This is a genomic window from Pseudomonas brassicacearum (assembly GCF_003732225.1).
GTDB classification, from domain to species: Bacteria; Pseudomonadota; Gammaproteobacteria; order Pseudomonadales; family Pseudomonadaceae; genus Aquipseudomonas; species Aquipseudomonas brassicacearum_E.
On sequence record NZ_MOBJ01000012.1, the window covers coordinates 1 to 198,441 of the forward strand.

General features: G+C 59.8%; 178 protein-coding genes, 1 tRNA gene, 2 pseudogenes and 1 riboswitch. Of the genes and pseudogenes, 81 read left to right on the plus strand and 100 right to left on the minus strand.

The annotated features are described in order from the left end of the window. Positions 1–91 precede the first annotated feature (91 nt). Complete coding sequence (gene ilvD, locus BK659_RS18350; RefSeq protein ID WP_123426405.1) at positions 92–1,933, minus strand: dihydroxy-acid dehydratase; 1,842 nt, start codon at positions 1,931–1,933, stop codon at positions 92–94. Between the two features lie 329 nt (positions 1,934–2,262). Continuing rightward, the gene (locus tag BK659_RS18355; protein ID WP_123426406.1) at positions 2,263–3,459 is read right to left on the minus strand and encodes a class I SAM-dependent rRNA methyltransferase; all 1,197 of its coding nucleotides are present in this window, start codon (positions 3,457–3,459) and stop codon (positions 2,263–2,265) included. A gap of 301 nt (positions 3,460–3,760) precedes the next feature. Between BK659_RS18355 and BK659_RS18360 the strand changes: the two genes are divergently transcribed. The 3 genes from BK659_RS18360 to BK659_RS18370 are packed head-to-tail and all read left to right on the plus strand — an operon-like array spanning position 3,761 to position 5,795. Continuing rightward, positions 3,761–4,576, plus strand: coding sequence for an HDOD domain-containing protein (locus BK659_RS18360; RefSeq protein ID WP_185015412.1), 816 nt, complete (start codon positions 3,761–3,763; stop codon positions 4,574–4,576). A gap of 31 nt (positions 4,577–4,607) precedes the next feature. Continuing rightward, entirely contained in the window at positions 4,608–5,420 is an 813-nt protein-coding gene (mutM, locus tag BK659_RS18365) for a bifunctional DNA-formamidopyrimidine glycosylase/DNA-(apurinic or apyrimidinic site) lyase (protein WP_123426408.1), read from the plus strand. A gap of 54 nt (positions 5,421–5,474) precedes the next feature. Continuing rightward, on the plus strand, positions 5,475–5,795 hold the full coding sequence (locus tag BK659_RS18370; RefSeq protein ID WP_123426409.1) for a multidrug transporter: 321 nt from the start codon (positions 5,475–5,477) through the stop codon (positions 5,793–5,795). Positions 5,796–5,944: 149 nt separating this feature from the next. Here the strand turns inward: BK659_RS18370 and BK659_RS18375 are convergent, their stop codons facing one another. From BK659_RS18375 to BK659_RS18395, 5 genes are all read right to left on the minus strand, one after another. Beyond that, complete coding sequence (locus tag BK659_RS18375) at positions 5,945–6,196, minus strand: YfhL family 4Fe-4S dicluster ferredoxin (RefSeq protein WP_008150569.1); 252 nt, start codon at positions 6,194–6,196, stop codon at positions 5,945–5,947. Positions 6,197–6,338: 142 nt separating this feature from the next. Continuing rightward, complete coding sequence (gene coaD / locus BK659_RS18380) at positions 6,339–6,818, minus strand: pantetheine-phosphate adenylyltransferase (RefSeq protein WP_123426410.1); 480 nt, start codon at positions 6,816–6,818, stop codon at positions 6,339–6,341. Positions 6,819–6,933: 115 nt separating this feature from the next. Beyond that, complete coding sequence (locus BK659_RS18385; RefSeq protein WP_123426411.1) at positions 6,934–8,529, minus strand: GMC family oxidoreductase; 1,596 nt, start codon at positions 8,527–8,529, stop codon at positions 6,934–6,936. Between the two features lie 146 nt (positions 8,530–8,675). Next, positions 8,676–9,221 carry a twin-arginine translocation pathway signal protein gene (locus BK659_RS18390; RefSeq protein WP_123426412.1) on the minus strand — a complete coding sequence of 182 codons (546 nt, stop codon included), beginning with the start codon at positions 9,219–9,221 and terminating at the stop codon, positions 8,676–8,678. 26 nt (positions 9,222–9,247) lie between these two features. Continuing rightward, positions 9,248–10,678 carry a coniferyl aldehyde dehydrogenase gene (locus tag BK659_RS18395; protein ID WP_123426413.1) on the minus strand — a complete coding sequence of 477 codons (1,431 nt, stop codon included), beginning with the start codon at positions 10,676–10,678 and terminating at the stop codon, positions 9,248–9,250. A gap of 147 nt (positions 10,679–10,825) precedes the next feature. On the opposite strand from BK659_RS18395, the gene BK659_RS18400 reads away from it, so the two are divergent. Together BK659_RS18400 and BK659_RS18405 are read left to right on the plus strand one after the other, a co-directional pair. Continuing rightward, positions 10,826–11,497 (plus strand): TetR/AcrR family transcriptional regulator, encoded by a 672-nt coding sequence (locus BK659_RS18400; protein ID WP_123426414.1) that lies wholly within the window; start codon positions 10,826–10,828, stop codon positions 11,495–11,497. 33 nt (positions 11,498–11,530) lie between these two features. Next, the gene (locus BK659_RS18405) at positions 11,531–12,385 is read left to right on the plus strand and encodes a sulfurtransferase (protein ID WP_123426415.1); all 855 of its coding nucleotides are present in this window, start codon (positions 11,531–11,533) and stop codon (positions 12,383–12,385) included. Positions 12,386–12,514: 129 nt separating this feature from the next. On the opposite strand, the gene BK659_RS18410 is transcribed toward BK659_RS18405, so the two are convergent. The 5 genes from BK659_RS18410 to BK659_RS18430 all read right to left on the minus strand — a co-directional run bounded on the left by BK659_RS18410 (position 12,515) and on the right by BK659_RS18430 (position 17,882). Continuing rightward, entirely contained in the window at positions 12,515–13,345 is an 831-nt protein-coding gene (locus tag BK659_RS18410; protein WP_123426416.1) for an AraC family transcriptional regulator, read from the minus strand. A gap of 4 nt (positions 13,346–13,349) precedes the next feature. Further along, complete coding sequence (locus BK659_RS18415) at positions 13,350–14,348, minus strand: hydrolase (RefSeq protein WP_123426417.1); 999 nt, start codon at positions 14,346–14,348, stop codon at positions 13,350–13,352. A 72-nt stretch (positions 14,349–14,420) separates the two neighbouring features. Further along, the gene (gene rsmD / locus BK659_RS18420) at positions 14,421–15,038 is read right to left on the minus strand and encodes a 16S rRNA (guanine(966)-N(2))-methyltransferase RsmD (RefSeq protein ID WP_123426418.1); all 618 of its coding nucleotides are present in this window, start codon (positions 15,036–15,038) and stop codon (positions 14,421–14,423) included. Next, positions 15,038–16,528: a M16 family metallopeptidase gene (locus BK659_RS18425; protein ID WP_123426419.1), complete on the minus strand. Its 1,491-nt coding sequence runs from the start codon at positions 16,526–16,528 to the stop codon at positions 15,038–15,040. The genes rsmD and BK659_RS18425 overlap by 1 nt, the downstream gene beginning before the upstream one ends. Beyond that, on the minus strand, positions 16,521–17,882 hold the full coding sequence (locus tag BK659_RS18430; RefSeq protein WP_123426420.1) for a M16 family metallopeptidase: 1,362 nt from the start codon (positions 17,880–17,882) through the stop codon (positions 16,521–16,523). The genes BK659_RS18425 and BK659_RS18430 overlap by 8 nt, the downstream gene beginning before the upstream one ends. Positions 17,883–18,225: 343 nt before the next feature. Between BK659_RS18430 and ftsY the strand changes: the two genes are divergently transcribed. The 4 genes from ftsY (at position 18,226) to rpoH (ending at position 22,436) form a co-directional block, all read left to right on the plus strand. Further along, a complete protein-coding gene (ftsY, locus tag BK659_RS18435) occupies positions 18,226–19,779 on the plus strand; it encodes a signal recognition particle-docking protein FtsY (protein WP_123426421.1) in 1,554 nt (517 codons plus the stop codon). Continuing rightward, on the plus strand, positions 19,779–20,450 hold the full coding sequence (gene ftsE / locus BK659_RS18440) for a cell division ATP-binding protein FtsE (RefSeq protein ID WP_019694097.1): 672 nt from the start codon (positions 19,779–19,781) through the stop codon (positions 20,448–20,450). Before ftsY ends, ftsE begins: the two co-directional genes overlap by 1 nt. Then, the gene (ftsX, locus tag BK659_RS18445) at positions 20,447–21,469 is read left to right on the plus strand and encodes a permease-like cell division protein FtsX (RefSeq protein ID WP_123426422.1); all 1,023 of its coding nucleotides are present in this window, start codon (positions 20,447–20,449) and stop codon (positions 21,467–21,469) included. Before ftsE ends, ftsX begins: the two co-directional genes overlap by 4 nt. Before the next feature lie 112 nt (positions 21,470–21,581). Further along, positions 21,582–22,436, plus strand: coding sequence for an RNA polymerase sigma factor RpoH (rpoH, locus tag BK659_RS18450; RefSeq protein ID WP_123426423.1), 855 nt, complete (start codon positions 21,582–21,584; stop codon positions 22,434–22,436). Positions 22,437–22,641: 205 nt separating this feature from the next. Here the strand turns inward: rpoH and mtgA are convergent, their stop codons facing one another. Then, on the minus strand, positions 22,642–23,364 hold the full coding sequence (mtgA, locus tag BK659_RS18455; RefSeq protein ID WP_123426424.1) for a monofunctional biosynthetic peptidoglycan transglycosylase: 723 nt from the start codon (positions 23,362–23,364) through the stop codon (positions 22,642–22,644). Between the two features lie 74 nt (positions 23,365–23,438). On the opposite strand from mtgA, the gene BK659_RS18460 reads away from it, so the two are divergent. The 5 genes from BK659_RS18460 to BK659_RS18485 all read left to right on the plus strand — a co-directional run bounded on the left by BK659_RS18460 (position 23,439) and on the right by BK659_RS18485 (position 26,678). Next, a complete protein-coding gene (locus BK659_RS18460; RefSeq protein ID WP_123426425.1) occupies positions 23,439–23,810 on the plus strand; it encodes a DUF423 domain-containing protein in 372 nt (123 codons plus the stop codon). Between the two features lie 92 nt (positions 23,811–23,902). Then, positions 23,903–24,103, plus strand: a complete 201-nt coding sequence (gene thiS / locus BK659_RS18465; protein ID WP_007897898.1) for a sulfur carrier protein ThiS — start codon at positions 23,903–23,905, stop codon at positions 24,101–24,103. Positions 24,104–24,171: 68 nt separating this feature from the next. Further along, positions 24,172–24,966, plus strand: a complete 795-nt coding sequence (locus BK659_RS18470; RefSeq protein WP_123426426.1) for a thiazole synthase — start codon at positions 24,172–24,174, stop codon at positions 24,964–24,966. Between the two features lie 9 nt (positions 24,967–24,975). Further along, a complete protein-coding gene (gene trmB / locus BK659_RS18475; RefSeq protein WP_054594470.1) occupies positions 24,976–25,701 on the plus strand; it encodes a tRNA (guanosine(46)-N7)-methyltransferase TrmB in 726 nt (241 codons plus the stop codon). Positions 25,702–25,886: 185 nt separating this feature from the next. Next, the gene (locus BK659_RS18485) at positions 25,887–26,678 is read left to right on the plus strand and encodes a hypothetical protein (protein ID WP_123426427.1); all 792 of its coding nucleotides are present in this window, start codon (positions 25,887–25,889) and stop codon (positions 26,676–26,678) included. 30 nt (positions 26,679–26,708) lie between these two features. Here BK659_RS18485 and BK659_RS18490 read toward each other — a convergent pair whose 3' ends face one another. The 11 genes from BK659_RS18490 to BK659_RS18540 all read right to left on the minus strand — a co-directional run bounded on the left by BK659_RS18490 (position 26,709) and on the right by BK659_RS18540 (position 34,409). Further along, complete coding sequence (locus BK659_RS18490) at positions 26,709–27,257, minus strand: RNA 2'-phosphotransferase (RefSeq protein WP_123426428.1); 549 nt, start codon at positions 27,255–27,257, stop codon at positions 26,709–26,711. Positions 27,258–27,415: 158 nt separating this feature from the next. After that, positions 27,416–27,739: a DUF3392 domain-containing protein gene (locus BK659_RS18495; protein WP_054594469.1), complete on the minus strand. Its 324-nt coding sequence runs from the start codon at positions 27,737–27,739 to the stop codon at positions 27,416–27,418. A gap of 9 nt (positions 27,740–27,748) precedes the next feature. Beyond that, positions 27,749–28,951, minus strand: coding sequence for a radical SAM family heme chaperone HemW (gene hemW / locus BK659_RS18500; RefSeq protein ID WP_123426429.1), 1,203 nt, complete (start codon positions 28,949–28,951; stop codon positions 27,749–27,751). After that, positions 28,948–29,544 (minus strand): RdgB/HAM1 family non-canonical purine NTP pyrophosphatase, encoded by a 597-nt coding sequence (gene rdgB / locus BK659_RS18505; RefSeq protein ID WP_123426430.1) that lies wholly within the window; start codon positions 29,542–29,544, stop codon positions 28,948–28,950. Before rdgB ends, hemW begins: the two co-directional genes overlap by 4 nt. Then, complete coding sequence (locus tag BK659_RS18510) at positions 29,541–29,975, minus strand: DUF4426 domain-containing protein (protein WP_123426431.1); 435 nt, start codon at positions 29,973–29,975, stop codon at positions 29,541–29,543. The genes rdgB and BK659_RS18510 overlap by 4 nt, the downstream gene beginning before the upstream one ends. A 24-nt stretch (positions 29,976–29,999) precedes the next feature. Continuing rightward, positions 30,000–30,620, minus strand: a complete 621-nt coding sequence (gene metW, locus BK659_RS18515; protein ID WP_071552963.1) for a methionine biosynthesis protein MetW — start codon at positions 30,618–30,620, stop codon at positions 30,000–30,002. Between the two features lie 7 nt (positions 30,621–30,627). After that, the gene (gene metX, locus BK659_RS18520) at positions 30,628–31,767 is read right to left on the minus strand and encodes a homoserine O-succinyltransferase MetX (RefSeq protein WP_123426432.1); all 1,140 of its coding nucleotides are present in this window, start codon (positions 31,765–31,767) and stop codon (positions 30,628–30,630) included. Between the two features lie 181 nt (positions 31,768–31,948). Beyond that, positions 31,949–32,245 (minus strand): DUF167 domain-containing protein, encoded by a 297-nt coding sequence (locus BK659_RS18525; RefSeq protein ID WP_123426433.1) that lies wholly within the window; start codon positions 32,243–32,245, stop codon positions 31,949–31,951. Continuing rightward, complete coding sequence (locus tag BK659_RS18530; RefSeq protein WP_123426434.1) at positions 32,245–32,832, minus strand: YggT family protein; 588 nt, start codon at positions 32,830–32,832, stop codon at positions 32,245–32,247. Before BK659_RS18530 ends, BK659_RS18525 begins: the two co-directional genes overlap by 1 nt. Before the next feature lie 24 nt (positions 32,833–32,856). Then, positions 32,857–33,675, minus strand: coding sequence for a pyrroline-5-carboxylate reductase (gene proC, locus BK659_RS18535; RefSeq protein WP_123426435.1), 819 nt, complete (start codon positions 33,673–33,675; stop codon positions 32,857–32,859). Positions 33,676–33,722: 47 nt separating this feature from the next. Continuing rightward, the gene (locus BK659_RS18540; RefSeq protein WP_123426436.1) at positions 33,723–34,409 is read right to left on the minus strand and encodes a YggS family pyridoxal phosphate-dependent enzyme; all 687 of its coding nucleotides are present in this window, start codon (positions 34,407–34,409) and stop codon (positions 33,723–33,725) included. A gap of 56 nt (positions 34,410–34,465) precedes the next feature. Between BK659_RS18540 and BK659_RS18545 the strand changes: the two genes are divergently transcribed. After that, positions 34,466–35,500, plus strand: coding sequence for a type IV pilus twitching motility protein PilT (locus tag BK659_RS18545; protein ID WP_123426437.1), 1,035 nt, complete (start codon positions 34,466–34,468; stop codon positions 35,498–35,500). A 106-nt stretch (positions 35,501–35,606) separates the two neighbouring features. On the opposite strand, the gene BK659_RS18550 is transcribed toward BK659_RS18545, so the two are convergent. Then, positions 35,607–36,230 (minus strand): C40 family peptidase, encoded by a 624-nt coding sequence (locus tag BK659_RS18550; RefSeq protein ID WP_123426438.1) that lies wholly within the window; start codon positions 36,228–36,230, stop codon positions 35,607–35,609. Positions 36,231–36,481: 251 nt separating this feature from the next. Here BK659_RS18550 and BK659_RS18555 point away from each other — a divergent pair, with 251 nt between their 5' ends. Further along, a complete protein-coding gene (locus BK659_RS18555; RefSeq protein WP_123426439.1) occupies positions 36,482–36,913 on the plus strand; it encodes an NINE protein in 432 nt (143 codons plus the stop codon). Positions 36,914–37,025: 112 nt separating this feature from the next. On the opposite strand, the gene BK659_RS18560 is transcribed toward BK659_RS18555, so the two are convergent. The 7 genes from BK659_RS18560 to gshB all read right to left on the minus strand — a co-directional run bounded on the left by BK659_RS18560 (position 37,026) and on the right by gshB (position 43,055). After that, entirely contained in the window at positions 37,026–38,297 is a 1,272-nt protein-coding gene (locus tag BK659_RS18560) for a dihydroorotase (RefSeq protein ID WP_123426440.1), read from the minus strand. After that, complete coding sequence (locus BK659_RS18565; protein WP_019694074.1) at positions 38,294–39,298, minus strand: aspartate carbamoyltransferase catalytic subunit; 1,005 nt, start codon at positions 39,296–39,298, stop codon at positions 38,294–38,296. The genes BK659_RS18560 and BK659_RS18565 overlap by 4 nt, the downstream gene beginning before the upstream one ends. Positions 39,299–39,324: 26 nt before the next feature. After that, the gene (gene pyrR, locus BK659_RS18570) at positions 39,325–39,831 is read right to left on the minus strand and encodes a bifunctional pyr operon transcriptional regulator/uracil phosphoribosyltransferase PyrR (protein ID WP_123426441.1); all 507 of its coding nucleotides are present in this window, start codon (positions 39,829–39,831) and stop codon (positions 39,325–39,327) included. Between the two features lie 80 nt (positions 39,832–39,911). Then, the gene (gene ruvX / locus BK659_RS18575; RefSeq protein WP_007897947.1) at positions 39,912–40,349 is read right to left on the minus strand and encodes a Holliday junction resolvase RuvX; all 438 of its coding nucleotides are present in this window, start codon (positions 40,347–40,349) and stop codon (positions 39,912–39,914) included. Next, a complete protein-coding gene (locus BK659_RS18580; RefSeq protein ID WP_123426442.1) occupies positions 40,349–40,918 on the minus strand; it encodes a YqgE/AlgH family protein in 570 nt (189 codons plus the stop codon). The genes ruvX and BK659_RS18580 overlap by 1 nt, the downstream gene beginning before the upstream one ends. Before the next feature lie 206 nt (positions 40,919–41,124). Next, positions 41,125–42,024 carry an energy transducer TonB gene (locus tag BK659_RS18585; protein WP_123426443.1) on the minus strand — a complete coding sequence of 300 codons (900 nt, stop codon included), beginning with the start codon at positions 42,022–42,024 and terminating at the stop codon, positions 41,125–41,127. Between the two features lie 77 nt (positions 42,025–42,101). Next, entirely contained in the window at positions 42,102–43,055 is a 954-nt protein-coding gene (gshB, locus tag BK659_RS18590; RefSeq protein ID WP_123426444.1) for a glutathione synthase, read from the minus strand. Between the two features lie 233 nt (positions 43,056–43,288). On the opposite strand from gshB, the gene pilG reads away from it, so the two are divergent. The 7 genes from pilG to trhA all read left to right on the plus strand — a co-directional run bounded on the left by pilG (position 43,289) and on the right by trhA (position 54,074). Next, positions 43,289–43,693, plus strand: a complete 405-nt coding sequence (gene pilG / locus BK659_RS18595; RefSeq protein WP_019694068.1) for a twitching motility response regulator PilG — start codon at positions 43,289–43,291, stop codon at positions 43,691–43,693. A gap of 57 nt (positions 43,694–43,750) precedes the next feature. Continuing rightward, positions 43,751–44,116, plus strand: coding sequence for a twitching motility response regulator PilH (pilH, locus tag BK659_RS18600; protein WP_007929961.1), 366 nt, complete (start codon positions 43,751–43,753; stop codon positions 44,114–44,116). A 10-nt stretch (positions 44,117–44,126) separates the two neighbouring features. Continuing rightward, positions 44,127–44,666, plus strand: a complete 540-nt coding sequence (locus BK659_RS18605) for a chemotaxis protein CheW (RefSeq protein ID WP_123426445.1) — start codon at positions 44,127–44,129, stop codon at positions 44,664–44,666. A gap of 169 nt (positions 44,667–44,835) precedes the next feature. After that, positions 44,836–46,896 carry a methyl-accepting chemotaxis protein gene (locus BK659_RS18610; RefSeq protein ID WP_123426446.1) on the plus strand — a complete coding sequence of 687 codons (2,061 nt, stop codon included), beginning with the start codon at positions 44,836–44,838 and terminating at the stop codon, positions 46,894–46,896. Between the two features lie 38 nt (positions 46,897–46,934). Then, positions 46,935–52,859: a hybrid sensor histidine kinase/response regulator gene (locus BK659_RS18615; protein ID WP_123426447.1), complete on the plus strand. Its 5,925-nt coding sequence runs from the start codon at positions 46,935–46,937 to the stop codon at positions 52,857–52,859. Beyond that, positions 52,852–53,313, plus strand: a complete 462-nt coding sequence (locus tag BK659_RS18620; RefSeq protein ID WP_123426448.1) for a chemotaxis protein CheW — start codon at positions 52,852–52,854, stop codon at positions 53,311–53,313. The genes BK659_RS18615 and BK659_RS18620 overlap by 8 nt, the downstream gene beginning before the upstream one ends. A 143-nt stretch (positions 53,314–53,456) precedes the next feature. Further along, the gene (trhA, locus tag BK659_RS18625; protein WP_123426449.1) at positions 53,457–54,074 is read left to right on the plus strand and encodes a PAQR family membrane homeostasis protein TrhA; all 618 of its coding nucleotides are present in this window, start codon (positions 53,457–53,459) and stop codon (positions 54,072–54,074) included. An 84-nt stretch (positions 54,075–54,158) separates the two neighbouring features. On the opposite strand, the gene BK659_RS18630 is transcribed toward trhA, so the two are convergent. Then, on the minus strand, positions 54,159–54,878 hold the full coding sequence (locus tag BK659_RS18630) for a 16S rRNA (uracil(1498)-N(3))-methyltransferase (protein WP_123426450.1): 720 nt from the start codon (positions 54,876–54,878) through the stop codon (positions 54,159–54,161). Between the two features lie 189 nt (positions 54,879–55,067). Next, a complete protein-coding gene (locus BK659_RS18635) occupies positions 55,068–56,474 on the minus strand; it encodes an adenosylmethionine--8-amino-7-oxononanoate transaminase (protein ID WP_123426451.1) in 1,407 nt (468 codons plus the stop codon). 322 nt (positions 56,475–56,796) lie between these two features. Between BK659_RS18635 and BK659_RS18640 the strand changes: the two genes are divergently transcribed. From BK659_RS18640 to BK659_RS18650, 3 genes are all read left to right on the plus strand, one after another. Continuing rightward, the gene (locus BK659_RS18640; RefSeq protein ID WP_123426452.1) at positions 56,797–57,348 is read left to right on the plus strand and encodes a cytochrome b; all 552 of its coding nucleotides are present in this window, start codon (positions 56,797–56,799) and stop codon (positions 57,346–57,348) included. Between the two features lie 31 nt (positions 57,349–57,379). Beyond that, a complete protein-coding gene (locus BK659_RS18645) occupies positions 57,380–57,958 on the plus strand; it encodes a YceI family protein (RefSeq protein WP_123426453.1) in 579 nt (192 codons plus the stop codon). Between the two features lie 348 nt (positions 57,959–58,306). Then, positions 58,307–58,900 carry a YceI family protein gene (locus tag BK659_RS18650; RefSeq protein WP_123426454.1) on the plus strand — a complete coding sequence of 198 codons (594 nt, stop codon included), beginning with the start codon at positions 58,307–58,309 and terminating at the stop codon, positions 58,898–58,900. Positions 58,901–58,966: 66 nt separating this feature from the next. Here BK659_RS18650 and BK659_RS18655 read toward each other — a convergent pair whose 3' ends face one another. The 4 genes from BK659_RS18655 to ahcY all read right to left on the minus strand — a co-directional run bounded on the left by BK659_RS18655 (position 58,967) and on the right by ahcY (position 64,440). Then, a complete protein-coding gene (locus tag BK659_RS18655) occupies positions 58,967–60,829 on the minus strand; it encodes an RNA helicase RhlE2 (RefSeq protein WP_123426455.1) in 1,863 nt (620 codons plus the stop codon). Positions 60,830–61,054: 225 nt separating this feature from the next. Beyond that, the gene (locus tag BK659_RS18660) at positions 61,055–61,870 is read right to left on the minus strand and encodes a substrate-binding periplasmic protein (protein WP_123426456.1); all 816 of its coding nucleotides are present in this window, start codon (positions 61,868–61,870) and stop codon (positions 61,055–61,057) included. Between the two features lie 183 nt (positions 61,871–62,053). Continuing rightward, positions 62,054–62,899, minus strand: a complete 846-nt coding sequence (gene metF / locus BK659_RS18665; RefSeq protein WP_123426457.1) for a methylenetetrahydrofolate reductase [NAD(P)H] — start codon at positions 62,897–62,899, stop codon at positions 62,054–62,056. Positions 62,900–63,030: 131 nt separating this feature from the next. Further along, positions 63,031–64,440 carry an adenosylhomocysteinase gene (gene ahcY / locus BK659_RS18670; protein ID WP_123426458.1) on the minus strand — a complete coding sequence of 470 codons (1,410 nt, stop codon included), beginning with the start codon at positions 64,438–64,440 and terminating at the stop codon, positions 63,031–63,033. Positions 64,441–64,462: 22 nt separating this feature from the next. Continuing rightward, positions 64,463–64,565, minus strand: a riboswitch (S-adenosyl-L-homocysteine riboswitch). Between the two features lie 198 nt (positions 64,566–64,763). Between ahcY and BK659_RS18675 the strand changes: the two genes are divergently transcribed. Next, positions 64,764–65,168 (plus strand): acyl-CoA thioesterase, encoded by a 405-nt coding sequence (locus BK659_RS18675; RefSeq protein WP_123426459.1) that lies wholly within the window; start codon positions 64,764–64,766, stop codon positions 65,166–65,168. A gap of 114 nt (positions 65,169–65,282) precedes the next feature. Here BK659_RS18675 and BK659_RS18680 read toward each other — a convergent pair whose 3' ends face one another. Continuing rightward, positions 65,283–66,452, minus strand: a complete 1,170-nt coding sequence (locus BK659_RS18680) for an MFS transporter (protein WP_123426460.1) — start codon at positions 66,450–66,452, stop codon at positions 65,283–65,285. Between the two features lie 229 nt (positions 66,453–66,681). On the opposite strand from BK659_RS18680, the gene BK659_RS18685 reads away from it, so the two are divergent. Both BK659_RS18685 and BK659_RS18690 read left to right on the plus strand, forming a co-directional pair. Further along, the gene (locus tag BK659_RS18685; RefSeq protein WP_123426461.1) at positions 66,682–67,515 is read left to right on the plus strand and encodes an EamA family transporter; all 834 of its coding nucleotides are present in this window, start codon (positions 66,682–66,684) and stop codon (positions 67,513–67,515) included. Positions 67,516–67,550: 35 nt separating this feature from the next. After that, positions 67,551–67,934, plus strand: a complete 384-nt coding sequence (locus tag BK659_RS18690; RefSeq protein ID WP_123426462.1) for an MAPEG family protein — start codon at positions 67,551–67,553, stop codon at positions 67,932–67,934. Positions 67,935–68,062: 128 nt separating this feature from the next. Here the strand turns inward: BK659_RS18690 and mltA are convergent, their stop codons facing one another. Further along, positions 68,063–69,241 carry a murein transglycosylase A gene (gene mltA, locus BK659_RS18695; protein WP_123426463.1) on the minus strand — a complete coding sequence of 393 codons (1,179 nt, stop codon included), beginning with the start codon at positions 69,239–69,241 and terminating at the stop codon, positions 68,063–68,065. A 128-nt stretch (positions 69,242–69,369) separates the two neighbouring features. Here mltA and BK659_RS18700 point away from each other — a divergent pair, with 128 nt between their 5' ends. Next, a complete protein-coding gene (locus tag BK659_RS18700) occupies positions 69,370–69,819 on the plus strand; it encodes a c-type cytochrome (RefSeq protein ID WP_123426464.1) in 450 nt (149 codons plus the stop codon). Between the two features lie 123 nt (positions 69,820–69,942). On the opposite strand, the gene BK659_RS18705 is transcribed toward BK659_RS18700, so the two are convergent. The 4 genes from BK659_RS18705 to BK659_RS18720 all read right to left on the minus strand — a co-directional run bounded on the left by BK659_RS18705 (position 69,943) and on the right by BK659_RS18720 (position 74,529). Beyond that, positions 69,943–70,338 (minus strand): DUF1090 domain-containing protein, encoded by a 396-nt coding sequence (locus BK659_RS18705; RefSeq protein WP_123426465.1) that lies wholly within the window; start codon positions 70,336–70,338, stop codon positions 69,943–69,945. Between the two features lie 97 nt (positions 70,339–70,435). Beyond that, on the minus strand, positions 70,436–72,118 hold the full coding sequence (gene ligB / locus BK659_RS18710; RefSeq protein WP_123426466.1) for an NAD-dependent DNA ligase LigB: 1,683 nt from the start codon (positions 72,116–72,118) through the stop codon (positions 70,436–70,438). Between the two features lie 206 nt (positions 72,119–72,324). After that, positions 72,325–73,515, minus strand: coding sequence for a methionine adenosyltransferase (gene metK / locus BK659_RS18715; RefSeq protein ID WP_054594424.1), 1,191 nt, complete (start codon positions 73,513–73,515; stop codon positions 72,325–72,327). Between the two features lie 18 nt (positions 73,516–73,533). Next, positions 73,534–74,529 (minus strand): ArsR/SmtB family transcription factor, encoded by a 996-nt coding sequence (locus BK659_RS18720; protein ID WP_123426467.1) that lies wholly within the window; start codon positions 74,527–74,529, stop codon positions 73,534–73,536. Between the two features lie 273 nt (positions 74,530–74,802). Between BK659_RS18720 and tkt the strand changes: the two genes are divergently transcribed. The 9 genes and pseudogenes from tkt to BK659_RS18765 all read left to right on the plus strand — a co-directional run. Then, entirely contained in the window at positions 74,803–76,800 is a 1,998-nt protein-coding gene (gene tkt, locus BK659_RS18725; RefSeq protein WP_123426468.1) for a transketolase, read from the plus strand. A gap of 152 nt (positions 76,801–76,952) precedes the next feature. Next, complete coding sequence (gene epd / locus BK659_RS18730) at positions 76,953–78,038, plus strand: erythrose-4-phosphate dehydrogenase (RefSeq protein ID WP_123426469.1); 1,086 nt, start codon at positions 76,953–76,955, stop codon at positions 78,036–78,038. Positions 78,039–78,063: 25 nt separating this feature from the next. Beyond that, positions 78,064–79,227, plus strand: coding sequence for a phosphoglycerate kinase (locus tag BK659_RS18735; RefSeq protein ID WP_123426470.1), 1,164 nt, complete (start codon positions 78,064–78,066; stop codon positions 79,225–79,227). A gap of 34 nt (positions 79,228–79,261) precedes the next feature. Next, a complete protein-coding gene (locus BK659_RS18740; RefSeq protein ID WP_123426471.1) occupies positions 79,262–79,483 on the plus strand; it encodes a hypothetical protein in 222 nt (73 codons plus the stop codon). A 59-nt stretch (positions 79,484–79,542) separates the two neighbouring features. After that, on the plus strand, positions 79,543–79,875 hold the full coding sequence (locus BK659_RS18745; RefSeq protein WP_123426472.1) for an MliC family protein: 333 nt from the start codon (positions 79,543–79,545) through the stop codon (positions 79,873–79,875). Positions 79,876–80,155: 280 nt separating this feature from the next. Then, the gene (gene fba / locus BK659_RS18750) at positions 80,156–81,220 is read left to right on the plus strand and encodes a class II fructose-bisphosphate aldolase (RefSeq protein WP_123426473.1); all 1,065 of its coding nucleotides are present in this window, start codon (positions 80,156–80,158) and stop codon (positions 81,218–81,220) included. A gap of 160 nt (positions 81,221–81,380) precedes the next feature. Then, entirely contained in the window at positions 81,381–81,632 is a 252-nt protein-coding gene (locus tag BK659_RS18755; RefSeq protein WP_123426474.1) for a helix-turn-helix transcriptional regulator, read from the plus strand. Continuing rightward, entirely contained in the window at positions 81,625–82,890 is a 1,266-nt protein-coding gene (locus tag BK659_RS18760; RefSeq protein ID WP_123426475.1) for a type II toxin-antitoxin system HipA family toxin, read from the plus strand. The genes BK659_RS18755 and BK659_RS18760 overlap by 8 nt, the downstream gene beginning before the upstream one ends. Next, positions 82,886–83,062: pseudogene (locus BK659_RS18765) on the plus strand (class II fructose-bisphosphate aldolase); the annotation flags it as partial. The gene BK659_RS18760 and the pseudogene BK659_RS18765, both read left to right, overlap by 5 nt. A 98-nt stretch (positions 83,063–83,160) precedes the next feature. On the opposite strand, the gene BK659_RS18770 reads toward BK659_RS18765, so the two are convergent. The 3 genes from BK659_RS18770 to BK659_RS18780 form a co-directional block, all read right to left on the minus strand. Continuing rightward, on the minus strand, positions 83,161–83,985 hold the full coding sequence (locus BK659_RS18770) for an aspartyl/asparaginyl beta-hydroxylase domain-containing protein (RefSeq protein ID WP_123426476.1): 825 nt from the start codon (positions 83,983–83,985) through the stop codon (positions 83,161–83,163). 179 nt (positions 83,986–84,164) lie between these two features. Further along, positions 84,165–84,458 (minus strand): fructose-bisphosphate aldolase, encoded by a 294-nt coding sequence (locus BK659_RS18775; RefSeq protein ID WP_123426477.1) that lies wholly within the window; start codon positions 84,456–84,458, stop codon positions 84,165–84,167. A 386-nt stretch (positions 84,459–84,844) separates the two neighbouring features. Beyond that, positions 84,845–85,516 (minus strand): polysaccharide lyase family 7 protein, encoded by a 672-nt coding sequence (locus BK659_RS18780; protein ID WP_123426478.1) that lies wholly within the window; start codon positions 85,514–85,516, stop codon positions 84,845–84,847. 322 nt (positions 85,517–85,838) lie between these two features. Between BK659_RS18780 and BK659_RS18785 the strand changes: the two genes are divergently transcribed. The 3 genes from BK659_RS18785 (at position 85,839) to BK659_RS18795 (ending at position 88,886) form a co-directional block, all read left to right on the plus strand. Next, positions 85,839–87,962 carry a putative bifunctional diguanylate cyclase/phosphodiesterase gene (locus tag BK659_RS18785; RefSeq protein ID WP_123426479.1) on the plus strand — a complete coding sequence of 708 codons (2,124 nt, stop codon included), beginning with the start codon at positions 85,839–85,841 and terminating at the stop codon, positions 87,960–87,962. A 42-nt stretch (positions 87,963–88,004) separates the two neighbouring features. Next, entirely contained in the window at positions 88,005–88,496 is a 492-nt protein-coding gene (locus BK659_RS18790) for a M48 metallopeptidase family protein (RefSeq protein ID WP_123426480.1), read from the plus strand. 93 nt (positions 88,497–88,589) lie between these two features. Continuing rightward, entirely contained in the window at positions 88,590–88,886 is a 297-nt protein-coding gene (locus tag BK659_RS18795) for a winged helix-turn-helix domain-containing protein (RefSeq protein ID WP_123426481.1), read from the plus strand. Positions 88,887–88,994: 108 nt separating this feature from the next. Here the strand turns inward: BK659_RS18795 and BK659_RS18800 are convergent, their stop codons facing one another. Continuing rightward, complete coding sequence (locus tag BK659_RS18800) at positions 88,995–89,447, minus strand: GNAT family N-acetyltransferase (RefSeq protein WP_123426482.1); 453 nt, start codon at positions 89,445–89,447, stop codon at positions 88,995–88,997. A 265-nt stretch (positions 89,448–89,712) separates the two neighbouring features. Here BK659_RS18800 and BK659_RS18805 point away from each other — a divergent pair, with 265 nt between their 5' ends. Next, positions 89,713–90,450, plus strand: a complete 738-nt coding sequence (locus BK659_RS18805) for a substrate-binding periplasmic protein (RefSeq protein WP_123426483.1) — start codon at positions 89,713–89,715, stop codon at positions 90,448–90,450. 151 nt (positions 90,451–90,601) lie between these two features. Here BK659_RS18805 and yccS read toward each other — a convergent pair whose 3' ends face one another. The 10 genes from yccS to betI form a co-directional block, all read right to left on the minus strand. Next, on the minus strand, positions 90,602–92,785 hold the full coding sequence (yccS, locus tag BK659_RS18810) for a YccS family putative transporter (protein WP_123426484.1): 2,184 nt from the start codon (positions 92,783–92,785) through the stop codon (positions 90,602–90,604). Between the two features lie 250 nt (positions 92,786–93,035). Then, entirely contained in the window at positions 93,036–94,214 is a 1,179-nt protein-coding gene (locus BK659_RS18815; protein ID WP_123426485.1) for a BaiN/RdsA family NAD(P)/FAD-dependent oxidoreductase, read from the minus strand. Positions 94,215–94,362: 148 nt separating this feature from the next. Further along, complete coding sequence (gene dbpA, locus BK659_RS18825; protein WP_259740280.1) at positions 94,363–95,700, minus strand: ATP-dependent RNA helicase DbpA; 1,338 nt, start codon at positions 95,698–95,700, stop codon at positions 94,363–94,365. A 148-nt stretch (positions 95,701–95,848) separates the two neighbouring features. After that, entirely contained in the window at positions 95,849–97,276 is a 1,428-nt protein-coding gene (gene mdtD, locus BK659_RS18830; protein WP_123426486.1) for a multidrug transporter subunit MdtD, read from the minus strand. A 112-nt stretch (positions 97,277–97,388) separates the two neighbouring features. Further along, on the minus strand, positions 97,389–98,726 hold the full coding sequence (locus BK659_RS18835; RefSeq protein WP_123426487.1) for a TldD/PmbA family protein: 1,338 nt from the start codon (positions 98,724–98,726) through the stop codon (positions 97,389–97,391). Then, positions 98,726–100,168: a TldD/PmbA family protein gene (locus BK659_RS18840; RefSeq protein ID WP_123426488.1), complete on the minus strand. Its 1,443-nt coding sequence runs from the start codon at positions 100,166–100,168 to the stop codon at positions 98,726–98,728. Before BK659_RS18840 ends, BK659_RS18835 begins: the two co-directional genes overlap by 1 nt. A 116-nt stretch (positions 100,169–100,284) precedes the next feature. Next, positions 100,285–100,980, minus strand: coding sequence for an RraA family protein (locus BK659_RS18845; protein ID WP_071552994.1), 696 nt, complete (start codon positions 100,978–100,980; stop codon positions 100,285–100,287). A 271-nt stretch (positions 100,981–101,251) separates the two neighbouring features. Beyond that, on the minus strand, positions 101,252–102,955 hold the full coding sequence (gene betA, locus BK659_RS18850; RefSeq protein ID WP_123426489.1) for a choline dehydrogenase: 1,704 nt from the start codon (positions 102,953–102,955) through the stop codon (positions 101,252–101,254). 146 nt (positions 102,956–103,101) lie between these two features. Beyond that, positions 103,102–104,574, minus strand: coding sequence for a betaine-aldehyde dehydrogenase (gene betB / locus BK659_RS18855; RefSeq protein WP_123426490.1), 1,473 nt, complete (start codon positions 104,572–104,574; stop codon positions 103,102–103,104). A 108-nt stretch (positions 104,575–104,682) separates the two neighbouring features. Then, positions 104,683–105,276: a transcriptional regulator BetI gene (gene betI, locus BK659_RS18860; protein WP_123426491.1), complete on the minus strand. Its 594-nt coding sequence runs from the start codon at positions 105,274–105,276 to the stop codon at positions 104,683–104,685. A gap of 482 nt (positions 105,277–105,758) precedes the next feature. Between betI and BK659_RS18865 the strand changes: the two genes are divergently transcribed. Then, positions 105,759–107,699, plus strand: a complete 1,941-nt coding sequence (locus BK659_RS18865; protein WP_259740050.1) for a BCCT family transporter — start codon at positions 105,759–105,761, stop codon at positions 107,697–107,699. 189 nt (positions 107,700–107,888) lie between these two features. On the opposite strand, the gene choV is transcribed toward BK659_RS18865, so the two are convergent. The 3 genes from choV to BK659_RS18880 form a co-directional block, all read right to left on the minus strand. Further along, a complete protein-coding gene (gene choV / locus BK659_RS18870; RefSeq protein WP_123426493.1) occupies positions 107,889–109,067 on the minus strand; it encodes a choline ABC transporter ATP-binding protein in 1,179 nt (392 codons plus the stop codon). Next, on the minus strand, positions 109,064–109,909 hold the full coding sequence (gene choW / locus BK659_RS18875; protein ID WP_123426562.1) for a choline ABC transporter permease subunit: 846 nt from the start codon (positions 109,907–109,909) through the stop codon (positions 109,064–109,066). The genes choV and choW overlap by 4 nt, the downstream gene beginning before the upstream one ends. Before the next feature lie 66 nt (positions 109,910–109,975). Beyond that, positions 109,976–110,926, minus strand: coding sequence for a choline ABC transporter substrate-binding protein (locus BK659_RS18880; protein ID WP_123426494.1), 951 nt, complete (start codon positions 110,924–110,926; stop codon positions 109,976–109,978). A gap of 430 nt (positions 110,927–111,356) precedes the next feature. Between BK659_RS18880 and BK659_RS18885 the strand changes: the two genes are divergently transcribed. Together BK659_RS18885 and gbdR are read left to right on the plus strand one after the other, a co-directional pair. Further along, positions 111,357–112,733 (plus strand): L-serine ammonia-lyase, encoded by a 1,377-nt coding sequence (locus BK659_RS18885; protein WP_123426495.1) that lies wholly within the window; start codon positions 111,357–111,359, stop codon positions 112,731–112,733. Positions 112,734–113,258: 525 nt separating this feature from the next. Further along, positions 113,259–114,362 carry a choline metabolism transcriptional regulator GbdR gene (gene gbdR / locus BK659_RS18890; protein ID WP_054594388.1) on the plus strand — a complete coding sequence of 368 codons (1,104 nt, stop codon included), beginning with the start codon at positions 113,259–113,261 and terminating at the stop codon, positions 114,360–114,362. A 111-nt stretch (positions 114,363–114,473) separates the two neighbouring features. On the opposite strand, the gene BK659_RS18895 is transcribed toward gbdR, so the two are convergent. The 6 genes from BK659_RS18895 to choX form a co-directional block, all read right to left on the minus strand. Next, entirely contained in the window at positions 114,474–114,737 is a 264-nt protein-coding gene (locus BK659_RS18895) for a hypothetical protein (RefSeq protein ID WP_123426496.1), read from the minus strand. A gap of 379 nt (positions 114,738–115,116) precedes the next feature. Then, positions 115,117–116,280, minus strand: a complete 1,164-nt coding sequence (locus tag BK659_RS18900; protein ID WP_123426497.1) for a gamma-butyrobetaine dioxygenase — start codon at positions 116,278–116,280, stop codon at positions 115,117–115,119. Between the two features lie 21 nt (positions 116,281–116,301). Further along, positions 116,302–116,778: a thioesterase family protein gene (locus BK659_RS18905; RefSeq protein WP_123426498.1), complete on the minus strand. Its 477-nt coding sequence runs from the start codon at positions 116,776–116,778 to the stop codon at positions 116,302–116,304. A 142-nt stretch (positions 116,779–116,920) separates the two neighbouring features. After that, entirely contained in the window at positions 116,921–117,886 is a 966-nt protein-coding gene (locus BK659_RS18910) for an L-carnitine dehydrogenase (protein ID WP_103320268.1), read from the minus strand. A 143-nt stretch (positions 117,887–118,029) separates the two neighbouring features. Next, the gene (gene cdhC, locus BK659_RS18915) at positions 118,030–118,917 is read right to left on the minus strand and encodes a 3-dehydrocarnitine:acetyl-CoA trimethylamine transferase CdhC (protein ID WP_123426499.1); all 888 of its coding nucleotides are present in this window, start codon (positions 118,915–118,917) and stop codon (positions 118,030–118,032) included. A gap of 86 nt (positions 118,918–119,003) precedes the next feature. Further along, positions 119,004–119,948, minus strand: coding sequence for a choline ABC transporter substrate-binding protein (gene choX, locus BK659_RS18920; protein ID WP_123426500.1), 945 nt, complete (start codon positions 119,946–119,948; stop codon positions 119,004–119,006). Between the two features lie 193 nt (positions 119,949–120,141). On the opposite strand from choX, the gene BK659_RS18925 reads away from it, so the two are divergent. Together BK659_RS18925 and BK659_RS18930 are read left to right on the plus strand one after the other, a co-directional pair. Further along, positions 120,142–121,101 (plus strand): GlxA family transcriptional regulator, encoded by a 960-nt coding sequence (locus tag BK659_RS18925; protein ID WP_123426501.1) that lies wholly within the window; start codon positions 120,142–120,144, stop codon positions 121,099–121,101. 68 nt (positions 121,102–121,169) lie between these two features. Beyond that, on the plus strand, positions 121,170–122,351 hold the full coding sequence (locus tag BK659_RS18930) for an ATP-binding protein (protein WP_123426502.1): 1,182 nt from the start codon (positions 121,170–121,172) through the stop codon (positions 122,349–122,351). A 9-nt stretch (positions 122,352–122,360) separates the two neighbouring features. On the opposite strand, the gene BK659_RS18935 is transcribed toward BK659_RS18930, so the two are convergent. Then, complete coding sequence (locus BK659_RS18935) at positions 122,361–122,777, minus strand: DUF3010 family protein (RefSeq protein WP_123426503.1); 417 nt, start codon at positions 122,775–122,777, stop codon at positions 122,361–122,363. A 287-nt stretch (positions 122,778–123,064) separates the two neighbouring features. Next, on the minus strand, positions 123,065–123,277 hold the full coding sequence (locus BK659_RS27785) for a hypothetical protein (RefSeq protein ID WP_185015409.1): 213 nt from the start codon (positions 123,275–123,277) through the stop codon (positions 123,065–123,067). Between the two features lie 60 nt (positions 123,278–123,337). Here BK659_RS27785 and BK659_RS18945 point away from each other — a divergent pair, with 60 nt between their 5' ends. Beyond that, positions 123,338–124,576, plus strand: coding sequence for a type II toxin-antitoxin system HipA family toxin (locus BK659_RS18945; protein ID WP_123426505.1), 1,239 nt, complete (start codon positions 123,338–123,340; stop codon positions 124,574–124,576). Between the two features lie 4 nt (positions 124,577–124,580). On the opposite strand, the gene BK659_RS18950 is transcribed toward BK659_RS18945, so the two are convergent. Further along, complete coding sequence (locus tag BK659_RS18950; RefSeq protein ID WP_123426506.1) at positions 124,581–124,982, minus strand: lysozyme inhibitor LprI family protein; 402 nt, start codon at positions 124,980–124,982, stop codon at positions 124,581–124,583. Between the two features lie 249 nt (positions 124,983–125,231). Between BK659_RS18950 and BK659_RS18960 the strand changes: the two genes are divergently transcribed. The 7 genes and pseudogenes from BK659_RS18960 (at position 125,232) to BK659_RS18990 (ending at position 133,695) form a co-directional block, all read left to right on the plus strand. After that, on the plus strand, positions 125,232–126,209 hold the full coding sequence (locus tag BK659_RS18960) for a dipeptidase (RefSeq protein WP_123426508.1): 978 nt from the start codon (positions 125,232–125,234) through the stop codon (positions 126,207–126,209). 161 nt (positions 126,210–126,370) lie between these two features. Then, positions 126,371–126,901 carry a DUF5943 domain-containing protein gene (locus BK659_RS18965; protein ID WP_007947752.1) on the plus strand — a complete coding sequence of 177 codons (531 nt, stop codon included), beginning with the start codon at positions 126,371–126,373 and terminating at the stop codon, positions 126,899–126,901. A gap of 15 nt (positions 126,902–126,916) precedes the next feature. Further along, positions 126,917–128,977 (plus strand): dimethylglycine demethylation protein DgcA, encoded by a 2,061-nt coding sequence (gene dgcA, locus BK659_RS18970; RefSeq protein ID WP_123426509.1) that lies wholly within the window; start codon positions 126,917–126,919, stop codon positions 128,975–128,977. Positions 128,978–129,145: 168 nt separating this feature from the next. After that, a complete protein-coding gene (gene dgcB, locus BK659_RS18975; protein ID WP_123426510.1) occupies positions 129,146–131,095 on the plus strand; it encodes a dimethylglycine demethylation protein DgcB in 1,950 nt (649 codons plus the stop codon). Continuing rightward, on the plus strand, positions 131,095–132,315 hold the full coding sequence (gene etfA, locus BK659_RS18980) for an electron transfer flavoprotein subunit alpha (protein ID WP_123426511.1): 1,221 nt from the start codon (positions 131,095–131,097) through the stop codon (positions 132,313–132,315). Before dgcB ends, etfA begins: the two co-directional genes overlap by 1 nt. Positions 132,316–132,331: 16 nt before the next feature. Then, a complete protein-coding gene (gene etfB, locus BK659_RS18985) occupies positions 132,332–133,102 on the plus strand; it encodes an electron transfer flavoprotein subunit beta (RefSeq protein WP_123426512.1) in 771 nt (256 codons plus the stop codon). A 21-nt stretch (positions 133,103–133,123) separates the two neighbouring features. Next, positions 133,124–133,695 (plus strand): annotated as a pseudogene (locus BK659_RS18990) (GNAT family N-acetyltransferase). Positions 133,696–134,608: 913 nt separating this feature from the next. Here BK659_RS18990 and gbcA read toward each other — a convergent pair. Beyond that, complete coding sequence (gbcA, locus tag BK659_RS19000; protein WP_123426514.1) at positions 134,609–135,904, minus strand: glycine-betaine demethylase subunit GbcA; 1,296 nt, start codon at positions 135,902–135,904, stop codon at positions 134,609–134,611. A gap of 438 nt (positions 135,905–136,342) precedes the next feature. On the opposite strand from gbcA, the gene gbcB reads away from it, so the two are divergent. Then, positions 136,343–137,443, plus strand: a complete 1,101-nt coding sequence (gene gbcB, locus BK659_RS19010; RefSeq protein ID WP_123426516.1) for a glycine-betaine demethylase subunit GbcB — start codon at positions 136,343–136,345, stop codon at positions 137,441–137,443. Between the two features lie 152 nt (positions 137,444–137,595). Here the strand turns inward: gbcB and BK659_RS19015 are convergent, their stop codons facing one another. Then, positions 137,596–138,636 carry a threonine aldolase family protein gene (locus BK659_RS19015; protein WP_123426517.1) on the minus strand — a complete coding sequence of 347 codons (1,041 nt, stop codon included), beginning with the start codon at positions 138,634–138,636 and terminating at the stop codon, positions 137,596–137,598. A 424-nt stretch (positions 138,637–139,060) separates the two neighbouring features. Here BK659_RS19015 and glyA point away from each other — a divergent pair, with 424 nt between their 5' ends. The 7 genes from glyA (at position 139,061) to fdhA (ending at position 148,344) form a co-directional block, all read left to right on the plus strand. Continuing rightward, the gene (gene glyA, locus BK659_RS19020; RefSeq protein ID WP_123426518.1) at positions 139,061–140,314 is read left to right on the plus strand and encodes a serine hydroxymethyltransferase; all 1,254 of its coding nucleotides are present in this window, start codon (positions 139,061–139,063) and stop codon (positions 140,312–140,314) included. Between the two features lie 23 nt (positions 140,315–140,337). Next, positions 140,338–141,588 carry a sarcosine oxidase subunit beta gene (locus BK659_RS19025; RefSeq protein WP_071553033.1) on the plus strand — a complete coding sequence of 417 codons (1,251 nt, stop codon included), beginning with the start codon at positions 140,338–140,340 and terminating at the stop codon, positions 141,586–141,588. Between the two features lie 156 nt (positions 141,589–141,744). Next, positions 141,745–142,074, plus strand: a complete 330-nt coding sequence (locus BK659_RS19030) for a sarcosine oxidase subunit delta (RefSeq protein ID WP_123426519.1) — start codon at positions 141,745–141,747, stop codon at positions 142,072–142,074. Continuing rightward, the gene (locus BK659_RS19035; protein ID WP_123426520.1) at positions 142,071–145,088 is read left to right on the plus strand and encodes a sarcosine oxidase subunit alpha; all 3,018 of its coding nucleotides are present in this window, start codon (positions 142,071–142,073) and stop codon (positions 145,086–145,088) included. The genes BK659_RS19030 and BK659_RS19035 overlap by 4 nt, the downstream gene beginning before the upstream one ends. Positions 145,089–145,254: 166 nt before the next feature. Then, complete coding sequence (locus BK659_RS19040) at positions 145,255–145,887, plus strand: sarcosine oxidase subunit gamma (RefSeq protein ID WP_019693990.1); 633 nt, start codon at positions 145,255–145,257, stop codon at positions 145,885–145,887. A 191-nt stretch (positions 145,888–146,078) separates the two neighbouring features. Next, positions 146,079–146,936 (plus strand): formyltetrahydrofolate deformylase, encoded by an 858-nt coding sequence (gene purU, locus BK659_RS19045; protein WP_123426521.1) that lies wholly within the window; start codon positions 146,079–146,081, stop codon positions 146,934–146,936. A 208-nt stretch (positions 146,937–147,144) separates the two neighbouring features. After that, positions 147,145–148,344 (plus strand): formaldehyde dehydrogenase, glutathione-independent, encoded by a 1,200-nt coding sequence (gene fdhA / locus BK659_RS19050; protein ID WP_123426522.1) that lies wholly within the window; start codon positions 147,145–147,147, stop codon positions 148,342–148,344. Positions 148,345–148,453: 109 nt separating this feature from the next. Here fdhA and BK659_RS19055 read toward each other — a convergent pair whose 3' ends face one another. From BK659_RS19055 to BK659_RS19075, 5 genes are all read right to left on the minus strand, one after another. After that, positions 148,454–148,678: a hypothetical protein gene (locus tag BK659_RS19055; RefSeq protein ID WP_123426523.1), complete on the minus strand. Its 225-nt coding sequence runs from the start codon at positions 148,676–148,678 to the stop codon at positions 148,454–148,456. An 85-nt stretch (positions 148,679–148,763) separates the two neighbouring features. Further along, positions 148,764–148,976 carry a cold-shock protein gene (locus BK659_RS19060; protein WP_123426563.1) on the minus strand — a complete coding sequence of 71 codons (213 nt, stop codon included), beginning with the start codon at positions 148,974–148,976 and terminating at the stop codon, positions 148,764–148,766. A gap of 336 nt (positions 148,977–149,312) precedes the next feature. Beyond that, positions 149,313–149,585: a hypothetical protein gene (locus tag BK659_RS19065; protein WP_123426524.1), complete on the minus strand. Its 273-nt coding sequence runs from the start codon at positions 149,583–149,585 to the stop codon at positions 149,313–149,315. A gap of 535 nt (positions 149,586–150,120) precedes the next feature. Beyond that, positions 150,121–150,795 carry an anti-sigma factor gene (locus BK659_RS19070; protein ID WP_123426525.1) on the minus strand — a complete coding sequence of 225 codons (675 nt, stop codon included), beginning with the start codon at positions 150,793–150,795 and terminating at the stop codon, positions 150,121–150,123. After that, entirely contained in the window at positions 150,792–151,424 is a 633-nt protein-coding gene (locus BK659_RS19075; RefSeq protein WP_123426526.1) for a sigma-70 family RNA polymerase sigma factor, read from the minus strand. Before BK659_RS19075 ends, BK659_RS19070 begins: the two co-directional genes overlap by 4 nt. Before the next feature lie 243 nt (positions 151,425–151,667). On the opposite strand from BK659_RS19075, the gene BK659_RS19080 reads away from it, so the two are divergent. Beyond that, positions 151,668–152,231: a DUF2780 domain-containing protein gene (locus BK659_RS19080; protein WP_123426527.1), complete on the plus strand. Its 564-nt coding sequence runs from the start codon at positions 151,668–151,670 to the stop codon at positions 152,229–152,231. On the opposite strand, the gene BK659_RS19085 is transcribed toward BK659_RS19080, so the two are convergent. Then, positions 152,190–153,119: an acyltransferase gene (locus BK659_RS19085; RefSeq protein ID WP_123426528.1), complete on the minus strand. Its 930-nt coding sequence runs from the start codon at positions 153,117–153,119 to the stop codon at positions 152,190–152,192. The two genes, BK659_RS19080 and BK659_RS19085, sit on opposite strands and share 42 nt — an antisense overlap. A gap of 252 nt (positions 153,120–153,371) precedes the next feature. Between BK659_RS19085 and rloA2 the strand changes: the two genes are divergently transcribed. Further along, complete coding sequence (gene rloA2 / locus BK659_RS19090; RefSeq protein WP_123426529.1) at positions 153,372–153,875, plus strand: retropepsin-like aspartic peptidase RloA2; 504 nt, start codon at positions 153,372–153,374, stop codon at positions 153,873–153,875. A 20-nt stretch (positions 153,876–153,895) separates the two neighbouring features. On the opposite strand, the gene BK659_RS19095 is transcribed toward rloA2, so the two are convergent. The 3 genes from BK659_RS19095 to BK659_RS19105 all read right to left on the minus strand — a co-directional run bounded on the left by BK659_RS19095 (position 153,896) and on the right by BK659_RS19105 (position 157,349). Next, positions 153,896–154,525: a glutathione S-transferase gene (locus tag BK659_RS19095; protein WP_123426530.1), complete on the minus strand. Its 630-nt coding sequence runs from the start codon at positions 154,523–154,525 to the stop codon at positions 153,896–153,898. Positions 154,526–154,704: 179 nt separating this feature from the next. Beyond that, positions 154,705–155,412: a 3'-5' exonuclease gene (locus BK659_RS19100; RefSeq protein ID WP_123426531.1), complete on the minus strand. Its 708-nt coding sequence runs from the start codon at positions 155,410–155,412 to the stop codon at positions 154,705–154,707. Next, complete coding sequence (locus tag BK659_RS19105; protein WP_123426564.1) at positions 155,409–157,349, minus strand: putative nucleotidyltransferase substrate binding domain-containing protein; 1,941 nt, start codon at positions 157,347–157,349, stop codon at positions 155,409–155,411. The genes BK659_RS19100 and BK659_RS19105 overlap by 4 nt, the downstream gene beginning before the upstream one ends. Positions 157,350–157,595: 246 nt before the next feature. Here BK659_RS19105 and BK659_RS19110 point away from each other — a divergent pair, with 246 nt between their 5' ends. Continuing rightward, on the plus strand, positions 157,596–158,042 hold the full coding sequence (locus BK659_RS19110) for a response regulator (RefSeq protein WP_123426532.1): 447 nt from the start codon (positions 157,596–157,598) through the stop codon (positions 158,040–158,042). Between the two features lie 137 nt (positions 158,043–158,179). Here BK659_RS19110 and BK659_RS19115 read toward each other — a convergent pair whose 3' ends face one another. Beyond that, the gene (locus BK659_RS19115; RefSeq protein ID WP_123426533.1) at positions 158,180–160,357 is read right to left on the minus strand and encodes a malate synthase G; all 2,178 of its coding nucleotides are present in this window, start codon (positions 160,355–160,357) and stop codon (positions 158,180–158,182) included. 485 nt (positions 160,358–160,842) lie between these two features. On the opposite strand from BK659_RS19115, the gene BK659_RS19120 reads away from it, so the two are divergent. Continuing rightward, positions 160,843–161,361 carry a glycine cleavage system transcriptional repressor gene (locus tag BK659_RS19120; RefSeq protein ID WP_123426534.1) on the plus strand — a complete coding sequence of 173 codons (519 nt, stop codon included), beginning with the start codon at positions 160,843–160,845 and terminating at the stop codon, positions 161,359–161,361. A gap of 224 nt (positions 161,362–161,585) precedes the next feature. Here the strand turns inward: BK659_RS19120 and rarD are convergent, their stop codons facing one another. From rarD to BK659_RS19150, 5 genes are all read right to left on the minus strand, one after another. Further along, positions 161,586–162,473, minus strand: coding sequence for an EamA family transporter RarD (rarD, locus tag BK659_RS19125; protein WP_123426535.1), 888 nt, complete (start codon positions 162,471–162,473; stop codon positions 161,586–161,588). A gap of 161 nt (positions 162,474–162,634) precedes the next feature. Continuing rightward, on the minus strand, positions 162,635–163,609 hold the full coding sequence (locus BK659_RS19130; protein ID WP_123426536.1) for a serine/threonine protein kinase: 975 nt from the start codon (positions 163,607–163,609) through the stop codon (positions 162,635–162,637). A gap of 186 nt (positions 163,610–163,795) precedes the next feature. After that, on the minus strand, positions 163,796–165,697 hold the full coding sequence (locus BK659_RS19140) for a PhoX family protein (RefSeq protein WP_123426538.1): 1,902 nt from the start codon (positions 165,695–165,697) through the stop codon (positions 163,796–163,798). 107 nt (positions 165,698–165,804) lie between these two features. Continuing rightward, the gene (locus BK659_RS19145) at positions 165,805–166,569 is read right to left on the minus strand and encodes a TOBE domain-containing protein (protein ID WP_123426539.1); all 765 of its coding nucleotides are present in this window, start codon (positions 166,567–166,569) and stop codon (positions 165,805–165,807) included. A 60-nt stretch (positions 166,570–166,629) separates the two neighbouring features. Next, positions 166,630–167,370, minus strand: a complete 741-nt coding sequence (locus BK659_RS19150) for a ComF family protein (protein WP_123426540.1) — start codon at positions 167,368–167,370, stop codon at positions 166,630–166,632. Between the two features lie 90 nt (positions 167,371–167,460). On the opposite strand from BK659_RS19150, the gene bioB reads away from it, so the two are divergent. From bioB to BK659_RS19205, 10 genes are all read left to right on the plus strand, one after another. Further along, positions 167,461–168,516: a biotin synthase BioB gene (gene bioB, locus BK659_RS19155; protein WP_123426541.1), complete on the plus strand. Its 1,056-nt coding sequence runs from the start codon at positions 167,461–167,463 to the stop codon at positions 168,514–168,516. A 172-nt stretch (positions 168,517–168,688) separates the two neighbouring features. Beyond that, positions 168,689–169,867 (plus strand): 8-amino-7-oxononanoate synthase, encoded by a 1,179-nt coding sequence (bioF, locus tag BK659_RS19165; protein WP_123426565.1) that lies wholly within the window; start codon positions 168,689–168,691, stop codon positions 169,865–169,867. Continuing rightward, a complete protein-coding gene (locus tag BK659_RS19170) occupies positions 169,860–170,591 on the plus strand; it encodes an alpha/beta fold hydrolase (RefSeq protein ID WP_123426542.1) in 732 nt (243 codons plus the stop codon). Before bioF ends, BK659_RS19170 begins: the two co-directional genes overlap by 8 nt. Further along, positions 170,584–171,396 carry a malonyl-ACP O-methyltransferase BioC gene (gene bioC, locus BK659_RS19175; RefSeq protein ID WP_123426543.1) on the plus strand — a complete coding sequence of 271 codons (813 nt, stop codon included), beginning with the start codon at positions 170,584–170,586 and terminating at the stop codon, positions 171,394–171,396. The genes BK659_RS19170 and bioC overlap by 8 nt, the downstream gene beginning before the upstream one ends. Beyond that, entirely contained in the window at positions 171,393–172,073 is a 681-nt protein-coding gene (bioD, locus tag BK659_RS19180) for a dethiobiotin synthase (RefSeq protein ID WP_123426544.1), read from the plus strand. Before bioC ends, bioD begins: the two co-directional genes overlap by 4 nt. A gap of 107 nt (positions 172,074–172,180) precedes the next feature. Beyond that, positions 172,181–172,477, plus strand: a complete 297-nt coding sequence (locus BK659_RS19185; RefSeq protein ID WP_123426545.1) for a pyrroloquinoline quinone biosynthesis protein PqqE — start codon at positions 172,181–172,183, stop codon at positions 172,475–172,477. Positions 172,478–172,753: 276 nt separating this feature from the next. Next, complete coding sequence (locus BK659_RS19190; RefSeq protein WP_123426546.1) at positions 172,754–174,559, plus strand: phenylacyl-CoA dehydrogenase; 1,806 nt, start codon at positions 172,754–172,756, stop codon at positions 174,557–174,559. 221 nt (positions 174,560–174,780) lie between these two features. Then, positions 174,781–176,070, plus strand: a complete 1,290-nt coding sequence (locus BK659_RS19195) for a GGDEF domain-containing protein (protein WP_123426547.1) — start codon at positions 174,781–174,783, stop codon at positions 176,068–176,070. A gap of 90 nt (positions 176,071–176,160) precedes the next feature. Beyond that, positions 176,161–177,957, plus strand: coding sequence for an acyl-CoA dehydrogenase C-terminal domain-containing protein (locus BK659_RS19200; protein WP_123426548.1), 1,797 nt, complete (start codon positions 176,161–176,163; stop codon positions 177,955–177,957). A gap of 217 nt (positions 177,958–178,174) precedes the next feature. Next, positions 178,175–179,953, plus strand: a complete 1,779-nt coding sequence (locus tag BK659_RS19205; protein WP_123426549.1) for an acyl-CoA dehydrogenase C-terminal domain-containing protein — start codon at positions 178,175–178,177, stop codon at positions 179,951–179,953. Positions 179,954–180,188: 235 nt separating this feature from the next. On the opposite strand, the gene BK659_RS19210 is transcribed toward BK659_RS19205, so the two are convergent. Then, on the minus strand, positions 180,189–181,118 hold the full coding sequence (locus tag BK659_RS19210; RefSeq protein ID WP_123426550.1) for a LysR family transcriptional regulator: 930 nt from the start codon (positions 181,116–181,118) through the stop codon (positions 180,189–180,191). Between the two features lie 101 nt (positions 181,119–181,219). On the opposite strand from BK659_RS19210, the gene BK659_RS28065 reads away from it, so the two are divergent. The 3 genes from BK659_RS28065 (at position 181,220) to BK659_RS19225 (ending at position 183,305) form a co-directional block, all read left to right on the plus strand. Beyond that, positions 181,220–181,411, plus strand: a complete 192-nt coding sequence (locus BK659_RS28065; protein WP_259740279.1) for a hypothetical protein — start codon at positions 181,220–181,222, stop codon at positions 181,409–181,411. Continuing rightward, entirely contained in the window at positions 181,408–182,685 is a 1,278-nt protein-coding gene (locus BK659_RS19220) for an aspartate aminotransferase family protein (RefSeq protein WP_123426551.1), read from the plus strand. Before BK659_RS28065 ends, BK659_RS19220 begins: the two co-directional genes overlap by 4 nt. Before the next feature lie 299 nt (positions 182,686–182,984). After that, positions 182,985–183,305, plus strand: coding sequence for a helix-turn-helix domain-containing protein (locus BK659_RS19225; RefSeq protein WP_019693952.1), 321 nt, complete (start codon positions 182,985–182,987; stop codon positions 183,303–183,305). Positions 183,306–183,386: 81 nt separating this feature from the next. On the opposite strand, the gene BK659_RS19230 is transcribed toward BK659_RS19225, so the two are convergent. From BK659_RS19230 to BK659_RS19285, 12 genes are all read right to left on the minus strand, one after another. Further along, positions 183,387–185,219, minus strand: coding sequence for a S9 family peptidase (locus BK659_RS19230; RefSeq protein WP_123426552.1), 1,833 nt, complete (start codon positions 185,217–185,219; stop codon positions 183,387–183,389). Then, positions 185,185–186,360, minus strand: a complete 1,176-nt coding sequence (gene pqqE / locus BK659_RS19235; RefSeq protein WP_123426553.1) for a pyrroloquinoline quinone biosynthesis protein PqqE — start codon at positions 186,358–186,360, stop codon at positions 185,185–185,187. The genes BK659_RS19230 and pqqE overlap by 35 nt, the downstream gene beginning before the upstream one ends. Beyond that, positions 186,332–186,607: a pyrroloquinoline quinone biosynthesis peptide chaperone PqqD gene (gene pqqD, locus BK659_RS19240; RefSeq protein ID WP_123426554.1), complete on the minus strand. Its 276-nt coding sequence runs from the start codon at positions 186,605–186,607 to the stop codon at positions 186,332–186,334. The genes pqqE and pqqD overlap by 29 nt, the downstream gene beginning before the upstream one ends. Next, positions 186,604–187,356 (minus strand): pyrroloquinoline-quinone synthase PqqC, encoded by a 753-nt coding sequence (gene pqqC, locus BK659_RS19245; RefSeq protein ID WP_123426555.1) that lies wholly within the window; start codon positions 187,354–187,356, stop codon positions 186,604–186,606. Before pqqC ends, pqqD begins: the two co-directional genes overlap by 4 nt. A gap of 166 nt (positions 187,357–187,522) precedes the next feature. Beyond that, positions 187,523–188,434 (minus strand): pyrroloquinoline quinone biosynthesis protein PqqB, encoded by a 912-nt coding sequence (gene pqqB / locus BK659_RS19250; protein WP_123426556.1) that lies wholly within the window; start codon positions 188,432–188,434, stop codon positions 187,523–187,525. 85 nt (positions 188,435–188,519) lie between these two features. Further along, positions 188,520–188,594, minus strand: coding sequence for a pyrroloquinoline quinone precursor peptide PqqA (gene pqqA, locus BK659_RS19255; RefSeq protein ID WP_003194766.1), 75 nt, complete (start codon positions 188,592–188,594; stop codon positions 188,520–188,522). Between the two features lie 156 nt (positions 188,595–188,750). Continuing rightward, positions 188,751–191,216 (minus strand): pyrroloquinoline quinone biosynthesis protein PqqF, encoded by a 2,466-nt coding sequence (pqqF, locus tag BK659_RS19260; RefSeq protein ID WP_123426557.1) that lies wholly within the window; start codon positions 191,214–191,216, stop codon positions 188,751–188,753. A gap of 42 nt (positions 191,217–191,258) precedes the next feature. Beyond that, positions 191,259–192,059 (minus strand): carbon-nitrogen hydrolase family protein, encoded by an 801-nt coding sequence (locus BK659_RS19265; protein ID WP_123426558.1) that lies wholly within the window; start codon positions 192,057–192,059, stop codon positions 191,259–191,261. A gap of 12 nt (positions 192,060–192,071) precedes the next feature. Further along, on the minus strand, positions 192,072–193,754 hold the full coding sequence (locus BK659_RS19270; protein ID WP_123426559.1) for a flavin monoamine oxidase family protein: 1,683 nt from the start codon (positions 193,752–193,754) through the stop codon (positions 192,072–192,074). Between the two features lie 140 nt (positions 193,755–193,894). Next, positions 193,895–194,356 (minus strand): Lrp/AsnC family transcriptional regulator, encoded by a 462-nt coding sequence (locus tag BK659_RS19275; protein ID WP_008067391.1) that lies wholly within the window; start codon positions 194,354–194,356, stop codon positions 193,895–193,897. Positions 194,357–194,443: 87 nt separating this feature from the next. Beyond that, positions 194,444–194,520 (minus strand) — tRNA-Ile (locus tag BK659_RS19280). Between the two features lie 15 nt (positions 194,521–194,535). Then, the gene (locus tag BK659_RS19285; protein ID WP_123426560.1) at positions 194,536–198,279 is read right to left on the minus strand and encodes a bifunctional diguanylate cyclase/phosphodiesterase; all 3,744 of its coding nucleotides are present in this window, start codon (positions 198,277–198,279) and stop codon (positions 194,536–194,538) included. Positions 198,280–198,441 lie beyond the last annotated feature (162 nt).

Consider the following 198,441-nt stretch of genomic DNA (forward strand, 5'->3'; position numbering starts at 1 on the left):
ATTTTCTAGGAAGCCCGGCGTGGACTCAAATGCTTAAGTGAACAGCATTACCCGCACATGGCGGGGTATTTTTGTGTTCAACGGTTAAGCCTTACAGCCCGTCGAGCATCGCTTTGTTACGCACAGCGCCCTTGTCGGCGCTGGTCGCCAGCAAGGCGTAGGCTTTCAATGCGGTGGTCACTTTACGTGGACGCACTTCAACCGGTTTCCAGCCTTTCTTGTCCTGTTCGACGCGGCGCGCAGCCAGTTCTTCGTCGCTGACCAACAGGTTGATCGAGCGATTTGGAATGTCGATCAACACCTTGTCGCCATCCCGTACCAGGCCGATTGCACCGCCGGCGGCGGCTTCTGGCGAAGCGTGGCCGATGGACAAACCCGAGGTGCCGCCGGAGAAGCGACCGTCGGTGAGCAAGGCGCAGGCTTTGCCCAGGCCTTTGGATTTCAGGTAGGACGTCGGGTAGAGCATTTCCTGCATGCCCGGGCCGCCTTTCGGACCTTCATAGCGAATGATGACGATATCGCCTTCTTTCACTTCATCGGCAAGGATGCCGCGCACGGCGCTGTCCTGGCTTTCGAAGATTTTTGCGTTGCCTTCGAAGACGTGGATCGACTCGTCGACGCCCGCGGTTTTCACCACACAGCCGTCCAGGGCGATGTTGCCGTACAGCACGGCCAGGCCGCCTTCTTGCGAGTAAGCGTGTTCGACACTGCGGATGCAGCCGTTTTCACGGTCGTCGTCGAGGGTTTCCCAACGGGTCGACTGACTGAACGCGGTCTGGGTCGGGATGCCTGCAGGACCGGCCTTGAAGAAGTGGTGAACCGCTTCGTCGTTGGTCTGGGTGATGTCCCACTTGGCAATACCTTCGGCCATGGTCTTGCTGTGCACGGTCGGCAGGTCGGTGTGCAGCAAACCGCCGCGGGCCAGCGAGCCGAGGATGCTGAAGATCCCGCCAGCGCGATGCACGTCTTCCATGTGGTACTTCTGGATGTTCGGCGCGACTTTGCACAGTTGCGGAACGTGACGCGAAAGACGGTCGATGTCCTTCAGGTCGAAATCGATCTCGGCTTCCTGAGCGGCGGCCAGCAAGTGCAGGATGGTGTTGGTCGAGCCGCCCATGGCGATGTCCAGCGTCATGGCGTTTTCGAACGCCTTGAAGTTGGCGATGTTGCGCGGCAACACCGATTCATCATTCTCGCCGTAGTAGCGTTTGCACAGCTCGACGATGGTGCGGCCGGCTTGCAGGAACAGCTGTTCACGGTCGCTGTGGGTGGCCAGTGTCGAACCGTTGCCTGGCAGTGCCAGACCGAGGGCTTCGACCAGGCAGTTCATCGAGTTGGCGGTGAACATGCCGGAGCACGAGCCGCAGGTCGGGCAGGCGCTACGCTCGTACTCGGCGACTTTCTCGTCAGATGCGCTGGAGTCGGCGGCGATTACCATGGCGTCGACCAGGTCGAGGCCGTGGCTGGCGAGTTTGGTCTTGCCGGCTTCCATCGGGCCACCGGAGACGAAGATCACCGGGATGTTCAGGCGCAGGGAGGCCATCAGCATGCCGGGGGTGATCTTGTCGCAGTTGGAGATGCACACGATGGCGTCGGCGCAGTGGGCGTTGACCATGTACTCGACGGAGTCGGCGATGATCTCGCGGCTCGGCAGCGAATAAAGCATGCCGTCGTGGCCCATGGCGATGCCGTCATCGACCGCGATGGTGTTGAATTCCTTGGCGACACCGCCAGCGCGTTCGATCTCGCGGGCGACCAGTTGGCCGAGGTCCTTGAGGTGGACATGGCCCGGTACGAATTGGGTGAACGAGTTGGCAATGGCGATGATCGGTTTCTTGAAGTCGTCATCTTTCATCCCCGTAGCGCGCCACAGTGCGCGGGCGCCGGCCATGTTGCGGCCGTGGGTGGATGTTTTCGAGCGGTAATCAGGCATGGAGCACTCCGGGCGGCAAATCAGGTATCAAAAGGGGAGTGAGCTTCTATTGACCTCGGGAACACTCAGAAATGGCCGTGTGTCCGAAAGTTGCCGATGACTTTGCGGGATCGCCGCGCGCCTCAGCCTGAGCTCATAAACCCGCCGGGGGATGACTGGCGATGAATCGTTCGATTCTACACCGCTGGCGTCAGGAAGGAATGCCGGGAAACGTTGAACCAGGGCTGGCGAGACGTGTGGGATGACAACTGGCAGCTTGCAGGCGGGCGCGGGGCCCTTTTGAGTCTGTTGTAGGAGCGAGCTGGTTCGCTCCTACAAGCAGGGAGCTATCAGCTGTTAGGCAACAACCGGCAAGTAATGCTCTTGATGTAGCGGGTTTCAGCGATAGCCGGGTGCACCGGGTGATCCGGACCCTGACCGCCACGTTCCAGCAGCTGGATGTTGCGGTCCAGATGGCGGGCGCTGGTCAGCAGGATGTTCTGCAGATCGTCTTCAGGCAGGTGCATCGAGCACGAAGCGCTGATCAGGATGCCATCCTTGCTGAGCAGGCGCATGGCTTGCTCGTTCAGACGACGGTAGGCGCCTTCGCCGTTCTTCAGGTCTTTCTTGCGCTTGATGAAGGCTGGCGGATCAGCAACGATCACGTCGAAACGCTCTTCGCTGGCTTTCAGCTCTTTCAGGGCTTCGAACACGTCGCCTTCGATGCAGGTCATTTTGTCGGCGAAACCGTTGAGTGCGGCGTTGCGCTCGACACCGTCGAGGGCGAAGGCCGAAGCGTCGACGCAGAACACTTCACTGGCACCGAAAGCGGCAGCTTGCACGCCCCAGCCGCCGATGTAGCTGTACAGGTCGAGTACGCGTTTGCCTTTGGCATAAGGTGCCAGGCGCGCGCGGTTCATGCGGTGGTCGTAGAACCAGCCGGTTTTCTGTCCCTGGATGACTGGCGCTTCGAACTTCACGCCGTTCTCTTCCAGGGCAACCCACTCCGGCACCAGGCCGAATACGGTTTCGACGTAGCGGTTGAGGCCTTCGGCGTCGCGTGCGGCGGAGTCATTCTTGAACAGAATGCCGCTTGGCTTGAGCACTTGGGTCAGCGCGGCGATCACGTCGTCTTTATGGGCTTCCATGGTCGCCGAAGCGATCTGCACCACCAGGATGTCGCCGAAACGGTCGACCACCAGGCCTGGCAGCAGGTCGGAGTCGCCGTAGACCAGGCGGTAGAACGGCTTGTCGAACAGGCGATCGCGCAGGGACAGCGCAACATTGATGCGGTGCACCAGCAGCGACTTGTCGAGCGGCAACTTGATGTCACGCGACAGCAGGCGAGCGCAGATCAGGTTGTTCGGGCTCATGGCGACGATGCCCAGCGGTTTGCCGCCGGCAGCTTCGAGAATCGCTTGATCGCCAGCCTTGAAGCCGTGCAGTGGGGTGGCGGCTACATCGATTTCGTTGCTGTAGACCCACAGGTGGCCGTTTCGCAGGCGACGGTCGGCGTTGGCTTTGAGGCGCAGGCTTGGCAGGGACATGACGTCGCTCCAGGTGAAAAAAAGAGCGGGAGTATAGCGCGTTGCGCCAGCAGAGAGCTTCGCGGCAGATGAAACACCTGATTCTGCTCAATGACTCGAAAATCACACTGTTTCCGTGGGAGCTGCCGAAGGCTGCGATCTTTTTATCAAGTTCAAAATCAGAAGATCGCAGCCTTCGGCAGCTCCTACGGTGTCAGGCGATGCTTTTTAAGGGTTAGAATCGCCCCTTGGCCCAGAGTGAGTACTTATGTCCCAAGAGCTATCTTCCGAACAGATTCAACAGGCCCTGCAAGGCATCAGCGTGCCGCCTCAGCCGCAAATCATGGTGGATTTGCAGATGGAGCAGTACATGCCGGACCCGGACCTGGAAGTGATCGCGAAGTTGATCTCCCAGGACCCGGGCCTCTCTGGCGCCTTGTTGAAGATCGTCAACTCGCCGTATTACGGGCTGAGCAACAAGATCGCCTCGATCCAGCGCGCGGTGAACCTGCTGGGCAGTCGCTCGGTCATCAACCTGATCAACGCGCAGTCGATCAAGGGCGAGATGAATGACGACACCATCGTTGTCCTGAACCGATTCTGGGACACCGCCCAGGATGTGGCGATGACCAGCCTGAGTCTGGCCAAACGCATTGGCTCGCAAGCGGTGGATGAGGCTTATGCATTGGGCCTGTTCCACGATTGCGGCGTGCCGTTGATGCTCAAGCGCTTCCCCAACTATATGTCGGTGCTGGAAGAGGCCTACGCCAGTGCAAGCGCCGAATGCCGGGTGGTTGATACCGAGAACCGCGTACTCAATACCAACCACGCGGTGGTCGGTTACTACACCGCGAAATCCTGGCGCCTGCCGGAGCATGTGACCGACGCGATCGCCAATCACCACAATGCGTTGGCGATTTTCAGCGACGAGTCGTCGCGCAACAGCCAGTTGAAAAACCTGCTGGCGATCCTGAAGATGGCCGAACACATCTGCGCCTCGTATCGTGTCCTGGGCAATCAGACCGAAGATCACGAGTGGAACAATGTCGGGCACCTGGTGCTCGATTATGTCGGCCTCTCGGACTACGACTTCGAGAACCTCAAACAGACGATTCGCGAGCTCGGCGCTCACCATTGAGTGTCGGACCCTTCCTTGATCCGAGTGCGCCATGCCTGAACTGCCAGAAGTCGAAACCACCCGTCGCGGTATTGCCCCGTTCCTTGAGGGCCAGCGCGTCAGTCGCGTGATCGTGCGGGACCGGCGTCTGCGCTGGCCGATCCCCGAGGACCTCGATGTGCGCCTGTCCGGGCAGCGCATTGTGCTGGTGGAGCGACGTGCCAAGTATTTGCTGATCAACGCCGAAGTCGGCACCTTGATCAGCCATTTGGGCATGTCGGGGAATTTGCGTCTGGTGGAAGTCGGCTTGCCGGCGCTCAAGCACGAGCATGTGGACATCGAGCTTGAGTCTGGCCTGGCGCTGCGATACACCGATCCGCGACGTTTTGGCGCGATGCTCTGGAGCCTTGATCCGCTGAATCACGAACTGCTGGTTCGCCTGGGGCCGGAGCCGCTGACTGATCTGTTCGATGGCGAGCGGCTTTTCCAGCTGTCACGCGGGCGTTCGATGGCGGTCAAACCGTTCATCATGGACAACGCGGTGGTGGTGGGGGTTGGCAACATTTATGCGACCGAAGCGCTGTTTGCTGCCGGGATCGACCCGCGCCGTGAAGCCAAGGGGATTTCCCGGGCGCGCTATCTGAAGCTGGCGATCGAGATCAAACGCATTCTGGCCGCCGCTATCGAGCGCGGCGGCACCACGCTGCGCGATTTTATTGGCGGTGACGGCCAGCCGGGCTACTTCCAGCAAGAGCTGTTCGTGTACGGCCGTGGCGGTGAGCAGTGCAAGGTCTGTGGCACTGAGTTGCGGGAAGTTCGCCTTGGGCAGCGCGCCAGCGTCTTTTGCCCACGTTGTCAGAGCTGAGAATTCCCACGGTCTATAGTTAGTGGTCTGACTGCCTAGCCGAAGGACCGTGCCATGACGTTGACCCAAACTCTTGCTGCCGCGCTGCTCTTGAGCATCGGCTTATCTGCCCAGGCGTCTGAAGGCGGCAGCGGCGACCCCAGTTACAGCATCCACAACCCACCGGCATACGCGATGATCGGCGATTTGTTGATCGCCCGTCCTTTGCTGGTGGTGGCGACGGTGATCGGTGCCGGGGTGTTTGTCGTGTCCTTGCCGTTTACCGCGCTGGGTGGCGGGGTAGGCGATGCGGGACAGGCGTTGGTGGTCGATCCGGCGAAAGCGGCGTTCGTCCGTTGCCTGGGGTGTGTCGGGGAGGGTTTCGAGCAGCAGTGAATTAGCTGGCTCAGCGGTGTGGCTGATGGCCCTATCGCGAGCAAGCTCGCTCCCACATTTGATCTTTGGTGTTCACAAATAGTGTGTTCACAGCAGATCTATGTGGGAGCGAGCTTGCTCGCGATGGCGTCCTTATGGACACCGAATAATCAGGCCTTGCCGGTAAGCTTGCGGTACTTCTCCATCAACTGCTCTTCAGTCTCTGGGTGCGCTTCGTCCAGCGGAATGCAATCCACCGGGCAAACCTGCTGGCACTGTGGTTCGTCGTAGTGACCGACGCACTGGGTGCAGAGGTTCGGGTCGATCACATAGATCTCTTCGCCCTGGGAGATGGCGGCGTTCGGACACTCGGGTTCGCAGACGTCGCAGTTGATGCAATCGTCGGTGATGATCAGGGACATTGGGACTGACTCCTGCCGGGGTAGTCTGCCCAGGCATCTGAAAACTAATGCGCACAATTGTGCCGCATTGGCGCCCGCAGTGCACGCGGGAGCGATGGGCTGCAAAAGATCGTCCGAACGCGGCCCGAACCTTCGGCAGCTCCTACTTTTTGAAGCGCTGGGTCAGCGCGTCGGCCACGACAGGGTGGACGAACTTGGTGATATCGCCGCCCAGGGCTGCAATTTCACGGACCAGCGTCGAAGAAATGAACGAATAGCGCTCGGACGGCGTAAGAAACAGGCTTTCCACGTCCGGGGCCAACTGGCGGTTCATGTTGGCTAGTTGGAATTCGTATTCGAAATCCGATACCGCACGCAGGCCACGCAGGAACACATTGGCATTCTGCTCTTTGGCGAAATGCGCCAGCAACGTCGAAAAGCCGACGACTTCGACGTTCGGCAAATGTTTAGTGACCTCGCGGGCCAGCTCCACACGCTGTTCCAGGGGGAATAGCGGGTTTTTCTTCGGGCTGGCGGCGACGGCGATGATCACGTGATCGAACAGGCGCGAGGCGCGTTCGACCAGATCGCCATGGCCCTTGGTAATAGGGTCGAAGGTACCTGGGTACAACACTCGGTTCATCGCGTCGTCCTGGCGGGAGTCCGTTGGGGAGTCGGATGGTATCGCAGCATTCCCGGTCGGCCAAGTCGCCTTTGGGGTAAGAAAGCACTATAGACGGTGCGTATTATGTGTTTTTTCATGGTTTTTTTAAACGCATCGCCAGCGCTGTCGCCAGTTGCGCGGTCAGTCCGTAGACCGACAATTGCGGGTTGGCGCCAATGCTGGTGGGGAACAGCGAACCATCATGGATCGACAGATTACTCAGCTGATGATGACGGCCGAGGCTGTCAGTGACGGCATGTTTTGGGTCTTCACCCATGGCACATCCGCCCATCACATGAGCGCTGCCCAGTCGTGTGCGGTACAGCTCAAGACTCAGTCCATCGATAAGCGTGCGGGCCTCGGCGAGGGTTTTCACGTAGCGCGCATCGGCGTGCATCGGCATCACGGCGTTGGCACCGCCGGCGAACTGAATCTCGGCCATGCTGTGAAACGCCCGGCGTAGCCCATCCCAGGCATAGGCTGAAACCTGATAGTCGAGCACCGGCGTGCCATCGCCGCGCAACTCGACGCTGCCGCCGGGGCTGTCCGGGTGAAAACCGTCGCGCAGCAGCGCCAGCATCGCGTGGGTGTGCGGTAGCTGCTGCATGTGCTGGGCGTTGTCTTTGCCAAAACCTCCGAGCAGGGTCGCGGCCAGCGCCGGGTGTAGTGGCGGCACTTCAAGCTTGTAGGACATTTTGCCGGTGGTGCCGTCCAGCCACTGAAAGTGGTCGGAGTAGATCGACTGCGGCGCACCGTAGAACGGGTTGATCACTTCGTCGAACAGCCCGGCAGAGATGTTCACCAGGTGCAGGAAGGTCCGCTTGCCAAGGCGTTCATGGGGATCGGGGGCTTTGGAACGCAGCAACAACGCCGGGCTGTTGATGCCACCGCCGGCCAGCACGTAATGCCGCGCCCTGACGGTAATGCGGCGCCCGGTCGGCGCCACGCAACGCTCGTCCATTGCCACACAATGCAGGCCGGTGATCTTGTCGTCCTTGATCAGCAGTTGTTCGGCGCGGGCGAGGTAGAGCAACTCGCCACCTTTTTCCAGGGTCGCGGGAATGGTCGTGACCATCATTGATTGTTTGGCGTTGGTCGGGCAGCCCATGCCGCAGTAGCCGAGATTCCAGCAGCCGCGCACGTTACGCGGGATCACGTGCCAGCTATAGCCGAGCTGTTCACAGCCTTTTTTGATCACGTCGTTGTTGGCGTTGGGCGGCACCCTCCACGGGGCGACACCGAGGCGCTGTTCCATTTTTTCGAACCAGGGCGCCATTTCCGCCGGGCTGTGGCCCTTGACCTCATGTTCCCTGGCCCAGTGTTCGAGGGTCGGTTCGGGGGTGCGAAAGCTTGAGGTCCAGTTGATCAACGTCGTGCCACCGACCGCGCGACCTTGCAGGATGGTGATCGCGCCGTCCTTGCTCATGCGACCGATGCCTTCCTGATAAAGGCTGGAATAGGCCTGGTCTTCGAGCATCTTGAAGTCGCTGCTGGTCTTGAGCGGGCCTTCTTCGATCAGTAGGACTTTGTAGCCGGCAGCGCTGAGAATTTCGGCGGTGGTGCCACCGCCAGCGCCGCTGCCGATGATCGCAATGTCGGCTTCCAGCGTCAGATCATTGGCCAGTTGCGAGCCGTTATAGGTTTTCCAGCCACGGGCCAGGCCTTCGCGGAACGGATCGGGTACGGGCATCTCGGGCTCTCTTTTTGTTATGGATAGTGTGGTCGCCGTCGTAGGAGCTGGCGAAGCCTGCGATCTTTTGATCTTGATTCTGTGGTGCCTGCAAAATCGCCAACAGATCGCAGCCTGCGGCAGCTACTACGGGTGGTTGCGACGGTCTAAACCGTCGGCGGCCCCGGATACCCGCAATGTGCCCATGATTCGGCGCGGCTGTACCAGGCCATCATCACCAGTTGCAGAATCGAGCTGTGACCCATGCGCAACAGGCTTAGCGAACTGTTTTGCCAGCGCTGGAGGAACTGGCGGATGTCATCGCCACTGGCGTTTTCCCAACTGCCCCAGATTCCGGTCAGTGGTCCGCGAGTGACGGTCATGCCGAGCACATCGAACAGTTGCTGGGTCAGCTTGAGCATTTCCGGCGACAGGTGGTTGAGGCCATTGTCCAGCGATTGCAGGGTGCCCTCGAGGGCGGCCGGGAGTTTCTCGACGGCCACGGCACCACTGAGCATCACCGGGATCAACGCCCGCAAAAATGGCAGGTCACTGCTGCGCAAAATCGCGAAACCACTGGCCGGGCTGCTGGCCGAGCACCCACTGAGGCTGGCGCCAAGGCCGGCGGTAGTCAGGAAGGCCGTGGCGCAGAGACTGAATTTGAGCAGGCCGCGCCGTGACAGCGCGGGGGATTCGGACAGGCTTGGGTTCATTATTGTTATTACCCGGTAATGAGCTGTCAGCGGATGAACAGCTTCTGGATCAGCTTCTGGATCGACTTGCCGTACGGCGGATAAATCAGCTTCGCCGCGTTGAAGCGCTGCTTGATCAGCACGCCTTTGGCTTTGCTGAACGTCAGGAAACCTTCATGACCGTGGTAATGGCCCATGCCCGAAGCACCGATGCCACCAAACGGCATGTCGTCCTGCGCGACGTGCAGCAAGGTGTCGTTCAGGCATACGCCGCCGGAATGGGTTTCGTTGAGGACGCGGTTTTGTTCAGCCTTGTTGTAGCCGAAGAAGTACAACGCCAGCGGACGTGGCCGCTGGTTGATGTAGGCAAACGCCTGGTCCAGATTTTTGTAAGGCACGATCGGCAGCACCGGGCCGAAGATTTCATCCTGCATCACGATCATCTCGTCACTGACATTCAGCAGCAGGCTGTGGCTCATGCGCCGGCCCTGATCCTGTTCGAACATCGGGATCAGCAGCGCGCCCTTGCTGGTGGCGTCGCTGAGGTAGCTGTGCAGCCGCGCCAATTGGCGTTCATTGATGATGGCGGTGTAGTCCGGGTTGTCCGCGAGTGTCGGGTAAAACCCGCGAACCGCCTGGCGATAGGCTTCGACGAAGGAGCCGACCCGCTCTTCCGGCACCAGCACGTAGTCCGGCGCGACACAGGTTTGTCCGGCGTTCAGGGTTTTACCGAAGGCAATGCGTTCGGCGGCGTCCTTGAGCGGTACATCGTGGGAAACGATGGCCGGAGATTTGCCGCCCAACTCCAATGTTACGGGCGTCAGGTTCTCGGCTGCCGCGCGCATCACATGTTTACCGATGCTGGTGGCGCCGGTGAACAGCAGGTGGTCGAACGGCAGTTTGGAGAAGGCCATGCCGACCTCGGCTTCACCCAGCACCACGCACACCAGATCTTCGGGAAAGACTTTGGCCAGCAGGTTCTTGAGCAGTTGCCCGGTGGCCGGCGTGGATTCGCTGAGCTTGAGCATCACCCGGTTGCCCGCCGACAACGCGCCGACCAATGGGCCGATGGCCAGGTACAGCGGGTAGTTCCAAGGCACGATGACCCCGACCACGCCCAATGGCTGATAAACCACCTTGGCCGCAGCCGGCTGAAAGGCGATTCCTACCTTGCGCGGTGACGCTTTCATCCAGCTTTTGAGGTGTTTGCTGGCGTAATGAATGCCGTGCAGGCTCGGCATCAGCTCGGCGAGCAGGGTTTCATCGGCGCTGCGGTTGCTGAAGTCCTGGCTGATCGCGTCGATCAGGGCCTGGCGCTCGTCGCTCAGCAGGTCGCGTAATGCCTTGAGCCATTGCTGACGTTGCGCAGCCGGCGGCATCGGATGGGCCGCGTAGGCCTGACGCTGGGCGGCAAACAGATCGTGAAGCTCACTCAATGGCTGTTGGGAGCTTTGCAGGTAGGCAATGTCGGCGGGCATGGTAGCTCCGGTTTTTTTTTGGATGAGGAAGTTTTTAGAGTCTATGCTCTAGAAAGTCAAATGACATCCTCGGGAAGCGATGATTTATCCGTCAGCGGATAGGTCGTAAGATGCCCGGCAACGCACTGAAGAATTAAAGCTCAAGCCATGGCCCCACGAATAAAAACCAGCGAGCGCATCGTGCAGAACAGCCTGGAGCTGTTCAATCAACAGGGCGAACGCAGCATCAGCACCAACCATATCGCCGCGCACATGGAGATTTCTCCAGGCAACCTGTACTACCACTTCCCCAACAAGCAGGCGATCATCGCCGTGTTGTTCAGTGAGTATGAAGCCCTGGTAGAGAGCTTCCTGCGCCCGCCCCAGGGCCGCGCCGCGACCGTTGAAGACAAGCGCTTCTACTTGCAGGAGCTGCTGGCCGCCATGTGGCGTTACCGGTTCTTGCACCGCGACCTCGAGCACTTGCTCGACAACGATGTGGAATTGGCCGCTCGATACCGGCGCTTTTCCCAACGCTGCCTGATCCAGGGCACGGCGATTTACGCAGGCTTCGTCGAGGCCGGCATTCTGTGCATGGACAAGGTCCAGATCGAATCCCTGACGCTCAACGCCTGGATCATCCTCACGTCCTGGGTGCGGTTTCTGTGCACCACGCGGGAAAATTCCAACCACCTCAGCGAGCAAGCCATTAAACGCGGCGTGTATCAGGTGCTGGTGCTGGAAGCAGGATTCGTCACGGAGCAAGCGCGTGAGGCGGTCAATGGCTTGTTCGAGGAGTTTTACGTGCCGTTGGCCCAGGCTCTGGAAGAAGTGCAGTAGGATCGACCAGAGACTTAATCACAGGAGCCCGCCATGCCCATTGCGCAACTGATCAGCCCGAACGCCCTGGACCAGAAAAAAGACCAGGCCGGGTTGGTGATTCTGGATTGTCGTTTTGCCCTGGAAGACCCGGATTACGGTCATCGCAGCTATGCCCAGGGGCATATCGAGGGTGCCTCGTTTGCGGATCTCGAACATGACCTCAGCGGGCCCGTGGTCAAGGGTGTCACCGGTCGTCATCCATTGCCGACGCCGCACCATTTGATTGAGCGCATGCAGGATTGGGGCATCAGCAACAACAGTGAAGTCGTTTTGTATGACGACGGCCCCGGCATGTATGCCGCGCGGGCCTGGTGGTTGCTGGCGTGGCTGGGCAAGCGCGACGGCGTGTTCATTCTCGATGGCGGCCTCAAGGCCTGGCACGCGGCTGGCCTGCCGCTGAGCCTTGATACCCCGGCAATCCCCCGTGGCTCCTTTAGCGGTGCGCCGGACCACACCTTGTTAGTGAGTGCCGAGAAACTGCAACAGCGCCTCGGTCAACCGACGCTGACCTTGCTCGATGCCCGAGGCCTGCCGCGTTTTCGTGGCGAGGTCGAGCCGATTGACCCAGTTGCCGGGCACATTCCCGGCGCGCAATGCGCGGCTTTCACGGACAACCTGGGTGCCGACGGGCGCTTTCTTCCCGCCGATCAGCTCAAGCAGCGTTTTGCGGCGAAACTGGGTGATCGCTCGCCGACTGAACTGGTGGCGTATTGCGGCTCGGGCGTGACCGCTTGCCACAACCTGTTTGCATTGTGCCTGGCCGGTTATCCGTTGGCCTCGCTGTATGCCGGATCGTGGAGCGAATGGATTACTGATCCTGCGCGGGGCGTCGCCACCGGCGAGTAGTCACCACAAGTTCCTGTGGGAGCGAGCTTGCTCGCGATGGCGGACGGTCAGTTAACATCATTGTTGAATCTGACGGCCTCATCGCGAGCAAGCTCGCTCCCACATGGGTATTAGGGTGCTTTTTAGGTTTCACCGCAGTCGGGCACTGCGATACGCCCCCGGCCCTACGCCATAAACCTTCTTGAACTGCCGACTCAGATGGCTCTGGTCGGCAAAACCCAATTGGCTGGCCACTTCCAGCGGCAGGCAACCTTCCTGCAATAACGCACGGGCCTGGGCGATGCGTTGCTGCATCAGCCAGGTGTGCGGCGGCATGCCGGTGGCGTGGCGAAATACGCGGGCGAAGTGAAAGGGCGAAAGGTTCACCGCAGTGGCCAGTTCTTCCAGCGAGGGTGGCGCGGCGAGTTGTGCCTGCATCAACTCCTTGGCCCGAGCGATGGCCCGGTGTTCCTGGCCGGGTTGACCGGGCGTTGCTACCGCGGCGTGGCGTTGCAGCAACGACAACATCATTTCCCGCCACACGGTCTGCTGTTGCAGCGCACTGGCCGGGCTTTCCAGCAAGCGGTGCAATTGGCAGAAGCCGCTCACCAGATCCGGGTCGCGATACAGTGTCGCACCAAAGGCTGGCAAGTGATGGGCAGGCAGCTCAAGTTCGTCCAGCAACGAAAGAATTTGCTGATTGTCGGGATAAAACGCCCGGTACAACCAACCATCTTCCGTGCCTTTGTGGCCGGTGTGCAGCTCGTCCGGATTGATCACCACCAGGGTTCCGCTGCCGGCCAGATGTTCGGCGCCGCGATAGCGGTAGCGTTGAGCGCCAGCCATGATCATGCCGATAACGTACCCGTCATGCACATGGGGTACGAAGCGTTGCTCGATGTAGCGCGCAGACAGCAGCTCGACGCCGGCCAGGGGGGCCGTTTGCCAGAAATGGATCGACTCGCCCGGGGTGGCTTCCATGGCCTTACTCGCGACCTGTGTTGGCCAGCCAGGCCGGGATGCGCCGTTCCAGGTAGTAGCCGGGGTTGCGGAACGTGCCGTCGACGAAGCCGACGTGCCCGCCCTTGGCCTGCAATTCGAACTGTGTGCTGCCCGACAACTCGCTGGCTTGCGGCAAGCTGTGGAGGAAGACGAAAGGATCGTCAGCCGCGTGAATGATCAGCGTCGGCGTACGGATTTCACCGAGAAAGTAGCGGCTGGAGGCGCGGCGATAGTAGTCCTGAGCGTCCATGAAACCGTTCAGTGGTGCGGTCACCCGGCCATCGAAGTCCCAGAACGTGCGCAGGTTTTCCAGTGAGCCGAGTTTGGCCAGGGTTTCCAGGCCCTCGTGGTGGCCGTCGCGCAGAAACTGTTGTTGCTTGTTCTTGATGTAGGCGAGCATTTCGCGCATGAAGTGCGCTTGATAGATCCTGGAAAAGCCTTGATCGATGCGGTCGGCGCACTGATCCAGCCGGAAGGGTACCGAAACCGCCACTGCGCCCTGCAGCTGACTGTCACTGCCGGTTTCTCCCAGGTGCTTGAGCAATACGTTGCCGCCCAGTGAATAGCCGACTGCGTACAGCGGTGCCAAGGGGCGTGTCGCTCGCAGGTGGTTGATCGCTGCGGCAAGGTCTTCGCTGGCGCCGGAGTGATAGCTGCGCGGCAACAGATTCGGTTCGCCTGAACAACCGCGCCAGTTCAGCGCCACGCTGGCCCAGCCGTGGGTGGAGAGGGCTTTTTGCAGGCCGGCGACATAGGGTGAGTTTGAAGAACCGGTCAAACCGTGCAGCACCAGCACCAAGGGCGCATTGGCGATATGCGGTCCATGCCAGTCGAGGTCGAGGAAGTCACCGTCGTCGAGCCACAGGCGTTCGCGTTGTCGATCCAGATGTGTGGTTTTGCGCCACAGCGGTCCCCACAAGGTTTGCAGGTGCGGGTTGCCGAGGCCGAAGGCAGGGGTGAAACGATCTGGCGGTGTAGACACGGTTGTTCTCGATGCAGCGGTGCGTCACCGGGGCTGTTGACCCCAGGCACGCACCTTGTTCAGGCCGGTGGATTAACCGGCGATCTCTGCCGTACGGTGCCACAACGCGTAGTAGACCCGCCCGGATTTTTGCTCCCGGTGCAGGCGCCAGCCCCCTGGCAGACCGAGGGTCGATGGCGCTGTTTCACTTTCAGTGTAGATCCATGCGTCGTCGGCCAGCCATTGGCGTTCTTCGAGCAGCGCGCAAACAGCAGGCAGCAAGTTCTGGTTGAACGGCGGATCGAGGAATACCAGGTCGTAGGCGATCGCTGGCTGGGTTTCCAGATAGCGCAAGGCGTCGGCAGTCTGCACCTGGCCGACGGTGCAGCGCAGCGTTCCCAAATGCTCTTTCAGGCTGGAAACTGCCAGGCTGCTGGCATCCAGCGCCTGGCCCATGGCGGCGCCACGCGACAGTGCTTCGAGAAACAACGCGCCGCTGCCGGCAAACGGGTCGAGCACCTTGGCTCCGGCAACGTACGGCGCGAGCCAGTTGAACAGGGTTTCACGCACGCGGTCGGGCGTCGGGCGCAAGCCTGGGGCGTCCGGGAAGCTCAGGCGACGGCTGCGCCATTCACCGCCGATGATGCGCAATTGGTTCACGCCGTTGTGGACGTTATGAACAGGTTTTTTAGGACGCGATGGACTGGCCATTAATGCTCCGGAACCCCGAGCGGCTGCTCGGAAGGTTTGTCAGTTGGGGCCGGTAACGGCTGTTGCGGCACGGTCGGGCCAGCAGAAACGATGACCATTTTGTCCGTGCTCAGGTGTTTGTTCATTGCTGCGGTGACCTGTTCGACGGTCAGGTTCTGGGACTGCTGCATGAAGTCTTCGAGGTAGCTCAGCGGCAAATTATAGAAACCCATGGCACCCAGTTGGCCGACGATATCGGCATTGCTGGCGGTGGACAGCGGGAAGCTGCCGGCCAGCTCACGCTTGGCGTCGTCGAGTTCTTTCTGGGTCGGGCCGGTTTTAAGGTAATCGGCGAGCACGTCCTGCACCAGTTTGAGTGTGCCTTCGCTCATTTCGGCGCGGGTTTGCAGGTTGATCATGAACGGCCCGCGGACCTGCATCGGCGTGAAGCCCGAGTAGACGCCATAGGTCAGGCCACGTTTCTCGCGCACTTCACTCATCAGTCGGGTGCCGAAGCCACCGCCGCCGAGGATCTGGTTGCCCAGGGAGACGGCCGCGTAGTCTGGATCGTCACGGTCGATGCCCAGTTGCGCGAGCATCAGGTTGGTCTGTTTGGACGGAAACTCGATGTGGCCGATGCTGGCTTTTGGCTCAGCCGGTTGTTCGATTTTCGCCAGCGCCGGACCTTTAGGCAGTGCGGCGGAAACCTGTGCGGCAATCGCTTCGGCTTCGCTGCGCGACAAGTCGCCCACCAGTGCAATCACTACGTTGCCCGCGGCGTAGGCTTTTTCGTGGAAGGCCCGCAGTTGCGCCACGCTAATCGGCGGGACACTTTGCGCGTTGCCGTCGCTCGAATGCGCATACGGATGATTACCGTACAGGCGCTTCATCAGCTCCAGGCTCGCCAGTTTGCCGGGGTTCTGCTTCTGGTATTCGAAACCTGCGAGCAACTGGTTCTTGATTCGCGCCAGCGAGTCGGTCGGGAACGTCGGTTTGCCAACCACTTCAGCGAACAGGTTCAGGGCAGGTGTGCGTTTATCCACAGCGCTCAGGCTGCGCAACGAGGCAACGGCCATGTCTTTGTAGGCACCGTTGTTGAAGTCTGCGCCCAGTCCTTCGAAACCTTCAGCGATCTTGCCGACATCTTTACCGGCGATGCCTTCGTTGAGCATCGCGTTGGTCAACACAGCCAGACCCGGTTTGTCACCGTCCTGGCTGCTGCCAGCGGCGAAGATCAGGCGCATGTCGAACATCGGTAGCTCAGGGGCTGCGACGAACAGCACCTTGGAGCCTTCAGCGGTTTTCCAGGTTTGCACGTCCAGCGTGCGGTGGCTCGGCGCTTTACCGTCGAGTTCGGTCAGTGATTGCAGCTTTTTGCTGGCCTTGGCCTGGTCGAGGGCTTCGCTGGCGTTGGTCTCGGTCGAACGGCTGAAGTAAAAGCCGAGCGAGGCGGCCAGTGCGACGAGTACCAGGCCGATCAGGACCAGGCGTGGTTTTTTACTCTCACTCATGAGCGGTTTCCTCGGGCAGTGGCAGTACATGCGCAACGCTGAGACGTTCGCGAGTGAAATAGGTGCGGGCGGCTTTCTGGATGTCTTCCGGGGTCACGCTTTGCAGCTCGGCGAGTTCGGTGTCCATCAGTTTCCACGACAAGCCAACGGTTTCCAACTGACCAATGGCAGTGGCCTGGCTGGTGATCGAGTCACGCTCGTAGACCAGGCCGGCGATCACTTGCGCGCGTACGCGTTCAACTTCATCAGCCGACGGCGCGGTGGTTTTCAGCTGTTCGAGCAGTTTCCACAGACCAGCTTCGGCCTGGGCCATGGTTTTGTGTTTCTGGGTGTTCGGCGATGCCGACAAGGTAAACAGGCTGTCACCGCGGGTGTAGGCGTCGTAGCTCGACGAGCCGCCGGAGACCAGCTCTTCGCCGCGCTCCAGTTGCGCCGGAATGCGCGCGCTGTAGCCGCCATCAAGCAACGCTGCAATCAACCGCAGGGCATTGACCGAGCGCTTGTCTTGCGCGGTGGCGATGCTCGGCACATTGAAGGCCAGCATCAGGCTCGGCAGTTGCGTCTGTACATGCAAGGTGATCTGGCGCTCGCCGGGTTCGGCCAGTTCCCGCGGAATCTTCGCCGGTGGTATGTCGCGTTTCGGGATCGCCCCGAAGTAACGTTGAGCCAGGGCTTTGACTTCGTCCGGGGTCACGTCACCGACCACCACCAGCGTGGCGTTATTCGGCACATACCAGGACTTGTACCAGTGGCGCAGTTCTTCGACCTTCATGCGGTCAAGGTCAGCCATCCAGCCGATGGTCGGCGTGTGATAGCCACTGGCCGGGTAGGCCATGGCCTTGAAGCGCTCGTAAGCCTTGGCCATCGGCTTGTCGTCGGTGCGCATGCGGCGCTCTTCCTTGATCACTTCAATCTCGCGGCTGAACTCGTCGGCCGGCAGGCGCAGGTTGGCCATGCGATCGGCTTCAAGTTCAAAAGCCACGCCCAGGCGATCGCGGGCCAGCACCTGGTAATACGCGGTGTAGTCGTCACTGGTGAAGGCGTTCTCTTCGGCGCCGAGGTCGCGCAGGATCAACGACGCTTCGCCAGGGCCAACTTTCTCGCTGCCCTTGAACATCATGTGTTCCAGGGCGTGGGACAAACCGGTTTGGCCCGGGGTTTCGTAGCTGGAGCCAACCTTGTACCAAACCTGGGAAACCACCACGGGCGCCCGATGATCCTCGCGCACGACGACCTTGAGGCCATTGTCGAGGGTGAATTCGTGGGTCGGTTGAGGGTCGGCAGCCAAAGCTGAGAGGGGCAGACAAACTGTGCTGAGCAGCAGGCCAGCAGCGCGGCGGGCTAGAGCATTCATTCGTTTTTAAACCTGTTGGGCTGCCCGCTAGGTCTTAGCGTCAGCGGGCTAGAGGGTGCTAGGATAACGGTCCGTTTTACTGGCGGCCACGCCTATCAGGCTTTTGTGCTTGATCGGGTTGTATGGGTTCACGGCGGAAAGCCACTGTTTATCAGCTAAACTCCGTTTTTTCGCCGATTTTGCCAGTTCAGTCCTTCGTAAAAATCGATCCTTGAGGTGCTGTTGAGCACTTCGACAAAATGTTGCGCGTGAACAAGCTGGGTGAAACGCAGTCTGTTCTGCATCGAATATTTATTTGCCGAGGCGCCATTGGCGCGTCGCTACCGTGAGATAGCCGTCCTCCATGTTTGGTTCCAACGACGACAAGAAGACCCCAGCTGCGGCTGGCGAGAAGAAAAGCCTGTTCGGATGGCTGCGCAAAAAGCCGCAGGAGCCCGTCGTCGAACAGCCACAGCCGCTTCCCGAGGTTGCGCCTGAGCCGGTAATAGATGGTGCGCAAGCGCCGGCCCCCGTCGTAGTGCCGCTAGCCGAGCCGGTATTGCAACCGGCTGTCGAGCCACAACCTGCGCCAGTGGCAGAGTTACCGAGTACGCTGGAAGTCACGCACACACCGTGGTTGACGCTGCCGGTGGCTGAAGAGCCGGTAGCTCTTGTCGAAGACGAACTGGCGCCGCATGTCACGCCACCGATTCCTGCGCCGACAGTGGTCCAGCAAGCTGTAGAGCTGCTGGTGGTCGAACCGGCGCCAGTCATCGAACCGGCGGCTGAACAGCTGATAGTTGATGAGCCTGATCTGCCTCAGCCGGTGATTGCGGCATTTGTCATGCCAGAACCTGCTCCAGAACCTGTGCCTGCCCCAGCGCCGACACCCGTCGTCGCGGCACCGGTAACGCCGCCAGCGCCGGTTGCACCGGTCGTTCCGGTTGCGGCTCCGGTTGCAGCCGAACCGGCTCGCACCGAAGAAACCAAAGCCGGCTTCTTTGCCCGCCTCAAGCAAGGCCTGTCGAAAACCAGCGCCAGCATTGGCGAGGGTATGGCCAGCCTGTTCCTCGGCAAGAAGATCATCGATGACGAACTGCTCGAAGACATCGAAACCCGTCTGTTGACCGCAGACGTCGGCGTCGAAGCGACGTCGGTGATCATCCAGAGCCTGACCCAGAAGGTCGCGCGCAAGCAGCTGGCCGACGCCGATGCACTGTACAAATCCTTGCAGGCCGAGCTGGCCAACATGCTCAAGCCTGTCGAGCAGCCGCTGAAAATCACCTCGCAGAACAAGCCGTTCGTGATTCTGGTGGTCGGCGTCAACGGTGCCGGCAAAACCACCACCATCGGTAAATTGGCGAAGAAGCTGCAACTCGAAGGCAAAAAAGTCATGCTCGCGGCCGGCGACACCTTCCGCGCCGCAGCGGTCGAGCAGTTGCAGGTCTGGGGCGAACGCAACAAGATCCCGGTGATTGCTCAGCACACCGGTGCCGACTCGGCTTCGGTTATTTTCGATGCCGTGCAGGCCGCCAAGGCCCGTGGCATTGACGTGTTGATCGCCGACACCGCCGGTCGCCTGCACACCAAAGACAACTTGATGGAGGAACTGAAAAAGGTTCGCCGGGTCATCAGCAAGCTCGACGCCGACGCACCGCATGAAGTGCTGCTGGTGCTCGATGCGGGTACTGGCCAGAACGCCATCAACCAGGCCAAGCAATTCAACCAGACGGTCGAACTGACCGGCCTGGCCCTGACCAAACTCGATGGCACGGCCAAAGGCGGGGTGATTTTCGCCCTGGCCAAGCAGTTTGGTCTGCCGATTCGCTACATCGGTGTCGGTGAAGGCATCGATGACTTGCGTACCTTTGAAGCAGAACCCTTTGTCCAGGCACTCTTTGCCGAGCGGGAGCGTTAATGATTCGTTTCGAACAGGTCGGTAAGCGCTATCCGAACGGTCACGTCGGCTTGCATGAGCTGAGCTTTCGAGTCCGTCGGGGCGAGTTCTTGTTTGTCACCGGCCACTCCGGCGCCGGTAAAAGTACCTTGCTGCGGCTATTGCTGGCCATGGAACGTCCAACCACCGGCAAACTGCTGTTGGCCGGGCAGGACCTGGCCACCATCAGCAACGCGCAGATCCCGTACTTGCGCCGGCAGATCGGTGTGGTCTTCCAGAACCACCAGTTGCTGTTCGACCGTACGGTGTTCAACAACGTCGCCTTGCCGTTGCAGATTCTTGGCCTGTCCAAGGCTGAAATCGCCAAGCGCGTGGATTCGGCCCTGGAGCGCGTGGCGCTCTCGGACAAGACCGATCTCTACCCGGGCGACCTGTCCACCGGTCAGCAACAGCGCGTCGGTATCGCCCGCGCCATCGTCCATCGCCCGGCCTTGCTGCTGGCGGACGAGCCGACCGGTAACCTCGACCCGCGTCTGGCGGCAGAAATCATGGGCGTCTTCGAAGACATCAACCGTCTGGGCACTAGCGTGCTGATAGCCAGTCACGACCTGGCGCTGATCGCCCGCATGCGTCATCGCATGCTGACCTTGCAACGTGGCCGATTGATTGGCGACGGGGAGGCCGGGGTATGAGTGCAACACGCAGTCCGAAGGTTTCCGAGCGCGTGGCCCCGAAGGCCGCCGATCCGCAACCACAGAAGAAAAAACGCGACGAAGACGACGGCCCGGACTTCAGCACCTTGCTGCGCGCCTGGATCGAAAGCCACCGCGCCAGCTTGCTGGACAGCCTGCGACGTCTGGGCAAGCAGCCGATCGGCAGCTTCTTCACCTGCCTGGTGATGGCCGTTGCCCTGAGCTTGCCGATGGGCCTGTCATTGCTGCTGAACAACGTCGAGCGTCTGGGCGGCTCCTGGCAGCGTGCGGCGCAGATCTCGCTGTACCTGCAACTCGACGCCAGCGCCAACGAAGGCGAACAGCTGCGCGAGCAGATCAAAGGCTTGCCGGGCGTGGCCGATGCCGAGTACATCAGCCGCGAACAGGCGCTGGAAGAGTTCCAGCAGCAGTCCGGTCTGGGCGAGGCGCTCAAGGAGTTGCCGCAGAATCCGTTGCCTGGCGTGGTGCTGGTCACCCCGAACGAAGTCGACAAAGCGACCCTTGAAGCATTAAGACAAAAACTTTCCGAACTGCCAAAGGTACAACAGGCGCAACTTGATCTAGTCTGGGTCGAGCGTTTGGCGGCCATCCTCAAGCTGGGCGAGCGGTTTGTCTTCGGTCTGACCGTGCTTCTGGTTTCTGCATTACTTTTGGTGATAGGCAATACCATTCGTCTTCATATTGAAAACCGCCGCACCGAGATAGAAGTGATTAAACTCGTCGGCGGCACTGACAGCTATGTGCGTAGGCCTTTTCTGTACATGGGCGCGCTTTATGGCTTCGGTGCGGGGATTCTTTCCTGGGGTGTTCTGGCGTTTGGCCTGAACTGGCTGAACGATGCAGTGGTTGGGCTGGCCGGCTTGTATGGCAGTAATTTCGCGTTGGCCGGGGTGCCGGTTGCCGATGGTCTGTCACTCTTGCTAGGCGCAGTGCTGTTGGGGTATATCGGTGCTTGGATTGCGGTAGCGCGCCATTTGAGAGAGCTCGCACCGAAGTAGTGTCTTTTTGCTTGTATGACCTTTCAGCGTGTAGGGGAACTTGTCCTTCGGTTCCCGGTCAATTTTCGCAGTGCTGAACTGCACGAGTTATGTAAGTCGGAGGTTTTTTCGTATGACCACTTCTTTGCAACCTGCTTATGCTCTAGTCCCAGGCGCGAACCTGGAGGCTTATGTGCACACGGTGAACAGCATTCCATTGCTGACACCGGAGCAGGAGCGTGAACTGGCCGAGAGTCTCTACTATGAGCAGGATTTGGGGGCGGCTCGGCAGATGGTGCTCGCCCACCTGCGTTTTGTTGTACATATTGCCCGTAGCTATTCCGGCTACGGCCTGGCCCAGGCTGACCTGATTCAGGAAGGCAACGTTGGCCTGATGAAAGCGGTCAAGCGCTTCAACCCGGAAATGGGCGTGCGTCTGGTGTCCTTTGCAGTGCACTGGATCAAGGCTGAAATCCACGAATTCATCCTGCGCAACTGGCGCATCGTCAAGGTCGCCACGACCAAGGCCCAGCGCAAACTGTTCTTTAACCTGCGCAGCCAGAAAAAACGTCTGGCGTGGTTGAACAACGAGGAAGTCCATCGCGTGGCTGAAAGCCTCGGCGTAGAGCCGCGGGAAGTGCGCGAGATGGAAAGTCGCCTGACCGGCCATGACATGGCCTTCGACCCGGCCGCGGAAGCGGACGACGACAGCGCTTTCCAGTCGCCGGCCAACTATCTGGAAGACCACCGGTACGACCCGGCCCGTCAACTGGAAGATGCCGACTGGACCGACAACTCAACCAGCAACCTGCACGAAGCGCTGGAAGTACTGGACGACCGCAGCCGTGACATCCTCTACCAGCGCTGGCTGGCAGAAGAAAAAGCCACGCTGCACGACCTGGCGCAGAAGTACAACGTGTCGGCCGAGCGTATCCGTCAGCTCGAAAAGAGCGCGATGAACAAGCTCAAGCTGTCGATTGCTGCTTAAGCTGCAACGCAATAAGAAACGCCCCGATCATTGATCGGGGCGTTTTTGTTTGTGCCCGATAATCCTGCCTCCCACCGGCCCCGGTGGGAGCGAGCTTGCTCGCGATGACGTCGGGTCAGTCGATATGAGTACTGAATGATCAACCGCTATCGCGAGCAAGCTCGCTCCCACAGTGGATCTTCAGTGCTGCTGGAATTGTGATCGACTATTGGGCCCAAGGCGCCCGGCGCGAAGCGTTGAGCCCTATCAGATAGCTGTCGCCACCCAACTGGCTCATCTGCTGCCGAATCCAGCTCGCGCGTCGCAATACATAAGGGCTCGGATGGCCGGCGCTCCAGACCCGTGGGTTTGGCAGCACAGCGGCCAGTAAACTGGCCTGCTGACGGCTCAGCGAGCGGGCGCTGACGCCAAAGTGATGCCGGGCAGCCGCTTCGGCGCCAAACACCCCGTCATCCCATTCCACGCTATTGAGGTACACCTCAAGTATTCGCTGCTTGGGCCAGAACACTTCGATCAGTCCGGTAAACCAGGCTTCCAGGCCCTTGCGCAGCCAGCTGCGACCGGACCACAGGAACAGGTTCTTCGAGACTTGCTGGCTCAGGGTGCTGGCGCCACGGATCGAACCGCCGAGTTCGTTGTGCGCCAGAGCAGCCTGAATCGCGCCGAAGTCAAAACCCCAGTGCTCGGGGAATTTCTGGTCCTCGCCAGCCATCACCGCGACTTTCAAGTCGTCGGAGATGTTTTCCCACGGCTGCCAATTGCGCTGCACGTCGATAGGCTCGCCATCGACCCAGGATTCGATCTTGCGCTCAACCATCAGTGCTGTCCCCGGAGGCGGAACGACACGAAACACCAGCACCAGCAACACGCTGCCAACCGCGAACCAGAGCAGGGCTTTTGTGAAGCGGCGGAACATTAAACGCAGCATAGAGATGGCTTGGCCGAACCTGTCGAGCGGGCCATTATACAGACCCTGCCCGATGATTCTGACTGGAGTTCCTCATGCTGCGTGGCTTTCTGATGCTGGCCGCTTTTTTCGGATTCACCGGCGTGGGACTGGGCGCGTTTGCCGCCCATGGCCTGAAAGACCGCCTGAGTGCCGAATACCTGGCGATTTTCCACACCGGCGTCACCTACCAACTGGTGCATACCCTGGCGCTGCTGGGCATAGCACTGCTGGCCACGCAAATTCCAGGACGTTTGATCACCTGGGCCGGCGTATCATTTGCTATCGGCATCCTGCTGTTTTCCGGCAGCCTTTACCTGCTGACCCTGACCGGTGTCAGCAAGCTTGGCATCGTTACGCCGTTCGGCGGATTGGCATTCCTCGTGGGCTGGCTGTGCCTGGGGATTGCCGCCTGGCGCTTGAGCTGACCCCTACGGGTCCATTTCAAGACGAATGGCTTGGGTCGACCTGACTGATCGGGCTAGAATGCTGGCCCCTAAAAACGATGGCGGCATTCGGCATGCGCATTCAGTTGAACGGCGAATCCCTTGAACTGCCCGACGGTGAAACCGTTGCGGCCCTGCTGACCCGTCTGGAACTGACCGGACGCCGGGTGGCGGTCGAACTCAATCTGGATATTGTCCCGCGCAGTCAGCACGCAGAAACTACTTTGAACGACGGTGACTCGGTCGAAGTCGTGCACGCCATCGGCGGCGGCTAGTAGCCAGCAGGCGACTCCCGCGCCCCACACGCATTCTGCAAGAGCCTCACCCCAACAGAGGATTTCCGATGAGCAACGTTCGCAGCGACAAGCCTTTCGTCCTGGCTGGTCGTACTTACCAGTCGCGTTTGCTGGTAGGTACCGGCAAGTACCGCGACATGGAAGAAACCCGCCTGGCCATCGAAGCCTCGGGTGCCGAGATCGTCACCTTCGCCGTGCGCCGGACCAACCTCGGCCAGAACCCGGGCGAACCGAACCTGCTCGAAGTCCTGTCGCCGGATCGCTACACCTTCCTGCCGAACACCGCCGGGTGCTTCGACGCTACCGAGGCTGTGCGCACCTGCCGCCTGGCCCGTGAGCTGCTCGGCGGCCACAACCTGGTGAAGCTGGAAGTGTTGGCGGACCAGAAAACCCTGTTCCCTAACGTGATCGAAACCCTCAAGGCCGCCGAAGTGCTGGTCAAGGAAGGTTTCGACGTGATGGTCTACACCAGCGATGACCCGATCATTGCCCGTCAACTGGCGGAAATCGGCTGCATCGCAGTCATGCCGCTGGCCGGTCTGATCGGCACGGGCCTGGGGATCTGCAACCCGTACAACCTGCAGATCATCCTCGAAGAAGCCAGGATTCCAGTGTTGGTGGATGCCGGTGTCGGCACCGCTTCCGACGCCACCATCGCCATGGAACTGGGTTGCGAAGCGGTGCTGATGAACTCGGCCATCGCCCACGCCCAGCAGCCGATCATGATGGCTGAAGCCATGAAACACGCCATTGTTGCAGGTCGTCTGGCGTACCTCGCCGGGCGCATGCCGAAAAAACTCTATGCCAGCGCTTCCTCGCCGCTGGATGGTCTGATCAAGTAAGAGCCATTGATGACTGAATCGAACGACACGCCTATCCAGACGGAAGCAGGCGAAGAGCGCCAACACCGCCGCATCAAGAGTTTCGTGATGCGCGCCGGGCGTATGACCGAAGGCCAACAGCGCGGTTTGGACCAGGGCACGCCGCTGTTCGTTTTGCCGCTGGCCGACGCGCCGGTGGATTTTGACCAGGTGTTTGGTCGCTCGGCACCACGCTCGCTGGAAATCGGCTTTGGCATGGGCCATTCGCTGCTGGAAATGGCCGCGGCTTCGCCGGATCAGGATTTCATTGGCGTTGAAGTGCACCGTCCAGGTGTCGGCGCGCTGCTCAATGGCGTGCTGACCCAGGGCCTGACTAACCTGCGGGTCTACGATTGCGATGCGATCGAAGTACTCAACCGTTGCGTGGCCGACAACAGCCTCGATCGCCTGATGCTGTTTTTCCCGGACCCGTGGCACAAGAGCCGTCACCACAAGCGTCGTATCGTTCAGGCGTCGTTCGCTGAGCTGGTGCGTAGCAAGTTGAAAGTTGGCGGTGTGCTGCACATGGCTACCGACTGGGAACCGTATGCGGAATACATGCTGGAAGTGATGAACGTCGCGCCGGGCTACCGCAACCTCGCCGAAGACGGCAAGTGCGTACCGCGCCCAGCCGAGCGCCCGATCACCAAGTTCGAACGCCGCGGCGAACGCCTTGGGCATGGCGTGTGGGATTTGAAGTTCGAAAAACAGTCGTAAGCCATAACTCAATACAAAATGTGGGAGCGAGCTTGCTCGCGATGAGGCCATAACATTCAGCATCGATGTTGAATGTTATATCGCCATCGCGAGCAAGCTCGCTCCCACAGTTGTTTTGTGTCGGGTTCAGATCAGCGTTTATCTGCCGAAAGCTCTAAGTCCCCACTTGTAAAGGAAGACAAGTTTTGAAAGTCATCTTCGCCTGCATGCTGTTTTTAAGTCTGCTGTGCTCTGTAGCATGCGAACCTGTTGTAACACCCGATCAATACTTTCAACGCGCTCAGAGAGTGGCCGATAAAATCAAGCGCGAGGCCGATGAAAGGGTCAGGCGGGAAGCCGCCGGGCAGCCTGATATCAAGTACAGTCCAGAGCAGCTGCGCAATGCAGAGGGTGACATTGAAGCGCTCGTAGACAGTCTGAAACGGGCGTCTGATGGCGGACACACAGTTGCAACGTACTTTCTGGCTAACCTGCAGGACAATCCGATGTTCTCCGAGCGGTCGCGCAAAGAGACTTGTAGCCTTTACCAAAAAGCTATGGACCAAGGCTTGTTGGCGGCTGCGGTTGGCTATTACCACTTGTGCGATAAGGCATACGAACGGTTTGATCTGCACAACGCGGATCACCTGAAGTACTTGCAGTCGCTGGAGCAGTTGCTGCAGAAGTCCGACGCCTATGGTGACGCCTACCCGTTACCGGCCAAGCATTCCCTATGTTTCCTGGACGAAGGGGCACCGTTGCCGCAGCAGGGTGTACTGGCGGCCATACGGGCCCGCGCCGTCGCGCTGGTCCTGACAGAAGACCAATATCGGGCCGAGGCCAACTACATTCTGGCGCTGACGCGTGTAAACGAGAATGACCGACCTGACAGTAAGAATATTGCCTATCTGGATGATGCTGAAGCGCTGGGCTGCAATGACCACAACGGGCTCAACGCGATGATTCGAAATGCAGGGAAGGCGTCCGACAATAAATAGATGGCAGATGAGTTGGCGGCGGTCGGTGACTTATAGGTGGGAGATAAATATCACAGGCACAAGCTCTGTCAGCCAGACTCCATTCTCGGCTTGGTAGAACTTGAAGCCTTGATCCTGCATCTGTTGGGCAGCGACTTCCAGAGTCACCACTGTCCCATAGCGCTGGCCCACAGCGCTGGCGGTTTCTACCTCTTGGGACAGGTGCACGTGACGCCGTGAGCCCGGGATCAGCCCCTGTTCGTTGATTGACGCCATGAACCGGGTCGCGGTGCCGTGGTACAGCGTTGCGGGAGGGCGCTTTGCTTCGAATTGCAGGTCGACGGTTTTTGTCGAATGCCCCTGCACGGCGCGGATGCGTTGGCCGTCTGCGGAGACCGAAAAGCGTTTCTTGTCGCTGCTGTCGACAACCTGCTGGATCAATTGCCGATCCAGGGTTCTACCGTCGCGTGCCGCGCCGCTTATCAGCGCGTCGATAGCCGCCCAACCGTCCGTATCCAGTACCAGGCCAATGGCCTGCGGCTCGTGACGCAACACGTAGCTGAGAAATTTGCTTGTATCGTCCAGCAGCTTCTTACTCATGATCTTCCCTGACTACCGGCAAAAAAAGCATCGATCGCAATCCAATGTGGGAGTGAGCTTGCTCGCGATAGCGGTGTAACAGTCAACGCAGATGTTGAATGTTATGGCCTCATCGCGAGCAGGCTCGCTCCCACATTTGTTTTGTGTCTAGCCGAAATTTAGCGGCGGTCTGCGACGACGCCGATCAACACCAGCACTACCAGCAACACCGGCGCCAGGCTGTAGTTGTTGAACTGGCTCAGGCCGCGAACAATCCACGGCGTGGCGTAGATCAGCGCCGCGCCGCTGCCAATCATGCACACCAGGGCCATCAACGGGACGCGCAAGGCGCCGGCGATGCTGCCCAGGCGTTGATCGATCCAGCCTTTGATATCTGCGCCAAACAGCACCAGCAGGCAGCCCACCAGTGCCAGGGCGATTTCCGACAGGTTGCTACGGCTCCAGCGGGACACGGTGGCAAGCAGATCGAGTACCAAATCCATTCGATTTCCTTAAGTCAGAAAATTCTGCAGCAAGTCATTGAGGAACAGCTGTCCGCGCATCGTCGCCGCCAGACGTGACGGTTCGACCTGCAACAAGCCACTTTGTTCGGCCTCACGACGGCCTTCGGCAAGACTTTCCAGCGTCAGGCCGGTGCGCTCCGGATACAGCCTCGCCTCGACACCCTCGGTCAGGCGCAAGGCATTCATCAGGAACTCGAAAGGCAGCTCTTCGTTGGTCAGGGCTTTCTCGCCCGCCTGAAAGCTCTTTGCCGGGTTGAGGTAGTCCTTCGGCAAACGGGTCTTCCAGGTGCGGACAATGCGCCCGTCCGGGTGACTGAGTTTGCCATGAGCCCCGGCACCGATGCCGATGAAGTCACCGAAACTCCAGTAATTGAGGTTGTGCCGCGCCGGGCGACCGGGTTGGGCATACGCCGACACTTCGTATTGGGCGTAACCGTGTTCGGCCAGCAGCGCCTGACCGGCCTCTTGAATGTCCCACAGGGTGTCGTCTTCTGGCAGGGTTGGCGGCTGATTCCAGAACACCGTATTCGGCTCCAGCGTCAGCTGATACCAGGACAGATGAGTCGGCTTCAGCGCGATGGCCTGGCGCAGGTCGTCCAAAGCGTCTTCCAGGGACTGATCGGGCAAGCCGTGCATCAGGTCCAGGTTGAAGTTGTCGAACCCGGCCTGTCGGGCCATGCCAGCGGCGCGAATCGCTTCATCGCCGTTGTGGATCCGGCCCAGTGCCTCAAGCTTCTCTTGCTGGAAGCTCTGGATGCCGATCGACAGGCGATTGATGCCCAAGGCGCGGTAAGCGACGAACTTTTCCTGCTCGAAAGTCCCGGGGTTAGCCTCCAGGGTGATTTCGATATCGCTGGCAAACGGGATCCGCTGTTCCACACCTTTGAGCAAGCGGCCCAACGCTTGCGCGCTGAACAGGCTCGGTGTGCCGCCGCCGAAGAAGATCGAACTGAGCTTGCGGTCGTAAACTGCGTGCAGATCCTGATCGAGGTCAGCCAGCAGGGCGTCCACATACTCTTCTTCCGGCAGCACGGGGCTTGCGGTGTGGGAGTTGAAGTCGCAATAAGGGCATTTGCGTACGCACCACGGAATATGGATGTACAGCGCCAGCGGCGGCAACTGAGGCAGGGCCGCGCGGGGCGATTGCGCGCCGCCGAAGATCAGCGGCGACGCGGACGAGTCGTGGGTCATTTCAGGCTCAGGCGTTGGCGCAGCAAATCCATTGCACGGGCGCGGTGGCTGAGCTGGTTTTTCTCGGCCGGGCTCAATTCTGCACTGGAGCAATTGCGCTCCGGCACCCAGAACAGCGGATCGTAACCAAAGCCGTGCTCACCGCTGGCCTGGGTCAGGATACGCCCGTGCCACAGACCTTCGCAGAGAATCGGCAGCGGATCGTCGGCGTGGCGTACCAGCGCCAGCACGCAGACAAACTGCGCACCGCGTTCGGCTTCAGGCACGTCTTTCAGCACGTCGAGCAGCTTGGCGTTGTTCGCCGCATCGCCCTGGCCATCGGCGTAACGCGCCGAGTAGATACCGGGCGCGCCGCCGAGGAAGTCCACCGCCAGCCCTGAATCATCGGCCAGCGCCGGCAAGCCGGAGATGCGCGCGGCGTTGCGGGCCTTGAGGATGGCGTTTTCGACGAACGACAGGCCGGTTTCTTCGGGCTCGACGCTGCTGAACTCGCCAATCGAGCGCAGGTGCACCGATTCGCCGAGCATGGCCTGGAGTTCTTTGAGTTTGCCGGCGTTATGGCTGGCCAATACGAGTTGCGTGAAGTCGATCATTCGCCGGGGAAGAGCTCTTGGTTGAAATTGATGGTGTTGATTTTGTCGCCGGTCTGCACCTTGATCTCGAACGTGCGGACTTCCTGCTGATCCACCGGGAACTGGGCGATATAGTAGACCGCACCGGTTTCGGTGATCTGTTTGAACTTCAGCGGGAGGCTTTGGCTGGTCAGGTCTTTCACCGTACCGGTAACGCTGGCGGTCAGTGGTTTGCCAGCCTTGATCACCGACACATTGATCACGCCCTGGTTCTTGCTGCGGATCAGTTCGGCGTTTTTGGCGATATCCGGCGTCAGGTAGGTGGAATTGAAGGTGTTGTAATGCACCGTCACGTCACCGAAGGTTTCCTGGCGTTCGCCTTTGATGGCTTCGGCGGCCATGGCGCTGACGCTCAGGCAGGCTGTTAATAGAAACAGGGCTAGACGACCCATGATCGCTCTCCTCGAAAAACCTCGTTAAACCGCTACCTGGTGATCCTGCAGGCCAGGACTGCTGACGCGGTAGATGCCAATCTCACCTAATAGATTAGGCCATAGCTTACTGGCCCACCCGTGTCGGTGTTGTTGATCGACGGCAAGCCGATCGATGACCTTGGCTTCACGTTCGCGGCAAAGCGCTTCAAAGTCTTCGAAAGTGCAGAAGTGGATGTTCGGCGTGTTGTACCAGGTGTACGGCAAAAACTCCGAAACCGGCATCCGGCCCTTGCTTGCCAGGTACCAGCGGCAACGCCAGTGACCGAAGTTGGGGAAGGTGATGATGCACTGACGACCGACCCGCAGCATTTCGTCGAGGATCTTGTCCGGGTAATGCACGGCTTGCAGGGCCTGGGTCATCACCACGATGTCGAAACTGTTGCTGGCAAAGTTGCCCAGGCCCTTGTCCAGGTCCTGCTCGATGACGTTGATGCCCTTGGCCACGCATTCGGCGATGTTGTCTGCATCGTTTTCCAGCCCGTAGCCGGTGACTTGCTTGTTGTCGCGCAGCCAGGTCAGCAGCTCGCCATCACCGCAACCGAGGTCGAGGACGCGGCTGCCGGCGGGGATCCATTCCTGGATGATTTCCAGATCGGCTCTCATGTCTTCCTCAAAGCGATATACGGTTCATGTAATTGCTGAACGCCTGCAAGTAACGCGGGATCGGAATCAGGAAGGCGTCGTGGCCTTGCGGAGCATCGATCTCCAGGTAGCAAACGTCTTTCCTGGCCGCCATCAGCGCATCCACCAGTTCCCGCGAGCGGGCAGGGGAGAAGCGCCAGTCGGTGGTGAAGGACATCACGCAGAACTTGGCTTTGGCGTCGGCGAAGGTTTTCGCCAGGTTATCGTCGAAGTTCGCCGCCGGATCGAAGTAGTCCAGCGCTTTGGTCATCAGCAGGTAGGTGTTGGCATCGAAGCGCCCGGAGAACTCTTCACCCTGATAACGCAGGTAGCTTTCGACCTGGAACTCGACACTGTGGAAGTCGTAGTTGAGCTTTTCGCTCTTCAGGCCACGGCCGAATTTCTCGCCCATGGAATCGTCCGACAGGTAGGTGATGTGCCCGACCATCCGCGCCAGCATCAGCCCGCGCTTGGGGATCACGCCCGCTTCCTGGAACGAACCGCCATGGAACTCCGGGTCGGTGAGAATTGCCTGACGTGCCACTTCGTTGAAGGCGATGTTCTGTGCCGACAGTTTCGGTGCCGAGGCAATGGCCAGGCAGTGACGGATGCGATCAGGGTAAGTGATGCTCCACTGCATTGCCTGCATGCCGCCCAGACTGCCGCCGATCACGGCGGCCCACTGGTCGATGCCGATCCGGTCCGCGAGGCGTGCCTGGCTATGGACCCAGTCTTCCACGGTCAGCACCGGAAAGTCGGCGCCGAACGGCTTGCCGGTGTCCGGGTTGATGCTGCTCGGGCCGGTGGAGCCGTTGCAGCCGCCGAGGTTGTTCAGGCTGACCACGAAGAATTTGTTGGTGTCGATCGGTTTGCCCGGGCCGATGCAGCTGTCCCACCAACCGGGTTTACGGTCTTCGGTACTGTGAAAACCGGCGGCGTGATGGTGACCGGACAAGGCATGGCAAATCAGCACGGCGTTGCTCGCCGTGGCGTTCAGCGTGCCGTAGGTTTCATAGATCAGGTCATAAGCTGGCAATGAGCGGCCGCAGGCAAGGGCCAGGGGCTCGCTGAAGTGCGCCACTTGCGGCGTCACCAGACCAACAGAATCGGCGGGAAAGGCAGTTGGCATCGACCCTGCTCTCGTTGAAATGAGGCGTAAGTCTAAAGACCGCTGTGGCTAGCGGCAAGCAAAGGCCGGGCCTGATTTCATTCCGTTCTACCGAGGTGCGCCAATCGCGAGCAAGCTCGCTCCCACAGGTTATGTGCAGACCCTGTGGGAGCGAGCTTGCTCGCGATGAACGATGACGCGGTCAGCCTGCTGGGCGCATCAACCCAGGCAACTCCGGCAACTTCTTCGGCGAGCTGATCCGAACCCGCTTCTGCCGGTTCAGCTCACCGCTGATCAGGCTCACCTGGCTCTTGGACACCCCGAACGCCTTGGCCAGAAACGCCATCAGATAGGCGTTGGCCTTGCCTTCGACCGGCGGGGCGGTCAGGCGGATCTTCAGCCGATCGCCATGCAGCCCGCAGAAGTCATCGCTGCGGGCCGCCGGTTGCAGGTGACACTCCAGAATCAGGTCGTCACCGTCCCAGCGAAAATAGCTCATCAGATCAGGCCGAGCAGCCCGTTTGGCATGAAGGCATAGTACGCAAGGCGTGGGATCAGCCAGCTTTGCAGCAACTGGATCACGATAAACGCGAAGATCGGTGAGATGTCGAGGCCGCCCAGGTTCGGAATCATGCGGCGGAACGGGGCGAGGACCGGTTCAGTAATCTGAGCGACCAGCTCTGCGCCCGGATTGTGGCTCCCCGGGGCGACCCAGGACAGAATCACGCTGATGATCATCGCGTAGAACAGGATATTCAAAAACAGCGCGAAGATCGCGATCAGTGCCCATGGCACCAAAAACAGCCAGTCAACCTGGAAGCCTTTGAGCAACAGGATGACCGCGATCAGTAGCATCTGCACGATCAGCGCCAGTACCAGCGACGACATGTCCAGCCCGAACATACTCGGGATTACCCGGCGCAGAGGCTTGAGCAGCGGTTGAGTGGCTTTCACGATGAACTGGCAGAGCGGGTTGTAAAAATTCGCCCGAACCAATTGCAGGATGAAGCGCAACAGCACGATCAGCAGGTACAGGCTGCCCAGGGTTTTAATTATGAAAATGGCAGCGTCATTGAATCCGAGCATCATTTATTCCTTTGTAAGAGCTGATTAGCGACCGAGTTGCTCGGCCATCTCGGCCGAGCGGTGCGCAGCGGCGCCGAGTGCTTTTTCGACCAGGGCTTCGAAGCCGCCGGCCTGGAAGGTCTTGATCGCGGCTTCGGTGGTGCCCGCTGGCGAAGTTACGCGACGGCGCAGCTCAGCGGCGTCGACATCACTGGCGACCGCCATGTGCGCAGCGCCCAACGCCGTTTGCAGGGTCAGTTGGGCCGCGATGTCCCGTGGCAGACCAAGTTTCTCGCCCGCAGCGGTCATGGCTTCGATCAGCAGGAAGAAGTACGCAGGGCCACTGCCTGAAACGGCGGTGACCGCATCCAGTTGCTGCTCTTCGTTCAGCCACAGGGCGATACCGACGGCCGACAGCAGCGCTTCGGCCTGCTGACGCTGTTCGGCAGTCACCTGGGCGGTGGCGAACAAACCGCTCACGCCCTGACGCAGCAGCGCCGGGGTGTTGGGCATGCAGCGCACGATCGGCTGGGCGCCGAGCCAGTTGTTCATGCTGGCGCAGGTGATCCCGGCGGCAATCGACACCACCAGTTGATTCGGTGCAAGGCTTGGACGCAGTGCTTCACACACAGCTTTCATCGCCTGAGGTTTTACCGCCAGTACGACCACGTCTGCGCCTTGAACCGCTTCTGCATTGTCGGCGAACGTTTCGATGCCGTGTTCGGCGGTTACCCGTGCGCGGGTTTCAGCACCCGGATCGCTGGCGCGGATCTGCGTGGCGTCCAGACCTTTGGCGCGCAGGCCGCCGATCAGGCTGGCGGCCATGTTTCCGGCACCGATAAAGGCAATACGTGTCTTGCTCATGTCAGGTCCTTATAGAGAGGTAAGTCAGCCACGTTACGGTTGGCCGGCTATTGATGACCAGGCGTGCGGGCGCCAAAGAGGGCCGTACCAATACGCACCCAGGTGGCGCCCATGGCGATGGCCGACTCCAGGTCGTGGCTCATGCCCATGGAAAGCGTGTCGAGTGGCAGATTCAGGCTGGCTTGTAGCTTTTGTACGGTCGCAAAGGCAGCGTCCTGAGCGGCACGATCTTCAGTCGGCTCCGGGATTGCCATCAAGCCGCGTAGTTTCAGCCGTGGTAACGCGCTGATGGCATTCGCCAGCGCCGGCAGATCGGCCGGGGTGCAACCGGATTTGCTGGCTTCACCGCTGACATTGACCTGAATGCAGATGTTCAGGGGCGGCAGTTCGGCCGGGCGTTGTTCGGACAGGCGTTGTGCGATTTTCAAGCGATCCACGGAATGCACCCAAGCGAAGTTCTCGGCGATAGCACGCGTCTTGTTCGATTGAATGGGGCCGATGAAGTGCCAGATCAAGGGCAGGTCGGCCAACTCGAGCTGTTTGCCCAAGGCTTCCTGCAGATAGTTCTCACCAAAGTCGCGCACACCGGCGGCGTAGGCTTCACGCACGGCGTCGCTGGGTTTGGTTTTGCTCACAGCCAGCAGCCGGACGCTGTGCTCGGCACGTTGCGCGGTTTGTTCCGCTGCGCGGATACGCGCAGCTACCTGCGCGATGTTGTCTGCTATCGTGGACATTCAAGGGACGCCGGCAGTCTGAGGTTCGCGGCATTCTACTGGAATTGGGGGGTGCTATGGATATCACTGAACTGCTGGCGTTCAGCGCCAAACAAGGGGCTTCCGACTTGCACCTGTCTGCGGGGCTGCCGCCGATGATCCGGGTGGATGGCGATGTGCGGCGGATCAACCTGCCGGCGCTGGATGACAAGCAGGTGCGCGAGCTGATCTACACGATCATGAACGACAAGCAGCGGGTGGAGTTCGAGCAGGCGCTGGAGACCGACTTTTCCTTCGAGGCGCCGGGTGTGGCGCGCTTTCGGGTCAATGCGTTCAATCAATATCGCGGCCCGGGCGCGGTATTTCGCACCATCCCGTCGAAAATCCAGAGCCTGGAAGATCTGGGCATGGGGGATGTGTTTCGCCGTATTACCGAGGTCTCTCGCGGGCTGGTGCTGGTCACCGGGCCTACCGGTTCCGGCAAGTCGACCACCCAGGCGGCGATGATCGACTACCTGAACAACCACCGGCATCACCATATCCTCACCATCGAAGACCCCATCGAATTCCTCCACGAATCACGTAAATGCCTGATCAATCAACGCGAAGTGCACCGTGACACGCGCAGTTTCGCCACCGCGCTGCGTTCGGCATTGCGCGAGGACCCGGACGTGATTCTGGTGGGGGAGATGCGTGATCTGGAGACCATCCGCCTGGCGCTGACGGCGGCCGAGACCGGGCATCTGGTCTTCGGTACCTTGCACACCAACTCAGCGGCGAAGACCATTGATCGGGTGGTGGACGTGTTTCCGGGCGAAGAGAAGTCGATGGTGCGTTCGATGCTCTCGGAGTCGTTGCAGGCGGTGATTTCCCAGACGCTGATCAAGAAAATCGGCGGTGGCCGGGTGGCGGCTCACGAAATCATGATCGGTACTTCGGCAATCCGTAACCTGATCCGCGAAGACAAGATTGCGCAGATGTACTCGTCGATTCAGACCGGGGCTTCGCAGGGGATGCAGACACTGGATATGTGCTTGAAGAACCTGGTGAACAAAGGCTTGATCAGCCGCGAGCATGCGCGGGAAAAGGCGCGGTCACCGGATAATTTCTGAAGGTTGGGACTCTAAACAAAAAGATCGCAGCCTGCGGCAGCTCCTACAGGGATTTCCTGTTCCGTAGGAGCTGCCGCAGGCTGCGATCCTTTGATCTTGCTTCGGATCAGCGCTGAGCGATGCGCATGGTTTTCGATTCTTTCGTTTCAACCCGCTTGGCAACCACGTAATGGCTTTCCCAGTACGGTTTCTTCAGGGTGTCGATGGTCACCGACTTGCCACGACGCGGTGCGTGGATGAAGCGGTCGTTGCCCAGGTAAATGGCAACGTGGTTGACCTTGCGGCTCTTGATATTGAAGAAAATCAGGTCGCCCGGCTTCAAGTCCTTACGCTCGACTTTCTGTCCGTGACCGGCGGCCATGGCGTTGGAAGTGCGTGGCAGATCAGCAGCACCAACGCCATTGAAGGCGTATTTCACCAGCCCGCTGCAATCGAACCCTTTACTTGGGCTGCTGCCGCCCCAACGATAAGGAGTGCCGAGCACGTTTACTGCACGGCTCAGTACATTGCTGCTTTGTTTGGCCCCCATCGGCGGGACCGGTTTGCTGTCGACCTTGCTCAGATGAGTCAGACCTTTTACAGCGTGTTTGTTTTTGCTGGTAACGGCAGAAACATGAGATTTTGGGGTGTAACCATTAACGTTCGGAAGACGTTGCTCACGATTGGTGGCGTGGGCGGCCAGTGGCATTAATAGGCAAATGGTTAGCCATGTCTTGAAAAATGGACGCATTAGGCAAGGCTCTATGTAGGTAAGCGCGCAACTTTATAACAGCTTTTTTGTCCTTTCCGAGGCCGTTGGTCGATTCAACCTGGGGGTCAACTGCACCAAAGAAGCTGCAAATTGACTCAATTGTCGGACAGAAGTCAGGTGTTACAAGGCTTTGACGGGAGACAAGGTAGCATTTGCCATACGTCGGTCGCCTGTAAAAAAGTCACAAAGAATTCAAGAATATTTATCTATCGAGGCAAATGAGGGAACCCATGAACTCCTATCGTCAGGATGTTTCACACCAGGACACCCACAGCAAGGTGATTGGTTACCTGCTGTGGATTTTCGGTTTTACCGGTGCTCATCGCTTCTATTACGGCAAGCCGGTGACCGGAACGATCTGGTTTTTCACCTTTGGATTGCTGGGGATCGGCTGGCTGATCGACTTGTTCCTGATTCCAGCCATGGACCGTGAAGCGGACCTGCGGTTTACCGCCGGGCCTATCGAGTACAGCGTCGCCTGGATCCTGCTGACATTCCTCGGCGTGTTCGGCATCCACCGCATGTACCAAGGCAAGTGGCTGACGGGCCTGCTGTACCTGGTGACCGGTGGGTTGTTCTTTCTGGGGGTGCTGTATGACTTCTGGACGCTGAATGACCAAGTGTCGGTTCGCAATGCGCAGAACAGAGGCACCTTCCAGTAAGCCATCGCGAGCAAGCTCGCTCCCACATTCGTTCGGCGTTTTGCCGAGGATTTGTGAAACACCACAAATCCAATGTGGGAGCGAGCTTGCTCGCGATTGGTGCGACGCGGTCTCAAGCCTGGTGGCTGATCCGTCCGTCCACCAGGGTGTAGCGCACCACGCCCGGCAGGCTGTGGCCGAGGAACGGGCAGTTTTCACCCTTCGACAGCCAGTTTTCGCCGGCCACGGTGGACGCGGCAGGATCGAACACCACCAGATCCGCCGGGGCGCCAACCGCCAGCTTGCCTGCCGGCAGGCGCAGGGCCTCGGCCGGGCCGGCACTCAAACGCGCCAACAGCGTCGGCAGATCGAGCAAGCCGTCTTCCACCAGCGTCAGGGCCAGTGGCAATAGCAGTTCAACGCTGCTGATGCCCGGCTCGGTCGCGCCGAACGGTGCCAGCTTGGCGTCGCGTTCGTGTGGCTGGTGATGGCTGGAGATCGCTTGAACCACGCCGGACTTCACGGCGGCACGCAAGCCATCGCGGTCAGCGCGGGTGCGCAGCGGCGGCTGGACGTGATACAGGCTGTTGAAGTCGATCAGCGCCTCGTCGGTGAGGATCAGCTGATACAGCGCCACATCGGCCGTCACCTTCATGCCACGGGCCTGGGCCTGAGCGATCAATGCCACGCCACGGGCGCTGGTGAGCTGGCTGAAGTGCGCGCGCACGCCGGTTTGTTCGACCAGCAGCAGATCACGGGCCAGGGCCACGGTTTCAGCTGTTTCGGGAATCCCCGGCAAGCCGAGGAAGCTTGCGGTCGGACCTTCGTGAGCCAGGCCACCTTCGGCCAGGTCATGATCCTGCGAATGGAAGATCACCGTCAGGTCGAATGTCGCCGCGTATTCCAGCGCCCGGCACAGGGTGCGGGTATTGCGGAAACTCTCCAGGCCGTTGCCGAATGCAATGCAACCGGCATCGCGCAGGGCAATCAGCTCAGCCAGCTGTTCGCCGTCCAGACCTTTGCTCAGGGCACCAATCGGGAACACCTTGGCATTACCGGCCTCGCGGGCGCGGTCGAGGATCAGCTCGGCCACGGCGGAGGTGTCCAGCACCGGCTTGGTCCGTGGCGGGCAGCACAGGCTGGTGACGCCACCCGCCGCAGCGGCGCGGGTTTCGCTGGCAATTGTGCCTTTGCGGCTGTAACCCGGTTCGCGCAGAGCGACGTTCAGGTCGACGAGGCCGGGAGCGACCACCAGGCCTTTGGCCTCAATGGTGTCGACGGCGACGAAACCGGCTGGAGCGGCGCCAATGGCGACGATCTTGCAGGCTTCGATGTGAATATCGGTGACTTGATCCAGGCCGCTGCTTGGATCGATGACGCGGGCGCCGAGAATGCTGAGCTTCACTGGGCCTTCTCCTGCTCGAATTGGCGCTGGGCAGTCTGCCCGCTCATGGCCATCGACAACACGGCCATACGAATGGCGATCCCGTAGGTCACCTGATTGAGAATCACCGAGTGCGGACCGTCGGCCACCGCCGATTCGATCTCCACGCCACGGTTGATCGGGCCGGGGTGCATGACGATGGCATCCGGCTTGGCGCCGGCCAGGCGTGCGGTGGTCAGGCCGAACAGGCGATAGAACTCGCCTTCGCTCGGCAGCAGGCCGCCGGTCATGCGCTCACGCTGCAAGCGCAGCATGATCACCACGTCGACGTCTTTCAGGCCTTCGGTCATGTCGGTGTAGACCTTCACGCCGTACTGCTCGATGCCGATCGGCAGCAGGGTTTTCGGCGCGATCACGCGGATGTCCGGGCAACCGAGGGTTTTCAGCGCGAGCATGTTCGAGCGTGCAACCCGCGAGTGCAGGATATCGCCGACGATGGCCACTGAAAGGTTTTCAAAGCTGCCTTTGTGCCGACGGATGGTGAGCATGTCGAGCATGCCTTGCGTCGGGTGGGCGTGACGGCCGTCACCGCCGTTGATGATCGCCACTTGCGGGCAAACATGTTCGGCGATGAAGTGCGCGGCGCCGGAGTCGCCGTGGCGCACGACGAACATGTCGGCGGCCATGGCTTCGAGGTTGCGCAGGGTGTCGAGCAGGGTTTCGCCCTTGCTCGCCGACGACGTCGACACGTTCAGGGTGATGACGTCCGCCGATAGCCGCTGGGCCGCGAGTTCGAAGGTGGTGCGAGTACGGGTGGAGTTTTCGAAGAACACGTTGCACACGGTCTTGCCGCGCAGCAGCGGGACTTTCTTTACCGCCCGGGCGCCGACTTCAAGGAACGAGTCGGCGGTGTCGAGAATTTCCGTCAACAGCTCGCGGCGCAAACCGTCGAGCGAGAGGAAGTGGCGCAGCTGGCCCTGATCATTGAGCTGCAGCGGGCGCTTGGTGTCTAAAGGCGTCATCGCAATGGACTCTTTAAAAGGGCGAATTAAAGGGCGAGGTCTTGAAGTTCGAGTTGCAGCGGGTCGGGGCCAGTCAGCTTCACCCGTTCGTGGGCCGCCAGCGACAGAGTGGCGCCGACCACGTTCGGGCGGATCGGCAGCTCGCCGGCATCCAGATCGAGCAGGCACACCAGGGTGACGCTGGCCGGGCGGCCGTAATCGAAAAGTTCGTTCATGGCGGCGCGGATGGTCCGACCGCTCATCAGTACGTCGTCGATCAGCACCAGGTGCTGACCTTCGATTTCGAACGGCAACGCTGAAGGGCGCACCTGCGGGTGCAGGCCGCTCTGGCTGAAGTCATCGCGGTAGAAGGAAACATCCAGCGTACCCAGTGGCGAGTCGCTGCCAAGCTCTTCGAGCAAGGCTTGAGCGACCCACACGCCACCGGTGCGAATGCCGATGTAGCGCGGTTCGCTGATGCCCCGTTTGGCCAGATAGGTGTCAAGACGGGTCGCCATCTGGCTGATCAGTTCGGCGGGATTGGGCAGGCTCATGGTTGCTCCTTCATGGGCCCGAGCACGATGTGTGCACAGTGCGGCTCGGGTTGTAGCTAAGAGAGACGCCGGGCGCCTCTTCAGGATTCGAACAATGCAGTGTTTTCATCAAGCCAGCCTTGCAGCAGCAGGGCGGCGGCGATGGCGTCGACCGGGTTGTCGCGGTAACTGCCTTTCTGCCCGCCACGGACCAGGCGCTCGCCTTTGGCTTCGAAGGTGGTCAGGCGTTCATCGTGGGTATAGAAGGGCAGGTTGTAGCGGCCATTCAGGCGGCGGGCGAACTTCTCGGCCCGCAAGCACATGTCACTGGGCGTGCCGTCCATGTTCAGCGGCAGGCCGACCACCACGGCGTCGGGTTTCCATTCCTTGATCAGGGCTTCGACCTGATTCCAGTCCGGAATGCCGTTTTGCGCCTTCAAGGTGCAGAGTTCGCGGGCCTGGCCGGTAATCACCTGGCCGACCGCAACGCCGATCTGTTTGGTGCCGTAGTCGAAACCCAAAATCAGACGCAAGGCCATCAGGCGTGTCCCGCCTGGCTGGTCAGCAGGCTGAGGTTGATGCCCAGGCGCTTGGCGGCCGCTTCCAGGCGCAGTTCGCTACTGGTGTTGAACAGGATGTCGGCATCGAACGGGCAGGTCAGCCAGGCATTGTCGGCCAGCTCGGCCTCCAGTTGCCCGGCTTCCCAGCCAGCGTAACCCAGGGCGATCAGGCTTTTGGCCGGGCCAACGCCATCGGCGATGGCAAACAGCACGTCCTGGGAAGTGGACAGCGCCAGGCCATCCAGTTCAACCGTTGCCTGATACGTCGATCCGGTGGGGTGCAGGACAAAACCGCGATCGGTCTGTACCGGGCCGCCAGTGAAGATCGGCACGTGCTGGCACAGTGGTGGCGGCTCTATATCGGGGCGTAGCTGTTCGAGGATATCCGCCAGGCTCAGGTCCTGTGGGCGGTTGATGATCAACCCCATGGCACCATTGGCCGTGTGCTCGACGATGTAGGTCAAGGTGTGCGCAAAGTTCGGGTCGGCCATGTGAGGCATGGCGATCAGGAAGTGATGCTTGAGGTAGCTGGGGCTGACGTTCTTCATAGGCGCTAGTGTGGCGTTGGAGGGGCAAACTGACAAGCTGGGGATGCACAGGAAATGCCCTTATTCCAGCTGGCAAGCCAGATCAAATGTGGGAGCGAGCTTGGTCCGGGCGGCGTTCCGACGATGACAATTTCACATTCAGCATTAATGTTGACTGCAATGCCGCCATCGCGAGCAAGCTCGCTCCCACAGGGGATTTGTGGCGGTCAGTTGCTTGAGAGCTTGTCTCCGCGTGCAAACTTCCACGTACGGATGATTTCCAGCCGGTCGATATCCGACAGGTCGCCGGTAAACGGTGCAAACGGTGCCGCCAGTCGGACGATGCGCTGCGCGGCCTGATCCAGCAGCGGCTGGCCGGAGGATTCCAGCACCAGCACTTCATACAGCGAACCGTCGCGGTTGATCGAGACCATCAGTCGCAAGTTGCCGTAGATCTGCTTGCGCCGGGCTTCTTCGGGGTAGTTCAAATTGCCGATACGCTCGACCTTTTTGCGCCATTCGTCCTTATACCAGGCGCCCTTGTCGCGCATGGTCGAGGCGGCGCTCAGGCGGTGGATACGCGGGCGCTTGGCGTACAGCTGTTGTTCATTGGCCAGTTCCGCTTCCAGGCTGGCGATATCGCTGGACAGCTGCGAGCTGTCGAACGTCGGTGTCGCGGCCTTGGGTGTCGGCTCGGCCTTGACCTCTTGTTTTTTGGTCGCGGCTTTTTTTGGCGCTGGCGCGATGGTGGTCACGGCGGCTTTCGGCGCTGCTTCCTCTACCTGAGGTTTGACCGAAGGAGGGGGCGAGACTTTTTGCACCTTGTTGTCCTGGAACGGCGCGATCTCGGTGGTCTTGGGGATCGCCTTTTTATCCAGGGTGCCGCTGCCTTGCTGGTTTTCCTGAGCGAGGAAATCGGCTTTTGCAGGCTTCTTTTCGCTTTTGAAGGTGGCGAGGGTGATTTCCAGGGTTCTGCTGATCTGCTTGGGTTCGACAAAGGCGAACCCTACGCCCAGCAGCAGGGCCAGGTGAATCAGCGCCGCGAGAAACAGGGTAAAACCGAGGCGATCGGCCGGGCGCACGCCACGGTGGGCGAGTTCGGGAGGCAGATCGGACGGAAGTGTCATAACAAGAAAACCAACATCGCGTTTTTCACAGGCCGCGCATGATAACGCAATGTTGGTCGCACCTTGGGTGTTCTATATCAACGAGCTTTAAGCTTCTGATCGATGGCAGCCATCAGCATTTCGCCGATGTTCGTGCCAAAAGCATTGTCGATCTCGCGGATGCAGGTCGGGCTGGTGACGTTGATTTCGGTCAGGTGCTCGCCGATCACGTCGAGGCCAACGAACAGCAAACCCTTTTCACGCAGGGTCGGGCCGACCTGTGCGGCGATCCAGCGATCCTTGTCGGTCAGCGGGCGTGCTTCGCCACGGCCACCGGCGGCCAGGTTGCCACGGGTTTCGCCAGCAGCCGGAATCCGCGCCAGGCAGTAATCCACAGGCTCGCCATCGATCATCAGGATGCGCTTGTCGCCGTCCTTGATCGCTGGCAGGTAACCCTGCGCCATGATCTGCTGCTTGCCGTGCTGGGTCAGGGTTTCGAGGATCACCGAAAGGTTCGGATGGCCTTTGGTGTGACGGAAGATCGAAGCGCCGCCCATGCCGTCCAGCGGCTTGAGAATGACATCGCCGTGATGATCGGCGAACTCGCGCAGCACATCGGGACGACGGCTGACCACGGTCGGCGGCGTGCACTGCGGGAACAGCGTGGCGAACAGTTTTTCATTGCAGTCGCGCAGGCTCTGCGGTTTGTTGACTACCAGTACGCCAGCGCGCTCGGCTTGCTCCAGCAGGTAGGTGGAGTAGACGAATTCCATGTCGAACGGCGGATCCTTGCGCATCAGGATCACGTCCAGATCGCTCAGCAGCGCGTCGGTTTCGGCTTCCAGTTCGAACCATTTTTCCGGGTTGGCGAAAACTTTCAAAGGACGCATGCGCGCCCGGGCTTCACCTTCGGCCTGGTACAGATCGCGCTGTTCCATATAGAACAACGTCCAGCCGCGAGCCTGGGCGGCCAGCAGCATGGCCAGCGAGCTATCCTTTTTATAGGAAATGCTGGCGATAGGGTCCATGACAATCCCGACGCGAACGCTCATGGGTTTTTCCTCGAAATTTGGGTGGTCAAAGCGACATGAAAAAGTGGCGTCAGAGTGGCGCCCAGTGTGTTCCCGGTCAAGGAAAAACCACCTCGCCGGTCGCCCGATAGATTGGATTTGGAGACTGTGCTAAAAAGACTGGCATGTCGTGCTGGCCCTTGAACATCAAGGGTTTCGAGCCCCGGTAACCCGCAAACGACAAATTAATTCGCAAAGGCGACGGTAGAGCAACTATGGAACAGCATTCCAGCGCCTTGAAGGTCATGGTGATCGATGATTCGAAGACAATTCGTCGTACCGCCGAAACGCTGTTGAAGAACGTGGGCTGTGAGGTGATCACCGCCATCGATGGTTTCGATGCCCTGGCCAAGATTGCCGACAATCACCCCGGCATCATCTTTGTCGACATCATGATGCCGCGTCTGGATGGCTATCAGACCTGCGCGCTGATCAAGAACAACAGTGCGTTCAAGTCCACGCCAGTGATTATGCTGTCGTCCAAGGACGGGCTGTTCGACAAGGCCAAGGGGCGCATCGTCGGCTCTGACCAGTTTTTGACCAAACCTTTCAGCAAGGAAGAACTGCTGAACGCGATCCAGGCCCATGTACCGGGCTTTGCCGTTGTTTCGCCGCAGTAGGACACGCACAGTGACGCTCGGCCAACGGGCCCGGCGTCTATAAAAATGGGGAAGACCATGGCACGTATTCTGATCGTCGATGATTCGCCGACTGAAATGTACAAACTGACCGGCATGCTGGAAAAGCACGGTCACGAAGTGTTGAAAGCCGAAAACGGCGCAGATGGTGTGGCGCTGGCCCGTCAGGAAAAACCCGATGCGGTGCTGATGGACATCGTCATGCCCGGCCTCAACGGTTTCCAGGCTACCCGCCAGCTGACCAAAGACGCTGAAACCAGCCACATTCCGGTGATCATCATCACCACCAAGGATCAGGAAACCGACAAGGTCTGGGGCACCCGCCAGGGCGCCAAGGATTACCTCACCAAGCCGGTGGACGAAGACACCCTGATCAAGACCCTGAACTCCGTTCTGGCTGGTTGACGGCCGACCCATGGCCGAGTCGCTGACTGCCTTCGAACTGCTGCTGCAGATCGATCAACGCTGCCGTTTGCTGGCGGCGGATCTGCCTTCGCAGCAAACCCGCAACCACGGCTGGAGCGGGATTGGCTTTCGCCTCGGCGAGCACTGGTACGTGGCGCCGATGGGCGAGGTCAGCGAAGTCCTGCACGAGCCGCGTTGTACTCAGCTGCCGGGGGTCAAGTCGTGGGTCAAGGGCGTGGCCAACCTGCGTGGGCGGTTGCTGCCGATCATGGACCTGTGCGGTTTCTTTGGCACCGAGCTGTCTGCGCTGCGCAAGCAGCGGCGCGTACTGGTGGTTGAGTATAAAGAGCTGTTTGTCGGGTTGATGGTCGATGAGGTGTTCGGCATGCAGCACTTTGACCAGGCCAGTTTCGAGCCAGCGTCACTGGGCGCGCAGGACGGCCCGGCGGGTGCTTTCATCAAGGGACAGTTCGAGCGCGAGCAGCGTTGGCAGGTCTTCAGCCCGTTTGCCTTGGCGCAGTCGGCACGGTTCATGGATGTGGCCCTTTGACGAAAGGCGACGCGGACCTTGTGGGAGCGAGCTTGCTCCGGGCGGCGCTCCGACGATGAACGATAACGCGGTAAGCCTGCAACACCGCAGCGCCTGAATCGCGAGCAAGCTCGCTCCCACAGGTTCTTCGGCCAGTCATGGCAGGGCGTTGGTTAACAGGCGAGGATCGATGATAAAAGCAAAAACAGGCAAGGCTACGGAAGGGTCGCGCAGTCGCTCGCAGATCATTGTGCTGTTCATGGCGCTGATCGTGTTCATTGTGTTGCTGTTTGCCAACTTCGCTTACCTCAACACCCAGGCCTCCTACGACAAGCAGTACATCGGCCACGCCGGCGAGCTGCGCGTGTTGTCCCAACGTATCGCCAAAAACGCCACTGAAGCGGCGGCTGGCAAAGCGGCGGCGTTCAAGCTGCTGAGTGACGCCCGTAACGACTTCGCCCAGCGCTGGGGCTACTTGAAAAAGGGTGATCCGACCACCGGCCTGCCGCCAGCACCGGCGGCGGTACGCCCGGAAATGCACGCGGTGCAACTGGACTGGGAGCGCTTGCTGAAGAACACCGATGCGATCCTGTCCAGCGAGCAGACCGTGCTGTCGCTGCATCAGGTCGCCGCGACCCTGGCCGAGACCGTGCCGCAGTTGCAGGTCGAGTACGAAAAAGTCGTCGAAATCCTGCTCCAGCGCGGCGCGCCGGCCGCTCAGGTGGCGATGGCCCAGCGCCAGTCGTTGCTGGCCGAGCGAATCCTTGGCGCGGTCAACACCGTGCTCGCCGGCGACGAAAACGCCCAGCAGGCTGCCGACGCCTTTGGCCGTGATGCAGCGCGTTTTGGCCAGGTGCTCAACGGCATGCTGCAGGGCAATCCGTTGATGAAAATCAGCGAGGTCGAAGACCACGACGCCCGCGCCCGCCTGACCGAGATTGCCGAGCTGTTCCAATTTGTTTCGGGTTCGGTCGACGAAATCCTCGAAACCTCACCTGAACTGTTCAAGGTCCGCGAGTCGGCGGGCAACATTTTCAACCTGTCGCAGACCTTGCTCGATGAGGCTTCTCATCTGGCCAATGGTTTTGAAAATATGGTGGGTGGGCGCTCTACCGATACCATCGGTGGCTATGTGCTGGGTTTGCTGGCGCTGACCTCGATCATCCTGATCGGCCTGGTGATGGTCCGCGAAACCAATCGCCAATTGCGCGAAACCGCCGAGAAGAACGAGCGTAACCAGAACGCGATCATGCGCTTGCTCGACGAGATCGAAGACCTCGCCGACGGTGACCTGACAGTAACGGCGTCAGTGACCGAAGACTTCACCGGGACCATCGCCGACTCGATCAATTACTCGGTCGATCAACTGCGCGATCTGGTCGCGACCATCAACCTGACGGCCGGTCAGGTGGCCGCTGCCGTACAGGAAACCCAGGCGACCGCGATGCACCTGGCCCAGGCCTCGGAGCATCAGGCACAGCAGATTTCCGAAGCCTCGACCGCGATCAACGAAATGGCTCAGTCCATCGATCAGGTGTCGGCGAATGCCGCCGAGTCCTCGGCGGTTGCCGAGCGCTCGGTGGAAATCGCCAACAAGGGCAACGAGGTGGTGCACAACACCATTCACGGCATGGACAATATCCGTGAACAGATTCAGGACACGGCCAAGCGGATCAAGCGGTTGGGCGAGTCTTCCCAGGAAATTGGCGACATCGTAAGCCTGATCGACGACATTGCCGACCAGACCAACATCCTCGCGTTGAACGCCGCCATCCAGGCCTCCATGGCCGGTGACGCCGGGCGCGGTTTTGCGGTGGTTGCCGATGAAGTCCAGCGGCTGGCGGAGCGCTCGTCGGCGGCCACCCGGCAGATTGAAACCCTGGTCCGGGCGATTCAGACCGACACCAATGAAGCCGTGATTTCCATGGAGCAAACCACCACGGAAGTGGTGCGCGGCGCGCGACTGGCGCAGGATGCCGGTGTGGCCCTGGAAGAAATCGAAGGCGTATCGAAAACCCTCGCGGCGTTGATCCAGAGTATCTCCAACGCGGCGCAGCAACAGACGTCTTCGGCGGGTCAGATTTCCTTGACGATGAACGTGATCCAGCAGATCACCACGCAGACCTCGTCGGGCTCTACGGCCACCGCCGAGAGCATCGGCAACCTGGCGAAGATGGCCAGTCAGCTGCGACGTTCGGTGTCTGGTTTCACCTTGCCGGCCGTCGCTGAGCGCAGCGTCGACAAGGCCTGAACGATGCCTGCCGGGAAAGCATTTTGATTGGAGTGGTTATGGGTGATCGGCACGACTATGTGGCCCTCGAATGGGTCAAGGGCGAAATTGCCGAAACGCTGAAGCAGGCGTTTATTGCCCTTGAAAGCATGGCCCTCGACAACCGGGTCGAAGAGCCGCAGACGGCGCACGCGATCGACGAGTGCCTGGCGGGGATTCATCAGGTCCACGGCAGTTTGCAGATGGTCGAATTCTACGGCGCGGCGTTGCTCGCCGAAGAGATGGAGCAGCTCGCGGCGGCGTTGCAGCAAAACCGCGTCAGCCATCGCGATGAAGCCATTCGCCTGTTGCAACAATCCCTCGGCCAGTTGCCGATTTACCTCGACCGCGTGCACAGCGCCCGCCGCGACTTGCCGCTGGTGGTGTTGCCGCTGATCAACGACCTGCGCAGTGCTCGCGGCGAAAGCCTGTTGTCGGAAACCAGTCTGTTCAGCCCGCAGTGGCTGGATCTGTCGCCGCTGGACGAAGACACCCTGGCAATGCTTGAACCGGCCGAACTGCCGAATGTACTGCGCAAATTGCGGCTAATGTTGCAGATGGGGCTGGTGGGTTTGCTTCGCGAACAGGATGACAACACCAATCTCGGCTATTTGGCCAAGGTCTTCGCACGCCTCGAAGCGCTGTGCGGTGACGCGCCATTGGGGGCGTTGTGGCAAGTCGCTTCGGCACTGGTCGAAGGCATGCTCAGTGCCAGCATCGCCAACAGCCCGGCGCTGCGCAGTCTGTTCAAGGACACCGACAAGGAACTCAAGCGTTTGCTGGAGCAAGGCATGACTGGAGTCAATCAGCCGGCACCGCCAGAGCTGCTCAAAAGCCTGTTGTTCTACATCGCCAAGGCACAACACCCCACTGCGCGGATGCAAATCATGAAAGATCGCTACGCGCTGGACGACGCATTGCCCGACAGCGCGATGGTCGATGAAGAACGCGCCCGTCTGGCCGGCCCGGACCGTGACGCCATGCGCTCGGTGCTGGCCGCGCTCTGCGAAGAACTGGTGCGGGTCAAGGAGCGCCTCGACCTGTTCGTGCGCAGCGACCGTCAACATGTCTCGGACCTCGACAGCCTGCTGGCACCACTGCGGCAAATCGCCGACACCCTGGCGGTGCTCGGTTTCGGTCAACCGCGCAAGGTGATCATCGATCAACTGGCGGTGGTCCTGAGCCTGGCCCAAGGTCAGCGAGAACCGAACGATGCAATCCTGATGGATGTCGCCGGTGCCTTGCTTTACGTCGAGGCGACACTGGCCGGAATGGTCGGCACCGTTGAGGAAAGCCGCGAAGAGAGCCGGTTGCCGACCACCGACCTGACCCAGATCCACCAGATCGTCATCAAGGAAGCACGAATCTGCCTGCAACAGGCCAAGGACATGATCGTCGACTACATCGACAGCGATTGGGATCGTCAGGCCTTGCAGCCGCTACCGGCCGTGTTGACCCAAGTGCGTGGCGCATTGGCGATGATCCCGTTGAGCCGTGCGGCGAGCCTGCTGGAAGCCTGCAACAACTTCATTCGCGAGCATCTGCTGGTGGATCAGACGCGGCCCGACTGGCAGCAACTCGACAACCTGGCCGACGCCATTACCAGCATCGAGTATTACCTGGAGCGCTTGAGCGAAGACCCTGAGGCGCTTGGTGAACAGCTTCTTGATGTCGCCGAGCAAAGCCTGGCGGCACTGGGTTATTTACCCAGTGAAGTGCATGTGCCGCTGCTCGAAGAAGTGCTGAGCGCCGGTGCAGCATTAGTGATGCAGGAATCGCAGGCGCGGGATAATTCGCAGATCGCCCAGTCGCTGGCAGAGGTATTGGCCAGCCCGACCTCCGCCGTTAACCCGCCCGCGCTAACCACCCCGGACAGTCTGCTGCCGCCGCCGGCCGATGAAGAACCGGTGGATGATGAGCTGCGCGAGGTCTTTATCGAGGAAACCGACGAGGTCCTTGAAATCCTCCGCGAATACTTGCCGCGCTGGTCGGCCAGCCCCGACAGCGCATCCGTTCTGAGTGAATTGCGCCGCGCTTTCCACACCTTGAAAGGCAGTGGGCGAATGGTTCGCGCACTGGTGCTGGGCGAGCTGGCCTGGGCGCTGGAAAACCTGCTCAACCGGGTGCTTGAGCGCAGCGTCGAGCCGGGGCCGCAGGTCTATCAACTGCTGGATGAAGTACTGCAACTGCTGCCTGAACTGATCGCCGAGTTCGCCGCCAACCGCCAGCGCCAGCGCGAAGATGTCGACCGCCTGGCCGCTCGCGCCCATGCGTTGGCCAAGGGCGCTGAAAGCCTGTCGGATGCGGCGCAGCAGGATGGTGCGGCGCTTGATCCGCAGTTGCTGGAGATTTTCCGCAACGAAGCCGAAACCCATCTCAACAGCCTCGACCGCTTCCTCGATCAGGCCGCTGAACACTTGCCGTTGCAGGCCAGTGATGAACTGCAGCGGGCGCTGCACACGCTCAAGGGCAGCGCCTCGATGGCGGGTGTGTTGCCGATTGCCGAGCTGGCGGCGCCGCTTGATCATCTGGCCCGCGAGTACAAGGCGCACCAGATTGCACTGGACCTCGATGAAGTTGAGCTGCTGCTCGAAGCCAGTGGTTTGTTGCGTCGCGGCTTGAAGCAATTGAACCGTGATCCGCTGACACCCATCAGCGGTGCGCAAAGCCTGATCGAACGCACTCAGGCGTTGCTCGCCGAACGTCTGGAGGCCATCCTCAACGCCCCGAACACCGGACTGCGGATCAAGCGTGATCCGCAATTGATCAACAACTTCCTCGCCCAGGGCATGGACATCCTGCTGGACGCCGAAAGCCTGTTGCAGCGCTGGCAGCAGCATCCCGGCGAGCGGCAGGAACTCAGCGCGCTGCTGGATGAATTGACCACCCTGGGCGAAAACGCGCACCTGGCCGATCTGCACCCGGTGGATGAGCTGTGTGAAGCGTTGCTCGACCTCTATGGCGCGGTGGAAGAAAGCAGCCTGGCGGTCAGCGAAAGGTTCTTCCACGAGGCAAAAAATGCTCACGAAGCGCTGATCAACATGCTCGATGAACTGGCCGCCGGTCAGGAGGTCGGTTCGCAGCCGGCGCGGGTGCGGGCCTTGCGTGATCTGCTCAATGAGGGCCTTGATCCGTCAGCCATGGGGCTGATCCGCAGCGATGGCAGCCGCACGCTGAGCATTACCGAATTGGGCAGCGCCACCAGCGAATTAGCGCAGACGCAGACGCTGGCGATTGACGATGAAATCGTCTCGATCTTTCTCGAGGAGGCGGTGGATATCCTTGAAAGCGCCGGGCAGGCCTTGCAGCGCTGGCTCAATGATCCGGAGAACGCAGCACCGCTGTCGTCGTTGCAACGCGATTTACACACCCTCAAGGGCGGAGCGCGGATGGCCGAGATCGGGCCGGTCGGTGATCTGGCCCATGAACTGGAAAGCCTTTATGAAGGTCTGGTCGACCGGCGTTTCAGTCACTCGCAAGCGTTGGGGACGCTACTGCAACAGAGCCACGACCGCCTTGCGGTGTTGCTCGAACAGCTGCAAAACCATCAGCCGCTGGGCGATCCGGGTGCGCTGATCGAGGCGATCCAGCAGTTCCGGCAAAGTACTGGCAGCACGGCCGATGTGGTCGAAGCGGCGGCCGCGAATGACTCGGCGAGCAACGATCCAGAACTGCTGGAGATCTTCCTTGAGGAAGGCTTCGACATCATCGACAGCTCTGGCGCGGCATTATTGCGCTGGCAGGCGGATCCGCAAAACCGTCAGGAAATGGAAACCCTGCTGCGCGACTTGCACACCCTCAAGGGTGGCGCACGGATGGTCGAAATCGCCCCGATTGGCGACCTGGCCCATGAGCTGGAATTTCTTTATGAAGGGCTGTCGACTGGCTTGCTGCATGCCACGCCGGTGCTGTTCGAATTGTTGCAACGCAGCCATGACCGGCTGGCGCAGATGCTCGATGCGACCCGCGCCGGCCAGCCCGTGCTGCCGGCCGACGGGCTGATCGAGGCGATCAAGGCCTTCACTCACCCCATCGCTGACAAGACTCCGGCTCCAGTGATCGAAGTCGCACCGGTGGGCAAGCCTGAGACACCAGCGCTGCAACCCGATATCGGCGCCGACATGGTCAAGGTGTCGGCCGAGTTGCTCGACGATCTGGTCAATTTGGCCGGGGAAACCTCGATCTTCCGTGGTCGCATCGAGCAGCAAGTCAACGATGCGCGGGTCGCCCTGAGCGAGATGGAAACCACCATCGAGCGCATACGCGATCAACTGCGCAGGCTCGACACCGAAACCCAGGGACGGATTCTCAGTCGTCAGCAGGTTGAGGCCGAACGTCTGGGCTATGAAGAGTTCGATCCGCTGGAGATGGACCGTCACTCGCAGTTGCAACAGTTGTCGCGGGCGTTGTTCGAGTCGGCTTCCGACTTGCTCGACCTCAAGGAAACCCTCGATCAACGCAACCACGACGCAGAGAACCTGCTGCAACAACAAGGCCGGATCAACACCGAGCTGCAAGAAGGCCTGATGCGCACACGCATGGTGCCATTCGAGCGGATGCTGCCGCGCTTGAAACGCATCGTCCGTCAGGTTTCCAGCGAGTTGGGCAAGGACGTCGAGTTCATTGTCGGGAACGCCGAAGGCGAGATGGACCGTAATGTCCTGGAGCGCATGGCGGCGCCGCTCGAACACATGCTGCGCAATGCCGTCGACCATGGTCTGGAGTCTGCCGAAGCACGCCGTGCGGCCGGTAAACCCGAGCAGGGCCGGATCACTCTGGACCTGTCCCGAGAGGGCGGCGACATCATTTTCGACATCCGCGACGACGGCGCCGGCGTGCCGCTGGACGCGGTGCGGCGCAAGGCGATCAAGCGCGGCTTGCTCGACCCCAACAGCGACATGAGCGACCGCGAGGTGTTGCAGTTCATTCTGCAGCCGGGGTTTTCCACTGCCGAGAAAATCACCCAGATTTCCGGTCGTGGCGTCGGCATGGACGTGGTCCACGAAGAAGTGCGGCAACTCGGTGGCTCGATGGTCATCGACTCTGTACCTGGGCAGGGCGTGCACTTCCGCATTCGGCTGCCGTTCACCGTGTCAGTCAACCGAGCGTTGATGGTGCAGTGTGCCGAGGATCAGTACGCGATTCCGCTGAACACCATCGAAGGCATCGTGCGCGTGCTGCCCTTTGAACTGGAGGGTTACTACCAGCTCGATCCGCCGTCGTACCAGTACGCCGGGCAACGCTACGAATTGTGCTACCTCGGTGAGCTGCTGAAGACCAGCGTGCGCCCGAAACTGTCGGGCGAGAGCCTGCCGTTGCCGGTGTTGCTGGTGCAGTGCCACGAAAGGCGCATCGCGGTGCAGGTCGACGCGATGGCCGGCACCCGGGAAATCGTGGTGAAAAGTCTCGGTCCGCAGTTCGCCGCGGTGCAGGGGTTGTCCGGCGCGACCATTCTTGGCGATGGCCGGGTGGTGCTGATCCTCGACCTGCTGGCGCATATCCGCGCGATGCAAATCCATTTGCCGCCGCAGCGGGTCATACAAGAGCCCGCCGCAGAGACCGAGCCGCAGCGTTCGATGCTGGTATTGGTGGTCGACGATTCGGTCACCGTGCGCAAGGTCACCAGTCGTCTGCTCGAGCGCCACGGCATGAACGTGCTGACTGCCAAGGACGGTGTCGACGCCATGCTGTTGCTCGAAGAGCACATGCCCGATCTGATGCTGCTGGACATCGAAATGCCGCGCATGGACGGTTTCGAAGTGGCCATGCAGGTGCGCAATGACCCACGTTTGCAGCACCTGCCGATCATCATGATCACCTCGCGCACCGGTCAGAAACACCGCGACCGGGCGATGGCCATCGGCGTCAACGACTATCTCGGCAAGCCGTACCAGGAGTCGGTATTGCTCGAAAGCATCGCGTTATGGAGCAAAACCCATGCTTGAGCACCGCACCAGTAACCTCACCGGGCTGCTGCTGCCCTTGGCCGATCGCAACCTGATTCTGCCCAACGTCGCCGTCGCCGAGCTGATCGACTACCAGCCCGGAGCCTTCGACCTCGATTCGCCGCCCTGGTACCTGGGCCTGGTGACCTGGCGTGACCGGCAAATCCCGCTGCTGAGCTTCGAATCGGCCTGCGGCAACAAAACCGTGATCGGCGACCGCGCGCGTATCGTCGTCCTAAACGCCCTCGGCGGGCGCCCGCACCTGAAATTCATCGCCTTGCTGGTGCAAGGGATTCCACGCTCCTACAAACTCGACAGCCAGTTGAGCTACGTCGACGTGCCGCTGTGCTCGCTGGAGCACGCGGCGGTACAGGTCGCCGAACAGGTGGCGAAAGTCCCGGATTTGCTGGCGCTGGAAGAGTTGTTGGTGGGGGCGGGGTTGGTTCAATCGTGAGTCGATCGATCCCATTCAGGGAGCGATCAGTCCCGCAGAGGGAACGATCTATAGCGATGACATTTGATTTGAAACATTGCGCTTTCAGGCTACAAGCCTGAGCCTTGCGCGATGTTGCAGTGATTTTTTGAGGTTGGAGAAACATGTATCACGGGGAAAGATTCAACGCCTGGAGCCATTTGTTCGGGGCGATTGCGGCGTGTGTCGGGGCGGTCTGGTTGCTGGTGATTGCCAGTCTTGACGGCAGCCCCTGGAAGATTGTCAGCGTAGCGATTTACGGGTTTACCTTGCTGGTGCTGTACAGCGTTTCGACGGTTTACCACAGCGTGCGCGGGCGGGCGAAGGTGATCATGCAGAAGGTCGATCACCTGTCGATCTACCTGTTGATCGCTGGCAGTTACACACCGTTTTGTCTGGTCACCCTGCGCGGACCATGGGGCTGGACGTTGTTCGGGATTGTCTGGGGACTGGCGGTGATCGGCATGCTGCAAGAGATCAAACCGCGCTCCGAGGCGCGGATCCTGTCGATCGTGATCTATGCGGTGATGGGCTGGATCGTGCTGGTGGCGGTCAAGCCGCTGTTGGCGGCATTGGGCACCGTTGGTTTTGCCTGGCTGGCGGCGGGTGGGGTGTTTTATACCGTCGGCATCATCTTCTTCGCCCTCGACAGTAGGCTGCGTCACGCCCACGGCATCTGGCACCTGTTCGTCATCGCCGGCAGTTTGCTGCACTTCGTGGCGATTCTGTTTTACGTCCTTTAGACCGAGGCGCGGCTATCGCGAGCAGGCTCGCTCCCACAGGTACAGCGGCGTTCTTGTGGGAGCGAGCTTGCTCGCGATGGGGTCCTAAAAGTCACCCCAAAGCTGCTGGGCCACAGCCAATGCCACTACTGGCGCGGTTTCGGTGCGCAGCACTCGCGGGCCGAGGCGGGCGGAATGGAAGCCGGCGCTTTGCGCCTGTTCGACTTCCACGTCCGACAACCCGCCTTCCGGGCCGATCAGGAACGCCAGTGTCGAAGGTTTGGCATGGCTGACCAGCGGCTCGGCCACCGGGTGCAGCACCAGCTTCAGTTCGGCCTCGGATTGTTTGAGCCAGTCGGCCAATAACAGGGGCGGGTGGATCACCGGCACTCGCGAACGACCGCATTGTTCGCACGCGCTGATAGCGACCTGACGCCAGTGTTGCAGACGTTTGTCGGCGCGTTCGTCCTTGAGCCGGACTTCGCAGCGGTCACTGAAAATCGGGGTGATTTCAGTCACGCCCAGTTCGGTGGCTTTCTGAATCGCCCAGTCCATCCGCTCGCCCCGGGACAAGCCCTGGCCCAGATGAATCTGCAACGGCGACTCGATTTGCCCGGCGAAGCTTTCGGTCAACGCCACGCGCACGCGTTTCTTGCCGACTTCCGCCAGGGTGCCGCGAAATTCCTGACCTGAACCGTCGAACACTTGCAGCGCATCACCCTCGGCCATGCGCAGTACGCGGCTGATGTAATGCGCCTGGGCCTCCGGTAATTCATGCTCGCCGAGGCTCAAGGGGGCGTCGATAAAGAAGCGGGACAGTCTCATTCGGGTTCTCTGAAAAGGGTGCTGGTTATCTGAGTCGGTGTCGACATCTTTGCGGGCGGCCTGCCTCTGTGGGAGCGAGCCTGCACGCGATAGCATCACCGAGGTCTAGCAGATCGACTTCGGTGTCCGCATCGCGAGCAGACGGAACGCCGCCCGGCTGCTCCCACATTGACCGTATAGTGCGATCCATCAACCCGGATCACGGAAGCCTGGGTGGAAGTCCTTCGGCACCGCCACACTGACCTTGTTGCTGGTGGCGATATCGATCCCTTCGCTGGCGACCTCGGCAAGGAAGTCGATCTGCTCGGGGGTGATCACGTACGGCGGCAGGAAATACACCACGCTGCCCAACGGCCGCAGCAGGGCGCCGCGTTCCAGTGCGTGCTGGAACACTTTCAACCCTCGGCGTTCCTGCCAGGGGTAGGCGGTTTTACTGGCCTTGTCCTGAACCATCTCGATGGCCAGCACCATGCCGGTCTGGCGGACTTCCGAAACATGCGGATGGTCAACCAGATGCGCAGTCGAACTGGCCATGCGCTGGGCAAGAGCCTTGTTCTTTTCGATGACGTTGTCTTCTTCGAAGATATCCAGCGTCGCCAACGCCGCCGCACAGGCCAGCGGGTTGCCGGTGTAGCTGTGGGAATGCAGGAAGGCGCGCAGGGTCGGATAGTCGTCGTAGAAAGCGCTGTAGACCTCGTCCGTGGTGATGCACGCGGCCAGCGGCAGGTAACCGCCGGTCAAGGCTTTGGACAGGCACAGGAAGTCCGGGCGGATGCCGGCCTGTTCGCAGGCGAACATCGTCCCGGTGCGGCCGAAGCCGACGGCGATTTCGTCGTGGATCAGGTGTACGCCATAACGGTCACAGGCTTCGCGCAGCAGTTTCAGGTACACCGGGTGATACATGCGCATCCCGCCAGCGCCCTGAATCAGCGGCTCGACGATGACCGCGGCAACGGTTTCGTGGTTTTCGGCGAGGGTCTGTTCCATCGCGGCGAACATATTGCGCGAGTGTTCTTCCCAGCTCATGCCTTCGGGACGCAGGTAGCAGTCCGGGCTTGGCACCTTGATGGTGTCCAGCAGCAGCGCTTTATAGGTTTCGGTGAACAGCGGCACGTCGCCGACCGACATCGCCGCCATGGTTTCGCCGTGGTAGCTGTTGGTCAGGGTGACGAAGCGCTTCTTGTTCGACTGACCGCGGTTGAGCCAGTAGTGAAAGCTCATTTTCAGCGCGACTTCGATGCAGGACGAGCCATTATCGGCGTAGAAGCACCGCGTCAGGCCTTCCGGCGTCATTTTCACCAGGCGTTCGGACAACTCGATAACCGGCTGATGACTGAAGCCGGCGAGGATCACGTGTTCCAGTTGATCGACCTGGTCCTTGATCCGCTGGTTGATCCGCGGATTGGCGTGGCCAAACACGTTGACCCACCAGGAACTGACCGCGTCGAGGTAGCGTTTGCCTTCGAAGTCTTCGAGCCATACGCCTTCGCCGCGCTTGATCGGGATCAGCGGCAGTTGTTCGTGGTCTTTCATCTGGGTGCAGGGATGCCACAAAACCGCGAGATCTCGCTGCATCCACTGATTATTCAAGCCCATTCTTACTCTCCTCGAGGCGGCTCGCGACACGCGCGGGCAAACAATCGCGCAAGCCTATGCAATGCCAGGCGAGCGGACAACCTATTGTGGCGATTGCACATGGAAATACAGGTGCGCTACGTGGTTGTATTGACGTGCGCATACTCTGACAGGGCACGGTAAAGCTACTTCCGATTGCGTCGTTCGCAGGGGGTTAATCTTTCCTTAACCCACCTATTTCAGACTCTTGATCGTATTTCTCGATATTTCAAAGCGAAATTTTCGGCTTTAAATCGATAGATAACTCGATAGTCTTGGTCACAGTTCTTACAGGATTTGGGCAATGCAGCTACGTAACTCTTCCTCCCGCTACGGCGGGGTCAGCATCTTTCTGCACTGGAGTGTGGCGCTGGCAGTCTTCGGTCTGTTTGCACTGGGCTTGTGGATGGTCGGTCTCGACTACTACAGCAGTTGGCGCAAAGAAGCGCCGGACTTGCACAAAAGCATCGGCCTGACACTGTTCGCGATCATGCTGCTGCGGGCGTTGTGGCGCTTTATCAGCCCACCGCCGCCGACGCTGCAAAGCTATAGCCGCATGACGCGCCTGGGCGCCAGGCTCGGTCATTCTTTCCTCTATCTCAGCCTGTTCGCTGTGATGATTGCCGGTTACCTGATTTCCACCGCAGACGGTGTCGGGATTCCGGTGTTTGGTCTGTTTGAAATCCCTGCGCTGATTTCCGGTCTACCGGACCAGGCAGACATAGCCGGTGCGATTCATCTGTATCTGGCCTGGGCACTGGTAATTTTTTCCGGTCTCCATGCGTTGGCAGCACTGAAGCACCACTTTATCGACCGTGATGCGACCCTGACGCGAATGCTGGGACGCAAAGCCTGATGTTCAACCTCGACTCCAAGGAATAGAAAGCATGTTGAAAAAGACTCTCGCCGCTCTGGCAATCGGTACTGCTCTGTTGTCGGCAGGGCAAGCGATGGCCGCAGAATACACAATCGACAAGGAAGGCAATCACGCCTTCGTCGACTTCAAGATCAGCCACCTGGGTTACAGCTTCATCCACGGTACTTTCAAGGATTGGAGCGGCACGTTCAACTTCGACGCCAAGGCTCCAGAAGCCAGCAAAATCGACGTTGTCCTGAAAACCGCCAGCGTTGATACCAGCCACGCTGAACGTGACAAGCACATCCGTACTCCGGACTTCCTGGACGCCGCGAAATTCCCTGAAGCCAAGTTCGTTTCCACCAGTGTTAAATCCACTGGTGAAAAAACCGCTGACGTGACCGGCGACCTGACTCTGCACGGCGTGACCAAGCCAGTCGTGATCAAGGCAACCTTCAACGGCGAAGGCAAGGATCCATGGGGCGGCTACCGTGCCGGCTTCAACGGTACGACTACTTTGCAGCTGAGCGAGTTCGGCATCAAAGGCCCAGGTCCTGCCTCCCAGACCCTGGACCTGGACATCTCGTTTGAAGGTGTTCAAGCGAAGTAATTTTCGCTGCTGACACAAAAACGCCCCTCGGATCTTACGATCTGCGGGGCGTTTTTTTACGCCTGGCGAAATGGGGTGGAATAACTTAATGATCGCAGTTGTATTAACGAATTCGCACATTACGCTGGCTGTTTTCCTACGCCCGGTCCTACAGACACCCTTAATCCGTGCATAACGAGTCTTGCGCAATATCTCTTTCGTATGTCGAATGTCTGTAGCTGACTTCTCGATTTTATACAGTGCTCGCTCCGATGAGGGCAGACCCATTTATGCGTGCTTTTCTCGCGACGTAACTAAGTTCCAAGATCGCGATACAGCCTGGATGATCGTTAATTCCTAAGGAAGATTATGCTGAAGAAATATTTCGTCTCACTGACTGCGGGTGCTGCCATGCTATTGGTGGGGCAGGCGATGGCTGCTGAATATGTAATCGATAAAGAAGGTCAGCATGCCTTTGTCAACTTCAAGGTCAGCCACTTGGGCTTCAGCTATATCACGGGTACTTTCAATGATCTGGACGGCAAGTTCAACTTTGACGCTACTAAACCTGAGGCCACGAAGATTGAAGTCAATGTAAAAACGGCCAGCCTATTCACCAACCATGCCGAGCGTGATAAGCACATACGTGACGCGGAATACTTAAGCGTGAGCAAGTTTCCGGCAGCAAAATTCGTGTCTACCAGTGTTACACCCACTGGTAAAAGTGCTGACGGCAAGTCGACTGCTGATGTAACAGGCGATTTGACCATACAGGGTATAACCAAGTCGGTGGTCGTTAAGTCCACCTTCCTGGGTGAAGGCAAGGATCCATGGGGTGGTTACCGTGCAGGTTTTGAGGGTACCACTACCATCAAGCGTCAGGATTTCGGTGTGTCGGGGCAGTTGAAACCTGAGTCGGATGCCATCGAGCTGTACATCACCTTCGAAGGCGTGAAAAAGTAACGCTTCTACCTTAAGCAAAAACGCCCCTGATCGCGAGATCAGGGGCGTTTTTGTTAGCGGGAGAAATCAGCGGTTGCGAGTCAGCAACGCTGGTTTCTCGCCGCGTGGGCGGCTTGGCAGTTGATCGAGCTGCTCAGGTGTCGGGAAGCGATCCGCCTTGGACTCCTTGTGCATGATCTTCGGTTGGGTGCCGCGCGGGTTTTGTACTGCGGGTTCCTGACGCGGCTGGTCGTCACGGGCCGGGCGACGGTTGCGCGACTCTTCGCGACGGGCCTGGCCGTCACGTGGAGCGCCGCTGCGTGGACCGCTACGTTTGGCGGGCGGGGTGCCGGTGGTGGCGCCGCTGCTGCTACGCGGACCGTTTTGACGACCCTGTGGCTGGCCGGTGCGTGGAGCGCCAGTACCAGCGCCAGCGCCCTGTGCCGGAGCACCTGGACGGCGGCCGCGACCCTGAGGGGCTTTTTGCTGCGGAACGTAGTCGACGCGGTTACCGAAGTTATCGACATCGTCGTCGAGGAACTCGTCCGGTGCGCGGTCAGCGGTGGCGCGGGGTGCCGGGCGCTGCTGTTCGCGGGCCGGAGTGCCTTCGCGCGGCTTTTGAGCCGGGCGTTCGCCACGGCTGGCAGCCGGCTTTTCCTTGCCGCCCTTGTCCTTGCCTTTGTCTTTACGACCGCCGCCACCGCCGCTGCCGTTTGGACCATCGCCGCGCGGGCCACGTGGGTTGCGCGGGTTACGCACATCCGGACGCTCTCGAACTTCTGGCTTCTCGGCTTCTACAGCGCTGGAATCAAAACCCATCAGGTCGCCATCGGCGATTTTCTGCTTGGTCATGCGTTCGATGCTTTTCAGCAGTTTTTCTTCGTCCGGGGCAACCAGCGAGATCGCCTCGCCCGAACGACCGGCACGGCCAGTACGGCCGATACGGTGCACGTAGTCTTCGTCGACGTTTGGCAGTTCGAAGTTGACCACGTGTGGCAATTGGTCGATATCCAGGCCGCGAGCGGCGATATCGGTGGCCACCAGGATACGCACTTCGCCGGCCTTGAAGTCGGCCAGGGCTTTGGTGCGGGCGTTCTGGCTCTTGTTGCCGTGGATCGCGACGGCGCTCAGGCCGTGTTTGTCCAGGTACTCGGCCAGGCGGTTGGCGCCGTGCTTGGTGCGGGTGAAGACCAGAACCTGTTCCCAGGCGCCGGCGGTAATCAGGTGCGCCAGCAGCGAGCGCTTGTGGCTGGCGGCCAGACGGAATACGCGTTGCTCGATGCGCTCGACCGTGGTGTTCGGCGGAGTGACTTCGATGCGTTCCGGGTTGTGCAGCAACTTGCCGGCAAGGTCAGTGATGTCCTTGGAGAAGGTTGCCGAGAACAGCAGGTTCTGACGTTTGGCCGGCAGGCGGGCGAGGACCTTTTTCACGTCATGGACGAAGCCCATGTCGAGCATCCGGTCAGCTTCATCGAGTACCAGGATTTCTACGTGGGACAGGTCGACGCTGCCTTGGCCGGCCAGGTCGAGCAGGCGACCCGGGCAGGCCACCAGCACGTCAACACCACGGGACATGGCCTGAACCTGTGGGTTCATGCCAACGCCGCCGAAGATGCAGGCACTGACGAACTTCAGGTCACGGGCGTAGACCTTGAAGCTCTCGTGCACCTGAGCTGCGAGTTCGCGAGTCGGGGTCAGGACCAGGACGCGCGGTTGGCGCGGGCCGTGACGTTGGGATTTGTCCGGGTGACCGTTGGGGAACAAACGCTCCAGAATCGGCAGGGCGAAGCCGCCGGTTTTGCCAGTACCTGTCTGCGCCGCAACCATCAAGTCGCGACCTTGCAACACGGCGGGAATGGCCCGCTGTTGCACCGGAGTAGGCTGGGTGTAGCCCGCTGCCTCGATGGCGCGGACTAAAGCCTCGGAGAGACCGAGGGAAGCAAAGGACATGAGTAATCCTGTTTTAGTTAGGGCTTGGCCCAATGGGATAGTCTTGCCTGGCGCGAATGGCATTTAAGAGAAGCGCAATCGCGTCCGGTCCTGCTGGGCTTGAAGGCTTATCTTCGAGTGCTCGCGCGGGCTGAAAAGCTGCGCTGTAACGGTGTCGAGATGCCTTAAACAAGACCGAGCGTCCGGGCGTAAGCCTGGCGGGAAGGCCGGAGTATAACAGAGCAATCACGGAGCGCTGCTTTCCTGCTGCTCAACGGTTTTCCCGTTGCTGGCTCGCGGGGTGATCTGTGGCGCATCAGGTACCGGGCCGGCGCCATAACGCGTACTCAATTGGGCGTAGGCCGGTTCGCGTTTGAAGCGCTTTAGCTCGGCGCCGAAACGCTGCACCAGCAGGTCCATGCCGGCATTGCGACGCACCGCCAGATACTGGCTCTGATGGCTGATGACCGTGGGGCTTTCGCTGATCTGATCGCGCAAATTCAAGGTGTCGAGCAGGGTTTGGCCCACCCGGCGGTCGGTAATCAGCAGGTCGATGCGCCCACGTGCAAGCTTGCCGAAGTTGGCTTCATGGGTCGGCGCAGGCTCACGGGTGAACAGGGTCGAGTCCCTGAAGTCCTGACTGTACAGGTAGCCGGGCGAGGTGCCGATGGTCAGGCCGCGCAGGTCTTCAAGGGTGCGGAAGGGATGAGGGCGCTCGTTGGCATAGAACATCACGAACTCGACTTCCGACAGCGGTTCGCCGGGATAGAGCAGGGTGGCGTCGCGTTCGTTGCTGTGGAAGATATCCAGCGCGCCGTCGGCCAACCCTTGATCAAGCATGGCCAGGCAGCGTTTCCAGGGCAGGAACTGCCACTGCACCTCAATCCCCAGACGCTGGAAGACGATTGCCGTGGTTTCGTAATCCAGCCCAAGGGCCTGGCCGTTTTCCTCGTACACGTAAGGCGCCCAGGGCTCGGTGACAATGCGCAGCTTCTCGCCCCGAGCGGCAAAGCTCAGGCAAGCAAAAAGCACGGCTGTCAGCAATTGGGCAATGACGGGCATCGCTGGAGATTACGACGAGATTTGGGCAATAGCCAGAAGCGGGTGTTGGAAGTGGGTGCTCTAGCACAAGGGATTTGGGAGTGTGACCCGAGAATGGAAAGATCGCAGCCTGCGGCAGCTCCTACGGATTATTCGCAAGGAGCTGCCGCAGGCTGCGATCTTTTGATCTTGCCCGTACGACTTTTAACGCGGCAGTTTCAGGTTGCTCCATACCGCCAGGCTAGGTTCAGCCTGGTTCAGGGTATAGAAATGCAGCCCTGGTGCACCGCCTTGCAACAAGCGTTCACACATTTGCGTGATCACTTGCTCGCCGAAACCCTGAATGCTCTGGGTGTCGTCGCCGTAGGCTTCCAGCTGCTTGCGAATCCAGCGCGGGATTTCCGCACCACAGGCGTCGGAAAAGCGTGCCAGCTTGCTGTAGTTGGTGATCGGCATGATGCCCGGAACAATCGGGATATCCACGCCCATCGCCCGTACACGCTCGACGAAGTAGAAGTAGCTGTCGGCGTTGAAGAAGTACTGGGTGATCGCACTGTTGGCACCGGCGTTGGCCTTGCGCACGAAGTTGGTGAGATCGTCTTCGAAGTTGCGCGCTTGCGGGTGCATTTCCGGGTAAGCGGCGACTTCGATATGGAAGTGGTCGCCGGTCTCTTCACGAATGAAGCTCACCAGGTCATTGGCGTGACGCATTTCGCCACTGGCCATGCCCATGCCCGAAGGCAGGTCACCGCGCAAGGCGACGATCCGCTTGATGCCGGCTGCCTTGTATTGAGTCAGCAGGCCGCGCAAGTCGTCCTTGCTGTCGCCAACGCACGACAGATGTGGTGCGGCAGGGACTTTGACTTCGCTTTCGAGCTGCAACACGGTGTTGAGGGTGCGATCACGGGTCGAACCACCAGCGCCATAGGTGCAGGAGAAGAAATCGGGGTTGTACGTGGCCAGCTGACGGGCAGTGGCGATGAGTTTTTCATGCCCAGCGTCGGTCTTGGTCGGGAAGAACTCGAAGCTGTAGCGGCGGTCTTGGGACATTGGAATACCCTTTGGAACTCGTAAGCCGGACGCTGGCCCCCCCGTAGGAGCTGCCACAGGCCGCGATCTTTCAAGGATCAAAAGATCGCAGCCTGCGGCAGCTCCTACGGGGAGCGGTCAGTCAGCGCTGATCAGTAGCGGTAAGCGTGCGGCTTGAACGGGCCTTCGACGGTCACGCCGATGTATTCAGCCTGTTGCTTGGTCAGTTGAGTGACCACGCCACCGAAACCGCGAACCATTTCCAGGGCCACTTCTTCGTCGAGTTTCTTCGGCAGTACTTCAACAGTCAAACGCTCGGCTTTCTGGGCTGGCGACAGGTCGGCGTACTTCTGGCCGAACAGGAAGATCTGCGCCAGAACCTGGTTGGCGAACGAACCGTCCATGATACGGCTTGGGTGGCCAGTGGCGTTGCCCAGGTTAACCAGACGGCCTTCGGCCAGCAGGATCAGGTAGTCGTCGTTCTGTGCGTCGAAATCGCCAGGGCCGGTACGGTGAACCTTGTGAACCTGTGGCTTCACTTCTTCCCATGCCCAGTTCTTGCGCATGAAAGCAGTGTCGATTTCGTTGTCGAAGTGACCGATGTTGCAGACAACTGCACGCTTCTTCAGGGCTTTAAGCATGTTTGCGTCGCAAACATTGACGTTGCCGGTAGTGGTCACGATCAGGTCGATCTTGCCCAGCAGGGCCTTGTCGATGCTTGCTTCAGTACCGTTGTTGATACCGTCGATGAACGGCGAAACCAGTTCAAAGCCGTCCATGCAGGCTTGCATGGCGCAGATCGGGTCAACTTCGGAGACTTTAACGATCATGCCTTCCTGACGCAGGGACTGGGCCGAACCCTTGCCCACGTCACCGTAACCGATGACCAGCGCTTGCTTGCCGGACAGCAGGTGGTCGGTACCGCGCTTGATCGCGTCGTTCAGGCTGTGACGGCAGCCGTACTTGTTGTCGTTCTTGCTCTTGGTTACCGAGTCGTTGACGTTGATGGCCGGGATTTTCAGTTCGCCCTTGGCCAGCATGTCCAGCAGGCGGTGTACGCCAGTGGTGGTTTCTTCGGTCACGCCGTGGACGCGGTCGAGGATCGCCGGGTATTTCTTGTGCAGCAGCTCGGTCAGGTCGCCGCCGTCGTCGAGGATCATGTTGGCATCCCAAGGCGCGCCATCCTTGAGGATGGTTTGCTCAAGGCACCACTCGTACTCTTCTTCGGTTTCGCCTTTCCAGGCGAAAACCGGGATACCGGCAGCGGCGATAGCGGCAGCGGCCTGGTCCTGAGTCGAGAAAATGTTGCAGGACGACCAGCGTACTTCGGCACCCAGGGCAACCAGGGTTTCGATCAGCACGGCAGTCTGAATGGTCATGTGGATGCAGCCGAGGATCTTCGCGCCCTTGAGCGGTTGCTCAGCGGAGTACTTGCGACGCAGACCCATCAGGGCCGGCATTTCCGATTCGGCGATGATGGTTTCGCGACGGCCCCAGGCAGCCAGGGACATGTCGGCAACTTTGTAGTCGTTAAAACCTGCAGGCGTGTTTACAGCGCTCATGAAGAGCCTCCATTCGTAAGTATGCGAATGGGCGCCGTTGTGCGTTTAGTGTCCGGCCGATCATGGCCAGGCAACGCCCCATCCGAGCCTGACAGGTCGAACCTGCTGCAGCGCCCCTCGGACAGGTGGCGGGAAAACGGTACCCATCGAAGATGACCGTTTTGAAACGGTGGCGATTATAGCCGTGTGCGCAATACTTCCAAAGGGTTTCTGTCGGCCAAATGAAGATCGCTAATGGCGACCATAGTCGAAGCCTCATGGAGCATGACTGCCCGGTCTGCCATGATGGCCGGCATCAATCGGCAAGACGGTCAGGAGCGAGCATGAATTTCCACACCCGCAAATGGGTAAAACCCGAAGACCTCAACCCCAACGGCACGCTGTTCGGTGGCAGCCTGCTGCGCTGGATCGACGAAGAAGCGGCGATCTATGCGATCGTCCAGCTGGGCAACCAGCGCGTGGTCACCAAGTACATTTCCGAAATCAACTTCGTCAGCGCCTCGCGCCAGGGCGACATCATCGAGCTGGGCATCACCGCTACCGAGTTCGGTCGCACCTCGATCACCCTGACTTGCGAGGTGCGCAACAAGATCACCCGCAAAAGCATCCTCACGGTCGAGAAGATGGTCTTCGTCAATCTGGGCGAAGACGGCTTGCCGGCGCCCCATGGCCGGACCGAGATCAAGTACGTCAAAGACCAGTTCCAGGACGATGCCACGGTCGAGTAATGCGAGCCCCGTAGGAGCTGCCGCAGGCTGCGATCTTTTGATCTTCAGGATCGATGCCGTTCCGAAAAGATCGCAGCCTTCGGCAGCTCCTACGGATACGGATGTGGGTGGTGTTCAGCCGGGGACGTTCGCCGCTGCCGCTGCGCGACGTTGCAGGTAGATAAAGAACAGCGCAGTCAGCACGGTCAAACCGCTGACCAGTGCACCGGTCCATGGCAGGTCCGCAAGGTTGGCGCCGCTGGCGACGACCAGTCCGCCGATCCACGCTCCGGCGGCATTGCCCAGGTTGAAGGCGCTCTGGTTCAGCGTCGAACCCAGGTTCGGCGCCTCATGAGCCTGATCGATAATCAACAGTTGCAGGATCGGGCACAGTGCAAAGGCGAACACCCCCCACAGCACAAGGGTGATGGCTGCCGGGATCACCGAGTGGCTGGTCTGGCTGAACGCGGCCAGTATCAGCATGACCGCGAGGGCCATGCCCACCAATGACGGCAGCAAGCGGCTGTCGGCCAGGCGCCCGCCGAGCATGCTGCCGGCGGTCAAACCCACGCCGAACAACAGCAGCATGATAGTCACGCCGTGCGGGCTGACGCCGGTGATGTCCTGCAGGATCGGTGCGATGTAGGTGAACACGCTGAACAGGCTGGTGGACGCCAGCACACTCATGCCCAGCGCCAGCAGCACATTGGGTTTGCCCAGGACCCTGAATTCGCTGGCCAGGTTGGCCTTGTCCATGGCGATCTCTTTCGGCAGCCAGACCCACTGGGCGATGGCCGCAATCACACCAATCACCGACACCGCCCAGAAGGTCGAACGCCAGCCGGCGTATTGCCCGAGCGCTGTGCCCAGCGGTACGCCGAGCACGTTGGCCAGGGTCAGGCCGGTGAACATCATTGCAATCGCCTGGGCACGTTTGTTCGGCGCCACCAGTCCTGCGGCGACCACCGAGCCGATGCCGAAAAACGCGCCATGGCACAACGCAGTAATCACCCGCGCGGCCATCAACGTGGCGTAGTTCGGGGCCAGCGCGCAGAGGATGTTGCCGAGGATGAACATCAGCGTCATGCCCAGCAGTGTGGCTTTGCGCGGCATGTTGGCGGTGCCGACCGCGAGGATCGGAGCGCCGAACACCACGCCCAGGGCATAGCCGGTAATCAGCAGGCCGGCCTCGGGAATGCTCACGGCGAGGTCGCGGGCGACATCGGGCAGCAAGCCCATGATGACGAATTCAGTGGTGCCGATGCCGAAGGCGGCAACAGCCAGTGCTAGCAAGGCGAGTGGCATGCGCAAGGTCTCTGTCGATAGTCTTGACGCTCTGATCAGGCATACGCATGCGAACTCCCGATTCCGTAAGGATCGGGTAGCAGCAGAAATTTATTGGAATAAGTATGTGCGCAACTGAGTGCGGCGTGGTCGGTTGCAGTATAAACAGCTGCTGACATATGGCGAATCAATTCTCTGCCCCGGTCACCCCGGTCGACGTAGGAGGCGGGGACAACATAAGGAGTGTGTCGTGCTTGCGACCGCGTTGGTGTTGGTGGCGGCGTTGTTGCACGCAGCCTGGAATACGCTGATCAAATTCAGTGCTGAACGGTTGTTGGTCGTGGCCTGCATGGACAGCGTGGCGATGCTGTTTGTCGTGTTGATGCTGGGTTTCGTGGTGCTGCCGCCGTTGGACATCTGGCCGTGGATTCTCGCTTCGGCGGCCTTCGAGTTGCTCTATCGCTATCTGCTGATCCAGGCCTATCGGGTCGGCGATCTCGGGTTGGTCTATCCACTGATGCGCGGTTTGTCGCCATTGGTGGTGTTGGCGCTGACGCTGATCTTTGCCGGCGAAGTGCTGACGACCCAGCAGATTCTTGGCATTTTGCTGATCCCGTTCGGCATGCTCTGCCTGCTCTGGCAGGGCGGTGGCGGGGAGCGTTTGCCGTGGTCGATGTTGCCGGTGGTGGTGCTGATCGGCTTGTGCATCGGCTGCTACACCTTCATCGATGGGCAGGCATTACGGCGCTGGTCGCACCCGCTCGATTATCTGGTTTGGGTCACGCTGTTCAGTGCCTGGCCGTTCCCGCTGTTGGCGCTGGTGCGCAAGCGTCCGGCCTTTATGCGGTTCTGGCGTGAACAGTGGCGACTGGGTTTGAGCGTCGGGTTCTGCGTGTTGTTCAGCTACGCTTTGGTGCTCTGGGCCATGCAGTTGGGGTCGATTGCCGAAGCGGCGGCGCTGCGCGAAATCAGCGTGATTCTGGTGGTGCTGTTCGGCATGCGTTACCTCAAAGAACCTTTCGGCAGGCCCAGGCTCTTAGCCTGTGGACTGGTACTGGCCGGCATGCTCGTGATGAAGTTCTGAGCGAATGTTCACAAAACTCTAAAGAGGAATCTGCAATGACTGTTGCTCTGTGGTGTGTATTGATCGCGATTTTCCTGCCGTACGTTTGCACCTCCATCGCCAAGATCGGGGGTAAGTTCGGGCTGCGGGATAATCATGATCCACGAGATTTTCTTGAGTCCCTCGACGGGTTTGCCAGGCGTGCCCACTGGGCCCAGCTGAACAGCTTTGAAGTGACCCCGGCATTTGCCGCTGCGGTCATCGTTGCGCATCTGGCCGGCAATGCCGAGCTGGTGACGATCAACGTGCTATCGGTGCTGTTCATCACCAGCCGTCTGCTTTACATCATCTGTTACCTGGCGGATTGGGCGATCCTGCGTTCGCTGGTGTGGTTTGTCGGCATGGGGCTGATTGCCAGTTTCTTTTTTGTGTCGATTTGAAGTTCAGTAGCCGGTATTTCCTGTGTTTGTGCGGGCCTCATCGCGAGCAAGCTCGCTCCCACATGGGCGACGCAATACCTGTGGGAGCGAGCTTGCTCGCGATAGCTATCCATCAACCGAAACAGGGCTCAAGGTTTAACCGCGTCGGTCACCTGCGGGAGTTGCGGCAGCGCCGCGCCTTTTGGCCAGAGCATCCAGATTTGCCCTTGCTGTTTCATGTCGCCGGCCAGTTGTCCGGCGGCATCGCCCGTGCCCCAGAACAGGTCGGCACGAACTTCGCCGGTGATCGCACCGCCGGTGTCCTGCGCTGCGACGGGGCGTACCAGTGCGCTGCCATCAGGGCGAGTGGTGGATAACCACAACAGGCTGCCCAGCGGAATAACCTTGCGATCCACCGCTACGCTGTAACCCGAGGTCAGCGGCACGTTCAGCGAGCCGCGCGGGCCTTCGTTGCTGTCAGGGTTGCGGTTGAAGAACACGTAGCTCGGGTTGCTGCCGAGCAGTTCAGGGATACGCGTCGGATGGGCCTTGGCCCAGGCGCTGATAGCGCTCATGGTCACTTCTTCTTTTTTCAGCTCGCCCTGATCCACCAGCCAGCGGCCGATAGGGCGGTACGGGTGACCGTTCTGGTCGGCATAACCAATGCGCAGTTGGCGGCCGTCTTCCAGTTGAATGCGGCCCGAGCCCTGGATCTGCAAAAACTGCAGGTCCATCGGGTCGGTCAGCCACGCCAGCACAGGCGCCTTGACCCCTTTGGTTTCAATGGCGGCGGCATCGTCATAAGGCTTGAGTACTCGACCTTCAAGGCGGCCGCGCAGGCGCTTGCCTTTGAGTTCCGGGTAAATGCTCTCCAGGGAGACAATGATCATGTCATCCGGCACGCCATACACCGGCACGTTGGCCACCGGGTTCTGTGTCAGGCTGCCCGGATAGACCGGCTCGTAATAACCGGTGATCAAGCCATTGGCGTTGCCGCCGGAAGACCGCAGGCCGTAGACCTCCAGGTGTTCCTTGAGAAAACCGCGGATGGCGTCGGCGGCTTGCGGTACGTTGGTGGCCGCCGCGCAAGTCGCGCCCCAGACCGGGTCGGACTTCAGGCGGGTACAGGCACTACGCCAGGAGCCGAAACCTGCCAGCAAGTCGTTATCGGACACCGTCGGCAAGGCTTCCCAGGTCGCGCTGGAATAGGTAGCGATGGCGTGGGTTTGTGGTTTTGCGGTGTCGCCACTGTTGCAACCGGCAAGCAGGGCGACCATCGGAAGGGTCCAGGCCAGACTGTTGCGCCAGACCTTGAAACGGCTGTTCATGCGGTACTTCCTTTACAGGTTGTCCGAGCGCTTCCAGCGTTCAAACAACCCTTATTGTTAATAGGGCTATTGGTCTTTGTCGGCGACGCGAGGATACTGGCCGCCGTTTCCCGTGACGTGAAGCCACCATGACTCTTAAAAGACTTTCTGTTGTATTGCTGGCCTGTCTGACGCTGTCCGCCTGTGGCGGTGTCGATCCGAACTCGCCGCTGGGTCAGCGCAAGGCAATCTTCAAGCAAATGCTCAAAACCGGCGAAGACCTGGGCGGCATGTTGCGTGGACGCATTCCGTTCGACGGCCCGCGTTTCACCGAAGGTGCGGTCAAACTCGACGCCTTGTCCCATGAACCGTGGAAGCATTTCCCGCAGGTTCGCGAGGACGGCAAAACCAGCGCCAAAGACGATGTATGGCAACAGCAGGCGCGTTTCCAGGATATGGCCCGCACACTTGAGGCCGCCACCGGTGAATTGGTGATTACCAGCAAGGTTCAGCCGTACAAGGTCAGCAACCTGGGGCCGGCCGTGCAGAAAGTCGAAGACGCCTGTAGTGCGTGTCATAAACAGTTTCGTGATCATTGATTAGCGCCTGCCATTCCTGTGTAGGAGCTGCCGAAGGCTGCGATCTTTTGATCTTTGTGGATGCCCCGAAAAAGATCGCAGGCTTCGCCAGCTCCTACGTGAGGGCGTGTGATTTTCTGGCCGTTACTTGTCCAGCTCATCCAGCGCTTGCTGCAATTGCTTACGGGATTCGGCGAGTTTGTCTTTGCGTTTGTTGATCTTCTCGGCGTCGCCCTTTTTCATGGCCTTGTCGAGGTCGGCCTGACGGAGGCTGACTTCGTGCTTGGCGTCGAGCACCTTGTTCTCGCGCTCTTTCTTCAAGGCGGCGTCGGTGCAGTGCTCGGTGACTTCGTTCAGGGCTTTTTCCAGGCCTGCCTGTTGATCGGCATTGCCATGGGCCTTGGCCTGTTCGATCTGGGCGCTGATGGACTGGCGTTTGGCGGCGCATCCCGTGAGTTCAGGGGTTTCTTCGGCAGCCATCAGCGGTGCTGCCATGACGCCGCAAAGGGTCAGAACGGCGAGCGGTGAAAGAAATTTCATAAAGGCTCCGTTTAAAAAATCATCAGATCGGCGAGCCGATGGGCTGTTGGAGCGCATCGATACCTATTGGGTTCAAAACTGCCGGATCTCTGAACATCTAGAAACCGTCTATTCCGGCAGCGTGTAATTGTTCGCTCAAGGCCACCACCTGCGGGTCGCGGAAAAAAGCGCTCAATTGCGCAGCGCGCCCCGGGCCGATTCCGGCTTCGGTCTGCCATTGCCCAGTGTCTCGTTGCGCTAGTTGCTGCCATGAGTCTGCAAGTCTGGCCTCACCCGTAGGCGGCAAGCCCAAGGCCTTCAGCCAGCGTGAAAAGGGTTGTTGCCGGGCGCTTTGCAGGCTGTTCAGCAAACGGACACTGCTGCGCTCGCCGAAGCCGTCAATGTTAGCAAGCTCTTGGGCATCGAGGGTCAACCAATCGAGCAGCCCCTTGATACGCCCGACACTGATGAGTTTTTCCCAGGTGCCGGGGCCTAGATGGTGCAGCGCCAGGCCTTGCTTGCCACTGAGCCAGGTCAGCCGTGCGAGAAACTGGCTTTCGCAGCCCGGTGTCGGTTGCCAACAGCTGAGGTGGTGGAAGTCTTCTGCACGGGGTGCGATCACCTCTGGCCGTTCAGTGCTGCGCAACACCACGCTGTCGAGCCGTGGGATGGTCAACCCGGCAAGGCTGATGGCGACCTGATCGCCGGGGCGGATATCCATATCCCGCCAACGCTGCAGCGAGCTGACGCTCACACGTTTGATCTGCCGGTCATCCAGCATGACTGGAGCAAGCTCCAGGACCGGAGTAATGCGCCCGGTACGACCGATCTTGAAATTGACCTTGCGCACTTCAGCCAGTGCCTGGGCGAAAGGGTACTTCCAGGCCACGCTCCAGAACGGCGCTTTCGCCTGCCAGCGCTCTGCCGCCGGGCGCTGGCTCTGACGCAAGACAATGCCGTCGCTGGCAAACGGCAGGGGCGTGCGATACCAGTGATCTCGCCAGCGCCCGGCGTCGGCAAACGTGCTGACGGATTGGCTATAGCGCTCACTGTCGGCGAAGCCCGACGCTTTCAGAAAGGCCAGACGCGCCGGCAAGCTGGTCGGACCTTGCGGCCAGTCCCAGACGAACAGCCCGATCCCGTTGGCGTCCTCCGTGCTCAGCTCTTTACGGCCCATCAATCCGGCCACGGCGCTACGGGCGTTCAGGCTGCCACTTTTGGCTTGTACATGATCTGTCAGACGCCAATAGAGCTCGCCTTGTAGCAGCAGGTCCAGCGGCTGTGGCAGTTGCTGGGGGATTGCGGCGATCTTGCGCGCCGAGGCTGTCCAGTCCTGGCCATTGATCCCGTCACCACGGCTTATCGCCTGTTGCAGTTGACCCTCACGGTAAATCAGCGTGACCGCCACACCATCGACTTTGGGCTGAACCCAGATATCGTCGCGTGACTTGAGCCAGGCTTCGACGGCCCGACCGTCGATGAGTTTTTCGAGGCCTGTGTGGGGGATTGGGTGGGCAACCGTGCCGCGGGCGGTACGTAGCGGATTTTCAGCTGTTGAGGTCGGCTCGAAGCACACCCGCCAAGCTTTGAGGCGTGCGCGGGATTGGTCGTAGAGTTCATCGGCGACCAGCGAGTGTCCCTGTCGGTGATAGCTGTCGTCCCAGCGTTCGATTTGCTGTTGCAGCGCGGTGATTTCAGCTTGGGCCCGGATGGGGAGCCAGTCGGGGCAGGTAGCAGCGTGAGCGTTCAGGCCAGCAACTATCAGCCAAAAACCGATCAACAGACGAAGCGTGGGCAGCATCATGAGCATCCTTGCTCGAGTTGGATGCCTGAAGGTTAGATCAGCTGTGAAGCCTGCGAGCGCAGGTGTTTTGCAGTGTGTTTCGAGAGAGGAAGGCGTACATCTGCAGGAGCTGCCGCAGGCTGCGATCTTTTGATCTTTCCAATACCCATGAAAAAGCCCCGCACGGCGAACCGTGCGGGGCTTTTTGTGCAGCCAGGAAAGTCTTACAGACCAGCAGCAGCGCGCAGGGCGTCGGCGCGGTCGGTTTTTTCCCAGGTGAACGTGGTGAACGTATCGTCGCCCACGGTTTTGATTTCCGGGGTGCGACCGAAGTGGCCGTACGCAGCGGTGTCCTGGTACATCGGGTGCAGCAGGTCGAGCATGGTGGTGATTGCGTATGGGCGCAGGTCGAACACTTCGCGGACCAGTTTGACGATCTTGTCGTCGCTGATCTTGCCGGTGCCGAAGGTGTTCAACGAAATCGAAGTCGGTTGAGCGACGCCGATGGCGTAGGAAACCTGAATCTCGCAACGTTCGGCCAGGCCGGCAGCCACGATGTTCTTGGCCACATAACGACCGGCGTAGGCAGCCGAACGGTCAACCTTCGATGGATCTTTACCGGAGAACGCGCCGCCGCCGTGACGGGCCATGCCGCCGTAGCTGTCAACGATGATCTTGCGACCGGTCAGGCCGCAGTCGCCCACCGGGCCACCGATGATGAACTGGCCAGTCGGGTTGATGTGGAACTGGGTGTCCTTGGACAGCAGCTCGGCAGGCAGCACGTGCTTGACGATCAGTTCCATCACGCCTTCGCGCAGGTCTTTGTAGGACACTTCCGGGTTGTGCTGGGTCGACAGTACAACGGCGTCGATACCGACAACCTTGCCGTTTTCGTAGCGGCAGGTTACTTGCGACTTGGCGTCTGGACGCAGCCAAGGCAGCAGGCCGGACTTGCGGGCTTCGGCCTGGCGCTGAACCAGTTGGTGCGAGAAGGTGATCGGTGCTGGCATCAGCACGTCGGTTTCGTTGCTGGCGTAGCCGAACATCAGGCCCTGATCGCCGGCGCCCTGGTCTTCAGGCTTGGCACGATCAACACCTTGGTTGATGTCGGGGGACTGCTTGCCGATGATGTTCATCACGCCACAGGTCGCGCCGTCGAAGCCGACATTCGAGCTGTTGTAGCCGATGTCGAGGATCACGTTACGAACGATGTCTTCCAGATCGACCCAGGCCGAGGTGGTGACTTCGCCGGCGATGATCGCCACGCCCGTTTTCACCAGAGTCTCGCACGCCACACGGGCGAACTTGTCTTCAGCAATGATGGCGTCCAGCACCGCATCAGAAATCTGGTCGGCGATTTTGTCCGGATGCCCTTCAGACACGGACTCGGAGGTGAAGAGGGAGTATTCGCTCATCTCGATGTTTTCCTGAATTTACCGATGGTGAGTGTCGCCAGCCGGTCGCTGAAAATGGCGGACCTGGATCTGGAAACCATTACGTAAGCCTACATAGAGGCTTTCCCCGGGAACGAGTCCCGCAGCGGTGGCCCAACGGGCCAAATCGTCCTGTTCAAACCCCAACCAAAGATCACCGCAGGCCTCCCTGGCCCAACTTTGGTTGTGGCTACATAACTCTGTCACTAACAGGCTACCGCCTGGTTGCAGCAAGCCGGCCATGTGCTTGAGCGCATCGGCTGGCGCGGCGAAATGGTGCAAGACCATGTTCAGTACAACGCAATCGGCTACCAGGCTTACGCCATTCAATGCATCGGCCAATTGCAGGCTGACGTTAGCCAGCTTTTCACGTTCGCAGACCTGACGCGCCAGTTCGAGCATCGCCGGGCTGTTGTCGAGCGCCGTAACCTGACTGAAGCGGCGCGCCAGTTCCGGCAGGAAGCTGCCATCGCCGGGGCCGACTTCAATCGCTGTGGCGCCTTCGCTGAAACTCAACTTGTCGAGCAGCGCCAGCACGCTTTCGCGGTACTGCGCCAAGCCGGCGATCAAGTCTTGCTGGGCGCGAAACTTTTCCGCAACCCGTGAGAAAAAATCCTGGCTGGCAGCGGCTCGTTGCCCGTGGACCTGGCTGATCCGCGCCTGCACATCGCTGGGCAGGGTCAGGTTGTCCACTTCTTCGAGCAGTGCCGCGTGCAGCTTGCCGCCCAACAGTTCGGTGTGGGGCAGGGCGCGACGATAAAAAATAGCGTTGCCTTCGCGGCGGGTCGCTACCAGATCGGCCTGGGCCAGCACCTTCAAGTGGTGGCTCATGCCCGATTGACCGGTGGCGAAGATTTGCGCCAGCTCCAGCACGCCGAACGAATCGTTGGCCAATGCGCGCAAAACGTTCAGCCGCAACGGATCGCCGCCGGCCTTGCACAGGGCCGCCAGCTCATCGCAATCGTCATGGCGAATGGAAGGCACGCGTAAGTTCATAAGGCCAGCAGTCTAGTGATGCGCCGAAATCCCCGCAAGGCCAATATCAAAAAGTTTTGATATTGCTCGATAGATGGCACTTCCTGGGCTGCGCTTCACTCTACAAACGAAGCGCGGAAAGGTTTCACCAGGCGAATCCGCATTTATCCACAGGAAAAACACCCCGGATCGACTATCTGTCATTGCCCCGAGGCGTCCGGGTGAGGGAAAATGCTCGCCTTTTTTCCGTTCCGTTTTATTCACTCTCGATTCAGAATCCGCAGGAGAACAGCGATGCCCAGCCGTCGTGAGCGTGCCAACGCCATTCGTGCCCTCAGCATGGATGCCGTGCAAAAAGCCAACAGCGGCCATCCCGGTGCCCCTATGGGCATGGCGGATATCGCCGAGGTGCTTTGGCGTGACTACCTCAAGCACAACCCGAGCAATCCATCCTTTGCCGACCGCGACCGGTTCATCCTGTCCAACGGTCACGGCTCGATGTTGATCTACTCGCTGCTGCACCTGACCGGCTACGACCTGTCGATCGATGACCTGAAAAGCTTCCGCCAATTGCACAGCCGCACCCCGGGTCACCCGGAACTCGGCTACACCCCGGGCGTTGAAACCACCACTGGCCCGTTGGGTCAGGGCCTGGCCAACGCCGTGGGTTTTGCCCTGGCAGAAAAAGTCCTGGCGGCGCAGTTCAACCGTCCTGGCCACAACGTTGTCGACCACCACACCTACGTGTTCCTGGGTGATGGCTGCATGATGGAAGGCATTTCCCACGAAGTCAGCTCCCTGGCCGGTACGCTGGGCCTGGGCAAGCTGATCGCCTTCTACGATGACAACGGCATCTCCATCGATGGCGAAGTCGAAGGCTGGTTCACCGATGACACCCCGAAGCGCTTCGAAGCCTACAACTGGCAAGTGATCCGCAACGTTGACGGTCACGACCCGGAAGAGATCAAGACCGCAATCGACACTGCACGCAAAAGCGCGCAACCGACGCTGATCTGCTGCAAGACCACTATCGGTTTCGGTTCGCCGAACAAGCAAGGCAAGGAAGACTGCCACGGCGCCCCATTGGGTGACGCGGAAATCGCCCTGACCCGTGCCGCGCTGAAGTGGAATCACGGCCCGTTCGAAATCCCGGCCGACATCTATGCCGAGTGGGACGCCAAGGAAGCCGGTCGCGCGGTCGAAGCCGAGTGGGATCAGCGTTTCGCTGCCTACTCCGCCGAATTCCCTGAGCTGGCCAATGAGCTGGTTCGTCGTCTGAGCGGTGATCTGCCGGCTGACTTCTCCGAGAAGGCTGCGGCTTACATCGCTGAAGTGGCGGCCAAAGGCGAAACCATCGCCAGCCGTAAAGCCAGCCAGAACGCCCTGAACGCGTTCGGCCCGCTGTTGCCGGAAATGCTCGGCGGCTCGGCTGACCTGGCCGGCTCCAACCTGACCCTGTGGAAAGGCTGCAAAGGCGTCAGCGCTGAAGACGCCAGCGGCAACTACATGTACTACGGCGTTCGCGAGTTCGGCATGACCGCCATCATGAACGGCGTTGCCCTGCATGGCGGCCTGGTGCCTTACGGCGCAACCTTCCTGATGTTCATGGAATACGCCCGCAACGCCGTGCGCATGTCCGCCCTGATGAAGCAGCGCGTGATCCACGTCTACACCCACGACTCCATCGGTCTGGGCGAAGACGGTCCGACTCACCAACCTATCGAGCAACTGGCCAGCCTGCGTTGCACGCCGAACCTCGACACCTGGCGTCCAGCCGATGCCGTTGAGTCGGCCGTGGCCTGGAAGTGCGCCCTGGAGCGTAAAGACGGTCCTAGCGCACTGATCTTCTCGCGTCAGAACCTGCAGCACCAAACCCGTGACGCGGTGCAGATCGAGCTGATCAACCGTGGTGGTTACGTGCTCAAGGATTGCGCGGGCGAGCCTGAGCTGATCCTGATCTCCACCGGTTCGGAAGTCGGTCTGGCCGTTCAGGCCTACGACAAACTGACTGAACAGGGCCGCAAGGTGCGCGTGGTTTCGATGCCGTGCACCAGCGTGTTCGATGCTCAGGATGCCGGCTACAAGCAAGCGGTTCTGCCGTTGCAGGTCAGCGCCCGTATCGCCATCGAGGCTGCTCACGCGGACTACTGGTACAAGTACGTGGGCCTGGAAGGTCGCGTCATCGGCATGACCACCTACGGCGAGTCGGCGCCTGCGCCTGCCTTGTTCGAAGAGTTCGGCTTCACCCTGGAAAACATCCTGGGTCAGGCTGAAGAGCTGCTGGAAGACTAAGTCCGACAGTTGCGTTGTCTGTTCTGACGCCATCGCGAGCAAGCTCGCTCCCACATGGACGGTGTGAATCCCTGTGGGAGCGAGCTTGCTCGCGATGACAATCGAACATTCAACACGGAACTGACGGATTCACCACGGTAATCGAGAACCCCATGCCTCAACCGCGTCCCTACAAAGTTGCACTCAACGGCTACGGCCGGATTGGTCGTTGCGTCTTGCGTGCTTTGTTCGAGCGAGGGGCGGCGGCCGGTTTTGAAATTGTTGCGATCAACGATCTGGCCGACATGGCCAGCATCGAATACCTGACACGCTTCGACTCCACCCACGGGCGTTTTCCCGGTGAGGTGAAGGTCGACGGCGATTGTCTGCATATTAAGGGCAACTGCGTGAAGGTCCTGCGCAGTGCCACCCCCGAAGGTATCGATTGGGCGTCGCTGGGCGTCGACCTGGTGCTGGAGTGCTCCGGCGCTTACCACACTCGCGCAGACGGCCAGCGTTTCCTCGACGCCGGCGCACCGCGCGTGCTGTTTTCCCAGCCGATGGCCAGCGAAGCGGATGTCGACGCCACCATCGTCTACGGCGTCAATCAGGATTGCCTGACCGGCGATGAACTGCTGGTGTCCAACGCGTCCTGTACCACCAACTGCGGCGTGCCGCTGTTGCGTCTGCTGGATCAGGCCTTTGGTCTGGACTACGTGTCGATCACCACGATTCACTCGGCGATGAACGATCAGCCGGTGATTGACGCCTACCACCACGAAGACCTGCGCCGCACCCGTTCGGCGTTCCAGTCGGTGATCCCGGTGTCCACCGGTCTGGCGCGCGGTATCGAACGCTTGCTGCCGGAACTTGCCGGGAGAATTCAGGCCAAAGCCGTACGCGTGCCGACGGTCAACGTGTCTTGCCTCGACATCACGATGCAAACCGTCACCGACACCGACGCCACCGAGGTCAACCGGATCCTGCGCGAGGCTGCCACCAGCGGCCCGCTCAAGGGGCTGTTGGCGTACACCGAATTGCCTCACGCCAGTTGTGATTTCAACCATGACCCGCATTCGGCGATCGTCGATGCCAGTCAGACCCGCGTTTCCGGCCCAAGGCTGGTGAACGTGCTGGCCTGGTTCGACAACGAATGGGGTTTTGCCAACCGAATGCTGGATGTTGCAGAACACTATCTGCAAGCAGCTATCAAGCTCTCTGTCCCTCAGCTTTCTACTTCTCAAAAACCTGCTCTCTAAAACAGCTACCCAGGAAATGCGACCCATGACCGTGTTGAAGATGACCGACCTCGATCTGCAAGGTAAGCGCGTATTGATCCGCGAAGACCTCAACGTCCCAGTCAAGGACGGTGTTGTCACCAGCGATGCGCGAATCCTGGCCTCGCTGCCGACCATCAAGCTGGCCCTGGAAAAAGGCGCAGCCGTGATGGTCTGCTCGCACTTGGGCCGTCCGACCGAAGGTGAATTCTCGGCCGAGAACAGCCTCAAGCCCGTGGCCGACTACCTGAGCAAGGCCCTGGGCCGTGAAGTGCCGCTGGTGTCCGACTACCTGGGCGGTGTTGACGTGAAAGCGGGCGACATCGTGCTGTTCGAGAACGTGCGCTTTAACAAAGGCGAGAAAAACAACGCTGACGAACTGGCCCGGCAATACGCGGCCCTGTGCGACGTGTTCGTGATGGACGCCTTCGGCACCGCTCACCGTGCCGAGGGTTCGACCCACGGCGTGGCCAAGTTCGCCAAAGTCGCCGCCGCTGGCCCGTTGCTGGCTGCCGAACTGGACGCACTGGGCAAAGCCCTTGGCGCCCCGGCCCAGCCAATGGCGGCCATCGTTGCCGGCTCCAAGGTCTCGACCAAACTCGACGTGCTGAACAGCCTGAGCCAGATTTGCGATCAACTGATCGTCGGTGGTGGCATCGCCAACACCTTCCTGGCCGCTGCCGGTCACCCGGTCGGCAAGTCGCTGTACGAGCCAGACCTGCTGGACACCGCCCGCGCCATCGCCGCCAAAGTCAGCGTGCCATTGCCGGTCGACGTGGTGGTTGCCAAGGAATTCGCTGAAAGCGCTACCGCGACCGTCAAGCTGATCGCCGACGTGGCTGCCGACGACATGATCCTCGACATCGGCCCACAGACTGCCGCGCACTTCGCTGAACTGCTGAAGTCGTCGAAAACCATTCTGTGGAACGGCCCGGTCGGCGTGTTCGAATTCGACCAGTTCGGTAACGGCACCAAAGTCCTGGCTCAGGCCATCGCAGACAGCTCGGCGTTCTCCATCGCGGGCGGCGGCGACACCCTGGCAGCTATCGATAAATATGGCGTTGCCGGGCAAATCTCCTACATTTCTACCGGCGGTGGCGCGTTCCTCGAGTTCGTCGAAGGCAAAGTGCTGCCAGCCGTTGAAGTCCTGGAAAGCCGGGCAAAGGCCTAAGGGTCATCCATTGGCCAGGCAAAGGAGTGTTTACATGGTCAAGACGTTAGCGACATTGATCGCGGCGAGTGTGCTGGCAGGCTGCGGGAGTACGCCGAAAGCCGCGCCGGAACACGAAACCGGCGCGCCAGACAAGGGCTGTTACCAGGCCGACTGGCAAGCGGAAACCAACCCGGTGCTCAACAAGCGTTCCGGGCCGGATGGCCTGGATAAATACGAGACGCGGACCCCGGCCAAGGAACATGGTTGCCCTTGACCGGTCTGACTCACTAACGCCCAGTGCTGGTGGCGTGTGCCGCCAGCCGAGGAACATTGATGAAAGGCTTGATAGCCGTGGCGTCGCTGGCAGTGCTTGCCGGTTGCGCCAATATGAACCCGTTTGCCTCGTCGCCCGCGCCTGACGCCTGGACGACCTGGGTTTGCGACAGCCAGGCGCAAGTGCTCTGGCGTTACACTGACATCAGCCGCAACGCGGTTGACGTGCGCCTGGCTGGTAACGATCAGGTGTACCGCTTGAAGCTGGAGCCCACAGGCAGTGGCTCGCTGTACAGCGATGACAAACTGGCGTTTCACGTAAAAGGTGAGGAAGGCCTGGTGTACTGGGTCGCCACCAACGATTTGATCGGCCGCGGCTGTAAAGTGCAGTAAGCACACGAAATTGATACACCACAGATCCATTGTGGAAGCAGAGCCAAATGTGGGAGCGAGCTTGCTCGCGATAGCGGTCTGACAGTCACTGCACTGTTGGCGGCCAGGCCCTCATCGCGAGCAAGCTCGCTCCCACAGTGGTTCTGTGTCAGTACACGAGATTTTGGCACCACCGAATTCGCAGACCGGCCTTACCCCCGATCTGCAATAACTTGAATAGCAGCCGCCGCTACGGCAGGCTTGCACGATTAACGACCCTCAACCGGGAGAGACACACACCATGGCACTTATCAGCATGCGCCAGATGCTGGACCACGCAGCCGAGTACGGCTACGGCGTTCCAGCCTTCAACGTCAACAACCTTGAGCAGATGCGCGCCATCATGGAAGCCGCTGACAAGACTGACTCCCCGGTGATCGTCCAGGCTTCGGCCGGCGCCCGTAAATACGCTGGCGCGCCATTCCTGCGTCACCTGATTTTGGCGGCGATCGAAGAATTCCCGCACATCCCGGTGTGCATGCACCAGGACCACGGCACCAGCCCTGACGTCTGCCAGCGCTCCATCCAACTGGGCTTCAGCTCGGTGATGATGGACGGTTCCCTGGGCGAAGACGGCAAGACCCCAACCGACTACGACTACAACGTCCGTGTTACCCAGCAAACCGTAGCCATGGCTCACGCCTGCGGCGTATCGGTAGAAGGCGAGCTGGGCTGCCTGGGTTCGCTGGAAACCGGCATGGCCGGTGAAGAAGACGGTATCGGCGCAGAAGGCGTGCTTGATCACAGCCAAATGCTCACTGACCCGGAAGAAGCCGCTGACTTCGTCAAACGCACTCAGGTCGACGCCCTGGCCATCGCCATCGGCACCAGCCACGGCGCCTACAAGTTCACCAAGCCACCGACTGGCGACGTGCTGGCCATCGACCGCATCAAAGAAATCCACAAACGCATCCCGAACACCCACCTGGTGATGCACGGTTCTTCTTCGGTTCCGCAAGAGTGGCTGGCGATCATCAACCAGTACGGCGGCGACATCAAAGAAACCTACGGCGTACCGGTTGAAGAAATCGTTGAAGGCATCAAGCACGGCGTGCGCAAGGTCAACATCGACACCGACCTGCGCCTGGCGTCCACCGGTGCGATGCGTCGCCTGATGGCCACCAACCCGAGTGAATTTGACCCACGTAAATTCTTCGGCGCCACCGTCACCGCCATGCGCGACGTGTGCATCGCACGTTATGAAGCGTTCGGTACTGCCGGTAATGCTTCGAAGATCAAACCTGTTTCGTTGGAAGCGATGTTCCAGCGTTATCTGAAGGGTGAGTTGAACGCCAAGGTTAACTAAACCTGAGCGTTAAACAGCACTAATAAAAAACCCGCCGAGAGGCGGGTTTTTTGTGACTGAGATTTGCCTTTATGAGGAGCAGACGTAAGGTGCTTGAAATGTCACCTATAGTGGACATAATTAAGTCGTAGATTAATAAAGTCCGTTATAGGTGACATTTATGCTGCTGCACAACCCATCAGTGTTCGGTGAGCGAATCCGCCAATTGCGGCGCGCCAAAGGCCAGAACCAGGTGCAATTGGCCCACAGAGCAAAATGCAGCCGCAAAACCATCATCGACCTTGAGGCCGGTGAAAATGTATCGCTCTACACCGTGTTCAGGGTTATCTCGGCGCTGGGCATGGCCCTTGAAATTGTCGACAACCGGATCGACCTCAGATCCCTCGCCGATTTGGTAGAGCACGATGAGTAGGGTCAAGCTGCTCAACGTCATGACCCCGCAAGGCTTCTCGGGCCAGTTGTCCAAAGGATCACAGTTTTCGTTTGCCTACGAATCCTCTGATGCGCCGAAGGAAGTCTCGCTGGTCATGCCCTATGACCCGACGCCTTCGATCAGCAATGTGTTGCATCCAATATTCGACATGAACGTGCCAGAGGGGTTTCTGGCTGATCAGATCAAACGTCGCATGGCCAAGCACATGCAAGTGGATGAAATGCGCCTGTTGTCGGTTATTGGCGGGAATCAGATCGGGCGCCTCACTTATCAAAACCCGATAGAGGCATCCGTATCCGTTCGTGCTCAGGTCGGGTTGCAGGAAATCCTCTCTGCCGACAGCTCGCAAGGTGTCTTCGACTTTCTCGTCGATACCTATTTTGAGTCGGGCATTTCAGGCGTGCAGCCCAAAGTGCTGGTGCCCGATCTGGACAAGCTGACGGGCAATCGAAAAACCATGCTCAGCTCTGATTTGATTGTTAAGTCAGGGGCTGACGAGTATGCGCACTTGGCTCAGAACGAGTTTCTGTGCCTGGAAGCGGCCCGTCTTGCCGGGTTGGAGACGCCGCGATTCTGGATTTCTGAAAGCGGCGATCTGTTTGTCATGGAACGTTTCGATTTGACGTCGTCCGGGCGGCTCGGGTTTGAAGACATGGCTGTCCTTCTGGGGCTCAACAAAGACCCTCATGACAACTATAAGTACTCTCAAAGCTACGAGACGTTGGCTGCGGTGATCGCAAAGGTGTGCCGACACGCTGACCCGGTACGCGAACTGGAACGGTTTTTTTCGTCAGTTTGTCTTTCGGTCATGGTTCGTAATGGTGATGCGCATTTGAAGAACTTCGGAGTGATTTATACCCACCCTGAAGCACTTGATACGGTGCAACTGGCGCCCGTCTTTGATGTGACAACGACGACCGTCTATGAGAACTACAATCCCAAATCCGGTCGCTCATTGGTTGACCGGACCTTGGCGATAAAGATGAACAAGGTAAAGACCTACCCTGATCGTCAGCACCTGGTTGAATTTGGTCGCAAGCACTGCGCGGTTGATAGACCCGCGTTGATCATTGAGCGAATTGCTGAGGCAATGACCGAAGCGCTGGCAGTCAATCGGCATCGCGTAGACAGTGAGCTGTTTGCGGGTATGCAGGCAGAATGGGATGCCGGACGGCTGATGGCACTCAATGACTCGGTTGCGCCGAGGCTAAGCCGTAAACCTGTAGTTAACGAGTGAATTTGACCCACGTAAATTCTTCGGCGCCACCGTCACCGCCATGCGCGACGTGTGCATCGCACGTTATGAAGCGTTCGGTACTGCCGGTAATGCTTCGAAGATCAAACCTGTTTCGTTGGAAGCGATGTTCCAGCGTTATCTGAAGGGTGAGTTGAACGCCAAGGTTAACTAAACCTGAGCGTTAAACAGCACTAATAAAAAACCCGCCGAGAGACGGGTTTTTTGTTGGGTGAGCGTGATGGGGTAATTAAGTATTCCCCGTTTTTACGCTTACTGAATAAGTTTCCAGTTTTTGTAAAAGAACCGACGCAAGGCGAAGGCTGCTCCCGCAAACGAAGCGACGATACCATTCAGGATAAAAGAGGCCCAGGACGGGCGCAGTATGTCGAGAAACAGGCAGTAGCGTTTGGCGTCGTTCTTGTTGAAGGAGGCGTGCAACAGGGTGTCGTCAAAGATGAACAGCGGATCGTCGTGCCAGTAGTGTTTTTGCTTCCTGACTTGAATGTAGACACCGTCATGATGGGCGGCCGGCATGATGTTGTAGAGCACGCGGTACATCATGCGCAACGGCCCGAAGTGAAAGGACGTTGACTGATTTTCATTGAAAACCGATACGCCGATGGTCTTTATATAAGGCAGTTTTTTCTGAAGTGCGGGGATGTTGAGTTCGGTATCGATCGTGCGGCCATACCATTGGAAGAACAACATGCCGCGCTTTTTCTGGGCCATGCGCGCGTCGAGGAATTCAATGATCTCTTCCTTGTGAGCCATGGCGGTTTCAATCACATAGTTGATATCGTGCTGATGGCCTTCGGGAAGGTCGCGCAACTTGTAAACATAACGGCTTGGCTTGCACAGCAGGTCGAAAAAAGTATTCAGCGGCGCGAGCAGCCATGTATTACGGCCGCCACCTATAAAATACTTTTTGACGATGTCGATATCGAATATGCCATTGCGCAGAAAGTCATATATGCCGCAAATACAAAGCACAACAAGAAACCAAAGGGTTGCCACCGGAAAACAATAAATAATGGCTGCAATACCGAGAATGGTGATCGCCGAGACTGCTTTCTTGCGGATGACTCGAGTGTTCATGGAACTCAGTTCCCCTGAGGTGGCGCGGGTATTCGGATTGGAAAAATGCCGATAGGCTCGGCATTATATTCGCCGTCACAAGGGCTCATTCTGTAATAAATGTTTCTTATTTGTAAAGAATTCTTAAAAATGAGGTGGGCAGATTTATTGGGTCTGCCCCCCGTTTTTTGGCCAGGCTTTCAGCCATTCGCGGGCTCGTCAAACCCTCGCTGCTCAATCACCCCAAACACATCGGTAATGTCCTGAACCATCAAGCGCGCCACATTGGTGACCGTGTTGATGTCGCGTTCGGCGTAGTCGGGCAGGCTGGTGCAGGCCATGAGGGTGAGGTAACTGAGGACGGCGTGCAAGCGTTCGCTGACGCAGGCGTGGAGTTCGCGCAGCGGGGCGTGGCTGTCGATGAGCAGGACGGGGTAGTCGGTGGCGATTTGGGTGAAGGGGGTGAAGCGGCGGGGCGGATTTTGAGTAGTCATGAGTAGGGCCTTGAGGATAATGAAAAATTGCTTTCCTCTTTTTGATTAGGGCTACGAAACCCTGCCGCTGACCGAAGCCAGTCGACGGGATTAACGGTACGCGGGGGCTTCTTGGGTGGCAACGGGAGGGGTGTAGGAAGAGTTGCTTTTGAAGTGAGGGATTTCGGCCTTTCTGACCAAGTGTTCAGAAGCGCCCGTAGCACCCGTAGCAGCTGTCGAGCCTGCGAGGCTGCGTTCGGCTGCGGAGCAGTCGTAAAACCTGACGCCGAGTTTCTTCAGGTAAACCGCATTTGCCGGATTACGACCGCTTTGCGGCCGAACGCAGCCTCGCAGGCTCGACAGCTGCTACGGGGACCGGGTTGTCCTCAAGAGTTGAGATCAAGTCGTCAGCTCTTGTTGTGATCAATATCCAGCTTGCTGAACGTCACTTTCCCACCTTCGCTGGTGTACCCGGTGTTGTCCTGCACATACACCCCGGCCTTGAAATACAACGGTTTGTCACGCCAGGTGGCGCTGATCTGAGTGTCCCATGAGTAGCCGGCGGCGCTGATGCCCAAGGCGCCGCCGGGGCTGAGGTGGATGAGGTAGGCGAATTCCTGATCCAGTTTCACCCCCGTGGCGATGGTGATCACTCGGCCAGCATCGTCGTCCGGGTGCATGCGCACCTTGGCGACGATGCTGCCGGTCGAGGTGCTGGTCTTGTACTGATACTCGACTTTCACCAACGGTTTTTGGCTGTTGTAGGCGTGGATCTGGCCGATGACGATTTTGCCCGAACTTGGCACCTGGTTCACCGCGAGGGTCGCGCGCAGCAAGTTATCGGCATCGGGGTAGAGCCAGTTGCGCAGGGTGCCGTTGCTGTAGGTTTCGCGCAGTTCGGTGCGAGGGTAAATCGCGTTTTCGGTGCGGGAGCCGGTCACCGGGGACCAGAAGAAAAGTGTCCCGGTGTCGGAGTGGAAGTATTGATCCTTGAAACCGTTCACCAGTTTGCCGGTGTCAACGGTGTACGGTGGGCTGCCGACAGGAACACTGAGGTTCCAGGTTGCGAGATCGATCATAATCAAAGCTTCCACGAATTCTAGCTGCACGCACGTGCCAGAAGCTCTAGCCCGCGCGTTAGAGGGCGGTCTTTATAAGCGTAGAAGAGAGGCATGTTAATGCCCGTCTGGCGGATAACTGGCGTCAACCCTCTGTCGAATTGCCACCTTTGCCGGTCTTCAGTGCCTTTGGAGCTGACCGTTAGTCGGGAGTCGAGGCTTTGGCTGAGTGATGGCGCGACGACACCTATTGCTTTTGCAGATCCGGGTCTAGAGTGAGATCGCAGTATTTGTCCGGTTTATTTCGACGGTACCGGCCTGACGTCACTACAAGAGAAGCAGCATGGAATGCGCGCAACCCAAGCCAGGTGAAGGCAGCTCAGTTCTTTTAATCGTGGATGATTACCCTGAAAATCTGATCAGTATGCGTGCGTTGTTACAGCGCCAGGACTGGCAAGTGATGACCGCGGCTTCCGGCTTTGAAGCCTTGAGCCTGTTACTCGAACATGAAATCGACCTGGTGTTGCTGGATGTGCAGATGCCAGGGATGGACGGTTTTGAAGTGGCGCGTTTGATGCGCGGTAGCCAGCGTACTCGTCTGACCCCGATCATTTTCCTTACCGCCAACGAACAGTCCCAGGATGCGGTGATCAAGGGCTATGCCAGTGGCGCGGTGGATTACCTGTTCAAACCGTTTGACCCGCAAATCCTCAAACCCAAAGTCCAGGCGCTGCTTGAACACCAGCGCAATCGCCGGGCCTTGCAGCGGCTAAGCCAGGATCTGGAAGCCGCGCGGGCCTTCAATGCCTCGGTGCTGGATAACGCCGCCGAAGGGATTCTGGTGGTGGGCGAGGACGGTCTGATCCGCTTCGCCAACCCGGCCATGTCGCGCCTGCTCAATGCGACGGTCACCGAATTGCAAGGCGCGGAGTTCGTCGACTTCCTGCAAAAACCACATGTGCCGGTGTGGGCAGATTCTGACATTTATGCCGGTTATCGCCGCGGTGAAACCTGGCGCGTGCACGATGCACTCCTGCGCACCGCGCCCGGCCAGCAAGTGCCGGTGGCGCTGTCCTGTGCGCCGCTTCCGTCTGAACAGAAGGCCATGGTGGTGACCGTTCTCGACATGTCGGTGGTACGCCATCTGCATCAGCAGTTGGAGTTCCAGGCTGTCACGGACCCGCTGACCGGGCTGCTCAACCGTCGTGGCTTCTACCAGACCGTGGAAAACCTGCTGTTGCGCGGTGAGCGTTCCGACAGCGCCTGGGTCTTGTTGTACCTGGACCTCGATGGCTTCAAGCGGGTCAACGATTCGTTGGGCCACGATGCGGGCGATCGAGTGCTGCGTTGGGTGTCCGAGCAGTTGAAGGCCTGTTTGCGGCCGTTCGACATTCTGGCGCGCATGGGCGGTGATGAGTTCACGGCGTTGCTCGACCTGGAGTTTCCCGAGCAGGCGGCGAAGATTGCCGAAAAGCTCATCGAGCGCATATCGATGTGTCAGGAAATTGAAGGGCTGGATGTGGCGCTGGGGGCGAGCATCGGTATCGCTACTTATCCCGATTGTGGCTCCAGCCTCGACGGTTTGTTACGCGCGTCCGATATCGCCATGTACGAAGCCAAGCGCGCCGGACGTCAGCAGTATCGCTTCTACGACCATGAAATGAATGGTCGCGCGCGTTCGCGGCTGATGCTCGAAGAAAGCGTGCGCACGGCCGTCGAAAACAAGGATTTCAACCTGGTGTATCAGCCCCAGGTGGCGATTGCCGACGGTCGCATACGCGGGTTTGAAGCCTTGCTGCGCTGGCAGCATCCGAGTGTCGGTGATGTCCCGCCGGGGTTGTTTTTACCGTTGCTGGAAGAAGCGCGGCTGATCAGTCGTCTCGGCAGCTGGATTTACCATCACAGTGCCAGGCAGCGAAAGGCCTGGGAAAACCTGTTTGCCGAGGATCTGGTGCTCGGTGTGAGCTTGAGCAGCACCCAGTTCGGTATGACAAACCTGGTCACCGAGTTGCGTCAGGTGCTGGAGCGCCACGACTTGCAGCCGTATCAGCTGGAAGTTGAAATCACCGAAGACGCCTTGATCCAAAATGTTGATGAGTCGCGCAAACAGCTGCGCCTGTTGCGTCACCTCGGCGTGCGGGTAGCACTTGATGACTTTGGCTCGGGGCCGTGCTCGCTGGCCCATTTACGCGATCTGGAACTGGACACGCTCAAGCTCGACCGCCACCTGATTGCCCGGATACTCGATTCCCCACGGGATGCGGCGCTGGCTCGCAGCGTCATCGAGCTGTGCAAGCAATTCGGGATGCTGGTGATCGCCGAGGGCGTGGAAACCGTTGCGCAGTATCAATGGCTTGAGGCCAACGGTTGCCAGTATGTGCAAGGTTTCCTGGTGGCCAGGCCGTTGATGGCCCAGGATGCCGATAGCTTTGCGCAGCCGTTTGACTGGAGCGCGCTGACTGCCTGAATTCGCTACACTGGCGGCCTTTCGTCACTCTGTTGTTGGCCCATGACCACGCTCAAGTACCTCCAGGCTTACCCCGCTGCCTTGCAAGAGCAAGTGCGCCAGTTGATCGATCAGGATCGGCTGGATGATTACCTGAGCCAACGTTACCCGGATAAACACGCGGTGCAGAGTGACAAGGCGCTGTATAGCTACGCGCTGGAGTTGAAACAGGAATACCTGCGCAATGCGCCGGCCATCGACAAAGTGCTGTTCGACAACCGCCTCGACCTGACCCACCGTGCCCTCGGCCTGCACACGGCGATCTCGCGCGTGCAGGGCGGCAAACTCAAGGCCAAGAAAGAAATTCGCATCGCCTCGTTATTCAAGGACGCCGCGCCGCAGTTTCTGAAAATGATCGTGGTGCATGAGCTGGCGCATTTCAAAGAGTCCGATCACAACAAGGCTTTCTACAAGCTGTGCGAGCATATGCTGCCGGGCTATCACCAGTTGGAATTCGACTTGCGGGTGTACCTCACCTGGCGGGATATGCAATAGCGGATCAAAAGATCGCAGCCTGCGGCAGCTCCTACATGGAAATGCGCGTAGGAGCTGCCGCAGGCTGCGATCTTTTAAATATGGAGCAGGTGAATGGACGTCAGCAAAACCAAGAGCAGCTTTTACCGCCGCCTGTACGTGGCGTACCTGATCGACAGCGGACTGGCCAGCAGTGTTCCGGCGCTGACCGAAGTGACCGGTATGCCGCGGCGTACCGCCCAGGACACGATTGCGGCGTTGGCGGATCTGGATATTGTGTGTGAATTCGAGCAGGAAGAGGGCGCGCGCAACCATGCGGGGCGCTATCGGATTCTGAGCTGGGGGGCGATTGATCGCGGGTGGATCGAGCAGCATTTGCAGCAGATCAAAGCGGTGCTGGATTACCCCTGAGACTTTGCGGTGTCGCGACTGGCGCCATCGCGAGCAAGCTCGCTCCCACAAGGGATCTTCGTCGTGCCGCAGATCAGTGTGGGAGCGAGCTTGCTCGCGATAGGGCCCTCAAGAACGACGCATCCCGATATGCGGAATGTCATCCTCCAGGTATTCCTCACCCACCACGACAAACCCGTACCGCCCGTAATACCCCTGCAAATGCGCCTGGGCCGACAGATAGATCGGCACTTCAGGCCAGTATTTCTCGGCCTGTATCAACGCCTGACTCAGCAACTCGTGGCCCAGCCCCTTGCCGCGGGCTTCTGGTGCGGTAATCACCCGCCCGATCACCACGTCACCGCCCTGTGAAATCGGGTCGAGCAATCTCAGGTAAGCCACCAACCGCTCCCCGTCCCAGGCCATCAAATGGCAAGTGTCGCCGTCCAGATCCTGACCATCGATATCCTGATAAACACATTTCTGCTCGACAACGAACACCTCTGCACGCAATTGCAAAATGGCGTACAGCTGTTCTTTACCCAGATCGCTGTGGTGTTTGCAGACCCACTCAATTGTCATCTTCACATTCCTTGAACAACCTCGCTCCGATACTAAGCGTCCTGCCGCTGGATGTCTTGCGGCAGAAAAATCTGTGATAAAGGCCAAAATGCCATCATTCATTTCTCGCGACTCTGTCTTCTTTGTGTAATCTGCGTTGTAGCGGTTTGTTGTGGCTTCAATGAGCTACTGTTAGGACCGGGGTTGTGGCCGTGATTCGGTACACCGGCCTTCGAGTTTTGGCTAAAAACACGCTGGGCTGCCCGCCCGCTAAGGATTTTTTAGCATGCCGCGATTGCATCTAGCCTTTGCCTTGATAGGGTTGCTGTTGCTGACCCAGAGCGCCACAGCGGAGAAACTGCGTCTGGTGGCCGATGCCTGGCCACCGTTTACCGATGCCACGCTGGTCAATGGCGGGGTGGCGACTGATATTGTCAGTACCGCGCTGGCGCGGGCGGGTTATGCCAGTGATTTCGAACAGGTGCCTTGGGCCAGAGCTTTGCTGGGTGTGGGCGAAGGGCGTTACGACGTGCTGGTCAATGCCTGGTTCAACGAAGAGCGAACCCACATCGGGCAGTTTTCCAGCGAATACCTGCTCAACCGGATACGTTTCATCAAGCGTAAAGACACGCCGATCGAATACAACAACTTGCAGCAATTGCACACCTATCCGATTGCCGTGGTGCGTGGCTACGCCTATTCGCCCGAGTTTGACGGCGACGTGGCCTTGCAGAAAGTCCAGGTGCACAACTTCCCCATGGCGGTACGCATGCTCGCCGCTGACCGGGTGAAGCTGACGCTGGAAGACGAATACGTCGCCCGCTATTACCTGGCGCGCGAATCATCCAAGGTGCGCAATTCCGTGGAGTTCCTGCCCAATCCTCTGAGCGAAAACAGCCTGCATATTCTGGTCAGCCTGAAGAACCCCGACCATGAAAAGATTGTCGCCGGCTTCGACCGCGAGATTGCAGCGATGAAGGAGGATGGCAGCTATGAGCGATTGCTCAGGCAGCATGGGATGTGAGAGTCGGGGTTGTGTGGTGTGGCGGATGACCTCATCGCGAGCAAGCTCGCTCCCACACTGGATCTGTGTCGGGCACAGAACCTCTGTACGCCGCCGAACCCCTGTGGGAGCGAGCTTGCTCGCGATGGGGCCTGCCCGGTCACCACAGGCCTCAATCCTCGCTCGTATCCTTGATCAAATGCGCCGCCAGCGTGCGCAGCGGTCCCAATTGCCGGCAGATCAACGCCAGTTGTGTCTGCACCAGACGCTGACCTTCGTCGATCTCGTCGGGCATTTGTTCCAGCGCGGCGGCCAGGGTTTCTTCTTCGTCACTTTGAATCGCAATCGACAGTTTGCTCGCCAACCCTTGGGCGATTTCGTCGATGCTGGTTGCCAGACTGACGCCGGCGCCGTCGATCAGTTGTTCACGAACGTCAGCGGGTAGCTGGATTTCGCGGTGTGCGCCGAGGCCCGAGAGGTAGCTGAGCAAGGTGTGGGACAGCACCAGGAAACGGAAACCGACGTCGGCTTCCTTACGGAAATGCCCCGGCTCCATGAGCATGTTGGCCAGCGTGGTCGACAGCGCCGCATCGGCGTTGTGCGCATTACGTCGGGCCAGCCGATAGGCCAGGTCATCACGTTTACCGGCAGCGTATTGCTGCATGATTTGCCGCAGGTAAATGCTGTTGCAGGTCAGGGTGTTGGCCAGCACTTTGTTCAGCCTGCGGCCCTGCCAGTCCGGCAGGAACAGGAGCACCGCCAGCCCCGCAATCAGGCCGCCGAGCAAGGTATCGAGCAGCCTTGGCAGGAACAGCCCGTAGCCGTCGCCGACCTGGTTGAAGCAGAACAGAATCATCAAGGTGATCGCCGCTGTCGCCAGGGTGTAGCGGGTGGTGCGGTTGATAAAGAACACGACCCCGGCGGCAATCGCGAAACACGATTGCACCAGCGGGTTGGGGAACAGATCGAACAACGCCCAGGCCAGGGTCAGACCAATCGCGGTGCCAAGAATCCGCTGGCCGAGTTTGCGCCGCGTGGCGCCGTAGTTCGGTTGGCAGACAAACAGCGTGGTGAGAATGATCCAGTAGCCTTGCGACGGGTGGATCAGGTGCACCATGCCGTAGCCGATGGTCAGGGCCAGGGGCAGACGAAGGGCGTGGCGAAACAGCAACGAGGTCGGCGTCAGCTGCGTACGCAGGCGCGTCCAGACGTCCTTGAGGTTGCGCGGTGAACGGTCGAGGAGGCTGCTGTCGGTGGCATCGGCCAGGCTGTCGGGGTTGCTCGCATCGCTGAGCAAGCGGTCAAGCGTGCCGAGGTTGGCCGCCAGCGCGCGCAACGAGCGCAGCAAGCCGCGCCAGGCCGGGTTGCTCTGGATGCGCAGGTGTTCGAGGGAGGCGTGCAGGTCGCTGAGGGCTTCGGCGAAGCTGTCGTCGTAGACGAACGGCTGACGCATCTGGATCGACTCGGCCAATGCTCGGCAGGCTTTGCCTTGCTGGCGCAACAGGCGTTGGCAGCGGAACAGCACGTCACTGTGGAAAAAGGCTTCGGCCAGGGCGTTGTACGGATAGTGCGAAGAACTGGCGCGTTCGTGGATGTCCTGGGCGAGGAAATACAGCTTCAGGTAGCGGCTGACTTTCGAGCCCGGCCGGCCATTGCCGACCCGGTGCAGAATGATTTCCTTGGCCGCGTTGAGCGCCGCGACCACCCGGCCATTTTGCTGTGCCAGTTCCAGCCGTCGGGCTTCGACGTCCATCTGGCGGATCGGCTCGAACAGCGATGATTTGAGCTTCAGGTAAAACCCCAGCTCGCGAAACAACCGCGCCAGGCTCTGCTGCACCGGTTGGTTGGAAAACAGCGCCTGCCACAGTACCGAGAGCAAGCCGTACCAGGCCGCGCCAGCCACCAGCAACACCGGTTCATGCCAGAAATCGGTGACCGCGCCGCCGCGTTGATCCACACCAATCATGGTGTACACCGACAGAATCAACGTCGCCGAGGCAATCGCGCCATAGCGTTCGCCTAAAGCACCGAGCATGGTCAGGCCGAAGCTGGCCAGTGCCAGGGCGAACACGAAGATGTACGGGTAGGGGAACAACAACTCGACCGAGAACGCGGCAACGCTGAAGCACACCAGCGTCACGGCCAATGCATTGAGCCGACCCTGCCAACTGTCGTCGGTTTCGGCCAGGGCGCTGGCGATAATCCCCAGGAACAGCGGGATCAGCAGGCCCATTTCATTCTGGTACCAACACAGCACCATGGTGCCGGTCAGGGCGATGAACACCCGTACGCTGTAGCTGAATTTATCCAGCGCCCAAAGGCGACGCAGAGACTGACGAAACGAGGTCGATGACATGAAGTGCGGAGGCCTTCCGGGGCAATGCAGCTAAATTGAGCCAGTAATGACGACGACGCAATGGCGCCGATCACATCTGACAGCAAAAACTGTTCCTTCCTTGTGTGAATGCAATCTGCAAATCACCATAGATTCAATGTGGGAGCGAGCTTGCTCGCGATGAGGCCAGTACATTCAACATCTATGTTGACTGTCAGGCCGCTATCGCGAGCAAGCTCGCTCCCACATTTGTTCTGTGTATGGCTTTGTGTCAGACGTACTGCGCGGCCGCGTAACCCGAGGCCCAGGCCCATTGGAAGTTGAAACCGCCCAGATGTCCGGTGACATCCAGCACTTCGCCGATGAAGTACAGGCCGGGGCTTTTCAGCGATTCCATGGTTTTGGACGAGACCTCATGGGTGTCGACGCCGCCGAGCGTGACTTCGGCAGTGCGATAGCCTTCGGTGCCGGCCGGGACCAGCGTCCAGCTCGCGAGTTTTGCGGCGATATCGGCCAACTCGGCGTGGGTGTACTGCTTCATCGGCTTGGAGACGAACCAGTTGTCGGCCAGCAGGTTGGCCATCTTCTTGGTGAATATTTCGCCCAGCAGGGTCTTCAGCTCGCTGTTCGGACGCTCGGCTTGCTGTTGTTGCAGCCAGCTTGGCACGTCGTGGTCGGGCAGCAGGTTGATCTCGACCGCGTCGCCGGATTGCCAGAACGAGGAAATCTGCAAGATCGCCGGGCCGCTGAGGCCACGGTGAGTGAACAGGATGTTCTCGCGAAAGCTCTGATCGTTGCAGCTCACCAGGCAATCCACTGAAGTGCCGGACAGCTCGGTGCACAGCTCTTTCAGCTGATCAGTGATGGTGAACGGCACCAGGCCGGCGCGAGTGGGCAGCAACTGGTGGCCGAACTGCTTGGCCACTTGATAACCGAAACCGGTGGCGCCCAGGGTCGGAATCGACAGGCCACCGGTGGCGATCACCAGCGATTCGCAGGTCAACTGGCCCAGCGTGGTTTCCAGCAGGTAACCGCTTTCGAGTTTTTCGATGTTCTGGATCGAAGTGTCCAGGTGCAGGTTGACGCCGACCTGATCGCACTCGTCGAGGAGCATGCCGAGGATGTCGCTGGATTTGTTATCGCAGAACAGCTGGCCGAGCTTTTTCTCGTGGTAGGGCACGCCGTGCTTGGCGACCATCCCGATGAAATCCCACTGGGTGTAGCGCGCCAGCGCGGATTTGCAGAAGTGCGCGTTTTGCGAGAGGAAATTGCCTGGTTCGGTGTACATGTTGGTGAAATTGCAGCGGCCACCGCCGGACATGAGGATTTTCTTGCCGGCCTTGTTCGCGTGGTCGAGCAACATCACCTTGCGCCCGCGCCCGGCGGCGGTCAGCGCACACATCAACCCAGCGGCGCCAGCGCCAATGATCACGACTTCGGTAGAGCGCAAAACGGTGTCCTCACACAAATTTTAAATTCACCGGTGGACCAATGTGGGAGCGAGCTTGCTCGCGATGGGGCCAGTACATTCAACATTGATGTTGTCTGTCAGTCCGCTATCGCGAGCAAGCTCGCTCCCACAGGGATATGCGGTGTTTTTACAAAATCCGTACGCGCAGCGAGCGGCCTTTGATCTTGCCGTCGTTCAGGCGCTGCAAGGCTTGCTTGGCGATCCCGCGTTCCACGGCGACATAGGCCTGGTAGTCGAAGATCGCGATCTTGCCGACCTGGGCGCCTGGAACACCGGCATCGCCGGTCAGTGCGCCAAGGATATCGCCCGGGCGAACCTTGTCTTTACGACCAGCGCCGATGCACAAGGTGCTCATGGCCGGTAGCAACGGAGAGCCGCCCTGGGAGGTCAGGTTGTCCAGTTGATCCCAGCTCAACGGCGACTTCTGCAGTTGCTCGATGGCTTGGGCGCGATGGGCTTCGGACGGCGCCACCAGGCTGATGGCGATGCCTTTCTCACCGGCACGACCGGTACGGCCAACGCGGTGAATGTGGATTTCCGAGTCGCGGGCCAGTTCGACGTTGACCACCATGTCCAGCGCATCGATGTCCAGACCACGGGCGGCGACGTCGGTGGCGACCAGTACCGAGGTACTGCGGTTGGCGAACATCGCCAGGACCTGGTCGCGATCACGCTGCTCCAGGTCACCGTGCAGACCAACGGCCGAGATGCCTTTGGCGGTCAGGTGGTCGACGGTTTCCTGTACTTGCTGCTTGGTGAAACAGAACGCGACCGTGGATTGCGGACGGAAATGCGCGAGGACTTTGACCACTGCGTCCATGCGCTCTTCCGGCGAGATTTCGTAGAAACGCTGCTCGATCTGCGTGTCGTCGTGGAACGCCTCGGCCTTCACTTGCTGCGGGTTGCGCATGAACTTCGACGCCAACTGCTTGATGCCCACCGGATAAGTGGCGGAGAACAGCAGGGTCTGGCGACGCTCAGGGCACTGGGCGATGATTTCTTCGATGGAATCGTAGAAACCCATGTCGAGCATGCGGTCGGCTTCGTCGAGGATCAGCGTGTTCAGGCCATGAAGCACCAGCGAACCCTTGCGCAGGTGCTGCTGGATGCGCCCCGGAGTGCCAACGATGATGTGCGCGCCGTGCTCCAGCGAGCCGATCTGCGGACCGAACGACACGCCGCCACACAGGGTCAGGACCTTGATGTTGTCTTCGGCGCGGGCCAGACGACGGATTTCCTTGGCGACCTGGTCGGCCAGCTCGCGGGTCGGGCAGATGACCAATGCCTGGCAGCCGAAGAAACGCGGATTGATCGGGTTCAGCAGGCCGATACCGAAGGCGGCGGTTTTACCGCTGCCGGTCTTGGCCTGGGCGATCAGGTCCATCCCCTTGAGGATCACCGGCAAGCTTTGCGCCTGGATCGGCGTCATCTGGGCATAACCGAGGGAGTCGAGGTTAGCCAGCATGGCGGCGGACAGCGGCAAAGTATTAAAAGCGGTGGCGATGGTGGTCACGGGACTGGCCTGCAAAACAAAATGTCGCGCAGTGTACCAGCCCCGCGCTCTCCACCTGCAAATTCTGGACGAATAGTCGTAGCAGCTGCCGAGGCACGGGTCAGTGCTCGATATCGTGCTCGCGGCTGACCATCCGTCGTCCATCCTTTGGGGACAGCTGAGAAAAAATCGTCGCGGCCAACATCGCCATGACTCCAACCGTGACAAACGTCAGCTGGAACGCGCCCAACACCGTGTCCACGCCATCATTACCAACCTCCGCCGTAAAGCCGCCGAGCAGGGCACCGGCGCAGGCAACGCCGAGACTCAGCGACAGCTGCGCGACCACTGACAGCAGGCTGTTGCCGCTGCTGGCGCTGGCGTCGTCGAGGTCGATCAGGGTCACGGTGTTCATCGCCGTGAACTGCAAGGAGTTGATCGCGCCGAGTATCGCCAGCAGCACCAGCAGCAACCAATAAGGCGTCTGCTCGCTGACCAGGCCCATGCTCGCCAGCATGATCCCCAACGCCAGCGTGTTGCCGGTGAGCACGATGCGGTAGCCCAGGCGTTCGATCAGTGGCCGGGCAATCGACTTGGCGAACATCGCCGCAGCGGCCAGCGGCAACATGCTCATCCCGGCCAGGGACGGCGAGTAGCCCAATGCAACCTGTAGCAGCAACGGCACCAGGAATGGCAGGGCGCCGCTGCCCAGACGGGCGAACAGGTTGCCGAGAATCCCCACGGCAAAGGTCCGGGTCTTGAACAGCGCCGGCGCGAACAACGGATTGTCGATATGCCCGGCCCGCAGCCAATAAGCCGCCAGGCACGCCATGCCGCCGAACAGCAGCAACATTACCCGCAAATGCGGCAGGTGCAGCTCGCCCAGACCTTCCATGGCAATGGTGATCAGCACCATCGCCGCGCCGAACAGCAGAAAACCCAAGCCATCGAAGCGCGTGCGCTCACTGCCCCGCAGGTCCGGAATGAATTTCCATACCGCGTAGCAACCGACCAACCCGACCGGCAGGTTGATCAGGAAGATCCAGTGCCAGGTCAGGTATTGCACCATCCAGCCGCCCATGGTCGGGCCGATCAGCGGCCCGAGCAGGCCGGGAATGGTGATGAAACCCATGATCCGCACCAGTTCCGAACGCGGATACGCGCGCAGCACCACCAGTCGCCCGACCGGCAGCATCAATGCGCCGCCCAGGCCCTGAATCACCCGGGCGCCGACCAGCATGCTCAAAGTGCTGGAGAGCGCACAGAGCAAGGAGCCGAGGCTGAACAACAGGATCGCGCCGAAGAAGATTTTCCGGGTGCCGAAGCGGTCGGCGATCCAGCCCGACGCCGGAATCAGCAAGGCGACGGTGAGCATGTAGGCGATGATCACGCCCTGCATGCGCAGCGGGTCTTCGGCCAGGTCGCGGGCCATGGCGGGGAGGGCGGTGTTGAGGATGGTCCCATCGAGGGACTGCATGAAAAACGCAATTGCCACCACCCAGGGGACCCAACGGGCGGTGATTGCGTCAAGAGCCGGGCGGTTGGGCATGGGACCTCTTGTGAGAGTGAGTCAGGTAGTCCGTGATGGCTTCATCGCGAGCAAGCTCGCTCCCACATGGACGGTGAATTTCCTGTGGGAGCGAGCTTGCTCGCGATGCTTTTTACAGCGTCAACGTCAGGCGGCTGACCAGCGCTCCCGGCAACAACGCTGAAGCCGTCGCCCGTTGGCTGTAGGTGCTGGCCGACAAAATCAGCTCACGCTCGCTGGTCAGTGCTTCCAGCTGCGAACCGAGCAGGCTGTAGGCGCTGTCATCAAAGCGCATGGTGCTGACGGGTGCCTGAATCTCGCCGTTCTCGACCCAGAAGGTCGCGAAACGGGTCATGCCGGTCAGGCGTGCGGCCGGCTGGTCCGAGTAGTTCAGATACCACAGGTTGCTGATGTACAAGCCGGTGCCGAGCTGCTTGAGGATTTCGGCTTCCGGCAACGCACCGGCAGCCATGTTCAAGGCGCTTGGCGACTCACCGCCGCTGGCGCCGTTGGCGGTCAGGCCGTATTCGGCGGCGCTGCGCGAGCCCACCAGCCGCTCGCCAGCCTTGCCCGCAACGATCAAGCCAAGATCGCTGCGCGGGTAGCCTTCGCCGGAAAACGCCGGGCTCAGGGAACCACTGACTTTTTCATCCAGCGAGAGCAGCGGGCTGAACGCGCTATCGCCCGCGTAGAGTTTTTGCAGCGGGCTGCTTTTGCTGGCAATCGACTGCGCAGAGAAACCACCCCAGCAGAGCATGCCGACGATTTCTTCCAGCGCTGCCGGCGCCAGATAGGCGCGGTACTGACCCGGCGCCAACGTGCGCAGTGGCCGCCCCAAAAACTCCAACTGTTGACGGGCCTGCTGGAAGCGTTTGGCGAAACCTTCGCTGTTCCAGTCGTGCCCGGCATAACTGGCTTTTACCGCTTGGCCGTTGGCGTGGAACAGGCTGAAATCGAAGTTGAAGCTGTTGGCCTGATGCCAGCCAAAGGCGCCGGACGAACTGGCGAAACCCCGGCTGATCGGCCCGGCGGCGTAGAAACCGACCAGATCGAGACCCTCGGCGGCACGAGCGATTTCGGCGATCACCTGCTCGGTGTCCGGCAACGGGTGATCCTGCACATTCTTGCTCTGCCAGCCCGTGTGGTTAAGCAGCAGATACGGATCCTGCGGCAACAACGGCAGAGTCTCGCGCAGCTGTTGCAGGCCTTCGGCCAGGCGCTGAAGGTCAACCTCGGGATCACCGGCGAGGGTGATGCTCAGGTCCGCGTGCCGACCGTCATCGATCAGTTTGAAACCCAGGCTGGCCTGCTGAACCTGGCCAGCCTGACGCACTTTGGCGTGGTTGAAGCGCACGAACGCCGACGATTCGGCGGCGTAGCTCAAGGTGAATTGCTCAGGCTCGCGCAGGGCATCTCGCAACCAGGCCACCAGTCCTTTGAATTGCTCGACCTGACTCAATACCGTCGCCATCAGGCGTCTCCCCCAAACACGTCAATGTTGCTGAATACGCAGGCCGGCGAGGCATGGCCGACGCGGATTACCTGGTTCGGTTCGCCCTTGCCGCAGTTCGGCGTGCCCAGCACCTTGAAGGTACTGACGTCGCCAACGGCACTGAGATTGCGCCAGAACTGCGCGGAAATGCCCCGGTAATTCGGGTTCTTCACCACGCCTTTGAGTTCGCCGTTTTCAATCAACTGACCCCACTCGCAGCCGAACTGGAATTTATTCCGTGCGTCGTCAATTGACCATGAGCGATTAGTCGACATCAGCACACCGTGTTCGATGCCGCTGATCAACTGCTCGAGTGGCTGGTCACCTGGCTCGATGTTGAGGTTGGCCATGCGGTCGATGGGTGGACGGTTCCAGCCGCAGGCGCGGCTGTTGGCGACGCCGTCGAGGCCTGCACGGAATTGCGACAGCGCGCCGCCCAGTGGACGGATCAGCAAGCCCTCGCGGATCAGGAATTGTTTGCTCGCAGCCGTGCCGTCGTCGTCATGGCCGTAGCTGGCGAGCTGCTCGGGAATGTCCGGGTCGAAGGTCACGTTGAGCAGTTCGGAGCCGTATTGCAGGCTGCCGAAGTCGCTGGTTTTGACGAAGCTGGTGCCGGCATAGTTGCGCTCGTCGCCGAGGATGCGGTCCAGTTCCAGCGGGTGGCCGATGGATTCGTGGATCTGCAGCATCATCTGGTCCGGCATCAGCAGCAGGTCGCGTTTGCCCTGCGGGGTGTTTGGCGCCAGCAGCAATTGCAGCGCCTGATCGGCAACGGTCGGCCCGGCACCGATCAGTCCGCAACGGCTGATCACGTCCGCGCCGCCTTGCTGGCCGAAGTTTTCGCGGCCCAGGCTGCGGGTCTGGCTGTCGTTGCCGTCGTAAGCGGTGACATCCAGCCCAGGGTAGACGAAGCGTTGCGCCTGACGCAGTTCGGCGCCGGCGCTGTTGAGGTAGATCTGCTCGACGTGCGTGATGCCGATGCTGACCTGCCAGTTCACCAGCCGCTCGTCCTTGGGCACGGCGGCGGATTCGGCGCCGAGCAGTTGGTAGCAATCGCTGAGGGACGGGAAGGGTTGTGCAAGATCCGGTGACAGGTAATCGGCGCGCTCGCTGGAAACCGGCTGCTGGCGCAGGTCGAGCAGGGCATGGGCGGCGATCGAGCGGGCCTGTTGTTCGGCGCGGTCGAGGGCGGCTTGCAGGCCTGCTGGCGACAGGTCATTGGTCGCGGCGTAGGCTTCGACGCCATTGACTCGTGCGGTCAGCATCGCGCCTTCGTCACGGCTCAGGTGCGGCGGCTCGGCAACGTTCTTGCGTACCGACAGGTACTGACCCGACTCGCGCACATAGCGCAGCGAAAAGAATTCAGCGCCCGTGCGCAGAGCAGCGAAACGCTGCTTGAGCTGGGGGTGGAAATCGAACATTGGAGAACCTCCTTGTGAGTGGCGGCGGCCTCAAGGGCCTCATCGCGAGCAAGCTCGCTCCCACAAGGATTGCGCATAACCTGTGGGAGCGAGCTTGCTCGCGATGCTTTTGGCGGTTAGACCGGGCAACCCTTGGCGCGCAGGATGGCGTCGAAACGATCCGGGTCCAGCGTTCCGGCTTCGATAGCCGCAAGCGTAGCCTTTTCCCGCGCGAGCAGGTCGTGGCAGCGCACCAACAGTTCCGGCAGTTCGCTGCGCGATGCAGCGACTACGCCGTCACCGTCGCCAATCATCAGGTCGCCGGGGGCAACCAGCATGCCGGCGCAGGAGATCGGTACGTTGATTTCGCCGCCACCGTCGGTGCTCGGGCCACGGTGCACGCCGCCGATGGCGTAGGCCGGCAGTTCACCGGTTTGCCACTCGTCGAGGTCGCGCAGGGCGCCGTTGATGACCACGCCAACGATCCCGGCCTTGAGGGCCATGGCACGCATGATGCCGCCGAATACGGCGCGGGTCAGGTCGGCACTGCCGTCGATCACCAGCACGTCGCCGGGCCGAGCCATCTGCATGGCTTTGAGAATCATCAGGTTGTCGCCGGGGCGCACGCGAACCGTCAGCGCACTGCCCAGCATCGGCGCATTGCCGTGGAAGGCTTTCAAACCCAGACCACCGACGTTGCGACCCAGGCAGTCGCTGACGGCGGCGGCGGGGATCTTGCTGAATGCCTGAAGCCACTTTGGATCGAGGGGTTCAACGTTTGGATTGATCAGGTAGCCGGTGGGCCATTTGCTCGAAGATACGACATCAAACATGAGTAAGCCTCGTGGCCAGCCAGGTGGCGGCTTGTCGATGGGGGCGGGGGGTGAAACGTTTGCGCGGTGACTAGATTAGGCCTGCGCGGGGGGTGGGATCAAGGGTGAAGCGGTGTAGGAGGGTGTAAGGCGGGGAGAGGTGTGTCGTTTGGTAGACAGCCATCGCGAGCAAGCTCGCTCCCACATTGGATTTGCGTCGAACCGCTATTCAGCATTCAACACAGATCAAGTGTGGGAGCGAGCTTGCTCGCGATGCGCCGCAGGCGCGGTGTTACTGCGCGGTAGGACCCACTTCACGCAACGGCTTGCCACGCACCGGGGCGTCGCCCGCGACGTAGTACTTGGCCTTGCTGCGTGGCAATGGCTGACGACCACGGATCTTGTCGGCGATTTTCTCGGCCATCATGATCGTGGGTGCGTTCAGGTTACCGGTGGTGATCAGCGGCATGATCGAGGCATCGACCACACGCAGACCCTGCATCCCGTGGACGCGACCCTGACCATCGACCACCGCCATTTCGTCGGTGCCCATCTTGCACGAGCAGGACGGGTGGAATGCGGTTTCGGCGTGTTCACGGATGAACTTGTCGAGTTGCTCGTCGGTTTGCACGTCGATGCCTGGGCTCAACTCGCGACCACGGAAAGCGTCGAGTGCCGGCTGCTGCATGATTTCACGGGTCAGGCGGATGCCGTCGCGGAATTCCTGCCAGTCTTGCTCGGTGGCCATGTAGTTGAACAGGATGCTCGGGTGCTGGCGCGGATCCTTGGATTTAACTTGGATGCGGCCACGGCTTGGCGAACGCATGGAGCCCATGTGCGCCTGGAAGCCGTGCTCTTTAACACCGTTGCTGCCGTTGTAGTTAATCGCTACCGGCAGGAAGTGGTACTGAATGTTCGGCCATTCGAAGTCTGGACGCGTGCGGATAAAACCGCCGGCTTCGAACTGGTTGCTGGCGCCGATACCGGTGCCGTTGAACAACCACTCGGCGCCAATGGCCGGCTGGTTGTACCAGAGCAGCGACGGGTACAGCGAAACCGGCTGGGTGCACGCGTATTGCAGGTACAGTTCCAGGTGGTCCTGCAGGTTTTCGCCGACGCCTGGCAGGTCGTGAACCACGGGGATGTCCAGGCTTTTGAGCAGCTTGGCCGGGCCGACGCCGGAGCGTTGGAGGATCTGCGGCGAAGCAATCGCGCCGCTGCACAGCAACACTTCTTTGCGTGCACGGGCTTCAACGGGCTCTTCGGCGCTGCCCACCAGGTAACGTACGCCGACCGCACGCTTGCCTTCGAACAGAATCTTGTCGGTCAGGGCGTGGGTGACGATGTTCAGGGTCGAACGCTTTTTGGCGATGTCCAGGTAGCCGCGCGCGGTGCTGGAGCGACGGCCTTTAGGCGTCACGGTACGGTCCATCGGACCGAAACCTTCCTGCTGGTAGCCGTTCAGGTCGGAGGTCGCCGGGTAACCGGCCTGCACGCCTGCTTCAACCATCGCGTGGAACAGCGGGTTGTTGCCGGCTTTAGGGGTGGTCACGCTGACCGGACCTTCGCCACCGTGGTAGTCGTTGGCGCCGATGTCACGGGTTTCCGCTTTGCGGAAATACGGCAGGCAGTCCAGGTAGGTCCAGTCTTCCAGGCCAGGGTTTTTCGCCCAGCCGTCGTAGTCCATGGCGTTACCGCGGATGTAGCACATGCCATTGATCAGCGAAGAACCGCCCAGGCCCTTGCCGCGACCGCATTCCATCCGGCGGCCGTCCATGTGTGGCTCTGGATCGGTCTCGTAGGCCCAGTTGTAGCGACGGCCTTGTAGTGGGAACGCCAGTGCCGCAGGCATTTGCGTGCGGAAGTCGAAACGGTAATCCGGACCGCCGGCTTCGAGCAGCAGGACGGTGACGCCTTCGTCTTCAGTCAGACGGGTCGCCAGGGTGTTACCGGCAGAGCCGGCCCCGATGATGATGTAGTCGTATTCCTGGGACATTGAATGCACCCTCTTTGAAGTTGGTCAGGTCATGGCGAGTGCTGCGCACTCGATCGCGAGCAAGCTCGCTCCCACATTGGAATGAGGACTCCTGTGGGAGCGAGCTTGCTCGCGATGGCGGCCTCGCGGGCGAAGCAGATGCCGCCTTAGAACACCGAGGCGTAATCGCCCAGCTCGACCTGTACCGATTTGATGCGGGTGAAGTTGTTCAGCGAGCTGATGCCGTTCTCACGGCCCACGCCCGACTGCTTGTAGCCGCCGACCGGCATCTTGGCGTCGGACTCGCCCCAGGCGTTGATCCAGCAGATACCGGCTTCCAGTTGATGAATCACGCGGTGAGCGCGGTTCAGGTCCTTGGTGACGACGCCGGCGGCCAGGCCGAACTCGGTGTCGTTGGCGCGACGGATCACTTCTTCTTCGGTTTCGTAAGTCAGGATGCTCATCACCGGGCCGAAGATTTCTTCGCGAACGATGGTCATCTCGTCGGTGCAGTCGGTGAACACGGTCGGGGCCACGAAGGCGCCTTTGGCGAATTCGCCTTCGGTCAGACGATCACCGCCGCACAGCAGGCGAGCGCCTTCTTCCTTACCTTTGGCGATGTAGCCGAGCACGCTTTCCATGTGGGCGAAGCTGACCAGTGGGCCGAAGTTGGTGTTTTCGTCTTCCGGGTTGCCGACGCGAATGCGCGCAACGCGCTCAACAATCTTGGCTTCGAAAGCGGCTTTCAGGTGGCTCGGTACGAACACGCGAGTGCCGTTGGTGCAGACCTGACCGGAGCTGTAGAAGTTGGCCATCATCGCGGTGTCGGCGGCGCGATCGAGGTCGGCGTCGTCGAAAATGATCAGTGGGGATTTGCCGCCCAGTTCCATGGTCACGTCTTTCAAGGACGAGCCGGAAGCGCTGGCCATGACCTTCTTGCCGGTGTCGGTGCCGCCGGTGAAGGAGATTTTTTCGATGCGTGGGTGCTCGGTCAGCCAGGTGCCGACTTCACGGCCGCTACCGGTCAGAACGTTGAACACGCCGGCTGGCAGGCCTGCTTCGGTGTAGATTTCAGCCAGTTTCAGGGTCGTCAGGGAAGTGACTTCGCTTGGCTTGAAGATCATCGCGTTACCGGCCGCCAGGGCTGGAGCAGACTTCCACAGAGCGATCTGGATCGGGTAGTTCCACGCGCCGATACCGGCCACGATGCCCAGTGGCTCGCGACGGGTGTAAACGAACGACGTGGTGCGCAGCGGGATTTGCTCGCCTTCGATGGCTGGCACCAGGCCTGCGTAGTATTCCAGTACGTCAGCGCCGGTGACGATGTCGACGTAGCGGGTTTCGGAGTACGCCTTGCCGGTGTCCAGGGTTTCCAGGGCGGCCAGTTCATCATTGCGCTCGCGCAGGATTTCAACGGCACGGCGCAGGATGCGCGAACGCTCCATGGCGGTCATCGCGGCCCAGATTTTCTGGCCCTTTTCGGCGCTGACGACAGCGCGTTCGACATCGGCGAAGGTTGCACGTTGCACTGTGGCGAGAACTTCACCGTTAGCCGGGTTGATGGCTTCGAAGGTGGCGTCGCCGCTGGCGTCGGAGTAACCGCCGTCGATGTAAAGTTTTTGCAGTTCGAAACGGGCCATAGAGTCCTCGCAAGTGCATAAAGTTGTTGGCGTTAACCACTGGGCGTGCCGTAAAGCCTGGGCATCGCTGATCAGTAGCCGTTCAGGGGCCGAGCGGTTATGTGTGCTCTAGCGCTCCTGCTTAGCCAGTTGGATATCCATATATTCGTAAGCGATTCGTTGCGCCTGCTCGGTGTCGAAAGCGTCTCCCGACAGCGCGCCGCGTAACCACAAACCGTCAATCAGGGCCGCCAGCCCGCGTGCTGCGCTGCGTGCCTGATCAAGCGGCAGCACTCGGCGGAACTCGCAGCACAGGTTGGAATACAGGCGGTGATCGTTGATCCGCTGCAACCTGTGTAAAGACGGTTGGTGCATGCTGGTTGCCCAGAAAGCCAACCAGGTTTTCATTGCCGGGCCATTGACCTGGCTGGCGTCGAAGTTGCCTTCGATAATCACCTGAAGATGAGCCCGCGGGCTGTTATCCCCCAGCGCCTGGCGGCGCGCGGTGACGCTCTCGCTGAGGACACTCATCAGGTACCGCATCGTGGCGGCGATCAGGCCATTCTTGTCCTGAAAATAGTGACTGATGATGCCATTCGAGACACCGGCCAAACGGGCGATCAGCGCAATGCTGGCGTCCCCCATTCCGACCTGATCGACGGCCAGCAAAGTGGCTTCGATCAACTGCTGGCGGCGGATGGGTTGCATACCGACCTTGGGCATCTTGCACATCTCCTTAGGCCTCCCGGTGGACGAAAAACGGCTACCGGATTGAAGGCCAGTCTATTTTGTTTTGATTGAACGTTCAATCAACAAAGAATAAGATCTGCGACAAATCGTCGCTGCCTACAGGTTTTTCCTACGTGTGGTTGGCGGAAAAACGACATCCGAAAATGCTCGAAACCCGCACGGGGCATGCTGCGAACCGATTGCAATGGACGTGTTGAATGGGCAAGACGCTCAGGGTCATGCGCTGCGTCATGTACGCGCGCGCGATCGTCGAGGTCGGTTTTCAACGCTGCTGCCGCGGTTTCGGGCTTTTTTCGGGGTGTCTTTATATCACCCGCAGGTCGGCTGCCAACTAACCGATTGGTCGGGTACTGCTTTGCCTTGTGTCTTTCTCTCGCACTGCCTGGAGCATCTGTGCAATGAGTTCTGCCTCTCTTATAAAGACCCCACCCGATAAGGTGACGGTCAACGGTTGGGTGTTCTACACCTCGACCGCATTGATCCTGCTGCTGACCGCCATCCTCATCGCCGCGCCGCAAGAAGCCGGGAGAATGCTGGGGATCGCTCAGGCCTGGTTGTCGCGCAGCTTCGGCTGGTACTACATGGTGGTGATTGCCGCCTATCTGGTATTCGTCGTTGGTCTGGCGTTTTCGTCCTACGGCAAGCTCAAACTGGGCAGCAAGGACGACACTCCGGACTTCAGCTATGGCGCCTGGGCCGGGATGCTGTTCTCGTCCGGTATCGGTATCTCGCTGCTGTACTTCGGTGCATCCGAACCTTTGGATCACTACTTCAACCCGCCGGAAGGCGTGGCTGGCAGCAACCTGGCAGCGCGTCAGGCGGTGCAACTGACGTTCCTGCATTGGGGTTTGCATGGCTGGGCGATCTACGCCTTGGTCGGCTTGGCCGTGGCGTACTTTGCTTACCGTCATAACCAGCCGTTGGCGCTGCGTTCGGCGCTGTATCCGCTGGTGGGCGAGCGTTGGGTCAAAGGTGCGGCCGGTCATGCGGTAGACGGCTTTGGCATGTTCGTGACCCTGCTGGGTCTGGTGACCAACCTGGGGATTGGCTCGCTGCAAGTGTCGTCGGGTCTTGAGAACCTGTTCGGCATGGAGCACAGCAACACCAACCTGCTGATCGTGATCATCGTGATGAGCACCGTGGCGACCATCGCCGCCGTGTCGGGCGTGGAAAACGGCATCCGCCGTCTGTCCAACCTGAACATCGTGCTGTTCAGCGGCCTGCTGATTTTCGTGCTGCTGTTCGGCCCGACCCTGCACCTGCTCAACGGTTTCGTGCAGAACATCGGCGACTACCTGAACGGCGTGGTGCTGAAGACCTTCGACCTGTATGTGTACGAAGCCGACAACGCAAAATCCGAGCGCTGGTTGGGCCTGTGGACCCTGTTCTACTGGGCGTGGTGGATTTCCTGGGCACCATTCGTGGGCATGTTTATCGCGCGTATTTCCCGCGGTCGTACCGTGCGTGAACTGGTGGCCGGCGTGTTGCTGATTCCGCTGGGCTTCACCTTGGCCTGGTTGTCGATCTTCGGTAACTCGGCGCTGGATCTGGTGATGAACCATGGGGCGGTGGAGCTCGGGAAGACGGCGCTGGAACAGCCGTCCATGGCAATCTACCAGCTGCTTGAGCATTACCCGGCGTCGAAAATCGTGATCGGCGTGTCGATCTTTGTCGGTTTCGTGTTGTTCCTGACTCCGGCCGACTCTGGCGCGGTGATGATGGCGAACCTGTCCTGCAAGGGCGGCAACGTCGACGAAGACGCCCCGCACTGGCTGCGGATCTTCTGGTCGGTGGTGATCACGCTGGTGACCATTGGCCTGCTGTTCGCCGGTAACTTCGAAGCCATGCAAACCATGGTGGTGCTGGCCGGTCTGCCGTTCTCGGTGGTGCTGGTGTTCTTCATGTTCGGCTTGCACAAGGCCATGCGCCAGGACGTGCAGATCGAGCAGGAACAAGCCGAACTGGCAGCGCGTGGTCGTCGTGGTTTCAGCGAGCGTTTGACTCAGCTGGATCTGCAACCGAGCCAGTCGATCGTTCAGCGTTTCATGGACAAGCACGTCAGCCCGGCGCTGGAAGATGCGGCGGCGCAATTGCGTACCCAGGGTCTGGATGTTCAGACATTGCTGGGTAAAGCCAAGCGTTGCATGGGCGTGCGAATCGAGATGGAAGAGGGCAACCCTTTTGTCTACGAAGTGAGCCTGGACGGCTATCTGGCGGCACCGAGCGAATCGCCGAACCCGGATGAAGCGCGCACGCGTTACTACCGTGCCGAGGTGTACCTGCACAACGGCAGTCAGGAGTACGACTTGATGGGCTTCACTCAGGATCAGATCACCCGTGATGTGCTCGATCAGTTTGAAAGCCATCGGCAGCTCCTGGGCCGGGTGTATAGCTAAAACCTGAGGCCTGCGGTGTTTATAGAAACACCGCAGATCCATTGTGGGAGCGAGCTTGCTCGCGATGAGGGCATAACAGTCAGCATCAATGTTGACTGACCCACCGCCATCGCGAGCAAGCTCGCTCCCACAGGTTCTGCGTACTAACAAAAACGCCGCGATCCTCGCGGCGTTTTCGTGTCTGCTGTCTTACCCCAGGTTCTTGCCGAGCAGCGCGTGGTACAGCTCGCTGTCGCCGAGAATCCCCACCACATGGTTGTTGTCGTGCAGCACCAGCTTGTTGCCGGTCTGATAACGAATCTGCAACGCGTCGCGCATGCCGATGTTCGAGTCCACCAGCGTTGGTCGACGGCCCAGGCCTTCAACTGCTTGCCCCGGTACCCAGTTCTGCAGGTCCAGGCTCGCGCCGTTCTGGCGTGCGCCCTTGATGGTGTTGCCTTCGGCCAGGTCCAGCCAGGAGTCGCCGCCCGGATCCAGGCATACGGAGCCGTTGATGCGTTTGCAGTTGTCCAGCGTGCGCATCAGGCTGCGACCGCACAGTACGTTCAGCGGATTGGTGTGCGCCACGAAGGTCCGCACATAGTCATCGGCCGGGTTGAGGACAATTTCTTCCGGCTTGCTGTACTGGATGATCCGGCCGTCTTTCATGATCGCGATACGGCTGCCAAGCTTCAGCGCTTCATCGAGGTCGTGGCTCACAAACACGATGGTCTTGTGCAGCTTGCGTTGCAGTTCCAGCAGTTCGTCTTGCAGGCCTTGGCGAATCAACGGGTCGAGGGCCGAGAAGGGTTCGTCCATCAGCAGAATGTCGGCGTCCATTGCCAGCGCGCGGGCCAGACCCACACGTTGCTGCATGCCGCCAGAGAGTTCGTCGGGTTTCTTGTTACGCCATTGGGACAGGCCGACCAGTTCGAGCTTCTCGTCGACTAGTTTGTGGCGTTCCTTCTCGGGACGACCCTGCATTTCGAGGCCGAAGCTGATGTTCTCGCGCACCGTCAGCCAAGGCATCAGGGCGAACTTCTGGAACACCATGGCGATGCGCTTGGTACGCATCATTTTCAGTTCTGCCGGGGTGCAAGAGGCGATGTCAATCTGCCGGCCTTCATGCTCGACGAACAGCTTGCCACGGCTGACCGTGTTCAAGCCGTTGATGCAGCGCAGCAGGCTGGATTTGCCGGAGCCGGAAAGGCCCATCAGTACACAGATTTCGCCTTTCTCGATGTCCAGGCTGGCTTTTTCAACACCAACGATTTGCCCGGTTTTTTTCAGGATCTGGTCACGGGTCATGCCCTGGTCGAGCAGTTTCAGGGCTTCACGCGGGTCCTTGGAGAAGACCACGTCGACCTGATCGAAGCGGATTATGCTCATGCGTCACCCCCTACTTTTGCGTCGGGTTGTTTGCAGATACGGTCGAGCATGATCGCCAGCAGTACGATCGCCAGCCCGGCTTCGAAGCCCAGGGCGATATCAGCAGTGTTCAGTGCGTTGACCACGGGTTTGCCCAGGCCATCGGCGCCCACCAGTGCCGCGATCACCACCATCGACAACGACAGCATGATGCACTGGGTGATACCGGCTGCGATGCTCGGCATCGCGTGGGGCAGTTCAATACGCGAGAGCAGCTGGCGGCGCGAGCAGCCAAAGGCCTTGCCGGCGTCCATCAGTTCTTGCGGCACATCGCGGATGCCCAGGTAGGTCAGACGGATAGGCGCGGCAATCGCAAACACTACCGTTGAAATCAGACCCGGGACCACACCCAGACCGAACAGGGTCAGGGTAGGAATGAGGTACACGAACGTCGGTACGGTCTGCATCAGATCGAGCACCGGACGCATCAGCGTGTAGAACATCGGTTTGTGCGCGGCGACGATGCCCAACGGCACGCCTATTATCACGCAGACGAAGGTGGCGAATAGCACCTGGGCGAGGGTTTCCATGGTTTCCTGCCAGTAACCCAGGTTGAGGATCAGCAGGAAGGAGGCGATGACGAAAGCGGTCAGGCCCCATTTGCGTTGAATGAAGTGGGCTAGCAAGGCGATCAATCCGATCAGTGCCAGCGGGTTGAACCAGGTCAGCGCAAACGTCACGCCGTGGATCATCGTTTCCAGTGTCGTGGCGATCGCATCGAATGTGCTGGCGCCGTGTTTCGTCAGCCATTCTACGAAGGCAGCGATGTACTGGCCTAAAGGGATTTTCTGATCAATCAGCATGGTAGTGAACGTCCGCATGCAAGGAAAAAAACAGCCCGGGCGAGCGAACTCGCCCGGCATCAACAATTACTGTGCAAGCTTGGCTTTCACGGCTTCCAGGCCTGGTTTACCGTCAATGGTGGTCACGCCAGCGAGCCAGGTATCAAGTACCTTTGGATTCTTTTTCAGCCAGGCCTTGGCGGCCGCTTCAGGCTTCATCTTGTCGTCCAGGATGTTGCCCATCAGCGAGCTTTCCATGTCGACGGTGAACTCCAGATTCTTCAGCAACTGGCCAACGTTGCTGCATTCCTGGGTGTAGCCCTTGCGGGTGTTGGTCAGGACGGTTGCCGCACCGAAATCCGGGCCGAAATAATCGTCGCCACCGGTGAGGTACTGGATCTTGAAGCGCTTGTTCATCGGGTGCGGTGCCCAGCCCAGGAACACCACTGCGGTATCACGCTTCTGAGCACGGTCGACTTGCGAGAGCATGCCGGCCTCACTGGACTCAACCACCTTGAAACCGGCGTCTTTGAGACCGAAGGCGTTCTTGTCGATCATACTCTGGATCAGGCGGTTGCCATCGTTACCCGGCTCGATGCCATAGATTTTGCCGTCGAGTTCTTTCTTGAATTTGGTTATATCGGCGAAGTCATGCAGACCTTTGTCGTAAAGCGCTTGTGGCACCGCCAGGGTGTACTTGGCGCCTTTGAGGTTGGTGCGCACGGTTTCCACGGTGCCCGCATCGCGGTAGGCCTTGATGTCGTTTTCCATGGTCGGCATCCAGTTGCCGAGGAACACGTCCATGTTCTTGCCGTCGGCCAGGGACTTGTAGGTCACCGGCACGGAAATCATGGTGGTCTTGGTCTTGTAGCCCAACGCGTCGAGCACGACGCTGGTGGTCGCCGTTGTAGCGGTGATGTCGGTCCAGCCGACATCGGAGAAGTTTACGGTGCTGCACTGTGCCGGTTCTGTGGCGTGAGCCAGAAGCGGCAGACTCAGCATGGCGGCCAACAACAACGACGGGGAACCTATTTTCATGGGTGGACTCCTGAGTGTTTTTTTGGGCGGTGTTCTGACCGCACTTATGTGTGTTGCGGTTGGTCGGCGTGTGAAGACTGCTCTACCACGGCGCCGTGCAATCGAGTCGAGACTGATCATGGACCAGTGAAATTCTGACGCCTACAGGGTGCGTCGTATCCAGTACAGGGATGGTCGCATCCAGTGTCGGTGAGGTCGTTTACAGCTTTATTCAGCGCTTTTTAGTCCTCTGAACCGTAAAAAAACGGCCAAAACGTGCCGTCTGCGGCCGGCGGCGTTGGTGGGCATGGGTACGTCGGTGTGAGACGTCGAGCGACATCGCAAAAGCCTGATGATGCGGTCAGATCAAAGGGTTGCCGCTTGAGCGTAGCAGCTCCGCCACCGGGCGTTTTGGCGTCTGGAATATGCTCACCGAGGAGTCTCGCACGTCATGGCTATCAGTGTTTTCGACCTGTTCAAAATCGGCATTGGCCCCTCTAGCTCGCACACCGTCGGGCCGATGCGCGCCGCGGCGTTGTTCGTCGAAGCGCTACGCGAGAAGGTGCTGCTGGAACAGGTGCACCGGATCGAAGTCCAGCTGTTCGGTTCGTTGTCGGCCACTGGTATCGGTCACGGCAGCGACAACGCGGTGATCATGGGTCTGATGGGCGAATGGCCGGACGCGATCGACCCGTCGCAAATCGGCGTTCGCATCGACACCTTGCGTGAAACCCACACGCTGTTGCTCGACGGTCGCTTGCCGGTGCCCTTCATCTGGGCGCGTGACATGCGCCTGATCGATGAGAACCTGCCATTCCATCCCAATGCGATGACCCTGGTGGCTGAAGGTGAGCACGGTGAGCTGCATCGCGACACCTACTATTCAGTCGGCGGCGGTTTTGTCGTTGACGAGGCACAGGCCTCAAGCGGCGTGGTCGATCTGGACCGCACCGTGTTGCCTTACGATTTTTCCAGCGCGGCGGAGCTGCTTGCCCTGTGCCAGAAACACAAACTGCGTGTCGCCGAGTTGATGATGGCGAACGAGAAGGTCTGGCGTTCGGAAGAAGAAATCCGCGGCGGTCTGATGAAACTCTGGCGTGCCATGCAGGATTGCGTCGAGCAGGGCCTCAAGCACGAAGGCATCCTGCCTGGTGGTCTGAACGTTCGCCGTCGCGCCGCCAAGTTGCATCGCAGCCTGCAAGAGTTGAACAAGCCTAACGTGATCGGCTCGACCTTGAGTGCCATGGAGTGGGTCAACCTGTTCGCCCTCGCGGTCAACGAAGAAAACGCGGCCGGCGGGCGGATGGTTACGGCACCGACCAACGGCGCGGCCGGGATCATTCCGGCGGTGTTGCACTACTTTATGAAATTCAGTGAGGTGGTGACGGACGCCAATGTCGTCGACTATTTCCTCGGTGCGGCGGCGGTCGGGATTCTGTGTAAAAAGAACGCCTCGATTTCCGGCGCCGAAGTCGGCTGCCAGGGCGAAGTCGGTTCGGCCTGCGCCATGGCGGCGGCCGGGTTGGCGGAGATTCTTGGCGCGACGCCGGAGCAGCTGTGCAACGCGGCGGAAATCGGTCTGGAGCACAACCTCGGCCTGACGTGCGACCCGGTTGGCGGGCTGGTGCAGGTGCCATGCATCGAGCGCAACGCCATCGCCGCGGTGAAGGCTATCAATGCGGCGCAAATGGCCTTGCGCGGTGACGGCCAGCACTTCATTTCGCTGGACCGGGTGATCCGCACCATGCGCGATACCGGGGCCGACATGCATGACAAATATAAAGAGACATCGCGCGGCGGGTTGGCGGTCAGCGCGGTTGAGTGCTGACACCGAGTAGACCTCATCGCGAGCAAGCTCGCTCCCACACTGGTTCTGCGTCGTTCACAAATCCAATGTGGGAGCGAGCTTGCTCGCGATAGCGTTTGACCAGTCAAATCTGCGCGCTAAGTGAACACCGGTCCAAATAAGCGCCACCTTTTAGCGCGTCGCAATCAGGCAACAAATACCCCCGACGGTCGGACGTCATTCAGGGCTTCGACCGCTCGTCACCTGTGCCTGGGGTGACACTCTTTCCCGGCACTTTTGATGCGCTTCCCAAAAGTGCTACCGATTTGCTCACACCCCGCGGGGCAGGGCGCCTGCCCGCCAGATAACCCTGACTCATCGACTGAGCTCTGCAGACACATATAGACACATCGCGACGTCGTTTTCAGGAGTTATTGAATGCGCATTCAATTTTAGGCATGGCAATTGCTCTGTCATAACAAAGCCCCGTCTCACGCAAGAGAACGATGGCCATAACAAGAGCCTCCGCCTGAGGCCATCACCCGCTTTGTGTGAGGAGATACCGCGATGACGTCGTTCAACTCCGGGGCTCAACCCCAGAACCGTGCGCCTCAATCCATCGGCTTTTTGCTGCTGGACAATTTCACGCTGATTTCTCTGGCCTCCGCAGTAGAACCCCTGCGCATGGCCAACCAATTGTCCGGTCGCGAGCTGTATCGCTGGAGCACCCTCACCGTCGATGGCGGCCAGGTCTGGGCCAGTGACGGCCTGCAAATCACCCCCGACGCCTCCATGCACAAAGCCCCGCCCCTGGACACCGTGATTGTCTGCGGCGGCATCGGCATTCAACGCACGGTTACCCGTGAACACGTGTCGTGGCTGCAAAGCCAGGCCCGTCAGTCGCGTCGTCTCGGCGCCGTCTGCACCGGCAGCTGGGCCTTGGCCTGCGCAGGTCTGCTGGACGGTTTCGATTGCAGCGTGCACTGGGAGTGTCTGGCCTCGATGCAGGAAGCCTTCCCGCGTGTGGCCATGAGCACTCGCCTGTTCACCCTTGACCGTAACCGTTTCACCAGCTCCGGCGGCACCGCGCCATTGGACATGATGCTGCACCTGATCAGCCGCGATCATGGCCGTGAACTGTCGGCGGCGATTTCGGAAATGTTTGTCTACGAGCGCATTCGTAACGAACAGGATCACCAGCGCGTGCCGCTCAAACACATGCTGGGCACCAATCAGCCGAAGTTGCAGGAAATCGTCGCGCTGATGGAAGCCAATCTTGAAGAGCCGATCGACCTCGATGAACTGGCGGTGTATGTCGCCGTGTCACGTCGTCAGCTGGAGCGGCTGTTCCAGAAATACCTGCACTGCTCGCCGTCGCGTTACTACCTCAAGCTGCGCCTGATTCGTGCCCGGCAATTGCTCAAGCAAACGCCGATGTCGATCATCGAAGTGGCCTCGGTTTGCGGCTTCGTGTCGACCCCGCACTTCTCCAAGTGCTACCGCGAATACTTCGGCATTCCACCGCGTGACGAACGTGTCGGCTCCAACACCACCCAACAGGTGGCAATGATGCCGATCCCGCAGGCCCTGGTGCTGGCACCGTTGTCCGGGCCGATGTCGGCGTTGAGTCAGGCGCGTAACGAGTCGACATTTGCCAGTGTAAGGCTCTAAACCGCAGCGCCTTCATCGCGAGCAAGCTCGCTCCCACATTGGTTTTGTGTCGTTCACAGAACCAGTGTGGGAGCGAGCTTGCTCCGGGCGGCGTTCCGACGATGGGATCTATCAGGCGCTACGGCTCTGCTGGTATTGCGCCAATGCTGGCAGCAGTTGCTTGTCTATCGCCTGGCGCACAGCAGGCAGAATCGTCGCGCTGCTGGTGTACATCTGCTTGACCATGGTCCTCAGGGTCGAGGCTCGCACATCGTTCAAACCGCGTACCGCGCATTCACAGGCCTGCTCTGCAGTGGCCCCACTCGGAACTTCAAATCCAAGCGCCTTGAGCTGGCCCAACAGGTCTTCCTGGTCAATCAAATCAGCGTGCATCATGACGCAATCCTTCTTCAGGGAACGGTGTCGTGGCTCGATTCTGGTGGGGGTGATGGGTGGGGGCAAGGACGATTTGTCGCAATGGCCGCTATACCTATGAACAGGTCGTTTTCGGCTAACTTGCGGGAGAGAGGAGTGGGCACACTGGATTCAGCTGGCTTCACGAAGGTTTGGTCACCCTCGCGCAACAGCTCCTCAACAGTAAATTCTGCCTCGATCCTGTCACGGCTTGATCGGGGCTTTTTTTTTGTCTGTGAGTCAGGTCGGGTTCTATTGCCTGGTCGGACGCCATCGCGAGCAAGCTCGCTCCCACAGGTTTCCGTGTCGTTCACAGATCCCATGTGGGAGCGAGCTTGCTCGCGAAGAACGATGACGCGGTCTAGCGTTGCAACACCAAAATGCGCGACAACAATTCATCGCGATCGATGTAGCAGCCCTGGAAATGCCGGGCGCCGCTGGTGGGGTCGAAAGCGTTACGGGCGTGCAGGGTTCGGCGGTTATCGAAGCACCACATTTCACCGGGGTTGAGGCGGGTGATGAGCCGAAAACGCGCTTCGCGGGTCATGGCGATAAACCGTCGATAGGCCCGATACAACTTGGGCATCTGCTCGACCGACGCATCGAACGGCCCCCGCAGAAAGTTCGCCATGCGGATTTCCGACACTTGCCCCAGCGTATCGAGGGCGATGATCGGTGCCAGGCAACGATAGTCGCTGTGGCGGTCCTTGTTGCGAAACTCCACAGGGATTTCGCACAGCGCCCGGAAGGCTTCGGGGTCTTCCTGGCGCAAGGCGTCGGCAATCGCAAAACCGTCGACAAAAATACTCTCGCCACCGTCCGCGTCGTTGACCAGGCAATGCAGAAATTGCAGCCCCGGTTGCAACTCGCGCGTCGGCAGATCGCTGTGCAGCGGCAGGTTGAATGCGGTGTAAGCATTGCTGTCGGCGTCGGCCTTGGATTGCACGTTGAACAGCACGCCAAAATTGCTCTCGCGGATGAACGAAATCCGCTTGGCGATGTGCGTCAGCGAGCCGGGTTCGGTGGGGACGCCGCGCACTTGGGTCAGGCCGATATCGCGCAGCGCCAAAAGCCATTGCAGCAGGGCCTTGGGGTCGTCCATCACGGCTTGATACTCGAACACCGGCAGCTTCAGTTGGCTGTTCCACAGCCGGCTTTTCGGTTTACCGGCGCTGCGCTCGGCCCGGGATTCATCGTCATAGGCGTGAGCGCGCAACCAGCCAGGATCGAAGCGGCTGGTATGACCGTCCTGCCAATCGATAGACAGACAGCCATCGGCATCGACCTGGGCGATGGCGGGGCACAGATCTTCAGCGACATCGACGATTTCCAGCACCTGTTCGCGGGTCACGGTATACACGCAAACCGGGCACGGACAGTTGTCGCGCAACCATTGATGGTGAAAGGGGCTGACCCGGCCATCGGCCCAGGTCACCAGCACCTGGTCCGCCAGGGTTTGTACGGTGGTCAATGCGCTGATTAGCGGGTAACTGCGGAAGTCGGCAACAGCGGCGGCGGTGTTCATGCGAGCTCCTTGTTTTGATTGTTATTTTTCCGGCGGGAGGGCGATCACTCGGCCGATGTAGGCCGGTGTGGGCAGGTCCGATTGCAGTGCGGTCATGGCCAGCAGTTTGTTCAGTACTGGTTCGCTGAATGGTGCCGAACGCGGTCCTGCGAGATCGACGTGCAGCAGCATTTGCTCGTTGCCCGCCAACTCTTTTTCACCGCCCACCAGGTGCAGGCTGTGGTAGAGGTGCAGGCGTTTGCGGTCGTGACCAATGATCTGGGTATGCACCTCGACCTCAGCGCCGAGCTTCACTTCGTGCAGGTAGTTGAGGTGCAGTTCGAGGGTGAACAACGAGTTGCCGCTGGCTTCGCGGTTGTTGCTGTCCATGCCCAGTTGATCCATCAGCGCATCGGTAGCGTAGCTGAAGATCAGCAGGTAAAACGCATCGCGCAGATGGCCGTTGTAGTCGACCCAGTCGGGGATGATTTTGGTTTGATAGGTGGTGAGGGTTGGCATGATGTGTGTTCCGACGTTGGTGGTGACTGGACTGACGCTATCGCGAGCAAGCTCGCTCCCACATTTAACCGCATGCCTCTGATAGAACGCGGTCACCTGTGGGAGCGAGCTTGCTCGCGATGGGGGCGGACCTGCTGGCGAGTTATTCGCTAAAGGTCATGCCGTGTTTGGCCTTGGTGGTCTTCACCGCCTCCAGCACCGCCAGCAGGCAATCATCACGATAGCGTTCCAGCGCCGAAATGCTGTGTTTGCCCAGTTGATCGCTGGTGCCGTCGACCACGTCGTCGATCAGTTTGTCGGTCAGCTCCGGGGCTGGCAGGTAAGTCCACGGCAATTGCAGCGCTGGACCGAACTGCGCCATGAAGTGCCGCATACCGGCATCGCCACCGGCCAGGGTGTAGGTCAGGAAAGTGCCCATGAACGACCAGCGCAGCCCGGCGCCAAAACGAATTGCATCGTCGATTTCGCCAGTGGTCGCCACGCCGTCGTTGACCAGGTGCAGCGCCTCGCGCCACAGCGCTTCGAGCAGACGGTCGGCGATAAACCCCGGCACTTCCTTGCGCACATGCAGAGGGCGCATGCCCAGCGATTCGTAGACCTTCATCGCTGCCTGTACGGCTTCTGGTGCGGTGTTCTTGCCGCCGACCACTTCCACCAAGGGCAGCAGGTAAACCGGGTTGAACGGATGGCCGACCACGCAACGTTCCGGGTGGGTCGAACCCTCGTAGAACTCGCTCGGCAACAGCCCCGAGGTGCTGGAGCCGATCAGTGCGTTGGGCTTGGCCGCCGCGCTGATTTTGCTGTGCAGTTCGAGCTTCAGTTCAAGGCGTTCCGGGGCGCTTTCCTGAATGAAGTCGGCATCGCGCACGCACTCTTCGATGGTCGCGACAAAGCGCAGACGATCCTGCGAAGCGCCAGGTGCCAGGCCTTGTTTCTCCAGCGCGCCCCATGCATTGGCGACGCGTTTGCGCAGAGCGGCTTCGGCACCGGGTGCCGGGTCCCAGGCCACCACATCAAGGCCATGGGCGAGGGCGCGGGATACCCAACCGCTGCCGATGACACCACTGCCCAGCGCGGCGAATGTTTTGATTTCGGTGATAAAGCTCATGGTGACGTCCTAATGAAAGTCGGTGATCTAATGTGGGAGCGAGCTTGCTCGCGATGGCGTCGGTACATCCAAAGCATCTTCTGCGGCTGGAATACCGTCATCGCGAGCAAGCTCGCTCCCACAGGGGATAGGTGTGGTTTGGTTTAACCGCGCTTGGTCAGGCCCATCTTCGCCCGGCCTTCGGCTGGGGTCAGAACGCGGGCGCCGAGGCGGCTGAGGATTTCGCTGGCGCGTTCGACCAGCTGGCCGTTGGTCGCCAGCACGCCGCGATCCAGCCAGATGTTGTCTTCGAGCCCGACCCGCACGTTGCCGCCCAGCAGCACCGCTTGGGCTGCCATCGGCATTTGCATGCGGCCGATACCGAAGCCGGCCCAGACCGCATTGGCCGGCAGGTTGTCGACCATGGCTTTCATGGTGGTGGTGTCAGCGGGTGCGCCCCATGGGATGCCCAGGCACAGCTGGAACAGCGGGTCGTCGAGCAGGCCTTCCTTGATCAGCTGTTTGGCGAACCACAGGTGACCGGTGTCGAAGATTTCCAGCTCGGCTTTCACGCCCAGCTCTTGAATGCGTTTGGCGCCAGCACGCAGTTGCGCCGGGGTGGAGACGTAAATGGTGTCCCCGTGGCCGAAGTTCAGGGTGCCGCAATCGAGTGTGCAGATTTCCGGCAGCAGCTCTTCGACGTGAGCCAGACGGGTCAGCGGGCCGACCAGGTCAGTGTTCGGGCCGAACTCCATCGGGTTCTCGCCAGCGCCGATTTCCAGGTCGCCGCCCATGCCGGCAGTCAGGTTGACGATGATGTCGACGTCCGCTTCGCGAATGCGCTCCATCACTTCGCGGTACAGCGCCACGTCACGGCTGAACTTGCCGGTTTCTGGGTTGCGCACATGGCAGTGGACCACGGTGGCCCCGGCTTTGGCGGCTTCTACCGCGGCGGCGGCGATCTGTTTTGGGGTGACCGGCACGTGTGGGCTCTTGGCGGTCGTGTCGCCAGCACCGGTGAGTGCGCAGGTGATGATGACGTCGTGGTTCATGGTGCGATTTCCTTCAGGCATGATTTTTTGGCGTAGCGGGCCCGCTCGCAGCCGAAACCGGCTGCGAAGAGGGGTTCATTTCGATGTTATTGACTGGTCAGTTGCAGGTTCTGGGCGGCCGGTTTGCCGTCGAACGTGGTCACGCCTTCAAGCCAGCGCTGCTTGTCTTGCGGATGATCCTTGAGCCACTGCTTGGCCGACTCGAAGGCGTCTTTGTGGTCGAGCAACGGTTGCATCATCCGGCTCTCGTCTTCGGCGGTGAAGGTCAGGTTGCTGAGCAAGCGGCTGACGTTCGGGCACTGGCTGGCGTAGTTCGGGGCGGTCACGGTCCAGACGGTGGCCGAGCCTTCGTTCGGGCCCAGGGCGTCCTGGCTGCCGGTGAGGTAGGTCATTTTCACGTTGACGTTCATCGGGTGCGGTGCCCAGCCGAAGAACACCACGGCTTCGTTGCGTCGCACGGCGCGATCCACCGCCGCGAGCATGCCGGCTTCACTGGATTCGACCAGCTGGAACTTGCCCAGGCCGAACTGGTTCTTGGCGATCATTTCCTTGATCTGGGTGTTGGCGCCCGAACCTGGCTCGATGCCGTAGATCTTGCCGCCCAGTTCTTTTTCGAACTTGGCAATGTCGGCGAAGGTTTTCAGGCCCCTGTCAGCCAAGTAAGTCGGCACGGCGAGGGTGGCGCGGGCATCTTTGAGGCTCGGCTCACTGAGGACGGTCACCTGTTTGCCGGCGACAAACGGGGTGATGGTCTGGGTCATCAACGGGTTCCAGTAGCCGAGGAACATGTCCAGGCGCTGGTCGCGGATGCCGGCGAAGATAATTTGCTGGGATGCGCTGGTTTGTTTGGTCTTGTAGCCGAGGCCATCGAGCAGAACCTGGGTCATGGCGCTGGTGGCGATCACGTCGGTCCAGTTCACCACACCCATGCGCACGTTCTGGCACGCGGCGGGGTCGGCAGCCATCGCGCCGGAACTCAAGAAAGCGGTACCACTGAGTGCGAGAACGCAGCTGCTGATCAGTCGTTTCATGGTGGGATCCTCGGCAGGTCATTATTGTGGGGTCCGGCATCTGTCGTGCCGGTGATGTCACGTTACGCAGCTGAACATGGCAGAAAACGCACAGCGGCGACCAGCTCTTGCACTGCAGCGACCTGTGCTCTTGTCTGTCGCTTGCAAGTGGCGTATCAACGTCCACACGCTGCCCGCCATCCGAGTGCGTTCCATGTCCCAGGATTTCTACTTTTTGTTGATGCCGGGTTTCTCGGCCATCGGTTTCATCTCGGCGATCGAACCGCTGCGGGTGGCCAACCGTTTTCGTGGCGAGCTGTACCGCTGGCATGTGCTGAGCGCCGACGGCGGCCCGGTATTGGCGAGCAACGGCATGTCGCTCAACGCCGATGCGGCGCTGGAACCGCTGAAAAAGGGTGCGACCTTGCTGGTGGTCGCCGGTTTCGAACCGCTGAAATTCGTCAACCCGACACTGGAACACTGGCTGCGCCGCCTCGATCATGACGGCGTGACCCTCGGCGGTATCGACACAGGTAGTTTTGTCCTTGCCGAAGCGGGTTTGCTCGACGGCCACCGTGTGACGCTGCACTGGGAAGCCATCGATGCTTTCAAGGAGTCTTATCCACAGCTCAGCGTCACCCAGGAGCTCTTCGAAATCGACCGCCGCCGCATCACTTCGGCCGGCGGCACTGCGTCCATCGACTTGATGCTCGACCTGATCGCCCAGGCCCACGGCCCGGAACTGGCGATCCAGGTCAGCGAACAGTTCGTGCTCGGGCGCATTCGCCCGCGCAAAGACCACCAACGCATGCAGATCGCCACGCGCTACGGCATCAGCAACAAGAAACTGGTGCAGGTGATTGGCGAGATGGAACAGCACAGCGAACCGCCGCTCAGCACCCTGGAGCTGGCGGATTCGATCAAGGTGACGCGACGTCAACTTGAGCGCCTGTTCCGCTTGCACCTCAACGATACGCCGAGCAACTTCTACCTGGGGTTAAGGCTGGAAAAAGCCCGACAACTGCTGCGCCAGACTGATATGAGCGTGCTGGAAGTGAGTATCGCCTGCGGGTTTGAATCGCCGTCGTATTTCACCCGCAGCTATCGGACGCGGTTTGTCCGCTGCCCGCGGGAGGATCGCCGGCGGTTGGGGGATGGGCGGGAGGTGGTTTGACAGGCATTTATAGTGATTTATACTCTCGACTATAAATTATAGTCGTTTTAATAATTGAGTATAAAGCCATGTCGAAAAGCAGCGGTTTTGTGTTCCGTCGACCCAGCCTGGCTCAAAATATTGCCGATGGTTTGACGGGGGCCGGAATTCAGGATTACACCTCGGGTCTGTTTCTGGCCGCGCCAAGGCGTACCGGGAAAAGTACCTTTCTGCGTGAAGACCTGATACCGGAATGTGAATCCCGAGGTTGGTTGGCGGTCTACGTCGATCTTTGGGCCAACCGAGAAAAAGACCCTGCCGACCTGATCGCTGCCGCTATTGCGGGGGCGTTGGTACCGTATGAGAAGGGCATTCGCAAACTGGCCAAGTCGATGGGCGTCGAGAAACTCAGTTTCCTGCGTACGCTGTCCTGGGATTTCAGCAAGCCACAATTGCCCGAAGGCGCGACGCTGACTCAAGCTCTGGAGCTACTGCACAACGCTGCTGGCAAGACCGTTGTGCTGGTGATCGACGAAGCCCAGCATGCGTTGAGCTCTGAAGCGGGGGTCAACGCCATGTTCGGGCTCAAAGCTGCCCGGGATCAGCTGAATCAAGGGCGCGAGGGAGGGGCCGGTGGTTTGCGTCTGGTGTTCACAGGGTCCAATCGCGACAAACTGGCTCACTTGGTGCTGAGCCGAAACCAGCCTTTCTACGGTTCCAGCATTACTCCGTTCCCGCTATTGAGCAAAGCGTTCACCCAAGCCTACACCGTCCACTTGAATGCCCATTTGGCGCAAACCAACCAGTTTGTCGCCGAAGACATCGACGAGGCTTTCGAATTAGTCGGGCGCCGTCCTGAAATGCTCCGGACCATTATTGGTGAGGTGGCTCTGGAGCTGGGCGAAGCAAGTAATCTGAGCCAATTGCTACGAAGCAGCGCCGAATTGTTGCGTGCCGGCGTGTGGACCGAGTTTGAAAGCGCCTGGAATGCCCTGACCGTTGCACAGCGTGCAGTGCTGGAGGTGATGGTCGAGCGTTCGCAGAGCAACGAACCCTTTGCGCCTTTCACCGACGCGACGTTGGTCGCGGTGGCAAAAGCGCTGGAAACGATGGGCAGTGAGGTAGTGCCGGGCACCCAGACTATTCAGGCGTGCATTGATGCTCTGCGTGAAAAGGAGCTGGTCTGGAAATCGAATCGCGGCGCTTATGCGCTTGAGGACAAGTCGTTTGCCGACTGGCTCAAGCACTATCGCGCCCAGAAGGCTCAGTAAACCTGAAACCTACTGCTTCACCAACCCCGAACACGCTGCTTTGTATGCCTCATGCTGATATTTGTTCAGTGTCGGCGGCAGGGCGAAATCGTGTTTTTTGTTCTGCGCGTTGATGGTCTGCGGCGAGAGCAGGGTGACGTCGCAGTTTTCCAGCAACTGGAAAACCCCTTCGATCTTGAAGGTGGTCGGGCCGCCGGCGAACTCGCCTTTTTTGCTGCGTTTCCTGATCGCAATACGCTCGATGCCGTTGTCGCGGACAAACGCGCTGACCTGTGCGGCGAAGGCTTTGACGTTGGCGGCTTCGTCATCGTCGTCGAGGGCGATTTTCTTGGTGTTCAGTGCGACGTGAGTCAGCGCCTGATTGTCGAGAGAGGCGACGGCGATGATCGCTTCGCTGCCTTTGATTTCGATGCCGCAGATTTTCATGGACTCGCCTTGGAGGAATGCGTGGAGTGGCGGGTGATGGTCGCGCACCTGGCGCAAGCGGTCAAAGCTGGCGGGCTAACGATTGCAGGATACGTGCGGTTCGGCTGGGTATCCAGTGAGGTGGCGGGGATGAAATGTTTATATATAAAAGACAATATATTGTCCGTTAAACAGATTTTTTGTCATTTTTTGGCCATATGTTGTCCATTATTTTTTGTCACGCCATTCCGCTGCTACACTTGCCAGCATTCACCTTGAGGTCGAATCATGGCCCTTACCCATGTCCTTTACTCGCCCGGCGAGATCGCGCTGCAGATCGCCGAAAACGCCAAGAGGCTGAGGCTGAGCAAGAATTTTTCACGTCGAGCGCTCGCCTTGAAGTCAGGCGTGCCTGAGTCGAATATCAAACGCTTTGAAACCACCGGGAAAATTTCCCTCGACGGCTTGTTGCTGATCGCTGTTTGCCTTGGGGTGGAAGAGCCCCTGACCGGTTTGTTCATTTCGCCACCGTCCCTGAGTCTTCAGGAGCTTAAAAACTACGGCAGGTCTCGAGGTCGACCATGAAATCAGTCACCGCGCTCAGCGTCAGGCTTCAGGGGACAAGAGTCGGCGAACTGGTCGCGATTCCTCGCCAGGGCCTGTTTTTCTCCTATGACCCGGGTTGGTTGGCAAGTGGGTTCAACCTTGCCCCGTTTCACATGGATTTCTCGGTGAATCCCCAGAAGGCGGCCGACCTGCAACTGTTCAGCGGCTTGCATGGGGCCTTTAGCGATTCGTTGCCGGACGGCTGGGGTTTGCTGCTCATGGATCGCTTTTTTCGAAGCGAGTTGAGCGCTGAGCGCCATGCCATCGGCCCGCTGGATCGCCTGGCTTACATGGGTGACCGGAGTATGGGCGCGCTGGAATACGTGCCGATGTTTGAAACCATAGAGACTTCGGAAGACCTTGATCTGGCGGCCCTCTATGAAGCGTCGCAGACGATACTGTCCGGCAGCACCGATGAGGTCATCACGTCCTTGCGCCTGGCCGGCGGTTCACCGGGCGGGGCACGACCCAAGGCGGTGATCGGGTTATCCCCGGACAAGCGTCGTGCGGTGTCGTCATTCGCTGAAATGCCTGAGGGATATGAGCATTGGCTGATCAAGTTCCGCAACGAAGACGAACACCGGGACAGCGGTGCCATTGAGCAGGTTTATGCGCGATTGGCGCGCGCAGCGGGAGTCGAGATATCCGAATCACAGCTGTTCCAGGTCGAAACCGCCAAGGGGACCGAGCGGTTTTTCGCGACCAGACGTTTTGACCGTGAAGCAGATGCCAAGCGCCACATGCTGACCGCTTCGGCCATTCTGTATGCAGACTTTCGGGCACCCAGCCTTGATTACGCGGATTTGTTGCGGGCGACCTGGGCGATGACCAAGGATGCGGTCGAGGTAGAGAAAATGGCCCGATTGATGGTCTTCAATGCCCTGGCCCACAATCGTGACGATCACGCCAAAAACTTCTCGTTCTTTGGTGGGCTGGCCGGGTGGAAAATGGCACCGGCCTACGACCTGACGTTTTCCAGCACGGGCGGGCGAGGCAATGAACACACCACGGCATTCGCAGGGAGAGGCAATCCCTCGCGCAAGGCAATTGTCGAGGTCTGTAAGGCCTTCAGTTTCCTCAGGCCTGGGCATTACATCGAGCAGACGCTGGATGCCTTTGCCAACTGGACTGCCTATTGCGCCGAGTTGGATATCGACAAGGCGCAAAGCCAGAAGTTGTTGATAACGCTCGCATCGGTATGGGATGCGTTCTAGCGTCTTATTCCTGGCCGATCGACTCCAAAAACTCCGACCGCTCGTCGCTTTTGCTCGCCAGGCAATCGTTCAGGTCAATGGTGTAGGCCTTGCTGCCCACTGTCGCGGGGAACGGCGCAATCGCGCAATCGGCATCCCGCGATTTCATCCAGAGCTGTTCGGCGGTCTGGAGTTTGCCGGTGATGTCTGCCAACTGCGCCTTGTTGTTCGCGTATTTGGTTTTCATCCGCTCCAGTAGCGCCTGGAAATTGTCCTTGAGCAGCTGTTCGGCGGTGGTTTTGCTGTAGGCCGAACATTCCAGAGTCTGGACGTCGTTTTCGACCGCGTCGCACGGGTTGTTGTCGGCTTCTTCAGCCGCCTGTACGCCGGTCGCTATCAGTGCCAAAGCCAGGAAGATCGATTTCATTGCGCCGCCGCCCCTTATTCCAGTAAAGCTTCCGGTGAAACATTCAGTAATGCGGCGAATTCTGGCCCAACTACCGGGGAAAGAACAGCTGGGCAAATAGCCCGCAGTGAGACCCTTTGTCGCGTATTGACGCTTTCGGCAATTCCCCTGTCGTTTTTGCACCCGGCTGCCCCGTCCCTCAAGCATATGCTGACCCCAAAGCGCCGGCAGACGATTCGGCGCATGAATCGCTAACAAGGGGACAGCCTGATGAGCCCAGCCGAATTGCACGCCGACAGCATCGTTATCGACGGGCTGATCATTGCCAAGTGGAACCGTGAGCTGTTCGAAGACATGCGCAAGGGCGGTCTGACCGCGGCCAACTGCACCGTTTCGGTGTGGGAGGGGTTCCAGGCGACCATCAACAATATCGCCGCGAGCCAGAAGCTGATTCGTGAGAACAGCGACCTGGTGATTCCGGTCAAGACCACTGCCGACATCCGTCTCGCCAAAGAACAGGGCAAGACCGGGATCATCTTCGGCTTCCAGAACGCCCATGCTTTTGAGGACCAGATCGGCTACGTCGAGATCTTCAAGCAGCTCGGGGTTGGCGTGGTACAGATGTGCTACAACACCCAGAACCTGGTGGGCACCGGTTGCTACGAGCGTGATGGCGGGCTGTCCGGTTTTGGTCGTGAAATCGTCGCGGAAATGAACCGCGCCGGCATCATGTGCGACCTGTCGCACGTCGGCTCCAAGACGTCTGAAGAAGTCATTCTCGAATCGAAAAAGCCGGTGTGCTACTCCCACTGCCTGCCATCGGGTCTCAAAGAGCACCCGCGCAACAAGTCCGATGAAGAACTGAAGTTCATTGCCGACCACGGCGGCTTTGTCGGCGTGACCATGTTCGCGCCGTTCCTCGCCAAAGGCATCGACTCGACCATCGACGACTACGCCGAAGCCATCGAATACACCATGAACATCGTCGGTGAAGACGCGATCGGTATCGGCACCGACTTCACCCAGGGTCATGGCCAGGATTTCTTCGAAATGCTGACCCACGACAAGGGCTACGCCCGTCGTCTGACCAGCTTCGGCAAGATCATCAACCCGCTGGGCATCCGCACCGTGGGCGAGTTCCCGAACCTGACCGAGACACTGCTCAAGCGCGGCCATTCCGAGCGCGTAGTGCGCAAGATCATGGGCGAAAACTGGGTCAACGTCTTGAAAGACGTCTGGGGCGAATAAGCCTACTTACAAACAACGATTCCTGTAGCAGCTGCCGAGGTACGAGGCTGCGTTGCGGTCCGCAGGACCGCCCTGGGGGCCGCTTCGCAGCCCAACGCAGCCTCGCAGGCTCGGCAGCTGCTACACATCGCCTCAATAAATCGAATTCTGGAGTTTTACCCATGGCCAAGATCGCCCCGCAATTGCCAATCGAAGTCGACAGCGAAACCGGTGTCTGGACCTCCGACGCCCTGCCGATGCTGTATGTACCGCGTCACTTCTTCGTCAACAACCACATGGGCATCGAGGAAGTGCTGGGGGCTGAGGCCTATGCCGAGATCCTCTACAAGGCCGGCTACAAATCTGCCTGGCACTGGTGTGAAAAAGAAGCTGAATGCCACGGCCTGGAAGGCGTTGCGGTGTTCGAGCACTACATGAAGCGCCTGTCGCAACGTGGCTGGGGCCTGTTCAAGATCCAGGACATCGACCTCGACAAAGGCACTGCCAGCGTCAAGCTCGAGCACTCGGCGTTCGTCTACGTCTACGGCAAGGTCGGACGCAAGGTCGACTACATGTTCACTGGCTGGTTTGCCGGTGCCATGGATCAGATTCTGCAAGCGCGCGGCAGCAAGATTCGCACCGTCGCCGAACAGGTTTACGGTGGCTCCGAAGAAGGCCACGACGACGGCTTGTTCACCGTCAAGCCGTTGTAAGTCGAGGATCCTGCCATGGCTTTCGAAGCAATGTTCCAGCCGATTCAAATCGGCAAACTGACCATCCGCAACCGCGTGCTCAGCACCGCGCATGCCGAGGTTTACGCCACCGACGGCGGAATGACCACCGATCGGTACGTGAAGTATTACGAAGAGAAAGCCAAGGGCGGGATCGGCCTGGCGATTTGCGGCGGTTCCTCCAGCGTGGCCATCGACAGCCCGCAAGGCTGGTGGAAGTCGGTCAACCTGGCCGACGACCGGATCATTCCGCACTTCCAGAATCTGGCCGATGCCATGCACAAGCATGGCGCCAAGATCATGATTCAGATTACCCACATGGGCCGTCGCTCGCGTTGGGATGGCGATCATTGGCCGACCCTGCTGTCGCCGTCGGGCATCCGTGAACCGGTGCACCGCGCGACCTGCAAAACCATCGAGCCGGAAGAAATCTGGCGGGTGATCGGCAACTACGCCAGCGCCGCCGCACGCGCCAAGGCCGGTGGCCTGGACGGCGTTGAACTGTCGGCGGTGCACCAGCACATGATCGACCAGTTCTGGAGCCCGCGAGTCAACAAACGTACCGACGAATGGGGCGGCAGCTTCGAGAACCGCATGCGTTTCGGCCTGGAAGTGATCAAGGCTGTGCGTAAGGAAGTCGGTCCGGACTTCTGCGTCGGCATCCGTATCTGCGGTGACGAATTCCACCCTGATGGCCTGAGCCATGAGGACATGAAGCAGATCGCCAAGTACTACGACGACACCGGCATGATCGACTTCATCGGCGTCGTGGGCTCGGGGTGCGATACCCACAACACCCTGGCCAACGTTATTCCCAACATGAGTTATCCACCGGAGCCGTTCCTGCATTTGGCGGCCGGTATCAAGGAAGTGGTCAAGGCCCCGGTGCTGCACGCGCAGAACATCAAGGACCCGAACCAGGCGACACGTATTCTGGAAGGTGGTTACGTCGACATGGTCGGCATGACCCGCGCGCACATCGCTGATCCGCACCTGATCGCCAAAATCAAAATGGGCCAGGTCGACCAGATCAAACAGTGTGTTGGCGCCAACTACTGCATCGACCGTCAGTACCAGGGTCTGGACGTTTTGTGCATTCAGAACGCCGCGACTTCCCGTGAATACATGGGCGTGCCGCACATCATCGAGAAGTCGACCGGTGTCAAACGCAAAGTCGTGGTCGTCGGTGCCGGCCCTGCCGGGATGGAAGCTGCACGCGTGTCGGCCGAACGTGGCCACGACGTGACCCTGTTCGAGAAGAAAGAATTCATCGGCGGGCAGATCACTACCGCCTCGAAAGCTCCGCAGCGGGACCAGATCGCCGGTATCACCCGTTGGTTCCAGCTGGAACTGGCGCGTTTGAAAGTCGACCTGCGCCTGGGCGTGGCAGCCGATGCAGCGACCATTCTCGACCTGCGTCCGGACGTGGTGGTGCTCGCCGTTGGCGGTCATCCGTTCCTTGAGCAGAACGAACACTGGGGTGCGGCTGAAGGCCTGGTGGTCAGCAGCTGGGACATCCTCGACGGCAAGGTTGCACCGGGCAAAAACGTATTGGTCTACGACACCATTTGCGAGTTCACCGGGATGTCGACGGCGGACTTCCTCGCCGACAAGGGCAGCCAGGTCGAGATCGTCACCGACGACATCAAGCCGGGTGTGGCGATTGGCGGCACATCGTTCCCGACTTACTACCGCAGCATGTACCCGAAAGAAGTGATCATGACCGGGGACATGATGCTGGAGAAGGTCTACCGCGAAGGCGACAAGCTGGTGGCGGTGCTCGAGAACGAATACACCGGCGCCAAAGAGGAGCGGGTGGTCGATCAGGTCGTGGTCGAGAACGGCGTGCGGCCGGACGAAGAAATCTACTACGCGCTGAAGGAAGGCTCGCGCAACAAAGGCCAGATGGACATCGAAGCCCTGTTCGCGATCAAGCCTCAGCCATCGTTGAGCCAGACGGGTGACGGCTACTTGCTGTTCCGCATCGGCGACTGCGTGGCCCAGCGCAACACGCACGCGGCGATCTACGACGCACTGCGGCTGTGCAAGGATTTCTAAGAGCTTGTGGATCCCCTGTGGGAGCGAGCTTGCTCGCGATGAACGATGACGCGGAGCCTCTGATGCACCGCGTCGCCTGAATCGCGAGCAAGCTCGCTCCCACAGGAATCGAGCAAGGCATCCAGGTAGTTAAGCCTGCAAGACCCCGAGGTCTTTGGGAGCTCCACCATGCTAAACACCCTTCTTCCCATCCTGCTGTTCGCTGCCCTGGGCCTGGCTGTCCTGGGCGCGCTGCGGCGGGTGGCTATGTGGCGCCGGGGCCGTGCGTCCAAGGTCGATCTGATCGGCGGCCTGCTGGCCATGCCCAAACGCTACATGGTCGATCTGCACCACGTGGTGGCGCGGGACAAATACATCGCCAACACCCACGTCGCCACGGCGGGTGGTGCCGTGGCGTCCATCGTGCTGGCGATTCTGGTTCACGGTTTTGGCCTGCATAACCGCTTCCTCGGTTATGCACTGTTGCTGATGACGGCAGTGATGTTCGTCGGTGCGATCTTTGTTTACCTGCGTCGGCGCAACCCGCCGGCCCGTTTATCCAAAGGTCCGTGGATGCGCCTGCCGAAAAGCTTGCTGGCATTCTCGGCGTCGTTCTTCCTGGTGACCTTGCCGGTGGCGGGCATCCTTCCGGAAAACTTCGGCGGCTGGCTGTTGGCGGCGATCCTCGGTGTTGGCGTGCTGTGGGGCGTATCCGAATTGTTTCTCGGCATGACCTGGGGCGGGCCGATGAAGCACGCCTTCGCCGGTGCCTTGCACCTGGCCTGGCACCGTCGCGCCGAACGTTTTGGTGGTGGTCGTTCTACGGGTCTTAAACCGCTTGACCTGAACGATCCGCAAGCCCCCTTGGGTGTGGAAAAACCCAAGGATTTTACCTGGAACCAACTGCTCGGCTTCGACGCCTGCGTGCAGTGCGGTAAATGCGAAGCCGCGTGCCCGGCGTTCGCCGCTGGCCAGCCGCTGAACCCGAAAAAACTGATTCAGGACATGGTCGTCGGCCTGGCGGGCGGCACCGATGCCAAATTCGCCGGCAGCCCTTATCCCGGCAAAGCAATTGGCGAACACGCGGGCAATCCGCATCAACCGATCGTCAACGGTCTGGTCGACGCTGAAACCCTGTGGTCCTGCACCACCTGCCGTGCCTGTGTTGAAGAATGCCCGATGATGATCGAGCACGTTGACGCCATCGTCGACATGCGCCGCCATCTGACCCTGGAAAAAGGTGCGACCCCGAACAAGGGCGCTGAAGTCCTCGAAAACCTGATCGCCACCGACAACCCGGGCGGTTTTGCGCCGGGCGGGCGGATGAACTGGGCGGCAGACCTGAACCTGACGCTGCTCAGCGAGAAGAAATCCACCGACGTGCTGTTCTGGGTCGGCGATGGTGCTTTCGACATGCGCAACCAGCGCACCTTGCGCGCCTTCGTCAAAGTGCTGAAAGCCGCGAAAGTCGACTTTGCCGTGCTCGGTCTTGAAGAGCGTGACAGCGGTGACGTGGCCCGGCGTCTGGGCGACGAAGCGACCTTCCAGCTGTTGGCCAAACGCAATATCCAGACCCTGGCCAAATACAGCTTCAACCGCATCGTCACCTGCGATCCGCACAGCTTCCACGTGCTGAAGAACGAATACGGCGCCTTCGATGGCAACTACCTGGTGCAGCACCACAGCACCTACATGGCGGAAATCATCGACGCTGGCGCGCTCAATCTTGGCCAGCACAAAGGCAACAGCGTGACCTATCACGACCCGTGCTACCTCGGTCGCTACAACGGCGAATACGAGGCGCCACGCCAGGTGCTGCGAGCGCTGGGGATCGAGGTCAAGGAAATGCAACGCTCCGGTTTCCGCTCGCGCTGCTGCGGCGGTGGCGGTGGTGCGCCGATCACTGACATTCCGGGCAAGCAACGGATCCCTGACATGCGCATGGACGACATCCGCGAAACCGGTGCCGAACTGGTAGCCGTGGGTTGTCCACAGTGCACCGCGATGCTCGAAGGCGTGGTTGAACCACGACCGCTGATCAAGGACATCGCCGAACTGGTGGCCGATGCGCTGCTCGAAGACGCGGCGCCGAGCAAGTCACCGGCACCGATCAAACGTCAACCTGCGGAGGCCCACTGATGAGCGACATTATCCGCCGCGATCCGCGCGCCGAATGGATCGCCCGTAACCGCCTGCATCCGCTGCACGCCGCCATGCAACCGGTGGAACATAGCTGGATGGGCCCCAACGGGATCATTCGCAAGAACCCTCACGGTATCGGTTTCATCGGCCCCAATGGCATCAAGCGGATTGACCGCAGTGGTGTACAGCAGGGCGGGGCGACCAAACGTACGGCAGCCGTTGAAGTGCAACTCCCGCTGCATCAGGTGGCTGCACCTGCCTTCTACATCAGCGTGGTGCCGGACATGGTCGGCGGCCGTTTGAGTAGCCATGACCGTGACCTGCTGGGCCTGGCCCATCAGCTGGCCGGCAAGGACGGCGCCGTGCTGGCGGTGGTCTTTGGTGAACACAAGGAAAACACCTTCGCCACCGCAGGTGTCGACCGCCTGCTGGTGCTCGATGGCGAAGCATTCAATGGTTATGCACCGGAACAACGGGTGCAGGGTCTGCGGGCTGTGGATAACCAGTTCAATCCACGTCACTGGCTGCTGCCAGACAGCCGCAGCGGTGGCGGTGAACTGGGTCGGCGCTTTGCCGCGGCACTCGGCGAGCGCCCGGCCACGCGGGTCTGGCAGGTCAAGGATCAAGAGTGCATCGGCCGCGCCGGTGCAGGTCTGCAAGACTTGGCGCGTCCTGTCGCACGGTTGATTCTGGCGGCGGTGGAATGCGCCGAGCCGGTCAGCGAAACCCGTCACGAAGCGTTGCCGGTGGAGTTATCCACAACGGTTGCACGCAGCCTGTCGCGAATCGAAGACCTGGGCGCGGTAGCAGTCGATCCGGCAGCCATTCCCATGGCCGAAGCCGAGTTCATCTTCTCGGGTGGCAACGGGGTCAAGGACTGGGGACTTTTCCACAGGACCGCAGCCGCCCTCGGCGCTACCGAAGGCGCATCGCGAGTGGCGGTGGACGACGGCTTCATGGCCCGCGACCGTCAGGTCGGCGCCAGTGGCACCTGGGTCACCGCACGGGTTTACGTGGCGGTGGGGATTTCCGGGGCGATCCAGCACCTGCAAGGCATCGGTGCCTGCGACAAGGTGGTGGCGATCAATCTTGACCCTGGCTGCGACATGATCAAGCGCGCCGACCTGTCGGTGATTGGTGAAAGCGCGGAGATTCTTCAGGCCTTGATCGCGGCGGTAGAGGCTTACCGCAACGACGCCAAGCGCGATGCGGCTTAAGGAAAGGACTTGGATTATGAGTACTAATGTCATCAGCCTGGTGTCCATCGGCGCCCACCCGACCTCGGGCCGGCCACGCCGCGCCGAGCAGGATGCGCGGGCGGTTGAACTCGGTCTGCAACTGGCTGGGGATAACCTGCAAGTGCTGCATGCCGGTGATGTCGAGGAGCCTGCGCTGCGCGCTTATCTGGGCATGGGCCTGGAACAGCTGCATGTGCTGGAACAACCTCAGGGCGCCGATGCGCTGCCAGCGTTGACCGCTTATTTACGCGATGCCGGCGCGCAGGTCGTGCTGACCGGCAGTCAGGCGGAAACCGGTGAAGGCTCGGGCATGTTGCCGTTCCTGCTGGCGGAAAGCCTGGGCTGGCCGTTGGTGGTCGGGCTGGCGCAGGTCGAATCCATCGACGGCAATTCGGCCCTGGTGCTGCAAGCCTTGCCCCGTGGCCAGCGTCGACGTTTGAAAGTGCGCCTGCCGTTTCTCGCCACTGTGGATAACGCGGCGCCCAAGCCACGGCAAAGCGCCTTCGGCCCGGCCCGGCGCGGCGTGTTGCACGCGGAAGACGTTGAGATTATCGACGATGAATTGCTCGCGGTTGCAACGTTGCAACCGGCCAAGCCACGGCCAAAACGCTTGAAAGTGATCAAGGCCAAGAGCGGCGCCGACCGGATGAAAGCCGCAACGGCCAAGGCCAGCGGCGGCGGTGGGCAGGTGCTCAAAGGGGTGAGTGCCGAGGCCGGGGCTGAAGCGATTCTCAAGTTGCTGATTGAAGAAGGCGTGGTTCGCTAACGGTCCTGTGGAGCCCGGTAAATGGCAGTTGAATTTCGTTCGGCCCTGCGCACGGATGCGCGGGAGATTGCTCGCTTGTTTCAGATTTCATCAGAAGGTACCGCGGATTACATCTGGAGCCAGCTGGCGCAGCCCGGCCAGGACCTGCTGGATGCCGGTGCCAGTCGCTACGCCCGTGAAGACGTCGATTTCTCCTATCAAAACTGCGTGATCGCGCAGGCGGAGGGGAAGGTCATCGGCATGCTGCACAGCTACGCGATGCGATACGATCCGATCCGCTGGCAGCTCCGGTCACCGATCCGGTCCTGGCGCCGTATGCCAGGATGGAAATCCCCGACACCCTCTATATTTCGAGCCTGGCGCTGCATGAAGGCTGGCGCAATCAGGGCTTGGGCCAACAATTCCTCGCCTACGCTTACGACCGTGCCAACCAGCTGGGGCTCAATGGCTTGAGCCTGATCGACTATGCGGCGAACACCGGCGCCCGTCGGTTTTATGAGCGACATGGTTTCCGTGTCGTCGATACCTGCCAGATCACACCCCACCCGATGATTCGGGTCACGGGTGAAGCCTATTTGATGTATCGGCCTTAAGCATAAGAAAATCCCTGTGGGAGCGAGCTTGCTCGCGAAAGCGGTGGATCAGTCAACATCAATTTTGAATGTCAGTCCGTCTTCGCGAGCAAGCTCGCTCCCACAGTTGTTATGCATTTACCCACAATCCCTGTTAGCGCTTCTGTGGATAACATGTTCACCCCTCGCTGCACCCCATGCGCATCAAGCCCTGTAAGCCTTTGTACGAAAAACAACCAGCCTGACTCGTTGTTTTTCGAGCTTTTTTCAGTGGATAAGGGAATCGCTGATTCACGACTTGCCCCCAATCTCTGTTGGCGCTTCTGTGGATAAGATGTTCGCTGTCGGCTGTAAGCCATACAGATCGGGGCTTTCAAGCTTCTGGTTAATAACTGACCAAATGCCAGGTTTTGCCGTTCTTTTGTCGCTCAAACCCGCTAAATATGCAGCCTGGACGCGGTTTTCCACAAAGCAGGGTCGGTGCTGTGGAGTTGCCCCCAAAGTCTGTTGGCGCTTCTGTGGATAAGGTGTTCGCGATCCGCTGCAAGCTATACAAACCGTGGCTTACAGGGTTCTGGTCAAAAAACGCTCAATCGCTGCCAGAAACCCTGCTTCTGGATAAGTCACGGATTTTCTTCAGTTTCTGTGGAGAAAACTTTCAGTCTTTCCACAGTTGTCCCCATTTGCTGTGGGTGGAGGTGTGGATAACTTGTTCGTTGAAGGCTGCACGCCACGTTCCTTATAGGCTGGAACGCAATAGATCATATTTCGTACAGTTCTAAGATTTGGGGGAGAGTATCGAGGGGAGGGATGTGGTGACAGGTAGGCCGCCATCGCGAGCAAGCTCGCTCCCACATTGATTGATGTTGTTCCCAGCATTTGTGAACACCACCAATCCCCTGTGGGAGCGAGCTTGCTCGCGATGCTTTTGCTCTTAGCCGTGAACCGGCACGCCCTTGAGATAAGGCGCAGGCTCGGCCCCCAGGTTGCTCAGCAGACGCTCGCTGTACCAATCGACGAAGTTCACCACGCCGAACTCGTAGGTCTTGGAGTACGGGCCTGGCTGATACGCCGTGGAGTTGATCCCGCGCTGGTTCTCTTCGGCCAGACGACGGTCCTCGTTGTTGGTGGCATCCCAGACTTCGCGCATGCGGTCGACGTCATAATCCACACCTTCGACCGCGTCCTTGTGCACCAGCCATTTGGTGGTGACCATGGTCTCTTGCGCGCTGATCGGCCATACGGTGAACACAATGATGTGATCGCCCATGCAGTGGTTCCACGAGTGCGGCAGGTGCAGGATGCGCATCGAGCCCAGGTCCGGGTTCTGGATCCGGCCCATGAGTTTCTTGCAGGCTTGCTTGCCATCCAGGGTCATCGACACGGTGCCCTTGAGCAGCGGCATGCGCACGATGCGGTTACGCAGGCCGAAGCTTGCGTGTGCGTAAGGAATCTTCTCGGCTTCCCAGGCAGCGGCAGAGGCGGCTACGTGGTCCTTGAACGCCTGGTCGGCGCGTGGGTCGGTGACGTCGTCCCATTCCAGCAGGGTTTTCAGCAGTGCCGGGTGCGACGCGTTGCAGTGGTAGCACTCGCGGTTGTTTTCCAGCACCAGTTTCCAGTTGGCCTGTTCCACCAGGGTGGTTTGCACCGCCACCTTGGTGTTTTCCATGTCGTACGGTTCCATGTAATGGTTCAGTGTCGACAGGAAGTCATCGATGGCCGGCGGGTTTTCCGCGAGGCTGATAAAGATGTAGCCACCAGCGGTCTTCACGTGGACCGGTTTCAGGCCGTACTGCTTCATGTCGAAGTCGTCACCCATCTCGCTGCCGGCGAACAGCAGACGACCGTCAAGCTCGTAGGTCCACTGGTGGTAGTGGCAAACCAGTTTGGCGACTTTGCCCTTTTCGCTGGTGCACAGACGCGAACCACGGTGGCGGCAGACGTTATGGAAGGCATGAACCACGCCTTCGGCGCCGCGAATCACGATGATCGGGTTCTTGCCGATCTGCAGCGTCAGGTAGTTGCCCTTGGTCGGGATTTCGCAGGTCATGCCGGCGATCAGCCACTCTTTCTGGAAGATCTCCTGCATGTCGATATCAAACAACCGCTCATCAGAGTAGAACGGCTGTGGCAGCGAAAACGTACGCTCGCGCTCTTGCAGCATCTGCGCGGTGGCCTTGCGTGCGGGTTCCAGTGGATCGCCCAAGCTCAGGGTAGTGGTGACGTCCATCGTTTAAGTCCTCATGGCCATCTGTGTGGCCGGCGAATAGTGGCTGTATGGCCCGTGTAACGGGATTGTACGGTCAAGTCCGGCGCCTGAAGTCCTGATCCTGCGTTGCCGCTCCTCGCCATAGCGGGCTATGACTCGTCGCGGCGCCTTGGCTCAGAACTTCATGCATCCGGGCTTGCTCCGTACAACCCCGTGACACTGGCCACGGTTGCTACGCAAGGCAGAAAACAGCGTTTATCTGTTGAAGCGAGTGTGGGGCCGGCGCGGGCCAGAACCTTATCCATGGGCGACATGGCCCAATCTGTTCCCGACGCTCAACCCCCGGTGGTTGTGGGCTGGTCGCGATAAGCATGTGAATGTCGCAGATAGGTAAATGGGCAATCTGCGCTATACGCAGAATCGGCAACATGAGGCCGACAGTCGGCCGTGGAGATCAGCATGTCCAATAGCTTCCTGAACCCAGTAACCACCCAGACCTGGGCCAATGGTCGGCACATTGTCCGTTGCGTCAAAGTCATCCAGGAAACCTGGGACGTGCGGACCTTCTGCTTCATGGCCGACCAGCCGATCATGTTCTTCTTCAAGCCGGGGCAGTTCGTCACCCTGGAGCTGGAAATCGACGGCGTGCCGATCATGCGCTCGTACACCATTTCCAGCTCGCCGTCGGTGCCTTACAGCTTTTCGGTAACCATCAAGCGCGTACCGGGCGGCAAGGTCTCCAACTGGTTGCACGACACCCTGCACGAAGGCCAGGAGCTGGCGGTGCACGGGCCGGTCGGGCTGTTCAACGCGATGGATTTCACCGCACCGAAAGTGCTCTATCTCAGCGGTGGCGTCGGGATCACGCCGGTCATGTCCATGGCCCGCTGGTTCTACGACACCAACGGCAACGTCGACATGGTGTTTATCCACAGCGCCCGTTCGCCGAAAGACATCATCTATCATCGCGAGCTGGAGCACATGGCGTCGCGGATCGATAACTTCAGCCTGCACCTGATCTGCGAGAAGCATGGTCTGGGTGAGCCCTGGGCCGGTTATCGCGGTTACCTGAACCACAAAATGCTGGAATTGATGGCGCCGGACTTCCTTGAGCGCGAAGTGTTCTGCTGCGGCCCGACGCCTTACATGCACGCGGTCAAACGCCTGCTGGAAGCCGCTGGTTTCGACATGACGCGGTATCACGAGGAATCCTTCGGTGCTACACCGCCCGAGGCCCGCGCCGATGCGGTGGAGCAAGCCGAACAAGCGGCCGATGCGCCGGAAATCGACGTGGCGGATCTGCATCAGGTGGAATTCACCGCGTCCGGCAAAAGCATCCGCGTGGCGCCGGGCGAAACCGTTCACGCCGCTGCAGCCAAGCTTGGGCTGCTGATTCCGAAAGCCTGCGGTATGGGCATCTGCGGGACGTGCAAGGTAATGAAGCTGGGTGGCGAGGTCGAAATGGAGCACAACGGCGGGATCACCGAAGAAGACGAAGCCGAGGGTTACATCCTGTCGTGCTGCAGCGTGCCGAAGGGCGATGTGCGCATCGAGTTCTAGCACGGTCGAATCGACCACTATCTTTGATAGCTGCCGAATAACCACGTAGGAGCTGCCGAAGGCTGCGATCTTTTGATTTTGATTTTGATTTTTAAGATCAAAAGATCGTCCGAACGCGGCCCGAACCTTCGGCAGCTCCTACGGGGTCAGGCTCAGGCGGTCATGACCTCGCGAATATCCGCCGCCAGTTCCCGCACGCGCTCTACCTCGGTATCCCACGAGCACATGAAGCGGGCGCCGCCTTTGCCGATGAAGGTGTAGAAACGCCAGCTCTTGGCGGTCAGTGCGGCGACGGCCGATTCCGACAGTTGCAGGAACACGCCGTTGGCTTGCACCGGGAACATCAGTTCAACACCTGGAATGTCGCTCACCAGCTCGGCCAGCAACTGTGCGCAGTAGTTGGCATGGCGGGCGTGTTTGAGCCAGGCGTCGTTTTCCAGCAGGCCGACCCACGGTGCCGAGAGAAAACGCATTTTCGAAGCCAGTTGCCCGGCCTGTTTGCAGCGGTAGTCGAAGTCTTCAGCGAGTTTCTGGTTGAAAAACAGAATCGCCTCGCCCACCGCCATGCCGTTTTTCGTCCCGCCGAAGCACAACACGTCAACGCCGGCTTTCCAGGTCAGGTCGGCGGGCGAGCAATTGAGGAACGCGCAGGCGTTGGAGAAGCGCGCGCCGTCCATGTGCAGGTTCAGGCCCAGCTCTTTGCAGGTGGCGCTGATGGCGCGGATTTCTTCCGGGGTGTAGATGCTGCCGACTTCGGTGGCCTGGGTCAGGGTCACGACGCGCGGTTTCGGGTAGTGAATGTCCTGGCGCTTGAGGGCGATTTCGCGGATCGATTCCGGGGTCAGCTTGCCGTTTTCAGTGCGTGCGATCAGCAGCTTGGAGCCGTTGGAGAAGAACTCCGGCGCGCCGCATTCGTCGGTTTCGACGTGGGCGGTTTCCGAGCAGATTACGCTGTGGTAGCTCTGGCATAGCGACGACAGCGCCAGCGAGTTGGCCGCGGTGCCGTTGAAGGCAAAGAACACTTCGCAGTCGGTTTCGAACAGTTTGCGGAAATCGTCCGAGGCGCGTGCGGTCCACTCGTCGTCGCCGTAGGCACGTTGATGGCCATGATTGGCCTGTTCCATGGCGGCCCAGGCTTCCGGGCAGATACCGGAATAGTTGTCACTGGCAAATTGTTGGCTCTTGTCGGTCATGGCCGGCTCCGTGGTCGATGATGGTGCGCACTGTACCCAAGATGGACGGGGGAGCACACGCGATGTGTCTGTCAGAAAAATACAAAGACGTCAGGCAATTATGCACAGGACTACACGCAACGGTGTGTTGAACCTGCGTAGGAGCTGCCGCAGGCTGCGATCTTTTGATCTTGATTCTGCGGTGCCTGCGATATCGCCAGAAGATCGCAGCCTTCGGCAGCTCCTACGCCGAGCACGCCGGGTGTGTCGCGAGCGCCGGTCAGTGGTCGCTCTTTGGGCGTATGTCGTAAACGCACCTTTGCGTGGCGTCCATAGGCATTTGACCTGTCTGCGCCGGCCATACCATCGCATCCAAAGGGCACTGCCGAAAGGTACGTGCCTCACCGAGACGAAAGGCGCACAAGCCGCCGCTGGGAGAGACGCGATGTTCAGCAAGCAAGACCAGATCAAGGGTTACGACGATGCACTGCTGGCGGCGATGAATGCCGAAGAGCTGCGCCAGGAAGATCACATCGAGCTGATCGCGTCAGAGAACTACACCAGCAAGCGTGTCATGGAAGCGCAAGGCAGTGGCCTGACCAACAAATACGCCGAAGGCTATCCGGGCAAGCGCTACTACGGCGGCTGCGAGCACGTCGACAAAGTCGAAGCGCTGGCCATCGAACGCGCCAAACTGCTGTTCGGCGCCGATTACGCCAACGTCCAGCCGCACTCCGGCTCGTCGGCCAACAGCGCCGTTTACCTGGCCCTGCTGCAAGCCGGCGACACCATTCTCGGCATGAGCCTGGCCCATGGCGGTCACCTGACCCACGGCGCCAAGGTGTCGTCCTCCGGCAAGCTGTACAACGCCGTGCAGTACGGCATCGACACCAAAACCGGCCTGATCGACTACGACGAAGTCGAGCGTCTGGCCGTCGAATGCAAGCCGAAGATGATCGTCGCCGGCTTCTCGGCTTACTCCAAGACTCTGGACTTCCCACGTTTTCGTCAGATCGCCGACAAGGTGGGTGCGCTGCTGTTCGTCGACATGGCGCACGTTGCCGGTCTGGTCGCTGCCGGCCTGTACCCGAACCCGCTGCCGTATGCCGACGTGGTGACCACCACCACCCACAAGACCCTGCGCGGTCCGCGTGGCGGCCTGATCCTGGCCAAGGCTAACGAAGAAATTGAGAAAAAGCTCAACGCGGCAGTCTTCCCCGGTGCCCAGGGCGGCCCGCTGATGCACGTGATCGCCGGTAAGGCGGTGTGCTTCAAGGAAGCGCTGGAGCCTGGTTTCAAGGTCTATCAGCAGCAAGTGATCGACAACGCACAGGCGATGGCCGGCGTTTTCATCAAACGTGGCTACGATGTAGTGTCCGGCGGTACTGACAACCACCTGTTCCTGGTGAGCCTGATCCGTCAGGGCCTGACTGGTAAGGAAGCCGACGCCGCCTTGGGTCGTGCCCACATCACCGTGAACAAGAACGCCGTACCGAACGATCCACAATCGCCGTTTGTCACCTCGGGCCTGCGTATCGGCACCCCGGCGGTCACCACTCGCGGCTTTAAGGTTACCCAGTGCGTTGAACTGGCCGGCTGGATCTGCGACATCCTCGACAACCTCGGCGACGCCGATGTCGAGGCCAATGTTGCCAAGCATGTGGCAGCCCTGTGCGCGGACTTCCCGGTTTATCGCTGAGCGCGGTTTTGGAGTAAATGACTATGCAACGCTACTCAGGCTTCGGCCTCTTCAAACACTCCCTCAGCCACCACGAAAACTGGCAGCGGATGTGGCGCACGCCGACTCCGAAAAAAGTCTACGACGTAGTCATCGTCGGCGGCGGCGGGCATGGTCTGGCGACCGCCTACTACCTGGCCAAGGAACACGGCATCACTAACGTGGCCGTGGTCGAAAAAGGCTGGCTGGGCGGCGGTAACACCGCGCGCAACACCACCATTGTGCGTTCCAACTACCTGTGGGACGAGTCGGCGCACCTGTACGAGCACGCGATGAAACTCTGGGAAGGTCTGTCCCAGGACCTGAACTACAACGTGATGTTCTCCCAGCGTGGCGTCTACAACCTGTGCCACACCCTGCAGGACATCCGTGATTCCGAGCGTCGGGTCAGCGCCAACCGCCTCAACGGCGTCGATGGCGAGCTGCTCACCGCTCAACAAGTGGCTGACGAGATTCCGTACCTCGACTGCTCGAAAAACACTCGCTACCCGGTGATGGGCGCTACCGTTCAGCGTCGCGGCGGCGTGGCCCGTCACGATGCCGTGGCCTGGGGCTTTGCCCGTGCGGCCGATGCCTTGGGCGTGGACCTGATCCAGCAGACCGAAGTGATCGGTTTCCGCAAGGAAAACGGCGTGTGCATCGGTGTTGAAACCAACAAGGGCTTCATCGGCGCCAAGCGTGTCGGCGTGGTCACGGCCGGTAACTCCGGGCACATGGCCAAACTGGCCGGTTTCCGTCTGCCGATCGAATCGCACCCGCTGCAAGCGCTGGTGTCCGAGCCGATCAAGCCGATTATCGACAGCGTGATCATGTCCAACGCCGTGCACGGTTACATCAGCCAGTCCGACAAGGGCGACCTGGTGATCGGCGCTGGTATCGACGGCTACAACGGCTACGGCCAGCGCGGTTCGTACCCGGTGATCGAGCACACCATCCAGGCCATCGTCGAGATGTTCCCGGTGTTGTCCCGCGTACGCATGAACCGTCAGTGGGGCGGCATCGTCGACACCACGCCGGATGCGTGCCCGATCATTTCCAAAACTCCGGTGCCGAACATGTTCTTCAACTGCGGTTGGGGTACCGGTGGTTTCAAAGCGACACCGGGCTCGGGCAACGTGTTTGCCGCCAGCCTGGCCAAGGGTGAAATGCACCCGTTGGCGGCACCTTTCTCCATCGACCGTTTCCACAACGGTGCGCTGATCGATGAACATGGCGCTGCTGCGGTCGCCCACTAACAAAGGCCTCATGAAAACTACTGCGCTCGGCAATACTGCGTTAAAAACAGGCTCGAAATGCTCACTTAGTAAACTAAGCTCCGCTTTCTCCCCTGTTTTTGCCTTGTCTTGCCTTCGCTCGTTACGTTTTCAAGCGGCTTGAGAGGAGAAATCCCTATGTTGCATATCTTCTGTCCTCACTGCGGCGAGCTGCGCTCCGAAGAGGAATTCCACGCATCCGGCCAGGCGCATATCCCGCGCCCACTGGACCCGAACACCTGCACCGACGAGGAGTGGGGCGACTACATGTTCTTCCGCGATAACCCTCGTGGCTTGCACCATGAACTGTGGGATCACGTCGCCGGTTGCCGTCAGTATTTCAACGTCACCCGTGACACCGTGACCTACGAGATTCTCGAAACCTACAAGATCGGCACCAAGCCACAGTTCACCGACAAGACTGAAAGTCCGAAAGCGGCCGCGCAGGCTCTGGGAGCGAAGGTATGAGCCAGATCAATCGCCTGTCCAACGGTGGACGGATCGACCGCAACAAAGTCCTGAGCTTCAGCTTCAACGGCCAGATCTACAAAGGCTTTGAAGGTGACTCCCTGGCCGCTGCATTGCTGGCCAACGGTGTCGACATCATCGGTCGCAGCTTCAAGTATTCGCGTCCTCGCGGGATCTTCGCCGCCGGTGCCGAAGAACCGAACGCGGTGCTGCAGATCGGTGCCACCGAAGCCACGCAAATTCCTAACGTACGCGCCACCCAACAGGCGCTGTACCAGGGGCTCGTCGCCACCAGCACCAACGGCTGGCCGAGCGTGAACAACGACATGATGGGGATTCTCGGCAAGGTCGGCGGCAAGCTGATGCCACCGGGTTTCTACTACAAAACCTTCATGTACCCGCAATCGTTCTGGATGACCTACGAGAAGTACATTCGTAAGGCCGCAGGTCTTGGTCGTTCGCCGACCGAAAACGATCCGGACACCTACGACTACATGAACCAGCACTGCGACGTGCTGATCGTCGGCGGTGGCCCGGCCGGTCTGGCGGCTGCCCTGGCGGCTGCGCGCAGCGGTGCCCGAGTGATTCTGGCCGATGAGCAGGAAGAGTTCGGCGGCAGCCTTCTCGATTCCCGTGAAAGCCTCGACGGCAAACCGGCGACCGAATGGGTTGCCAGCGTGATCGCTGAGCTCAAAGGCTTGCCGGACGTGCTGCTGTTGCCTCGTGCGACCGTCAACGGTTACCACGACCACAACTTCCTGACCATCCACGAACGCCTCACCGATCACCTCGGCGACCGCGCACCGATTGGCCAGGTTCGTCAGCGTATTCACCGGGTTCGCGCCAAGCGCGTAGTACTGGCAACCGGCGCTCACGAGCGTCCGCTGGTCTATGGCAATAACGACGTGCCGGGCAACATGCTCGCCGGTGCAGTCTCGACTTACGTGCGCCGTTACGGCGTCGCGCCGGGCAAAAAACTGGTGCTGTCGACCAACAACGATCACGCCTACCGCGTGGCGCTGGACTGGCTCGACGCCAGCCTGCAAGTGGTGGCCATCGCCGATGCGCGGAGTAATCCACGCGGTGCGCTGGTAGAAGAAGCGCGGGCCAAAGGCATCCGTATTCTGACCGGCAGTGCAGTCATCGAAGCACGCGGCAGCAAGCGCGTAACCGCCGCTCGCGTTGCAGCGATCGACGTTAAAGCACACACCGTCACCAGCCCTGGCGAATGGCTTGAATGCGATCTGGTTGCCAGCTCCGGCGGCTACAGCCCGGTGGTTCACCTGGCGTCGCACTTGGGCGGCAAACCGATCTGGCGTGAAGACATCCTCGGGTTCATCCCGGGCGAAGCACCACAAAAACGCGTGTGCGTTGGCGGCATCAATGGCGTCTATAGCCTCGGCGACTCTCTGGCTGACGGTTTTGAAGGCGGCGTGCGCGCTGCCAGCGAAGCCGGCTTCAAAGCGGTCGAAGGCGTACTGCCAAAAGCTCTGAGCCGTCTGGAAGAGCCGACTCTGGCGCTGTTCCAGGTGCCACATGAAAAGGCCACCGCACGGGCGCCGAAGCAATTCGTCGACTTGCAGAACGACGTCACCGCTGCCGCCATCGAACTGGCGACCCGCGAGGGCTTCGAGTCGGTCGAGCACGTCAAGCGCTACACCGCGCTGGGCTTCGGCACCGATCAGGGCAAGCTCGGCAACGTCAACGGTCTGGCCATCGCCGCCCGTTCGCTGAACGTGACCATCCCGCAGATGGGCACCACCATGTTCCGCCCGAACTACACGCCGGTGACTTTCGGCGCGGTAGCCGGTCGTCACTGTGGGCACATCTTCGAGCCAGTGCGCTACACCGCACTGCACGCCTGGCACGTGAAAAACGGCGCCGAGTTCGAAGACGTCGGTCAGTGGAAACGTCCTTGGTACTTTCCGAAAAACGGTGAAGACCTGCATGCCGCGGTGAAACGCGAATGCCTGGCCGTGCGTGAAAGCGTAGGTCTGCTGGATGCCTCGACACTCGGCAAGATCGACATTCAAGGTCCGGATGCGCGTGAGTTCCTCAACCGCGTCTACACCAACGCCTGGACCAAGCTCGATGTGGGCAAGGCTCGTTACGGCCTGATGTGTAAAGAAGACGGGATGGTTTTCGACGACGGCGTCACCGCATGCCTCGCCGACAACCACTTCGTGATGACCACCACCACCGGCGGCGCTGCACGCGTGCTGCAATGGCTGGAAATCTATCACCAGACCGAATGGCCAGACCTGAAGGTGTACTTCACCTCGGTCACCGACCACTGGGCGACCATGACGCTGTCCGGGCCGAACAGCCGCAAGCTGCTCAGCGAAGTCACCGACATCGATCTGGACAGGGACGGCTTCCCGTTCATGACCTGGAAAGAAGGTCTGGTGGGCGGTGTGCCGGCGCGGGTGTTCCGGATCTCGTTTACCGGTGAGCTGTCGTACGAAGTCAACGTGCAGGCCGACTACGCCATGGGCGTCCTGGAAAAAATCGTCGAGGCTGGCAAGAAGTACAACCTGACGCCGTACGGCACTGAAACCATGCACGTCCTGCGGGCCGAGAAGGGTTTCATCATCGTCGGCCAGGACACTGACAGCTCGATGACCCCGGACGACCTGAACATGGGCTGGTGCGTCGGTCGCACCAAACCGTTCTCGTGGATCGGCTGGCGTGGCATGAACCGCGAAGACTGTGTGCGTGATCAGCGCAAACAGTTGGTCGGCCTCAAGCCGATCGACCCGACCAAATGGCTGCCGGAAGGTGCGCAACTGGTGTTCAACACCAAGCAAGCGATCCCGATGAGCATGGTCGGTCACGTGACCTCCAGCTACGCCCACAACTCCCTCGGCTATTCGTTTGCCATGGGTGTGGTCAAAGGCGGCTTGAAGCGCCTCGGCGAGCGCGTGTTCGCGCCGTTGGCCGACGGCAGCGTGATCGAAGCGGAAATCGTTTCTTCGGTGTTCTTCGATCCGAAAGGTGATCGCCAGAACATTTGATGGCCTCGGGTCCTGTGGGGTGGCAGCTGCACCGCGTTGACTGCATCGCGAGCAAGCTCGCTCCCACAGGAGATCGCGTAACCCTTGTGGGAGCGAGCTTGCTCGCGATGGCGGCAGAGTTGCCACCACCAGGGCCGGAACCAACAGAATTGAAGACAGGTGCTTTATGACCACAGCCAACGTTTACCAACAGCGCCCAACCACTGGGGCAAAGGCCGAGTCGTCGCTGCACCACGCGGGCCTGCAAAGCCTGGTGGGCAAGGGCCGTAAAAACGCCGGTGTCACCGTGCGTGAGAAAAAACTCCTGGGTCACCTGACCATTCGTGGCGATGCTCACAACCCGGCGTTCGCCGCTGGCGTGCACAAGGCCCTGGGCCTGGAACTGCCAGTCGCCCTGACCGTGGTCGCCAAAGGCGAAACCAGCCTGCAATGGATGGGCCCGGACGAGTGGCTGCTGATCGTGCCGAGCGGTGAAGAGTTCGCCGCCGAGAAAAAACTGCGCGAAGCGCTGGGCGATCTGCACATCTCCATCGTCAACGTCAGCGGCGGTCAGCAGATTCTTGAACTGAGCGGCCCGAAAGTCCGCGAAGTGCTGATGAAGTCCACCAGCTACGACGTGCACCCCAACAATTTTCCGGTGGGCAAAGCGGTGGGCACGGTGTTCGCCAAGTCGCAACTGGTGATCCGCCATACCGCTGAAGACACCTGGGAACTGCTGATCCGCCGCAGCTTCTCGGATTACTGGTGGCTGTGGTTGCAGGATGCCGCGGCTGAGTATGGCCTTAGCGTTCAGGCTTGATTTTTTGAGGCTTGCACATGTCCTGTAGCAGCTGCCGAAGGCTGCGTTCGGCGGCGCAGCCGCCGCAATTCGGGCACCCCGGTTTTGATTCGGAATCGGGGATTCAGGCTTTACGACGGCTTCGCCGCCGGACGTAGCCTTCGGCAACTGCTACGAGAGCTGCGTCACCCACGAACAGGAGTCACCGCATTATGAGCCGCGCCCCAGATACATGGATTTTGACCGCCGATTGCCCAAGCGTTTTGGGCACGGTGGATGCGGTGACCCGTTTTCTGTTCGAACAGGGTTGCTACGTCACTGAGCACCACTCCTTCGATGATCGGCTTTCGGGCCGCTTCTTCATTCGTGTGGAGTTCCGTCAGCCTGATGCCTTCGACGAACAGGCGTTTCGCGCAGGTCTGGCCGAACGGACCGACGCGTTCGGCATGGTTTTCGAACTGACGCCGCCGCACCACCGGCCAAAAGTGGTGATCATGGTCTCCAAGGCCGATCACTGCCTCAACGACTTGCTCTATCGCCAGCGCATCGGCCAATTGTCGATGGACGTGGTGGCGGTGGTGTCCAACCACCCGGACCTCAAGCCGCTGGCCGACTGGCACGGGATTCCCTATTACCACTTCCCGCTCGACCCGAACGACAAACCTGCGCAAGAGCGGCAGGTCTGGCAGGTGATCGAAGAGTCCGGTGCAGAGCTGGTGGTGCTTGCACGCTACATGCAAGTGCTGTCGCCGGAGCTGTGCCGCAAGCTCGACGGTAAAGCGATCAATATCCATCACTCGTTGCTGCCCGGTTTCAAAGGTGCCAAGCCGTATCACCAGGCCTACAACAAGGGCGTGAAACTGGTGGGCGCCACGGCGCACTACATCAACAACGACCTCGACGAAGGCCCGATCATTGCCCAAGGCGTGGAAGCGGTGGATCACAGCCATTACCCCGAAGACCTGATTGCCAAAGGTCGGGATATCGAAGGGCTGACGTTGGCCCGGGCGGTGGGTTATCACATTGAACGGCGGGTGTTTCTCAACGCCAATCGCACTGTCGTTCTTTAGATTGTCATCGCGAGCAAGCTCGCTCCCACAGTGGATTCAGGGTGTGACTGAGATCCGTGTATGACACAAAACCCTGTGGGAGCGAGCTTGCTCGCGATGGCGGCATAACAGACAACGCAAGACACACAGGCAATAAACCCGAGCAATCAACGCGCCGCCGACCCCTGGCGACGCGACCGCTACATAAAAACAACAGCGAGGTGAAAGCATGTCTGGTAATCGTGGTGTGGTGTATCTCGGCAATGGCCAGGTCGAAGTACAGAAAATCGACTATCCCAAAATGCAGGACCCGCGCGGCAGGAAGATCGAACACGGTGTCATCCTGCGTGTGGTATCCACCAATATCTGTGGTTCCGACCAGCACATGGTGCGTGGCCGTACCACGGCCCAGACCGGTCTGGTGCTGGGTCACGAGATCACCGGTGAAGTGATCGAGAAGGGCAGCGATGTCGAAAACCTGAAAATCGGTGATCTGGTATCCGTGCCGTTCAACGTTGCTTGCGGGCGCTGCCGTTCCTGCAAAGAGATGCACACCGGTGTCTGCCTGAGCGTTAACCCGGCGCGTCCGGGCGGTGCCTATGGTTATGTCGATATGGGTGACTGGACCGGCGGCCAGGCCGAATACGCGATGGTGCCGTATGCCGACTTCAACCTGTTGAAACTGCCGGATCGCGACCGGGCCATGGAAAAAATCCGTGACCTGACCTGCCTCTCGGACATTCTGCCGACTGGTTACCACGGCGCTGTCACTGCGGGTGTTGGCCCGGGTAGCACTGTTTACATTGCTGGCGCGGGTCCGGTTGGTCTGGCAGCTGCCGCTTCCGCTCGTCTGCTGGGCGCGGCAGTGGTGATCATCGGTGACGTTAACCCGATCCGTCTGGCGCACGCCAAGGCTCAGGGTTTTGAAATTGCCGACCTGTCGACAGACACCCCGCTGCACGAACAGATCGCCGCGTTGTTGGGCGAACCGGAAGTCGACTGTGCCGTCGACGCCGTGGGCTTCGAAGCCCGTGGTCACGGCCATGACGGCGTGAAACACGAAGCACCGGCTACCGTACTCAACTCGCTGATGGGCGTGGTTCGCGTTGCCGGCAAAATCGGTATCCCTGGCCTGTACGTTACTGAAGATCCGGGTGCAGTCGATGCGGCCGCGAAAATGGGCAGTCTGAGCATCCGCTTCGGTCTGGGCTGGGCCAAATCCCACAGCTTCCACACCGGCCAGACCCCGGTCATGAAGTACAACCGCCAGCTGATGCAGGCGATCATGTGGGACCGCATCAAGATTGCCGATATCGTTGGCGTCGAAGTCATCAGCCTCGACGACGCGCCACGTGGTTACGGCGAATTCGACGCCGGTGTACCGAAGAAGTTTGTGATCGATCCGCACAAGTTGTTTAGTGCGGCGTAAGTTATTGAGTTGATATAAAAAAGCGATCTTTTCAGGTGTGTAGGTAGCGCTCTGCCAAGGTCGCTTTTTATTGCGGCGGATTATCATCATTCATGATGGGGAATAGCCGCTAATGCCATTGTTCTGGATCATCGACCACTTCAATGTTGACCGCGAAGTACTGGCCGTCCTTTTCTTCGAGGTCATAAGTTACCGTTTGCCCGACTTTTATTACCGGTCCGCCGTCTTCGACTGAGTTGATCCGAAAAAAAATTTCCCGGCCATCCACGTGGGCAGAAATCATGCCGATGCAGCCTTTGGACGAGTCATTGCGCTCTATCGGTTGCTTCTTCATCGCCCATCTCCCATAAAAATGGCCCACGCTCACTATCAGGCAGCGCAGGCCTTGTCGAACATTCAGGAACCCGGAGGGTGCCGTTTCATTCGGGTCGTACCTTTGCTGCCTGCATCCCCTTTTGTCCTTTCTCTGATTCGAAGGACACTTTCTGGCCCTCTTTCAGAGATTTGAAACCATCACCTTCTATCGATTTGAAGTGCACGAAAAGGTCGTCACCTCCACCATTCGGTGTAATGAACCCAAAGCCCTTTTCATCGTTGAACCACTTGACCGTACCGTCCTGTCTATCTGCCATTTTCATACTTCCCACGTGCTCAATAACCGATGGGGTGTGAGCATTGGTTTGCCTGCTCACTCCCCGTTCCCGATGTTACGAAAAACATCGTGAGCGCATCACGGGCGGGCGCCAACTGTCAGATCTGACAGTTGTTTATACGAATTAGAAATGAATGTTTCATTTGAGCGGATGGAGGGGAATAAAGCCTGAAAGACGACGGATTCATTGGAATGTTTTATGGCCATGAAAAGATTGCAGGTTACGCCAGCCCGTCGGCGGCGGGATGTGACGCAGAGCGTCACGGGCGGCATTCCCACGCGGGAGCGTGGGAATGATCAGGGTAGGGCGGTGGGTTTAGGGGGTGGGGTTGGCGCGCAAGCGGCGGCCGATCACGTCGAGCAGGTCGCAGCCGTCGCGCAGCGGAATGGCCAGCAGTTGGGCGAAGTCGTGGAGCACCACGGCATCGCTGCTGATCTCATCGCGAAAGGCGATGTTCTCCAGCAACTGGGTGACGGTACGGATGCGGTAGGCGGCAGTTTCGTGGAGCACGTCCAGCGGGGCTTCGGTGTCGATGAGCAGGGATGCGCGATTGCAGTCGACGCCGGTGATGGGCATGTAGCGGTTCATAGGTAAAACTCCATCCAGATTGAAGAGGGCTACCACTCGATCGTCGCCAAACGAACGGGTGACAGCTGTACGCAGGTTGGCGAACCGGGGATGGATACCGGCAGACCCGAAGGTCTCCCGCGCACAGCTGCCATAACGCAGCCTTGCGGGTGCAAAAACGTCTGCAAGCAAGCACAGAGCTTTTGCATCACATCCTCCGGGTCGCCAAACCCGAATCGCCATGTGGGCGACGGGCGGACTATAAGCGCCATTCACGGGAGCGGCAAGGAGGGGCTTTCCCAAATGGATGTCGGACTAAACTGGACGGTCCTACAGCGCGTTATGTGTAGCAGCTGGCGTAGCCTGCGTTCGGCGACGCAGTCGTCGTAAACCCTGCCAACTCAATGTGCCTGACTCAACGCGTTGCATGGTTTTACGACTGCTTCGCCGAACGCAGGCTACGCCAGCTGCTACGGATTGCGTACCCTCAACATTGATGTTGAATGAGCTACCGCCATCGCGAGCAGGCTCGCTCCCACAGGTTTTGTACCTTGATTCAGAGTCCCGCTAACGCCCCCTGATACAACACCGGCCCGGTCGGTTGTCCGGTCGGCGAACCACCTTCAGGCTCCAGGCTGACCGCCAGTGCTATCGGTTTACCCAGCAGCGCATGCTGTTCGTCGCTCAACGCGACCCGGCCTTTACCGCCCGCCGGGATCACGCCCAGGGAGATCGGTTTGCCATCCGCTGGAACCGCCCACAACTCGAGGCTGTGTCCGGGGTCGACGGCGGCCAGGGTCAACGGTTCTATTTGCAGATAATCGTCGTGAGCCTTGATCCTCAGGGCAGGCTGCGCGCTGGCGCTGAGCAAGGTTGCGCTGTACTGGGCACTGTCGCGGTTGTAGAGAATGCCCAGCGTCACTGCCACCAGCAGCGAGCAGACCGCCACCGTCACGCGCAGCCAGTTCCAGAACGGACGTTTGGCCGGCACATGCAGTTCTTGTGGCTCGATGCGGGCGTTGATGGCGCTCCACACCCGGTCGGGCACGGGCACTTCGACCAAGGGTTCGTTGAGGCTGGCCAGGCTTTCCTGCCACTTGGCGAGTTCAGCGCGCAGTTCGGTGTCGTCCAGCAGCAGCTGTTCGAAGCGTCGGCGAGCGGCGGCGGGCATCAGGCCAATAGCGTAGTCGGCGGCGAGGGCGCGGCGCAGGCGTCTGTTTTGATAGTTCATGATTCAAGGCACCTGCGCAGGCGCTCCATGCCACGGCGAATCCAGGATTTTACCGAGCCCAGGGGCGCCGCCAGATGGTCGGCCAGTTCAGCGCAGGACAAACCCTGAAAGTAGGCCACGGTGATCGATTGACGCTGCATGCCTTCGAGGGTGTCCAGGCAGCGCTTCAGCGCGCGGGCTTCGCGATCGTTGCTGAGTAACTCTTGAGCCGAGGGCGCTTCGTCGACCAGCGCCTGTTCTTCCGGTTCGCTGAGGCGCCGGTCGCGGTGTTTGCGTAACTGGTCGATGGCCTGATTACGGGTGATGTTGATCATCCAGGTCATCGGCGCCGACAAATGCGCCTGATAACGCGAGGCGTTGTTCCAGATGCGCACGAAGCTTTCCTGCAGCACTTCTTCAGCGAGGTCGCTGCGCCCCATGAAGCGCAGCGCCACGCCGTGCAGGCGCGGTGCAACGCTGCGGTAGAGCGTCTCGAATGCATGGCGGTCGCCCAGTGAACATTGGGCGAGTAGCTGTCTGAGCGGTTCGGTGTCAGCGGTGGAAATGACCGTTCTCCAGATAATGTCGGTCGGCATGCGGCGCCGGTTGCAGGCAGAGGTTAGTTCACGGTGCGCAGTTGTTCCATTCACGGCGACAGACCTCAAGCCAACGCCGATCCCGATACATAGGTCACGGCCAGGAATGTCTGCCCGTGCTTGATATACGCAGCCAGATACACAGTGGATGCAGCGCAGGAAAAATATTTCTGAATTGGATTTCAGACGGCCGGTGCGGTGCACAATGGCCGGGAACAATTAGTGTCACGACCAGTCAAACGGCTGGTTTCCACCACCTGATTGCAGGTGGCTTTCAGGGTTCAGGAGTTAGTTTCGATGAAGATTTCACGCGGTTTTGCTTTGGCTTCGCTCATGACCCTGGCGACCAGCCCGGTCTTCGCCGCCGGCTTCAGCCTGAACGATGTAGCGGGTGCCGTGTCCGGCATGCAGGGCGGCGACAATACGGCTGCCGCAGCACCGACTTCACAAACAGCCGGCTTGCTGAGCGCGCTGAGTGCGCTGGACGTGACCCCGGAACAGGCCATCGGTGGCACGGGTGCCATGCTGGGATTGGCGAAAAACCAGTTGAGTTCGACCGACTATTCACAATTGACCAAAGACGCGCCGGGGCTGGGCATGCTGTCGGGCAACGGTGGTCTGGGTATGCTTGGCGGACTGCTCGGTGGCTCGTCCGGCAAGTCGTCGCCTCTGGACAGCGCCTTGGGCAACCTGGACAACGTGAAGAACACCAATGACCTGAACAGCGCCTTCAGTGCGCTGGGCATGGACGGCGGCATGGTCGGCCAGTTTGCCCCGATCCTGCTGCAATACCTCGGTCAGCAGGGTGTCGGCGGTTCGCTACTCAATAGCCTCGGCGGGATTTGGGGCGCCGGCGGCTGATTCAGCCCGCTCGGCGCGCAACGCGTCGATGCGTGAGTCCTTCTCGGTCCAGAGCTGGTTGACCCAGCTCTGGACGCTCTGGCGAAACGCCGGATCGTTTTCGTAATCGCCCTGCCACAACGCCGGATCAAGTTCACGGGTCTTGATGTCGATGATCACCCGCGGCACCGCGCCGCTGATCAAATCCCAGAAGCCCGGAATCTTCGCCTGTGGATAAACCACGGTCACATCGAGCACCGCATCCAGCTGCTCACCCAGCGCCGCCAAGACAAACGCCACGCCGCCCGCCTTGGGCTTGAGCAAATGCTTGAACGGCGATTGCTGTTCGGTGCGTTTGACCGGCGTGAAACGAGTGCCTTCCAGGTAATTGACCACGCTCACCGGTTGGCGCTTGAACAGCTCGCAGGCGGTTTTGGTGATCTCCAGATCCTTGCCGTGCAACTCCGGGTGCCGGGCCAGAAAGGCTTTGCTGTAGCGCTTCATGAACGGGTAATCCAGTGCCCACCAGGCCAGGCCCAGCAACGGCACCCAGATCAGCTCTTTCTTCAGGAAGAACTTGAAGAACGGCGTGCGCCGGTTGAGGGTCTGGATCAACGCCGGGATGTCGACCCAGGACAGGTGGTTGCTGATCACCAGATACGAAGTGTCGATCCGCAGGCCTTCACCTCCGCGAATGTCCCATTGCGTGGGGATGCACAGGGCGAAAATCAGCTTGTCGATCTCGGCCCAGGTTTCGGCAATCCACATCACCGCCGCGCTGGCGTAATCGCGAAAACGTCCGGGCAGGAGCAGTTTGAGCAGGGCAAACACCATCAGCGGGCCGAACAGGACCAGGGTGTTGAGTAACAGCAGCAAGGTGACGAAACAGCCGGTGAGCAGGCGGCGCATAAATAACTCTTGAAAGCGTTTGGGCGCGCAATGATAAGCAGCTTCGGCCCGGAGGCCAAATCCGGGTGGCTGACGAATGTTTCACTTGTCTCGGGGTATGTTCGTTTCCTTAAGATTTTGTTGACCCGCAAAAGATCGCAGCCTGCGGCAGCTCCTACAAGGTTGCGACCTTTTGATCTTCAACGATACCGAACGAATTCAAAGGCAACGGTCTAAAATTCCGCTGTCCCTCTTCCGAAGGAAAACCATTACGTGAAATCCGTCCTTGCACTGCTTTCCCTTCTGGCCCTGCCGGTTATGGCTGCCGAGCCGACCCTGTATGGCCGTTACGAATACATCAAGCTGCCGGAAATCGGTGGCCAGGTCCTCAAGGCCAAGATGGACACCGGTGCGCTGACGGCTTCCCTGTCGGCCAAGGACATCGAAACCTTCACCCGCGATGGCGAAGACTGGGTGCGCTTCCGCCTGGGCACCAAGGATGCAAGCAACAAGGTTTTCGAACACAAGATCTCACGGATCAGCAAAATCAAAAGCCGCGCCGACGAAGACGACGAGAAGAATGTGGCCGATGTGGCGAAGCGCCCGGTGATTGATCTGGAGCTGTGCCTGGGCAGTATCAAGCGCACGGTCGAGGTCAACCTGACCGACCGCAGCAGTTTCAATTACCCGCTGCTGATCGGTGCCAAGGCCTTGCGTGAGTTCGGTGCGGCGGTGAACCCGGCCAGACGCTTCGTCGCGGAAAAACCTGACTGCTGATTTGCGCGACTACCGCAAATTCAAACCGGCGGCTGAGTCGCGAGCATCGACGGCCGCAGGCTTACTTCGGTAAACCAGGCGCTGAGTTGCGGATGGGTCTTGCGCCATTCCAGGTCCGGGTGGCGGAAATCCAGATAACCCAAGGCGCAGGCAACGCTGATGGCGGCGACGTCGAAATGGCTGGTCAGCTCGGCGATGGCGTCGGCTTCCAGCACCGCCAAGGCACGGCGGATCTTCTCGCGCTGGGCGTCGAGCCACTGATCCCAGTGTTTCTCCGGGGCGCGCAGGGCGAGTTCGTAACGGATCATCACCGAGGCGTCCATGATCCCGTCGGCCAGCGCGGCCAGGGTCAGGCGCCGCCAGCGTGCCGAGCCTTCGCGAGGGATCAGCGGGTTGCCGACGTGCTGCTGGTCGAGGTAATCGAGGATCACCCGGCTGTCGTACAACACGTTGCCGTCGGCCAGGCGCAGCGCCGGAATCTTGCCCAGCGGGTTGTCCTGGTTCAACGTGGCGTCCGGGCTGACCGGGGTCAGTTGGCTGTGTTGCAGCGTCACGCGGTCCAGTTGACCGGTTTCATGCAGCAGCACCATCACTTTGCGCACGTAAGGCGAGGCAGGGTTGTGGAACAAGGTCATGCTGGGGGCGGACATGGACATTCCTCGGCTGTAATTGGAGTGCAAGGCTTAGCCTAGTAAGTTCCGGTTCGGCTGGCGAGGGTTTAGTGGTGCCCACAAGATCGCCATCGCGAGCAAGCTCGCTCCCACAAGGGCACCACCATACCTGTGGGAGCGAGCTTGCTCGCGATGGCGTCGGTACAGACGCTGAATACCTAGAAGGAATGGCTCTGCTGCCGGCGTTTCCACTGGCTCAACCGCTGTTGCAGATTTAACGGACTGTGAATCTGCTGCGCCCGTGCGCGGTTGAACAGGATCAACGCCAATTCAGCGGTGGCCATGGCATCGGCGCTGGCGTTGTGGCGCTCAAAGACCTGCAACTTGAACCAGTTGATCCAGTCATCCAGCCCGGCTTCACGGATGTTGGCTTGCGGGCAAAGCAGCGGCGCCATGTCGGCAACATCGATAAACGGATGCTGCAAGCGATAACCCAGGCTGTCCTTCAGGGCGCGACCGAGCATGTGCTGGTCGAACGGTGCATGAAACGCCAGCAACGGACTGTCGCCGACAAACTCCATGAAATCCAGCAAAGCCTCCAGTGGATCGCAGCCAGCGGCAATCGCGCTCGGGCCCAGGCCGTGCAGCAATACGCTAGGTCCGAGTTTATGGTCGCGGCGCTGCAAGGTTCGCTCGAACTGCTGACTGAAATCGATCGCGCCGTCTTCGATCACCACGGCACCGATCGACAGCACCACGTCCTTGTTCAGGTTCAACCCGGTGGTCTCCAGATCGACCACCACCCAGCGTTGCTCGCGCAGGCTGCATTCGCCCAGCGTCGGGGCACTCGGCAGTTGATTCAGGCGTTGTTGCTGCGCGGCCGTCAATGTCGGGCCTGCGGGGCGCAGCCAGGAAAACAGCTTCATAGCTGATACCGCAAGGTCAGGCTGCTTTGCAGGCGTTGGGCCTGACGCAGGGACTCACGCAGGATCCGCCGGTCCAGATGATTCAGGCTCTCCGGATCGACCCGGTTTGAGTAGGGCAAGTTCTCGCGGGACTGTCGCTGATGTTGCTGCATGCGGGTTTGCTGGATGAAGTGGTAGGCCTCTTCATAGGCCGCACCGTCCAGCGGATCGATGACCTCTTTGGCCACCAGCTGACGAAAGCGCTCCAGAGTATTGTTGACCCCAATGCCATGGGCCAGCGCCAATACTCGGGCACCGTCGACAAAAGGTGTCAGCCCTTGGACTTTCAGGTCGAGGGTGGCTTTTTCACCGTTCTTTTTCGCCAGCACGAATTCACGGAAACGCCCAACGGGCGGGCGTTGGCGCAGCGCATTTGCGGCCAGCATGCGCTGGAACAGCCGATTATCCGCCACTTGATCGAGAATCGTGCGGCGCAATTGCTCACAACCTTGTTCATCGCCCCAGACCACCCGCAGGTCGAAGTAGATGCTCGAGCCCAGCAAATTCTCGGGCGTTGCTTCGCGGATAAACGCCGCAAAACGCCGCGCCCATTCGGCACGGGACAAACACAGGTCCGGGTTGCCGGCCATGATATTGCCCTTGCACAGGGTAAAGCCGCAGAGCGCCAGGCTCTGGTTGATCTGCTGGGCAATCGGCAACAGCTTGCTGCGAATCTCGGCCGCATGCGCCGCATCGCGTGCTTCGAAGAGAATGCCGTTGTCCTGATCGGTGTGCAGGGTCTGCTCGCGGCGGCCTTCGCTGCCGAAACACAACCAGCTGAACGCTATGCCGGGGTCGCCTTTATCTGCCAGCGTCAGCTCAATGACCCGACACACGGTGTGATCGTTGAGCAAGGTGATGATGTGGGTAATTTGGGTCGAGGACGCGCCGTGGGCGAGCATGCGCTCGACCAGTTGGCCGATTTCACCGCGCATCGCCACCAGGTTTTCTACCCGTGGTGCGCTGCGAATGGTCCGTGCCAAGTGCACCAGATCGACGCGTTGCAGGGAAAACAGGTCGCGTTCCGAGACCACGCCGCACAACCGTTGGTCCTTCACCAGGCAGACGTGGGCGATGTGCCGCTCGGTCATGGCAATGGCCGCATCGAACGCGCTGTGGTCCGGCGTCAGGAAAAACGGCGCGTGTATCATGTGCCGGTCGATGGGCTGATTGAAGTCACTGGTGCCGTCGGCGACCACCTGACGCAAGTCGCGCAAGGTGAAAATCCCCAGCGGGGCCTTCCGTTCATCGACCACCACGATGCTGCCGACCTGTTGCTCGTGCATCAGGGTCACGGCTTCACGCAACGGGGTCGCAGGGCTACAGGTCACGGGATGGCGCATGGCCAATTCGCCGAGGCGGGTATTGAGCGAGTACTGGGTGCCGAGGGTTTCCACGGCTTTTTGCTGGACTTGCTGATTGACCTGATCCAGCAGGCTGCTGACGCCGCGTAGGGCAAAGTCGCGAAACGTGCTGGAAAGGGCGAACAGCTTGATGAAGGCCAGCTTGTTCAGCTGTAGGCAAAAGGTGTCTTCGGCGGCCAGGTGTTCGGTACGGGTCGCACGCTCACCCAGCAGTGCGGCGAGGGGGAAACACTCGCCGGTGGTGATTTCGAAGGTGGTTTCGGTGCCGCCCTTGGCCGTATGGGGACGCTCGCCGACCACCCGGCCTTGCTTGACGATGTAAAAGTGCTCAACCGGTCCGTCCGCGGGCTTGATGATACTGTCGCCCGGGCCGTAGAAGCGCAGTTGGCATTGTTCGACCAGGTACGCCAGGTGCGCGTGTTCCATGTGATTGAACGGCGGGAAACGCTGAAGGAACTGCAAGGTGCCCTGGATGTTCTGCAACACCGCGGTTTTCCCTGCCTGGGTGAAGGCATCCGCTTTACTCATAACCATTACCGCAGTCTTTTTCGATTTGTTGTTGTCGGAGTAACTGCCATGGTCGGCCCCTGAGCGCAGGGTGCCCATTGGACGTAAGTCTAGGTACACGAAGCGAGATTTCGGAAATGCCCTACGCTATTAGTGCGCAAAACCGCTGGTTAGCCTACTTGGAAAACTATCCGACGAAGCGCACATTTGAGCTCTGCTTAGCGATGTCCGACTATGGTGCTAGGGGATTGATCTGAACATGTAGAGAGATTTATGTCCGACCACGATATTTTGAGCGATGCCGAGCGTGAAGCGCTGAGTGCAGTCATGCACGAACCGGATTTGCCAGCACAACGTGTGCTGATCGTCGACGATGACAAGGACGCGCGGGAGCTGCTTTCGGAGATTCTTGCTCTGGACGGCATCCGCTGCATGACAGCTGCCAGTGGTGAAAGCGCACTCAAACTATTGGACTCGAACAAGTCGATCGGTTTGCTCATCACGGATTTGCGGATGCAGCGGCTCGACGGTCTGGAGCTGGTCAGCAAGGTTCGGGAGTCGGAACGGGCGGCTTTGCCAGTCATCATCGTTTCCGGTGATGCTGATGCCCGTGACGTTATCGATGCTATGCATTTGAGTGTGGTGGATTTTTTGCTCAAGCCCATTGATAGCAAAGAGCTGCTGGCATTGGTCAAGCATCAGCTGGGGATGGATATGTGAGCCGCTGAAAAGATCGCAGCCTGCGGTAAATGCGAATACCGCGTAGGAGCTGCCGCAGGCTGCGATCTTTTGATCCTGTTTCAAATAAAAAAGCCCTGATCTCTCGATCAGGGCTTTTTCATGTCGCTAACGCTTATTCACAGGCCATTGGCAGCCTTGAACTCGCGACGGCGACGGTGCAGGACCGGCTCGGTGTAGCCGTTTGGCTGTTTGGTGCCTTCGATCACCAGTTCGACCGCCGCCTGGAAGGCGATGTTGCTGTCGAAGTTCGGTGCCAGCGGACGGTACAGCGGGTCGTTGGCATTCTGGCGGTCAACCACCGGCGCCATGCGCTTGAGGGTTTCCAGCACCTGGGCTTCGCTGACGATGCCATGGCGCAGCCAGTTGGCGATGTGCTGGCTGGAGATACGCAGCGTCGCACGGTCTTCCATCAGGCCGACGTCGTTGATGTCCGGCACTTTCGAACAGCCCACGCCCTGGTCGATCCAGCGCACCACATAACCGAGGATACCCTGAGCGTTGTTGTCCAGTTCGTTCTGGACCTGTTCCGCTGTCCAGTCGGGGTTGCTTGCCAGCGGGATGGTCAGGATATCGTCCACCGATGCGCGAGGGCGCTTGGCCAGTTCGGCCTGGCGGGCGAACACGTCAACCTTGTGGTAATGCAGCGCGTGCAGCGCAGCAGCGGTCGGCGAAGGGACCCAGGCGGTGTTGGCGCCGGCCAGCGGGTGAGCGATTTTCTGCTCGAGCATGGCGGCCATCAGGTCGGGCATGGCCCACATGCCTTTACCGATTTGCGCGCGACCCTGCAGGCCGGTGCTCAAACCGATGTCGACGTTCCAGTTTTCGTAGGCGCCGATCCACTTCTCAGCCTTCATGTCGGCCTTGCGCACCATCGCGCCAGCTTCCATGGAGGTGTGGATTTCATCGCCGGTACGGTCGAGGAAGCCGGTGTTGATGAACACCACGCGCTCGCTGGCAGCCTTGATGCAGGCCTTGAGGTTGATTGTGGTGCGCCGCTCTTCGTCCATGATGCCGACTTTGAGGGTATTGCGTGGCAACTCCAGCACGTCTTCGATGCGCCCGAACAGCTCGTTGGTGAACGCTGCTTCTTCCGGACCGTGCATTTTCGGCTTGACGATGTAGACCGAACCGGTACGGCTGTTCTTGCGTGTGGTGTTGCCGTTGAGGCTGTGCAGCGCCGCGAGGTTGGTGACCAGGCCGTCGAGGATGCCTTCCGGCACTTCGTTGCCTTGACTGTCGAGGATCGCGTCGATGGTCATCAAATGGCCAACGTTGCGCACGAACAACAGCGAGCGGCCGTGCAGGCTCAGTTCGCTGCCGTCGGGGGCGGTGTAGGTGCGATCGGCGTTCATGGTGCGGGTAAAGGACTTACCGCCCTTGACGACTTCTTCCGACAGATCGCCTTTCATCAGGCCGAGCCAGTTGCGGTAGATCACCACTTTGTCATCGGCATCGACGGCGGCAACGGAGTCTTCGCAGTCCATGATGGTGGTCAGCGCGGCTTCCATCAGGACGTCTTTGACGCCGGCGGCGTCGGTCTGGCCGACCGGGGTGCTGGCGTCGATCTGGATTTCGAAGTGCAGACCGTTGTTTTTCAGCAGGATCGCGGTCGGCGCCGCAGCATCGCCGTGGAAGCCGATCAGTTGGGCATCGTTGCGCAGACCCGTGTTGCTGCCACCTTTAAGGCTGACAACCAGTTTGCGATCAACAATCTTGTAGGCGGTGGAGTCGACGTGAGAGCCGGCAGCCAATGGCACCGCTTCGTCGAGGAAGGCGCGGGCGAAGGCGATGACCTTGTCGCCGCGAACCTTGTTGTAGCCTTTGCCTTTTTCCGCGCCGTCGGCCTCGCTGATGGCATCAGTGCCATACAGCGCGTCGTACAACGAACCCCAGCGGGCGTTCGAGGCGTTGAGGGCGAAGCGGGCGTTCATTACCGGAACCACCAGTTGTGGACCGGCCATACGGGCGATTTCGTCGTCGACGTTTTGCGTCGTTGCCTGGAAATCGGCCGCTTCAGGCAGCAGATAGCCGATGTCTTGCAGGAAGGCTTTATAGGCCACGGCGTCGTGCGCCTGGCCGGCACGGGACTGGTGCCAGGCATCGATTTTCGCCTGAAGGTCGTCGCGTTTGGCGAGTAGGGCTTTGTTCTTCGGCGCCAGGTCGTGAATGACCTTGTCGGCACCGGCCCAGAACTTATCGGCGGTGAGGCCGGTACCGGGAATGGCTTCGTTGTTCACGAAGTCGAACAGGACTTTGGCGACCTGCAGGCCACCGACTTGAACGTGTTCAGTCATTGCTTGCCTCACTCTGCTCAGCTATTTCGCTTTTCAGCTCTTCAATTTGACAATGAAGCCTCTGGCCATTTAAACCACAAACCCCTCTACCAGTACATGCCATTGCTGGCGGCTGGGTGGTTCCAATCAACGGCGTGAAGCCTTGCTGACGGGGCTTTGAGGGTTGCGATGGCGCCTGGGCAGACATCGATCCAACGTTATGTAGTGCGCGCTGCGGCATACTACATGATGAATTGCGGTTGTGAAAATTAGACTAATTACGTCGTTCTGCGACCCCATGACGCATTGCGGTCACGCCGGGGAACGGGATGTTCTCAAAAAACTATTGGATTGTTCCAGATAAATCTAAAAACTTGTACACATAATCTTCAATGCACTGCTATGGGGCTTTGGTTCCCACGCCACAAAAGCGGCACCGCGCTGAATCGAGTCCCTTGCCTATACTTGCCTTTCTATAACAAAAGTCATGACAAGAGGGCTGCACCATGGACCATCTCGTACTCACCGTATTCGCCCCGGACAAGCCCGGCCAGGTCGAGCGCATTGCTCAATGTATCGCCGAACACGGTGGTAACTGGCTAGAGAGCCGCATGTCACGGATGGCCGGGCAGTTTGCCGGGATCCTTCGGGTGGGCGTGCCGGCCGAGGCCTATGACGAATTGGTCGATGCACTTCAGGCGCTGTCCTCCCAAGGCATTCGGGTGCTGATCGCTGAAAGCGGTATCGAGCAATCCTGCACCTGGAAGCCGATCGCCATGGAACTGGTCGGTAACGACCGACCGGGGATCGTGCGTGACATCACGCGTTTGCTGAGTGAGCAGGGGGTCAATCTTGAACGCTTGGTGACCGACGTGCGCCCGGCGCCGATGAGCAGCGAGCCGCTGTTCCACGCCGAAGCGATTCTTGCGGTACCGCTGACCCTTTCCCTGGACGTACTGCAGTCGCGACTGGAAACCCTGGCCGATGATTTGATGGTGGAGTTGGTGCTGCGCAGCGAGCCATAAGGCGAGGGGAAAGGTTATCCAAGTAAAGCGTGCACCTGCCTGTGGATAACCTGTAGAGACTCGTCGCCAGCCCAAGCCGGCCAAGGCTCTTCAGGAGTTGTTCAAAAAACCAGCAGTTTCAAGGGCTTGTGCACAAACGGCGGGGATCACGCTGTGGATAACCTTGGGAAGGATGCTTGCAGGCCATGGTGGCCGTGGCCTGCAAGGGTTTGTGCGTTTTTTGATCAGCGGCGACGGCGCAAACTCATCCAGGCGTCGATGCTGTAAACCGCCAGACCCGCCCAGATAAACATGAAGGCCACCAGCGTGGTGGACGACAGGTGCTCGCCGAACAGCAGTACGGCTTGCAGCAGCACCAGCGTCGGCGCCAGGTATTGCAGGAAGCCGAGGGTGGTGTAGGGCAGATGCCGTGCAGCGGCGTTGAAACAGACCAACGGCACCAGCGTTATCGGACCGGCGGCGACCAGCCACCAGGCTTCGGAGGTGCTCCAGAACGCGGCTTGGGCGCTGCTGGCTGTCGGGTTGAAGAGCAACCAGGCAAGGGCGATCGGTACCAGCATCCAGGTTTCCACCACCAGCCCGGGCAGCGCTTTGACCGGAGCCTGTTTGCGGATCAGTCCGTAGAAGCCGAAGGTCAGCGCCAGCACCAGCGACACCCACGGCAGACTGCCGACTTGCCAGACCTGCTGCGCGACGCCAACGGTGGCCAGCCCGACGGCGAACCACTGCAGGCGTCGCAGCCGTTCGCCGAGGATCAGCATGCCCAGCAGCACGTTCACCAGCGGGTTGATGTAGTAACCGAGGCTGGCTTCGAGCATGCGTCCGTTGTTCACCGACCAGACGTAGGTCAGCCAGTTGGCCGCGATCAGCGTGCCGCTCAGCGCGAGAACTGCCAGCCGCCGTGGGTTCTCGCGCAGTTCACGCCACCAGCCCGGGTGCTTCCAGACCATCAGCAGCAAGGCACCGAACAGCGCCGACCAAAGTACCCGGTGGATGATGATTTCCACGGCAGGTACGTCGGCGATGGCTTTGAAGTAGAGCGGGAACAATCCCCAGATGATGTAGGCACTCAGGCCCAATATGTACCCGCGACGCGGGTTGGCGGCTTGCATGCAGAATCCTTGCTTAGGCAGCTAACAAAGTGGGGATTGTAAGGAGATTTGTCCGGCTGTGTCCCGCATTCAAAAACAAAGATCGCAGCGTGCCGCAGCTCCTACAGTGCGTTGAGTACGCCGTAGGAGCTGCCGAAGGCTGCGATCTTTTGATCTTTAAATTAAAAAAGCTTCAGTGGCTCTTCGTTGAGCGCCGCCAGTTGCTCACGCAGTGCCAGCACCTGGTTGCCCCAATAACGTTCGGTGCCAAACCACGGAAAGCTGTGAGGGAACGCCGGGTCATCCCAACGCCGCGCCAACCACGCGCTGTAGTGCATCAGGCGCAAGGCCCGCAGCGGTTCGATCAGCGCCAGCTCGCGTGGGTCGAAGTCGTGGAACTCGCTGTAGCCATCCATCAGTTCTGACAACTGACCGAGACATTCCTGACGATCACCGGCGAGCATCATCCACAGGTCCTGCACCGCAGGTCCCATGCGACAGTCGTCGAGGTCGACGATATGGAACATCTCGTCACGGCACATCATGTTGCCGGGATGGCAATCGCCGTGCATGCGGATGTTCTGGTGCGGCGTGTCTTTGTAGACCTCTTCCACACGCTTGAGCAGGTCGCGGGCGACCGACTCGTAGGCTGGCAGCAAACTGCGCGGTATGAAATTGCCTTCGAGCAGGGTGGCCAGTGAGTCATGGCCGAAATTTTTTACGCCCAGTGCTTCGCGGTGATCGAAGGGGCGGGTGGCGCCAACCGCGTGCAAGCGGCCAAGCAATTGGCCCAAACGGTAGAGCTGATCGAGATTGCCCGGCTCCGGCGCACGGCCGCCCCGGCGCGGAAACAGGGTGAAGCGGAAACCGGCGTGTTCGTGCAGGCTCTCACCGTTGTGAATCATCGGCGCAACCACCGGCACCTCGCACTCGGCGAGTTCGAAGGTGAAGCGGTGCTCTTCGAGGATGGCGGCGTTGGTCCAGCGTTGCGGACGGTAGAACTTGGCAATCAGCGGCTCGCCATCTTCGATGCCAACCTGATAGACACGGTTTTCATAGCTGTTGAGCGCAAGGACACGGGCGTCGCTGAGAAAGCCAATGCTTTCTACGGCATCGAGCACCAGATCGGGGGTAAGTGTTTCAAACGGGTGAGACATGCTGACTCCTGCGCGCAGCAGGCTGCCGCGTCCGGCCAAGCATGGTAGCGCAGAAGGGGCGACTTTAGTGGTTGGGCTTGAGATGAGTGTTGTTTTTACTGACGCCTTCGCGAGCAAGCTCGCTCCCACAGGGTCATGTGTTCACAGATCCAATGTGGGAGCGAGCTTGCTCGCGATGAGGGCCTATCAGGCGCCGACGATCCCGCCGTCTTCCCGCGAAATTGCCATCACCGATGAGCGCGGCTTACCGTTCGGTAAATGCTCAGGGAAGGTCGACCCACCGTTTTCCCCCGGATGCTGAATCCCGACAAACAAGGTCTTCTGGTCCGGCGAAAAGCTGATGCCGGTCACTTCGCAGCCCACCGGGCCGACCATGAAGCGGCGGATTTCACCGGTCGCAGGATCAGCGCAGAGCATCTGGTTGTTACCCATGCCCGCGAAGTCGCCAGCATTACTGTAGTCCCCGTCGCTGAGAATCCACAGACGACCGGCCTTGTCGAAACCCAAACCATCCGGGCTGTTGAACATGTTGTGTGGCGTGATGTTCGACGAGCCGGCTTTCGCTGTCCCGGCATGCACGCCCGGATTGCCCGCCACCAAGAACAGATCCCAGGCGAACGTCAGCGACGCGTGGTCGTCGCGATCGGTGCGCCAGCGCAGAATTTGCCCATAGACGTTTTTCTCCCGAGGGTTCGGCCCACCCACCGGTTGCCCGTCTTCGCCGCGCTTGGCGTTGTTGGTCAGGGTGCAATAGACCTGGCCGTCTTGCGGGCTGACGACGATCCACTCCGGGCGGTCCATGCGCGTGGCGCCGACGACGCTGGCGGCCAGACGTGCGTGAATCAGCACCTCGGCCTGATCGGCAAAACCGCTGCTGGCGTCGATACCGTTCTTGCCGTGAGTCAGCTCAATCCACTGACCCTGACCTTTTGGATGGTCGGGGTTGCTATCACCCGCATCAAAACGTGCGACGTACAGCGTGCCGTGGTCCAGCAGGTCGTGGTTGGCCTTGGGGTTGGTGTGATTGATCTTGTCGCGGCTGACGAATTTGTAGATGAACTCGCCGCGCTCATCGTCGCCCATGTACACCACCGCGCGACCGTCATGGGTCTCGGCCAGAGCCGCGTTCTCGTGTTTGAAACGACCGAGGGCGGTGCGTTTGACCGGAATCGATTGCGGGTCGAACGGGTCGATTTCCACCACCCAACCGTGTCGGTTGAGTTCGTTGGGGTTTTTCGCCAGGTCAAAACGCGGGTCGTGTTGGTGCCAGTTGATCTCTTTACTGGCGACCGATGCGCCATAGCGCTTTTGTGCGGCGTCGAATTTATGTTCGGGATTGCTGCTGCCGAAGCAGTCAGTGAAGTTCTCTTCGCAGGTCAGATAAGTGCCCCACGGCGTCTTGCCATTGGCGCAGTTCTGGAAGGTACCGAGCACTTTCTTACCGGCCTTGTCGTGCCCGGTTTTCATCAGTTCATGGCCTGCGGCCGGGCCGCTCAAATGCAGCGGCGAGTTGCCGTGGATTCGGCGGTTGTAGCGTGAGCCCTGAACGAACTGCCATTGGCCGTTTTTACGCTGCACTTCGATCACCGACACGCCTTCGCAGGCCAGCGCTTTGCGCACTTCTTCGGCCGACTGCGGCATGCTGCCGTGGGCGTAGAGGTAGCGATAATTGGTGTATTCGTTGTTGATCGCCATCAGCGCGCGATTGTCGTCGCCGGGGAAGGCGAACAGGCTCATGCCGTCGTTGTTGTCGCCGAATTGGGTTTCCTGGGCCTGGGCGCTGCCATTGCCAGTCGGGTCGAAGGCCGGGCCGTCCTTGTGCAGCGGCTGGCCCCAACTGATCAACACCGAGGACTTGTAACCCGGCGGCAGGGTGATGGCGTCGCTGGTGGCGGCTGCAATGCTGTCGAAGCCCAGCAGTTTGCTCGAGCCTGCGCTGACACTGGCGGCCAGCACGCTGCGGCTCAGCAGGTTGCCGCCGAGGAACATCGCGGCACCGCAGAGGGCGCCGGCGCTGATAAAACCTCGACGACTGAGGCCGACGATTTTTTCGAGGTCGGTGGCTTGGTTTTCTTCTAATAGGCTCACATCAGGCTCCCTGCTGGTTTTTGCAGTCACCTTAAGGAGCGTCTATGACACAAATGTTGCAGTTGCGCGGTTGAGGAACGCCGCCAATCCGTAGCCGCAGGCTTGGGTTAGAGCGGTGTGCCGAGCAAGACATTGGAGGGTGAGAACTGCACCTGTACGGTCTTTTTGGCGCTCAAACCCAGGGTTTTGAGGTGTAGCGGCTCGGCCAGGGCGCATAACGTCTGACCGTTGGGCAGGGCAATTCTGACTTCGCTGGGGCCATCTTCGGCGTCGAGAATCTCCTCGATGGTGCCCTTCAAACAATTGTGTCCAGGTGTTGCGAGTTGACCGGCACCGAGCAAATCGAGCCAGCCGGCCTTGATCAGCGCCACCACTTCAGTGCCTGTTACCAGTTCCAGACGCAGGGTGCTGTCGTGGGTGATTTGCGCCTGAATGATCAGCCCTTCAGCCAGTTCCAGGCTGATCAGATCGTTGCGGCCTTGAGTGTCGATGGTCGTGACCGTGCCGTGCAACTGATTGCGCGCGCTGGTCCTGAGCATCAAGCGCCCGAGCAAATCGAGGTCACTGGCGTCTTCGGCGGCTTCCAGCACCTGTGCCTGCAAGGCTTGCAGGCGCTGATAAAGTCGCAGCACCCGCTCACCTTCACTGGACAGCTTTGCGCCACCGCCGCCCTTGCCGCCGACGCTGCGCTCCACCAGTGGTTTTTGCGCCAGATTGTTCAGCTCGTCGATCGCGTCCCACGCCGCTTTGTAACTCAGCCCGGCGCTTTTCGCGGCGCGGGTGATCGAGCCTTGTTCGGCGATGTGTTGCAGCAAGGCAATGCGCTGCGGACGACGGACGATGTGCTGGGACAACAATGTGGGCAAGGACATGGTAAGGGGCTGCAAACGGGGAGTGATGGATTTGGACGTTGGCGGCTTGGGGCGCGAGAGTCAAGTCAGCTCCCCGGGTTTTGGTGTGCGCGCCAGGCAATAAACGTCGACCCGCGCCGCGCCCGCCCCGATCAGCAAGCGAGCCAGGCTTTGCGCGGTGGCACCGGTGGTCAGCACGTCATCGACCAGCGCCAGGTGGCGACCCTTGATCTGCGCCTCCGGCATCAGCGCGAAAGCTCTGAGCAGGTTCTGTTTGCGCGCCTTGGCGTCCAGATCCTGCTGCGCGGTGGTGTCCTGGGTGCGTAGCAACAGATTCTCATCGCAACGGATCTGCAGGCTGTCGCTGAGCCAGCGGGCGAGCATCGCGGCCTGGTTATAGCCACGCTCGCGCAGCCGTTTGCGGGCCAAGGGCACCGGTACCAATGCGTCGGGGCGCTTGAGGCCTTCATCGAAGCGATGTTGCAGGGATTGAGCAAGAAGTTCGGCAAGCAGGCGGCCATATGGCCACTTTGCCGTGTGCTTGAAACGGGTGATCAAACTGTCGAGCGGGAAGCTGTAGGTCCAGGGCGCGATGACCTGCTCGAAGGCCGGTGGCTCCTGCAAGCACTGGCCGCAGGTGAGACCGGCCACGGGCAGGGGCAGGGCGCAGACCTGGCAATGATCGCCGAGCCAGGGCAACTCGGTTTCGCAAGACGTGCAAATCGGCTGAGGGGTGTCAGACAGTTCATCGCAGAGCAAACAGCATTGTTCGTTTTTTAACCAGATGTAAACCGGCCCTTTGTATCGTGGTTGACAGCGCATGACTCTTCCTTAAATATGCCGAACATCCGTGTCGCGTCTGTGGATATTCCGTTCCGCAGCCGCTTGCCAAGCATAAACAAGGAAACGCCCATGAGCGCCAGCACCACTGCAACCCTGCGTCATGACTGGTCTTTGGCTGAAGTCAAAGCACTCTTCGTTCAGCCATTCAACGACCTGTTGTTCCAGGCGCAGACGGTGCACCGCGCGCACTTTGACGCCAATCGCGTCCAGGTGTCGACGCTGCTGTCGATCAAAACCGGCGCTTGCCCGGAAGATTGCAAATATTGTCCGCAGTCCGGTCACTACAACACCGGTCTGGAAAAAGAAAAGCTGATGGAAGTGCAGAAGGTCCTCGAAGAGGCTGCCCGCGCCAAGGCCATCGGTTCGACCCGTTTCTGCATGGGCGCTGCCTGGAAGCATCCGTCGGCCAAAGACATGCCGTACGTGCTGGAGATGGTCAAAGGCGTGAAGGCCATGGGCCTGGAAACCTGCATGACTCTCGGCCGTCTCGATCAGGACCAGACCGTAGCCCTGGCTCAGGCTGGCCTCGATTACTACAACCACAACCTCGATACCTCGCCGGAGTTCTACGGCAGCATCATCACCACCCGCACCTACAGCGAGCGTCTGCAAACCCTGGCGTACGTGCGTGAGTCGGGGATGAAGATCTGCTCGGGCGGTATTCTGGGCATGGGCGAGTCCCTCGACGACCGCGCCAACCTGCTGATTCAGCTGGCCAACCTGCCGGAGCACCCGGAGTCGGTGCCGATCAACATGCTGGTGAAAGTCGCCGGTACGCCGCTGGAAAATGCCGACGATATCGACCCGTTCGACTTCATCCGCATGCTCGCCGTCGCCCGTATCCTGATGCCGCAATCCCACGTGCGCTTGTCCGCTGGCCGCGAAGCGATGAACGAGCAGATGCAGGCCCTGGCGTTCTTCGCCGGTGCCAACTCGATTTTCTACGGCGACAAGCTGCTGACCACCGCCAACCCGCAGGCTGACAAGGACATGCAACTGTTCGGGCGTCTGGGCATCCTGCCTGAAGCCCGCGAAGAGCACGCTGATGAAGTGCATCAGGCAGCGATCGAGCAAGCACTGGTCGAACAGAAAAGCAGCGAGCAGTTCTACAACGCCGCTGTTTGACGTCTCCACCGATCCTGTTGAAGGAATACAAGACAATGTGGGAGCGAGCTTGCTCGCGATGAGGCCGGGAAATTCAACATCTATGTTGACTGTCAGACCGCCATCGCGAGCAAGCTCGCTCCCACATAAATTGTACCCACCTTGAGTTTGTGAGTTGACCTTCGAGGCCTGCATGTCTTTCGATCTCGCCGCACGTCTCGCTGCCCGTCGTGCCGAAAACCTCTATCGTCAGCGTCCATTGCTTGAGACCCCACAAGGTCCGCAAGTGGTGGTCGATGGCCAGCCATTGTTGGCGTTCTGCAGCAACGACTACCTGGGCCTGGCCAATCACCCAGAAGTGATCGAAGCCTTGCGTGCCGGTGCCGCCCGCTGGGGTGTCGGTGGCGGCGCTTCACACCTGGTGATCGGCCATAGCAGTCCGCATCACGCGCTTGAGGAAGCCTTGGCCGATCTGACGGGGCGCCCGCGTGCGCTGCTGTTTACCACCGGTTACATGGCTAATCTGGGCGCGGTCACCGCGCTGGTCGGGCAGGGCGATACCGTGCTTGAAGACCGACTCAATCATGCATCGTTACTGGATGCCGGGTTGTTGTCGGGGGCGCGCTTCAATCGCTATTTGCACAACGACGCGGTCAGCCTGGCCAAACGTCTGGAAAAGGCCACCGGCAATACGCTGGTGGTGACCGACGGGGTGTTCAGCATGGACGGCGACATCGCCGACCTGCCGACGCTGGCTCGCGAGGCCAAGGCCAAAGGCGCGTGGCTGATGGTCGATGACGCCCACGGCTTTGGTCCCTTGGGCGCCAATGGCGGCGGGATCGTCGAGCACTTCGGTTTGAGTCTGGAGGATGTGCCGGTATTGGTCGGCACATTGGGTAAAGCGTTCGGCACTTCGGGCGCGTTTGTCGCGGGCAGTGATGACCTGATCGAAAGCCTGATCCAGTTCGCCCGACCTTACATTTACACCACCAGTCAGCCACCGGCCCTGGCCTGCGCAACCCTGAAAAGTCTTGAGTTGCTGCGCAGCGAACATTGGCGACGCGAGCATTTGAACGTGCTGATTCGCCAATTCCGAAAGGGCGCCGAGCAGATTGGTCTGGAGTTGATGGACAGCTCTACACCGATCCAGCCGATCATGATCGGCGACGCCGGGCGCGCCGTGCTTTTTTCGCAGATGCTGCGTCAGCGCGGGCTGATGGTGACCGCGATCCGCCCACCCACCGTGCCAGCCGGCAGTGCACGTTTGCGCGTGACCTTGACCGCGGCGCACAGTGAGGCGCAGGTGCAGCTATTGTTAGAAGGTCTGGCCGATTGTCTTCAGCAACTGGGAGCGGAGCCGAACCATGCGTGATCGTCTGATTCTGTTGCCCGGTTGGGGGCTTGGCATTTCACCGCTGGAGCCACTGGCAGCGGCCTTGCAGGGGCTGGATGAACACCTGCGTGTTGAAATCGAGCCGCTGCCAGAACTGGAATCGGGCGACCTCGATGAATGGCTCGACGAGCTGGATTCAACCCTGCCAAAAGATGCCTGGCTCGGCGGTTGGTCGCTCGGCGGGATGCTCGCTTCAGAGCTGGCGGCTCGACGTGGCGACCGCTGCTGCGGCTTGCTGACGCTGGCGAGCAACCCTTCTTTTGTGGCGCATGCCGAGTGGTCGAGCGCTATGCCGGGCGAGACTTTCGATGCGTTTCTGGACGGGTGCCGTACTGACCCGCGCATGACCCTCAAACGCTTTAGCCTGCTCTGCGCCCAAGGTTCCGAAGACCCGCGCGGGCTGTCGCGTCTGCTGCTCGCGGGGGCGCCGAATACTCCGGCGCCGGTGTTGATGAGCGGGTTGGAAGTGCTCGCGCAACTGGACAATCGGCAAGCGTTGCAGGCCTTTCGTGGCCCGCAGTTGCACCTGTTCGCCGGGCTCGACGAGCTGGTCCCGGCCGAAGCCGCCAGTGAGCTTCTGGCGTTACTCCCTGATGTCGAAATTGGTCTGATTGAACAGGCCAGTCACGCGTTTCTTCTGGAAGACCCCCACGGTGTGGCGGGGGCCATCCAGGCCTTTTTGCATGAGTCCGGTGATGACTGATTTGTCCCTTCCCAACCTGCCCGGCGGCTTGCCCGACAAGCGTCAGGTTGCGGCATCCTTCTCCCGCGCAGCAGCCAGCTATGACAGCGTTGCCGAATTGCAGCGCGATGTCGGCAGTGAACTGCTGGGGCGATTGCCGGCTGATCGATCGCCCGTTCGCTGGCTGGATCTGGGCTGTGGCACGGGGTATTTCAGTCGTGCGCTGGCTGAGCGATTCAACGCCAGCGAAGGGCTGGCGCTGGATATCGCTGAAGGCATGCTCAATCACGCACGGCCCTTGGGCGGCGCGACACATTTCATTGCTGGCGATGCCGAGCGCTTGCCGTTGCGGGACGCGAGCTGCGATCTGGTGTTTTCCAGTCTGGCGGTGCAGTGGTGTGCCGATTTCGGGGCGGTGCTGAGCGAGGCCAATCGGGTTCTGAAACCTGGCGGTGTGTTGGCGTTTGCTAGTCTCTGCGTGGGTACGCTGTATGAATTGCGCGACAGTTGGCGTCAGGTCGATGGCCTGGTACACGTCAACCGCTTCCGTGAGTTCAGTACGTATCAACAGCTGTGTGCGGCCAGTGGCTTGAACGTGATCAGCCTGCAAAGTTGCCCGCACGTGCTGCATTATCCGGATGTGCGTAGTCTGACTCACGAACTCAAGGCCTTGGGCGCGCATAATCTCAATCCTGGTCGGCCGGACGGGCTGACAGGTCGGGCGCGGATCATGGGTTTGATCGACGCCTATGAGCAGTTTCGTCAGGCGCAAGGACTACCCGCGACTTATCAGGTGGTTTACGCCGTGTTGGAGAAGCCACAATGAGCGCAGCCTATTTCATCACTGGCACCGATACCGACGTCGGCAAGACCACCATTGCCGCCGGCCTGTTGCACGCCGCGCGGCTGGCGGGCTTGAGTACGGCGGCCGGGAAACCTGTGGCGTCCGGCTGCGAGGTGACGCCCAAAGGTTTGCGCAATGCCGACGCGCTGGCGCTGCTGGCGCAATGCTCGTTGCCGCTGACCTATGCCGAGGTCAATCCGGTAGCCTTCGAACCGGCCATCGCTCCGCATCTGGCTGCACGTGAGGCGGGTTTCGCGCTGACGGTCCAGTCGTTGCTGGCGCCGATGCGGCACATAGTGGACAAGCAGGCCGATTTCACGCTGATCGAAGGTGCGGGTGGTTGGCGGGTGCCACTGGCTGACCAGGACAATCTTTCGGATCTGGCGATGGCACTGGATCTGCCGGTCATTCTGGTGGTTGGCGTGCGCCTGGGTTGTATCAATCATGCGTTGCTGACGGCCGAGGCGATTGCCCGGGATGGTTTGCAACTGGCGGGTTGGGTGGCCAACATCATTGACCCCAAGACTTCGCGGCTGGAAGAAAACCTGGCCACGCTGGCTGAACGCCTGCCGGCACCGTGTCTGGGGCGAGTGCCGAAACTCAAGCTGGTCACGGCAGAAGCGGTAGCGGAGTATCTTCAGCTGGATTTGCTCGACTAGATTTTGCCTATGACAAGGCATTGTGCCATTAGTGTTTTTGTCGAGCCTTTTGTCAGTGTCTCTGGTTCAATGAGCGCTGTTTATCCTTTGCAGGGTGGAGTCGTCCCATGGAAATCTCGGGAAGCAGCGCTTTTTATGCCGGTCTGAGCACTATTCAGTCTGGGCAGAACCGTGTCGATCAGGCCGCCAGCCAGATCGCCAACACCACTGTCGAACGCTCCGCCACCAGCCAGTCCTTGGAAGCTCAAGTCGACCGGCTACGCTCGGTCGATCGCAGCCAGCAATCAGACCTGGCCAGCAATATGGTCGATATGTCCCAAGGCAAGATCCAGGCAGAGCTGGGCGTCAAAATCGCCAAGGCTTCTGACGAAATGCTTGGTACGCTGATCAATACTTTTGCTTGATCCCTCGCTGAACCTTTTGCCTGAACGCCGCCCTGGGCGCGGGGTTCTGTCGGGCATGTCCTTCTCGTTCAACTAATCTTTCCTACACGGTTTGTTGCCTCGCGCATCGGCTGCGGGCCTTTGCGTGCGCGCTATTTACGTGGGTGATGACGAACGGCAAAGGATCGACGCTTGACAAGATTTCGGCGTAAACGTATGTTTCAAACAACTGTTTGACCGTCACAACAAATCATTGCGGTCGTTCATTCCCGGTTACATCAGCAGAGGTTTATCGCTATGCCTGACTACAAGGCCCCCTTGCGTGATATTCGCTTCGTTCGTGACGAACTGCTCGGCTACGAAGCGCACTATCAGAGCCTTCCGGCTTGCCAGGACGCTACCCCGGACATGGTTGACGCCATTCTCGAGGAAGGCGCCAAGTTTTGTGAGCAGGTGCTGGCTCCGCTGAACCGCGTGGGTGACACCGAAGGCTGCACCTGGAGCGAGTCCGGCGTTAAGACTCCGACTGGCTTCAAAGAAGCCTACAAACAATTCGTCGAAGGCGGCTGGCCAAGCCTGGCCCACGACGTAGAGCACGGTGGCCAAGGGCTGCCGGAGTCTCTGGGTCTGGCTGTCAGCGAAATGGTCGGCGAAGCCAACTGGTCGTGGGGCATGTACCCAGGCCTGTCCCATGGCGCGATGAACACCATTTCCGAGCACGGTACGCCTGAGCAGCAAGAGGCTTACCTGACCAAACTGGTTTCCGGCGAATGGACCGGCACCATGTGCCTGACCGAACCGCACTGCGGTACCGACCTCGGCATGCTGCGCACCAAGGCCGAGCCTCAGGCTGATGGTTCCTACAAAGTTTCCGGCACCAAGATCTTCATCTCGGCCGGTGAACACGATATGGCCGACAACATCGTCCACATCGTTCTGGCTCGCCTGCCGGATGCGCCTGCTGGCACCAAAGGCATTTCGCTGTTCATCGTTCCAAAGTTCCTGCCGAACGCTGACGGCAGCATCGGTGCGCGCAACGCTGTGACCTGTGGTTCCCTGGAACACAAAATGGGCATCCACGGTAACGCCACCTGCGTGATGAACTTCGACGCGGCCACCGGTTTCCTGATCGGCCCGGCGAACAAAGGCCTGAACTGCATGTTCACCTTTATGAACACCGCGCGTCTGGGGACTGCTCTGCAAGGTCTGGCTCACGCCGAGATCGGCTTCCAGGGCGGTCTGAAATACGCTCGCGATCGTCTGCAAATGCGTTCCCTGACTGGCCCGAAAGCGCCGGACAAGGCGGCTGACCCGATCATCGTTCACCCTGACGTACGTCGGATGCTGTTGACCATGAAGGCATTCGCCGAAGGCAACCGTGCGATGGTTTACTTCACTGCCAAGCAGGTCGACATCGTCAAGTACGGCGTGGATGAAGAAGAGAAGAAGAAAGCCGACGCCCTGCTGGCCTTCATGACTCCGATTGCCAAAGCCTTCATGACTGAAGTCGGCTTCGAATCCGCTAACCACGGCGTGCAGATCTACGGTGGCCACGGCTTCATCGCCGAGTGGGGCATGGAGCAGAACGTTCGCGACAGCCGCATTTCCATGCTGTACGAAGGCACCACCGGTATCCAGGCTCTCGACTTGCTGGGCCGTAAAGTGCTGATGACTCAAGGCGAGGCTCTGAAAGGCTTCACCAAGATCGTCCACAAGTTCTGCCAGACCAACGAAGGCAACGAAGCGGTCAAAGAGTTCGTCGAGCCGTTGGCTGCACTGAACAAGGAATGGGGCGAACTGACCATGAAGGTCGGCATGGCCGCGATGAAAGATCGCGAAGAAGTCGGCGCTGCGTCGGTGGACTACCTGATGTACTCCGGTTACGCCTGCCTTGCCTACTTCTGGGCTGACATGGCGCGCCTGGCTGCCGAGAAACTGGCTGCCGGCACCACCGAAGTGGCGTTCTACACCGCCAAGCTGCAGACTGCGCGCTTCTACTTCCAGCGCATCCTGCCGCGTACCCGCACGCACGTTGTAACCATGCTGTCGGGCGCCAACAACCTGATGGACATGAAAGAAGAAGACTTCGCACTGGGCTATTAAGTCCCACGCAGCTCTTCAAAAAGCCGCTGCTTCTTCGGGAGTCGCGGCTTTTTTGTGTCCGGCGCAAATGGCTGCAAATATTCCCGACTAAAACGCTAAGTAGAACGCTTTTGCTGCCGTTAAAGAGTGTGCAGTGTGATGCACGTCACATTGCATGTGCTTAACTGCCAAGAATGCAGGCACAATGACATCAATTGTTTTGCCGGGCCGGAGCTCTACCCTTGCCGCGTTCTTCCGCTGTACGTCTCAGTCACTTTTTGCCCTCATTACTGTTGTTGCTTGCGGGGCTTGCGGCTGCCTACGTCAAGGATCTCAACGTCTTCTTCACCTCACTGTTCAACGTGCTGCCGACGTTGGTGCTGTTGCTTGGCGGTTCGTACTGCGCGGTTTACCGACGTCAACGTGAACTGTTTCTGATGGTCACGGTGTACATCGCCTACTACCTGCTCGACACCCAAACCGATTACTACCGTGATTACGGCAAGGTGCGTGACGACGCGGCGGTGGTTTTCCATCTCTGTTGTTTGTTGTTGCCCTTGCTGTTCGGGCTGTTTGCTGCCTGGCAGGAACGCACCCACCTGTTTCAGGACATGGTCGCTCGTTTCGCCGTATTGCTGGCGTTTGGCAGCGTTGCACTGGGACTTGAGCAAAGTTACCCACAGGCGTTGTTGATGTGGCTGTCGGAAATACGCTGGCCGGCGCTGCATGGTGCCTGGATGAGCTTGATCCAGTTGTCCTATCCGGTGTTCTTCGCGTCCTTTCTGCTGCTGGCGTATCAATACTGGCGCAACCCACGCCCGCTGCATGCGGCGCAACTGGTGGGCCTGCTCGGGTTGTTCTGGATGTTGCCCAAGACCTTCATCCTGCCGTTTACCCTGAACATCATGTGCAGTCAGGTGATGTTGATGATTGCCGCGGCGGTCGCCCACGAAGCCTATCAAATGGCTTTTCGTGATGAGCTGACCGGTCTGCCAGGTCGTCGCGCCTTGAACGAGCGCATGCAGCGTCTGGGCCGCAACTATGTGTTGGCGATGAGTGACGTCGACCACTTCAAGAAATTCAATGACACCCATGGTCACGACGTTGGCGACCAGGTGCTGCGTCTGGTCGCCAGCAAGCTGTCGAAGATCGGCGGTGGTGGCCGGGCCTATCGTTACGGGGGCGAGGAGTTCGCCTTGGTATTCGCCGCGAAAACCCTCGAAGAGTGCATGCCGCACCTGGAAGTCATCCGCGAGTCGATTGCCACGTACAGCATTCAGTTGCGCAACCAGGACAACCGTCCGCAAGACGACCAGCAAGGTCGGCAGCGCCGTGCGGGTTCCGGCGCCTCAAGCGTTTCGGTTACGGTGAGTATCGGCGTCGCCGAGCGACTGGAACAGCGAACTCCGGAAGACGTCCTGAAATCCGCTGACCAGGCGCTCTACAGCGCCAAGGGCGCGGGACGCAACTGCGTGATGGCATTCGGTCAAAACCGCCGTGGCGCGGTGCGTATGGACGGCGCTACGGGTTGAGTGATGATTGCGCATTCAGCGTCTGGACTGTGATTGTTCGGGGCGATTCGCGGCAGTAGGTTTGAATGATCTGCTGACGGAGAAACGACCATGCCCGAGTACAAAGCTCCCCTGCGCGACATGCGCTTTCTGATCGACCATGTTTTCGACTTTCACGCCAGTTACGTGGCCCTCGGTGCTACCGACGCCAGCCCGGACATGGTCAATGCGATCCTTGAAGAAGGGGCGAAATTCTGTGAGAACGTTCTTGCGCCGCTGAATCGCAGCGGCGACGAAGAAGGCTGTCATTTCGACAACGGTGTGGTCACCACGCCTACGGGATTCAAGCAAGCATTCGCACAATACGTTGAGGGCGGCTGGCATGGTCTGGCGGCGGACCCGACTTATGGCGGTCAGGGTTTACCCAGTTCACTAGGACTGGTGATCAGTGAAATGGTCGGCTCCAGCAACACTTCCTGGGGCATGTACCCAGGCCTGACCCACGGCGCGATGTCGGCGATCCATGCCCACGGCACCGAAGAGCAAAAACAGACCTACCTGAGCAAACTCACGGCCGGGCAGTGGACCGGCACCATGTGCCTGACCGAAGCGCATTGCGGCACGGACCTGGGGATCATCAAGACCCGCGCAGTGCCGCAAGCCGACGGCAGCTATGCGGTGACTGGCAGCAAGATTTTCATCTCTGCCGGCGAGCACGATATGAGCGACAACATCATTCACCTGGTGTTGGCCAAACTGCCGGACGCGCCCGCCGGGACCAAGGGTATCTCGCTGTTCATCGTGCCCAAGTTCCTGCCTGATGCCCAAGGCGAAGCCGGTGAGCGCAACGGGGTTTCCTGCGGTTCGATCGAACACAAGATGGGCATCAAGGCGTCTGCCACTTGCGTGCTGAACTTCGATGGTGCCAAGGGCTTCCTGATTGGCGAGGCGAACAAGGGCCTGAACTGTATGTTCACCATGATGAACCACGCCCGGCTCGGCACCGGGATGCAGGGTTTGTGTCTGGGTGAAGCGAGCTTCCAGGGCGCGATCAAGTACGCCAACGATCGCTTGCAAATGCGCTCGCTGACCGGACCCAAAGCGCCGGAAAAGGCCGCCGATCCGATCATCGTCCACCCCGACGTACGGCGCATGCTGCTGACCATGAAAGCCTTCAACGAAGGTAACCGCGCGCTGACCTATTTCACCGCGCAATTGCTCGATGTCGCACACCTGAGTAGCGACGAAACCCAGCGCCAGGATGCCGAGAACCTGTTGGCGTTCCTGACGCCGATCTGCAAAGCCTTCATGACCGAAACCGGCCTGGAAGTTACCAACCATGGCATGCAGGTGTTCGGCGGCCATGGATTCATCCGCGAGTGGGGTATGGAGCAGTTGGTGCGTGACTGCCGTATTGCGCCCATCTATGAAGGCACCAACGGCATTCAGGCATTGGACTTGCTCGGGCGCAAGGTGCTTGGCAGCCAAGGCAAACTGCTGCGCGGGTTCACCAAAATTGTTCACAAGTTTTGCGAAGCCAATGCCGCACATCCGCAGCTAAAAGCGTATGTGGCGCAGCTCAACGGGTTGAACCAGCAGTGGGGCGAGTTGACCACCAAGGTCGGTATGGCGGCGATGAAAAATCCGGACGAGGTCGGCGCTGCGGCGCTGGATTATTTGATGTATAGCGGCTACATCATTTTGGCTTACCTGTGGCTGCGCATGGCGCTGGTGGCTCAGGCACAGCTGGCGGCGGGCAGTGGTGACGCTGATTATTGCCGGGGCAAACTGGCCACTTGCGAGTTCTACTTCAAGCGCCTGTTGCCGCGTACGACCACGCATCAGGCGGCGGTGGAGGCGGGCAGTGATTGTCTGATGAAACTGCCTGCGGAGTTGTTTGCGCTCTGACATAAGGCGCTGCCTCTGAAAGATCGCAGCCTGCGGCAGCTCCTACAATTCAGGTGAACCTGTAGGAATTGCCGCAGGCTGCGATTTTTTTGGTGACTAAAAATTACAAATAGGTCACTAGCTGACCCTATGTGTCGTAAAAGTTGTTCGGGTACACTCAAGGCCTTGCTGAAATCCGATCCTACGAATCACTTTTCAAGTTCTCACGAGGTTTGCCATGGCTGACTACAAAGCGCCCTTGCGCGATATGCGCTTCGTCCTCAATGAAGTTTTCGAGGTTGCCAAACTGTGGGCGGAACTGCCCGCTCTGGCCGACACCGTCGATGCCGAGACCGTCGAGGCAATCCTTGAGGAAGCCGGTAAAGTCACCAGCAAAAGCATCGCGCCGCTGAGCCGTGCCGCCGACGAAGAAGGCTGTCACTGGAGCGACGGCGCTGTCACCACTCCAGCAGGTTTCCCACAGGCTTATCAGACCTACGCTGAAGGCGGTTGGGTCGGCGTCGGTGGTGATCCAGCCTACGGTGGCATGGGCATGCCGAAAGCGGTTTCGGCTCAGGTCGAAGAAATGGTCAACTCCGCCAGCCTGTCGTTCGGTCTGTACCCGATGCTCACCGCCGGGGCTTGCCTGTCGATCAACGCGCACGCCAGTGACGAACTGAAAGCCGCTTACCTGCCAAACATGTACGCCGGTGTCTGGGCAGGCTCCATGTGCCTGACCGAGCCACACGCGGGGACTGACTTGGGGATCATCCGTACCAAGGCTGAACCGCAAGCAGACGGTTCCTACAAGGTCAGCGGCACCAAGATCTTCATCACTGGCGGTGAACACGACCTGACCGAAAACATCATTCACCTGGTACTGGCCAAACTGCCGGATGCACCCGCGGGTCCGAAAGGTATTTCGCTGTTCCTGGTGCCGAAGTTCATGGTCAATGCCGATGGCAGTCTCGGTGCGCGTAACCCGGCAAACTGCGGTTCGATCGAACACAAAATGGGCATCCAGGCCTCCGCTACCTGCGTGATGAACTTCGACGAAGCCGTGGGTTACCTCGTCGGTGAGCCGAACAAAGGCCTGGCGGCGATGTTCACCATGATGAACTACGAGCGTCTGGGCGTCGGGATCCAGGGCCTGGCCAGTGGCGAGCGCTCTTACCAGAACGCGGTTGAATACGCTCGTGATCGCCTGCAAAGCCGCTCGCCGACTGGCGCGCAGAACAAAGACAAGGTCGCCGACCCGATCATCGTTCACCCGGACGTACGGCGCATGTTGCTGACCATGAAAGCCTCGAACGAAGGTGGTCGCGCATTCTCTACCTACGTCGCCATGCAACTGGACACCGCCAAGTTCAGCGAAGACACGACCACGCGCAAACGCGCTGAAGACCTGGTGGCCTTGCTGACCCCGGTCGCCAAGGCGTTCCTTACCGATCTGGGCCTGGAAACCACGGTTCACGGACAGCAGGTCTTCGGTGGCCACGGCTACATTCGTGAGTGGGGGCAGGAACAACTGGTTCGCGACGTGCGGATTACCCAGATCTACGAAGGCACCAACGGTATTCAGGCGCTGGACCTGGTCGGGCGCAAAATCGTCGGCAGCGGCGGGGCGTACTACAAACTGTTCGCCGACGAGATTCGGCATTTCACCGCCACCGCGAGCGCCGATCTGGCCGAGTTCACCAAACCGTTGAACGACGCTGTAACCACGCTGGACGACCTGACCGCCTGGCTGCTGGACCGGGTGAAAAATAACCCGAACGAAATCGGCGCGGCTTCGGTCGAGTATCTGCAAGTGTTCGGCTATGTGTCCTACGCCTACATGTGGGCACTGATGGCCAAGGCGGCCTTCGGTAAAGAGGCGCAGGAAGACTTCTACGCCAGCAAACTGGGCACCGCGCGTTTTTACTTCGCTCGCCTGCTGCCGCGGATTCATTCGCTGAGCGCTTCGGTCAAGGCTGGTAGTGAGTCGCTGTTCCTGTTGGACGCGGCGCAGTTCTGAGGAGGTAACGCCATGTAAGCATTTGCTTACGTGACGTGCTGCCGTTTTCCCCTGTTCTAAGATTGGATCCAGAGCTAATCTACTTCACATGGACGTCGCGCAGGAAGCGCAAAGCAACAACACGGACACGTAGGATTCTGCCAGGATGGCGGAGTGAAATGGATGTCAGGGAAACAGTCTGCAAAGCCCCGCTTCGGCGGGGTTTTCTTTTGCCTGCGATTTATGTGTTTGCCGTTCAGCCCTGGATATCCAATACCGTCGTGCTCGCCATCCGCCTGTCCGGGCCATTCATCACGTCTTCCAGCAGATTGCGCAGCAACTCCAGCGTTGCTTGCTGACGTTGCACGTCGCGACAAACCAATCCTACTTTCAGAGGCACCCGAGGCTCGCTCAAGGGCTTCCACAAAAGTGCGTTGTTTCCGTTCTCCTGCTGTGAACGGCCGGGTAGGACAGTGGCCAGTCTGGTGTGGGGCAAACTGTCGAGGATCCCCGCCATGTTGTTCAGTTCCGCCTGCACTTGCGGGCGGCGTCCGAGATTGGCCAGTTGCCCCTGCCAGATCTGTCGGACCTGAAACTCTTCTCCCAGCAACAGCATCGGCAATTCCGCTGCCTGACTCATGGAGACTTTCTTGAATTCGCGCAATGGATGATCGGCGGGGATGACCAGGGTCAGTTCATCTTCATACAGCAAAACGCCGTGCAGTCCGGGTTGGCGCGGCGGCAAATAGCTGATGCCGATGTCGAGTGAGCCATTGAGCAGTCGACGTTCGATTTCCAGTCCCGTGAGTTCGTAGATTTGTACCACCAGGTGCGGTTGTGCGGCGCGCACACGTTCCAGCATTTTCGGCACCAGGCTGGTGTGAACAGTCTGCAGTACACCAATGGCCAGAGTGCGCAGCGCCTGGCCCTTGAAATTGCCCAAGGCCTCGCGTGCCCGTTGCATACCGTCAAGCAATGGCAGGGCGTGGTTGTACAAGGTATGTGCGGCCAGGGTGGGCAGCAGGCGTTTGCTGCTGCGTTCGAACAGACTCACATCAAGGTTTTGTTCCAGTTGGCGGATCTGTTGCGACAGCGCCGGTTGGGAGATCGACAGGCGTTCGGCGGCACGCCCGACATGGCCTTCTTCATACACCGCGACGAAATAACGCAGTTGCTTAAAATCCATAAGTAATTCTTATCGAAAAAGCTGGAAAATCGAAATGGCCCAGCGCCTGGCAGACGCCTAGTCTAACCGCATTCACAAGGCTTACAGGGCCAGAAAGCGCGATGAATACCGTTTACGTTGATGGTGTTTACATAGGCAAGGCAAAAAACCTTGGACAGGGTTTGCTCAGCGATACCGACAAACAGCGGATTGCCAATCGGCTCTGGTTGTGGCCGCAAGGTACACGCACCGGGCGCCTCGAGGATTGGTCGTCACGTCTGCTGGGCTTGCCGCTTGAGGGACTGCGCGCATGAACCTGTTCAACCTGCGTCGCCATCAGCCGAGCCTGGATGATCTGGCAGCGGAGCATTTTCCGCCTTCAAGGCACGACAACTTTTCCAGCGAGTGCCTGATGCCGAGTGTCGAGCGACCCCAGCAAGTTTTCGTTCGCGGCCAGGGTTCCTGGCTGTGGGACAGTGACGACCGCGCGTACCTGGATTTTATCCAGGGTGGCGCGGCCAACAGCCTCGGTCACAGCCCGTCGGTGCTGGTCAAAGCCATCGCCGCTCAGGCGCAAACACTGATCAATCCAGGTTCGGCATTGCTTAACCGTGGCCAGCTCAACCTGGCCGAGCGGCTGTGCATCAGTACCGGCAGCGATCAGGCTTATTTGCTCAACAGTGGCAGTGAAGCCTGCGAAGCGGCGATCAAACTGGCGCGTAAATGGGGGCAACTGCATCGTGGTGGCGCTTCGCGAATCGTCACCGCCAGTGGTAGCTGCCATGGTCACGGTTTTGCGGCAATGTCCGCATCGGACTGTCAGAACAATCGCTTTGAGCCGCAGCTTCCAGGTTTCAGCCACGTTCCGTTCAATGATTTACCGGCGTTGCATGCGGCAGTGGATGCGCAGACTGTCGCCATCATGCTTGAACCCATCCAGAGTTCCGCCGGTATCGTTCCGGCGACCGAGCATTACCTCAAAGGTGTCGAACGCCTGTGCCGTGAGTTGGGAATTCTGCTGATTCTCGATGAAGTGCAAACCGGGATGGGCCGTTGCGGCAGTTTGCTCGCCGAACAGGTTTACGGTGTGCGGGCCGACATTGTTGTGCTGGGCAAAGGTCTGGGGGGTGGGGTTCCGGTGGCGGCGCTTCTGGCTCGCGGCAACGCTTGCTGCTTTGAGTCGGGCGAACTGGATGGCACCCATCATGGCAACGCGTTGATGGCTTCGGCGGGGTTGGCGGTTCTGGACTGCGTGCTGAATCACGGCTTCCTCGAGCATGTTCGGGAAAGCGCTCAACACCTGCGTGAAGGCTTGAGCCGATTGGCCAACCGTTACGGACACGTTGAACTGCGTGGCCAAGGACTGCTCTGGGGCCTGACCTTGAGTGACGATTCGGCTGACACAGTAGTGAAGGCTGCGCTGTACGAAGGTTTACTGCTGAGCGCTCCAAAACCCGATTGCCTGCGGTTCACGCCAGCGCTGACGGTCAGCAAGGCCAATATCGACGAAATGCTCCTGCGTCTGGCCCGAGCTTTCTCCCGGGTGCGCACGGCCCAACTCCAATGCCGCAAAGGCATCGCGGTCTGAACAAACCGCCACTTCTCTCATTCCCGAACCGTCTCGCGGTATAACGCGTCGCCCCATGCCTGCTCCTTTTGGCATGGGGCGTTTTTTTGTCTCAGCGATTTTCCAAACTCTACTCAGTGCTTGAGTGATTGCCAGATCAATGGCTTTTTAGCGGAGCCGGCAAGGACTGCCGATGCCATCACGCGTTGACGCTGCGGATGGCTTGGTTTGTAAGTATGTACCACTGAGTGGTATGGTAATGGGAAGGGGTATCCATGACCAGCAACTGCTGGATATGAAGGAGTTTGTGGAGGTACATCATGAGTAAGAAATTCAAGAGTGAAGCCCTTGAGTCGGTTCACGACTCGGCCACTGCATTGTTGTCGATCGGTGCCATCAGCAAGACCACCATGCGCCAGTTCGACGAGTCATGCCTGGCACAGGTTCCAGAGGCGATTCCCGCCGAACAGATCAAGCAACTGCGCGAGCGTAACAATGTCAGCCAACCGGTGTTCGCCCGATATTTGAATACCAGTGCTTCTACCGTCAAACAGTGGGAAGCGGGCGACAAGCACCCCAGTGGCATGGCATTGAAGCTACTGAGCATCGTGCAGAAGCACGGGCTGGAAATACTGGCCTGAGATGATCCGCAAGCGCTGAGAAGCTGGATCGTCGCCCCAGTGGCTGCGATCTTTTCAAGCTGGTCCGATCCCTGCCACCGATCACGCGTTTTGCTGATCCATCACCCCGCGATAAAACAGCCATTCCTGCTCCAGTGCATGCGCCTGATTGTTGGCCTTGCGAAAGCCGTGGCGTTCATCCGGGTAGTAATGGGCCTGTGCGGGAATGCCGTTGTCTTGCAGGGCCTTGAGCATATCGCGGGTCTGTTGTGGCACCACCACGGCGTCGAGTTCGCCTTGGAAGAAGATGACCGGCACGCGGATTTCGCTCGCGTGCAGCAACGGTGTACGGGCGGCGTAGCGCTCGGCATCTTGCTGTGGATCGCCGATCAGCCAATCCAGATAGTCGCCTTCGAATTTGTGAGTGGTGCGACTCAGGGCAACCGGGTCGCTGACCCCGTACAAACTGGCACCCGCGCTGAAGACATCCTGAAATGCCAGCGCGCAGAGCGTGGTGTAACCGCCGGCACTGCCGCCGCGAATGAACGCGCGATCGCCGTCGATCAAACCTTGCCCGGCGAGGTAGGCGACCACGGCGCAGGCGTCTTCGACATCCACTTCGCCCCAGCTCAGGTACAGCGCCTGTCGGTAGGCCCGACCGTAACCGCTGCTGCCGCGATAGTTGAGGTCGGCAACCGCGAAGCCCCGTTGTGTCCAGTACTGGATACGCGGGTCAAGCATCGGGTAGCACGCCGACGTTGGCCCGCCATGAATGAACACCAGCAACGGCGGTTTGGCGACATCGGTCATGGCCGGATAAAAGAAACCATGGGCCTCACCGGCACCGCTTGGATAGCGCAGTGTCTGCGGCTGGCTGATGTGTTCTGCGGGCAACAGTGCAATGCCGCCAGCCAACACCCGGGCCTGATGGCTTTTACGGTCGATGGCAATCACCGCTGCAGGGCTGACCGGCGATGCGGCGATGCAGTAAACAAACTGCTGATCCAGCGCCAGATTGCGGAAGCGACTGTAGTCGCCGGTGAAATCCTCAGTGGAATCGCCAGAGCATAAGCCGAGGCGGCCAAAGCCATCCACGGTCCAGCTTGCCAAAAAACTCTTTTCGCCTAGCGGCAACCAGGTGCAGGCACCGAGTTGCCATGGCGCTGGCGCATGATCGGCGTCGCTGCTAGGTAATGGCTGCAAGCCTGACTCAGTGTCGACCCACGGTTGCCAGAAGCCGGCGCGGTCGGTCAGGCAATACAGGCGACCGGCATCATCGAAACGCGGTTGTTGCAGGGACTCTTCAGAGGCGTCACCGGCCACACAGCGCGGCTGGCCGAAACCGCCGTTGGCGTCGCGCTCGGCAACCATCAAGCGTGTCGCGGTCCAGGGTTGATGCGGTCGGCTCCATTCGATCCAGGCCAATCGCCGCGCATCCGGACTCAAGGTCGGCGCGGAGTAAAAGTCCGCGCCTTCAACCAACAGGTGACGCTTACCGTCTGCCAGATCGATGGCCACCAGGCGATGCTGAGCGCTTTGCTCTTCGACGGCGAGTACCTGCCCGCCAGCAAATTGCAGATCGCCATAACGGCATTCACCCAAGGTCAGCGCCTGCGGTATTTCACCGGCCAACGATTGCCGATACAACTGCTGATCTGTTTCGTTGACGAAGACCACGCCGTCATCGCTCAGGCAAAACGATCCGCCACCATATTCATAGACCCGGCTGCGCGCACTGAACCCCGGTGGGGTCAGGCAATGGGCGGTGTTGTCGCGCCAGTGCCAGATTCGACAGGCGCCATCTTCGGGGCGGTATTCATTCCAGAACAAACCAAGAGCGCCGACGCGCAGGTCGGCGAAATCGACACCGGCCGCCACGGCTTTGATGGCGCTCAAAGGTTCAGCCTTTAACGATGAGGCGTGAGTTTCGTTCATTGCGAAAGACCAACTGTTCGATGGGCTGGGTGGCGTGCTCGGCTTCTTCGCGGGCCTTGAGGATCACGCCGTGATGTTGCGACTTGCTGCACACCGGGTCGGCGTTGCTCGCGTCACCGGTGAGCATGAACGCCTGACAACGGCAGCCGCCGAAGTCTTTTTCTTTCTCGTCGCAGGAGCGGCACGGCTCGGGCATCCAGTCGTAACCGCGAAAGCGGTTGAAGCCGAACGAGTCGTACCAGATGTGCTGCATGCTGTGATCGCGCACGTTCGGAAACTGCACCGGCAGCTGTCGTGCACCATGGCACGGCAGGGCGGTGCCGTCCGGGGTGACGGTCAGGAAGATGCTGCCCCAGCCGTTCATACAGGCTTTAGGTCGCTCTTCGTAGTAATCCGGGGTGACGAAGATCAGCTTGCACGGGTGCCCTTCGGCTTCGAGTTTGGCGCGGTATTCGTTGGTGATGCGCTCGGCGCGCACCAGTTGTTCCTTGGTCGGCAGCAGGCCGACGCGGTTGAGCTGGGCCCAGCCGTAGAACTGGCACGTGGCGAGCTCGACGAAGTCGGCTTCGAGGGCGATGCACAGCTCGATGATGCGGTCGATCTTGTCGATGTTGTGCCGGTGGGTGACGAAGTTCAGTACCATCGGGTAGCCGTGGGCTTTCACCGCGCGGGCCATTTCGAGCTTCTGAGCGAAGGCTTTTTTCGAGCCGGCCAGCAAGTTGTTCACTTGTTCGTCGCTGGCCTGGAAACTGATCTGGATGTGATCGAGCCCGGCCTTCTTGAAGTCGCTGATTTTCTGCTCGGTGAGGCCAATCCCCGAGGTGATCAGGTTGGTGTAGAAGCCCAGTTTGCGGGCTTCGGCGATCAGCTCTGCGAGGTCCTGGCGTACCAGCGGCTCGCCACCGGAGAAGCCCAACTGCGCGGCGCCCATCTCCCGCGCCTCGCGAAATACCTTGAGCCACTGCTCGGTGCTGAGCTCTTTGCCTTGCTCGGCGAAGTCCAGCGGGTTCGAGCAGTAGGGGCATTGCAGCGGGCAGCGGTAGGTCAGCTCGGCGAGTAGCCACAGCGGCAGGCCGATTTCGGGTTTGGGCGGCAATGGCAGGGCCGCTGATTCAGGCAAGCTCGATCCAGTGCTCTGCACGGGCGACCTCCATGAATTGCTCAATGTCGTCACCCAGCTGAGGCACGCCGGGGAATTTGGCGTCCAGTTCGGCAATGATCGCCGCAACGTTACGTTCACCATCAATCAAACCGCCAATCAGCGCGGCGCTTTCGTTGAGTTTGATCATGCCTTCCGGGTACAGCAGCACATGGCCTTTTTGCGCCGGTTCATACTGGAAGCGGTAGCCGGGACGCCAGGTCGGGGTCTTGCTGCGGTCGAAACTCATAAGGCGATCCCTTTATGCCAGACCCGTTGTTCGGTCACGCTGTGATAAGGCGGGCGATTCAGTTCATAGGCCATGCTCATGGCATCGAGCATGCTCCAAAGGATGTCCAGTTTGAACTGGAGAATTTCCAGCATGCGCTGCTGGCCTTCATACGTAGTGTAGTGCTGCAGGGTGATCGCCAGACCGTGCTCGACATCGCGCCGCGCCTGGCCCAGCCGGGTGCGGAAATACTCGTAACCGGCTGGATCGATCCACGGGTAGTGCTGCGGCCAGCTGTCGAGGCGCGACTGGTGGATTTGCGGCGCGAACAGTTCGGTCAGCGAGCTGCTGGCGGCTTCCTGCCAACTGGCTCTGCGGGCGAAGTTGACATAGGCATCCACCGCGAAGCGCACGCCGGGCAACACCAGTTCCTGGGAACGCAGTTGATCCGGGTCCAGGCCAACAGCCTGGCCGAGACGCAACCAGGCTTCGATGCCGCCGTCTTCACCCGGCGCGCCGTCGTGGTCGAGCAGGCGTTGAATCCACTCGCGGCGGATTTCCCGATCCGGGCAGTTGGCCAGAATCGCGGCGTCCTTGAGCGGGATGTTCACCTGATAGTAGAAGCGGTTGGCGACCCAGCCCTGGATCTGCTCGCGGGTCGCCCGGCCTTCGTACATCGCCACGTGATACGGATGATAGATGTGGTAGTAGGCGCCCTTGGCCCGAAGAGCCTGTTCGAACTCGGCGGGGGACAGTGGTGTGTCAATCATTTCGGTTCTCCGGGGAATAACCGTTGGAATCTGGGGTATTTGCTCTGGCCTCATCGCAAGCAAGCTCGCTCCCACAGTGGAGCTGCTTTGCACAGAGAATCGGGTACGACTCGGACTCCTGTGGGAGCGAGCCTGCTCGCGATAGACCGCGCAGCGGTCTCGGCTGTTACAGCTCAATACTCATGCCGTCATACGCCACTTCAACATTGCGCCGAACCAGCTCGGCGCGCTCGGCCGAATCCTCATCGAGGATCGGGTTGGTGTTGTTGATGTGGATAAGTACTTTGCGCTGTTTGGGCAGTTGCTCCAGCACTTCGAGCATGCAGCCGGGGCCGTTTTGTGCCAGGTGGCCCATCTCTCGGCCAGTACGGGTGCCGACGCCACGACGCTGCATTTCGTCGTCGTCCCACAGCGTGCCGTCCACCAGCAGGCAGTCGCTGCCGGCCATGATCTCCAGTAGCGGCGCATCGACCTTGCCCAGCCCCGGTGCGTAGAACAACTTGCCGCCCGTTTGCAGGTCTTCGACGATCAGCCCGATGTTGTCGCCCGGGTGTGGGTCGAAGCGGTGTGGCGAGTAGGGCGGTGCGGCGCTACGCAGCGGCAACGGGGTAAAGCGCAGGTTCGGGCAGGCCGGGACGCTGAAGCTCTGGTCGAGTTCGATGCGGTTCCAGTTCAGCCCGCCGTTCCAGTGGGTGAGCATGGTGAACAGCGGGAAGCCGGTGCTCAGGTCTTCATGGACCATGTCGGTGCACCAGACCTGATGCGGGCAACCTTCGCGCAGGCTCAGCAGGCCGGTGGTGTGGTCGATCTGGCTGTCCATCAGGATGATCGCGCGGATGCCTGTGTCACGCAGGGCGCGGCCCGGTTGCATCGGGGCGAAGTTCTGGAGCTGTGCGCGGATGTCCGGCGAGGCGTTGCACAGCACCCAGTTCACGCCGTCATCGGAAATCGCGATAGACGACTGGGTCCGTGCCTTGGCCCGCAGGCTACCGTCGCGAAAACCTGCGCAGTTCACGCAATTGCAGTTCCACTGCGGAAAACCACCGCCGGCGGCGGAACCTAGAATCTGGACAAACATGGCTGCTCCATCACTTCAACGCTAAAAATAAAAACGCCCCGGACGGGCCGAGGCGTTGCACTGCAGGTTCTACCCAAAGGCAGAGTCAACGGCTGGCGAAGTACATGGTGACTTCAAAGCCGATACGCAGGTCGGTGTAAGCAGGTTTGGACCAGGTCATGAAAACGTTCCTTCAGGCGGGTGAGAAAAATTCACTCTATACATATAGTCCACCTCCCGAGGGAGATGTTCGGATGCTTGCCGGGCTATGTTACTGAAACGTTTCCGCTAATTGGAGACTTCTATCGAAGAAAGCCCATTACAGCCCCGGTAATGATCAGGCAGTCGGTTGCCAGGTGCCATCTGGACAGGCACCGCTGGCCAGGCATCTGCGGCCACCTTCTGCGCGAATCAACTGTCTTGCAGCGTCGAGCAAAGCCGTGCGGTTCAGTTGCAACACAGCCTGTTGCAACTGAACCAGGTAATCCGACGAATGGCCACCCAGTTTGCCCTGCCACAGCAGTTCAAAGGCCTGGGCAAGCGGCATGGCATTGCCGTCGAGTTGTTCGGCCAGGACCTGTTGCTGATTGATCAAGGCCCCATCATCGAGCGTTGAGATGAGTTCGGGCAATTGCTTCAGGAAGGCTTCGATGTGCTCGAGTATCTCTTTCACCGACGCACTCGGCGATTGCACGCCGAACAGCAGCCCGGTCTGCCCGTTGATCTGACGGACACCGCTGAATACCGCATAGCCCACTTGCAGTTCGACTCGCAGGCGCTGATAGAAAGGCGTTTGGCTGAGTTGGGACAGCAAGCGCCACGCGGCTTCGTCGGCCAGTTCCTGAGTGGGCGTCGGGCAAAACAGCAGCAGTGCATTCTCGTTGGTGTCGCTGGGTAGCTCAGACCAGAGACATTGACCGGCAATGGAGACGAGCGCTGCCATCTCGCTGTCGGGAACTCCAGGGACGCGGCTCAATGTGCGGGTGATTGCCGTTTGAACGGTTGCCGACAGACCTGCGGCCAGCCCATCCCAGCGTGATTCGAGCCAGATTTGCTGTAGGTCGTCAGCACTGGCCGGCGGCGATGTCGAGTGCGAATCTCGTCCCAGGCACTGTGCCGGCAACGCCTTGAGCAACTGCCGTATCGCAATCAGCGGCGCTGGCGATTCGGTATTGAGCCAGGCATCAGCGGCGGGTTTCGTCAGACACAGCAGCGCTTGTTCGAGAATTGCCGGCATTGATTCATACAGCCCACTCATTTTCAGCAACCATTGATTGCCCGTTTCGCTGAAGGACAGTTCGACGCCGGCCTGACGGGCATCGTCGCACAGGCCTTGCAGACTGCGAGCCAGTGTCGGCTGAAGATTGGCTGATGGTGTCGAGTCGAGGCACCAACGCAGGCAAACCGCCGCTTCGCCGCTGTCGTCTGCCAGTGCCGGGCTGAACTGCATGGGCGAACGTTCGCGGCGACTGCGTGTGCGATCCTGGGCAAACGTGCGCAAGCCCCGATGGGCGCTGGTTTGCCCACGGATCAGCCCGGCGGGTGCCTGCGCATCGGCCGAGCGCAGGAACGGATTGGACGGCGGCAGTTGCCAAGCGACAGCCAGGTTATCCACAGGCATCGGATTCATTTGCCGCAAGATTGCCTTGAGGGCCGTAACGCCTGGCTCCGACAGTTCTGCTGCCAACCGTAGGTTATCCAGCTGGGCTAGCGCCAAAGCGTTGCTGGCTTGACGCTTGCGCTGTTGCAGCAGGGCATATTCTTCGCGCAATTCAGACCCATCGGCATGGTCGGCGAAGAAACCCAACCAATCACCCAGTAGCTCACTGATTGTCCCGGTCTGCGTTGCGGCGCTGGGCGTCAGGTTGAACTCGATGTGTAGCAGCGCTTGCCCGGCGAATTGGTACAGCGGCGCGGCCTTCAGGCTGTCGATCAATTGGCGATGGCGTAATTCGGCGAATAAGCCTTCCGGTTTCGAGGCGTTCAGCCAGGTGCAGAGAAAATCCAGCGCTTCATGGGATGCGTCAGGCAACGCTTCGAATGCAAACAGCAGGTTGAGTCGGCGTTCGTCAGCCTGTTGATAACTTGCCTCTGCGGGTGCCATCAAGGCGGGTGGGGCGCTTTGCGGTTGCTGCTCACCGACGGTGAAGTCGGTGCTCAAGCGCTCGGCCAGGCTACGCAATTCATCCACAGACTGTGGACCGGCAAGGCTCAGAGTTATTTGGCCGGTCTGGTAGAAACGCTGATAGAACGCGTTTAACGCCTGTTGAAACTCAGGCTGCTGCACCACCAGGCTGTCGCGATTGCCGGCGTGGAAACCGCGCAAGGGGTGATCTGGCGATAGCCCGTTGAACAATGCGACCTGTCGCTGCGCCTCAACATCTTGAGACCAGGCGATGAATTCCGCTTCCAGTACTTCCCGTTCGCGCAACTGATCGTCCAGATTCAGACGCGGGTGGGCGAGCATGTCGCACAAACGCTCAAGCCCTCCGGTAAAAGCCTGAGGCGGTAATTCGAAGAAGAAGTCGGTGGTGCGCTCGCGGGTACTCGCGTTCAGTTGCCCGCCGTGACGTTGCACGTAGGCCATCAACCCATCGTCAGCAGGAAAACGTTCGGTGCCGAGAAAGAACAGGTGTTCAAGAAAGTGCGCCAGCCCTGGCCAGGCCAGCGGGGCGTCGTGGCTGCCGGCGGCAACCCGCAAGGCAGCGGCGCAGCGTTTCAAACCGGGCGCATGACGAAGTGAAACCCGCAGGCCGTTGGCCAGGGTTTCGCTGTGAGGGAGAAGGTGGGTCGGCGCAGGCATGAGCACTTCCGCTACTGAAGAAGCGCTCATGCTAGCGAAAACCTAGGGCTTGCGCTTGTTCAGCTCGCCGTAGAGCTCCGGCCGACGATCGAGAAAGTAGCGATTGGCGGCGCGCGAATCGAGCATTAACTGCCGATCCAGCGTGCCAACGATCAGCGCTTCATCCAGGCCGGCCTGGGCGATGCGACTGCCATCCGGCGCGGCGATGCTGCTCTGACCGCAGTAATGGATCTCGCCCTCGTGCCCGCAGTAATTGGCGTATGCCACGTAACACTGGTTCTCGAAGGCCCGCGAGCGCACGGTGACATCGGCGATGAAGTCGTAGGGAATCATGTTTGCCGTCGGCACCAGAATCAGCTCGGCACCCGCTAACGCCAGGCGCCGGGCGTTTTCCGGGAACTCCAGGTCGTAGCAGATCAAAAAGCCGAGCTTCCAGCCGTTCAGCTCCACCAGCGGAAATTCATCCGGGCCGACGCTGAACATCGAATGATCGAGTTCGCCGAACAAATGCGTCTTGCGGTAATTGGCAAGACGCTGCCCATGGCTGTCGATCAACTGCACGGCGTTGTAGATCTGCCCGTCCTCCGCGCGTTCCGGGTAGCCATACACAATGGCGATCCCGCAGGACTTGGCGATGTTCGCGATGTGCTGCGCTGATGCGCCGTCTTGCGCCTCCGCCAATGCGCCAACCGCTTCGGCGCCGATGTTGTAGCCGGTCAGGAACATCTCCGGGAACATCAGCAGGTCGGCGCCCGAGGCTTGCGTCGCGAGCTGTTGCAGGCGTTGCAGATTGCCGGCAACGTCGAGCGGTAGCGGCGGGCATTGGTAGAGAGCTACGCGCATTTTGGACTCCTCTTACTCGGGCAGGGCAATCGGGCCGATTTCATGGAACACATCGCCCGGGCCAGGGTTTTCGGCGTGAGTTTCACCGCCAAAGTGATTCATGATGCCCCACACCGCGTTGAGCGAAGTCTGTACCGCGCCTTCGACCCACGCCGGTGTCCACGAAACATCGTCGCCAGCGATAAAAATCCCACGCTGTTCCGCGGGCATGTCTTGCTGCATGAAGTGCGCGTACATCCGCTGGTTGTAGCGATAGTGGCCGGGCAGGGCGCCTTTGAACGCACCCAGGAAATGCGGGTCGGCTTCCCAGGACACGGTAATCGGGTCACCGATGATGCGCGCAGCGATATCGACTTTTGGATAGATTTTCTTCAGTGCATCCAGTGCCAGCTTCACGCGTTTTTCGATCGGTTGCGGGAGCATTTTCAGCGCGTCGCTCATCCACGAGTACGACAGGCAAATCACACCCGGCTTGTCGTCGCCGTTGTCGAAGAGGTAGGTGCCACGGGTCAGGCGATCGGTGAGGGTCATGCTCATCAGGTCGCGACCGGTTTCCGGGTCTTTGTCTTTCCAGAATGGCCGGTCGACCATCACGAAGGTTTTCGACGATTGCATGTAGCGGGTGCGGTCCAGGGCCATCCACATCTTTTGCGAGAACAGCGACTCTTCGCACTCGATCTGCGTGGTCAGCAGCCAGCTCTGGCAGGTGGTCAGCACGGCGGCGTATTCGCGGGTGTCACCCCAGTTATCGGTCACGCTGAAACGGCCATCGGCGGCGTGCGCGATGCGTTTGACCCCGGTGCGCGGCGCGCCGTTGTGCAGGGAACTCAGGCTGGTGCCTTGCGGCCAGTGAGCGCAGCGCTCCGGCACATGGCGCCAGATGCCCAGCGGCACCTGTTCCACGCCGCCGACCACCAGGTGCTGGTGATCGTCGCAGTTGGTCATGACCACGCGGAAAATTTCCAGCATCGAGTTCGGGAAGTCAGAATCCCAGCCGCCAGTGCCGAAACCGACCTGGCCAAACACTTCGCGGTGATGGAACGACAGCTTGGCGAAGGCTTTGGAGGTGGCAACGAAGTCGTAGAAGGTCCGGTCATCCCACAGCGGAACGAGGGTGTTCCACAGCTCTTTGAGGCGTGGCACGTCGCGGTCGCGGATCGCTTGCTGGATCTCGCCAAAGCGCGAGCCGTCTTCCAGTGCATCAGCCCAGGCGTCAGCGACTTCCTGGAACAGTGCAGGAAGGTCGGCGAGTTTCTGTGCGTAATGGGTCTGGCCTTCCAGATCGATGACAGTGCTGCCGGAAGCCGGGGTTAGCGGATTGGGGAAGGGCTTGGTCTCAAGGCCGAGCTTGTCGACATAGTGATAGAACGCCGTGGACGACACCGGGAAGCGCATACCGCCCAACTCGGCGATGATCCCTTCAGCACCTTCGAAGGCCTGGGAGCGCAAACGACCGCCCATTTTCGAGGCTTCGTAGACGACCGGCTTGAGGCCCAGCTTCATCAGCTCGTAAGCGGCCACCAGGCCTGCGATGCCGGCGCCGACAATCGCCACTTCCGCGCCGTGGTTGTGCGCGGGAATGCTACCCAGACCGGCCGGGTGTTCGATCCAGTCGTCAAAGGCGAAAGGAAAGTCCGGGCCGAAAATGGTGACTGGTTTTTTACCGTCTGCAGGATGGCGATTGTTCTTGTTCATGGCTGACCTTGCTGGCGACTCGCACTCGGTGCTGAGTATAGGAAAAGACTGTCGCCATTCTAGGGAGCGTAGAGCACGTTAATAAGACGCAATGTGTCGTCGTTTTGCATGTTATTGATGCGATATGACGAACTGATCGATCAAACTGGCTGGCCGCGGTCAATTTTGCTGCTGAGAATGATCGAGGTGGTGGTTTTTTCGACGCCGTCGACACTGCCGATCTGATCAAGCAATTGGTCGAGCTGTTCCGGTGAATCAGTGCGCAGCCAGGCCACGTAATCGAATTCACCACTGACCGCGCACAACTGCTGGACCTGCGCCATGGCGCTGAGCCGACGCAGCACTTCCTTGCCGGAGCGCGGTTGCACGGTAATCCCGACATAAGCCTGCAAACCGCCATCGACCACTCGCTGCCCAAGCCGCACGCCATAGCCGGTGATCACCCGAGCCTTTTCCAGGCGTGCCAGGCGTGACGTTACCGTAGTGCGCGCAATCCCCAATTGCCGGGCGAGCATGGCTACGCTTTCACGGGCATTGATTTGCAGGGCTGCAATCAGTTGGCGGTCGATTTCGTCGAGAACGGGAGGGCGGGTGTCAGGCAAGGTCATCTCCGGCAGCACGGTTCGGTGGGGGAGCATGTTACACGTTCGCCAGACACACAAAAGCCGCGCAATGCGCGGCTTTGAGTATGGTGGGCCCACACGGACTTGAACCGTGGACCAAAGGATTATGAGTCCTCTGCTCTAACCAACTGAGCTATAGGCCCTCAGTAGGCCGCGGATTATAGCGACGGTTTCTCGGCTGTGCTATCCGAAAAGTCTGAAACTGCGATACGAAGAAAGGTTGCGGCGAATTCGTCGGGGGGCAGAGGCAGGCTGACGATGTAGCCCTGGATCTGTTCGCAGCCTTCGGCGGCCAGGAATTGCTGCTGCGCCTGGGTTTCAACGCCTTCGGCAATGATCGTGAATTGCATACTGCGTCCCAGGGCAATAATTGCGCGGACGATGGCGACATCGTGTGGGTCGTCCGGCAGTCCACGGACAAAGGACTGGTCGATTTTCAGGAAGTCCAGCGGCAGGCGTTTGAGGTAGCTCAACGAGGAATAACCGGTGCCGAAGTCGTCGATGGCCAACTGCACGCCCAGGCGTTTGAGCTGATGCAGGACTTCAAGAGCCTCTTCGGCCTGGCTCATGATGAAGTTTTCGGTGATTTCCAGTTGCAGGAAGCCCGGTTTGAGGCGGTTGTCCTTGAGCAGTTGTTCGATGCGGACCAGCAGGTTCGGCTGGCGTAGCTGCGCTCCGGCGAGGTTGACTGACAGCGGGCCGAAACCTTCATAGCGCTTGTTCCACTCGTGCATCTGCAGGCAGGCCTGTTCCAGCACCCAGTCACCGATTTGCAGGATCATGCCGTTTTCTTCGGCCAGCGGGATGAAGTGCTCGGGCGGCACGTCGCCAAAGGCTGGATGCCGCCAGCGGATCAGGGCTTCGGCGCCGACCAGGCGCGGATGGTTGAGGCTGACTTTGGGTTGATAGTACAGCGTCAGCTCATTGCGCTCGATGGCGCGGCGCAGTTCATGTTCCAGTGCCACGCGTTCGCTGGCCTGTGCGGTCAGGTCACGGGTATAGCTTTCAACCCGGTTGCGACCTTTGGCTTTGGAACGGTACATCGCCGCATCGGCGTTTTTGACCAGCGTGGCGACGTCGCAGCCGTCCCTGGGGTAGAGGCTGGTGCCGATGCTGGCACTGATGAAGAACTCGTGCTCGCCCGCCTGGAAGGGCGCTGTGAAGCAGTTCAGCAGCTTGTTGGCGATATGGTCGGCGTCGGTGGCTTGCTGCAAGCCCGGTAGCAGGATGATGAACTCGTCACCGCCCAGTCGTGCCACGGTATCGATGTCCCGAAGTTGCTCTTTCAGCCGCACCGCGATGCCTTTGAGCAGCAGGTCGCCGACCGGATGACCCAGGCTGTCGTTGATGTGCTTGAAGCGATCGAGGTCCAGGAACAGCACCGCGCCCTGGCCACCGTTTTCTTGCTGGCTGTTGAGTGCAGTCAGCAGCCGGCTTTCGAACAATGTCCGGTTTGGCAGACCGGTCAATGGGTCGTGGTGGGCTTGATAGTCGAGTTTGGCCTGGGCGTGCTTGAGGCTGGAAATATCGGCAAATACCGCAACGAAGTGGGTAATGAACCGGTCTTTGTTGCGCACCGCGCTGATGGTCAGCCAGCTGGGGTACAGCTCGCCATTCTTGCGTCGGTTGGAAATCTCGCCCTGCCAATGCCCTTCGGCGGTCAGTTGATGCCACATCGCAGCGTAGAAGGCGCTGTCATGCAGGCCTGAGGCGAGCAGCCTTGGCGTGTGGCCCAGGGCTTCGGTTTCGCTGTAGCCGGTGATCTCGGTAAATGCGCGATTGACGGCACTGATGTGCTGTTGGGTGTCGGTGATCAATACACCCTCTGCAGTGCTCTCGAACACCGTGGCGGCCTGTTGCAGTTTTTCCTGCATCAGGTGCCGATCGGTGATGTCCCGGGCGATGGTCAGCATGCAATCGTCATCGCCAATCGGTAATGGTCGGCTTGACATCTCGCAGAGGCGGATCTGCCCGTCGTTGCGGCGGATGTGACAACTGAAATCACGCACGAAGCCATCGCGTTTCAACAGGTCGAGCATCTGCCTGCGTTCATGCAGATTGACCCAGATGCCGAGGTCGAGGGTCGAACGATCCAGCGACATCGCGCTGTTGAAACCGGTGATGCGGCTGAAACCTTCGTTGACCTCGATCAGCACCCCGTCACTCACCCGTGACAGCAACAAGCCATCAGGGGAGGCATGGAAGGCTTTGGCGAATTTCTCTTCAGAGGTTTGCAGTTGCTGTTGTGTTTCCTTGAGCTGGCTGATGTCGCGCACCACCACGACCAGCGCCGGGGTGGTGTCGAGCTCGAAGGGTTCGGCAGAGATCAGGCCGGTAAACACCTGGCCATTGCTGCGACGAAAGGGCATCTCCAGATTACGAATGCTGCCGGCCTGCAAACGCTTCAAGAGCCCGGGGCCGACACCGGCGATGCCCCAGATGTTCAGCTCGGTGGCGGTCTGTCCGATCACTTCTTCGGCGCTGAGGCCGATTTGATCTTCGAACGCCTCGTTGACCTCCAGCAGGCAACCGTCAGACAGGCGTGCAATGACCAGAATGTCCGGGCATTGCTGGAATACCGAGGCAAATTTCTGCTCGGAGAGGCGCAAGGCTTCTTCGGTTCTTTTAGCTTCGCTGATGTCGATCATCAGCCCGCGCAGTATCGGTTCGTGGCCGTGCTCTATCAAGCTGACGATGTCGCGTACCCAGAGGCAGCGCCCGTCGGCGGTGATCACCCGGTAGTCGAGGCTGTGATCGCGCCCGGCGAGCACTTCGTGATCGCAAAATGCCTGGGCGCGTGTGAGGTCGGCGGGGTGGATGATGTTGCGCCAGAAGCCCGGAATCAACCAGTGGGACAGGGGGTAACCGAGCAGGTTTTCGGCATGGGGTGACACATAGCTGTAGGTGAAATCACTGATTCGCGCCTCCCAGGCTATCGCCGAAAGGCTCTCCACCAGGCCGCGGTAATGGTATTCGCTGGTGCGCAGCTCTTGCTCCAATGCGACCCGGCGGGAAATTTCCGAGCTCAAGCGGCGATTGATACGGATTACCACCGCCAGCACGGTGACCAGCAGCAGTACACCGGGCAGGCCGTACATCAGCAGGTCGGACCAGAAGGTGCGATGGTCGAGGACATTTCCGACCCAGCGCTCATGGATGGCGCTGATTTCTCCCGGGCTCATGTCCGCCAGCACTTTATCCAGAATGCCGACCAGTATTTTGTCGTCTCGCGGTACGCCCATCGCCAGTTGGTAGCGATAGGGCGTTTCGCCGCTGACGTAGAGCCCGTCGAGCTTGAGTTGGCGAAGACTCCAGACGCTTGAGGCCAGATCGCCGACTACGGCGTCCACCTTGTCGGTGGCCAGTGCCTGCAAGGTGGAGGCGACATTGGACATGGGGACCAGATTGAGGTCGGGATGATGCGTGCGTAGCAGTTCATGGGGGGCGTAGTTTTCCACTACGGCGATTTTCAAGCCGTAAAGGTCTTCCAGTTTATGCGGTTGTGCGCCTCCCACATGGGACAGGATGACGATCGGAAAGTCCAGGTAGGGCCGAGTGAACGAGAGGTAGTTCTGCCGTTCGGGCGTCGACATGACGCCGGGCAGCAGGTCCAGATTGCCTTGTTTGGCCTGCGCCAGGACTTCGGTCCAGCTGACAGGCTCAATGGGCGTGACCTTGATCGCCAGGCGCTCACGCACGATGTTGATGTAGTCAGCCGCGAGCCCCTGATAGCGGCCTTGCTCATCACGAAACTCAAATGGTGGCCAAGAGGCATCAACGCCCAGGCGTAGTTCGGGGTGAGCCGCAAGCCAGCCACGTTCTTCGTCGGTCAGAGTCAGCGCGCCAGCCGTTGCGGTCCAGGTCATCAGCAATAGCAAAAGCATGGCCGGTAGTCTGGGCATAACGGTCTCGTTATGGCTCGAGGGGAATGTTTCGAGTGTAGACGGGCTATGCGGGGCGGGAGCGAAGCGAGGGGGATTTAATCTACAGAAAGCAAAACCCCCGGCAGGGCCGTAATGCTGTTCACTTAAGCGGAGCAGCCTTACGGTCTACTGGAAAACGGG

What these genes read in the sequence shown, in the direction of transcription:
- ilvD (WP_123426405.1), bottom strand. Translation starts at nt 1,933, where the DNA reads ATGCCTGATTACCGCTCGAAAACATCCACCCACGGCCGCAACATGGCC.
- BK659_RS18355 (WP_123426406.1), bottom strand. Translation starts at nt 3,459, where the DNA reads ATGTCCCTGCCAAGCCTGCGCCTCAAAGCCAACGCCGACCGTCGCCTG.
- mutM (WP_123426408.1), top strand. Translation starts at nt 4,608, where the DNA reads ATGCCTGAACTGCCAGAAGTCGAAACCACCCGTCGCGGTATTGCCCCG.
- BK659_RS18370 (WP_123426409.1), top strand. Translation starts at nt 5,475, where the DNA reads ATGACGTTGACCCAAACTCTTGCTGCCGCGCTGCTCTTGAGCATCGGC.
- BK659_RS18375 (WP_008150569.1), bottom strand. Translation starts at nt 6,196, where the DNA reads ATGTCCCTGATCATCACCGACGATTGCATCAACTGCGACGTCTGCGAA.
- coaD (WP_123426410.1), bottom strand. Translation starts at nt 6,818, where the DNA reads ATGAACCGAGTGTTGTACCCAGGTACCTTCGACCCTATTACCAAGGGC.
- BK659_RS18385 (WP_123426411.1), bottom strand. Translation starts at nt 8,529, where the DNA reads ATGCCCGTACCCGATCCGTTCCGCGAAGGCCTGGCCCGTGGCTGGAAA.
- BK659_RS18390 (WP_123426412.1), bottom strand. Translation starts at nt 9,221, where the DNA reads ATGAACCCAAGCCTGTCCGAATCCCCCGCGCTGTCACGGCGCGGCCTG.
- BK659_RS18395 (WP_123426413.1), bottom strand. Translation starts at nt 10,678, where the DNA reads ATGCCCGCCGACATTGCCTACCTGCAAAGCTCCCAACAGCCATTGAGT.
- BK659_RS18400 (WP_123426414.1), top strand. Translation starts at nt 10,826, where the DNA reads ATGGCCCCACGAATAAAAACCAGCGAGCGCATCGTGCAGAACAGCCTG.
- BK659_RS18405 (WP_123426415.1), top strand. Translation starts at nt 11,531, where the DNA reads ATGCCCATTGCGCAACTGATCAGCCCGAACGCCCTGGACCAGAAAAAA.
- BK659_RS18410 (WP_123426416.1), bottom strand. Translation starts at nt 13,345, where the DNA reads ATGGAAGCCACCCCGGGCGAGTCGATCCATTTCTGGCAAACGGCCCCC.
- rsmD (WP_123426418.1), bottom strand. Translation starts at nt 15,038, where the DNA reads ATGGCCAGTCCATCGCGTCCTAAAAAACCTGTTCATAACGTCCACAAC.
- BK659_RS18425 (WP_123426419.1), bottom strand. Translation starts at nt 16,528, where the DNA reads ATGAGTGAGAGTAAAAAACCACGCCTGGTCCTGATCGGCCTGGTACTC.
- BK659_RS18430 (WP_123426420.1), bottom strand. Translation starts at nt 17,882, where the DNA reads ATGAATGCTCTAGCCCGCCGCGCTGCTGGCCTGCTGCTCAGCACAGTT.
- ftsY (WP_123426421.1), top strand. Translation starts at nt 18,226, where the DNA reads ATGTTTGGTTCCAACGACGACAAGAAGACCCCAGCTGCGGCTGGCGAG.
- ftsE (WP_019694097.1), top strand. Translation starts at nt 19,779, where the DNA reads ATGATTCGTTTCGAACAGGTCGGTAAGCGCTATCCGAACGGTCACGTC.
- ftsX (WP_123426422.1), top strand. Translation starts at nt 20,447, where the DNA reads ATGAGTGCAACACGCAGTCCGAAGGTTTCCGAGCGCGTGGCCCCGAAG.
- rpoH (WP_123426423.1), top strand. Translation starts at nt 21,582, where the DNA reads ATGACCACTTCTTTGCAACCTGCTTATGCTCTAGTCCCAGGCGCGAAC.
- mtgA (WP_123426424.1), bottom strand. Translation starts at nt 23,364, where the DNA reads ATGCTGCGTTTAATGTTCCGCCGCTTCACAAAAGCCCTGCTCTGGTTC.
- BK659_RS18460 (WP_123426425.1), top strand. Translation starts at nt 23,439, where the DNA reads ATGCTGCGTGGCTTTCTGATGCTGGCCGCTTTTTTCGGATTCACCGGC.
- thiS (WP_007897898.1), top strand. Translation starts at nt 23,903, where the DNA reads ATGCGCATTCAGTTGAACGGCGAATCCCTTGAACTGCCCGACGGTGAA.
- BK659_RS18470 (WP_123426426.1), top strand. Translation starts at nt 24,172, where the DNA reads ATGAGCAACGTTCGCAGCGACAAGCCTTTCGTCCTGGCTGGTCGTACT.
- trmB (WP_054594470.1), top strand. Translation starts at nt 24,976, where the DNA reads ATGACTGAATCGAACGACACGCCTATCCAGACGGAAGCAGGCGAAGAG.
- BK659_RS18490 (WP_123426428.1), bottom strand. Translation starts at nt 27,257, where the DNA reads ATGAGTAAGAAGCTGCTGGACGATACAAGCAAATTTCTCAGCTACGTG.
- BK659_RS18495 (WP_054594469.1), bottom strand. Translation starts at nt 27,739, where the DNA reads ATGGATTTGGTACTCGATCTGCTTGCCACCGTGTCCCGCTGGAGCCGT.
- hemW (WP_123426429.1), bottom strand. Translation starts at nt 28,951, where the DNA reads ATGACCCACGACTCGTCCGCGTCGCCGCTGATCTTCGGCGGCGCGCAA.
- rdgB (WP_123426430.1), bottom strand. Translation starts at nt 29,544, where the DNA reads ATGATCGACTTCACGCAACTCGTATTGGCCAGCCATAACGCCGGCAAA.
- BK659_RS18510 (WP_123426431.1), bottom strand. Translation starts at nt 29,975, where the DNA reads ATGGGTCGTCTAGCCCTGTTTCTATTAACAGCCTGCCTGAGCGTCAGC.
- metW (WP_071552963.1), bottom strand. Translation starts at nt 30,620, where the DNA reads ATGAGAGCCGATCTGGAAATCATCCAGGAATGGATCCCCGCCGGCAGC.
- metX (WP_123426432.1), bottom strand. Translation starts at nt 31,767, where the DNA reads ATGCCAACTGCCTTTCCCGCCGATTCTGTTGGTCTGGTGACGCCGCAA.
- BK659_RS18525 (WP_123426433.1), bottom strand. Translation starts at nt 32,245, where the DNA reads ATGAGCTATTTTCGCTGGGACGGTGACGACCTGATTCTGGAGTGTCAC.
- BK659_RS18530 (WP_123426434.1), bottom strand. Translation starts at nt 32,832, where the DNA reads ATGCTCGGATTCAATGACGCTGCCATTTTCATAATTAAAACCCTGGGC.
- proC (WP_123426435.1), bottom strand. Translation starts at nt 33,675, where the DNA reads ATGAGCAAGACACGTATTGCCTTTATCGGTGCCGGAAACATGGCCGCC.
- BK659_RS18540 (WP_123426436.1), bottom strand. Translation starts at nt 34,409, where the DNA reads ATGTCCACGATAGCAGACAACATCGCGCAGGTAGCTGCGCGTATCCGC.
- BK659_RS18545 (WP_123426437.1), top strand. Translation starts at nt 34,466, where the DNA reads ATGGATATCACTGAACTGCTGGCGTTCAGCGCCAAACAAGGGGCTTCC.
- BK659_RS18550 (WP_123426438.1), bottom strand. Translation starts at nt 36,230, where the DNA reads ATGCGTCCATTTTTCAAGACATGGCTAACCATTTGCCTATTAATGCCA.
- BK659_RS18555 (WP_123426439.1), top strand. Translation starts at nt 36,482, where the DNA reads ATGAACTCCTATCGTCAGGATGTTTCACACCAGGACACCCACAGCAAG.
- BK659_RS18565 (WP_019694074.1), bottom strand. Translation starts at nt 39,298, where the DNA reads ATGACGCCTTTAGACACCAAGCGCCCGCTGCAGCTCAATGATCAGGGC.
- pyrR (WP_123426441.1), bottom strand. Translation starts at nt 39,831, where the DNA reads ATGAGCCTGCCCAATCCCGCCGAACTGATCAGCCAGATGGCGACCCGT.
- ruvX (WP_007897947.1), bottom strand. Translation starts at nt 40,349, where the DNA reads ATGGCCTTGCGTCTGATTTTGGGTTTCGACTACGGCACCAAACAGATC.
- BK659_RS18580 (WP_123426442.1), bottom strand. Translation starts at nt 40,918, where the DNA reads ATGAAGAACGTCAGCCCCAGCTACCTCAAGCATCACTTCCTGATCGCC.
- BK659_RS18585 (WP_123426443.1), bottom strand. Translation starts at nt 42,024, where the DNA reads ATGACACTTCCGTCCGATCTGCCTCCCGAACTCGCCCACCGTGGCGTG.
- gshB (WP_123426444.1), bottom strand. Translation starts at nt 43,055, where the DNA reads ATGAGCGTTCGCGTCGGGATTGTCATGGACCCTATCGCCAGCATTTCC.
- pilG (WP_019694068.1), top strand. Translation starts at nt 43,289, where the DNA reads ATGGAACAGCATTCCAGCGCCTTGAAGGTCATGGTGATCGATGATTCG.
- pilH (WP_007929961.1), top strand. Translation starts at nt 43,751, where the DNA reads ATGGCACGTATTCTGATCGTCGATGATTCGCCGACTGAAATGTACAAA.
- BK659_RS18605 (WP_123426445.1), top strand. Translation starts at nt 44,127, where the DNA reads ATGGCCGAGTCGCTGACTGCCTTCGAACTGCTGCTGCAGATCGATCAA.
- BK659_RS18610 (WP_123426446.1), top strand. Translation starts at nt 44,836, where the DNA reads ATGATAAAAGCAAAAACAGGCAAGGCTACGGAAGGGTCGCGCAGTCGC.
- BK659_RS18615 (WP_123426447.1), top strand. Translation starts at nt 46,935, where the DNA reads ATGGGTGATCGGCACGACTATGTGGCCCTCGAATGGGTCAAGGGCGAA.
- BK659_RS18620 (WP_123426448.1), top strand. Translation starts at nt 52,852, where the DNA reads ATGCTTGAGCACCGCACCAGTAACCTCACCGGGCTGCTGCTGCCCTTG.
- trhA (WP_123426449.1), top strand. Translation starts at nt 53,457, where the DNA reads ATGTATCACGGGGAAAGATTCAACGCCTGGAGCCATTTGTTCGGGGCG.
- BK659_RS18630 (WP_123426450.1), bottom strand. Translation starts at nt 54,878, where the DNA reads ATGAGACTGTCCCGCTTCTTTATCGACGCCCCCTTGAGCCTCGGCGAG.
- BK659_RS18635 (WP_123426451.1), bottom strand. Translation starts at nt 56,474, where the DNA reads ATGGGCTTGAATAATCAGTGGATGCAGCGAGATCTCGCGGTTTTGTGG.
- BK659_RS18640 (WP_123426452.1), top strand. Translation starts at nt 56,797, where the DNA reads ATGCAGCTACGTAACTCTTCCTCCCGCTACGGCGGGGTCAGCATCTTT.
- BK659_RS18645 (WP_123426453.1), top strand. Translation starts at nt 57,380, where the DNA reads ATGTTGAAAAAGACTCTCGCCGCTCTGGCAATCGGTACTGCTCTGTTG.
- BK659_RS18650 (WP_123426454.1), top strand. Translation starts at nt 58,307, where the DNA reads ATGCTGAAGAAATATTTCGTCTCACTGACTGCGGGTGCTGCCATGCTA.
- BK659_RS18655 (WP_123426455.1), bottom strand. Translation starts at nt 60,829, where the DNA reads ATGTCCTTTGCTTCCCTCGGTCTCTCCGAGGCTTTAGTCCGCGCCATC.
- BK659_RS18660 (WP_123426456.1), bottom strand. Translation starts at nt 61,870, where the DNA reads ATGCCCGTCATTGCCCAATTGCTGACAGCCGTGCTTTTTGCTTGCCTG.
- metF (WP_123426457.1), bottom strand. Translation starts at nt 62,899, where the DNA reads ATGTCCCAAGACCGCCGCTACAGCTTCGAGTTCTTCCCGACCAAGACC.
- ahcY (WP_123426458.1), bottom strand. Translation starts at nt 64,440, where the DNA reads ATGAGCGCTGTAAACACGCCTGCAGGTTTTAACGACTACAAAGTTGCC.
- BK659_RS18675 (WP_123426459.1), top strand. Translation starts at nt 64,764, where the DNA reads ATGAATTTCCACACCCGCAAATGGGTAAAACCCGAAGACCTCAACCCC.
- BK659_RS18680 (WP_123426460.1), bottom strand. Translation starts at nt 66,452, where the DNA reads ATGCCACTCGCCTTGCTAGCACTGGCTGTTGCCGCCTTCGGCATCGGC.
- BK659_RS18690 (WP_123426462.1), top strand. Translation starts at nt 67,551, where the DNA reads ATGACTGTTGCTCTGTGGTGTGTATTGATCGCGATTTTCCTGCCGTAC.
- mltA (WP_123426463.1), bottom strand. Translation starts at nt 69,241, where the DNA reads ATGAACAGCCGTTTCAAGGTCTGGCGCAACAGTCTGGCCTGGACCCTT.
- BK659_RS18700 (WP_123426464.1), top strand. Translation starts at nt 69,370, where the DNA reads ATGACTCTTAAAAGACTTTCTGTTGTATTGCTGGCCTGTCTGACGCTG.
- BK659_RS18705 (WP_123426465.1), bottom strand. Translation starts at nt 70,338, where the DNA reads ATGAAATTTCTTTCACCGCTCGCCGTTCTGACCCTTTGCGGCGTCATG.
- ligB (WP_123426466.1), bottom strand. Translation starts at nt 72,118, where the DNA reads ATGCTGCCCACGCTTCGTCTGTTGATCGGTTTTTGGCTGATAGTTGCT.
- metK (WP_054594424.1), bottom strand. Translation starts at nt 73,515, where the DNA reads ATGAGCGAATACTCCCTCTTCACCTCCGAGTCCGTGTCTGAAGGGCAT.
- BK659_RS18720 (WP_123426467.1), bottom strand. Translation starts at nt 74,529, where the DNA reads ATGAACTTACGCGTGCCTTCCATTCGCCATGACGATTGCGATGAGCTG.
- tkt (WP_123426468.1), top strand. Translation starts at nt 74,803, where the DNA reads ATGCCCAGCCGTCGTGAGCGTGCCAACGCCATTCGTGCCCTCAGCATG.
- epd (WP_123426469.1), top strand. Translation starts at nt 76,953, where the DNA reads ATGCCTCAACCGCGTCCCTACAAAGTTGCACTCAACGGCTACGGCCGG.
- BK659_RS18735 (WP_123426470.1), top strand. Translation starts at nt 78,064, where the DNA reads ATGACCGTGTTGAAGATGACCGACCTCGATCTGCAAGGTAAGCGCGTA.
- BK659_RS18740 (WP_123426471.1), top strand. Translation starts at nt 79,262, where the DNA reads ATGGTCAAGACGTTAGCGACATTGATCGCGGCGAGTGTGCTGGCAGGC.
- BK659_RS18745 (WP_123426472.1), top strand. Translation starts at nt 79,543, where the DNA reads ATGAAAGGCTTGATAGCCGTGGCGTCGCTGGCAGTGCTTGCCGGTTGC.
- fba (WP_123426473.1), top strand. Translation starts at nt 80,156, where the DNA reads ATGGCACTTATCAGCATGCGCCAGATGCTGGACCACGCAGCCGAGTAC.
- BK659_RS18755 (WP_123426474.1), top strand. Translation starts at nt 81,381, where the DNA reads ATGCTGCTGCACAACCCATCAGTGTTCGGTGAGCGAATCCGCCAATTG.
- BK659_RS18760 (WP_123426475.1), top strand. Translation starts at nt 81,625, where the DNA reads ATGAGTAGGGTCAAGCTGCTCAACGTCATGACCCCGCAAGGCTTCTCG.
- BK659_RS18770 (WP_123426476.1), bottom strand. Translation starts at nt 83,985, where the DNA reads ATGAACACTCGAGTCATCCGCAAGAAAGCAGTCTCGGCGATCACCATT.
- BK659_RS18775 (WP_123426477.1), bottom strand. Translation starts at nt 84,458, where the DNA reads ATGACTACTCAAAATCCGCCCCGCCGCTTCACCCCCTTCACCCAAATC.
- BK659_RS18780 (WP_123426478.1), bottom strand. Translation starts at nt 85,516, where the DNA reads ATGATCGATCTCGCAACCTGGAACCTCAGTGTTCCTGTCGGCAGCCCA.
- BK659_RS18785 (WP_123426479.1), top strand. Translation starts at nt 85,839, where the DNA reads ATGGAATGCGCGCAACCCAAGCCAGGTGAAGGCAGCTCAGTTCTTTTA.
- BK659_RS18790 (WP_123426480.1), top strand. Translation starts at nt 88,005, where the DNA reads ATGACCACGCTCAAGTACCTCCAGGCTTACCCCGCTGCCTTGCAAGAG.
- BK659_RS18795 (WP_123426481.1), top strand. Translation starts at nt 88,590, where the DNA reads ATGGACGTCAGCAAAACCAAGAGCAGCTTTTACCGCCGCCTGTACGTG.
- BK659_RS18800 (WP_123426482.1), bottom strand. Translation starts at nt 89,447, where the DNA reads ATGACAATTGAGTGGGTCTGCAAACACCACAGCGATCTGGGTAAAGAA.
- BK659_RS18805 (WP_123426483.1), top strand. Translation starts at nt 89,713, where the DNA reads ATGCCGCGATTGCATCTAGCCTTTGCCTTGATAGGGTTGCTGTTGCTG.
- yccS (WP_123426484.1), bottom strand. Translation starts at nt 92,785, where the DNA reads ATGTCATCGACCTCGTTTCGTCAGTCTCTGCGTCGCCTTTGGGCGCTG.
- dbpA (WP_259740280.1), bottom strand. Translation starts at nt 95,700, where the DNA reads ATGCTGGCTAACCTCGACTCCCTCGGTTATGCCCAGATGACGCCGATC.
- mdtD (WP_123426486.1), bottom strand. Translation starts at nt 97,276, where the DNA reads ATGCCCAACCGCCCGGCTCTTGACGCAATCACCGCCCGTTGGGTCCCC.
- BK659_RS18835 (WP_123426487.1), bottom strand. Translation starts at nt 98,726, where the DNA reads ATGGCGACGGTATTGAGTCAGGTCGAGCAATTCAAAGGACTGGTGGCC.
- BK659_RS18840 (WP_123426488.1), bottom strand. Translation starts at nt 100,168, where the DNA reads ATGTTCGATTTCCACCCCCAGCTCAAGCAGCGTTTCGCTGCTCTGCGC.
- BK659_RS18845 (WP_071552994.1), bottom strand. Translation starts at nt 100,980, where the DNA reads ATGTTTGATGTCGTATCTTCGAGCAAATGGCCCACCGGCTACCTGATC.
- betA (WP_123426489.1), bottom strand. Translation starts at nt 102,955, where the DNA reads ATGTCCCAGGAATACGACTACATCATCATCGGGGCCGGCTCTGCCGGT.
- betB (WP_123426490.1), bottom strand. Translation starts at nt 104,574, where the DNA reads ATGGCCCGTTTCGAACTGCAAAAACTTTACATCGACGGCGGTTACTCC.
- betI (WP_123426491.1), bottom strand. Translation starts at nt 105,276, where the DNA reads ATGCCCAAGGTCGGTATGCAACCCATCCGCCGCCAGCAGTTGATCGAA.
- choV (WP_123426493.1), bottom strand. Translation starts at nt 109,067, where the DNA reads ATGAGCATAATCCGCTTCGATCAGGTCGACGTGGTCTTCTCCAAGGAC.
- choW (WP_123426562.1), bottom strand. Translation starts at nt 109,909, where the DNA reads ATGCTGATTGATCAGAAAATCCCTTTAGGCCAGTACATCGCTGCCTTC.
- BK659_RS18880 (WP_123426494.1), bottom strand. Translation starts at nt 110,926, where the DNA reads ATGAAAATAGGTTCCCCGTCGTTGTTGTTGGCCGCCATGCTGAGTCTG.
- BK659_RS18885 (WP_123426495.1), top strand. Translation starts at nt 111,357, where the DNA reads ATGGCTATCAGTGTTTTCGACCTGTTCAAAATCGGCATTGGCCCCTCT.
- gbdR (WP_054594388.1), top strand. Translation starts at nt 113,259, where the DNA reads ATGACGTCGTTCAACTCCGGGGCTCAACCCCAGAACCGTGCGCCTCAA.
- BK659_RS18895 (WP_123426496.1), bottom strand. Translation starts at nt 114,737, where the DNA reads ATGATGCACGCTGATTTGATTGACCAGGAAGACCTGTTGGGCCAGCTC.
- BK659_RS18900 (WP_123426497.1), bottom strand. Translation starts at nt 116,280, where the DNA reads ATGAACACCGCCGCCGCTGTTGCCGACTTCCGCAGTTACCCGCTAATC.
- BK659_RS18905 (WP_123426498.1), bottom strand. Translation starts at nt 116,778, where the DNA reads ATGCCAACCCTCACCACCTATCAAACCAAAATCATCCCCGACTGGGTC.
- BK659_RS18910 (WP_103320268.1), bottom strand. Translation starts at nt 117,886, where the DNA reads ATGAGCTTTATCACCGAAATCAAAACATTCGCCGCGCTGGGCAGTGGT.
- cdhC (WP_123426499.1), bottom strand. Translation starts at nt 118,917, where the DNA reads ATGAACCACGACGTCATCATCACCTGCGCACTCACCGGTGCTGGCGAC.
- choX (WP_123426500.1), bottom strand. Translation starts at nt 119,948, where the DNA reads ATGAAACGACTGATCAGCAGCTGCGTTCTCGCACTCAGTGGTACCGCT.
- BK659_RS18925 (WP_123426501.1), top strand. Translation starts at nt 120,142, where the DNA reads ATGTCCCAGGATTTCTACTTTTTGTTGATGCCGGGTTTCTCGGCCATC.
- BK659_RS18930 (WP_123426502.1), top strand. Translation starts at nt 121,170, where the DNA reads ATGTCGAAAAGCAGCGGTTTTGTGTTCCGTCGACCCAGCCTGGCTCAA.
- BK659_RS18935 (WP_123426503.1), bottom strand. Translation starts at nt 122,777, where the DNA reads ATGAAAATCTGCGGCATCGAAATCAAAGGCAGCGAAGCGATCATCGCC.
- BK659_RS27785 (WP_185015409.1), bottom strand. Translation starts at nt 123,277, where the DNA reads ATGAACAAACCGGTCAGGGGCTCTTCCACCCCAAGGCAAACAGCGATC.
- BK659_RS18945 (WP_123426505.1), top strand. Translation starts at nt 123,338, where the DNA reads ATGAAATCAGTCACCGCGCTCAGCGTCAGGCTTCAGGGGACAAGAGTC.
- BK659_RS18950 (WP_123426506.1), bottom strand. Translation starts at nt 124,982, where the DNA reads ATGAAATCGATCTTCCTGGCTTTGGCACTGATAGCGACCGGCGTACAG.
- BK659_RS18960 (WP_123426508.1), top strand. Translation starts at nt 125,232, where the DNA reads ATGAGCCCAGCCGAATTGCACGCCGACAGCATCGTTATCGACGGGCTG.
- BK659_RS18965 (WP_007947752.1), top strand. Translation starts at nt 126,371, where the DNA reads ATGGCCAAGATCGCCCCGCAATTGCCAATCGAAGTCGACAGCGAAACC.
- dgcA (WP_123426509.1), top strand. Translation starts at nt 126,917, where the DNA reads ATGGCTTTCGAAGCAATGTTCCAGCCGATTCAAATCGGCAAACTGACC.
- dgcB (WP_123426510.1), top strand. Translation starts at nt 129,146, where the DNA reads ATGCTAAACACCCTTCTTCCCATCCTGCTGTTCGCTGCCCTGGGCCTG.
- etfA (WP_123426511.1), top strand. Translation starts at nt 131,095, where the DNA reads ATGAGCGACATTATCCGCCGCGATCCGCGCGCCGAATGGATCGCCCGT.
- etfB (WP_123426512.1), top strand. Translation starts at nt 132,332, where the DNA reads ATGAGTACTAATGTCATCAGCCTGGTGTCCATCGGCGCCCACCCGACC.
- gbcA (WP_123426514.1), bottom strand. Translation starts at nt 135,904, where the DNA reads ATGGACGTCACCACTACCCTGAGCTTGGGCGATCCACTGGAACCCGCA.
- gbcB (WP_123426516.1), top strand. Translation starts at nt 136,343, where the DNA reads ATGTCCAATAGCTTCCTGAACCCAGTAACCACCCAGACCTGGGCCAAT.
- BK659_RS19015 (WP_123426517.1), bottom strand. Translation starts at nt 138,636, where the DNA reads ATGACCGACAAGAGCCAACAATTTGCCAGTGACAACTATTCCGGTATC.
- glyA (WP_123426518.1), top strand. Translation starts at nt 139,061, where the DNA reads ATGTTCAGCAAGCAAGACCAGATCAAGGGTTACGACGATGCACTGCTG.
- BK659_RS19025 (WP_071553033.1), top strand. Translation starts at nt 140,338, where the DNA reads ATGCAACGCTACTCAGGCTTCGGCCTCTTCAAACACTCCCTCAGCCAC.
- BK659_RS19030 (WP_123426519.1), top strand. Translation starts at nt 141,745, where the DNA reads ATGTTGCATATCTTCTGTCCTCACTGCGGCGAGCTGCGCTCCGAAGAG.
- BK659_RS19035 (WP_123426520.1), top strand. Translation starts at nt 142,071, where the DNA reads ATGAGCCAGATCAATCGCCTGTCCAACGGTGGACGGATCGACCGCAAC.
- BK659_RS19040 (WP_019693990.1), top strand. Translation starts at nt 145,255, where the DNA reads ATGACCACAGCCAACGTTTACCAACAGCGCCCAACCACTGGGGCAAAG.
- purU (WP_123426521.1), top strand. Translation starts at nt 146,079, where the DNA reads ATGAGCCGCGCCCCAGATACATGGATTTTGACCGCCGATTGCCCAAGC.
- fdhA (WP_123426522.1), top strand. Translation starts at nt 147,145, where the DNA reads ATGTCTGGTAATCGTGGTGTGGTGTATCTCGGCAATGGCCAGGTCGAA.
- BK659_RS19055 (WP_123426523.1), bottom strand. Translation starts at nt 148,678, where the DNA reads ATGAAGAAGCAACCGATAGAGCGCAATGACTCGTCCAAAGGCTGCATC.
- BK659_RS19060 (WP_123426563.1), bottom strand. Translation starts at nt 148,976, where the DNA reads ATGGCAGATAGACAGGACGGTACGGTCAAGTGGTTCAACGATGAAAAG.
- BK659_RS19065 (WP_123426524.1), bottom strand. Translation starts at nt 149,585, where the DNA reads ATGAACCGCTACATGCCCATCACCGGCGTCGACTGCAATCGCGCATCC.
- BK659_RS19070 (WP_123426525.1), bottom strand. Translation starts at nt 150,795, where the DNA reads ATGAACTATCAAAACAGACGCCTGCGCCGCGCCCTCGCCGCCGACTAC.
- BK659_RS19080 (WP_123426527.1), top strand. Translation starts at nt 151,668, where the DNA reads ATGAAGATTTCACGCGGTTTTGCTTTGGCTTCGCTCATGACCCTGGCG.
- BK659_RS19085 (WP_123426528.1), bottom strand. Translation starts at nt 153,119, where the DNA reads ATGCGCCGCCTGCTCACCGGCTGTTTCGTCACCTTGCTGCTGTTACTC.
- BK659_RS19095 (WP_123426530.1), bottom strand. Translation starts at nt 154,525, where the DNA reads ATGTCCGCCCCCAGCATGACCTTGTTCCACAACCCTGCCTCGCCTTAC.
- BK659_RS19100 (WP_123426531.1), bottom strand. Translation starts at nt 155,412, where the DNA reads ATGAAGCTGTTTTCCTGGCTGCGCCCCGCAGGCCCGACATTGACGGCC.
- BK659_RS19105 (WP_123426564.1), bottom strand. Translation starts at nt 157,349, where the DNA reads ATGGTTATGAGTAAAGCGGATGCCTTCACCCAGGCAGGGAAAACCGCG.
- BK659_RS19110 (WP_123426532.1), top strand. Translation starts at nt 157,596, where the DNA reads ATGTCCGACCACGATATTTTGAGCGATGCCGAGCGTGAAGCGCTGAGT.
- BK659_RS19115 (WP_123426533.1), bottom strand. Translation starts at nt 160,357, where the DNA reads ATGACTGAACACGTTCAAGTCGGTGGCCTGCAGGTCGCCAAAGTCCTG.
- BK659_RS19120 (WP_123426534.1), top strand. Translation starts at nt 160,843, where the DNA reads ATGGACCATCTCGTACTCACCGTATTCGCCCCGGACAAGCCCGGCCAG.
- rarD (WP_123426535.1), bottom strand. Translation starts at nt 162,473, where the DNA reads ATGCAAGCCGCCAACCCGCGTCGCGGGTACATATTGGGCCTGAGTGCC.
- BK659_RS19130 (WP_123426536.1), bottom strand. Translation starts at nt 163,609, where the DNA reads ATGTCTCACCCGTTTGAAACACTTACCCCCGATCTGGTGCTCGATGCC.
- BK659_RS19145 (WP_123426539.1), bottom strand. Translation starts at nt 166,569, where the DNA reads ATGTCCTTGCCCACATTGTTGTCCCAGCACATCGTCCGTCGTCCGCAG.
- BK659_RS19150 (WP_123426540.1), bottom strand. Translation starts at nt 167,370, where the DNA reads ATGCGCTGTCAACCACGATACAAAGGGCCGGTTTACATCTGGTTAAAA.
- bioB (WP_123426541.1), top strand. Translation starts at nt 167,461, where the DNA reads ATGAGCGCCAGCACCACTGCAACCCTGCGTCATGACTGGTCTTTGGCT.
- bioF (WP_123426565.1), top strand. Translation starts at nt 168,689, where the DNA reads ATGTCTTTCGATCTCGCCGCACGTCTCGCTGCCCGTCGTGCCGAAAAC.
- BK659_RS19170 (WP_123426542.1), top strand. Translation starts at nt 169,860, where the DNA reads ATGCGTGATCGTCTGATTCTGTTGCCCGGTTGGGGGCTTGGCATTTCA.
- bioC (WP_123426543.1), top strand. Translation starts at nt 170,584, where the DNA reads ATGACTGATTTGTCCCTTCCCAACCTGCCCGGCGGCTTGCCCGACAAG.
- bioD (WP_123426544.1), top strand. Translation starts at nt 171,393, where the DNA reads ATGAGCGCAGCCTATTTCATCACTGGCACCGATACCGACGTCGGCAAG.
- BK659_RS19185 (WP_123426545.1), top strand. Translation starts at nt 172,181, where the DNA reads ATGGAAATCTCGGGAAGCAGCGCTTTTTATGCCGGTCTGAGCACTATT.
- BK659_RS19190 (WP_123426546.1), top strand. Translation starts at nt 172,754, where the DNA reads ATGCCTGACTACAAGGCCCCCTTGCGTGATATTCGCTTCGTTCGTGAC.
- BK659_RS19200 (WP_123426548.1), top strand. Translation starts at nt 176,161, where the DNA reads ATGCCCGAGTACAAAGCTCCCCTGCGCGACATGCGCTTTCTGATCGAC.
- BK659_RS19205 (WP_123426549.1), top strand. Translation starts at nt 178,175, where the DNA reads ATGGCTGACTACAAAGCGCCCTTGCGCGATATGCGCTTCGTCCTCAAT.
- BK659_RS19210 (WP_123426550.1), bottom strand. Translation starts at nt 181,118, where the DNA reads ATGGATTTTAAGCAACTGCGTTATTTCGTCGCGGTGTATGAAGAAGGC.
- BK659_RS28065 (WP_259740279.1), top strand. Translation starts at nt 181,220, where the DNA reads ATGAATACCGTTTACGTTGATGGTGTTTACATAGGCAAGGCAAAAAAC.
- BK659_RS19220 (WP_123426551.1), top strand. Translation starts at nt 181,408, where the DNA reads ATGAACCTGTTCAACCTGCGTCGCCATCAGCCGAGCCTGGATGATCTG.
- BK659_RS19225 (WP_019693952.1), top strand. Translation starts at nt 182,985, where the DNA reads ATGAGTAAGAAATTCAAGAGTGAAGCCCTTGAGTCGGTTCACGACTCG.
- BK659_RS19230 (WP_123426552.1), bottom strand. Translation starts at nt 185,219, where the DNA reads ATGAACGAAACTCACGCCTCATCGTTAAAGGCTGAACCTTTGAGCGCC.
- pqqD (WP_123426554.1), bottom strand. Translation starts at nt 186,607, where the DNA reads ATGAGTTTCGACCGCAGCAAGACCCCGACCTGGCGTCCCGGCTACCGC.
- pqqC (WP_123426555.1), bottom strand. Translation starts at nt 187,356, where the DNA reads ATGATTGACACACCACTGTCCCCCGCCGAGTTCGAACAGGCTCTTCGG.
- pqqB (WP_123426556.1), bottom strand. Translation starts at nt 188,434, where the DNA reads ATGTTTGTCCAGATTCTAGGTTCCGCCGCCGGCGGTGGTTTTCCGCAG.
- pqqF (WP_123426557.1), bottom strand. Translation starts at nt 191,216, where the DNA reads ATGCCTGCGCCGACCCACCTTCTCCCTCACAGCGAAACCCTGGCCAAC.
- BK659_RS19265 (WP_123426558.1), bottom strand. Translation starts at nt 192,059, where the DNA reads ATGCGCGTAGCTCTCTACCAATGCCCGCCGCTACCGCTCGACGTTGCC.
- BK659_RS19270 (WP_123426559.1), bottom strand. Translation starts at nt 193,754, where the DNA reads ATGAACAAGAACAATCGCCATCCTGCAGACGGTAAAAAACCAGTCACC.
- BK659_RS19285 (WP_123426560.1), bottom strand. Translation starts at nt 198,279, where the DNA reads ATGCCCAGACTACCGGCCATGCTTTTGCTATTGCTGATGACCTGGACC.